We start from the raw sequence: 206506 nt of genomic DNA on the forward strand, positions 1-206506 counted from the left end.
TGTCATCGTCTACGCGATCCTCCTTTATCTGTTCTTCCGGTGCGTGGACTTCCTGCAGCTCTTCGTGATGACCGGCAGAGGAACTCCAGTGCTCGACATGCCGTACACGATCGTCTATGGCATTGCGCCAGTCGCAGTCGTGCTCATGATCATCAGCTACACGGCGACCGCGTTCTGGCCCGCTCTCGTCGAAGTTTTCGGCCGTCGGAACGGAAAGAAGGAGGCAGGCGCATGACCATTGCCGTCATCGCGATGCTGTGCGTGCTATTCGTGCTGCTTTTCGCCAAAGTGCCAGTCTTCCTCGCCGTGTTCGGTGCGGCTGCTGTGTATTTCCTTCTGACGCCGGGGCTCAACGCGGCGATCTTCGCGCAGCAGGCGATCACCGGCACCGAGAGCATTCCGCTGCTCGCGATTCCGTTCTTCGTCGCCGCGGGTGTGCTGATGAACAACGCAGGCGTCACCCAACGGATCATGAACCTCGCCATCGTGCTGACAGGACGGCTGCGGGGCGGGCTCGCACAGGTGAACGTCGTCCTTTCGCTCATGATGGGCGGCCTCTCAGGGTCAGCGCTCGCAGATGCTGCGATGCAGTCGAAGATTCTCGTTCCGGCAATGGTGAAGCAGGGGATCTCTCGAACATTCTCGTCGGTGCTCACTGCGGCATCCAGCATCATCACGCCGCTCATCCCGCCCGGGATCGGTCTCATCATCTACGGCAGCATCGCGCATGTCTCGATCGGCAAGCTGTTCGTCGCCGGTATCGTGCCTGGCGCGCTCCTCGCCGTCATCATGATGTTTCTGGTTAGTCGGATCTCCAAACGGCGGGGTTACGAGCCGCTGCGCACGAACCGGCCGAAGGCGAGGGAGATTGCCGGCCCGCTTCGTCACGCGGTGTTGCCACTGTGCCTGCCGGTGATAATCATCGGTGGCATCCGATTTGGGATCTTCACGACCACGGAGGCTGGAGCTGTCGCAGTCGTCTACGTGGTGCTGCTCGGGCTCTTCTATCGGAAGTTGAAGGCGCGCGATCTTCTCGGAGGCCTCAAAGAGACGATCGTCACCACGGCATCCATCCTGTTGATCATCGCCGCAGCTGCTACCTTCTCCTGGATCTTGACCCGTGAGATGATCCCGCAGCAATTCAGCCAACTCATCGTCGGGTCGATTCACAACGAGTGGTTGTTTCTTCTCGCTGTCGGCGCATTTCTTCTGATCGTGGGAATGTTCATTGAGGGCAACGCGACGATGATCGTGCTGGTGCCGTTATTTGCGCCCATCGCGGCCACATTCGGGCTCGACCCTATTCACTTCGCGATGGTCTTCATCTTCGCCAACACTGTCGGCGCATTCACGCCGCCCGTGGGAACGCTGATGTTCGTCGTGAACAGCATCACGAAAACCAAGACGGCGGACTTCATTCGTGAGGCCGTACCGTTCTACGCACTGTTCGGCGGATTCCTGCTACTGCTGATGTTCGTGCCGTTGCTGTCGACCGGCCTGGTAAACCTCCTCTACTGATCCCGCTACGAAAGGTGTGCTCGATGACTGGATGGTCCTCCGATGCGGAAATGTTCGCGCTCATGCGCGAACGGCTGTATACGCCGGTTGTCGGTGACATTCTCGACGAACTGGGTTTCACGCATCAGTTCCTCCCGCCGGCGATCCGGGCAATGACGCCGGATATGAAGCTAGCGGGCCGCGCAATGACGGTCCTGATGATCGACGTGTTCGGTCCGCAGCGCACACCGTTCGGCAGGCTCACCGAGGCGTTGGACCAGCTCGAGACCGACGAGATTTACATCGCGGCAGGAGGCACCGGGCGCTGCGCGTATTGGGGTGAGTTGCTCACTGCGACCGCACGGTCCCGCGGAGCGACCGGTGCCGTAGTCAGTGGGTGGCATCGCGACACACCGCAGGTGCTCGAGCAGGGCTTCCCGGTATTCAGCCGGGGCGCTTGGGCGCAGGACTCATCCGTGCGGACCCAGGTCGTGGACTTCCGCTGCCCGATCGAGATCGGGCAGGCGTCCGTTCACTCGGGCGACATCGTCTTCGGTGATGTCGATGGGGTGGTGATCATCCCCCAGGCCGTGCACGTCGACGTCATCGCTCGGGCGATGGAGAAGGCGCGTACCGAGAAGGTGGTCCGTTCGGCGGTCGAGTCGGGGATGAGTGCGACGGAGGCCTTCGCGACCTACGGTGTGTTGTAATTCCCCTACCCCACGTCCCCGAACTCGACCGCCCCACCCACAACGGTCGCCGTAACCTCCTGCTCCGCGATCCGCTCCGCGGGGATCGAATAAAGATCGTCGCTCAGCGCGATGAAGTCCGCCAACATCCCGACCTTCAAGGTCCCCTTCGAGAGTTCCTGACCGACCGCATACGCCGAGCCATACGTGTACGCCCGCACCGCCTCGTCGACACTGATCCGCTCGCGCTCACCCAGCACAGCGCCGGAACTCGTCTGCCGCAGCACCATGTCTCGCAGCGACACCAGCGGGTTCGCATCCGAGATGGGGGAGTCAGTCGATCCGTTGAGCACGATCCCGGCATCCGCCAGCGACTTCACCCGATAGATGTCGTTGCGACGATCCTCCGACACGGCGGCGGCCATGCCGTCGCCGAAGTCCGAGAGGAACACGCCCTGCGGCACCGGAATCACCCCGAGACGAGCAGCGCGCGCGACGTCGGCGTCGCTCGCCAGCGCGAAGTGCTCGATGCGGTGGCGCACGTCGGGCCGCGGCGCGATGCGCTGCGCCTCCTCCACGGCATCCAGCACATGAGTGATGGCGCGGTCGCCGATCGCGTGAGTCGCGACCGTCCAGCCCGCGCGATGCGCGCCGACGATGTAATCGCGTAGTTGGGAAGGCTCGTGCAGCAGCACGCCGAAGTTGTCGGCTTCGCCGTGGAAGCACGCGTGCATCGCTGCCGATCGCCCGATGAATGAACCGTCAGCGACGATCTTCACGGGCCCGACGCGCAGCATGTCGTCGCCGAGACCGGTACGGATGCCGAGGTCCAGCCCCAGCACGTCTTTGTCGGGCAGATCCTCGAATGGGTGCAAGACGGTGATGTACGGCATCAGGGTCGTCCGCACCCGCAGCATCCGCTGCTCGACCGCCGTCTGATACGCGTGGTAATCGAGCGGGCTGTTGCCAACCACCCGGATCTCGCCGATGCCGGGCTCGGTGACCGAGGTGAGTCCGTAGTTGAGCGCCTGATCGCTGGCGAGCCCGAGATTGCGCTGCACCTCGTCAAGCCCGACGGGACGCACCAGGGCGTTGATCGGACCCATCGCCGACTCCTGCAGCAGACCCTGCGGTCGTCCGTCGGCATCGCGCGGGATGCTGCCACCGGCGATGTCCGGATACCCCTCCCTGCGCGAGTAGCCGGCAAGCTCGAACGCACGGGTGTTGGCCACGAGCATGTGCCCGGAGACGTGCTCCAGAAGCACCGGCCGGCCACCCGCCACACGGTCCAGCGCCTCTGCCGTCGGATGATCCTCGAGGAAGTTCTGGTCGTATCCGGCGCCTCGCACCCAGGCATCCGGTGCCAGGCCGTCCGCATACTCCCGCACCGCGTCGTACAACTCGGCCAGCGAGTTCACCGCGCCAGGACGCAGGTTCAGCGAGGCCAGCCGGAATCCGGTCAGCGAGAGGTGATGATGCGCGTCGTGGAAACCGGGGAGCACCGGCTGCCCGCCGAGGTCGACGATACGGTCGGCATCGAGGCCGTGCAGGTCGTCATCGAAGCCGACGATGCGGCCGTTCAGCGTGCCAATGCTGTGCGCGAACGGCCTCTCCGGGTCGAGGGTGCGGATGCGGGCGTTGGTGAAGATCGTGTCGATGTGCATGTCAGACCGCAGTCTCCCGCTCCACCTGACGCACGATCTGACGCTGCAGACCCCAGACGCCGCCGATCGTGACGAGGATCATCACGGCGTAGAACACCGCGACCGCCCAGACGCTGCCACCGCTGGAGTTCAGGATCCACTGCGCGACCAGCGGCGTCGAACCGCCGAAGATCGTGGCGCACAGCTGATAGGCGAGCGAGACTCCCGAGTACCGGATGCGGGCGGGGAAGGCCGACGCGAGGAACGTCGCCAGTAGTGCGTAGTACGCGGTGCTGCCGAGGATCGTGGCGTAGAGCGTGACGGTGATCCACAGGGGAGACGCCGCCTGGATGGCCAGGAAGTACGGGACGGTCAGCAGCACGCTGAACACGAGCCCGGTGAGCATGACCCTGGCGATGCCGAAGCGCTCGGCGATCTTCGCGGCGATCGGCTGCCAGATGAACTGGAGCAACGCCATGCCCAGCAGGATGTTGAGCATCAGCTGACGATCAAGTCCCAGCGACCCGGTCGTCCAGGAAAGCAGGAACGTGTTCGAGAAGTAGGCGTTCGAGATGCCCATGACGGATGCCAGGACGCCGAGCCCGATGAAGATCGGAGCCGTGCGGAGAGCGACGAGCACCGGCGCGCTCACGACTTCCTGCCTCTCCTTCGCCGCGACGAAGTCGGGTGACTCCTCGACCTTCAGGCGGATGACGAGACCGACGACCACGAGGATCGCGGAGACCAGGAAGGGGATGCGCCAGCCCCACGAGAGGAACTGCTCATCGGGCAGCAGGCCTACGAGGAGGAACATCAGGGTGGCGAGGATGGATCCGGCAGGAGACCCCTGCTGCACCCACGCGCCGGCGAGGCCCTTCTTCTCTGGCCGGGCGTTCTCGGTGGACAGGAGCACGGCCCCACCCCACTCGCCGCCGACCGCGAAGCCCTGCAGGCCGCGGAGCACGACGAGCAGGATCGGTGCCAGCATCCCGATCTGCGCGAACGTCGGCAGCAGACCGATCAGAGTCGTCGCGGCGCCCATCATGATCAGGGTGATGACGAGCACGTTCTTGCGGCCGAGCTTGTCGCCGAAGTGCCCGAAGACGAGGCCGCCGACGGGACGCATGAGGAAACCGACCCAGAAGGTCGCAAACGATGCCAGCAGCGCCGCCCCCGGAGCGACATCGGGGTAGAAGACGCGACCGAACACGAGCGCGGCGGCCGTGCCGAAGATGTAGAAGTCGTACCACTCGATCGCGGTGCCGACGAAGGCGCCGACCATGGATCGTCGTTGACGAGCCGGGGAGATCTCAGTGTGCGAAGTGGCCATAGTCGGCCCTCTCTATCGGGGGAAGAGCTTTCGGGATCGGGTTCAGGCCATCTTGACGGCACTCCGTCATGCCCGTCCAATGAGAAAAGCGGGTATGGATATACGCTTTGTGCATGTACGGGGAACGGGAGCTGGAAGCGTTCGTCGCGGTCATCGACAGCGGATCGGTGAGCCTGGCGGCCGAACGACTCATCCGCACGCAGCCGACCGTGTCGCGGCAGATCGCCTCGCTCGAGCGGCAGGTGGGTGCCGCGCTGTTCCGCCGCATGCCGAATGGAATGATGACGACCTACGCCGGTGAGCGCCTCGAGCCTATGGCCCGCGACCTCGTGCGCCGAGGTCGTCGCGCGCGCGAGGTGATGACCGGCATCGTGCAGGAGCAGCGCTCGTTCGTCGTCGCCTCGCCCGAGATGACCAGCGTGCTCGTGCTCGCGCCGTTCATCGCCGAGGGTGGCCCGATCTCCGACGTGATGATCGCGACACCCACCGAGACCTACGACCGGCTGCGCACCGGAGCCGACCTCGCCGTGACGACCAGTCCACCGGCCTCTCGGCTGCGCGGCACTCGCGTGATGACGCTCCCGCTGCTGTGCCAGCTGCCCGCGTCGCATCCGCTCGCCGACGGCGAGCAGATCGAATTGAAAGACCTGCTCGCGGGTCCCTTCCTCACCTCGGGTCGAGGGTCGGCAGCCTGGGCGCAGATCCAACAGGTCGCGGAGGGCGAGGGATGGTCGCTGGAGATGGCGAGCCTCGGGGCGGATGCTCCGATCATCCAGGCGCGATCGGCCGCCGGGCACGGGCCATGCGTGGTCGTCGAGCCGCCTCGATTCGGGCTCGTCACACGTCCTCTGCAGCACCGAGGGGAGGCCATGCGCTGTGCGCTGTACGCGAGTTGGGAACGCACGCACTATGCGGGTGACGACATTCGGCGCGTGGTGAGAGAGCTCACGGAGTTCGTCTCGACGCACGTTCCCGATCTGTACCCGGAGGGGACGTACACCGCGGCGGAGACGGCGGCGATCAGTCGGAACCACTGACGTCGGGATCGGTGCGCTCTCGGCCATCCGCCTCCGCCAACCCGGCTCGCATGCTCTCCCGCTCCGCGGCATCCCAGGGGCCAGAAGCGGCCAGCGGGATCTCGGTCATGAAGCGGCGTTCGCTCTCAGGAATCCGCTCGGCGACGACCTCGGGATGCGCGGCAGCCGTCGCGTAGAGGTCCGGCCCGTCGGCGTAGAAGAGGTCGCAGACCACGAGGCGGCCGTCGGATCCGCGCATCACATTCGACGGATTCTGGTCGAGCGGTCCGCACCACGGCAGCTCCTGCAGCGCTCGCTCGTGGATGCGACGGACGATGTCGACCAATTCGGCGACGGACTCATCGCGGTTCTCGATGTACTGGTGGAACTCGATCGCGTCCGCCTCGTCCACAGCCTCGAGCCACTCCATCACCTGCAGATCCCCGCCGCCGACGAGGCGTCGATGGGCGAAGAGCTGCGGCACCTGACGCGTGTGCGCGGCCTCGCGATACAGCGCAGCCGTGTACGGGCCGGTCGGATCGAAGGGACTGATGCGCACCGCCATCGTGCGTCCAGGAGCGCCGTCGGGAGAGCGCAGCGCGATCGCCCAGTCTCCGGCACCGCACGCCGTCCAACCCGCCTCGGTGAAGACGCGCTCGGCGTCGCGGTGCGTGGCATCCGACGGAAGCGTGTCGAGGATGTCGCTCATGCTTCCAGTCTGCGACAAACTGGTCGATCCGGCAGATCCGTACTTGAGCGCTTGAGCTTTCGCACGAGCGTGGCCAGAAATCAATATGCCCAGTCAGAACGCGGGGCAGAAGCCAAAGCAACAAGAATGACACGTATCTACCTGCGCATATTGCTCTCGGATTTGGCGCGACACGCCGAGCGGGCGGATACTCGTGGCATCTGAGCCTCCCACCTCCGGTCCAAGAATCACCATGAATCCACCCACTGCTCTCGCGCCTGAAACGACCATCGCCATCATCGGCGCCGGCCGTCTTGGTGGCGTGCTCGCGCGGGCGTTCCGTGCGGATGGCCTCACCGTCCACGGCCCCCTCCGTCGCGGCGATGAGATCCCCGACGCGGACATCGCGCTCCTCTGCGTCCCCGACGCCGCGATCTCCGAAGCGGCATCCGCTGCCCGCCCGCACGCAACCCGAATCGGCCACGTCTCCGGCGCCACCCCGCTCGACGACGTCGACTTCAGCATCCACCCGCTGCAGACGTTCACCGGCACCGAGTCTGCCGACGTGTTCCACGGCATCGGCGCGGCCATTGCCGGCCGCACACCCGAAGACAAGAACATCGCAGAACAGCTCGCCCGCACCCTCGGCGCTCGGCCCTTCGAGGTCGACGACCCCCACCGCGCCGGCTACCACGCCGCCGCGTCGTTCGCCTCGAATTTCGTCCTCACCGTGCTCGACGCTGCCGAGCAGCTCGCAGCATCCGCCGGCATCCCCGGCGATGAGGTGCGCGACCTCCTCGCCCCGCTCCTCCGCCGCACGGTCGACAACTGGCAGAGCAGCGGCTCGACAGCATCCCTCACCGGCCCGATCGCCCGCGGCGACGAGGTCACAATCACTCGCCAGCGCGCGGCCGTCGATGAAGCCGACCTCGCGCTGACGAGCCTCTTCGACGAACTCGTCACGGCCACCCGCGCGATCGCGCGACAGAAGGTGGCGGTATGAGAATCCTCCGCACGGTCCCCGAAGTGCGCGCCGTCGTCGAGAACGCCAGACGCGCGGGCCAAAGAGTCGGCCTCGTCCCCACGATGGGCGCCTTCCACGACGGCCACGCTTCGCTGATGCAACAAGCGCGCCGGCAGAACGACCTCGTTGTCGTCTCGCTCTTCGTCAACCCGACCCAGTTCGGCGCGAACGAAGACCTCAGCAGCTATCCCCGCAATGAACAGGATGACGCCGCGCGCGCAGAGCAGGAGGGCGTCGACATTCTCTTCGCCCCCGACGCTGCGGAGATCTATCCGGACGGCTTCGGCACCAGCATCCACGTCTCGGGTGTCACCGAGATGCTCGACGGTGCGGCCCGCGGACCGCACCACTTCCACGGCGTCGCGACCGTCGTCGCCAAGCTGTTCGGCATCGTCCGCCCCGATGTCGCCTACTTCGGACAGAAGGATGCGCAGCAGATCGCCGTCGTCCGGCGCCTCGTACGCGACCTCGATCTCGACGTGCGCATCGAGGCGTGCCCGATCGTGCGCGAAGCCGACGGGCTCGCCATGAGCTCGCGCAACGTCTACCTCGACCCTGCGGCCCGCGCGCAGGCGACCGCGCTCAACCGTGCGCTCGACGCGGCGGCCGCGCAGCACGAGTCGGGCGAGAGCGACGGCGACAGCATCCTTTCGGCGGCGCGCGACGTACTCGACGCGGCCGGCGTCACGCCCGAGTACCTCGAGCTCCGCGATGCCCTCACGTTGCAGACCGTCACGAGCGTGGAAGACGACGCGCTTCTCGCCGTCGCCGCCCGCGTGGGCGCTGCCCGACTGATCGACAACCACATCCTGAAACGGAGCGCCTGATGCGCCGCACCATGCTGAAGTCGAAGATCCACCGCGCCACCATCACCGGCAGCGACCTGAACTACGTCGGCTCGATCACGATCGACCCCGACCTGCTCGAGGCCGCCGACATCCTCGCGCACGAGCAGGTGCACGTCGTCGATGTGAACAACGGTGCCCGCTTCGAGACCTACACGATCGCGGGAGAGCGCGGATCCGGCGTCATCCAGGTCAACGGCGCCGCCGCCCGCCTCGTGCACGCCGGCGACACGATCATCGTCATCTCCTACGCCGACTACTCGCGCGAAGACCTCGAGACCTACGAACCCGTCGTCGTGCACGTCGACCGCACGAACACGATTATCCAGGTCGACGACGTCGTCGATCGGCTGCTGACGGAGGCCCACGCATGAGCGTGCACGCGACGACGCGCAAGCGGGTCACCCTGCCGAGCCTCGTCGAGAAGAAGGATGCCGGTGAGCCGATCGTCATGGTCACCGCCTACGACCATCCTGGCGCGCAGATCGTCGAGGCCGCGGGCGTCGATGTCGTGCTCGTCGGCGACTCGGGCGCGATGACGGTGCTCGGCTACGACAGCACCGTGCCCGTCACCGTCGACGAGATGCTCATGCTCACGCGCGCGGTACGACGCGGACTGACGACTCCGCTGCTCGTCGGCGATCTGCCGTTCGGGTCGTACGAAGCATCCGATTCCCTGGCGATCGCCACGGCGCAGCGCTTCATCAAAGAGGCCGGCTGCGACCTCGTGAAGATCGAGCGCGGCGGCACCTCGGTCGACCGTGCTCGCGCTCTCGTCGGCGCGGGGATCCCTGTTGTCGGACACGTCGGCCTCACCCCGCAGACCGCCACGGCCCTCGGCGGCTACCGCGCGCAAGGCCGCACGGCCGACGCGGCACGTGCGGTGATCGACGACGCGCTGGCCCTGCAGGATGCCGGATGCTCAATGCTCGTCATCGAAGCCGTGCCTTCGGAGGTGACTGCCGCACTAAAGCCGCTCATGCGGATTCCGGTGATCGGGATCGGCGCCGGGGCGGATGCCGACGGCCAGGTGCTCGTCTTCCACGACCTGCTCGGGCTGTACGACGGCGGGGCTGCGAAGTTCGTGAAGCGCTACGCGGATCTGCGGGCGGATGCTGTCGCCGGGGTCGCTGCGTACGCGGAAGACGTGCGGTCGGGGGCGTATCCGGCGGCCGAGCACTCGTATTCGATGGCTGCGTCAGAGGCGGTGGAGTTGCGAGAGATGCTCGTTACTCAGGTTTAGGGTGGCTAAACCTGAGCAAGGATGCGCTCATTCAGGGTTGCCGTGCCGTCGCGACGATGTATCGGTTAAACTTGTACATATTCATGTACAGGAGGTGCGGGCATGGAGGTCCTCTCAGTCGCCGACGCGCGCGCCGGTCTGTCGCGTCTCATCGCGGGGCTGCGTGACAATCCTGCTGCCGCTCCTGTCGCCATCGGCTCGCACCGCAAGCCCGAGGTGGTTCTGCTCTCGGTGGACGAGTACCAGCGGGTTTCCGATCGCGAACCGGCACACGTCACCGTCGAGCGTCTACGCCAGCTCGGCCCGCTGATTGAACGCCTTGCACAGGCGGCGCACCTCCGCGACGTCCAGGTGTACGGATCGGTGGCGCGTGGCGATCAAGCCGCGGACAGTGATCTCGATCTTCTGGTCACTGCCGACGATGCGACGCTGTTCGACATCGCCCAGTTCGAGATGGACATCGAGATGCTTGTCGGCGTCCCCGTCGCTGCAGTTTCCGTTGCATCGCTCGACCCGAAACGCGATGCACGCATTCTGAACGAGGCGGTGCCGCTGTGAATCCGGTCGAGCGCATTCCGCGTTGGTTCGACGATCTCCGCGCCACGCTCGGCACCGCGTCTGAATTGGCGGCGCGTGGGCGCGAGGCCTTCGACTCGGACCCAGCCGTCTCGTTGGCCTTCGAGGCGCTCTCCAACAGAGTCGGTGACCTTGCAAAGCGTCTTATCGCCGCCGACCCGGAAGGCTTCCGGGGCCCGATCTGGCGGCAGGCGGCTCGGCAGCGCGACTTCGTCGTGCACCATTATGACCGGATGGATGCCGACCTGCTCTGGCGCACCATCACCGAGAGTTTCCCAAAGCTGGCCGAGGCCGTGCGAGTGGCAGATGCTTCGATGAGCGCGGATCCCGATGGATAGGCTGTCCGCATGCGCAGCCGTGCCGAGACCGATGACCGACTCGCGCAGGATGCGCACCGACCGCGGGTGATCCACACCGGACAGGCGCTGGTCGACCTGGTCATCGAAGTGGCAGACCTCCCCGCGCGCGGGCAGAACCTCATGGCCGACTCGGTCGCCGAGTATGCCGGTGGCTCTGTCACCGTGCTGCTCGCGGCGGCCCGCCTGGGCGCCGAGTGCCTGCACGCCGGAGCGATCGGCACCGGCCCTTACGGCGATCTGATCCGCGAGGCGCTGGATGCCGACGGCATCGCAGCATCCGCTCCTCCGGTGACCACGCAGGACACCGGGGTGTGCGTCGTGCTGATCGAACCCACGGCAGAGCGCACCTTCGTCACGACGCTGGGGGCGGAGCGCGAGATCACAGTCGAGTCGCTCGCGACCGCCGACGTGCAGCCCGGCGATCTCGTCTGCGTCACCGGATACTCGCTCGCCGTCGCGCAGACCCGCGACCCGTTGCTGGCCTGGTTGAGGACACTTCCCCAGGACGCTGCCGTCGTCCTCGACCCCGGGGCCGCCTTCGCCGCGCTGCCCGCCGACGTGCGCGACACAATGCTCGCCCGCACCGACGTGTGGACCGGCAATGCGGAGGAAGCGACCGATCTACTGGCCGCGCGGTCTGTTCCGGTCGAAGCGCCGGCCGGAGCATCCGAACGCGAAATTGTGGCCCATGCCCGCGCGCTCACTCCGCTGATGCGTGCCGGGGCGGTCACCATCGTGCGCGACGGCGCCGAAGGGTGTGCGGTGCATGCGCACGGCGAGAGCACCTATGTGCCGGGCTTTCCGCAAACCCCCGTCGACACGAACGGTGCCGGTGACACGCACACGGGCGCGTTGCTGGCCGGCATCGCCGTCGGCGTGATGTGGGTGGATGCCTGCCGACGCGCCAACGCCGCAGCCGCGATCAAGGTCACGCGTCGTGGACCGACGACGGCTCCGACCGCGGTCGAGGTCGAGGAGTTCCTCCGCGGGAGGTGAGGCCTCGTCAACCGCACGAAGCGGCGGACTTGTCCACAGATCCCGACGACGCCCTCTGGCGGTGTCATCATGGGGTCATGGCCATTTCGATGCTCGATCGGGCGCTCTACTCCTATGCAGACGTGGACCGTCTGGTCGGGCTGCACGCTGGGACATCTCGTCGTTGGCTCGAGGGTTATTCGCGGGCAGGGAAGTTCTACGACCCTGTGCTCAGGGAACAGCCGATCGGTGACGACGTCGTGACGTGGGGCGAGATGGTCGAGGCGCGACTGTTGGCGGAGTTCCGCAGGCAGGACGTGTCTGTTCAGAGGTTGCGACCGGCAGTCGAGCAACTTCGGGGTGAATTCGGACGCTATCCGCTGGCGCTCGCGCGACCATTCCTGGAGGTCGAAGGGCGAGAACTCGTACGAGTAGTACAAGATCGCGTGGGACTCGATCGATCGTTGCAACTGGTCGTCGTCCGGAACGGGCAGAGCATGGCGACGGAGGCCACCGAGCGGTTCCAGCACGCAGTCGAGTATGAGGACGGAGCCGTTGGACGATTCAGGCCAGATCCACGTACCCCGTTCGTCGTGATGGATCCTGCTCGTACCTTCGGTCAGCCCGCTGTTCGAAACGTCCGCACGGACGCGCTCGCTGAGGAGTACAGCGCGGGCGCCGGGCGCGAAGAGCTTGCCGACCTCTATGACCTCACTGCCCAGCAGGTCGATGAGGCGATCCGTTTCGAGCTCATCGCGGGCCGCGACCGGGCGGCATGATGAGCCCGTTCTCGCCGGTGTACTTCGCCGACGAGAACGCCCTGGGCCTCGCGAAGACCCTTGTTCGTCAGGGCCGGACAGATTTCGTATATCCGGGTCATGAAGCCTTACCGGAGATTCCGCTCGGCGCACTCGACCTTGAGTGGATGCCCATTGTCGGCGCTCGAGGTTTCATCGTGATCACGCGAGATCGTCGGATACGCACCCGCCCCGCCGAGCTTGAGGCGTATCTCACTCACGGCATCCGATCGGTCTGGATCGGTGCGAAGCAAGATCTGCGAGCAGATGCCCAGGCCGAACTGTTCTTGAAACACGAAGCACGGTTGAACCGAGAGATCATCAAACTCGGGGCCGGACCATGGGCGCTCGCGTTGAACATGAACGGGTTCAGGCCGCTGCACCTTCCCTCGCGGTGAGCGGAGCGTTCACCAGCGTCCTCATCCCTTGCTGCGCACCCGGAACACCAGCGCGAGCACCGAGAGCGCGATGACGACCACGCCGTATCCGACGCACACCGCGCCGAGCCCGACGACGCCCACCAGCGTCCCCGCGATCACGGCAGGAACGCCGAACGCGAGATACGCGAGAAGGAAGATGACGGCGAACGTGTCGGCGCGCTCGGTCGCGGGGATGCGGGGCGCGAGCGACGCGATCACACCGGAGAACGCGGTGCCGAACCCCATGCCGGTCACGCCGGCGGCGATGAGATACGCGGGAAGCGATCCCAGCGCGAGCGCCCCGAGCGACAGGGCCGTGCCGGCGGCGAGGGCTGCGGTGCCGAAGATCGTGATCGTGCGTGGAGAGCGCTTGCGCAGGATGAACGCCGTGATCGCCCCGACCCCGGTGAGGATCGCGACGCCGAGGCCCTGCCAGATGTGCGCGATGCCGCCGAGCTCGTTGTGGACGATGTTCGCGCCGAGGGAGAGGAACAGGCCTCCGGTCGCCCAGCCCGCGACGATGGCGGGAGCGGCGCGCCAGAAGTCCGCGCGGATTGCCTGCGGAACCGAGAGGCGGAACTGCAGCGAGGCCCAGACGCCCGGCTTCCTCGGCGCTGTCTCGGGTGCGAAGAAGAACAGCACCGCGAGGATGACATACGCGGCGGTGAGCGGCCCGAACACGTCGAGCAGCGGTTCGCCCATGACATCGAGTGCGACTCCCGACAGGAGGGCGCCGGTCGCGAGCCCGATTCCGGGAGCTAGCGCATTCCACAGCGCCGCGGTCGCCGGGCGGGCGGGATGCGCGAGGTCGAGCACAGCCGCCGAGAGCGCCGAGAGCAGGAGTCCGCTCGCGATGCCCTGGATGATGCGTGCCAAGAAGAGCAGCGCCACGGAGTCCGCGTGCGAGAAGAGCAGCATGCTGCCCGCGAGCAGCACGAACCCGACGATCGCGACCGGGCGGCGGCCGACATGATCCGACAGTGACCCGGCCGTGAGCAGCGTGAGCAGCAGTGCGATGGCGTAGACAGCGAACACGGCGGTGATCACGATCGCAGCGAAGCCGACCTGCTCGGCGAGCACCGGATAGAACGGCGACGGTGCGCTCGCGCCCGTCATCATCAGGATCTGCGCCACCACGGCCAGCGCGAACCCGAACCGTATGCGGGCAGTGCGAGTGAAAGGCGCGGCGGTTGAGCGGGTCTGCCGGATGGTGATCGGTTCGGTCGTGGTCATGCGCGCTCCTCGGTTCGAGAACCTGTTGCTTCGAATCTCTGGGTTCGAGAATCATCGAACTATCGGAGCGTACTCGCCCATCAGCAATTGTTCAACTATTATCGAACCATGCCCGGTGATCTGCAGCATCCGGAGCGCTCCGATATCCAGCTGACGGACGTGCTCTTCGCGCTCAGCGACCCCGAGCGCCTTGCGATCGCGCGCCAGCTCGCCGACGGGCCGCTCGACATGGCCGCCTGCCACGCTACCGACCCGAACCTGCCGAAGTCGACCAAGTCGCACTTCATGAAGGTGCTGCGCGAGGCCGGCGTCATCCGCAACGAACCCAACGGACGCCGGCGGATGCTGACGCTACGGCGCGACGACCTCGATGCCCTGTTCCCCGGGCTGCTGGATTCGGTGCTGCGGGGCTGAGGCATCCGCGACCCCGCATAGGCTGGTGCATATGCCCAGCACGACTACCGTCGCCCCGGCCGTGCGCCGCGCACGCGTCGGCGTCGCGCTGCTGTTCCTCACGAACGGTGCGCTGTTCGCCAACATCCTGCCGCGCTACCCCGAGATCAAGGTGCAGCTCAGCCTCGACGCCGCCGCCTACGGACTCGCGATCGCGGCGTTCCCCGCCGGCGCGATGGTCGCAGGACTCGGAGCCGCCGTGCTCATCCGCCGCTTCGGATCGGCGAAGGTGGCCGTGGTCGGCACGATCCTCACCAGCCTCGGGATCCTCGCGGCGGGTCTTGCACCGTCGGCACTGTTCTTCGCCCTCGGACTCTTCCTCGGCGGTGCGGCGGATGCCATCACCGACGTCGGGCAGAACACGCACAGTCTTCGCGTGCAGCGCGGCTACGGACGCTCGATCATCAACTCCTTCCACGCGATCTGGTCGATCGGCGCGGTGCTCGGCGGATCGATGTCGGCCGCGGCGATCGCACTGGCCCTGCCCATCGGCATCCATCTCGGCATCTCTGCCGTCGTGTTCTGCGTGCTCTCGCTCGTCGCGCTGCGGATGTGTCTGCCGGGGCGCGACGACGTGACGGAGGAGGACGCGATCGCCGGCGGATCGGAGATCGGCGGTGCGTTGCGCCGCGGCATCACGGGGAAGACCGTGTTCGTCATAGTCGCGCTCGTGCTGCTCGCGATCGCCGGCGCCATCGTCGAGGATGCCGGAATGTCGTGGGCGACCCTCTACCTGGGCGCGGATCTCGCAGCCCCGGCAGCGATCGCCACCACCGGATACATCGCTCTCGTCGGGGCGCAGTTCATCGGACGGATCATCGGCGACCGCATGGTTGATCGCTTCGGGCAGCGTGCCGTCGCGCAGGCCGGCGGACTCCTCATCGCCGTCGGAATGGGGCTGGCTTTGGCTTTCCCGACGATCCCCGGCACGATCCTGGGCTTCGCGGTGGCCGGGTTCGGCAGCGCCACGCTCATCCCCGCGGCGATGCAGGCCGCAGATGCGCTCCCGGGCCTCCGGCACGGCGCCGGTCTCACGATCGTGTCGTGGTTGCTGCGACTGGGCTTCCTGCTCTCGCCGCCGTTCGTCGGATTCATCGCCGACAACGCCGGGCTTCGCGCGGGTCTGCTCGTCGTGCCGATCGCCGGAGTGGTGGCGATCGTGTGTGCCGGGGTGTTGGAGCGGCGTCGGCGCTGAGCGACCGCAACGCCTTCGCGTCGCCTTTCCTCACCGAATCTTGTTCGGATTTAACTTCGAAGGCGTGTGAACCCAGGCGCGGCGATCGATCCTCAATTCTGCGCAAGTTGTCCACCGATTCGAATTAATGTTCGACAAACGCATATGGGTGCGGTATCGTTGAAGCATGTCAAAGCTGACGGGTCTGCACGAGGCGATCTCTCGCCTCGACGAGGCCTGGGCGGATGCTGGTGACTCGAACGATCTTTCGAGAGATCAGTTGATCGCGGTCACGAATGCGATCGGCGTGCTGCAGCGTCGACTGGATGCTGTGCACGTCGGTGTCGCAGCGGGGATCGCGAGTGAGTCGCGTACGGAGCTGGGCGCGGACTCTTTGGCGAAGCAGCAGGGATTCCGCACGCCGGCGAAGTTGATCGCGGCCGCAACGGGGGTCTCGATGGGTGACGCCATCCGCCTGATCAAGGTGGGCGAGGCGACAGCCGCACGCACCGATCTGCTCGGTGCCAGGTTGCCGGCGAAGTATCCGCTGGTGAGCGAGGCGTTGGCGGCAGGAACCCTCAGCGCGCAAGCGGCCGCGTTGATCATCGCGGTGCTCGAGCGGTGCCGCATCGCAGCCGGGCCTGAGCGCACGGCCGAAGGTGAGCGGTTGTTGGTCGACGCGGCTCCTGGGCTCGCGCTCGATGAGATCCGCCGACTCGTCGTGCGGGTCGAGGCATGGCTGGATCCTGATGGCGTCGAGCCGCGAGAGGACGAGCAGCGGGGCAAGCGATCACTGACCTTCTTCGAGCGCGGCGGCCGGTTGCATCTCAACGGCAACTTCGATGTCGAGACCGGTGCTCCGATCGTCGCCGCGCTTCGCGGATATGTGAGCGCCGCATTCGCAGCCCGCAAGGCCGCACCCGATCCGGATGCGCCGGATGCCGACCACCGCACGGTGCCGATGCTGCAGGCCGACGCGCTCGCCCTGTTCTGTGCGCACGTGCTCGGCTGCAAGAGCGAGAAGCTTCCCCTCGCGGGAGCCACCGTGATCGTCCGGATGCACCTCGACGACCTGGAATCGGCGACGGGAACCGCGACGATCGATGGCATCGACCAGCCGATCAGCGCAGCTGCCGCCCGACGCATGGCCGCCGACGGCGGCGTGATCCCCTGTGTTCTCGGCGGGGACAGCGAGATCCTCGACTGGGGTCGGAAGAAGCGCTTCTTCACCAAGGCGCAACGCCTCGCTCTTGCCGAGCGCGACGGCGGATGCGCCATGTGCAACCTCCCACCCGAGATGGTCAAGGCGCACCACATGCGATGGTGGAAACGCCATCACGGGCGAACCGACCTCTCCAACGGAATACTCCTGTGCGAGAGCTGTCACCATCGCATCCACGACAACGGATGGGAGATCTATATCGACGGCGCCGGTGTGAATGCTCGCGTCTGGTTCATCCCACCCACCCATGTCGATCCCGCCCGCACCCCCAGGCTCGGCGGACGTGCACGCTTCGACATCGCGGCCTGAACCGTGGGATGCGCCGATCGCTCAGCCGTGCGAACTCCGCGTCGCCTCGAGCGCCCCGAGCAGCGCCAGGGCATCCGCACTCGGACTACCTGGCGTGGCCGTGGCGACGGTGAGCTGCTGGCCAGGAGCATCCCGCACATCGAGCGTCTGATACGTGAGCGTGAGACGGCCGACGTCAGGATGGTTGATCGTCTTCTCGGTCATGCTGAGACCGGCGACCGTGTGATCTTCCCAGTAGCCGACGAACTCGGCAGATTCGGCGCGGAGTCGCGTGATGAGCGGCAGGACGGCCGGGTGCGGCGGGCTGAAGCCGGCCGCGAGGCGAAGCGCGCTGACCGCGGCGCGAGCGACAAGATCCCAGTTCTGGAAGTACGCCCGCGCAGCAGGATCGAGGAACACGAAGTCCATCGCCCCATGGGCGAGCTGCGACTCTCCGAGCAGCGCTCGCGCGGTCGCATTGGCGGCGATGATCTGGAAGCCGGGATCGATGACGTACGCCGCCGCATGCGGGAAGGCATCCATCAACTGCATGAGCTCGTCGCTCACGGGCCCGGGGACGGGCTGCGCCCCCGGCGAGAGCCGAGCGAGCCGGAACACGTGATTCCTGGCATCCGGGCTGAGACGCAGTGCCGTCGCCAAAGCCTCGACGACCGGCGTGGAGGGAGTGCGCTCTCTGCCCTGCTCGAGACGGGCGTAATAGTCGGCACTGACGCCGGCGAGCACCGCCACCTCTTCGCGCCGCAACCCGCTCACCCGCCTGCCGCCCACATCCGGCAGGCCGACATCCGCGGGCGTGATGCGAGACCGCTGCGCGCGCAGGAACTCTCCGAGAGGGCCAGCGGGAGATGCCATGTTGCCCACGGTAGTCGCGTCAACTCTCCGTGCGGGCGATGGTGGCTTCGAGGTTCGTGCGGATGCTCGACAGGGTGTCGCCGTACGCCTCGTCCATGTCGATGCCGAGCCTGTCGGCGAGCACGAACGTCCACCACATCGATTCCGCCAGCTTGTGCGTCAACTCGGCTCGCGGATCTCCGTCGATCGCCCATGTGCCCTCATCGGCGAGCAGAAGACGGCCGATGTAGCCGACGTCGTTCGAGAAGCCGATCATCAGCTCATGCAGCGACCAGGTCTTGCCGTTGAACCGCTTCTCGAGGATCTCGTAGAGCGCGCGGACCTCGAGCGCCTGGGTGCGGGCGGTGGCGAGGGCGGGGGAATCAACAGGCATGTGGGGCTCCATTCAGAGTGGGGGATTATGAACAGCATCCCGCGCCGGCGACCTCGCAACCAGGGTGCACCGCTCCCTGGTGCGACGCGCAGACGGGGTTCAGAGTCGAAGACAGACGTGATCATCCCGATCATCTCCACGCAATCGGAGGAGAACCCCTTGTCAGAATCGACCATCACCCAGGATGCCGTCATCGCTGAGTGGATCACCGCAGCCAACACGCACGGCAGGGCCGAGTTCCTCTCGTTCTTCACGGCGGATGCTGTGCTCGACGACCCCTCCGTCGGGGAGGTCTTCGAGGGGCACGAGGGTGTCGGCCGCTACTTCGACACGTATTTCATCGGCTACAACACGCAGACGCGGCTCGTCGGTGCGGAGCCGCGCGACGGCTTCCTGCACGTCGAGGTCGACTTCACCGGAGACTTCCCGGGCGGGCAGACCGGCGGAACATTCGACGTCACGTTAGCGGGCGAAAGGATCGCCCATGTTCGGGCCGATCTGATCTAGGACGCGAGTTGCTCGCGCGGGGTGCGGCGGGTCGGTTCGGGAGCACTGATCTCGCCCCAGACCGTGTCGAGCGAGAGTCCGAGTACATGGGCGATCGCAGCGATCGTCGGGAAGGCGGGTGTCGCGACGCGGCCGGTCTCGATCTTGCGCAGCGTCTCGGGGGAGACGCCGGCGTCGAGTGCGACGTCGAGCATCGTGCGTGCACCTCGTGCCTGACGCAGGATGGCGCCGAGGCGCTCACCTCGTTCGATCTCCGCGGCGGAGAGCGACATCCTGACCATCATGTTCCGATTCTAATACCGGTATGACAACACCGGTATAGTTATTGGATGATCGAGATCCTGACATCTGCCGAACTCGCTCGCGCCAGGGATGCGGGCGCGCTCGTCGCAGACATCCTGCAGTCGTTGAAGGCGCGCAGTACGGTCGGCGTGAGCCTGCTCGACATCGATCGCTGGGCGAAGGAGATGATCACGGATGCCGGTGCGCAGTCCTGCTACGTCGACTACGCCCCTTCGTTCGGGCGTGGACCGTTCGGTCACTACATCTGCACGGCGGTGAACGATGCGGTGCTGCACGGCATGCCGCACGACTACCGTCTGGCCGACGGTGATCTGCTCACCCTCGATCTGGCCGTCACGCTCCGCGGGATCTCGGCCGACGCCGCGATCAGCTTCATCGTCGGTGACGCACGGCCGCCGGAGAGCCTCGCGATGATCGACGCGACCGAGCGCGCGCTCGCCGCGGGTATCGCCGCGGCTCGTCCCGGCGCCCGCATCGGCGACCTCTCGCACGCCATCGGCTCCGTGCTCGGCGATGCCGGCTACGCGATCAACATGGAGTTCGGCGGCCACGGCATCGGATCGACGATGCATCAGGACCCGCTCGTCGCCAACGACGGCCGGCCCGGCAGAGGGTACAAACTGCGCCCCGGTCTGCTGCTCGCCCTCGAACCGTGGGTGATGGCCGACACTGACGCGCTCGTCACGGACGCCGACGGCTGGACGCTGCGGAGCGCGACCGGTAGCCGCACGGCGCACAGTGAGCACACGATCGCGATCACCGACGACGGTGCGGAAATCCTCACCACGCCAACTGCAACTTAAGGGTTGCAGTAACAAGGAAGTAGTGCAACCATGAGATTGCAGTTGGTCGATCGGCCAGCGAAAGATCCTGAAAGGAACCATCATGGTGAGCATGACTGAGAACCCGGCATCCGTCGTCGACGAGAACTCGTTCACGGTGCGCCGAAGCATCCGCATCAACGCGCCCGTCGAGAAGGTGTGGCAGGCGATCACGCAGCCCGAGTACATCTCCCGCTGGTTCGGCCGCACCGTGCTCGACGGCGTCGGTGTCGGCGCCGCAGGCACGATGACCTTCTCGGACTACGGCTCCATCCCGCTGCGGGTGGAGGAGTGGGATGAACCGCGCCGCGTCGCCTACCGCTGGAACAACGACGATGCGCTCGGTTCGCTTCCGGAGCAGGTGCAGGAGAAGGGCTCGACCGTCTTCACCTTCACTCTCGACGAGGTCGACGGCGGCACGCAGCTCGACGTGATCGAGACCGGCTTCGAGAACACGTCCGCGCCGCTCGAGAACCTCGAGAGCCACCGCACCGGGTGGAACGAAGAGCTCGACAAGCTGGTGGCGCTGGTGGAGCGCGACACGACCAAGGGTGACGCGTGAGCACAGACACCCTCGCTCCCATGTTCGCGGCACTCGCGGACGAGACGCGGTGGAGCATCCTGCAGGCACTCGGCGAGGGGGATGCTTCGGCATCCGCCCTCGCCGGGCGCCTCCCCGTCAGTCGCCAGGCCATCGCGAAACACCTCGCGGTGCTGCAGGAGGTCGGCCTCGTCGAGCCGGTGCGGGCCGGCCGCGAACTTCGATTCCGCGTGATCGGTGCCGAGCTCAGCGCGACTGCTCAGCGCCTCGACGCGATCGGACGCGACTGGGATCGTCGCCTCGCCGCGATCAAGGAGATCGCCGAAGAGCTGTGATCCGCGCCTGCACTCTGGTTGCCTCCTGAGAAGAGTGAGTGTACAGTCACTCATATGGCAACGACTCGCAGTTCGATCCTTTCCACAGCCGATGCGCGACGGCCTATCGTCGCGGCCGCGGCGCTGGCGGAGTTCGCGCGCGGCGGCTACTACGCCACGACCGTCGCCGACGTCGCGCGGGAGGCGAAGATCTCCCCGGCCTACGTCTTCAAGCTCTACGCCGGCAAGGAGGCGCTCTTCATCGCCGCACTCGAAGCGTGCTTCGACGCGATCATTGCGGCACTGGAAGAGGGGGCGGATGCCGCGGGCGACCAGACTCCCGACAACATCCTCGATGCGATGGGCGACGCATACGCGCGGCTGATCAGCGACCGCACCCTGCTCATGCTGCAGGTGCATGCGCAGTCGGTCGCCGACATCCCGGTGGTGGGCGAGGCGCTTCGCGCCGGACTCGCACGCGTCACGATGCTCGCGAAGAGTCGCTCCGGCGGCGCGGATGACGACGTGCAGCGCTTCATCGCCTACGGGCAGCTCTGCCACCTCATCGTGACGACCCAGCTCGACGGTCGCCCCGAAGCGTGGGCGAAGCTTCTGACCAAGGGGATGAGCCACCCGGCGTGATCGCGCCCGGTGCTGTCCCCATACTTCTTTGCCCAAAAGAGTGAGTGATGAGTCACTCATCCATCATCAACTGAAAGGAACGACATCATGAACACGATCTCGACCGCCGTTCGACCCACCATCGCCGCGCCACGCAGTTCGCGCCGCTGGCTGGCCCTCAGCATCCTGGCGCTCGCGCAGTTCCTCGTCGTGCTCGACGCCTCGATCGTTAATATCGCGCTCCCCGTTCTCGGGCGGCAGCTCGGCATGGACACCGCAGCCCTCACGTGGGTGATCACCGCGTACGTGCTCGCGTTCGGCGGGCTGCTGCTGCTCGGCGGCCGTCTCGCCGACCGATACGGTCACCGCCGCGTCTTCCTGATCGGCACGACCGGCTTCGTCGCAGCATCCGCGCTCGCCGGCCTCTCGTTCTCGAGTGAGATGCTGCTCGCCGCGCGCGCAGTGCAGGGAGCATCCGCCGCGCTCCTCGCCCCGGCCGCGCTCGCGCTGCTCACCCATCTCTTCCCCGACGCGAAGGAGCGCACCAAGGCGCTCGGCGTGTGGGGCGCGGTCGCGGGCATCGGATCGGCGGCCGGGGTGCTGCTCGGCGGCATCCTCACCGCAACGCTCGGCTGGCAGGCGGTGTTCTTCGTGAACGTGCCGATCGGCGTGATCGTGCTGGTCGCGATTCCCGTTCTCGTCTCCCGCGACGGCGCCCGTGCGTCCGGACGGCTGGATGCCGCCGGGGCGATCACCGTGACCGCCGCGCTCGTCGCTCTCGTCGGCGCGCTCAGCGCGGTGGAGCGGCTCGGGTTCCAGCATCCGCTGCCTCTCGTGCTCTTCGCGGTTGCTGTCGTACTCGGCGTGGTGTTCGTCGCGGTCGAGCGTCGCAGCGCCGACCCCCTCGTGCCGCTGGCGGTGTTCCGCAACCGTGATCTCGCACTCGGCAACATCGTGATGCTGCTGGCCGGTGCCGCGATGGTCGCGCTGTTCTTCGCCCTGTCGGTGTACATGCAGGCCGTGCTCGGCTACGACGCGCTCACCGCTGGTCTGACCCAGCTGCCGCTCGCCGGTGCGCTCGTGCTCGTCGCCGGTGTCGTCCCGTCCTTGATCGGCCGCCTGGGCACCAGGCCGGTGCTGGCCGTGTCGCTGCTCGTCTTGGCCGCCGGACTGGTCTGGCTCGCGCTTGCGCCATCGGATGCTGTCTTCCTGACGCAGCTACTCGGACCGACGCTGCTCATCGGTGTGGGACTCGGCGGTGGGTTCGTCGCCACGACGCAGCTGGCTGTCGAAGGAGTCGAGGGCGGTGAGGCGGGGCTCGCAGGAGGGCTCATCAATACCAGCCAGCAGATCGGTGGAGCCGTCGGGCTCGCTGTGCTCGGCACGATCGCGGGCCTGCGGACTGCGTCACTGGAAGCGGGCGGGGCGTCGACGGCGGAAGCGCTCACGGGAGGGTTCTCGTGGCTCTTCCTCGGTGCGGCGGGGCTGTCGATCGTCGGGGCCGGAGTCGTGATGGTCTGGCGGCGGCGCTGAGTCTTGGCGTCCCTTGACTGAGGCTCGCGCGTGCTGTCTGGTTCAGGCAGGCGTGCGGGCCTCAGTCTTCGCTGGAGTGCAGGCCTCTTCGGGTCGCCAGCAGGGTGACTTCCGGATGCTCTTCCGCCAGCATCCGCTCTGCGCGATCCAAGACGCCTCGGACGTGCGCGATCTCCGCCCCGACCACCGACAGGCCGATCGCCGTGCGTCGGTGCAGGTCGTGGGAGCCGACCTCGGCTGCGGCTGCCTCCGTGCGGCGGGACAGGTCGGCGATCAGCGGGCGGATGACGCTGCGCTTCTCCTTCAGGGAGTACACGTCTCCCAGCAGCACGTCGAACTCGACCCAGCCGATCCACATGCTTCACCTGTCGCCGGTCAGGGCGCCGTGTATCCGCCGTCGACGAGGTGGTAGCTGCCGGTGATGAAGCTTGCGGCGTCGCTCGCGAGGAAGGCGATGAGGTGCGCGACCTCGTCGGCCTTTCCGAGCCGGCCGATCGGATGCTTCGACACGAGGAACTCCTTCGCATCGGCATCCATCTGCGCCAGCAGGGGAGTGTCGATGAAGCCCGGTCCGACCGAGTTCACCCGCACGCCCTGCGCTGAGTACTCCAGCGCGGCCGTCTTGGTCATGCCGACGACGCCGTGCTTGGCCGCGACGTAGGCCGGCGAGGTGGCGAAGCCGACGCTGCCGAGGATCGATGCGATGTTCACGACCGAGCCGCCGCCGTTGCTGAGGATCGACGGGATCTGCGCCTTCATGTTGCGGAAGACCGCGTTGAGGTTGATCGCGATGACCTTGTCCCAGTCGTCGTCGCCGTACTCGGCGGTCGGCGCGGCGGCTCCACCGATGCCGGCGTTGTTCACGCCGATCCGCAACGGCGCGAGTGTGTTCGCGAGCTCGACGGATGAAGCGATCCACGCGCTGTCGGTCGCGTCACCGGCGGATGCCTCTGCGACACCGCCCGCGGCGCGGATGTCGTCGACCACGGACTGGGCGGCCTCTGCGTTCAGGTCGTTCACGACCACCGATGCGCCGTTCTGCGCGAGAAGCATCGCGGCGGACTTGCCGATTCCGCTGCCTGCCCCTGTGACGATCGCCGAGCGTTCCGAAACGTCGTACTGAGCCATGAGAAGGCTCCCTCCCGAGCGGGCACTTCACCGGGAGGGCTTCTCGGGCGGTCCGCTCTCTTCGACCCTACGTCGCTTGGACGGCCTCGGCGCGGGGTTGACATCGGGGTGCAGGCGCTCCTTCGCCTCGTGTGCGAGTCGCCGCGGTCAGGCGAACTCGTCCGTCCGTGCACCGCGGCGGTTCGGCGCTTCGACCTCGGCCGCATCCAGATAGGCGCGCGCGACCACCGTCTCGTCGACATCCGTCGCCCAGATCAGGAACCTGCCGGCTGTGCCCGTCGCGGGCACAGCGAGTGGCACGGCACCCGAGAGCTCGAAAGGTTTGACGTCGAGCCGCGACGTCGAGACCACGTCGGCCGCCCGTGCAGCATCCATCGGCGACCCGGCAGAGACCCACGCGCCATGAATCGAGAGCGAAAGCGGGGCATCTCCGTGATGCGAGACATGAACTCCGAGTTCGAACCCGGCGACCGGCAGCGCGAGATCTGCGCCGGCACGTTCCGGTACGAGATCCAAGACAAACACCGTGTCGGCGTTGACATCGGCAGGGTCGCATCCGCCCCAGTCCTTGGTGCGGCGACCCTCGGTCAGCAGACCGGCGCATTCGTGTTCGACGTCGGAGAACTCCGTGTAGACGTAGCCGGAGTAGCGATCATGCCGGCGCAGCTCCTGGGTCTCCCATCGCAGATGCCAGGCGCGCTCAAGGCTGGTGAAGCCCTCGCCGTACTCGCTGTTCAGGATCGGCACGCCTGTCCGCGGGAACGAGGAAGACCCGTAGAACGACTTGTCGACGGTGAAGTCCGGTCCGAGCCGAACGGGAAATTCTTCGCGGGTTCCGTCGGCGAGGTCGGCGACGACCTGTTTCCAGGTCGCGATGTCGGGCTCGTAGTAGTGCCAATCGACGAGGTCGCTCTTCACATGCGCCCAACCGGAGTTCTCGACGATGGGTCGAGAGTCGTCCAGCGCCCGCAGCAGATCGTACGCGCGCTCGGCGGCCTCGGCCCTCGACGCGCTGCCCGGGATGTCCCAGTCGAGGCCCCATTCCTCGTTGTATAGACCCCAGATGATGATGCTCGGGTGGTTGCCGTCACGTTCAACCATCGCCGGAAGCTGTGCTTCGAAGGCATCTGCAGCGGCATCCGAGAAACGACTCGGGCAGGCGGGCTCCGCCCAGACGAGCATTCCGGTGCGATCTGCCTCGTGCAGCCAGATCGGATCTTCGAATTTGAGGTGCTTGCGCACGAGGTTGTAGCCGAGCTCGCGGGAGAGTGCGATGTCACGGTGCAGCGCCTCGGCGTCGGGGGCAGTGAGGCCGGTGTCGGGCCAGTAGCCCTGATCCAGCACGCCGCGCACGTACAGGCGGGATCCGTTCAGCACGAGCTCCTCGCCGCGCGTCTCGATGCGCCGGAGCCCCGTTGTCGCGATCACTCGGTCGGCCGTGTCCCCGCCGCCGACGAGGATCTCGACGCGATACAGATGCGGATCCGCCGGTGACCACAGCCGCGGTTCCGCGATCTCGATGCGCGCAGACGCCTGCCCTGCAGCATCCGTCGTCATCTCGACCACGGAGCCCGGCACCTGTGCGCGCACGACCGTTCCGGCGACGAGGTCGCCCGCCAGCGACACGGCCACATCGATCCCCGTCAGGCTGTCTCCACGCAGCGACACGGCACGCGCGTAGGTGCGCCCGCGGGCCTCGAGCCACACCGACTGCCAGATCCCGGAGGTCGGTGTGAACGAGACACCGTCATAGTCATCACGCGGAATGGATCGCTGCTTGCCATGCGCGATCGCCCGTTTGTCGGCCGGGGCGTCGACCTCGACGATCAGCTCAGATGCGACACCGGGCACCACGAAATCGGTGACATCGAACTCGAACGACTCGTAGCCGCCGACGTGCTCGCCGACGAGGCTGCCGTCGATGCGCACGACGGCCCGGTGGTGCACGGCGCCGAAGCTCAACACGACACGGCGTCCGCCCCATTCGGCGGGAACGACGACCTGACGGCGGTAGACGCCGCGCTCCAGCCAGGTACGACGCACCCCCGAAGCCGCGCTCTCCCACGCGAACGGCACAGTGATGAGCGACCGGATGTCGTCGGCCTCGAAGTCCCAACTTCCGTTGAGGTTCACCCAGCGCTCCGAGCGGTCGCGATCGGGCCGCGGGTATTCGGGACGGGGAGCCGACTCGGTGCCCGGTGCAACGAGGGTTGATTCGGTAGTGGAAAGAGACACATTCAGCCTTTCACGCTGCCGGCGAGGATGCCGTTGATGAAGTGACGCTGGAGCACGATGAAGAGCACCAGCAGGGGGATGAGGGCGATGGAGCTCGCCGCGAGGAGTTCTCCGGTGACCGTCGCGTAGTCGGCGCCGATCCGGTTGCCCGTGATGTTCTGGGCGAGCGTCGAGAGCACGACCTGCAGGGTCGCCATCCGCTCGGAGCTTGCGACGATCACCGGCCAGACGAAGTCGTTGTAGATGTTCATGATCGTCAGCACCGCGAGGCCGGCGAGCCCCGGACGGATGACGGGCACCACCACACGCCAGAAGATGCCGAATTCGCTGCATCCGTCGACGCGCGCGGCATCCAGCAGTTCATCGGGCACCGCGCTGATCACCTGGCGCATCCAGAAGATCGCGAACGCGTCCACGGCTCCCGGCAGGATCAGTGCCTGATACGTGTTCACCCAGCCGAGGGCCTTCATCTCGAGCAGTAGCGGGATGATCAGCACGATCGTCGGCAGCATCAGTGTGATGAGAACCGTGCCGAAGATCAGGTTCTTGCCGATGAAGTCGTACTTGGCGAACGCGAAAGCCGCGAGAGGCGCGAAGAACAGCGTGATGCCGCCCTTCACGACCAGCACGATCGCGGTGTTGAGGAATCCGTTCGCGATCGGCACGTCTTGGAACATCGCCGTGAAGTTGTCGAGAGTGAAGGTCGACACGTCGAAGCCGAGCGGGTCGCGGATGATGTCGTTCGGCTGCTTGAACGACGAGACGATCGCCCACGCGACCGGTGCGAGGAATGCGACGAGCAGGATCATCAGGAACAGATGGGTCCCGAGGCGCAGGTGCGGTCGGCGGCGCGTGCTTCGCGGTGCGGGGACGGATGTCGTGGCATTCGTCGCGGTACGAGAGAGGGTGTCGGTCATGATCAGTCCTTCGCTCGCAGCATCCGCACGAAGAAGAGCGAGAGCACCATCACCAGGATGACGAGCAGGAAGGAGTTCGCCGCTCCTGTGCCGAGGTCACCGCGGGTGATGTGGTTGTAGAGGTAGTAGCCCGCCGTCGTCGTGGAGTTGTACGGGCCGCCCTGTGTGACGACGAAAGGTTCGGCGAACATCTGGAACACGGCGAGCGTCTGCAGCACCACGGCGAACATGATGGTGCGGCGCAGCAGGGGAACGGTGATGCTCCACAATTGTCGGAGCTTGGATGCCCCGTCGAGCTCCGCGGCCTCGTACATCGAACTGTCGATGGACTGCAGACCGGACAACAGGATGATCACGATGAATCCCGTCGTCTTCCACAGGAACAGCAGGGCGAGCGTGGGCTTCGCCCACTCACTCGTCGTGAGCCATCCGATGTCGGGAAAGCCGAAGACGCCGAGCATCGCGTTGATGGCGCCGTACTGCTGGTCGAAGAGGACGACCCAGATCTGTGCGACCGCAACGAGCGGGGTCACGAAGGGGACGATGAACGCGACGCGGTAGAGGCCTCGCAGCTTGAGCTTCGCGGAGTTCAGCAGCACCGCGACGAGCACTCCGAGCACGATCTGGATCGGAACGATGAGCAGCCACAGGACGGCGGAGTTGCCGAGCGAGCTCCAGAAGGCCTGGCTCGTGAGCAGGTACGTGTAGTTGCCCCAGCCCACCCACTCCGCAGCACCCGAACCGTGCCAGTTCGTGAAGCTCAATCGCGCCGTGAAGATCAGCGGATACACGCTGAAGGCGAGGAAGATCACGATGAACGGCAGCACGAAGAGGTACGGCGCGGAGCGCCGCCTCAACCGTGCCGTTCGGTTACGGGCGTGCTGGGATGCCGCGGAGGGGAGGGCTGTGGTCGTCATCACTGCCTGTCGATGAGGTTCGTCTGGATGCTGTCGGTCGAGCCGCTGATGACCTCGGCGGGCGTCATGTCGCCGTCGAGCATCTTCTGGATGTCATTGCCGAGGTAGTCGACCGCGCTGTTCCACCATGACGGGATCGACGTGCCGCTGGGAATCTGCGCACCCGCGGTGGTCGCGACCTCCCAGAGGTCCTGGCCGCCCAGTGCGTCGAGGGGCTGGAAGAGCGGGTTCTCGGGATCGGCGGCCGGCAGGTAGGCGGGGATCGACGTGTTCAGACCGGTCGGGTAGATGTCGTTCACACCCCACACGGCGGTATAGCCGGCCTCGTCGTACATGAGGAACTCGTAGAACAGCCAGGCGAGCTCGGAATTCTCGCCTTCCTTGGGCAGGACGAACGACGAGCCGCCCATCGCACCGCTGCGGGCTCCGCCGTCTTCCCAAGCCGGAAGCTCCATGGCGCGCCAGTCGCCGGTCGTCTCCGGGAGCAGCTGCTGCGGGGCGAAGTCGAACCAGATCGCCCACGGGTAGAAGACCTGGTTGCCGTTCTCGAGCTCCGCGATGTCGGTCGGGGTCAGGTACTCGGCACGTGTTCCGAGGCCCTCCGACTGGACGGTATCGAGGAAGGTGAGGATCTGCTCGTACTCCGGGCTATCGAGGCGCAGTTCGCCCTCGGCATCCGCGATGGATGTTCCGAGCTGGCTCGCGTACATCTCGAGCTGGAGCTGACCGAGGAATGCACTCTGCTCGAGGTGGATCGGATGCGCCTCGGGCACCTTCGCCTGGTAGGCGCGGGCGGCATCGAGAAGGTCATCGTAGGTCTCGATCGCCGTGGCATCCACTCCGGTCGCTTCCAGCGCGGTGGCGTTGTAGTAGAGCAGGCCGGGGTTGAGATCGTACGGCACCCCGTAGATCCCGCCGTCGACGGTGGTCGCATCGATCTTCTGCGGGGCGATGTCGTCGGCGTAGGGCTCGAGCACGTCGCTGAGATCCCAGAGGTGGTCGACGAAGCCGCCGATCATGGCGTCGTCGAGGAAGACGCCGTCTGGGACGTCGGTGCCGGTGATCAGCGTGTTCTGCAGCTTCGCGTTGATATCGACGGCCTCGTGGTTGACCTTGATGCCGGGATACTTCTTGTTGAAGTCGTCGATCACGTCGTCGAAGACCTCGAACAGGTCGCCGGAGCGGTCCCAGATCGTGATCTCGCCTTCCGGCTGGTCCGCTGTTGGGGCCTGCAGACGATCGGATGCCGCGTCGTCGCCGGATCCTGCTGTGATGTCGGGGCCGCAGGCCGTCAGTGCCAGAGCGGTGACGGCGACGGCGCACACTGCGGTCAGGCGAAGGCCCGGCCGTTTCGAGTAGCTGTTCATGGACACTCCTTTGTGTTGATGTGCTGTGGTCTGTGCAACATGCTGCGTTGTTTGCCAACGTATGCAAACTGTAGCCGACGTTTGCACACGTTGCAAACGCTAAGATGAGAGCATGCCGGCCACACTTCGCGACGTCGCAGAGCGTGCACAGGTGTCGATGCGCACTGTGTCGAACGTCGTCAGCGGATACACGCATGTGAGCGAGCGGATGCGGACGAAGGTGCTCGCAGCCATTGAAGAACTCGATTACCGGCCCAATCCGGTGGCGCGGACATTGCGTACCGGTCGTACCGGGATGCTGGCCCTGGTCGTGCCGGAGATCGACGTTCCGTACTTCAGCGAGCTCGCGCGAGACGTGATCGACGCCGCGGCCGAGGTTGGCTATCGCGTGATGATCGATCAGACCGGACACGATCACGAGCGGGAGCGGCAACTGCTGACAGGGGAGGGCCGGACGATGCTGTTCGACGGGCTGCTGTTCAGTCCGCTGGTCACGAAGTCCGAGCTTCTCGACATGCACGGTACGACGCGGATGCCGCTGATACTCCTCGGTGAGCACGATTTCGACGGCCGCTACGACCACGTCGCCATCGACAATGTGGCGGCAGCGCGGGACGCGGTGGGACATCTCATCGACACGGGCCGGACGAGGATCGCTGCGATCGGCTCTCAGCCTCTCGAGGAGTATGCGACACCGCTGCAGCGCTCAGCGGGTTATGAGGCCGCGCTGGCGGATGCGGGATTGGATCTTCGTTCGGAGTACGTGATCACCGCCGCGCACTACAGCCGTGCAGACGGTTATGCCGCGGGCACGGCGCTGCTCGCCCTGGATGCTCGCCCTGACGCCATCTTCTGCTTCTCGGACCTGCTCGCTTTCGGTGCGATGCGCGCCGTCTTCGATGCCGGCCTCCGGGTGCCGGAAGACGTCGCGGTGATTGGGATAGACGACGTCGACGAAGGCCGCTACTCGCGCCCGTCGCTCAGTACGATCTCGCTGGACACGCAGTTCATCGCACGCGAGTCGGTGCGGCGGATCATCGATCGAATAGAAGACCCCGCGCTGCCGGCGACCGAGATCGTCGCACCACACACCCTCGTCGTGCGGGAGAGCACCGCCGCGGAGTGAGTCTGATTCGCAGGCGGCTGAGATGCTTTCGCGGCAGTTGTCCCCGGCTCAGAACGGCGTCTCGTCCGCCGTCGACCACTCGGTGTTCGGCGACGACCACGAGTCGGCTGTCGCCGCCGCGGGGGCCGCACCGCCTGCCGCAGCCGTGACCGGCGCGCCGCCACCGCCCGAGCGATCTCCTCGGACGACCTGCGCCGTCGCGTACTTCAGCGACGGGCCGACCTCGTCGACCTGCAGTTCGAGGCTCACTCGGTTGTTGCCCTCGCGATCCTGGTAGCTGCGCTGCTGCAGGCGGCCTGTGACGATCACGCGACTGCCCTTGGTCAACGACGCAGTGATGTTCGTCGCCAGGTCACGCCAGGCCGAGCAGCGCATGAACAGCGCGTCGCCGTCTTTCCACTCATTCGCCTGTCGGTCGAAGTTGCGCGGCGTACTGGCGACGGTGAAGCTCGCCACCGCGACGCCGGAGCCGGTCTGGCGCAGCTCGGGTTCGGCGGTCAGGTTGCCCACGATCGTGAGGATGGTCTCGTTCATGTTGTTCACTCCGGTTCCGTATGTTCTTCATCTCAGTGTCGAGACTGCCTCATCGGTGAGACGGGATCAGCGTATTCCCGGCATCCGACATCCGGCTGCCGCCACGCATGATCCGAGATGGACCTTCCCGAACGACACTGAACGATATATCGTTAACGCACCATCGTTCGTTCGACCCTGGAGGACAACATGAACAGCTCATTCCCCACCGGCGCCTTCGGCGGAGGCGGCTCCGGCTCCGGTTCTGGCTTACCGTTCGGCGGACCGGGTGGCCCGGCATCCGCGATCTTCGACGCGATGGACCAGTTGCGGAAGTCGTTCGAGCAGCGCACCGGCAGTGGTCCTTCCCGTATGGCGCGCGGCGACGTGCGCGCGGCGGTCATCACCCTGCTCGCCGAGGAGCCGATGCACGGCTACCAGATCATCAACGAGATCGCCGAGCGCTCCGGCGGATCGTGGAAGCCGAGCGCAGGATCGGTCTACCCGACCCTGCAGTTGCTCGCCGACGAGGGTCTCATCACCGCCGAGGAGCAGAACGGTCGCAAGACCTACTCGCTCACCGGAGCGGGCCGCGAAGAGGCCGAGATCGCCGCCGACAAGCCGGCTCCGTGGGAGGCGTTCTCATCCCGCGATCACAGCCACCTCACCGCGCTGCCGAAGGCCGGAATGGATCTCGCAGGTGCCGCAGCCCAGGTCGCCCGCACCGGGACGCCCGAACAGGTGCAAGAGGCTGTGACCGTGCTCGACGAGGCGCGTCGTAGGCTGTACGCGATCCTTGCGCAGGACTGACTCTAGGAGAGCGATGGATGTTGCGGCGGCGAAACCGGCCCACCGCGCCCGCTACCGTCGCATCGTCTCGTTCGCCGCCCGCGAGTTCTTGAAGATCTGGTGGTTCGAACTCGTCCTGCCGAGACTGGGCTTCTCGGGTGTCTCCGAACGAACCCGCGCGCCGAGGATGCAGAGTTTCGCCCGTCGCTTCCACGTGCTCGCGGTCGAGCTCGGCGGACTCATGATCAAGGTCGGCCAGTTCATGTCGTCGCGCCTCGACGTGCTGCCACCCGAGATCACTCAGGAGCTCGCGGGGCTGCAGGACGAAGTGCCCGCCGTGCCGTTCCCCGACATCAAGGCGCTCGCCGAGGCCGAACTCGGGGTATCGCTCGAGCGCGCCTTCGCCTGGTTCGACGATGCGCCTCTTGCCGCGGCATCCCTCGGCCAGGTGCACCGCGCGCGCCTGTCCGATCTCGACGCGGCCGACACCGGGCTTCGCGATGTCGTCGTGAAGGTGCAGCGTCCGGGGATCGACGAGATCGTCGCGACCGACCTCACGGCTCTTCGGCGCGTGGCGGGATGGGCGAGCCGCATCCGTCTCGTCTCGGATCGCGTCGACGCCCCCGCGCTCGTCGAGGAGTTCGCCGCGACCTGCCTCGAGGAGATCGACTACTTGCACGAGGCCGCGAACGCCGAGCGCTTCGCCGAGAACTTCGCGTCCGATCCTCGCGTCAGCACTCCGGAGATCGTGTGGGAGCGCGTGACGCGCCGGGTACTGACGCTGTCGGATGTCACCGCGATCAAGATCAACGACACGGCGGCGCTTCGGCGGGCAGGAATCGACCCGAGCAAGGTCGCGGACGTCTTCGCCGAGGTCATGTTCGATCAGGTGTTCACGCACAGTTTCGTGCACGCCGATCCGCACCCAGGCAATATCTTCGTGACGCCGCTGGCGGCGGATGCTGCGCCAGCCGCGTCTGGCGAGGCGAGGCCGTGGCGACTGACCTTCGTCGACTTCGGGATGATGGCCGAGGTGCCGGACGGCCTGCGCGACGGGCTGCGCACGCTGCTCGTCGCCGTCGCAGGGCGCGACAGCAAGGGCCTGGTGAAGGCGGCGCAGGAGATCGGCGTGCTGCTGCCGTCGGCCGACACCCTGGAACTCGAACGCGCGCTCGCCGCGCTCTTCGATCGTTTCGGAGGCATGGGATTCGTTGAACTCAGCAAGGTCGACCCGAGCGAGTTCACCGGGTTCGCGAACGAGTTCGGCGACACGATGCGCTCCCTGCCGCTGCAGCTGCCCGAGAACATGCTGCTGCTCTTCAGAGCGGTCTCGCTGACGTCCGGCATGTGCAGTGGGCTCGATCCCGAGTTCAACGTGTGGGATGCCGCGGAGCCGTATGCCGCCCGTCTGATCCGCGACGAGAGCGGCAACGTCATCCAGGCGTTCGCTCGCCAGGCCGCCTCGACGGCCGCGACCACCTGGCGTCTGCCTGCGCGCATCGACGACGTGATCACTCGCATCGACGACGGCACTGTGACGTTCGACACCTCACGGCTGGAGCGCCGCCTCGACTCGCTGATGCGCATCGGACGTCGCGCCGTGGCCGCGCTGCTGTTCGGCGGCCTGCTCATCGGAGGTGCCGTGCTGCTCGCCCCCGCCCCGGTGCTCGGGATCGTGCTGATGGCGGCGTCGGCTGTCCCGCTGCTTTATGCCGTGTTCGTCGGGGTGGGTCGGCGGTAGGGTTCACGCCTTGTCGTGAACCGTGACGCGGTATCCGTCGGGATCTGCGAAGGTGAAGGTCCGACCGAACGGGCCGTCGATCGGTGCCGCGGTGATGGTCACGTCGGCCGCTGCCAGCGCATCGTGAAGTTGCTGCGCGTCGGTCGAGTGCATCCACAGTGCGATTCCGGCGCCAGGTTGCGTGAGTGACGACAGGTCGACGTCCGGGGTCACCTCGCGCACCGCGAAGGCGATCGGCTGGGTGGCGAACACCACGGCGTGCGGCGGGCCGGGCTGTCTCGAGAGTCCGAGGTGCTGTTCGTAGAACGCGGCGGAGCGCTCGAGGTCGCTGACCTGAAGTGAGATGAAGTCGGGGCCCGTGATGGGCATGATGTCTCCTGTCGATTGATGTCAGTTTTCTGACATTCAGAATGCTATGTCAGACTACTGACATGAGTCAACCCGCCATCCAGCTGGACAGCTCGTTGGGTTACCTCCTCAAAGAGGCATCCAGCGCGCTTCGCCTCGCCATGGAAGAGGTCCTTCGGCCGCTCGACATGACGATCTCTCATTACTCCTGTCTCGAGCTGCTCGCGCAGCGCCCCGGGCTGTCGAACTCCGAGCTCGCGCGCGGAACCTTCGTGACGCGCCAGTCGATGAACGTGCTGCTCCAGCGGCTCGAGAAGGAGGGCGTCGTCTCCCGGCCGGCGAGTGCGTCATCGGGGCGGACGCTTCCGACTGAACTCACGGCTCGAGGTCGGGAGCAGCTCGCCAGCGCGAGCGCCGCGGTCAAGCAGGTCGAGGATGCGATGCTGAGCGGCCTCACGAAGGATGCGCAGGGGGAGTTGCGCGCGCATCTGAGGAGCTGCGTCGAGGCTCTGGAGACAGCTAGAGCATGATCGTCCCCGAGGCTTTGGTCCCGCCATTCTTGCGGGCGACGCGCGCGAACGCGCCGTTCCTCAGCGTCGACTCTGCGCGGCGCGCGGTCCGCGACGCGGAGCTGCGTCCGCAACCGTACGGACCGCCGCCCCGACTACGATCAGACCTCCGCGTCGGTGTCGCCCATATCGACAAGGTTCCGGTCTACACGGTGGCTCCCGCTCGAGGGGCTACGGACGGAGCGGTCATCTACACGCACGGCGGAGGATGGATCCACCAGATCGCGAAGCAGCACTGGGAGTTGATCGCCCAGATCGCCGTCGAGGCGAACGTCACGGTGGTTGTCCCGATCTACAGGCTGCTGCCGTTCGGAGACGCGCAGGGCGCCCACGACCTGGTGATCGGGATCGCCGAGCAGCTCATCGAGCGGCACGGCAGCGTGCGGCTCGCCGGGGACTCGGCGGGTGGGCAGATCACGCTCTCCGTGGCACAGACGCTGCGCGATCGAGGAGTGCCGGCCGTGCGCACGGTACTGATCGCCCCCGGGCTCGACCTGACGTTCTCGAACCCGCTCATCCCCGTGATCCAGCCCACAGACCCGTGGCTGGCTCAAGACGGTGGTCGTGAACTCGGTCGGATCTGGGCCGGCGAGCTCGACGTGAAGGACCCGATCGTGAGTCCGTTGTTCGGCGAGTTCGAAGGGCTCGGGCCGATGCTCGTGTTCAGCGGTACCCGCGACGTGCTCAACCCGGATGCCGGGATCCTCGTCGACCGCGCGCGAGCGGCGGGCGTGGATGTGACGTTCCGCGAGAAGGTCGGCGCCGTCCATGTGTTCCCGCTGCTTCCGACGCGGAGCGGTCGCGCTGCGCGGAGTGAGATCGTGGCGGCGCTGCGCGGCTGACTTGCCATCTTCAGCGCTTGCTGGCGCTCAGTAGGCGAACGCGGGATGCTAGGACGATGGCAGTTCCGCGCGAGAAGGCACCCTTGACCCGACCGGATGGGTCACCGATCCGAGCTTTGGTCGTGGATGACGAGACGAACCTCAGCGATCTCCTTCGCATGGCCCTGACGAACGAGGGATGGGACGCGCGCACGGCATCGAACGGGCAGGAGGCGCTGAACCTCATCCGCGAGTTCGCACCCGACCTGCTGGTGCTCGACATCATGATGCCCGGGCTCGACGGTATGGAGGTGCTGAAGCGCGTGCGCGCGGGCGGCAACGACGTGCCCGTGCTGTTCCTCACCGCGAAGGATGCCGTGCAGGATCGAATCGCCGGGATCAGCGCCGGCGGAGACGACTACCTCACGAAGCCGTTCAACCTCGAAGAGGTCATCGTTCGCCTGCGGGGGATGGCGCGCAGGCACGTGGCCGTCGCGGCCGACAGCGATCCACGATTGCAGGTCGGTGATCTGACCTTGGACGAGGAGACCTACGAGGTAGAACGGGCCGGGCAGCTGATCAAACTCACTGCAAAAGAGTTCGAGTTGCTGCGGTATCTGATGCAGAACCCGCGGCGCGTGCTCAGCAAAGCGCAGATCCTGGACCAGGTGTGGAGCTACGACTTCGGCGGCACCTCGAGCGTTGTGGAGATCTACATCTCATACCTCCGCAAGAAGATCGACAGCATCGGCGAACCGCTCATCCACACGGTGCGGGGAGTCGGATACACGATCAAGCCCGGTCGATGACCGGGCGACGCTGGACGCTGCGCCGCAAACTCGTCATCACTGTTGCCGCTCTCGTCGCCACAGGACTCCTCGTGACCAGCCTCGCCACTATCCTGTCGCTGCGCTCCTTCGTGTACGAGCGGCTGGATCGTCAGGTGTTGGAGGGGCTCGACTTCGCCACTGGCCCCGGTGCGGGCGGCGGCTCCCAAGGCGACCCGGGTGATCAGGACGGCTCGGGCCCTGCGCCCCGCGTCGGGACTCTCCAGGTCGTTCTCGACGAGGACCAGAAGGTCCTGAGCTCGCTCTTCGTCACCGCGGACGGCACCGAGATCGCGCTGACGGATGCCCAGGCAGAGGTGTTCGAGACGACCTCTTTTTCCCCAAGGACCCCGGTGACGGTCGATCTCGGAGGGGAGCTCGGCAGCTTCCGCGTGGCGGGGAAGGAAGACGGCGGCACGACGATGGTCACAGGCAACTCCCTGGGCGACGTCACCGCCACGACCGGTGCGCTGACAGCCATTCTCGTGACCGTGGCCGGCCTGACCCTGCTTGTCGTGATCATCGCGCTCTCATTGATCGTGCGGCGCAATCTGCGCCCGCTCGACCGGGTCGCCGCCGTCGCGCAGCACGTCGCCGGACGCAGGCTCGCCGACGGTGCCGTCGCGATTCCGGAAAGGGTGGGCGACGACGACACGGACGAACACACCGAGGTGGGCCGGGTCGGCAGTTCGCTGAACACGCTTCTCGGGCACATCGAGGCCGCACTCGCCTCAAGGCAGAACAGCGAGGAGAAGCTGCAGCGATTCATCGCGGATGCCAGTCATGAACTCCGCACACCGCTGTCATCCATCCAGGGTTATGCCCAGCTCTCCCTCGGCGAGGGTGCGCCGATGTCTCCGACGCAGCAGCGCTCGTTCGAACGGATCGCTGCGGAATCCGAGCGGATGTCATCGCTCGTGGACGACCTGCTCCTGCTGGCCCGCCTCGACGCTGGTCAGCCGATCAGGCGGGATCCTGTCGATCTCACCCTCCTCGCGATCGATGCCGTCAGCGATGCCCACGCTGCGGACGCGAGCCGCAGATGGCTCCTCGACGTGCCAGAGGATCCGATCTCCGTGGTCGGAGATGAGAACCGGCTTCGGCAGGTTCTGGCCAATCTGCTCCGCAACGCGCGCACCCACACGCCGTCCGGCACCGTCGTCACGACATCACTGCGCATCGGCGACGGGCGCGCCCTGCTCGAGGTGACGGACGACGGGCCGGGGATCGACTCGTTGGTGCAGGATCGACTGTTCGAGCGGTTCGCCCGCGGCGACCAGGCACGAAGCCGAGAGGCGGGCAGCACCGGACTCGGGCTCTCGATCGCGCACGCGATCGTGTCGGCGCATCACGGTGACATCGCCGTCCGCAGCAGACCGGGCGAAACGGCTTTCGCGGTTCGACTCCCGCTCTGATCCCCGGAGCCATCCGCACGCTGGTCTCTTTGGCGGTTCTTAGGTCAGCGCAAAGATCGGCCAAGAAGGCCTCGGTATCCATGAGTCATGGACACTCCGAGCATCCCCGACTCCGACAGATCCCGTGACGCGGCGACGTGGCAGGCGGAGCCGTCGCCCGAAGACCTGCAGCAGCGCAAGACGAAGCGGCGGCGGCTGCGCAACGGCCTGATCGCCGGGGGCCTCGCCGTCGTCCTCAGCGCGGGCGGGACGGCGGCATGGGCTGTCGACCGGTTCCTCATCGAACACGTCGAGATCTCGGACGTCTCCGCGTACGAAGCCGAGAACTCCACGAGCTCGTCGGAGAGCGCGACAGCGACGGAGGATACGACAGGGACCGAAGACACGACGACCGCCGTGACGACCGAGACGTCGTACACCGACGGCGACACGACCGTCACCATCTCTCAGGTCACCACGGGCACGGGCGCGGACACGGTCACGTACTACGTCGCCGATGTCGTCGTCGCGGACGCCACCGAACTGCGCTCGGCCTTCGCGAAGGACCAGTTCGGCGAGAACATCACCGAGCCCACGAGCGAGATCGCGGCCGACAACGACGCGATCTTCGCGATCAACGGCGACTATTACGGGTTCCGCACGACGGGGATCGAGATCCGCAACGGCGTCGTGTACCGCGACGAAGGGGAACGGGAAGGGCTGGCGTTCTACACCGACGGGCACGTCGAGATCTACGACGAGACGGCGACGACCGCGGACGAGCTCCTCGCCGCCGGTGTGTGGAACACCATCTCCTTCGGTCCGGCGATCGTCGCGGACGGCACGGTCATCGACGGTATCGAAGACATCGAGGTCGACACGAACGTAGGCAATCACTCCATTCAGGGCGAGCAGCCGCGCACGGCTGTCGGGATCATCGATGACAACCACTACGTCTTCGTGGTCGTCGACGGGCGCGACGAGGGCTACAGCCGAGGCGTCACGCTCACGGAGCTCGCCGACATCATGACCGGTCTGGGGGCCACGACCGCGTACAACCTCGATGGCGGCGGCTCTTCCACCATGTATTTCAACGGTGCCGTGGTCAATCAGCCGTCCAACGGTGGCGAGCGCGGCACGAGCGACATCCTCTACGTGGCGGGCTGAGACCGTGGTCATCCTCATCCCCTCGTACGAGCCGGGCACCCACCTGGTGCCGCTCGTCCGTCGTCTTCACGCACTCCGCCGGGAGGCGACGGTGGTCATCGTCGACGACGGCAGCGGGCCGGAGTACACCGGGGTATTCGCCGAAGTCGCCACGGCCGGAGCGACAGTTCTCCATCATGCCGAGAACCGTGGGAAGGGCGCAGCTCTGAAGACCGGATTCGCGTTCATCGCCGACCGGTATCCCGACGAGGACATCGTCACGGCGGATGCCGACGGTCAGCACACTCCGGTCGACATTCTCCGTATCGCGGACGAACTGCAATCGGATGCCGACCGCGGCACCGCCGCCCTGGTGCTCGGAGTGCGGGACCTGCGCGGCGACGTGCCGCTGCGCAGCCGATTCGGCAATGCTGTGGCGCGTGGTCTCTTCCGTGCGGCGGCAGGGTGGCGTGCCTCTGACACGCAGACTGGCTTGCGCGGCATCCCGTCATCGATGAGCGAGTGGGCGCGTACGGTGCCCGGCGAGCGATTCGAATACGAGATCGAGATGCTGCTGCGGCTGCGCAAGTCCGGCCTCACCGCACGCGAAGTGTCGATCGAGACCGTGTACCTCGAGCAGAACGCGTCAAGTCACTTCCGGCCGGTCGCGGACTCGTTGCGGGTCACGCTCCCGCTGCTGGCATTCGCCGGCTCGTCGCTGATCGCGTTCCTCGCCGACGCCGCCACGCTGCTGCTGCTCACCGCCTCTCTTCCCGCGGGGGCCGTCTCGCTCGTCGTCGCCATCGTCATCGCGCGGATCGTCAGCGCCTCCCTCAACTTCCTCATCAACCGGCGATTCGTCTTCCAGCGGCGAGGCAGGTCGGATGCTCGGCATCAGGCGGTGCGATACGTGCTTCTTGCCGTACTCCTGCTCGCCTCGAACATCATGTGGATGGAGGCGCTCACGGGCTTCGGGATGCCGCTGATCGCCGCGAAGATCCTCACTGAAGCGATGCTCTTCCTGCTCAGCTACCAGGTCCAGCGACAATTCGTGTTCGAAGACTTCTCTGCGCCCAAGGAACGTCTTAGGAAGCGTGAAGGTGGATCGATTCGTATGGATACAGCAACACCGCACCTCGAGAGGAACCCCCGATGAACTCCACCCTGCTCCTGATCGCCGCCGACCTGGCCGCCGCGATCATCCTGAGCCTCGCCATCTACTACCGTCGCCACCGGCGTCGTGACCTGGTGGTCGCCTTCCTCGGAGTGAACATCGGCGTCCTCGCCGTCACCACGGTCCTCGGGGCGACTGAGGTCGCCGCCGGACTCGGCCTCGGCCTCTTCGGCGTGCTCTCGATCATCCGGTTGCGCTCGTCCGAGATCTCCCAGCGCGAGGTCGCGTACTACTTCGCCGCCCTTGCCATCGGCCTCGTGGCCGGGCTCCCCTCCACGGATCCCTGGATCCCGGTCGCGCTGATGGCACTGATCCTCGTGGTGCTGTGGGCGGCCGACCACCCGGCGCTCCTCGGCCGCTCCCGCCACCAGATCATCCACGTCGATCGTGCGATCGCCGACGAGGCGCAGCTCCGGGCCGAGCTGGAGAGCAGACTCGGCGCCACCGTCACCTCGCTCACCGTGCAGCACCTCGACCTCGTCGACGACACCACGCTCGTGGACGTGCGCTACCGCCTCCCCAGGATCCCGGTCGCGGTGGGGACCGCCTCGGAAGCACCCTCTCTGGGCGGTGTCCGATGACCGCTCTGATCTCCTACGACCGGTTCGCGGCGATCAGTCTTGATCAGCTCATCGCCGAGGCGGCACTCCAGACACGGGTCGATCGCAAGTACGTCCTTCCGCAGGATGCCGCCGCCCGCGTGGTCGATGCGTTCGACGCCGACATCCGTATCCTCGACACCGAGGGGACTCGTGCGTTCCGCTACGAATCCGTGTACTTCGACACCCCTGACCTGCTGAGCTTCCGGCTGGCCGCTCAGCCGCGCCGGCGCCGGTTCAAGATCCGCAGCCGCACATATGTGGAATCGCGGACCGCCTTCCTCGAGTTGAAGACCCGCGGCGCGCGAAGTGCGACGGTGAAGGATCGTATCGGGTACCGGGTGTCCGATCGGCGCATCCTCACGGATGAGGCGCGCGGCTACGCCGCTGAGAGCCTCGACGCCATCGGCATCGACGGAGCCCGCGCCAATGACCTGCGGATGCGGCTCACCACCCACTATCGACGGGCGACGTTCGTCTCGCGCGATGGGGCGGCGCGCTCCACCGTCGACACGGAACTCGAATGGCGGGACGTGTCGGGCACGACTCTCGCCACCCCTGGCCTCACCATCATCGAGACGAAGTCCGGCTCGGCCGCATCCGATTTCGATCGAGCTCTCTGGCGAGCGGGCCACCGCCCGGTGAGCATCAGCAAGTACGCCACCGGCCTGGCCGCTCTCCACCCCGAACTCCCGCGCAACCGCTGGTCGCGACTGCTGCGCGGCACCTTCGCTGGAGCGACGCTCCGCATGAGCGAGACCGACCCCCAAACATCCGAGATCACCCCCACAGAGGAGACACCATGCGCAAACGCCGCCTGATCCTGCCCGCCATCCCCCTCGGGATCGCTGCGATCGTCCTCGCCGGCTGCGCGGTCACCGCGACGCCGGCTGCGACGACCGGCGACACGACCGCGACCAGTGACACGGCCACGACCGAAACCTCGGCCTCGACGTCAGTCGGCGCCAGCGCCGAGGCCATCCTGGCTGCGAACGAGAATGCCACCGTCGTCCGCGACGACGAATGGTCGGACGCCGATGCCGTCGACATCGAGCTCACCGGCGACGGGGCGGAAACGACCGCATCCGGCGTCGCCGTCGAGGGGACGACCGTGACCATCAGCGAAGCCGGGGTGTATCGACTCGCGGGTTCGCTGGAGGGCTCGGTGGTCGTGTCGGCGCCCGACGACGCCCAGGTCGTCCTGATCCTCGACGGTGTCGACATCTCGAACTCAGACGGTCCGGCGGTGAACGTGATCACTGCCGACGATGTCGCCATCTCTCTCGCCGAGGGCACCACGAACACGCTGGCGGACGCCTCCGCCTACGCGGACGACGCCGATGCCAACGCCGCCCTCTACAGCTCGGCCGACCTCACCATCACCGGAACGGGAACGCTGACCGTCGAGGGCAATGGAAACGACGGCATCACCAGCACTGACGACCTCGCGATCCTGTCCGGCACGATCTCCGTCAGCGCCGTCGACGACGCACTGCGCGGCAAGGACTCGCTGTCGATCGAGGGAGGCACGATCACCCTCGACGCCGGCGGAGACGCGCTCAAGAGCGACAACGACGAAGAGGAGACCCGTGGCTACATCCTGATCGAAGGCGGCACCGTGGATGCCACGGCCACCGACGACGGGCTGGACGCCACGACCGACATCGTCGTCACGGGAGGAGCGCTGGGCGTCGCAGCGGAAGGCGACGGCCTCCACGCCGACGCCTCCCTCGCCATCTCCGGCGGCGCCGTCGTCGTCTCCGAGTCATATGAGGCACTCGAGGGCGTCGACATCTTCATCGAAGGAGGCGAGATCGACCTGACGGCATCCGACGATGGCATCAACGCGGCAGGTGGCACGGAGACGGCCGCCGGTGGCGGTATGGCTGACACGGGGCAGACGCTCACCATCAGCGGCGGGACGCTCGTCGTCGACGCGGGCGGCGATGGACTGGACTCCAACGGATCGCTGACAATCACCGGTGGCACCACCACCGTCTTCGGCCCGACCGAGAGCGATAACGGTGCCCTCGACGCCAACGGCGCGTTCACCGTGAGTGGTGGAACACTCCTCGCGGTCGGCAGCTCCGGCATGGCCGTGTCGCCCGGTGCCGACTCGGCGCAGGCGTGGCTCGCCGCACTCGCGAGCGGCAGCGAAGGCGACAGCGTCGAACTGGTCGACTCCTCGGGCGCAACGGTGGCCTCGTTCACTGCGGAGAAGACGTTCCAATCCGTCGTCTTCTCGTCCGCCGAGATCGTAGACGGCGCCGCATATACGGTGACCGTCAACGGCGAGACAGCCGCCACCGTCACCGAGGGCATCGCTACCGAGGGCGGCATGGGCGGTCCCGGCGGCGGCACGGGCGAAGGCCCCGGCGGCGGCCAGCGCCCCTGACCTCGACGTGGTCGCTGGCCCGAGACGGGGTGAGGGCTCACCCGAAGAGCGCTCACCTCAGGCGTCCCACACGGACGCCAAGCCTGGCGCCAGTGCGGCCTACGCGACCGTGGTCGGCATCCTCGAGGGCGACGAATACCTCCTGGAGAACGGCAACACCACGAGCCCGCTCGGCCAGTACTACATCGCGTTCTTCGGCGACCCGTCCGACACGAGCGCGTACGAAGTGCAGTTCGGGGGACACCACCCCGGCGTCCAGCCCGCTGTATACACAAACGAGGACGGCGAGGAAGTGCAACCGTTCGCCGGGATCTACACCGACGCGTTCGCATTCTTCGACAGCCTTACCGCCGAGCAGCAGACCACCCTCATTTCAGGAGATGTGACCATGTGCGCGCCCGGCGACACCTGTGACTTCGAGACCGGCGCGGGCCTGACCGGAGCTGACCTCACTGACGAGCAGAAGCAGCTGCTCCTCGCACTCATCGCCAACCGGGTGGGGATGGCCGACGAACAGGCCACATCGCGTTCCAGGCGCAGGATGGCGCCTGGTTGTGTCATCCGAACGTGTTCTCGACACGAAAAATGTCGGAATCGGACTGAGGTGACACCGAATGTCACCTGATGGGGGTCGTGTGGCACTCCGTAACCCTTCTTTGTCGTGACACTTTCGGGACGACGGCTCCGGCTACTCCCGCGCTCGTGACGACACCGGCGCCGACGCCAATGTGACAGCTCCGTTCCTCGCCTGCGGGCCGCAATCCGCACTAGACCGGGATCCGAGGTCAGGCGTTGCGGTGAAGAAAGGGTCGTCCCGATAGTGAACGTTAGCCACTCCTAGTTCGGCTGCGTCCTCAACGAACCGTTGCTCCGGCTGGGTGCAGAAGAACGGGCAGCGTGGCTCCGTCGCCTTTCGCGAACCTGCTCGGCCCGCACTGCAAGCAGCCTGGCTTCTGCGTAGGTTCGACCTCGACAGGTTCGTCCACCAACGGGTGATACATGGCCCATCGGTCGCGAGTGACATCAGCCTCGACGAGACCTCCGACAGCCATCAGCCAGTCATCCACGGCGCGCGATGCGGCGACGGCGTTCAGGGTGATGACGCTCGGCGCGTGCACAGCGTCGTCCTCGACGTACCGCTGCCGCCTGCGCTGTTCAGGGCTGGTGGCTTCTTCCGTGAGTTTCCAAGCCGGGATCAACCCGTTGCACTGCAGGCATCCGCTGCCCGGCGAGCTCATGCGCGATACCGAGAAGATGTCGGTGACCTCGCCGTTCTTCACGCTCACCTTCGAACCGACCTGCGTGTGCGGCACGAGGTACTGGTGTGTGATGGAGTTCACCAGCCGGCGCACGAGCGCTGAGTCGGCTGCGAGGAAGATGTGGTCGCAGTCCGTGAGCATCGCGGCGACGTCTGAATCGAGCACCGAACGAGGCACTGCCGTGATGCGAACGGTCGGCGATGCTTCCCGGGCCACCCGCGCGGCGATTCGCACTTTGAAGAATGCGATGCGGTCGCCAATCGTTCGAAGGAAGGCGGGCCTGCGCGGGTCGCGCAGCCAGGTCATCGCGTCGCTCCTTCTCGCCCCGACGACCCGGGGAAGGTTCGTCGGATCAATGCGGTCCGGATCGATGAGGATGAGTTCCCCGACCCCCAGCCGTGCCAGGTACTCGGAGATCAGGGACCCGGCACCTCCCAGTCCGACGACCGCGACCTTCGAACCGGCGAGCACGGCCTGACCGCGGTCCCCGAAGATGCGCGTCTGGCGGTCATAGCCCGGATCGGCGATGGCCGCCGTGAGCGGGTTGGGGGTGAGTGTCATCTGAGGGCGGCCCGCCACTCGCAGGTGGGTGATCTCCGCGCGCTCACCTCCACCGAGCCAGATGTCGCCGGCGACCGCTCCCGTCGCGAACACCAATGCGCCGACGGGGACGCCGTCATTGATGTCGAGCAGCGCGGGGTACCCTCGCTCGTGCGACGCCATGTCCGTCGTCGAGAAGCCGACGTTGGCGTGCCCGCCGTGGTTGTGCACGGCAAGGTACGCGAGATCCTCGTCGGCGCAGACGTCGATGTTGTCTGCGACGAAGGATGCGGTCAGCTTCCGGTATCCGCGGTCTCCTGCGACGTAGTCGACGCCGTTCTCGGCCAGCACGACGTCACGAACGAGTAGACGGTTGCCGCGAGGGCTACGAGCGATGCCGCAGCGAAGAACCGCTCCGTGCTCATCGCGGTCCCCGGGAAACAGGTGGACACGGAGATCGTCCCACTGTTCCCCGGTCATAACTACTGACCACGGACCGCTCATCGCTCCTCCAGCCAGCGGAGAACTTTCAGTGCCTTCGACGCCGCCGTGTCCACGGACGGGTCTAGGTTGTTGCTGCGCCGGGACAGCTGCATTGCCTGCGTGTTTTGCGGCCCGTACGACGTGATGGCGAACCCCTCCCGATGTGCGTTGCCGTCTACTCGCTGCAGGTCCGGCCTGATGAAGTGCGGGTAGACATCTGCTTCAGGGTAGGGATGCGTGATCTGGAACGCCATCCATGACGTCGGTGTGACGAATGCGGGACCCATCGGAACCTGGTCGATGGTTACCCAGGCACCGCCCTGACCGTCAGAGACGTGCGAGATGTCTGCTTCAGGAAAAGTCTCGCGGAGCTCGTCGATAGCGTTCAGGATCGCTTCGCTCGGGGCGCTCACGAGTTATCGTCTCCGTTGACCGCGCGGAACTCGTCGTCACGGTGGACACGGATCTGCTCGTCATCGCCGACCGGCATGAAGTTCTTAGCCTTCTTGCGCAGAAGCAGGAAGTCGGCGCTGATGGCCACGCCCTGGGCGATGGCAGCGTCCTTAATCTGCTGACCAGCGTGGAGGCGCCCACTGAGGGTCACCGGCTTGCGGTTGACGATGATGCGAACCGTCACCGGTCGACTGAAGAAGCGGTCTTCGTCAGCGATGGTGACCACTTCCCCGTCCCGGATGGGGTCGTCGAGGTCGTCCTGCACGTCCTTCCATACCCCGTGGCTCTCGGGGATGGGCGGCTGGGGCAGCGCGCGCAGCTGGTCCTCGGTGATGCTGGTGGATCGAATCTGGTAGGGGACCTTGTCGATGTAGATGATGAGCGCACGGTCGGTAAAGAAACGCACACCGTCCTTGAGCGCGATGGTCTCGGCGTCACCGACCAGGTGATCCTGAGCGTCGGGGACGTCAAGCCAGATCGTCTCGGCGACCGGGTCGAGAAGCGCGCGGAGCTGAGCGCCGGTGAGACGTCGCTTCGGCGCCTCGTACGGGCGGCTATCGATGATGATGCGGATAGAATCTGAAGATGCCACGATGGGCTCCGTTCTCTTGGTGGTGGTGAGGTTTGTCCCCACTCAAGAGACCCAGACGGGACAGCTCCCGATCTGTCTAAGACTCGTCTACTCGCACTCCTTGCACACCGCTGAACCATCGCTGAACTGGCTGGTGTGCTTCACGAAGGTGCACGAGTCGCACATCTTCTCGAACAGCGTGGGAGCGGTACACCCGCAGTGATCGGCCGGGCACTTGGGCTTGCTGCAGGTGAGGCAGTGACGATGTACCTCGAAGTTCTTGCCGCATATGTCGCAGGTAGCCCAGCGGCTCGTACGGCGCAGCGCCGTGTTCTCCCTGGGCGGCGAGTAGCTCCGCCACGGCGCCGACTCTTCGACCATGACGACGAACAGTCTGTCTCCTGCCCACGCGGCCTGACCATAGAGCTCATTCGTCGAGTGACCTGACGAGTACCAGATCCGCGCGTCGTCCCGCGACCACACACGGTTTGGGTCGGGATCTTCAAGCGCGGCTCGAATGAGCGGGTTCTCGCTCTGGTCACTCAAACGTGCAGGCGCGTAAATAGACCCTCGGGCGGCGGCGAAGGTCACGATGCCGACATCGTTGACGACAGCTACTGCCCCGGCGCCGCGCAACCGGCCCGCCATGCGGACGCTGATTGCAGCACGGGACGCGTTGGATGTGCCGAACAGATCAACCGCCGTCTGGGCGCTCGGGCCTCCGAAAGGAATGCTCGCTTCATCCACCATGTCGTCAGGCAGGAGAATGTTCGCGGCGAACACATCGCACGCGGCGTCCTCGAAGCCTGATCTGTCCTGTTGCCGCAGGACAGCCTTTCCCAGGCTCACGGTGGTGCGTTGTAGATGATGCCCGAGTTCGTGCAGGACGGTGAACTGTTGCCGACGTCTCGACATCGACTCGGTGACGATGAGCGTCGGCGGTGAGTGCCGGTATCCTCCTGCGACAGAGCACCCGAGCTGTGAGTCGCTGGGAACGAATTCAGGTACGCGGAGTACCTCCAAGTCATCACGGCGCTCGAGGACGTCGAAGGCGTCAAGTGTCAGCGCCTCAGTCGAACCACCTGCCGCCGCCCATGCGGCCCTCATGGCGTCCGCCTGAGTTTGTGCGTCAGGAAAGAAGCGCGGCATCAATCGCTCTCCGTCGCCATCAACGCTTCGAGCCGCTGTCGCCAGATGTCGCGGCCGGCGCCGGATTGCCGTGCCGCGAGTTGGTAAATGTCGTAGCCGAGCCGCATTCGACCAGCCGCCTCGTCTCCTCCTACCGCACGTCTCTGGATGCCACGCCGCCACCGCGGTTCTTGGAGCTCTCGACAGAGATCTGCTGGCAGCGGCCGCACCGCCTGCATGATGTCAGTCGCAGATACGCCGGTTGTGTCGGCGAGAGTTTCTGCTTCCTCTACTGAAAGGGGCTCTGACCCCATCACGATATCCATTGCTCGTGACTGGTTGACGCCCAGCGCGTCCATAACGATTTCCAGGTCCAAGTCGAGCCGGGCTGAGTTCGTCGTGTTGCGATCCAGTTCGAAGCGCGGGGCGAGTTCCATGGCGTCAACAGCGTCGAAAAGCTGGTCAATGGCTCGGGCCGCACCTGATCCGGCTTCGGGGCTAGATTCATGCGGTTCCGAGAGTGTTCTTCCTGCGGTCTCGACGATGGCAAGCAACGTTGGTCCGAGCGTCTCGAGGAGGTTGTCGAGCGCGGCGAAAGGAATCCAATGCCCTTGCCGCGGCCAGATAGCGAGGGCGCTGGGCAGTGGACTTTCGAGCTCATCTACGATGAGTGATTCGGAGTTGCGTACTCCCGGTTCCACGCTGACTGGGAGGACGTGAGCCAGCGCACTCGCATCGTCAACTTCGTCGACGAGCACGATGGCGTCGGAGTTGGCCCACGTTGCTTGTCGCAGCTGTCCCCGTGCGACCTCGCACGAAAACGTGTGACTGACGAGCTCGGGGACGGCGAACTGAGCCGCGAGTTCGAACCAGCGGTTATTGGCATCAGTTGGCACGTTCATCCTCCCTGTCACTGTGAAGAGACGGGACAGCGCCCGCTTCGTCCAGCACGAGCTCTACGACAGCAGCCATGATCTCACGGGAGTTCGGCTCTGCTCCGGCGAGCTCCTGCAGCCTCTCTCGTAGGCGCGTAGCGGCAGTGTAGGCCGACGAGCGCGAGCACGCGAGAACCTCAGCGAGCCTGTCCATGTCACCTCGATGACAGATGACCGCCTTCTCCTTTTCGGTGAGCATCGGCACTAGGCCTGCCGCGATGCGTTCTGACCGGATTCTCGTCGCGGTCTCGAAGACGGAGTCGTCGCTCTCCCGGGTGTCTTCGATGACCTCCCACTCGGTATTCACAACGGAGAGGGATGCGTCGCGTTGTTGCAAAGCGAGGGGGAACCGGTTCCCGCAGATCACCGTGATTTCCGCGACATGGAGGCGCCCGGCCAGGTCGAGCAGTCGGTGCAGGAGCTCTTCAAGCTCACCTGGCGCACCAAGCACCACCTTGCCGCTGGGTTCGGTGCGTACCGCGACGTGGGTCGCGGCTGCGGCCGCTTCAAGGTCGGACACAGGCACAGACCGCCCTTCATCTTCACCGCCTGTCAGGTACCAATGGTGAAGGGCCGAGGAGGGTGAGAACAGGTCGCTGCGCTCGAGCCGCTTCTCGATCCGATTGCGCAATGCTCCGAAGGGTAGCTTGCGCGCTTCGTCGACCAGCCAGTTCGTCGCCCAGGCATAAGTGATTCGTCGCGCGGCCGCGTCGTCGGACGCTGCGAGCACCGCGGTGACGTAGGACTTGCCCTTCGCGACGAAGAAGCCCTGTACCAGATCGTCAACGCTCTCCCGAGCGCGGATCGTGGCAAACTTCGCGATGAGCAAGGAGAACACGTCCCGCATCAGATCGAGCGCCGCTGGTCCCAGTTGACCGCCGCGCTGACTCGCCTCGTCTCTTATTCGTGTCGTTGACACTTTCCCCCTTCGCGCGTTCACCCAGACGCGCACGGCAGAACCGCAATCACACAGTAGGACGGCAGGGTCCGACATGCCGGTATCTAGCATGGCGCGTTCGAACTGAACCTGAATCCATCGTCCTCGTCATGAACCAACCCCGGGAGGCGCACCTTCCAATCGAAACGGCCTGCGCAAGGCGCATGGTGTCGATGCCTGGCTTGGAGCCTCGGTCTGGTTCGCGGATACGGAACGCGAAAGTTGGTGTTTCAGCGCCGCAGCCAGAGCGCTCTCGAGCGCTCCGCCCGTACTGCACGGAGTTCCAGTCGCTCAAGCAATTGAAGAGAGTTAGCGGCGGACATCTGGCCCTTCCGTCAGATCGCGGTCCCTAACGGAGGACGGTCGACTACCTGGCGGTGTGGCATCGACGACTGCCCGCGAATGACGCAGTGCGTCGCTGAACCAGCTGATCTCACGGATGTCGCTGGCCACTCTGGAGCGTTCTTCAGCGTGACTACTCATGACTCGCCTTCCTTCTTTTCGACCGCACCTTCGGATTCTGCTCTTTCTTCTGGCGCTTCGCTAGCTTCTGTCTCTACTTCAGTCCTACCAAGGACGTCGGACATGACGATTGTGATCGCCGCTTCGCGAGCTGCAGGGTTCGCCAGCGGCTCGGCGTCGGCCAGCGTGAATCTGGACTTCTGCTTGTCGAACTGAGCGAACTTGCCGTCCGCTGCCCGCCGTCTGTCCTGCCCAGAAAAGACACTGTTATAGATACTCCATGACGCGCCTCGGAATGACTCGACCAGAACTTTCGTTTTCGATTCGCCAGGATCGGATGTAACGGAGTCGCCGTACATCTCACCGGCGAGTGACTTTGGGTAGGGATCGACATAAACGACGCGCTTGATACCGCTAGCCACAATGAGTCTCATGCACATGTGGCATGGGTACGCGGTGGTATAGAGGGTTGCCCCATTGACAGCGACACCAAGTCGCGCTGCCTGGGACAGAGCAGACATCTCGGCGTGCACGATCCTTCCGAATTCGATCAAAGAGAGCAACCGCGTTCGTTTGATGGCGGCTTCTGTCGAGTCGAGCACTCTAGTAAGTCGGTCTTCGGTCGCGAGGTGGGCCATCTCCGTCGAGAGAAAACCCCCCGCTTCAAGCGACGTGAGCACCTCCCGGAGTGTTCGTCGCGTCTGGCGCTTATTGAAGTCGTACCCCTCTGCGAAATCGCGCCCATCTTGCGCATCCCCCGCCCAGTACTCGCCTCCGCCATACTTTGGAACTTCATTTGAACCCGTCGTAAGCAACTCACCAGACTCGAGGGCGATGGCAGCGCCCACCTGACGTCCGGGGTCCGCGGATCGAGCCGCAGCCGTGAAGGCATGCGCCATCCCCACCTCGTCCCGACTAGGGGTTCGAAACGGCTCCCCGAAGAGCAGCCCGACCATCCTCGAAGTCTCGGTTGATACGTCGCGATCGAGATCTACGAGATAGTCGGCGCTAGCAAAGACATTGCGACCATGTTGACCGAACTCATTCTCGAGGTCGTTCTCGTCCCTCCGCATCAAGTTCTCGACGGCGGCGGCGTGATTTGTGCCTGCCGGGGATTCGTCCCTGAGCGATGCGACAAGGTTTCGCTGGCGGCGCTGTTGCCCTTGATGAACGCCTATCAGTACGAAGCGGTTCCCGTATGCGTGCCGGAGTAGCGCTACCTCATCTTGATGCTTGAGCGTTCGGAGCAACCATGCGAACCGCCTGTTGGGTTCGTCGGGAAGACGATCTGTCACGATCTTGCCAACGGCGAGAGCCGCGAGGACGTCTCCGCTTCCGGCGCGCTTCCGCAGAGCGTCTCCGGCGTCCATTCGAGCTGTGTAGTAGTCAACCGAGTCCGGGCTACCGGGAGCGACATCGAGCAGCCGGCTTAGCCGAATCTCCTCGCTGTCGTAGCCGTAGATGCGTAGCTCATCCTGGAGCGGGCCGACCAAGACATCTAGGTCGGTACCGATCGGAGCCGCGAATCCTAGAACAATCTCAAAGTCGGCTGTCCCTACGACGTCAATTAGCAAGCTTCCTCCAGCGTTTGATCTCAGTCTGGACCGATCAAGTCAGATGCTCGGCATTCCAGGTTTGCTCCGCGGGCCGTGTCTCGACGCCGATTCCGCGTGAAAACCGGTAACGACATCGTCGGTCCACCGCGGAGCCTCTCCTGTGAGGTGCCGGGCTTAGCGTGTGAGCAGAATCCAGGGTGAAGCTGACGACGGTCTGATTTGGGTTGGTTGGCGGCCATGACCCCTACGGAACAGCGAGGATCATCGTTGAAAACGACGGGCATGCTGCCGACCGACGAGGCGTGAATAGTTTTCGGTAGGGGGTCTCGGCGCATGGATCCTCCGCGCGTTGCGCTCTCCTGAAGGTCGACGTCACCTGGCCCGCAAACGATGGTGGTCGCAACCAGTCAACGCATCACCCAGGGCGGCGAACGCCCCTTGGGATTGCTGTGCCGCGGCGATACGCTGGCTACCGATCGGGAGGTCATGATGGACGCTTCGCTGTTGCTCGGATTCCTCGCGGTCGCTCTGCTCGCCTACGTCTCACCCGGACCCGACTGGTTCGTGGTCCTCCGCTCAGCCGCCCACCCACGCCGCAACGGACTGCTGAGCTCGCTGGGCCTCATCACCGGCCTTGCGGTCCATACAATCGCCGCCAGCATCGGCGTCTCCGCACTCCTGCTAGCAAGCGCGGAAGCATTCACATTCGTGAAGCTCGCCGGCGCCCTCTACCTCGGCTTCCTCGGCATCCGGGCCCTGCAATCCGCCTACCGCACCTGGAAGCACCCGCAGGAAGCCACCGACGAGACTTCGGAGCGTGAAGCGGGACCTGCGACGAAGGTGTGGGCATCGGCCTTCGCAGCGAACGTCCTCAACCCCAAGGCCGCGCTGTTCTTCGTCGCCGTCCTCCCGCAATTCGTTCACGAATCTGCGCCCGTGCTGCCGCAGATCCTGCTGCTCGGCGGCGCCGACATCCTCCTCGGATGCGTCTTCTGGGCAGCCTTCACCCTCACCGTCTCCCACTTCCGGACCCTGCTGCAGCGACGACGCGCACGCATCGCCCTCGATGCCGCCTCAGGCACCGCCCTCGTCGGGCTCGGTGGCGCGCTCGCTCTTACCAGCCGCACCGCGTGACCGACGGACACACCGCACTCGACCCGCCCGCGCCCCTCTTGGCTGGTGCTCGAACGCGGCCGGTGATGCGTTGACTGGTTGAGACCACCATCGTTATCGGTGAGTGCGGGTGTTGAGCGTCGGGCATGCCGCCAGAAAGGATGCCCGGAATCAGCATTCGGAAGGCGCTTCCGGCGGTCGCGGGTCTGTAAGCGTGTTAGGAGTCGCGAAGCAGCTCAAGGATTGCGAGCACGCGCCGGTTGTACGTAGTGCCGTGCGGAAGGTCGAGCTTGGTGAAGATCGAGTTGATGTGCTTCTCAACGGCGCTTTGGGTGACGAAGAGTTCCTGGCGCATGGAGGCGTTGGTGTGCCCCTGAGCCATGAGTGTGAGGACTTCGCGTTCTCGTTCGGTGAGGCGTGAGATGGGAGAGTCTGCGGGGCCGGCAAGGAGCAGTTGGCGGATGACCTCTTGGTCGAATGCGGTTCCGCCGTCTCCGACTCGTTCGATCGCTTCGAGGAAGGCGGTGATGTCTGAGACGCGATCCTTGAGCAGGTACCCAACCCCACCGGCGCCGGTGAGTAGCTCGGTGGCGTGTCGGCGCTCGACGTACTGCGAGAGGACCATCACGGCGACCTGTGGCCAGGTCGATCGGATCGTTAGTGCGGCGCGGATGCCCTCGTCGATGAAGTCGGGGGGCATCCGGACATCAACGATCACCAGCTGGGGTTGCCGTTCCGACACGGCGTCGATCAGTCCGGTGGCGGAGCCGACCGAGTCGATGATTTCGTGGCCCTCGGCGACGAGGAGCTGAGCGATCCCCTCGCGAAGCAAAGCGGAGTCTTCGGCAATGGTTATGAGCACAGTATGTCCACTCGGATAGTCGTAGGGCCACCGGCGGGACTGTCGAGGTCGAATGTGCCGGAGAGTGCGGTAACGCGGGAGGTGATGCCGGCGATTCCTTGCCCGGCTGGGTCCGCACCGCCCACGCCATCATCGCGTACCGTCATCGTCAGCCGTCCTCCCTGTTGGCGCACGGTGATCTCGATGCTGTGTGCTGCGGCATGTTTGACCACGTTCGTCACGGCCTCACTTGCAACGAAGTATGCGGCCGATTCGACAGATTTGGGGCATCGCTCTGCCAGGTCGTAGTCAAGGTGAATGGGGAGATGCGTTCGCTCTCGGAGCGCTTCCAACGCAGGGCCCAGCCCGTCGCGGGCGAGCATTGCCGGATAGACGCGCCATGACACGTCTCGGAGATCGTCGAGGATGTGCCGTGTCTCCGAAAGAGCACGCCCATAGAGGGCCGATTGCTCGTCGCGATCCGCCTGGCGTTCAGCTCGACCGAGCAGAATCGACAGGGCCACGACGCGCTGTTGCACACCATCGTGAATGTCGCGCTCGATCCGACGCCGTTCGTCATCTATCGCGTCGACGACATCCGCAAGGGTCACGGTGAGCTGGGATACGCGGTTCTCGAGTTCATCGCTCCTCGGGCGAGTGAACACATTCCAGAGCTTCGGTTCCAGCTGCGCGACAGCGATGAACCCCTGAACCGCGAGAAAGAGAAGGATCAAACCAGGCAGCACGAAGATCGCCACGGTGCGATAGGTGACCTGTCCTGCAGGCGCATCGAAAAGAGGTACTGCCTCTCCTGTTACTGCTCCCGCTGTGAGGCTGACAGCGACGACGACGCCCGCCACAATGAGTGCGAGGACCGTCCCACCAAGAATCCCCAGCAGCGATCGGACCGCAAGGTATCCCACAGCACGCCACCCTCGCGGTTCGCTCCAAAGACGCCCACCAATCAGGGCAGTGATCCGCGCCCGTTCGAGTCGGACGATTGGTCCCGTCACGTCTCGGGAGAGCAACCCGCCGAGGACCGCGAGCACGTCGACGGGGATCAGCGCGGCCCCGAGCGCGACACCCGCCAGCCTCGACGGGATCCGCTTGAACCCGCCGCGCCTCAGCACCGCCACTGGCTCGTGCTGGTCCCGACTCATCCGGTCATCTTTTCACGCCGAACGCGGCGCACCCGGAGGACGACGAAGAGAACAACTGCAGCGACGACCGCGACGACGACAGCCTTCTGGAGACCATCGGCATACGGCTCGACGGCCGCCCAGTTCTCACCTAGGTAGAAGCCCGAGAGCACGAAGATCGAGTTCCAGATCAGGCTTCCCGCTGTGGTCAGGAGCGTGAAGGGAACGATATTCATCCGCTCGATGCCCGCCGGGATCGAGATCAGACTCCGGAAGATCGGAATCATCCGACCGAAGAACACCGCCTTGTAACCATGTCGCTCGAACCATGCCTCGGCTTTGTCGACGTCTGACAACCTCATCAGAGGTACTCGGGCGATGAGTCGCCGCAGTCGGTCGCGGCCCAGCCACGCTCCAAGCCCGTAGAGAGCGAGCGCACCCACAACCGATCCCAAGGTTGTCCACACAAGAACTTCAACGAGGGTGAAGCTCCCCCGACTCGCAGTGAATCCGGCCAACGGCAGGATCACCTCACTCGGAAGGGGAGGGAAAAGGTTCTCGAGCGCGATCGCCAGACCGGCGCCGGGGCCACCGAGCGTTTCCATGAGATTGACCGCCCATCCGGCGATCCCGGTGAGGTCAGATGCAGAGTCAGTTACAGCGGTTAGGTCCATGAAAGCAACGCTAGAAATCCGCTTCCGCCAGGTCAGTAGAGCAAACCACCCAGTGCAGAGAGGCTCGCCGCAGCATTCGAGGTGTGGATCTCCCCACCCCCTCCTCCGAACGCAGGCCGCCTACGGCGGTCCCTCACCCGGGGCATGATCGAGCCGCCAGAAAACGATCGCTTTCGGAATGTCGGTGGGTGGGGCAGACTCGGTTTCATGACCGGTGGCCGACTGGCACGCCTCAGCCTTCGTTTCGACGCGATCTATTGCCTCGTCGTCGGCCTGGTCGTCGCGGGAACAGCTCCCCTCACCGCGAACGGAGTGGCGCTGTCTCCTCCGCTTCTCATCGGCGTCGGCGGTGCGACCTTCCTCTGGGGCGCGTACGTCTGGTGGGCGTCATGCCAGCGGCCGATCCGGACGGCCGCACGAGTGGTGATGATTGCGAACATCGCCGCCAGCCTGGGGTTGGCGACGACCGGTCTCGTCGCCGGGACCACCGTGCTCACCCTGGCGGCCTTCCCTCTCTCCATCGACGTCGCGGCTTTCGCCGTGAGCCAGGGAACAGCCCTGCGACGCCTCAGAGATTCTACGATTGGTTGAGGAAGAGCACGAACTCCGATGTGTCGTTCGTAAACGATCGATTCCGTAGGGCCGGCGGCTGCCGCTTGAGGACTGCCACACATGGCCCGTAGAAGCCCCGATCACAGGAGCTCTGGGGGCTCAGTTGTGGTACCAGACGCCTATCGTGATTTCGCACGAGCGCTCTGGCTATCGCAGCAACGCGACGATGTCCGCGATTCGTTCGCGTGCCCATGCATGCTGTTTCGGGTCCTGGTGCCCCCTGAAACTGGGCTCGATCGTCATCACAAGCGCAAAATATAGTGAGTACAGTCGTCGGCGGCGCTGCTCAGGTTCGCTCCATTCTGAGAACCCGTAGCCCAACTGAAACGATGCCGAATCTCCGAATACTGGCAGCTCGTCCCCCAGGAATCCTGCCTCCATCAGGGGATCCGCATAGAGTGCACGTTCGTGATCGATCGCCGCAACGATTTTTCCGTCTCGCACCATCACGTTGCTAGGCCATAAGTCCCAACTAACAAATCGAGGCTCTCTGACTTCCTCGAGGACCGCCGAATTTTTGATGACCAGCGAGCGGATCGTGTCGTAGGCCAACCCGAGGTCGACTCGGGCGCGGATACCGTCATTCAGAGCTGCGTGGACCAAATCTAGAAACGCCTCACGCCAGGTGAAGAATCCTGGGCCGCCTATGGGACCAAAGTGCGGCCCGACGATGCCGTTCAACTCTCGATTCATCGTCCCGAGTTGTTCGTAGAGACGCTGCTTCGTCTCCGCCGACAACGCACCGGCTTCCAGCAACACGCCAAAATTATCCGCCTCTATGTAATGCATGAAGAACCAGAACCCATCACAGATCGTTCTTGTTGTATCGACGAAGTCCACAGACGGAATCCGCACGGTCGCACGACGACTCAGGACATCCATCGCTGCAAGTTCGTTGAGCATCAAAGATCGCTCATACGTCATGACGTCCGTATTTGGGGAAGGGGCCACCTTGAGCACGACCTGCCGACTATCGCGCAGCGTAATTTTGTACGCGGCATTGAACCATCCGTGCGTCAACTCGATGGCGAACTGTTCGCCATTCAAAAGCTGCGCGTGACCGTACGCTCGCTGGACCATCGCCCTAATGGCTTCCAAGTCTTGACGATTTTTAGTTCGGCTCTCCATCTGGTGCCCTCCTCTCGATTGGTGGTGTCGTATCGGACCCTCGCAAGAAATCAGAACCCATGGGCAATGAAGTCAGCCACACGCTCACCGATTAGGACGGCAGTCGCTGCGGTGCCTCGACGTGGAACTGTTGGAAGGATCGAAATATCGGCTACTCGGAGGTTGCTTACGCCGTCCACCTTGCCGAACTGGTCGACAACACGGGGATGGCCTTCACTAGTCGGTGCGAACGGCGCGCTACCGCTCAAATGCTGGGCTGTGCCCAGGTGGGATCGTATCCATGCGTCCAAACGAGCATCATCTTCGAGCTCCAGTCGGTCGAGGTCTGTGTTTCGATCGGATATCTCATCGAACTCCCGCAGTAACGCTGCACCCTGCCGCACAGCGTGTCGCAACTTCGAAACATCAGATGGGTGCGAGAGATAGTTGTACCTGATTCGGGGTTCTGGGCGGCCGGGCTCGAGGGTGATGGTTCCTCGCGATGAGCTTTCCTGCATGCCAACAAGGAGGGATCTTCGGTCATCCGGGTTGCCCCCCCGTAGCTCGGAAACAGATGACAGTAGCGGTATATATTCGGCGTACGCTGCGTCCAGCGAGCTTGCCATTATCGTCGAAGCTCGGGGGATAGCTCGACTGGTAAACCATGACAGGCTCATCTGGGGATGATCGCTGAAGGACGCGCCAACTCCTTCGCTTTCGTGCACGATGGGCACGTCACCTCGCGAGAGCTCATTGCGCGGCCCGATTCCGGAGCGCAGCAGTAGTAGCGCAGATCCGATCCCTCCTGCACAGAGGATCATCTGTTGGCCATTGATGATTTCGCCGTTAGAAGTTTCAACGCCAACCGCGCTCGTTCCCCTGAAAACGATGCGCCGTATGTTGGTGCGTTCCCTGATCGTCACCGAGCCCAGCGGGTATGCCATCGCGGTGTTGACACGAATGCCGTCAACGACGTTCATCGGCAGCGGACCATACCCGGGTCTCATGGCGCCGTTCTTATCGTGTTCGAACGTGAAGCCAAGCTTCGCCGCAGCGCCCGCGAACGCCATAGTGATGGGGTGATCCTGAGCAGGCCGAGAAACGGGCATGGGCCCAAATCCACCGTGGAGGGGCGAGCGGCCGAAGTCGAGGTCAGTCTCAAGCTTCCGCATGAACGGGAGGCTCAGTTCGTACGTCCACGCAGGCGCGTACCGTGCCCAGCCGTGAAAGTCGTCAGTGGTTGCTCGTACGAAGTAGCCGCCGTTGATCGCCGTCGAACCGCCCAACACCCGGCCCCGAGCGATCGTCCAAGGTCGGTCGGGTTGCAGATGGGCAGGCCACGACCAGTTTGCGAGATGACCGGGCCTCGCCGCTTCGAGGGACGCCGCGCTCCGGAGCGCGGGCGGGTACGCGGCCGCGCTATTTGGGGCCAATCCGGCCTCGATTAGGATCACGGAGGCGTTCAACTCGTCAGCGAGGCGAGACGCGAGCGGCACGCCCGAACCACCTCCACCTACGACGATGAAATCAGCTGCCTGATTCATGCCGGCCGGCCGGCGACGAAGGAGGTGCTGAGCATGTCGTAGGCCGCTTCGAGCAACTGCGTGAGATCTGAGTCATCATGTTGAAGCCATTGCTCATACGCGGAGATGGATACTCCCAGGAGCGCCCACGCCATCGCTTGCGGCTCGAGCCGGTTTGATGCAATACCCAGACGGCTCGCGACAAAGTCGCTGATGACGCGTCGCCACTCCTCGTAGCGCAGTGTCGAGTGTGCCACCAGGGTCGGGTTCGTCAGTATCAGCTTCATGCGTTGGCGATGGTACGGGATCTCCTCAGGCGGAAATCGATTGAACTCGATCACGGATGCCTTCAGCGCCTCGATGAGCGGTAGCTCCGTAGGAATCGCAGCGAGGTACGCACGCATTCGGGCAATGAGTTCATCGAACTCGCCCCATGGCAGATCGTTCTTTGACGCAAAGTAGCGGAAGAACGTGCGCCGCCCGATGCCGGCCGCCGTGACAATGTCGTCGATGGTGGTCGCCTCGAACCCGCGTTCAACGAACATCGCTAGCGCGATGTGGGACAGCTCAGCGTGCGACGTCGACGGTTGCCGCCCGGGTCGGGCCCGTGGCTCAGAGGAAATTTTGTCCATGCTCTTCCATTCGGCACTCGGTGCCAATACTATCGGTTGCATCACGGAATCCGCCGGAGTCGTCGTTGTCACCGTAAGGAGCTCACATGAGTGCACTCGAACCGACCGTATCGCCGGTCGCCCAGACCGAACAGGTCGTGGAGTCGGAATCACTCGTCGAGGAAGTATCTATCGACGGAATGTGCGGCGTGTATTGAGCTCCCTAGATCTCGAACGCGCGTGGTCGGTGCATCCTCAGGTCTCGGTGCGCCATGAGCCTTTTGGCGCGCTCGTCTACCATTTTGGGACACGCAAGCTGTCCTTCCTCAAGGATCTGAAGCTGCTCTCCGCTGTAGAAGGTCTCGCCAACCACACGACGGCGCGGGCAGCATGCAGCGAGGCAGGCATCGAAGACTCGGATATGCAACGCTACGCGGTCGCTCTCGAGACGCTTGCTCGCTCGTCTGTGCTTGTGGAGAGGCAGCGATGACCATCCTTGATGCTCCAACACCTGCGCGCACCCCTACCTCACCCGGACGACTGGTCGACCTGTTCGAGTACGGACTCGCCTCTCCCATCTGTCTCACTTGGGAGCTCACGTACGCATGCAACCTGTCGTGCGTGCATTGCCTTTCCAGTTCCGGGCGACGGGACCCCAATGAACTGAGCACCGAAGAGTGCAAGGCAGTGATCGACGAGCTTCAGCGTATGCAGGTGTTCTACGTAAACATCGGCGGCGGTGAACCAACAGTCCGGCCGGACTTCTGGGAACTCGTTGACTACGCAACTGACCATCAGGTCGGCGTGAAGTTCTCAACCAACGGGATCAAGATCACGCCGGACGTCGCCACCCGGCTCGCGAATAGTGACTATGTCGACGTTCAGATCTCGCTCGACGGAGCAACGGCCGACGTCAATGATCACGTGCGCGGCCCAGGCTCATACGCCACCGCAATGCGGGCGATGCAGAATTTGGCAGACGCTGGTTTCACTGGGTTCAAGATCTCAGTCGTGTGCACGCGCCAGAATATCGGCCAGCTGGATGAGTTCAAGGCGATTGCAGACCGGTTTAAAGCTCAGTTGCGCCTGACGCGGCTCCGACCATCTGGTCGCGGAGCGGACGTGTGGGACGAGCTGCATCCGACGGCGACCCAGCAGCGCGAACTCTACGATTGGCTGGTCGCCAACGGCGACCAAGTCCTTACCGGTGACTCCTTCTTTCACCTTTCCGCATACGGTGCCGCCCTCCCGGGACTGAACCTCTGCGGTGCCGGACGGGTGGTCTGTCTCATCGATCCTGTGGGCGACGTCTACGCGTGCCCCTTCGCGATCCACGACGAGTTCCTCGCCGGAAACGTCAGGACAGAAGGCGGCTTCCAAGAGGTCTGGCAGCACTCGGAACTCTTCGCTCGTCTCCGAAACCCGCAAAGCGGAGGCGCATGCACGTCATGCGCGTTCTTCGACTCTTGTAAGGGCGGATGCATGGCCGCCAAATTCTTCACCGGCCTGCCGCTGGACGGACCCGATCCCGAGTGCGTGCGTGGGTTCGGTGAGGAGGCACTCGCATCACGCGGCACTGAAGCTGTGATACCCCGCCCCGACGGAGACCACTCCCACCGAACGCAGCCTGCACCACGGCGGACCGGACCCGTGCCTTTGACACTCACCGTTCGACGGGTCGACCGGCCCCCGGTCAGCGCCTGCGCCGAGGACCCGCTCGCAGATTTCCTGCCCACACAACCCCGGAACTACGGTTCCTGAACGTAAAGCTTACGGAGTATCGATGTCCAACACCTGGTTCGAGAGCGTTGCAGAGGCGCAACGCCGCGCCCAGAAGCGTCTGCCCAGCTCCGTATACGGTGCCCTCCTCGCCGGATCTGAAAAAGGGATCACATACGCCGACAACATGGCAGCCTTCGGCGAGATCGGTCTCGCTCCGCATGTTGTGGGTCACCACTCTCCACGTGATCTGTCCACGACCGTCATGGGAATCCCAATCGCCCTACCGGTGCTGATCTCTCCAACCGGCGTGCAGGCTGTGCACCCTGACGGCGAGGTGGCAGTTGCTCAAGCATCTGCAAACCGCGGGACAATCATGGGTCTCAGCTCCTTCGCGTCGAAACCGGTCGAGGACGTGACCGCGGCAAACCCGAACACCTTCTTCCAGGTCTATTGGAGTGGCACACGCGACGCCATGATCCAACGTATGGACCGCGCACGCTCCGCGGGAGCAAAGGGATTGATCGCAACCCTAGACTGGTCCTTCTCACACGGTCGTGATTGGGGGAGCCCCTCGATCCCCGAGCGGATGGATCTCAAGACCATGGTCCGCTTTGCGCCGAACGTGGTGACACGCCCAAGCTGGTTGTGGAGTTTCGCCAAGTCAGGCCGTATCCCAGATCTCACCGCACCCAATCTCACACCGCCGGGCGGAGAGGCGCCTACGTTCTTCGGCGCCTACTTCGAATGGATGCAGACTCCTCCTCCCACCTGGGAGGACGTCGCATGGCTCCGTGACGAATGGGGTGGGCCGTTCATGCTCAAGGGCGTGAGTCGCGTCGATGATGCCCGGCGAGCAGCCGATATCGGCGTCGACGCTTTATCAGTTTCCAACCATGGCGGGAACAACTTGGACGCCACGCCCGCTTCCGTTCGCATGTTGCCATCGATTGCCGACGCCGTCGGAGATCAGGTTGAAGTTCTCCTCGATGGTGGGATACGGCGGGGGAGCGACGTTGCAAAAGCCCTCGCACTGGGCGCTCGGGCAGTGATGATCGGGCGCGCGTACCTCTGGGGCCTGGCAGCGAACGGTCAAGCCGGCGTAGAGAATGTTCTCGACGTCCTTCGAAACGGGCTCGATTCGGCCGTTCTTGGACTCGGACATGCTTCCATCAATGATCTCAACCGCGGCGATCTTGACCTGAGAGAAGGATTCGAACGGACGTTGGGTATGACGAGCACGGTTCGGTGAAAGACAGCACCCGCCGGCTCGACACTCTCGCCTGGCCCGACATTCCCGCCGCACCCACGGTCATCATTCCGCTGGGATCGACCGAACAGCACGGCCACCACCTTCCATTCGATACCGACACCGTGATCGCGACTGCCGTTTCCGATCGACTGAGCATGCAGGCGATCGTGCTGCCGGCAGTTGCCTATAGCTCTAGTGGTGAACACCAAGGGTTTCCGGGCACGGTGTCGATTGGGCAGGCGGCGCTCAGAGGGATCCTGATCGAGATGGTTCGCTCTCTCGCTTGCTGGGCAGGACGCATCGTGGTCGTTAACGGGCACGGCGGCAACGTGTCATGTCTCTCGCTGGTGATCCCTGAACTCATCGCCGAGGGGCACGATGTCTCCTGGCTACCGTGCGTCACGCCGTCAGGAGATGCTCACGCCGGCTTCACCGAAACCTCGATTATGTTGCACCTCGCGCCAGACCGTGTGCACTTAGACCGTGCAGCGAGTGGGCCGACTACAGAGTTGAGGCTCCTCTTGCCAAGGCTCACCCGCTTCGGTGTGAGAGCTGTCTCGCTCTCCGGTGTTCTCGGCGACCCCCAAGGAGCGAACGCCGATGCCGGTCGACGATTGCTTTGCGAGATGGTTGATGCTGCAGTCCGACGAATCGAGATGGGACAACTGGACCATCGCGGCTGTCTTACGGAAGCCGCATGACGCTGCCGCTGCCGATTGGGTTTGTTGTCGCTCTCAATCACAGAACCAAAGTTCGAGATGGCGGGCGCACGCTGGTCGGTGGCTCGCCGACCCGGCTACTGCATCTCTCTCCCGCGGCCCGTGCGATGCTGATTGACGGGCGCGTCCGGGTCGCCGACCACGCTAGCGCGACGTTCGCTGACCGTTTGCTTGAAACGGGAATCGGTGACCCCGTCGCCGATGAACTGCCAGGTTTGAATCCCCAGCTCATAACGTGGGTGATCCCGGTTCGAGACCGTCCCGCCGGATTGGACCGACTCCTCGAGAGCATCACGTCTTCGTATGGCGAAGCGAAGATCATCGTGGTCGACGATGGATCGATAGATCCCGCCGCCACCGAACGCATATCAGCGAGTCACGGCGCTGAAACCGTCCTGCTTACTCCAAACCTTGGTGTGGCCGCAGCTCGCAACGCAGGCCTGGCGAAGGTGACAACGCCCTTCGTCGCCTTCGTCGATTCGGATGTCACCGTCAACGCGGACACTATGCAGATACTGGCGAGGCATTTCGCGGACCCGCGGGTTGTGATCGTTGCTCCCCGCGTCGTCGGGGTTCCCTCCGACCGCGGGACTACGTGGGTGAACCGGTATGAAGACGCGCGATCTTCTCTAGACCTTGGTGGACACCCTGGTACGGTCCGGCCCCGCGCCTTGGTTTCCTGGGTGTCGGGCACCACACTGCTTTGCCGTGTTGACGGGATCGGCGATGGATTCGCTGCCGACATGCGATCGGGGGAGGATGTCGATATCGTATGGCGTGCCGCCGAGCAGGGCCGCCGTGTGCGGTACGAACCGGCCGCAACCGTCCTCCACGAGCACCGATCGACTGCCCTCGCTTGGATGAAGCGAAAGGCCTTTTACGGCACGGGCGCGTTTCAGCTTGGCAGGCGCCACCCCGGGAGCATCGCGCCCGCAATTCTTCCCCCGTGGGCGGTGGCCCTAGTCCTCTCCCTGATTGCCCAGCGGAGGTGGTCTCTTCCCCTAGCGGCAGCGATTTGCGTGGCGACAACGGCGAAAATCTCGCGCAAAGCCGGTCGGAGTGATCATCCCCGGCGGCTTGCCGCGGAGCTGACTATGAGTGGAGCGGCGGCTGCAGTTGTCCAGGGGATGGCCTTGCTGCTTCGGCACTGGTGGCCAGCAGTCGTCGTACTGGCGGTGTTCTCCAAACGACTTCGAAGGGCCGTTCTTCTCGCTCACCTAGCTGACGTCACGATCGAGTTTATTAGGCTGAGACCCAAACTTGACCCGGTACGGTTTGCCTCTGCCCGGCGGCTGGACGACTTGGCGTACGGAGCGGGCGTCTGGTTCGCGGCGATCCGCGGCCGCTCATACCGTTCTCTCATGCCTGACTTCCGTGATCAAGCGACGCGCTCACGCTAAGAATCGGCTGGCAGCATCTATTGGCGGGATAACTTCTCTCCGCGCCACTGGATGGCCAAGCCTTCAAAATAGTGAACGGCCGTGATGTCGTCCACCGCCGCTGCGCTCAGGACCGCTTCGACAGGCTGCCCTTGGAATATTCGTTTGAGCGGTATCTCAAGTCGTTTACCCGTCCGTGTGCGAGGAATTTTGGGGACAGCGATGATGTCGTCTGGAACATGTCGCGGGGAGAGCGTGTGGCGGATAGCGTCACGGAGTTCCTTTGCGAGTTCTGTGGACATCGAAGCGCCGTCGGCGAGAACAACGAACAGTGGCATCCAATAGCCCGCATCATCGTCCTCAATCCCCAGAACGAGGGTGTCCTGAACTGCAGCGACGTCGGTAAGGGCCGCGTAGATGTCTGCACTACCCATTCGGATGCCGTGCCTATTAAGCGTCGAGTCCGACCGCCCATGGACGGTGACGCTCCCTCTCCTCGAGACTGTGACCCAGTCGCCGTGGCGCCACACGCCAGGGAACATCTCGAAGTAGGCGTGCCGCTGCTTCTCCCCAGTCGGGTCGTTCCAAATCGCAATCGGCATGCTGGGCATGGGCCGGCTCACGACAAGTTCGCCCACGTGCCCGACTAATGGTTCGCCGCTATCGCTCCACGCCTCGAGCGCTACACCCAGACAACGCACCGACATCTCGCCCGCGACGATAGGGACAGTTGCAGCGCCGCCTGCGAATACGCCAGCAATATCGGTGCCCCCGCTCATAGACCAGAGAGGCAACTCACCGACCTCTTCGTATGCCCACCGCTGAAGAGGTGAGGACAGCGGGGCGCCGGTGCTGCCCATGGACCGGAGGTGACGCAGGTCGAATTCCTTGCCGGGGGAGATCCCCATCGATGAGGAAGCCTCTAAGTACCCAGGGCTGACTCCTAGGAAGGTCGCGCCCTCGTCTTGCGCCAGCTGCCAGAGCTTACGCGCATCCGGCCAAGTGGGGGACCCGTCGTAGCAAATCACGGTCGCGCCAACGCAGAGCGCACCAACTTGGATGTTCCACATCACCCAACTCGGGGACGTGTACCAGAAGACCCGGTCTGTCAGCTTGAGGTCCCAGTGAAGAGAAAGTTGCTTGATCATCTCCACTAGCACTCCGCCGTGCCCGTGAACCAGACCTTTGGGGGTTCCTGTGGTCCCGGAAGAGAAAAGCACCCACAAGGGTTGGGCGAACGGCACTCGTCTCGCTGGCGTGCTTCGGCGCTCCTTAACGAGTTGATCCCAGTCGACGAACTCCGGGTGTACCGCGCGAGCCGGATTGAGATGTCGAATCTCGATGACGGCCAGAACAGATGTCAGAGCCGAGCTCAGTGCTGCCGCCTCTGAGAGACGATCGTGATTCCGGCCGCCGAAGGTGTATCCATCGGCGATGAAGAGAACTTTTGGGGTTAGTTGCTCGAATCGATCGATGACTGCGTTGGCTGCGTAGTCTTGCCCCACGGCCGTCCATGTTGCGCCGACCCAGGCGGTCGCGAGAAAGGCGATCACCGCTTCCACGCAGTGGGGAATGTACGCGGCAACGACGTCCCCTGGGCCGATTCCGAGGTCTGACAACGCCGCGGCGAGCGATTGGACACGCGCGTCAAGTTGCCTGCCTGTCAACGCGCGGCGGTCGCCGGCCTCGCTGAGACCAATGACCGCGGGGGAGTCTGGGGGGATTCGAGTCAGTACGTACTCGGCGAGGTTCACCTCAATGCCGGCGAACCAATCCGTTTCCGGCATCGTCCTCTCGTTGAGGACCTTGTCTGGAGAGCCGAACAGGTCGCCAAGACCATGAAAGTCCCACACGGCGAGCCAGAATCTCTCAAGATCTTCGACGGACCATTCCCAGAGATCCGTGTAGTCCGGCCCGCCAACGAACCCGCAGTCCGCTCTGGCGTACGCGGTGAACGTCGTCAGTGTGGCCTCGTTGATTCTGTCGCTAGACGGCACCCATAGGGTGTCGGGATGATGGCCGTTGATGGCGGACATCACATAGGCTTTCCGTTGCCAGCGTGCGCGACCAAAGTTCTACTCGTGGTGCTCGGATTCTTCGTCCTGCCTCGATCGAACGTGGCTGCAATCATCACTACCTCGCTAGATCCATGATCTGCCGGTTGCCCCATCCCCATGCCGGTCGATAGGTCGCCGCGGATATGAGCCAGCGACCACCATGCCGCACTAAGTGGAAGTCATAGGTACCGGCAACGATCCACAGCGAGGATGCAAAATCGGCATCCAGTCGTTGAGCCGCGTGGACGTACGCTGAGGCGTCCGCGTCGGTTTCGCTTGTGACGGTGACCAGAATATTTCCTAGGATGTGCTGGATCGCGGTGAGTCCGGTGAGAGTGCGGCGCCACCCATCGACGAGCGCCTCAACTGTTACCTCGCCGGCGGGCTCGCTTGTCAGCTTGCTCCAGTCGGCGCGAACCGTTGGGGTAAACACGGTCACAAGTTGTTCCCAGTCGCGCATGTCCACGAGGCCAACCATCCGGGTTACCGTCGTCCGAATGTTGAGGTCATCCTCAAGCAGTCGGACTCGCGCAAGCAGATCCCCTAGTTCGGCTGCAGATGGGCTTGACTCAGGCATAGTCACACGGACTGGATTGCGCGAACACGATCGGCGACCGCCTGCATCGTCATTGCGGCGTCTGGTGCCGCGAAATCAAACCCGTGCGGCATGCCTGGTCGCACGTGGAACTCGAGTTGGACTCCTGCGTCGGCCAGCCGGGAGGCAAAAAGCAGAATCTCAGCTGCAAACAGGTCTAGCTGGCCTGTTTCCATATACACATCGGGAAGGCCGACCAAATTTTGTGCCCGCGCCGGCGCCGCATACGGTGACACCTCGGTGCCACCGGCGGCGTCGCCAAGAAGGGTTCTCCACGCGGTGAGGTTGTGTTCGTGGTTCCAGGTCGCGAGTGGCGCCAACGCCTCAGGCGTACGGTCTGTGCGGTCATCGAGCATGGGGTAGATCAACACCTGCAGCGCAGGGATGGGCCCTCCGAGATCTCGGCTCATTAGCGCCGTGCCCGCCGCCAGACCGCCGCCCGCGCTATCTCCCATCAGGATGATTCGCGCAGGGTCGAACCCTAGATGGGTGGCATTCTCAGCCAACCAAAGGAGCGCTTCATAGCAGTCTCGGACGGGGACGGGATGCGGATGTTCAGGAGCGATGCGGTAGTCGACCGCCAGGACCGGTACACCGGATCGGTCGGCCAGCCGGGCTGCGATTCCGTCGTATAAGTCGAGGTTGCCGTGATACATCCCACCACCGTGGAAGTAGAGAATGACGGAGCTTGACGCCTCATCCGGCCTGTACCACCTCAGCTCGCGAGCGTCGCCGTCTGAAGTGGTGTAAACGAGAGATAGACGGGGAATATGGTCAGCCCGTGGGTGGTTGCGTTCGCCCGCTGCGATGCCATCGTTGAAGAACTCGCGTGAAGATCTCCAGTCGGCGACGTCCAGGATGGCTGTGGGCTGCGGAGTGTCTGAGCTCGAACTTGCGAACAGGCGTTGAATGTCGGGGTCGTATCTCAGCATCCCCAGCTCACAATCAGGGTGGAGAGAGTGTAAGGCAGTGCTTGCTCCATCACGCCTTAACCCTTCAGCGCCTCTACGATCGCGGGAGGTAGCGGCTCGTCGTAGACGGCCTTCCACTGCATCTCTAGATTCTTTGCATCGACGGGAATCGCCGGGAGTGAGACGTAGGGCGGAGTCTCCTCTCCGAGCAACGCCAGCGCTCCGAGGCGCGCCTCGAGGACGCCCTGCTGATAGGGCTGGACTGAACCGATCGCGATGACGAAGTCGTCGCTGGAGGCCATCTGTACGGCAACGTTGACCCCGAGTCCCCCCATCGTCATCGGAAGAGAGTCTCGACCCGCCGCGCGCGCGGCATTAATCGCACCTTCGCAAGGGAGATCGAAGAAGCACCAGACGCCCGCGAGATCAGGGTGTTCTGCGAGCATGGAGTTGACGTTTGACTCACCTTCGCCGCTGAAGTCTGGCCCAAGGATGTCGGCCTCCTCGACGATGTCGATGTCCGGGAAGTCTTCCTCGATTGTGGTGACGAACCCTTCGAGAGCTTGGACGTTGTTTGGCGCTTTGGCGCCGTGACGTAGCACCCCGATCTCGCCCTCGCCGCAGATCGCGGCGGCGAGTTGATAGGCGTTGATTACGCCGTAGCCGTAGTAGTCGGACGCGACCACGGAAACGTAGTCCCCAGGCTCCATGCCTGCTGCTGGGTTGTCCATGAACACAACCTTGATTTCGGCGTCCGTGGCACGCTCGAACGCCGGAGCCAGCGCTGTGACGTCCAGCGACGGGATGGCGACCAGAATGTCCGGCTTGCGGGCTGTGATCGATTCGATGTCGCTGAACTGCTTGGTGACTTCTGCGTCCGCCGACGTCTGCGCGACTATCTCGATCCCCAAGCGCTCGAACTCTGAAGTGAGACCAGCGATTTGTGCATTGCTCCAGGTGTCTCCACTGAAGTGCATCGAGATGCCCGCCGTTAGGCGCAACGCCTTTATCTCGTTGACTTGCTCGGAGGTCAGTTCGAGATCGGCGATATCCGCCGATCTCTCGCCATACGGGCCTTCGCCGAGGGCGACTCCGGACTCAACGTATGCCGCGATACCTGCGTCGGATGCTGAGGTATCACACACACCGCTTGATGCCTCAGGGGGTGGAGCGGCAGTACAGGCGGTGAGAGATGCGAACGCAAGCGAGACGGCCGCAGCTGCTGCAAATGTGTTTGCTAGCTTCATGAAGTTCTCCACAGAATTCTTCGGCCCCGGAAGGGCCAGGACGGCGGTGCGACTGAGGGTGTGAGACGGGAGGTGACGCGAGCGTTTAGCGGATCCCGAATCCGGCGTCGACGGGGAACGGCACGCCTGTGATGTACCGTCCTTCTTCCGATGCAAGGAAGAGGATCGCGTTGGAGATGTCGACGACCTCGAGTACTTCGACGGGCAAAGCGTTCTGCATGTTGTCACCCCATGAGGGGTTCTCGGCCAGGAAGGACTTGACGTGATCGTTGTCCAGGAGCTTGGTGTCTACCCCTGTTGGATGAATCGTGTTGACTCTGATCCGGTGGGGGGCGAGCTCATTGGCGAGGGTGCGCATGAGGCCTACGAGTCCGTGTTTGGCGGCTGAGTAGTGACCGAGGTTGATCATCCCCTTGGTGCCCGCGGATGAGCTGGTGATGGCGATGCTGCCACCGTTCCCAGCCGCGATCATCGACGGGATGGCCGCCTTGACCGTCTTCCAAACTCCGGTGAGGTTGACGGAAATCAGTTCGTCCCACTGGTCTTCAGTGATCGACCATGTGTTCTCGACGAAGCACGTGAAAGCGGCGTTGGCGCTGACGATGTCGAGCCGGCCAAACTCGCCGACGCCTCGGTCGACGATTTCTTGCACTGCTGCCGCGTCGCGGACATCAGCCTGGCCGAAGATGATGCGTCCGCCTTCCGCTTCCACTAGTCGCACGGTCTCTTCGAGGTCTTCTGGTGTCGCCAGGTCGTAGGGCGCGGTCGGGATTGGCGCGCAGATATCGAATGCAATGATCGCAGCGCCTTCCTGGGCGAAGCGCACTGCGTGGGAGCGGCCCTGGCCTCGCGCCGCCCCGGAGATGAGTGCGACCTTACCTTCGAGTCGTCCGGTCATGATTATTCCTTTCGGTTGTTCTTGCGGGGAACCGCCGGTCGCTTGGGCCGTCATATCGGCCTTGTTCCTGCGAGGCGATCGGGGTGAGAAAATGCTCCTAGCGGCGCTTCGCGAGTGCCACGGCGATGATGATAATGACGCCTTGGATGATCACTTGCTGGCTGACATCGGTGCCTGCCAGGATCAGTCCGTTGTTGATGAGGCCGATGAATATTGCTCCGATAGCGGAACCGATGATGCGGCCGTTCCCGCCGAAGAGGCTTGTGCCGCCGAGAACGACGGCGGCGATGACCGAGAGTTCATCACCGGTGCCCCATTGGTATCGACCGCTTTGCAGGCGACCGGAGTAGAGCATGCCTGCGATGCTGGCGACGACCGCTGAGATGAGGAGGACAGTGAAGGTCACGCGCCTTGTTCTCACGCCGCTGAACTTCGCTGCGACTTCGTTGCCGCCTGTGGCCAGGACTTGGCGTCCGAAGCGTGTCTTGTTGAGGACGATCACGCCGATGACGACAGCGACCAGTGCCCAGATCATGAGAATGGGAATCGGGCCGACCTCACCCGATCCGAAGATCGTCGTGAAGACACGATCGAGAATCGGGATGGGTTGAAAGTTGGAGACCCACTGCGCAACACCGGCTGCGATGCCGAGCATGGCGAGCGTTACGAGGAAGGAAGGGATGCCAAGCAGTGCTACAAGAGACCCATTGATAATGCCTACTGCGACGCCCACGCCTATCCCGGCCAGCACGCCCAAAAGAGTGTTGCCGGTGGCGGCGATGGTCAACGCGGTCATCACGCTGGACAGCCCGGCAACTGAGCCGATGGAAAGGTCGATCTGTGCGGCTGCGATCACGAATGTTCCTGCGACTGCAAGAACGACGATGATGGCGGTCTGGCGCCCGATGTTGAGCAGGTTGTTGGCGTTGAGGAAGCCATCGTCGCGGAGGAAAATCGCGAAGAGGATGAAGACGACGACGAAGCCAATGTAGATCGCGAAGTCTCTCCAGTCCAAACGGCGGAATGCTGCTGCCATGGGGTTGGAGGGTCGGCCCCCGTTCGGAGACTCAAGGCTGAGGTCTCCGTCGGCGACCGGGACGGTGTCAGTATGTTGCTTTGTCATGTCAGTGCACTCCTTGTACGGCAAGTTGAAGAGCTTCCTCGTCGGGAATTTGAGATCGAAGGAGTTCCTCTTCGATGCGTCCGTCGCGCAGGACGAGCACCCGGTCCGAGACCGAGAGCAGTTCTTGAAGCTCTGAGGAGATGAAGATGACGGCGATGCCCTCGTCGGCCATGTCGAGGACGAGTTGCATGATCTCAGTCTTCGTGCCGATGTCGACGCCCTTAGTGGGCTCGTCGAGGATGAGGACGCGGGTCGGATTGCCGGATTGCTGTAAACCAAGCCACTTGGAGATGACGACCTTTTGCTGGTTTCCACCGGACAAGCGGCTGACGGTCTCTTCTATTGCTGAGGAGCGGATTTGGAGGCGGGTCATGAGCCGCTTGCAAAGATCTCGCCCTAGCAGGTCGTTGATGAGTGGGCCAAGCCGCAGGCGGCCGAGGCTTGGGAGCAGGAGGTTGCTGCGTACTGAGTGGCTAAGGACTAGGCCTTGCTGTGCTCGATCTTCGGGAACCAGCATGATCCCGGCATCGATCGCGTCTTGGGGTCGGCGAATATGTACACGGCGGCCGTCGACGAGCACTTCTCCAGCTGCAATGCGGTCGATCCCGAAGAGGGATTGGGCGATCTCTGTCCGTCCGCTGCCGATCAGTCCTGCGAGTCCGAGCACCTCTCCACGGGCGACATCGAAGGTGACGTCCTGCACGCGATCTCCGGATGAGAGAGAGCGCACGGAAAGCACGGGTTCACCTGCGATGACCTTCGAGGTGTCTCGGCTCAATCCCTGCAGTATTTCTCGCCCGACGATGGTTTCAACGACCTTCTCCGGTGGGACTTCCGACACTTTGCCAGTGAGTACGGTTCGACCGTCGCGGATTACCGTGAGCCGATCGGCGACACGTTCGATCTCAGCCATCCGGTGTGAGATGTACACAACCGATATGCTCTGTTCCTTCAATCGCTCGATGAGCTGGAACAGCTGCTCGACCTCGGTATATGGAAGGCTGGCTGTCGGCTCGTCCATGATCAGGATGCGCGCGTCGACGCTGAGCGCCTTCGCGATCTCCGTCAGCTGCCAATAGCCGACAGGCAGGTCACTGAGCACGACGCGCGGATCGAGGTCGGTTCCCATGCGGTCGAATATCTCTTGAGCTCGGCGGACCATCGCCCTGTCGTCGATGACGCCGAACCGACGTGGTTCGCGACCGAGGAAGATGTTTCGGGCCACCGTCAGCGATGGGATGAGACTGAACTCCTGGAAGACCATCCCAACTCCCGCCGCCGCGGCGTCGTGAGGGGAGGAGAAATCCACCCGTTTGCCCTCGATTACGACCTCGCCAGAATCCGGCCTGTGCACACCCTGCAGGATCTTCATCAGGGTGGACTTACCTGCTCCGTTCCCGCCGAGGAGAGCATGAACCTCTCCTCGGCGGACCTCGAAGTCGGCGCCCCGTAGCACCTCAAACTTGCCAAAGGACTTGCGGACACCGCGCATCGATATGGCCAGCGTTTCCGCGGCCGGATTCTGGCTTTGCATCAGTGCTCGTTGAGGGTGGTGAGGATCTGCTCGGGCAGCTCGACGTGATAGATGTCCTGCCATGACTGCTCGAGTGTGTCGCGGCTCACCGGCACCGCCGGGAGTTCCACGAACGCAGGCGCCTCCTTACCAAGGAGTGCGTATCCTGCGAGGATTGCCTCCGTGGTGCCCTGGTCGTAGGGCTGGGCTGCAGCGATACCGTGAGTGAAGCCGTCCTGCGCCATGTCGAGGGCGACATTGCTGCCGAGGTCAACCGTGGTCACGACAAAGTCGTCACGACCGGCGGAACGCGCCGAGTCGATAGCTCCCTCGCAGGGAGCGTCAAAGAAGCACCACACGCCGGCGAGATCTGGATGCTTGGTGAGCCACGCATCGACATTCTTGCCCGTCTCCCCCTTCCAGTCCGGACCCAGGAGTCCCTGCGATTCCACGATCTTGATGTCGGGGTAGTCGGACTTGATGGTGTCTTCGAATCCCTCGATGCGCAGAACGTTGGTGGGTGCCTCCGCTGCATGGAATACCGCAGCAACCTCGCCCTCTCCGCAAAGCGCGCGGGCCATCTGATGAGCCCCAAGAACTCCGGCCCCGTAGTTGTCCATCGCGACGACGGAAACATAGTCTTCTCCTGCCACGAAGTCCTTGGCCGGGTTCTCCATGAAGACGAGCTTGACGCCCTGCTCGGCTGCTTTGCGGTAGGCGGGAGCGAGTGCCGTCGTGTCAAGCGACGGGATGGAGACAATGACGTCAGGGTCGGCTGCCAACGCGGTCTCGATGTCCGAGAACTGCTTCGCCGGGTCCGCCTGAGCATCGGTCTGGGCGACGATCTTGATGCCCAACTCTTCGAACTTTGCCTCGATCGCGTCAACCTGGGCATTGCTCCAGCTGTCGCCCGAGAAGTGCATAACCACTGCAGCCTTGGCGCCCATGGATCGGATCTGCTCCACCTCAGCATCCGTGAGCTGGATCGTAGACGCGTCGGCCGACGTTTCACCGTACGGGCCGAGACCAATCACCGGGCCTTCTGAGTACGCGGCAATCGCCTCATCAAACGGCGAGGTGTCGCAATCTGCAGATGCGCCCGGCCCAGCCTCAGACGACGAGCAGGCAGTGAGGGCAACTGATGATGCGAATAGGGCAGTCAGCACGATGGCAGCGCGGCGGGACCGTGCCGCAGTTGCGAATTTGGAGTTCATTCTTCCTCGAATGTTCTATCAGCGGCGATCCACGCGGATACGTGATCCAACATCATCGTTAGATTATGTCGACTCTCAATATAAGTACGTCGACGGTCAACGTCAATAGCTTCGCTCGTGAACTTCCGCGGTGCTCGGACTGCCGCGGGACCCTGAACGGCAGCGTCGACGAGCAGATGCGCGGGGGAGTCCGTCGAACGCAGCACTATCGGACGTCCCGCGCTCAATCCGCGCCTCGCCCAGTTGTCGACGCGGCACCTGACGCCGCCCAGCGTGGGTCACGGCGGAGCGGCGTCGCAAAGGGATGCCTGAGCCGGCGCTGGCCCCCGACCAAGTCGGACGAGGGCCAGTTCTCTCATCGGAACCGACGCGCGGGAAGGTGGATGGGCCCGCGAACCTGGATCGCTTCGCTGTCACCTCGAGCGTCAGGCTCGCGTCGTCGAGATCTTCTCTTGGCTGCCGCCGGCCCGCCATGGCGATCGCTCTTCGAATCGTTGGCGGACCCTGCGGACCGAACAAGAGTTCGCCGATGGCTTGAACGGACCGTCTTCACGGAGAAGGATTGGGTCGACCCGGTCGACCTCGAGTAGTGGCTCGGACAGCTTCCGCCTACACCGCGATCGTTTTTGTGTTCGTCAGCTGGAAGAACGCCTCGGGACCGCCCTCGCGGCCGAAGCCCGATTGCTTCATGCCCCCAAACGGGCCACTGAGCCGCGGGAATGTCCCGTTGATCGCGATGGAGCCGGTCTGCACTCTTCGCGCGACGTCACGGCCCAGCGCGGGGTCTGAGGTGAACACCGCGCCGGCGAGCCCGTACTTCGAATCGTTCGCAAGGTCGATCGCCTCGTCGATTGTGTCGAACGGGATCACGACGAACACTGGTCCGAAGATATCGTCCTGCGCAACATCCATGTCGTTGGTGACATCGGTCAGCACAGTGGGGGCGAACCAGTGGCCCTCGGAGAATTCGTCGAGACGTGCTCCGCCGTAAGCCAGCGTCGCGCCTGCGGCCAACGCCCCCGACACATACCTCTCCGCACGTTCGACCGCGCGCGCGTTGATCAAAGGGCCCCATTCCGTCGTCGGGTCGGACGGATCCCCGATACGCAGTTTCGCCAGTTCGGTACGCGCGCGGTCCACAAACGCGTCATGGATACTGCGGGCGACGATCACCCGGGTGAGGGCAACGCAGATCTGACCGCTGTAGAGAGCCCAGCTCTTCACCAGCTCGGGGACGACCTGATCCAGGTCGGCGTCCGCGGCGATGATGGCGGCCGACTTGCCACCGAGCTCCAGCACAACTCGCGCCGTGCGGTCTGCGACGGTGCGCATGATGGAGGCACCGACAGTGTTTCCGCCGGTGAAGTGCACCGCCTGCACGTCGGGGTGCTCGACCAGGTGAGCGCTGACCTCGGCATCGCCCGCGATCACGCTGTACACGCCCACGGGGAATCCCGCGACATCGGCTGCTTCGCTGATGAAGTAGCCCAGCAACCGATTCTCAGGTGGCAGCTTGTGGATGATCGTGTTGCCAGCGATTAGGGCCGGGACGATCGCCAGCGCGAGTTGCATGTGCGGGCCGTTGAAAGCCACCGAGACGACGGTCGGTCCGATGCCCTCGTGACGAATCTCGACCTCGCCCATGGAGGTGCTTCGCAGCTCGGAAAACTCGATAGAAGCAGCCGTCTCCAGCGCGAGCTCCCACACCTCAGTTGCGCCATCCGTCAGGTCCTTGGCGTCTTGTACAGTCATGCCGCATTCGAGGACCCAAGCCGTGTTTATGCCGTCGTGTCGGTCCTTGAGCGCGTTGCAGAACCGCCGGACGATGTCTAGTCGTTCGTCCTTGGCGAGACCGCTCCAGGACGGGAACGCTTCCCTAGCGGATTCGACGGCTACGTCCGCATCGGCGATGGACGGGCGCGGGAGCCGGGCCACCACGCTCCCATCCGTCGGTGAGACGACGTCGGTGACATCATCGGAGGCGGGAACCGTCCAACGGCTGCCTAGGAATAGCTCTGTCGAGTGGGGAATCTGCATGCTTGCTCCAAGGTCGAACGTTGATTGTTTGGGTCGCTAACGCGTCAATTCGATCTGCATCGTGGAGAGCGAACGCGGTCAAGCGTTGGCGCACCAGGCATCTACAGCGTTCACAGATGCGTCACTGATCCTCGATGGCTTCTCGGCCACCCGTAGCGGACAGGCCCGAGGATTTTTACGTCGACAATCAATCTAATTGCGTCGATGATCGCCGTCAAGCCATCCACGTTCCGATCCGGAGGCCGGTAGTCGCAGGCGCCAGCATCCGGAGGCGGTGCGCGCCGTCGCTCTCGTCACCGCCCGAAGCTGAACTCCAACGTCGGTGGTGATTGAAGCCGGTCAGGTGAACGCACACGGCGCCACCCGGTCGGTCGATTTGCTTCAGCAGTACCGCGGTCGAGTGCCTCATGGGTCGGGTCGTTTTAGACGTCGAATCGCGCGCCAGGCACCGTTGGGGCCATCGAGTCCGATGTTGCTCACCTATTCGAGGGGGCGACCCAGGCTGAGGAAGTGCTGCCTTCTAGCATCTCGCGGACTATGCAATGACTCGGGCGTCAACGCGTTCCGGCGCGAGTGCTTGGTTTATCGCTGCCAGGGCCGCGCCTCGCAGACCTGCGTTGTCACCCAGATGTGAGCGTTCGAGTCGGATCTCGCGCGCTGACGCTGGTAGCGCATCGCGAATGATCCCTTCTTGCAGCCCTGCGAAGAAGGAGTCGCCGGCTTCGACGAGATATCCCCATACGGCAATCACGTCGGGGTTCAGCATGTTTATCGCAGTGGCCAGCACCTTGCCGATGGTCAGGCCTGCGCGACGGACGATGCGGCTCGCTTCGGGTACGCCTCTGCTGGCGAGCTCGGCGACGTCTCGAGCTGTGTCGACCGCTATGCCTTCTGCGGTGAGTTGCTCGGCCAGTGCCTTCCCGCTTGCGACGGTGTTTAGGCACCCGACAGAACCACAGGCGCAGAGGCGGTCGTTGCCAGTGATCTTGATGTGCCCGATTTCCCCGAACTGCCCGGCGGCGCCTTGGACGATGGTTCCGTCGATAGCGAGTCCGGCCGCGATAACGGTGCCCACCTTCAGGCTGACCAGTACTTTCGGGTTAACCGTCATAGTCGTGAGCTCGCCGACAGCGATGCAGTTAACGTCCTTGTCGACCAATGCCATGCAACCGAACTCGGCCTCGAGTCGAGTGCGCAAGCCTTCAACCCAGGTGGCGCCAGGTTTCCCCGCGTGCGCTTGATGCCCAATTTCAAGATCCCCGGGCAGTCCAATCCCTATCGCAAAAAGCTGACGAGGATCCGTTGTATCGAGCGCGTCGGCGAAGGCCTTCCGAAGTAGGCCCTCGAGATCGTCCAGTCCGTTAGCCTGCAGGTCCAACTGCACCTGAGTGGACCAAACCACGTTGCCCGCAAGGTCCGTCAGTGCAACCATGGTGCCGCTCATCCCGACGTGAGCCGCCAGGACACTGCCCGCCTTAGCGTTGAAAGCAAACCGGCCGGCTGGTCGTCCGCGTCCAGCTGTCGGCTCGTCGTCTGCGAAGTTGATCAGAGCCGCCCCGAGTAGCGTCTGTATGCGATCCGTCACAGTAGATCTCGCGACGCCGAACTCGCGAGCAAGCTCGCTGATCGTCTGCGCACGCCCGTCACGAATCTGTTCAAGCACCTCACCGGGGCTCACCTGCAGGGGTTGCGCCCTTCGGGCGTCACCCCGGACGGTGGCGGGAGAGCTAGGCACATCTGTATCGAACACCATGAACTCATGGTAATAAGTCGAAGCGCTGCAGAACAGTCGCAACGCCTGAGCTATCGACGGCAGTTGACAAACTGCGTCAACATAAATATGTTGAGAGTCAACATAAATCGAGATGATTGACTCTCAGAGACGAGGAGCAGCATGGCGCTTACCCGGTTGCAAGTTATCCAGGCGCTGCGCGCCGAGGTGTCCGATGGGCGGGCCATCGTCGGCGCAGGCGCCGGTACGGGCATCTCCGCGAAGTTCATCGAAAAGGGCGGCGCTGACCTGATCATCATCTACAACTCGGGCCGATTCCGGATGGCCGGCCACAGCTCCATGTGCGGGTTGCTGCCTCTCGGTGACGCCAACGCGATCGTTCTGGAGATGGGGGAGCGCGAGGTGCTGCCCGTTGTGAAGCACGTGCCCGTGATCGCTGGTGTGAACGGTACGGATCCGACTCGCGACCTCGGTCTGTTCCTCACCAAGATCAAGGACGCAGGCTTCTCCGGGGTGAACAACTTCCCCACTGTCGGACTGTTCGACGGCCGGATTCGTCGTGAACTTGAAGCATCCGGGATGGGTTTCGAGCGGGAAGTCGAGATGATCGCCGCCGCTCACGCACTCGATCTCTTCACCGTCGTCTATGTGTTTACTCCGGAAGAAGCGGTCGCGATGGTAGATGCCGGCGCGGATGCCGTCATCGCGCATATGGGTCTCACCGTCGGAGGCAGCATCGGAATGGATGAGGACGGCGCTTTCAGCTTGGACGACGCCGTCGATCGAGTGAACGCGATCGGGGACGCGGTGCTCTCCAGACGCGGTGATGTCATTCTGCTCTGCCACGGCGGCCCGATCGCCACCCCCGCGGATGCCGAGTACGTCATGACGAGAACAAACAGCGTGGGCTTCGTCGGCGCTTCCAGCATGGAACGGCTTCCCGTTGAGGAAGCATTGATCAACGTGACCACCGACTTCAAGAACGCAAGGACGGCCTGACCATGACCTCTGCCAACACCTTCGAATGGAACCAGGTCGGGGCGGGCCTTGCCGATTCGGTCACGCTGATCGCTGGCGGCGCTCGAGGAACGGGTGCGACTATCGCGGAGAACCTGCTCCAGCTCGGCGGCTCGGTGGCGGTTTGTGACATCAACCCGAAACATCTCGACGACGCCCGCGACCGATTCGCTAGCCACGGTGACCGCATCTTGATGCTCACCGCGGATTGCACCGTCGCCAGCGACGTAACTCGTGTCGCGGCCGAGACCTCGGATCAGTTCGGTCGTCTCACAAACATGGTCTACGCGGCAGGGGCATACCGGGCGCAGCGGCCCACCCTCGAGATCTCCGCCGACGAGTGGGACCTGATCGTTGACTCCAATTTGAAGGGAGCGTTCCTTACTGCTCAGGCTGTCATTCCACACATGATCAACGCTGGCGGCGGCGCCATCGTCAGCATCTCCTCTCTTGCCGGGCGAACCACCAGTCCTTTTCTCGGAGTTCACTACACCGCCGCGAAAGCCGGCATCCTCGGCCTCACCCGCCACATCGCCAAAGAATTTGGTCATCAGAACATCCGCGCGAACTCCATCTGCCCCGGCGGCATCACCGGGCAACGGATGAATGACCTCCTTCACGACCTGCACCGCGAATCCGACCTCGTCCAGCTCGCTGATCAAACACCTTTAGGGCGCAACGTCGAGGAGCTCGACGTTGCAGGTGTCGTCCTGTTCCTGTTGTCAGACCTGTCCAGGTTCGTCACTGGAGCAACGGTCGACGTCAACGGCGGAATCCTCACCATCTAAGCCGCCGCCGATGACTACCGTCCTTCTGCTCGCTGCCCTCGACACTAAGGGTGCCGACGCGGCTTTCATTCAGACTCGCATCCGAGAGCACGGACTCAACGTAACTCTCGTCGACACGGGAGTTCTGGGACAGCCGTCGTTGACGGCCACGATCTCACGCGATCAGGTCGCCGCTGCGGGTGGCACAACGATTGCCGACCTCGTATCTGCGCAGGACCGCGGTCAGGCCGTCGCAATTATGGCGAAGGGTGCGGCCATTGAGGTCGAGCGTCTCATCCGTGAAGACGGTGCCGTGGGCGTGTTCGGCATCGGCGGCGGCGCTGGCACGTCGGTCGCCGCGGCGGCCATGCGCAACCTCCCGCTGGGGATCCCCAAAGTAGTCCTCAGTACTGTCGCGTCCGGGGATACGTCTGCCTACGTCGGCACCTCCGACATCGTCATGTTTCCGTCGATCGTCGATGTCGCCGGCGTCAACCGGATCAGCGCCATCACGTATACCCGGGCCGCCGACGCGTTCGCCGGAATGGTCAACGGGCAAAAGATTGAGCCCACCTCTGCACCAACCAGGCCGCTGATTGCGGCATCGATGTTCGGAGTCACAACCCCCGCGATCTTGCACGCACAGCAACTCCTGGAAAACGCCGGGTACGAAGTGGTTGTCTTCCATGCAACCGGCGTCGGTGGGCGCGCGATGGAAAGTCTGATTCGACAAGGGCTTGTCGACGCCGTCCTTGACCTGACCACAACCGAAGTAACGGATGACATCGTCGGAGGCATTCTCAGTGCGGGGCCGGAACGGTTGACCGCAGCTGCAGAAGCCGGCGTGCCCCAAGTGGTTTCTGTCGGCGCTACCGACATGGCCAATTTCGGCCCCCTGGACACCGTCCCGCCTCAGCACCGGGAACGCAACCTCTATCAGCACAACAGCGAGAACACCCTGATGCGCATCAACCCCGACGAAGCTCGACAGGTGGGCGTGTCAATCGCTGTCCGGCTCAACCATGCCACTGCACCCGCCATCATTTTGCTGCCCTCCCTGGGCGTGTCGGTCATGGACGCCGCAGGGAAGGGCTTCGACGACCCCGTAGCGCGCCGCGCGCTCGAGGACGCCCTCGCCGAAACGCTCGAGAACCCTCTCGTGCAGATCAAAAAGCTGAATATACACATCAACGACCACTCATTCGCCGAACTCGCAGTTACCGATCTGATCGGCCTACTTTCCTCATCCACATCGACGGAGATGCCATGACCCAAATTCACCGACCCTTCCGCCTCGCGCTCGTCGGGCCCGGGCGCATCGCCGAAGCCCACCTTGAAGCAGTGACCGCCGCCTCCGACGTCGCCCAGCTGATCGCGATCGCCGGAGTCCCCGACGAGATTCAACGCACCACGGAACTGCAGCAGCGCTTCGGTGCACGACGATCAGAGACCACAGTCCAAGCGATCATCGAGGCAGACGACGTCGACGCCGTCATTCTCACTGTTCCCAACCATCTCCACGCGCCTCTCGCCATCCCCCTTCTAGAAGCCGGAAAACACGTACTCATCGAGAAGCCCCTCGCCACTCGCACCGCCGACGCCTTGGCCATCGCGGCGGCCGCGGACGAACACCAGCGCGTGGCGATGGTCGCTCACTGCCGGCGCTTCTTCGACGGAGCGCAGGCCGCGCATCGATTCCTTAGCGAGCCGGGGCGCGGGCCAGCAAGCACCGTCCACTACCTCGGCGTTTACGCCGATCACGCCGCTACGGCCTGGTGGAAGTCAGCTGCTGATACCGGCGGACTCGCGATCGGGCTCAACGGTCCGCACAGCATCGACACGAGCATCTGGCTGACTGGCTCGCGGCCTGTGCGCGTATACGCGCGAAATCTACGACTCCGAGACCTCTGGGAAGGCGAAGACGAGGCCACAATCATCGTCGACTTCGAAGACGGCAGCACCGCGGTCAGCCACCTCTCGCTGAACGCACGTCCAGCCGTCAATCAGCGCTGGATCAACACCGATGCGCATTCGCTCTACCTTGAGGACGATCGACGACTCCGCATCAATGGCGAACAGATAGTGGACGAAGCGACAACTCCCTATATCCACGGGGACAACGGCTTCCGTAGCCAGCTCCGTGAGTTCCTCTCCGCCTTGGCTGAGGGCAGGCAACCGAGTTCCTCCGCCCGATCAACCCTTCCGGTCGTTCAGGTCATGGAAGCCGCTCATCTCTCTAATACCACTGGATTGCCCGTAGAACTCGACGTCTCAGTCGCCGGGATACCTTCCGACGAAGGTGCGGCTCCCGCCAAACCCGCCGTCGCGTAGCCGCCCCGGCCATCCCTCCCGCAAAGCCACAACGCAGTCACGATCAAGGACGCTCACATGACTACCGCAACCGAAGAATCTCCCAAGAAGTCGCTCTACCGAGCGGCGGCCGCCTCTTGGACAGGCATGGCCCTCGAGTCATACGACTTCTTGCTTTACGGGTCCGCCGCCGCCCTCGTCTTCAACAAGATCTTCTTCCCTGAGTTCGACCCTCTCGTCGGCACCATGCTCGCGTTCGTCAGCTACGCACTTGGTTTCTTCATCCGCCCCCTTGGCGGGATCGTCTTCGGTCACTTCGGCGACAAGATCGGCCGGAAGAAGCTGATGATCATCAGCATCCTTCTTATGGGGATCGGCACCTTTTGCATCGGCCTGCTTCCGACGTACGCCGCTATCGGCATCTGGGCAGCAGTGCTGCTCAGCCTCCTCCGCATGCTGCAAGGGTTCGCGCTCGGCGGCGAATGGGGCGGCGCGATGCTCATCATCGCCGAACGGGTCCCCGGCCGACGACGAGGATTTTGGACCGGCATCCCGGAGGGAGGAATTCCGTTCGGCAATCTCCTCGCCACCGCTGCCCTCGCTATTCTTACTGCAACACTGCCCGAAGAAGCCTTCCTAAGTTGGGGATGGCGAATCCCATTCCTCGCTTCCGCAGTTCTCGTGCTCGCCGGCCTCTGGATGCGTCTGCGGATCACCGACGCTCCACTTTTCATCGAGGCTCAAGAGAAGCCCGCCGAGCAGCCGAAAGCGCCCCTCGGCGAGGTTCTCCGTCACTACAAGAGGAACCTGCTCATCGCCGCAAGTGCCCGCCTGACCGAGAACATCTCTTACTACGTCATCACCGCGTTCGTCATCGTGTACGTCGTCACTAACGACGCCGACGACCGGGCGCTAGTACTTTTCGCCCTCATCGTCGGGAACGTCGTTCAGGTCGTCGCCACACCCCTCTTTGGAGCGCTATCGGACCGGATAGGACGAAAGCCGGTCATCCTCTTCGGAGCGATCGGGATGGGCCTCTGGATCTTCGCTTTCTTCCCCCTGCTCGACACTCAGTCACCAGCGCTAGTCGGCGTCGCAGTCGTCGTGAGCCTGATCCTGCACTCGGCACTCTACGGACCTCAGGCCGCCTACTTCGCCGAGCAGTTCGACACAAACGTACGTTACACCGGGATGTCAGTCGCTGCACAGGTGACCACCGTCATCGGCGGGGCAATCGCGCCCCTCGTCGCGACCGCGCTGCTGAGCCACTACATGAGCTCAGTTCCGGTTTCCATCTACGTAGCTGTCGCCGCTGTGCTGACTGTCATTGGAACAGCCTTCGCGAAGGAAACAAACCGACGCGACCTGGCCGTCAACCAACGGAGGACCTTGAAGGGCGTCCCCGCATCGGCCAGAACTGAAGCCCTAGGCTGAAGGACTGTACGGCGAGGTGACCGCAGGCGTGGTCAATCTACTCGACAGCCGACGTTCTCACGTACCGCCGCCGCGAGCCCGCTCCCCACTCTCGGCATGCGGGTGCTTGCGCCTCACCACAGCTGGCGCGCCTGGTGGGGTCGTAATCGAAAGGGTGGGCAGTGATGGACGTGGGCAGTCTTGATGCGCACGGACTACGAACGCGCCGCAAGGTCATGGGAGACGACCATGTAAATGCTTCAGTCAATGATGCCACCCCGTTCACTGAGGACATCCAAGTCCTCGTAACCAAATACGCGTGGGGTGACGTGTGGAGTCGGCCAGGCCTTTCTCTCCGAGACAGGAGCATCGTGACAGTATCCATGCTCGTCGCCCTCAATCGCCCCCAAGAACTGAGAGGCCACATTCGGGGTGCGCTGAATAACGGCGTGACAGTCACCGAGCTCCGAGAGATGCTTCTTCAGGCCGCTATCTATTGCGGCGCTCCCGCTGCGCTCGACAGCTTTCGAGTCGCGGTGAGCGTGTTGGACGAGCTAAACGACGGCAGAGAGACGTTGCAGCCTAGTCCGACCTCCGGGACGGAAGCCGTCGACCAATAAAAAACCGATCAAACGTCAAAAACGTTGCCACAGCTAGCCGGAATGGCGGTCCCAGTGGAGAGTCGTCGTTTGCCAGCGGCATGAGGACTCTTCTAGTTGCTTGATGGCGCGTGTATAGCTACTTATAGGCATGTATAGCGAATCGCTATACATGCCTATAAGTTCGTACAACCCCCGGGTGTGCACGCGACTGCCTGCATGCAGGCACCCGGGGCCAGCTACTTGGCGAAGCGTTGGCGCTGGCGTTGGACACGCCGGCAGGCCGTCGAAGTTTCTCGGTCGATTCGATCAAGCGGTCGCTGAAGACGAATCCGGATCTGGCCCGTCGCCACTCGCCTCTCCGGCGTGCACACCGCAGAGCGTTGATACCCACATCTTGATCACGTACTGCCTCGCCGGAGACCCGCACACCTCGCAAGTCACCGTGCTTTCCCACTCGGCCGCCCGAATAGCGTCCGTGAACGCCTCGTCGAAGCTCGACGGGTCTGCAGTCGGGTCGGCATAGAAGCTCAGCGCGCCGAACTTCGACTTCACCTGCTGCACGACATAGTTCGGAGCGATGGCGGACAGCTTTTCATCGAGCCGCCCCACTAGCGGGTACCAGCCGACTCCGACTTCGAGCAGCTCTGGCCAGCCGGGAGCGATCCGCTTGACGAGGCCTTGCAGTTCTGGTGGAAAGTCGTCCGTCATGTCACTTGTCTCGTTCTGTGGTCGCATGAAGTTCGCGAGCCCGGCGATGGTCTCGAACTCGGTTCCGCATGCGCGGCGTGCGGCGTCGCGGGCCTGTTGGCGACGCCGCGACCTCTCGCGAAACTCGCGACCGACCCGCAGGCTGCGCATGACGCCACTATCAAAACTGATCATTCCTCGTCGGCGCCACTCGATTGCTGCGTGGCCACGAAAGCCCGCAATCGCGCGGCGCCGCTCCATGAAATCTAGGTTCCGTGGCAGAGGGCCAGGGAGCCCGTCGGAGTCCGGTAGGAGGTAGGTGAAGAGTTCGGCGAACGTGGGACCCGATGCTGTGCGCCGGCGAGTTTGGGCGATGAAGATCGCTGCGGCCAGCGCCCACTGCTCCGCCGTGTCGTCACCGGTGAAGTCCTCGAACATGTACACCCATTCGGCTGGCGGCGGCGAGTCGATGTCCTGCCACCAGATCGGGTACGACTCAGGCATCTCATCCATCACAATCGCGGTCGCTTGCACGGGCCTTCCCGTGACGCGACCGCCTGTCATCGGGATGGGCAGCACACGTGCAGAGGGAGCGGAGCGATCCGACGAGGACGAGATTGTTTCGTATGGCCTTCCGAATTATGCCATACCGATTAGGCCATACGCGGAATAGCTGGTCGAGACGCTTGATAGGTGCCCCGACGGAACGAAGAGATTGAAGCTGAGTGGAGCGCGTACTCCCAGCGCTTCGCGACCTCGCTTCGTTCTGCGCGCGAGCGCGCTGGCCTGAGCCAGGAAGACGTCGCATATCGGTCCGGCCTCACGCGCTACACCTATCAGAAGTACGAGAAGGGGGAGTCGCGCCCGGGAAACCCCGCGAATCCCACGCTCCGCACGCTCCTCGCGCTCTCGCAGGTGCTCGGAGCCTCGCTGGTGGATCTAGTCCCAGAGGGCGCCCCTGACCTTCGGAGCCGTTGAGGCGCGATTAGTGACCTGAAGGAACGGAGAGGCGCGCTCGTGTCGCGCGCCCCGAGCACCCACACTCGTTCGCGTTGATGCCTTCGAGTTCACGCCAGGTCCACGCAAGCAGGGGATGGACACGATGGGCAGCTGCGACCTGAAGAGCGGCTTGCCACCGTCGCCTTCCAGAGGTGCCCTTTCGGGCATCGCCGAGCCGCCATGAGGGTCGACGTCGGCCTCAGCGTGCCCGGTGCGCGACTATTGCTGAGATCCCATTCGGCAGCGAGCTCAGGCCGCAACGTCGACAGGTCATTCGCGCCTGGAACCACTTGATGTCCATTGCAGAGCGGGCATCCGTTGCCACGCCGGCTTGTTCGGCTATAGACCCTCGCCGCCCAGACGTGCCCCTCCACGCACTTCCACATGGCGCGGTGCTTCGAGTGTGCAGTCACCTCGTGAGGGCTGAGCACATTTGATGCGTCCCACTCCGGCACGAGGTCGGGTCGCAGCGTGGCGAGATCCGTCTTGCCGCGCACGACAAGTCTGCCCGCGCAGTAGGGACACCCCCTGCCGCTCGAACGGCTGTAAATTGCTGCTTCCCAGACGTGGCCTTTTTCACATTGCCAGGCCACCTTCTTGCGAGCATTGGGGCGTACCTGCTCGGGGCGCAGCTCGTTGCTGATGTGCCACTGAGCGGCGAGGTCAGGGCGGAGTGTGCCGAGGTCCGTCGCCCCGGGTAGGACGAGCTTGCCAGCGCAGTATGGGCAACCATTGCCGCGGGTGCGATTTGCGATCGACGCCTGCCACCCGTGGCCGCACCGACCCGCCCACCAGGCCCTCCTCGTGGTACGGGCGCTGACGACGTGAGGCGTGAGCTTGCCGTTGCGACGGTAGTCCCACTCGGCCGCAAGGTCGGGACGCAGGGTTGCGAGATCGGTCTCTCCCGGGATGGCACGTTTCTTAGCGCAATAGGGGCAGCCGGAGCCGTTCCGCGCCCGGTTGTTGATCGTGGCCACCCAGCGGTGTCCTCTACTGCAGACCCACTTGACGCGGCGGTGGGAACCTGAGCTGACATGATCAGGTCCGCCCGCGTTAGCCCCAGGTGACTTGTCCCACTCCGCTGCAAGGTCGGGAAATTGAGTACCGAGGTCTGACTGCCCCCGCCAAACTATGAACCCGGCACAGTGCGGGCAACCTGCTATCGCGCGCACGTATGGAGTTGTTTCCCAGGAATGGCCTTCATCGCATACCCACCATGCCGCCGCTGATGTCCGCCGTGGTTCCCATGGGTCGCGGGCCTCGTCGTTGCGACCCCAGTCCCATTCCCCCACAGCACGCGGGCGCCGCTGAATCCACAGTGGGTACGCCGCCGTCGAATCGATGATCGCTGACGTGTCTACGATGTCCAGCGGCAGGTTCAAAGGGTCGATGCGAGTTGGACGGTCCGCGCGGCGGTGCGGGCGCAGCCACAGCACGATTCGCTCAACGAGCACCCGGATCGCTCCTACCATCGGCGGCAAGGCCTCGAGGATGACCGGACGTAGTTCTTCAGCAGGAAGCGCAGACCATCGAGCAACATTTTCGGCATTCGAAAGCGCGGCAAGTACTGCGATAGTCTCTGGGTACAACTCGGCTCGACCACGAACCTCGTGGTCTTCGCGGCACGCAGCCAACGCTGGCTTCCATCCGTCGGGCTGGGTCAACCACGCGTTGTCGCGCACCATCTCCCACACCCGCGCGTGCAACCGCGCGTCGACCCGGTCACTGGCGACCAGGCGTCTGAAAAGGCGCTCGGCGTTCGCCAGTTCGCGGTCGAATGGGACTATCCGCTGCGACTCCGGCGTCGTTCCGGGCCCCGTCCAGACAAGCTGGCCCGGGTGCCGCAGACACCAGTTCTCGCGATCGTGCGGTATCTGCTGCACACGATCGCCGGCGGCGCACAGTCGGCAGAGGAACCGGTCAGAGTACACCTGGTGAGACTTCGGTTGAGCGAGGCGCTTGAGGCGCAAGTAATGGCCTTCGGGACGGCCGGCAGCAGCCTCGATTGTGCTCGCCGCACCAGCTTCATTAACCCACACGCGGTAGATGTATGGCCGGGCTTCGGTCGTGAGTCCTCGCTCGACGTAGTCGAAGGGAACACCCGCAGCCTCGCATTGACGTTGGGCATACGATCGCGGCGACTCGAAGCGGTGCCATTTAGGTCGGATGGGCCATGCCCGGGCGTCGGTCACGCGGCTTCCACGAGGTCGCTGAGTTGCACTCTGTGTCGGACTCGCGTGGTCTGCCGCAAACCGTCGAGGACCGCGAATAGCCGCTCGCGGGTCACCCGTTCATCCGTGCGCTCGGATTCATCGAGAATCGATGCGACAAGTCGCTCGATGATCATCGCGAGCACCGAAAGGCGTCCGTCGGCGGCGGCATGAAGAGCGGCAAAGTTCTTGGTGAGCATGCCCCGGCCGTGCTCGCACAGTGGAAGGTTGCGGTCGAAGATGGCGACCCAGCGACGCCACAGGGCGAGCCCTTCATCGCTTTGGATGTCGACCCTTCGCAGTTCGACCAAGTCGCATCTCATCGTGACCTGAAGGCCGTCGCCCGAACCGAACGCCTTGCCTCTGGTGAGATTGATCCCCACCAGCACGACTGTGGCCGAGGACTCGTTCTGTAGCGCCTTGATGACGCTCGACGGTTCGCTTCCACCGAGATTGTGGGCTTCGTCGATCACAAGGAGCTTCGTGCGATGGACGTGCAGCAGCTCCACCGCTCGCCGCCGGAGGTTGTCCGTCGTGATCTGAGTCGGCAGGGTGATCGTCGGGGCGAGAAACCTGATTATCTGACTGAGCAGCGCCTTGCCCGTAGCGTGGTCGGTGACCTCCACCCATACGACAGGGACTTCACCGTCAGCGGAGTAGTTCGGGAACTTCCTGGAGTGGTCGTTCTCAACTGAGCGCGCAAGAAGCAACGCGAGTTCAGTCTTGCCGTAGAACATGGGCGCTGAAACCATAAGCCCCCGGCGCGAGTTCTTTCGGCGCGGGTTCGCGACGATGTGCTTGGCGAGGATTCTCGTACTCAGATCTTGCTCGGGTGTCGGTACTCGCAGTGTCAGCCGCAAATAATCGTCGCGGGCCTCGTCGTAGAGGCTGCGTTCGGATGCGCTCAGCGCGGCGTAGTCGGAGAATGAGATTGATGTTGGCATCGGGGGCAGCGCCGCAAGCGCTTCGCGGAGGCCGGCGAGTGTGGTCTTTCGGTCATGATGCAGGACGAGTGGCTCGATGATCACGGGTGCAGCTCTTTCGACGTGACAATGTCGTACGACGACGAGTTCCAGTCGATGTCATCGACATCTACGGGATTGCTCCATTCGCGTAGTCCAATCGCGACAGGTTCGGTGAGCGGTGCGTCGGTGTCCGGCTCGCCGGTGGCTTTCGCGGACGCCTCTCGGAGGTAGCGCTTGCGTGCCTGCTTGTCGCCGCGCGCACGTCGTTCGATCTCATCGAGGAACTCCGACGTCTTCGGTACCTCTCCGGGTTCTCCGGAGCCAAAGCGCTCGATCAGTTTCACCTGTGTCTCCGCGACCATCCACGCGGCTCGCTCATCGATGAGCTTGTCCCAGCACTCGATCCACTCCCTGGATTCAGGATGCTGGACCCATACCGCATTCGAGTTGTAGGGATCAAAGTGAATGTCGAACTGGCGTGCCTGTCGTGATCCAGCGGGCGCGCCCGTCAGCGAACGATTGCGGAGGTCCGCCAAGAGAGGAGAGTCGTATACGCGGTTCTTGAACGTGATTCCTTCGTCACTGATGACACGAGGTTCACTGGGGAGTAAGCCGAAGAAGTCCTCCGCACGAAAGGGTAGCTGCACGCCCGGACCGACTTCGAACAGCGCGGAGTACATCTGATTCGGTGTCCACTTTCGCCCAGGGAACAGTGGAGATCTCAGCCCCCGGTGCTGCGAGTTCAGGAACACTGTGGTGATCCAGGCATCGAAAGCGAGACGCACGGAGTCCAGCGTCAGAATCGGCACAGCGCTTTTCCCGCGATTGTGCACCGCGTTACCAGTGGAGCCGGCCAGCCATGTCGCGAAGTCCGAGGAGGTTGTGCCGAAGTTGCGTTCGACATGTGGCTTGACTGTCGGCGTGTTGGGCGGTGCGAGTACGAGATTGATCCCAAACGCGCGACAGGCGGCCTCGAAGGTTGCGGATCGAAAGTCTGCGCCACCATCGACGGTGATTGAGTGCGGGAAGATCCATGGCACGGCGAGTGATTCATCGTCGAGGTACGGATTGATCCTCTTCATGAGTTCGACTGGAAGCGTTGCTGAGCCCGAGAGTGTTGCGGCGGCAGAACCGGGGACAGCCCGGCGACCGACGATCGCCCGGGCCAGCAGCAGCGCATGGTCGTAGCCGTTTGGCGAGTCGGCGTGGACTGCCCAGGCCATCGGAACCCGGCTGCTCACGCAAAAGAGCGCCGTCACCGTCGGACGGAAGTCGTTGCCCTTGTCGTCCCACACCTGTACGTCAAGCGTCGTGGAGTCGATCTCACAGACTGCGCCGAGCCGGTGTGCGTTGCCGGAGAAGTGCTCGCGGTCGGGGCGGTTCGACGCCGTGCGACGGGTGGTCGCCTTCGCGAAGCTGTATCGGCCCGCGTCGCGCTCGTTGATGAACCCTTGAAGGGTGGTGTCTTTGATCGCGCAGATCGCGTCGCCCGGATACATAGCTTCCAAGGTGCGACGGACGAGGGCGGCGCAGTGACGTCGGCTGCTCGTCGACATGTTCACCCGGCTATCGAGTTCTCGGTCGATGACGGCGACCAGGCGAGGATCGGCCTTCGCGACCACCAGACGCTTCTTGCCCTTCGGATGCAGTCGCGCATCCACCGCAGCAACGCCCTCTGATCGATAAGCCTTCCAGAAGTTGAAGAGAGCCTTCCGCGATCGGCCGAGAGATGTGCCGGCCAGCTCCTCGACCTTCGACGCGATCCGCTGTTCCTGCGTGGTTCGGACCAGGTCATACTGCGGACGCGGGGCCGTCGCAGTCGGATCCATCGGGATGCCTCGGAATACCTCCTGCAGGTGCTTTTCCATGTCGAGTACGTCGGCTGGCCAATTGCCTGAGACTGCCCGAAGAGGCGTGCTCGAGTTGCGCCGGGCGGTGCCTGCGTGCGCGAGCAATTCCGGCATCGACACACTCATCCAATCGTCAGCGCTGCCGTCGCGACGGAGCCTCGCCTCGGTGCCGCGGCGGACGCCTTCCCAGACCCAGAGTTCCCCCTCGATAGTGACGGAGTCGCCGAGCTGGAGCTTGTATTCGTCAGGCATTTACGCTGCCCTTCCCTCAAGCGCTGAATCAGAGGTGGTGTAGACGGTCTCACTGCTGAAGACAACAGCTAGATCGACGTCGAGCAAGCGACGCCAGGCCATGTTGTCAATCCATGCGCAGGCCAGCGGCGGGCACTCGGGGGAGACGATTCTGCAGAGCTCACCGCGTGGTCGACCGCCCCGTGCTGTTTCCAGGATGAGTGCTTCCATGGTGGGCGTGGGCAGGCAGCGGTCGTGGCGAGATGCCGAAAGGCAGTCGAGATTGGCTGTCGCCAGATGGCCGTAACCCGTGAGAACTCGGTAGCGCCAGCCGAGCGCTTCACAGATCTTTTCGGTCTCTTTGAACTGGACGCGGGCCTCATCGTCCACCCGCTCGGCAGGGCGCACATCGAAGAGCCCCAAGCTGCCGTCCGTGAACTGAGCCAAGAAATCAGGAACGTGCGAGAAACCTGGTAATTGGGAACCGTGCCCGAAGGCGATCGCCAAAGGCTGCGCCCACAGCCGGTCCACTTGCCCGCCGTAGTCCAGCCATAGAACTTCCCAACGCTCCTGCTGGGACTCGCACCACACATGAGATCGAGTGCGCTGCCAGAAGTACATCGCTGGCGTGAACCGATGACGGACGCCTTTCGACTTCCGTATTCTCAGTGGATCGATGGCAGCCCAGTCCCCCTCGCCGAGGTCTCGACCGACCGCTGCCCATTCGTGTTGTCCGGCCGCAGCGCCCCGAGGGTTCGTGCGAGGGATCCAATGCAATTCCGATGACGACGTGCGGCGTCGAGGGGTGATGTCCTTGGCTCCGTCTACCGGCCGCATCGAGACCCTTTCGCAAATGAATCCATGTTCGGACGGTGCGAAGACAAGGGGGCAGTCGGAGCCCCTTCGCTCCTGTATCCACTGCTGATGCTCCTCCGCCTCGGCCCGTCACGCAGGAAGGTCCTCGGCGTTTCGTGACACACGGTGTCACCGTAGCCGGGTCGTGTGTCATTTAAAGCGCGCTTGTGTCAGCTCAACGCGATTCCGACAAAAAAACTCTTGACACGGCATCCGCTTCGTCGTAACGTACAACCAAATGGTTGCACAACTAGAATTGAGCGAAGCGGAGACCGACCGTGTGTTCCACGCACTGGCGACGGCGACCCGACGCGATATCCTGCGCCGCACGATCAATGAAGAGCAGTCGGTGTCGACCCTTGCGGTCGATTACGACATGTCCTTCGCCGCGGTGCAGAAGCACGTTGCCGTCCTCGAGGCCGCGGGCCTCATCATCAAACGCGCCGAGGGACGCGAGCGGCTCGTCCGCGCGAATCCTGAGATGATCGCGCGCGCCCGGGCGCTGCTCGCCCGATATGAAGAGCTGTGGCGGGCCCGCATCTCCCGCCTCGACGATCTCCTGTCATCCGAATCTCCCCACCGAGATTCACCGAACAACCCACCGCAGAATTCACCGAAGAGAGGGAAATGAAATGCCTGTCACTGACATCAGCACTGATGCTGAGAACCTCACGATGACCGTCGCCGCCGACTTCGCCGCTCCGATCGAGCGGCTCTGGCACGCGTTCACCGATCCGGCCCAGCTCGAGCGGTTCTGGGGTCCTCCGGGGTGGCCGGCCACCTTCACCGAGTTCGACTTCACGGTGGGCGGCAAGGCGCTCTATTACATGACCAGTCCCCAGGGCGAGAAGTCTGGCGGTTCGTGGGAGTTCCTCAACATCCTCGAACCGCACGGCTTCGATGTCATCGACGCCTTCGCGGACGCCGACGGGAATCCGATCGAAGGCATGCCGGCGATGCGGATGACGTTCGGCTTCGAGTCGACGGACACCGGCAGCCGCATGATCAACACCAGCCATTTCGACTCGGCCGAGGCTCTCGAGCAGGTCGTCGCGATGGGCGCCGTCGAAGGAACCCGCATGGCGATGGCGCAGCTGGATGCCGTGCTACAGGACCTCCGCGAATACGCACAGGGCAAGGGCACGCGCGTCGAACTGCTCGACGACACGCACGTGCGGATCACGCGTCTGGTGAACGGTCCGCGCGAGCTGGTCTGGCGTGCGCACCACGACGCCGAACTCGTGAAGAAGTGGATGCTGGGACCGGACGGCTGGGAGATGACGGAGTCCGTCGTCGGCACAGAGGTCGGCCAGTCGTACCGTAACTCCTGGGCTCCGGTCGGAGACACCGAGGGGGAGCCGTTCGGCTTCGAGGGCGAGGTGCTGCTCATCGACGCTCCGCGCCGTGCCGTCACCACCGAGCGGATGCAGGGAATGCCCACTCAGACGCTCAACGACCTCAACCTCTATGAAGAGGACGGCGCCACCCTTGTCACGGTGCTCATCGAGTACCCCGACAAGGAGACGCGCGACATGATCCTCGCCACCGGCATGGCCGACGGCATGGAGGAGTCGTTCGCACGGCTGGAGCGCGAGGTGCTTGAGCCCACGCGTTCATAACTCCGCAAAGCCAGACCTGAACGGCCTCGGATCCGGTGGATTCGGGGCCGTTCAGCTGCGAGTGTGAGGAGTTGTGAACGGCAGCCGGAGGCTCAGCGCCCCATCGCCCGCTGTGCGGCGAGCCGGATCGGCGCGTTCGCTCCGCCGTAGCCGTCGTATCCTCCGCGCCGCTCGACCACCTCGAAGAACACATCACCGATCGTGCGCGTGTAGAAGTGGATGAACTCGCCCTCGGCATCGCGGTCGTAGAGCAGATCGAGCTCGCGCAGAGACGAGAGCAGCTCTTCAGAGAGACCGAACCGCGCCGACAGATCGTCGTAGTAGTTCGCAGGGATGCGCAGGTGATCGATGCCGCGCTCCTTCGCGCGACGCGCGACCGTGAACACGTCGTCGCACCGCACCGCGATGTGCCTGGCTGGCGGCGCCGCCGTGGGAGGTGCGAGATTGATCGGCACGCGGACGATCCCGTCCGGAGTGCGCATGACCTGACTGCGGATCAGCCCCTGAGGTCCGGGCACATCTGCCGGCGGCTCCGCATGCAGCGACAGCGCGCTCGACATGAACAGCACCGCCTCGTCGAAGTCCTGCCACGCGTACGCGAGGTTGACGTGATCGACTTCGCCGACCAGACCACCGACTGCCTCGGTGCCGCCATCGAACTCTTGCAGCCAGGAATCCTCGGCCGGCAGCGAACTCCAGAACACCTGAGTCCCGTCCGGCGCCGCGACACCGCGAAGGTCCTGCTCGCCTTCATACGTCCGGCGGAATATCTTCTGCGAACCCAGCGCGATCGCGCGATCGACGGCGGCCGCGGCATCCGGAACCTGCAGGCCGATCCCCGACAGCCGAGGTTCGTCGTGCCGCACCTGCTCGTTCAGGATCACGCGGGCGGAGCCCGCGCTCCACAGCCGAACCGGCTTGCTGCGGTGGCGCCCCTCGAAGGCGAAGCCCAGCTGGGCGAGCAACTCGTCGACCTCGGCGAGATCCGTCCCGGCGACCTCCACGAAGTCGAGTGCCGACACCGGCTGAGCCGACCCGAGTCGGCCGTCGTCCCAGCCGTTTGCGGTCGCCGTCCGGTCGGCAAGCCACACCAGAGATCGCTGGGCATGCGCGGCCGTTCGCACTGTATCGGTCTGACGGAACGTGTCGTTGAACACCTCCAGCGACCAGGGGCCCGTGTACCCGGCGCGCACCACGTGCGTCATGAAGTCCACCAGATCGAACGAACCCTCGCCGGGGAACAGTCGGTGGTGCCGGCTCCACGACAGCACATCCATGTCGAGCGCCGGAGCATCAGCGAGCTGCAGGAAGAAGATCTTCTCGGCGGGGATTCCCTCGATGCCGGCAGGGTCGTGCCCGCGCGAGAGGATATGGAAGCTGTCGAGGCAGATGCCGAGGTTCGGTCGATCCGCGCGCTGCACGATCGACCACGTACGACGGTAGTCATCCACGAATCGACCCCAGGCGAGCGCCTCATAGGCGAGGCGGATGCCGTGCACCGCTGCCCTGTCCGCAAGCTCACCCAGCTGCCGCGCTGCCACCTCGTCATCGTCGATCGTGGCCGTGCCCACGTTGCTGCACACCAGCATCAGATCGGTGCCGAGCCGGTTCATGATCTCGAACTTCGCCTCGGCGCGACGAAGGGTGTCCGCGAACACGTCGTCGGAGACGCCCTCGGCATCGCGGAACGGCTGGAACATGTCGATCCGCAGCCCGAGCCGCTCGCACAGCGCGCGGATCTCCTCCGGCGACTCCGGCGCGGCGATGAGATCGGCATCCATGATCTCGACGCCGTCGAAGCCTGCTTCAGCGCAGGCGTGGAGTTTGTCTACGAGCCCTCCGGACAGGCAGACAGAAGCGATTGAGGTGTGCATGGCAGTGAACGTACCAGTTTGTACATTAATTTCCCAGAGGTATTGCCGAATCAATGTACCAACCAGTACATTCAGTTCCAGTACCCGATCCACCGAGCACAAAGGCGTCTCGTGACCCCACAAGAGCAACCTCCCGCCACCGGCATCCTGCACCGGGTGGCCCGCATCATCACCGTGATCGAGCTCACCATCGGCGCGGTCGCCGTGCTGATGATCCTCGTCCTGGTCTTCTACCAGGCCCTGCAGCGCTACCTGCCGTTCGAGAGCCTGGCGTGGACGGGCGAACTCGCCCGCTTCGCGCTGCTCTGGGCGACCTTCGCAGCGATGGGCCTCCTTGTCACGAGTCGTGGCCACATCGCCTTGGAGCTCGTCGACTCGATCCGCAACCCCATGATCGTGCGCATCATCCAGGCGTTCGCACTGCTCGTGGTGGCCGCAGCTGCAATCGGTCTGTCGCTCGAAGCATGGGCGCTCATCTCGACGCAGGGCATCGTGAAGTCTCCGGTGCTGCGCCTCCCGATGTCGTGGGTATACATCCCGGTGTTCATCGGCACAGTCAGCACAACGGTGCGCGCGCTCATCTCCGCCGCCGATGTCGCCCTCCACGGGCCGAAAGCCGCCGACATCGAAGACGACCAGGTCGAGGTGGCAGGACTGTGACTCTTCTTCTCCTCGCCCTCGCGATCGCCCTCCTGCTGGCACTGCGCGTGCCTGTGCCCTTCGCCTTCCTCGGCCCGTCGCTGGTCTACATGGCCATGGAGGGGCAGTCGCTCGGCATGGCGCTGCGCACCGTGACCAACGCCGCCAGCAGCTTCCCGCTGCTCGCCGTGCCGCTGTTCATCTTCCTCGGTGCGCTCGCCAACCATGCCGGGATCGCTGATCGGCTGTTCCGCTTCGCTCAGGCGGGGCTCGCGAACATCCGCGGCAACCTCGGCTACGTGACCGTCGGCACCAGCGTCGGCTTCGCCTGGATGAGCGGCTCCGCCGTCGCGGATGCCGCCGCCCTCGGCAAGGTGCAGATCCCCGCCATGATCCGTGCAGGCTACGGCCGCCGGTTCGCCACCGGGATCTCGGCGACTTCCGCACTCATCGCCCCGGTCATGCCACCGAGCATTCCCGCGGTGATCTACGCCGGACTCGCCGCCGTCTCCACCGGTGCGCTGTTCGCGGCATCCGTCATCCCCGCACTGCTCATGGCGACCGGTCTGTGCATCGTCGTCTGGGTGCTCGTGAGGCGGATGCCGAACGTCAAGAAGGGTCGATTCGATCGTGCCGAGTTCGTCGCGTCGACGAAGGGAGTGATCCTGCCGCTCGTCGCGCCGATCATCATCCTCGGAGGAATCCTCGGCGGTCTCTTCACGCCCACCGAGGCGGCGGCGGTCGGTGTCGTCTACATCATCGTCGTGGGTCTGCTCCAGCGTTCGCTGAGTCTGAAGAGCTTCGTCAAGGCGCTGACCGAGACCGTCACGACGACCGCGTCGATCATGATCATCGTCGCTTCGGCCTCGCTGCTCGGCTACATTCTCGCCAAGGAGCGCCTGCCGCAGATGCTGACCGAGCTGGTGTTCGCGATCAGCGACAGCCCCACTGTGTTCCTGATCCTCGTCACCGTGCTCATGCTGATTCTCGGCACGGTGATCGATGCGACGGCGATCCTCGTGCTGACTGTGCCGATCATCCTCCCGATCGGCAACCAGATCGGCGTCGATCCGATCGTGCTCGGCGTGCTCATGATCCTCTCGCTCATGATCGGCCTGCTCACCCCGCCGGTCGGAACGGTGCTGTTCGTGACCGCGGCGGTGTCGAAGACGCGCATCGGCGAGGTGTTCCGCGGGTGTCTGCCGTTCATCATCCCGCTGCTCGTGATCTGCGTGCTCATCATCGCGTTCCCGAGCGCCGTGATGTGGCTGCCGGGGGTGCTGGGCCTGTGACGATCGGCACCCCTCTCGCTCGCCGTCGAGCCGTGCTGATCGGCTTGATCGGCGAGGGCGTCACCCCGTCGCTGTCACCGCCGATGCACGAGTCCGAGGGCGCCAGGCACGGGATGAACTATGTCTATCGCACGATCGATCTCGCGCCGGACGAGGGAACGACCGCGTCGCTGCGCACGCTGCTCGCCGCCGCGCGACGGCTCGGATTCAATGGCCTGAACATCACTCACCCCGTCAAGCAGGCGATCATTCCGCTGCTCGACGAGCTCAGCGACAGTGCGCGCGCGGTCGGCGCGGTCAACACGGTGGTGTTCACGGATGCCGGGACCATGGGCCACAACACCGACGTCACAGGTTTCGCGGCCGCCCTGAAAGACGCGTTCGGCGATGAGGAGCTTCGACGCGTCGTGCTCTTCGGCACGGGAGGTGCGGGCTCGGCCGTCGCCACGGCGCTGGCACAGCATCCGATCGGGGAACTCGTGCTCATCGATCAGGTGCGAGAACGCGCCGCCGGGCTCGCGGATCAGGTGCGCGCCCTGACGACGGCGACGGTCCGTGCGGGCGCCGTCGACGACCTACCCGCCCTCATCGCCGACACCCATCTGATCATCAACGCGACCCCAGTCGGCATGGCCGCCCATCCAGGAACCCCGTTCGATACGGCGCTGCTGCCGGACGGAATCCGCGTCGCAGACATCGTGTACCGACCGGCCGACACGGCGTTGCTGCAGGCGGCCCGCGCGCGCGGCATCCGCACCATGTCGGGGCTGGGGATGGCCATGCATCAGGCCGCCGACGCATTCGAGATCTTCACGGGCGAGCGCGCAGACCGCACGGCCATGCTCGCCGACCTCGACCATCTGGTGGCCGCAGAGGCGGCCGCACCAGCTGGCCCCGCGACACCAGACGCAACACCCGAAACAGCACCAGAAAGAGGAGAGAACCGATGAACGCAAGACGCACGCGGCGAACGATGTGGATCGCCCTTGCCGCAGCACCAGCGATGATGCTGGTCGCCTGCTCCGGAACCGGAGGCGGCGCTACCGGCGACGGAGGCGATGCCGGCGCGACGCAGAAGCTCACACTCGCCCACAGCTACAACGAAGATCAGCCGCAGCATCGCTGCGGCGCACAGGTGATCGCGGATGAGGTCGCTGCGGCGGATGTCGGATTGGAGATCGAGATCTTCCCGTCCAGCCAGCTCGGCGGCGACGCCGACCGCATCGCCTCCGTCGCCTCGGGCGACATCGACATCGACATCCAGGGCGCCTCGGCGCTCGGCGCCGTCTACGAGCCGATCAGCGTGCTCGACGCCGCCTATGCGTTCGACGACGCCGATCACCTCGCCGCCTTCATGGCCAGCGATGCCTCCGACACCGTCACCGAGGCGTTCGAGGAGGCATCCGGCGTTCATACCCTCGGCGCATGGTCGGCTGGCGCCCGCCAGTTCACGGCGAACACCGCCATCCGCACGCCGGAGGATCTCGAAGGTCTGCGCATGCGCTTCCCCGGGTCGCCGCAGTTCCTCATGAACGCCAAGGCGCTCGGCGCCACGGCGACTGAGGTCGCTTACGAGGAGCTCTACCTCGCGCTGCAGCAGGGCACGGTCGACGGCCAGGAGAACCCGATCACCAACATCGTGGCCTCGAACCTCAAAGAGGTGCAGGACTACGTCAGCATGAGCTCCCACCAGCTGAACACCAACCTCGTCATCATGGGACCGATCTGGGGCGAGCTCAGCGAAGAGCAGCAGGAAGCGCTGACGGCTGCGACCGAGAAGGCCGTCGCCGAGGTCACCACCTGCGTCGCCGAAGACGAGGAGACGGTCCTCGAGGAGTGGCGCACCGGTGGTGAGTGGGAGGTCATCGAGGACGTCGACCGCGACGCGTTCAGCGAGAAGGCGGAGGAGTACCTCTCGAAAACCCTCACCGGCGACTCGCTCGCTGTGTACGAGGCCATCCGCTCGACCTCCGAGTGAGCTGACTGCGTGGCGCGTTCGGTCCCGACGTTCACGGGCCAGGTTGACGGCGATGGACTAGGGGTGACCCTCATCCACGAGCACATCTTCGTCACCGACCCTGAACTCGACGTCAATATGCCTCATCCGGAATGGGATGAGCAGGCGTGCATCGAACGCGCCGTGCAGACCCTCTCGTCGTTGTACGAGCGCGGCGTGCGAACCGTCGTGGACCTCACGGTGATCGGGCTCGGGCGGGACGTGCGCCGCGTCGCCGAGGTCGCCGCGCGCGTGCCGGTGCAGATCGTGGCGGCGACCGGATGCTACGCGTCATCCGTGCTGCCCCCGTTCTTCTGCCTGAACGGGCCGGGGCTCGTCGTCGACGGCCCCGACCCGCTCATCGACCTCTTCATCGGAGACATCACGCGCGGGATCGCCCGAACGCAGGTGCGTGCCGGGATGATCAAGATCGCGTCGGACGGTGCGGGACTGACCCCGGACGTCGAGCGGGTGTTCGGGGCGGCCGCCGCGGCGCACCTGCGCACCGGCGTGCCGATCACGACGCATTCGGATGCCGCGGCGCGGGGCGGCACCGCGCAGCAGGACGCGCTGGCACGACTGGGCGTGCCGCTCGACCGCGTCGTGATCGGGCACAGCGGTGACTCGCTCGACCTCTCGTACCTCCGAGCGCTCGCCGATCGCGGCTCGTACCTGGGCTTCGATCGATTCGGCATGGAGCACGTGGGACGCGATGCGGATCGCATCCGGATGCTGATCGCACTGCTCGATGCCGGGTACGTGGATCGCCTCGTGCTGTCGCACGATGCGGCGGTGTTCAGCCGCGTGACACCGCCGTCGTGGCGGAAGGAGCATGTGCCGAACTGGCATATGACCCACCTGTTCGACACCGTGCTGCCGCAACTGCGCGCGGCCGGCGTGGATGACGCCACTCTGCATCGGCTGATGGTGGTGAATCCGCGGCGAGTGCTGACGGGTGGGGCATGATGTGTGCACAGCCAAACGCTCGCCGTGTCGAGGGAAACGAGAGACGATGACGAACAGCGTGACCGAGCCGGTCGTGCGAAAGCGCGATGCCGAGCGGACCCGCGCCGAGCTGCTCGAAGTCGCCACCGAGGCCTTCGCCGAATCAGGCTACGCCGGCACGCGCGTCGACGAGATCGCCGAACGCACGAAGACGACGAAGCGGATGATCTACTACTACTTCGGCGGCAAGGAGCAGCTCTACCTCGCGGTGCTGGAGAACGCCTATCGCGGCATCCGCGAGAAGGAGCAGTCGATCCACGCGGGTGATCTGGCGCCGGTGGAAGCGCTGCGGCAGATCGCCGAACTGACGTACGACCATCATCGCAATCACTCCGACTTCATCCGCCTGGTGTCGATCGAGAACATCCACCACGGCGAGTTCATCAAGCGTCTCGATGGCCTGCGCACGGTGAACCAACCGGCCGTCGCCGTGCTGGAGACCGTACTCGAGCGCGGACGCGCCGAGGGGAGCGTGCGGGCAGACGTCGATGCGCTCGACGTGCACCTGCTGATCAGCTCGTACTGCTTCTTCCAGGTCGCCAACCAGCACACCTTCGGCTACCTCTTCGACCGCGACCTGCTCGCCGAGGATCGCCGGGAGCACTTCCGATCCATGATCGGCGACGTCGTCGTGGCGTGGTTGACGGCTGAGGTGTGACGACCGGCGGGTCAGATCATTCGGCGCAACGCCTCTTCCAGCGAGATGCCCTGAGCCTCGGCGCGGGTGCGAAGGCGGGACAGCTCAGTGGGCGATAGCGTCAGGTGGATCTCGACCGGCGCCACGTCGGCCGTATCGTCCAGACCGTCGAGCAGATCGGATGCTTCGGCCCACAGTGGCAGCGTCATCGGGGTGCCGGACCCTTCGACAAGCTCAGGGACCGGCTGGTGTGCGGGCTCAGGGAGCGACGGGCCTGCTGCCGCGGCCACTGCGGCCGATGCGGCGACGGCGGCTCCGGCATCCGTCGCCATCGTGAACCCTGGTCCGCGTCGCGGTTCCTGCTTCGCCTGATAGGCCTTCGCCGCCGCGTTCGCGCGTTCGTCGGCGGCCTCGTTGAGGTCGTGGCCGGCATGCCCCTTGACCCACTCGAACCGCACGTCGCGGCCGCGCATCGCCTCATCCAACGACTCCATCAGCTCGCGGTTGAGCACCGGGGCGCCATCGGCCTTGCGCCATCCGCGGCGCTTCCATCCCGGCATCCACTTGGTGATCGAGTCGATCACGTACTTGCTGTCGCACATGATCAGCAGCGGCTCGTCGGTCCCGGCTGAGGCACGCAGCAGTTCGAGCACGGCCTGCAGCTCGCCCTGGTTGTTGGTGCCGTGCGGTGACCCGCCCGCCGCCCAGTTCGCGTCGTCGATGTACCAGGCCCAGCCATTCGGGCCGGGGTTGCCCAGGGCGGAGCCGTCTGCGGCGGCGATGATCGTCATCCTTCAACCGTATCGGCGATGACTACTGCCATTCGATCGCCACGATCGTCGTGCGCACCACACCGCCTTCCGCCGGAGACTCGTACCTGACCGGCATCCCAGGGTGCTTCACCGAGAACCAGAACGTCGCGGCTTCCGCTTCCGGGGTTTCGCGCACGTCATAGCGAAGGCAGTCGACCGTGCCGATCGGCAGCGACAGCGTCTCACTCGACAGCACGGTGCGATCTGCCGGGAACGCGGCGTGCGCCTGCAGATCCCGCCACGCCACCCGCGCACTGGAGATCTCGCCCTGGACGACTCCGTCCGCGCCGGAACTCCACCGATCGAGGGTCGCGCCGTCGGCATCCGTCTCGCGAAAACGGTTCACGCGGAACTGCTGAGATCCCTGCGGCTCTTCGACCAGAACGCGGATCGTCTTGCCATTGCCGGTCGCCGCACGGATCTCATCAGCGGTGAAGGGCGTCGCAAGGAGACCAGGGCCGATGACATGAGCGTCGGGTTCGGAATCGATCATGGTCCCATTCTGCCGTCGAGGCTCGCGGGCATGGGATGCGCTCACGCCCGATCTCGTCGAGGAAGTAGTCGGTGCTCTCCGGATAGCTCGTGTCAGGAAGACGCTACCGCAGCATCGAAAGGAGGTGAGCGGCGACCTGCGCGGGCGTGAGGGCGGTCATCGCCGGCAGATGCAGCACGTACCGCGCGAAGATCACCCCGACGATCGCGGTCGCCATGCGTCTGGCGCGTTCCTGTCCGAATTCCGTGGCCAGCGCGGTGAACACGGTGTTCTGCAAGTACGACATCAGCGCGGGTGAGCGCTCATCACCGGTCGCGAGGCGGCGGGCGAATTCGACGAGCCGTGCACCGTTGTCGGGATGCTCCCACACCCGGACGAGTCCGTGCACGAGCCGGGCCAGGTCGATGTGTCCGTCCTCATCCGTCGCCGCCGCGACCACCTGATGCGGCGCCGCCCGCAACGACACGGCCGCCGCGACGAGCGCGTCACGTGAGCCGAAATGGTAATTGACCAGGGAGTGACTCACGCCCACCTCGGCTGCCAGCGCTCGCGTGGATATCGAAGGCAGGTCGCCCGCCTCGAAGTGCGCATGGGCAGCATCCAACAGGCGTCGGCGAGCCGTGGCATCCCCGCGCGGACGGCCTGCGCGTTTATTGACCATGCTCGCATCCTGGCACGCGCCGAGGGATCGTGGACCCATGACCACCCACATCGACACCGACTGCGTGATCGTCGGCGGCGGACCCGCCGGGCTCATGATGGCGCTCCTTCTGCTGCGTCAGGGACTCGAGGTCACCGTCGCCGAGAAGCATGCCGACTTCCTCCGCGACTTCCGCGGCGACACCATCCACCCCTCCACCCAGGACCTGCTCGCGGACCTCGGCCTGCTCGACGAGTTCCTCGCCCGGCCTCATGACGACATGCCTCGCGTGCGCCTGAGCTGGCAGGGCGCCGAGCTGACCCTCGCCGACTTCACCAGGCTTCCCACCCGCCGCAAGGTCATGACGTTCATGCCGCAGTGGGACTTCCTCGACCTGCTCGCGGACACCGCGGCGCAGCATCCGGGATTCCGCCTGCTCCGCTCGACCCGCATCGACGGTCTGACCCGCGAGCGCGGTGACGAGGCCGGGCGCGGCCGCATCACGGGCGTCACCGGATCCGGTCCAGACGGCGACGTCACCATCCGCGCGCGCCTCGTCATCGACGCGTCCGGTCGCGACTCCGAGATCCGCGCCGCCGCCGGGCTCACCCCGGTCGGCAGCGCCGCGGCCATGGATGTGCTGTGGTTCCGTCTCACCAGGTGCGCCGACGAGTCGTACCCCTTCATCCAGGCCGGCGACGGAATGATCATCACGATCGATCGCGGCGGATTCTTCCAGATCGCGCACGTCATCCCCGCCGGCACGTGGACCGGCTCGGACGACGACCTCGTACTGATGCGGGAGCGCATCGCGCGCATCTCGCCGCGCATGGCGGATGCCGTCGCCGCCGTCACGGCCGACGACGTGCACCTGCTGCGGGTACGGCTCGAGCGGCTGCGTCGCTGGTACGCCGACGGGATGCTGTGCATCGGCGACTCCGCGCACGCGATGTCGCCGGCGGGAGGGGTCGGCATAAACCTCGCGATTCAGGATGCTGTCGCCGCCGCCCGCATCCTCGAGCCGGTGCTGCGTGGGCGCCCGCCACGGGCGAAGGACCTGCGCCGCGTGCAGCGCCGCCGCACCTGGCCGGTGCGGATCACCCAGTTCGTGCAGCGACGGCTGCAGGGCCCGCTGATCGCGTCGCGCGCACCGGGAGCGTCATTGCCGTTCCCTCTGCGGATGCTGCGCGATCATCCGCGGCTCACCTACGTGACCGGCAGGTTCGTCGGGTTGGGAGCCCGGCCGGAGTCGATCGGGTGAGGGTCGCAGATCGTTTCGACTCGCTCTGCTCGCTCAACGCGTTTCGTCTCGCTGCGCTCGCTCAACGACCCGCGGGGCTAGTCCTCCGGTTCGCCGTCGGTCTGCTCGGCGGCATCCTCAAGAACAGGAGCGACGGGGAACACGATCGACGTGGTCTGCGCACCCAGCCCGATCTCGAGCGGATCGACGGCGACGGTGTCGTCGAGCCTGTCGACGGCATCCTGATCCAAGGGCTCGCCGGGCAGCGATGCCCAGGGGCCCGGGTCGTCGGGTTTCTGCGTGAAAAGTCCCATGAGCTCCTCAGAAGTCGGCGATGATGAGCTTCTTCATCTCCATCATCTTCGTGTACGAACCAGGGCGTTGCATGAGTTCGCCTATGTTCTCCGGAACGATCTGCCAGCTCAGGCCATAGCGGTCGGCGAGCCAGCCGCACACCTCCGCCTCCGGCGCGGTGGTCAGCGCATTCCAGTAGTGGTCGAGCTCGTCCTGATCGGCGACGCGCACTTCGAGCGAGACGCCACAGGAGAATGTGACGTCCTGCTCGACACCCGAGTCCATCATCGAGAACCACTGCCCGGCAAGCAGGAACTCGCCGAACATCACGCTGCCGGCATCCGCCGGGCCGGTCTGCGTCGGGTACTCGGCGATGAAGCCGACCTCGGCCTCGGGGAACAACGATGTGTAGAACTCCGCCGCCTCGCGTGCCTTGTTCTGTACCGGCCCGCAGAACATCAGCTGCGGGATCAGGAACGGCCGTGGCTCGCCCTCAGGGTTCGCCAGCAGCAGCTGCCAGTTGACGCCGTAGCGATCCTCGACCCACCCGTAGCACGGGCTGAACGGGTACTCACCGAGCTCCATCCGCACTGCACCGCCGTCGGAGAGCTTCGCCCAGGTCTCGTCGAGGCTGGCGCGCGCGGCGTCGCGGTCGCCATCGAACCGCAGCGGATCGAAGTTGAGCATGAACGACACGGACGCGTTCGGGCGGAACTCGTCACCGGCGTTGATCAGCGTGAGCAGATAGCCGTCGATCACGAGGTCGACGGTCAGGGTCCTGCCGCTGAAGTCGGCCTGCCAGTCGGGCACGTCCTCCGGGTACTGTGCACCGACGATCGCCGTGGCACCGGGGAAGACATCGGTGTAGAACTCGCCGGCCTCATCGGCGTTCTGATTGAACCAGAGGTTCGGCACGATCTTCTGCGACATGACAGCTCCTTTGCTGCGGACGGTTCGCCTGTCTGATCCGGCGCACCCTCATCGAATCCAGAGTGCGCCGCCGATGCCCGCGAAACAAGGGGCTTCTCACGGCCTGACGCACTTGTCTAGGGTGGGACGATGCCTTCTTTCTTCGGCTCGATTGCATCCGCCGGTTCTGACGTGGGCTGGGCCGCGTGGGTGGAGGCGATCGTCGCCCTGCTCATCGCTGTCGCGATCGTGGCGGTGGTCGTCATCGGCGTCCGGTTCGGGGCCGGTCGCGCCCGTGGACGCTCGGCGTGGATCGGCGAACTCGAGCGCCGCATCCGCGTGCCAGGGATGATCCTCGCGTTCCTGATCGCGGTATGGATCACGTGCGCGGTCACTGCACCATCAACTCTGTCGTGGTGGCCGGTGTTGCAGCGCATTCTGCTGATCGCGGTCGTGCTCGTCGGCGCATGGCTGCTGTCGACGGTCGTCACGTTCGGCATGGAACGGCTCATGCAGTACGACAGCCGCCGCGACGCCACGAGCCCTGAGGCTCGGCGGCGCCAGACGCAGCTGACCGTCCTGAACCGTCTCGCTGTCGTGCTGATCTCGATCATCGCGATCGGTGCCGTGCTGTTCTCCTTCCCCGAGGTCAGAGCGGTGGGCACCAGCATCCTGGCGTCCGCCGGCGTCGTCAGCATCATCGCCGGGCTCGCCGCGCAGTCCACCCTCGGCAACCTCATCGCGGGTGTGCAGATCGCGTTCACGGATGCCATCCGCGTCGGCGACGTCGTCGTCATCGAGGGCGAGTGGGGCCGCATCGGCGAGATCAACCTGTCATACGTCGTCGTCTACATCTGGGACGAGCGGCGACTCATCCTGCCGTGCACCTACTTCACGTCCCAGCCCGTCGAGAGCTGGACGAGGCGATCGGAGAAGATCCTCGGCACCGTCTACATGGACCTCGACTGGCGGGTGCCGGTGGATGCTGTGCGCGAGAAGTTCATGGAGATCATCGAGGCCTCGGACGCCTGGGACCGGCGCTCGGCGAACGTGCTGGTCACCGGATCAGAGGGCGGACACGTCACGCTGCGCTTCAAGATCTCGGCCGCGAACTCCGATGACCAGTGGGATCTGCGCTGCCTCGTGCGGGAGAAGATCATGACCTGGCTGCAGCAGGAGCATCCGGAGGCCCTGCCCGTCACCCGGGTGACGTTGGAGGGCAGCTCGGATCGCTGAGCGAGGTACACCTGTCGGTCGATTTCTACGGATGTCGGTCAGGATCGGCGATTTCGACCGACAGATGTGGATCTCGACCGACGAGTGTGCCGAAATGGGGAGTCGAACCTCGGTATGTTGTGGATCACGGTGCCGTGGCCGCGCGAACCGCCTCGACCAGTTGCCGCCACGGACCTTCGAGGGCCGACTCGGGCAGCTCGCGCTCAAGCTGCGCCGCGGGCGTGCGGGCCTGGATGCTCCAGACAAAGCGGTCTGCTCCGCGCGGGGGCGAGTCGGACGGGGACGGACTGGGCAGGGGCGAGCCGGACGACGAACGGCTGGACTCTGACGAATCCGGTGCATCCCACGGACAGCGATCGATCAACTCGATCCAGCGGGGCGCCTCTTCGCGGGGCGGTTCGACCTGCCAGCGCCGCCTGATGCCGGCCACACCGCCGGTGCGGATGACGATGATGAGGAAGCCGGGCTCCTCGTCCGGATGATCACTCGGCGGGGCTACGTCGCGCATCCTCCAAGACTCCCACGGTGGTCCACGCTGCGCGAGTGGCTGTGGCGACCTCTTCATCGACGGCGGCGGCGATCGTCGCATCCGCGAATTCTCGGAAACTCGCCGTACTCACCAGACCGCCGGTCAGGGCCTTGTACCAGGTGAGACCCGCGCGCTCCCACGCGTTGCCGCCGAGCGTCGTCGCCGTGAGGGCGAACGCGCGGTTCGGGATGCCGGAGTTGATGTGCACGCCGCCGTTGTCCTCCGTCGTCTGCACGAAGTCGCTCATGTGCGCGGGCTGCGGATCCTTTCCGAGCTCATCGTCGTCGTACGCGGTGCCGGGTTCGAGCATCGACCGCAAGGCTGTGCCCTGCACCTCTTCGGTGAAGATGCCTGCGCCGATCAACCAGCTCGCCTGGTCTGCGGTCTGCCCTTCGCTGTACTGCTCGGTGAGCGCGCCGAACACGTCGGCGATCGACTCGTTGAGCGCACCGGGCTGGCCCTGGTACTCGAGGCCGGCGGTGTGCTGGATGACGCCGTGCGCGAGTTCATGGCCGATGACGGTGATCGAACCGGTGAAGCCGCGGAACACCTCGCCGTCGCCGTCGCCGAAGACCATGCGCTCGCCGTCCCAGAAGGCGTTGTCGTAGTCGACGCCGTAGTGCACCGTCGCATCCAGAGGGGCGCCGGCACCGTCGAGGGAGTTGCGCTGGAATGCGCCGAGCAGCATCTCGAACGTCGCGCCGAGTCCGTCGAATGCCTCATTCACCGACGCGTCGTCGACGGCGGCATCGTCTTCAGCGCGTACGACGACGCCCGGCAGCGTCTCGGAGTTCTGCGCGTCGCTGATCGTGCGGTTCGGAGCATCCGACAGCTCGGCGACGAGATCACCCTGGTCGTCGATCGAGAGATTGATGCGCGCGCGGAAGGTCGGACGGCCGGCGAGCAGGGTCTGACGCGCGGCATCCGCCGCCCGGGGAAAGCGCCCCGACTCGGCCAGGCGGGCGAGGAGGTATGCCGGGATGATGCCGTACGCGCTGTCGTTCATACCGGCGACGATACGCCGGGGTGGAGACACTGTCACTCGCGGCGGCTTCTCCCAGCCCACTCGCGTAAAATCAGCCCAATGACCGATGCGCCCGCTGCCGACACCTCTGAATTCGGCGACGGCCTCGACCCGACTGATCTCGAGACGGTGCTGCGCGTACTCGCCTCGATGGACCAGCTCGATGAGCAGCATCCCGACTACGTCGCCGTCCGCCGCGCGACCGCAGCGATGTTCAAGGCCGTCAAGCGCGTGCGCCGCAAGGAGATCCGCGACGCGATCGCCGAGGCCGACAAGGCCGTCGTCGCGAACACCGCCACCGGCGCCCCCGACCGCATCGACGACGAGACCCGCGGCAACGATCTGAAGACGACGGTGGATGCTCCGATCGCGGGCGAGCTGCTCAAGCCCCGCAACTGCTACATCTGCAAGCAGCCGTATACGCTCGTCGACGCCTTCTACCACCAGCTCTGCCCCGACTGCGCGCGCTTCAGCCACGGCAAGCGCAACGCCCGCACCGACCTGAGCGGCAAGCGTGCACTGCTCACCGGCGGCCGGGCGAAGATCGGCATGCACATCGCGCTGCGGCTGCTGCGCGACGGAGCGCACACGACCATCACCACGCGGTTCCCGCGCGACGCCGTTCGGCGGTTCTCGTCCCTGCCGGACTCGGCCGACTGGCTGCACCGCCTGCGCGTGGTCGGCATCGACCTGCGCGACCCCGCCCAGGTGATCGCGCTCGCCGATTCGGTCGCGGCCCAGGGGCCGCTCGACATCCTCATCAACAACGCCGCGCAGACCGTCAGGCGCTCGCCGGGTGCGTATTCCTTGTTGGCGGATGCTGAGATGCAGCCGTTGCCCGACGGACCGCTGCCCGAGATGGAGACCTTCGGGCACACGGTCGATCCGCACCCACAGGCGCTGCAGGCGTCCGTCGACTCGAATCCGCTGCTCTCGGTCGCGGCTCTCGGCGGCACCGTGGCGGAGCAGGGTGGCCAGGCGCTGACGGCCGAAGACCTCGCCAGGCTCGCGATGGCACCGGGGTCGTCGTCGCTGGAGAAGCACGCCGACGGCAGCGCGATCGACGCCGGCGGACTCGTCCCAGACATCAACCGCGTCAACAGCTGGGTGCAGTCGGTCGAGCAGGTCGATCCGCTCGAGATGCTCGAGGTGCAGCTCGCGAACACCACCGCGCCGTTCCTTCTGATCAGCCGGCTGCGGGCGTCGATGGCCGCGTCCTCCGCGCACCGCAAGTACGTGGTGAACGTCTCCGCGATGGAGGGGCAGTTCTCGCGCCGTTACAAAGGCCCTGGACACCCGCACACCAACATGGCCAAGGCGGCACTGAACATGCTCACGCGCACCAGTGCCGGCGAGATGCTCGAGACCGACGGCATCCTGATGACCGCCGTCGACACCGGCTGGATCACGGATGAGCGCCCGCACCACACCAAGGTGCGCCTCGCCGAGGAGGGCTTCCACGCCCCGCTCGACCTCGTCGACGGCGCCGCGCGTGTGTACGACCCGATCGTGCAGGGCGAGGCAGGCGTCGATGTGCACGGGGTGTTCCTGAAGGACTACAAGCCGAACCCGTGGTGAGCCGGGCGGCGGTGAGGCGGGCGGGTGTGCCGGCATCCGCTCTGTTAGGCACGTCGGAGGGTGTTGCACCTGACGGACCTTTTCGGCTGAATCCTCCGACATCCGTAACATGCTCCGACGGATGCAACAGGGCGGCCTCGCCACTCAGTGCGCGGGGACCTCGAGGTTCGCTGACGCCCACTGGCCGAGCTGGCTGAGGATGGGCAGCAGCCCCTCGCCGCTTGCAGTCAGCGCGTATGACACCGTGACCGGAGGGCCGGCGTCGACGGTGCGGGCGACGAGTCCCGCCTGAGTGAGCTCGGCGAGTCGGTCTGAGAGCACGGTGTCGCTGATGCCGGCGACAGCGCGGCGCAGGGCGACGAAGGTCGAAGGTCCGCCGCCGAGGGTCGACACGATCATGCCGTTCCAGCGTTTTCCGAGCACGCTGAACGCCAGCGTGACTGCGGCGTCACACATCTGGATCTCGGTCTCGGCCTCGGCCATGCCCCCATCATACCTGTGCTACGTTAACGCAAGTCGCTAAGAAAAACCTAGCGACTCCGAAAACGAAAGGTCTCGCATGTCCCTGTTCCGTCTGGATGCCAGCATCCTCCCCGCCACATCCGCCAGCCGCTCGCTCGCCGATCTCGTGGAGGCGGAATGGACGGCATCCCACCCCGACTCGATCGTGACCAGGCGCGACCTCGCGGCCGACCCGGTTCCGGCGACGGTGTGGGCGGATGCTGTCACGTCGAAGTTCGTGGCAGAAGACCAGCGCAGCGCGCAGCAGAACGAGGCCCGCGCCCTCGCGACCACGGTCGCCGACGAGCTGATCGACGCCGACGCCCTGCTGTTCGCCGTGCCGCTGTACAACTACGGCGTCTCCCAGCACTTCAAGACCTGGTTCGACCTCGCCTACACCGATCCCCGCATCGACCCGGAGGGCACCGCGTTGAACGGCAAGCCCGCGACGCTGGTCACCGTGCTGGGCGGCAACTACGCGCCCGGTACGCCCAAGGAGGGCTGGGATCACTCCACCGGCTGGCTGCGCCGCGTGCTCGAAGACGTCTGGGGCCTCGACCTGCGCGTCGTGCAGCGCCCGTTCACCCTCGTCGGCGTCAACCCGGCGATGGATGCGTTCACGGATGTCGCGAACGAGCTGAAGGACGAGGCCGAGAAGTCGGCACGTGTGTACGGGCAGGAGCTCGCCGCGACGCGCGGTACCAAGGTCGCCTGAAGCGCCGGCGAATCCGGCCGACACTCTGGGGGTCGGATTCACGGATGTCGGACGATCTTCGCCGATCAGTCCGACATTCGTAATTCCGACCCCCAAGGTGTCCGACAAAAGTCGCGCTCAGCGCAGCTCGCGGAAGAACTCCCGCACGTCCGCCAGCAGCATCTCGGGCTCTTCCAAGGCGGCGAAGTGCCCACCACGACCCTCGACATCCGTCCAGCGGACGATGTTGTTCGCCTTCTCCTCGGCGAAGCGCAGGCCGACGTCGTGCGCGAACACGATCACCGCGGTAGGCACTCCGGAGTTGGAAGGTTCCTCGCCCCAGCCGGCATCCTGCGTATACCCGACGTACGCCGCCGATCCGCCGGTCGCGGTGAACCAGTACAACGAGGCGTTGTCGAACAGGAACTGCTCGCCGATGAGGTCGGCGACCGGCACATCTGCGGGGTGCGTCCACTCCTGGAACTTGTCGTGGATCCACGCGAACTGGGCGACAGGACTGTCCGCCGTCATCGCGCCGATGAGCGCCGGCCGCGTCGACTGGATGGCGATGTAACCGAACTCCTTCTGCATGAACTCGCCGACCCGGCGCATGCGATCCAGCTCGATCGGGGTCAGCGTCGCCGCGGTCGCTTCGTCGACTTCCCCGACGAATGAGCCGACGGATCCGTTCGCGTGCACGCCGATCACTCGGTCGGGCGCGAGGCGCCCCATCTCCGGAGCGACTCCCGCGCCCACATCCCCGCCCTGCGCCGCGAAGCGGTCGTAGCCGAGCCGGGTCATCAGCTTGAGCATCACCACGGCGATGTCACCGGGCTTCCAGTCGCTGCCGACCAACGGCATCGAGAATCCGAAACCCGGATGCGACGGGATCACGACATCGAATGCGTCGGATGCTTCTCCGCCGTGCGCGACCGGATCAGTCAGGGGGCCGATCAGCTGCTCGAACTCGAGGAACGATCCGGGCCAGCCGTGCATCAGCAGCAGCGGCGTCGCGTCAGGATGCGGTGACCGCACATGCACGGCATGGATGTTCTGCCCGTCGATGTTCGTGATGATCTGCGGCAGGGCATTGAGCCGCTCTTCGGTCGCGCGCCAGTCGTGGTCAGCCCAGCGGGCGATGAGGGTCTGCAATTCGGAAGACGGGATGCCGGTGCTGCGGTCGTCGACCGGAAGCGGCGGTGCGAACCGTGCGTTCACGAGTCGCGAGCGGAGGTCTGCGACGGCGGAGTCGGAGATCTCGATACGGAAGGGCTGGACGGTCTCGTTCGTGTTCATGACTTCATCCTCTCGATCTAAAAGGCCATAATGTGTCCTGATAGAGAATGAGGATGAAGCCATGACTCGCACCACCGGCCGCACGCTCGCCCTCCTCTCGCTGCTTCAGGTACGCCGCGAGTGGAGCGGCTCCGAACTGCGCGATCGTCTCGAGGTGAGTGACCGCACGCTGCGCCGCGACATCGATGATCTGCGCGAGCTCGGCTATGGCATCGAGGCGACCCGCGGGCGGCACGGCGGCTACCGACTAGGAGCGGGGGCCGAGGTGCCGCCGCTCGCACTCGCACCGGATGAGTCCGTCGCGATCGCCGTCGGACTGCGGGCGGCGACCGGCAGCGTGGTCACCGGAATGGAGGATGCCGCGGCACGGGCACTCGCGAAGCTCGAGCAGTCGCTGTCGCCGGCGACCAGACAGCAGATCGCCGAGGTCGAGCAGGCGATGGTGCCGCTCGCCGCTGGAGCGACGCCGGACATCGACCTGGGTGTCGTGACCGCCGCGGCGTCGGCCATCGCCGGGCGGATGCGGCTGCGCATCGACTACACGCGTCACGACGGCGTCGACGTACAGCGCGTCATCGAGCCGCATCGGATCGTGCACACCGCCGAGCGCTGGTACCTGATCGCCTGGGTGCCGGAGCATGAGGCATGGCGCACGCTGCGCGTCGACCGCATCCGCCGGCCTGTTCACCTTCGCGAGGAGTTCCCGCGCCGCGACATCCCCGACGACGCGCTCCGCGAGTTCACGACCCGCAGCATCACCACCGCCCCCTACCCCTACCGGGCTCGACTGCGCATGCACGCCCCGGCAGAGGTCGTGTCGCAGCACTTCGACCCCACCGTCGCTGAGGTCGTCGCGGACGGCGATGACACCAGCATCCTCACCGCGGGGTCGCGCTCGCCGGAGGAATTCGCGCTCTACATCGGCATGAGCGGGATCGAGTTCGAGGTGCTCGAAGGCGACGAGGTGCGAGAGGCGCTTCGCGCAGTCGGCGAGCGGATGCTGCGCGCCACCGCGTGACCTCTCACTCGACAGGCAGTCGCACCGTGACGACCAGCCCGCCGCCGTCGCGCGGCGCCAACTCGAGAGTCCCGCCGTGGGCGCGGGTGATCCCCTCGGCGATCGCGAGGCCGAGGCCGGCACCCGCGTGGGCGGCATCCTTGCTCCGGAAGCGGCCCGCACCGCGTTGGAACGGCTCCCGCAGGATGGCGAGAAGATGCGCCGGAATCATCTCTCCGGTGTTCTCGACCACTGCCACCGCGCCGTGAGGAGTCATCTCGGTGCGCACCTCGACGCTGCCGCCGGTCGCGACGTTGTGCACGATCGCGTTGTGGACCAGGTTCACGATGAGCTGCTGCAGCAGCGCCGGAGACCCGTTGACGGCGGCGGTGGTGCCGCGGATGTCGAGCGTCACGCCGCACCGATCGGCGAGCGGATGCAGGCTCTCCACCGCCTCTTCCGCCAGCAGCGACAACTCCACGCGCTCGCGCGTGAACGTGCCACGGTCGGCCCTGGCCAGCAGGAGCAGCGCCTCGGTCAGGGCGATCGCCCGCGCGTTGACGTTCTGCAGACGGTCGATGAGCACGTCGACATCGCGCTCGGGGTCCTCGCGAGCGACCTCGAGCATCGTCTGCGAGATCGCCAACGGCGTCCGCAGCTCGTGCGAGGCGTTCGCAGCGAAGCGCTGCTGCTCCTCGACGTGTGCCTCGAGCCTCGAGAGCATCGTGTCGAACACGTCCGCGAGGTCACGAAACTCATCCTTCGCGCCCGGCATGTCGACGCGATGCGAAAGCGATCCCTCTGCCGCCAGACGGGCGGCCTCGTTGAGACGGGTCAGTGGCGCCAGCATCCGACCGGCGAGAAACCAGCCGCCGATCAGGCCGAGCGCGAGCAGGAAGGCGAGCGCCGCGATCGTGCGCGGGACGAATGCGCGCACCAGATCGGAGCGGTTGGGCACGCGCATGTTCGCGTTGATCTGAACATCCGGGATGTATCGCAGCAGAAACAGATTGACGACCGCCAGGAGCAGGATTCCCGCGATCATGAGGAATCCGGCGTAGCTGAGCGTGAGCTTCAGTCGCGCGCTCATGCCGCGGCGCCTAGCCATCGGCGGCATCCGTGTCGATCCGATACCCCACGCCCGGCACCGTCAGGATCAGCCAGGGTTCGCCGAGGCGCTTGCGCAGCGACGAGACCGTGATGCGCACGGCGTTCGTGAACGGGTCGGCGTTCTCGTCCCACGCGCGCTCGAGCAGCTCTTCGGCGCTGACCACTCCGCCTCCAGCGCTGACCAACACTTCCAGCACCGCGAACTGCTTGCGGGTCAGCGCGACGTAGCGGTCATCTCGATACACCTCGCGGCGGAACGGGTCGAGGCGGAGGCCGGCGATCTCGTGCACCGGCGGGCGGACGTGCGTGCGCCGCCGGTCGAGCGCACGCAGCCGTAACACGAGCTCGCGCAACTCGAACGGCTTGGTGAGGTAGTCGTCGGCGCCGAGTTCGAATCCGGATTCCTTGTCATCGAGGCGGTCGGCGGCCGTGAGCATCAGGATCGGGATGCCGCTGCCGGAGTCGACGATCCATCGGGCGACCTCATCGCCGGACGGGCCGGGTATGTCGCGGTCGAGCACGGCGAGATCGTATGAGTTGATGCTCAGCATCTCGAGCGCGGTGTCACCGTCACCGGCGATGTCGGCGGCGATGGCCTCGAGCCTCAGCCCGTCCCGTACGGCTTCGGCGAGGTAGGGCTCGTCCTCGACGATCAGTACGCGCACGGTGCGGCTCTCATATACCGGGCTCTCATATGCAGAAATCCTACGCACCCGCGCATATCGGGAGCATATGAAGAAACGCATACGGGCCTGCAACCGCTCGCCGGGTTCGCTGGAGGCATGAGAACCACGCATGTGCTCGTCCCTCCGTCGACTTCATCCCCCGAGGTCCGCCGCAGGCAGCGTCGCGCCGTGGCCGCGCTCGTCGTCACGTTGATCGCGCTGGTGATCGCTCTGGTGCTGGTGGTGTCGAACGGCTCGCGGTCACTCGCGGAGATCGCCGGCGGATCCGGGCAGCCGGTCGTGTTCGATCCGGTCGGCGACACGGGCTCCGTCCTCACCTCGGAGCACGGCTACATCGCCGAGGGCGAGGGGCTGTCGGTGTTCGACGAGCAGGCGCCGGCCGTGACCCGGTTGAACCCCGAACTGCTCGATGCGCTGCGCAGGGCGGCGACGGATGCCGGGGCAGACGGTGTCGACTTCGAGATCAACAGCGGCTGGCGCTCCCCGGAGTACCAGAGCTTTCTGCTGCGCGCGGCGGTCGACGACTACGGCTCGGAGGCGGAGGCGGCGCGCTGGGTCGCGACGGCGCAGACCTCGGCGCATGTCTCCGGGGATGCCGTCGACATCGGTCCGCTCACGTCGACCGACTGGCTCGCCCAGCACGGCGCGCGGTACGGGCTGTGCCAGATCTACGGCAACGAATCATGGCATTACGAACTGCGCCCGGATGCCGTCGACGCAGGCTGTCCGCCGGCGTACTCGGATCCGACCGAGGACCCGCGCATGCACGGTTGAACGCATGGTGTCTTGGCGCGACGGGGTTGCCCATCGCCGTGAGGCGAGCGAGCATAGCGGCATGACTGAGCAGATCGAGGAGCTGCTGGAGCTCGAGCACCAGGGCTGGCGTTCGCTGTGCGACGGGACGGGGAGCGACGTCTACGGCGCGCTCATGACCGAAGACGGCGCGATGCTGCTGGCGTCGGGGCTGTCGATGGATCGCACGCAGGTGATCGCGTCGCTGGCGGATGCTCCGCCGTGGGAACGGTACGAGATCATCGAGCCGCGGCTGCTCCCTCTCGCCGACGGCGCGGCGACCCTGCTGTACACCGGGCGGGCGTTCCGTGCAGAGGCGGAGCCGTTCGTCGCCCTCATGGCGACCACGTACGTGCGACGCGCGGGTGAGTGGCGGCTCGCGCTCTACCAGCAGACGCCGGTCGACTCCGGCCGGTCCCCGTCGTGAGCGACGGTTCTACGTGGATGCCGGAGGCGATCGCCTGGCGCCCGATCGTCGAGGCGGACTTCGCGCTGCTCTCCGACTGGCTGACGCGGCCGCATGTGCACCGGTACTGGAACCACGACTTCACTCCGGAGGGTGTGAGCCGCGACTTCGGACCTGGCACCCGCGGTGAGGAGGCAGGGGAGGACCTGCTCGTGTCGGTGGACGGCGTACCAGAGGCGCTCGTGCAGCGTTCGCGCATCGAGGACTACGCGGAGGACTTCAGCGAACTCGGCGCGATCGTCGATGTTCCGGCCGGTGCGGTGACGATCGACTACTTCGTCGCAGATCCGGCACACACGGGGCGCGGTCTCGGCACAGCGGTCATCCGCGCGATCGTCGCCGACACCTGGTCGAGCTACCCCGACTGCCCGGCCATCATCGTGCCAGTGGTCGCGGGGAACACGGCGTCGTGGCGTGCCCTGGAGCGGGCTGGATTCCGCCGCGTCGGCGAAGGCGATATGGAGCCCGAGAATCCGATCGACCCGCCGCTCCACGTCATCTCGCGGATCGTCCGTCCGGAGGCGCGCGCCTAGAGCCGATCCACCCCGGTCACCGTCACGACCGCCTCGCCCGCCTCATCGGATGCTGCGAGATCGATCGTCGCGGAGATGCCCCAGTCGTGGTCGCCGGCGGGGTCGTCGAGGATCTGACGCGCGGTCCAGTTGCTCGCCCCCTCGGTGAGCAGCAGCAGCTTCGAGCTGCGGGCATCTGAGCCGGTGAGGATCTCGTCGTGCTCGGCGAAATACGCGTCGAGTGCGTCGTTCCAGCCGTCCTCGCCGAAAGCGGGATCGAGCGCCGCAAGAGCATCCACGTCTTCGCGGGCGGCCAGCTGCACACGGCGGAAAAGCTCGTTGCGCACCAGGATGCGGAACGCGCGCACATTGCTCGTGAGGCGCTTCGGCGCTGGCGGAACGATCGGCTCTTCGAGGTGCTCGGCTGCCTTCAGCGCATCGAGATCGACGACGCCGTTGTCGGTGCCGGCCCGCAGCTCCTCCCACTCATCCAGGAGCGAGGAGTCGACCTGGCGGACGAGTTCGCCGAGCCACTCGATGAGGTCGCGCAGGTCTTCGTTCTTCAGATCCTCCGGGATCGTCTGCGATGCCGCGCGATAGGCATCCGACAGGTATCGCAGCACGACGCCCTCTGACCGCGCGATCTTGTAGTACGCGACATATTCCCCGAACGACATGGCGCGCTCGTACATGTCGCGAACGACGGCCTTCGGACGCAGTTCGAAGTCACGGATCCACGGCTGCGCAGCACTGTACGTCTCGAACGTCGCGCCCAGCAGCTCTTCCAGTGGCTTCGGGTACGTGACCTGTTCGAGCAGCTCCATGCGCTCGTCGTACTCGATGCCCTCGCGCTTCATCTCCGCGACGGCATCGCCGCGCGCGAGGAATTCCTGCTGGCTCAGCACCGCACGAGGATCGTCGAGCGTCGCCTCGACGATCGAGATCATGTCGAGCGAGAAGGTCGCGGCATCCGGATCCAGCAGCTCGAAGGCAGCCAACGCGAACGGCGACAACGGCTGGTTCAGCGCGAAGTTCGGCTGCAGGTCAACGGTGAGGGTGATCGTGCCATCCGCTGACTGCTCGACGATCCCCGATTCCCGCAGCGTCCGATAGATTCCCAGCGCCCGGAGCGCCAGCATCCGCTGCCTTGCTCGAGGTTCGTGGTTGTCGTATACCAGTGCGCGCATATTTCCGAACACGTCCCCGCCGCGGCCGATCACGTTGAGCATCATCGCGCTCGTGATCTGCATGTGCGAGGTCAAAGTCTCCGGCTCGGCGTCGATCAATTTGCGGAAAGAGGGCTCGCCCCACGACACGAAGCCGTCCGGGGCCTTCTTGCGGATGATCTTGCGCTTCTTCTTCGGATCGTCGCCCGCCTTGCGGATCAGTGCGGCGTTCTCGGTCTCGTGCTCCGGCGCCTGGGCGACGACGGTGCCGGCGGTGTCGAAGCCGGCCCGGCCAGCGCGACCGGCGATCTGATGGAACTCGCGGGCATTGAGCTGCCGCATGCGCGTGCCGTCGAACTTCGTCAGCGCGGTGAGCAGCACCGTGCGGATCGGCACGTTGATGCCGACGCCGAGCGTGTCGGTGCCGCAGATCACGCGCAGCATCCCGCGTTGCGCGAGCTGCTCGACGAGGCGCCGGTACTTGGGCAGCATGCCGGCGTGATGCACGCCGATGCCCGCGCGCAGGAACTTGGACAGCGTCTTGCCGAACGCCGTCGTGAAACGGAACTCGCCGATCAGCTCCGCGATCTGGTCGCGTTGCTCACGCGTCGCGATCTTCGTGCTCGACAGCGCCTGCGCGCGCTCCATGGCGGCGGCCTGTGAGAAGTGCACGACGTAGACGGGCGCCTGACCGGTGGTGAGCAGGTCTTCGACCGTCTCGTGGATCGGGGTGAGCTCGTAGTAGAAGTGCAACGGCACGGGTCGCTCGACGCCGGTGACCGTCGCCGTCTCTCGGCCGGTGCGGCGGGTGAGATCCGACGCCAGCGCGGTCACATCGCCGAGCGTTGCCGACATCAGGATGAACTGCGCCTGCGGCAGCGTGAGCAGCGGAACCTGCCACGCCCACCCGCGATCCGGGTCGGCGTAGAAGTGGAACTCGTCCATCACGACCTGGCCCACATCCGCCGAAGGGCCGTGGCGCAGAGCGAGGTTGGCGAGGATCTCTGCCGTGCAGCAGATGATCGGAGCATCCGCGTTCACTGACGAATCGCCCGTGATCATGCCGACGTTCTCTGGTCCGAAGGTGTCGACGAGTGCGAAGAATTTCTCGCTCACGAGGGCCTTGATCGGCGCGGTGTAGTAGCTGCGGCGACCGTCGACGAGCGCGGCGAAGTGCGCGGCGACGGCGACGAGCGACTTCCCGGTGCCGGTCGGAGTCGACAGGATCAGGTTCTGACCCGAGACGATCTCGATGACCGCCTCATCCTGGGCGGGGTACAGCTGGATGCCGCCGGCCTCTGCCCATTCGACGAACGCCGTGTAGACGGCATCCGGGTCGACAGCCCCGGACGGGTCGCGCAGGGAGGTCGGATCGAGGCGCGCGGAGGAAGTCATGGTCCTTCGATCATCCCTCACCGCGGGGCTCGGCGCAGACGAGCAGGGTCGGCGAGCACCTCCAGCGCGACGATCCGTCCCTCGGCCACCTCGAAGGTCATCAGCGAGACGATCCGATCCCCGAACGTCGCGGCGACGCCGGGCAGCCCGTCGATGAGCACCGGAGTCGAGTGGGCGGCCAGGCGAGCGGCGAGAACGGCCTGTGCGGCGATCTCGTCGGCGCCATGCAGCGTCTGGGTGCGGGTGCCGTAGTCGGCGTGCAGGGTGGCGTCTACATGCAGCAGGCTCAGGAGGCCATCGAGGTCTCCCTCCTGCACCGCCGCCAGCCACGCCTCCACCAGTGCGCGTCCGCGGTGACGATCAGCGCGCGCAGGTGCGGATGCTTCGCGCAGCCGTCGCCGTGCTCGCGATGCCAGTTGGCGGGCGGCTGCCGGCGAGCGGTCCACAGCATCGGCGACCTCGTCGAACGGCTGACCGAAGACGTCATGCAGAACGAAGGCGATCCGTTCTGCTGGGGTCAGAGCATCCAGGACGACGAGCAGGGCGACGTTCACGCGATCCGACCGGTCGACGAGATCGGCCAGATCCGGCGCAGGGTCGACCGGTTCATCACGCCACGGCTCGACATTCCACGAGCGTTCGCGGGTCGATCGTGGCGCGCGGAGCATGTCGAGGCTGATGCGGGAGACGACGGTCGTGCACCACGCATCGAGGTTGTCGATCGTCGCAGCATCCGATCTGGCAAGACGCAACCACGTCTCCTGGACGGCGTCGTCCGCATCCGCGCTCGACCCGAGTAGTCGCGTCGCGATGGCCCGCAGGCGTGGGCGGGCGAGTTCGAAGCGTTCTGCGAGTTCTTCGTCGTCCATGTCACATCTCCTCATCGTCGATCGTCAAGATCTCGACGGATGCACCGACCGAAACGTGACAGGTCGGTGCGACAGGCGAAAGGACGACGAACATGAGCACTCCCATTCTTGTCACAGGAGGCACCGGGAACATCGGACGGCGCACCGTTGCGCTGCTGCGCGCTGCTGGTAGCGAGATCCGCATCCTCAGCAGGCAATCGCGAACGGCCGAACAGGGGATCGAGTATGCGGAAGGCGACACCGTCAAGGGGACGGGACTCGACGCGGCACTCGACGGCGTCGAGACCGTTCTGCACCTCGCGGGTGGAGCGAAGGGGGACGACGTCGCGGCGCGGAATCTTGTCGCGGCGGCGCAGCGTGCCGGGACGCGGCATCTCGTGCTCATCTCGGTGGTCGGCGCCGGCAGCATGCCGATCGGCTACTTCAGGATGAAGGCCGATGCCGAGCACGCTTTCGAGACTTCGGGCATCCCGTTCACGGTGCTGCGCGTTGCGCAGCTGCACGACTTCGCGCTGCCGATGGTGAAGGCGCTGTCCAAGATGCGGATCGCTCCTCGCGGACTGCGTTTTGAATCCGTCGGCGTCGATGAGGTCGCCGCGCGGCTGACCGAGCTCACCCTCGGGGCGCCGGCCGGGCGAGTGGTAGATCTCGCGGGACCGCAGGTGCGGGAGATCGGCGACATGGTGCGTGCCTTCGACGAAGCGCGGGGGCGTACGCACCGGCTGCTGCCGATCCGCCTGCCCGGCGCCATCGGCCGCGCGTACCGGGCAGGTGGCAACCTCGCCGACGAAACCGCGGCGCGGGGGAAGGAGACCTGGGAGGAGTTCCTCGTGCACCGCGACGTCGTCTCATCGGCGGCGCGGTGATGTCACGAGTCGGCCGATCGGATGCCGTTGGCGAAGGATCAGCTCAGAGCAGGCTCGGGCTGACGCGCCTCGACCTCGGCATCCGCCTCGGCCTCGAAGACGGCCTCCGCATCCACCTCGAAGACAGCCTCCCCATCGAGCGCATCGAGCGCATCCGGCTTAACGATCACAGCCAAGTCGCCGAAGTCGTGCCTAGTGCGCACGGTCTTCAGCGAATCGATCACGAACACGATCGCCAGCGACACGAGCCCCCAGAGACCGAGCACCTGCAGGTTGTGGGCCACGACGTCGCCGTCGAAGTAGAGGATCGATCGTGCTGCCTCCACAGCCGCGGGGAACGGCAGGATGTCGTGCAGCGCGCGGAACCACTCCGGCGCCATGTACATCGAGAACGCGCCGTTGGATGCCGGCACCCCGAGGAACATCAGGATGCCGACCGCGGGAATCACCGCCAGCATCCCGATCAGCCGCTCGAAGATCATCGCGAACATGGCGACGCAGAAGATCGCCACAGCGCCTGCGCCGAACAGCGGCCAGAACTGCCCGTCGACCGAGCCGGTGATGGGACCGGCGATCAGCCAGATGACCGCTGACATGAACGGAGCGTACACGGCTGTGAGCGGCAGCATCCGACGCAGTGGACGGGTGGCCGGCGCCGCGTTCGCTCCGACGACGACGACCATGAATCCGGCGAGGATCCACCCCATCGCCAGGTACATCGTCACGATGCCCTGGCTGTCGCGGTCGGGCAGCGGTGCGACGTCGTCGATCTTCAGCGGCATCTGCTGCGCATCGGCGATCTGCGTGAACACGCGCACCGCGACCTGGTAGGCGCTCGAGCTGCCGGCCTGGTTCGCCAACAGGGTGAACTCGGGGGAGCTCTGCGAGGGCAGCACGAGGGCGGCGACGAGGTCACGGTCCTCGATCATGACCTGCACGTCGGAGGCGGCATCCGTCGAGTACGCGGTGAACTCGAAGAGCCCATCCATGTTCTCTTCAAGGCCGGTGATGGTCTGCTCGGCCTGCTCGATGGTCGATCCGACCACCGCAACGGGCATGTCCTTCGGTGTCGGCTGGTGCATGGCACCGAGCATCAGGCTGATCATCATCGTGACCATGGCGAGCGGGAAGAAGATCAGTGAGGCATAACGCCAGAAGTTGTTCTTCGGCCGGGCGCCGCCGTGCAGTGACGGGACGTTGACGTCCATCGCGACGCCCTCAGGATGTTTCTTACCGAGCGTCGCGTCGTACGCCTTGGTCGCAAGGAGCCCGACGACAGCGCCGATCGCGAGGACGAGCAGGTGTCCGGTGAGACCTGTGCCGTCGAAGTAGAGGATCGATCGCATCGACTCGCCGATGGCCGCCATCGGCAGGAATTCGTGCAGCACACGGTAGAAGTCGGGCATCGTGTACATCGACATGCTCATGTTCGATGCGGGCATGCCGAGCACCATCAACAGGAACATGCCGGCGATCACCCCGAGCGCGCCGAACAGGCGGGTGATGAACAGCTGCACGCAACTGATCGCGAAGACGCCGAGCCAGGCGACGCCGAGCACACCCAGATAGTGCTCGCTGGTGACGACGCCCATGATCGGGCCGGTCACGACCCACACGAGAGCGGCGATGAGTGCCGCCCATCCGGCCAGCAGGGGCACGATCCGACGGAACTTCAGCAGCTCAGGCGAGTTCGAACGCAGCACGCTGAACGGAAGGTACCCGGCCATCACGAGGGCCGTGGCGAGGAACATCGCGCCGAGGCCGGACATGTCGTTGTCCGGCAGGGGCACGAGGTCTTCGGCGACGACCGTGAGGCCCTCGCCGAGGATGATGGGCGTCACCAGCGATGTGACGGTGCTGACCTGAGATGCTCCGGCCGCCGTGGCGGTGTAGAGCGTGGCGGTGTCGCCGTCGATCACGACGGCGGCGACGGCCTCGCGGTCGATCACCAGCTGGCGCGCCTCCATCGCAGTGTCGATGACCTCGACTTCAACCGCGTCCTCGTCGGAGGCCGTCAGCGCGTCGGCAAAGGAATCGGCGGCGGATGCAGATCCGACCACTGCGATGGGCATGTCGTTCGGCGTGGGCGAGTGCATCGTGGCCAGGTACCCGGTGATCATCATGCCGACGATGATGAGCGGCATGATGAACACCGCCGCCGTGCGTCCGATCATCTCCGCCTTGGCGCGCTTCGCCGCGGCGGCGGTCGCTGCGGCCTCATCCGTCACGGAGTCGTCCGCGACCGTCTCTTCAGCCTCCGGGGATGTGCCGGTCTCGGATGGCATGCCCGTTTCGCGGGCTTCCTTGCGAGAGAGGGGAGGGTTGGTCACGATCGTGCTCCTGACGTGATGTTGCTGTCCTGGAGATCACCGTTGATCGTGGGCTAGACTAAATTTAAGACACGTGACGTAAAAACGTGAAATCGAGAGCGCTATGTCACAGTGAACTCACATACATTCGGAGGGTGGCTTGGGTCAGCACAGTGATCGCGCGCGTGAGGCGCTGCTGGATGCGGCGGAGGAGCTATTCGCTCAGCACGGCATAGACGCGGTCTCGAATCGGAGCATCGCCGAGCACGCCGGTTCGGCAAATCACTCGGCGATCGCCTACCACTTCGGAACACGCGAGGATCTGATCCGGGCGATGCTCCTGCGCCACACGGTGCCGATGGCCGCCCGGCGCGAGGAGCTCGTGGCCGAACTCGGTGCCGAACCGACCGTGCATGACGTCATCCGATGCCGGCTGCTGCCCCTGGTGGAGGTGCTGGACTCGTTGCCGCGCCCGAGCTGGCGGGCGCAGTTCCTCGCACAGATCCGTGCGGTGCCGTCGGCGGTCGCCGTGCTGGAGGAATCGGTCGACGCCCTCGATGTGGGCGGCGACTTCAGGTCATTGACTGCCAAGGTCGATGGCGTGTCGGATGCCATCATGCGTGCGCGCTCCGGGATCGTCGGCCACCTCGTGCTCGGGGTGTGCGCCGAGTACGAGGCGCAGATGAGTGCGGGCACTCACCGCGGCAGCTGGATCAAGGTCGGCTACTTCCTCATCGACGCCGCCGCCGGGATGCTGTCCGCTCCGGTCACCCAGCCGGGCGGGGTCCTGGACGTGCGGGAACGGCCCCGTCTGATCTAGGGCATCGGGGCGCCGGCGCGTCAGGCGGTGGCCGCGCGCAGGGCGATCTCGATCATGTCGCCGAAGGTCTGCTCACGCTCCTGCGCCGTGGTCTCCTCGCCCGTGACGATGTGATCGGAGACCGTGCAGATGCTCAGCGCTCGACGGTCGTAGTGCGCCGCCAGCGTGTACAGCCCGCTCGTCTCCATCTCGACGCCCAAAGCGCCATGGGCGACGAACGGCTCGGTGAGCTCAGGGCGAGTGCTGTAGAACTGATCGCTCGAGAACAGCAGGCCTACGTGCACGGCAGACTCCAGCGTCATCTGCTCGCTCGCCTCGACGGCTGCGCGCAGCAGCGAGAAGTCGGCGACGGGTGCGTAGTCGAGCCCGTTGAACCGCACGCGATTGATGCCGGAATCGGTGCACGCGCCGTTCGCGATGATGATGTCACGCACGGCGAGGCGCTCCGTCAGCGCGCCGCAGGATCCGACCCGCACGATCGTCTGCACGTCGTAGTTCTTGAACAGCTCGGTGGCGTAGATCGCCATGGACGGCTGGCCCATGCCCGACCCCTGCACGGAGACGCGGTGCCCGTTCCAGGTGCCCGTGAATCCCAACATCCCGCGGGTCTCCGAATAGAGCTGCGCATCCGTGAGGAACGTCTCAGCGATCCACTTCGCGCGCAGCGGGTCGCCGGGGAAAAGGACGATGGGGGCGATCTGACCGGGCCCGGCGGCGATGTGCGTGCTCATCTGTCGAGCGTACCCAGGGGGGCGTGGGTCGTCAGTCCGTCGACGCGCGCCGAAGGCTCTGGTGCAGCGCCACGATGGCCTCGGTCGCGGCATCCAGAGCGGCGCGCTGTTTCGCGGACAGCTCTTCCAGGGCGGCGTCCACCGGGCTCGACCACGCCTCGGAGATCGCGGTGTGCTCGGAGACGCCGAGCGGGGTCGGGAAGAGGAGCGACACCCGGCGGTCTTCTTCGCTCTTCTCCCTGGTGATGAATCCTCGCGCCACGAGCACGCGGATCGCCGTGCTGACGTTCGGCTGCTGCAGCCCGAGAGCGGCCGCGAGATCCCCGACAGTCGAACCAGGGTTGTCGATCACCTGCTTGAGCAGCGCGATCTCGGTCGTAGGGATCGGTCCGACCCCGGCACGCTCTGGAGCAGTCCGGTGGATCGCCCACGCGAGCTCGCGCAGGGCGGTGCTCACGTCGGAGTGGGCTGTGGATGCCGGATTCACCATGGGAGGCCAGCTTATCGGCGAGTCGCATCGGCGAAGACGCGACAGACGGAGAAGGACCAGGAGCCCGGCCGAAGTCCAAGGAGGCGAACCCTCGGCCGGGCACCTGGAGTGTGAGGGGCAGGTCAGAGCGGCTTGGCCATCTCCTTGAGCACATGCATGGTCGCAGCGACGTTGTCGAAGTCGGGCAGGCGGCCCATCTCCCACTCGCCGATGTTCAGGGACGTCTCGACGATCAGCTTGCAGCGCTCGAAGCGGCGAGCGGTGAACTCCTCGAACGCCGCCTCGTGATCGTCGTGCGCAGTGAGCACCTCGCCGAGCACGACGCCGTCTTCGATCGCCTGCGCCGCCCCCTGCCCGAGGTGCGGGGTGATCGCATGCACGGCATCGCCCATGAGGATGACGCGGCCGCGGTGCCACGGCGCGGGAGCGATCAGCGACTCCTCCGGACGCAGCACGATGTCGGCCGGATCTTCGCTGAGGAACTCGTCACGGAAACGGCCGGCAAGACCTCCGAAACCCTCCAGCTCCTTGCGCAGGGCCTTGGGGAGGTCCTCGGTCGCCGGACGCTCGCCGCGCTCCATCGGCTTGTTGAAAAACATGTAGGCGAGGTCGGGCCCGATCGGCACGAATCCGGCCATGCCGCTGGGGCCGTCCTGCAGGATGATGCGATCAATCTCCGGCAGTGCAGGCATGTTCTGCCGGTAGGCGGACTGCCCGATATAGCGCGGCTGCAACTCGGCATCCAGCACATAGCCGCGCACCTTCGAGCGCACGCCGTCCGCACCGACGACCACGTCGGCCGTGATCTGCGCGCCGCCCTCGAGCGTGACGAGCACGTCGTCCGCCCGCTCCTCCAGGGTCTCGAACGCCGTCGAGTACTGGATGCTCACGCCGATCTCGAGAGCACGCGCCGTGAGGATCTCGTGCAGCTTCGGCCGCGTGACGCCGTTCATCGGCGGCAGCGTGCTGCTCTCGATCGGCGTGCCATGGATGTCGCGGATGAAGTTGCCGTCGTGGTCGTACATCGCACCCCAGGCCTTCGCGGGGTAGCCGGCATCGATGCAGGCCTGTGCGCACCCGAGAGCATCGAGGGCGCGTAGCGCGTTGATCGGCTGGATGATGCCGACGCCGAACACGGACGCGTGGGCGTCGGGGTAGCGCTCGACGACGTGGACCTCGTGGCCTTCCTGGCGGAGGGCGATCGCTGCGGAGAGCCCGCCGATGCCGCCGCCGACTACGAGAATCTTTCTGGCCATTTCTCTCACCTACATCTTCGTGGTTCCAGGCTCCGCGCGTCTTCGCGGGGAGATGTCGGGGTTCGTCGCACGGATTTCTCCGAAGGTCTCGCCCTGGCGTAGAACATATGATTACATATATATGTTCTGAAATGTTCTTCTGATTTCAGAACACACCGATCCGGCCGACGACGGCCGGTGAGCCAACTGCGACGAAGCAGGGAGTGTGGTGATGACGAGTCTCGACTCGACTCAGGCGCAGACGACGGGCATGCCCATCCTCGCGCTGGCAGGCGTTTCCAAGTCCTTCGGCGGTGCCGCGGCACTGCGTGACGTCGACTTCGATGTGCGCCCCGGCGAGGTGCACGCGCTGGTCGGAATGAACGGTGCCGGAAAATCCACGCTGGTCGGCGTGCTCAGTGGCGCACACAACCCTGACGGCGGTGAGATCCGCTTCGACGGAGAACAGCTGTCGGGGCTGACACCACGCCGTGCGCGCGAGCAGGGCATCGCCACGGTTCCGCAGAAGCGCGATCTCGTGCTCGATCTCTCGGTCGCGGAGAACCTCTTCCTCGGCGACCTTCCTCGCCGGGGCGGATGGGTCGGGTGGAAGGCCGTGCGATCGCAGGCCCGCGAGACGCTGCAGAGCATCGGACTCGACATCGACGAGCGGATGCCGGCAGGAGCGCTGACTGCGGCAGAACAGACCATGGTCGAGATCGCCCGAGAAGTCCGCCGCGGCGGCCGCGTACTGATCCTCGACGAGCCGACGGCATCCCTCGGGGGAGCGGCCGCCGAGCAGGTGCGCGATCTCGTCCGCCGCCTCCGCGCGCAGGGCACCGCGATCGTCTACATCTCCCACCACCTCGACGAGATCCTCGACATCGCCGACCGCGTCACGGTGCTCCGCGACGGACGCCGTCAGCTCACGGTGCCCGCATCCGAACTCGACATGGGATCGCTCGTCTATGCCATCGCCGGCGAGCATGTCGAATCCGAGCGTCCGGCGGCGCGCAGTGAATGGGGCGAGACGCGCCTGCGACTGGATGCCGTCAATGACGGAACCCGGCTGCGGGACCTCTCGCTCGAGGTTCGCGCCGGCGAAGTCGTCGCGGTGCTCGGTCCTGCGGGCGATGGGCAGTCGGCACTGTTCTCGCTGCTCTCCGGGACTGCGAGGCCGGATACCGGAACGCTCGAAGTCGAAGGCCGCCAGGTGGCGTGGGGCAGCGTCGCGCAGTCGCTGCGCAGCGGACTGCGGTGCGTCACCGGCGACCGCCTCGCGAACGGACTGATCGGTGCCCTCGGCATCAATGAGAACATCGTGCTCGCGATCGATCGTCGCACGGGTCGCCCCTGGGTCGATTGGAAGGCGTTGCGCGCACGCGCGACGGTGATCCGCGACCGCTTCGGCGTGCGCACGATCCAGGCCGATCCGCCGGTCGGCCAGCTCTCCGGCGGCAATCAGCAGAAGGTGCTGCTCGGGAAATGGCTCGACGGCGATCCTCGGGTGTGCTTCCTGGAAGACCCCACCAATGGCGTCGACGTGCACGCCAAGGCCGACATCCATCACCTCATCGACGCTCTTGCGGCGCGCGGCACGGCGGTTCTTCTCGCCTCGTCGGATGTCGCGGAGGTCCAGCGTCTCGCCGACCGTGTCGTCGTCGTCAGCGCGGGCCGCCCGACGGCGGTGCTCGATGTCGCCGATACATCCCGCGACGAACTCGTCGCCCTCACCGTAGGAGGAACCTCCCGTGATTGACAACGACGTCCGATCCACGATGACCGCAACGGTCGCCCTGCAGGCCATGACCAAGCGTCGCTTCAGCCTCGGCGGTCACGGCGGACTGCTCATCGTCCTGCTGGTGGTCATCGTGATCACAGCCATCGGCTCCGAGGTGTTCCTCACCGCCCCCAACCTCATCAACGTGCTGCGACAGGTGAGCGTGATGGGAGTGATCGCCGCGGGTCTGACCGTGCTGATGATCTCCGGCGGCATCGACTTCTCGATGGGGTCGAATGCCGTGGTCACGATGGCGCTCGTCGCGCAGCTCGTGACGAATGGTACGCCCACGATGATCGCAGTGCTGGTCGGCATCATCGCGGCAACGGTCGTCGGTCTGATTAACGGGCTCGTGGTGACGTTCACCAGGGTCGCACCCTTCGTCGCGACCCTGGCCGCCGCCACGCTGCTGGACGGTCTGGCGCTGTTCATCCTGAACGGCATGAGCGTCTCGGCCGGCCCTGACCTCAGCACCTTCGGCGTCGCCGAGCTCGGCGGCATCCCGTATCTCCTCATCGCCGCGATCGTGATCTGCGTCGCGCTCGGTCTCACGCTGAAGTACACGAGCTTCGGGCGTGATGCCTTCGCGATCGGCGGCAACGAGGACGCCGCACGTCTCAGCGGCATCCCTGTGGCTGCGCGCAAGATCACGCTCTACGCCCTGATGGGCCTGCTCGCCGGCATCACCGGCGTCATGCTGCTCGGGCGCCTGGGCGCCGCCAGCCCAGGCACCGCGGGACTCACGCTCGAACTGCAGGCCGTCGCTGCGGTCGTCATCGGCGGCACCTCGCTCGCAGGCGGCAGGGGCACGATGATCGGCACCGCCCTCGGCGTGATCCTGCTCGGCGTGCTCTCCAACGCATTGAACCTGCTCAGCATCTCCGCCTACATCCAGATGATGGTCGTCGGCGGCGTGCTGCTGCTCGCGGCCATCGCCAATTCCTGGCGGAGCAGGCGCTGAGCCGGACCCGTTCCGCGCGAATCCGACGCGCAACCCGTGCGCTCCTGTCCGGAGTGCACATCCACTGAGAGAAAGGCACGGCAGATGAACAGGCAAAGAAGGCTGATTCCTCTCCTGACGGCGACCATCGCAGCAGGACTCGTCTTCACCGGGTGCAGCGCATCCGGCACGGACAGCGGCGACGACGCGGCGGCAGGCGGTGACGCGGCGACCAAGATCGGCTTCATAAGCAGCGCGAACAACGAGTGGGGCGCGTGCCTGCAGAACGGCATGGAATCCGCCGCCGAGGCGGAGGGCGTCGAGCTCCTGGTCGCCAACTCCGACGCGGATGCCGCGAAGGAGACGGGCAACATCGAGGACATGATCGCTCGGGGTGTCGACGCGATCGTGCTGAACACCGTGAGCGTCGACGCGATGGCGGGCGGCATCCAGAAGGCGAATGCCGCGGATGTGCCGATCTATCTCGTCGCGGTCGTTCCCGACGATCTCACGGGTGTGCTCGGTGCGGCAGTCGTCGATCTCCCGGGAGTGGGCGGCATCGCCGCCGACTGGATCGCTGAGGACTCCGGCGGCGACGACGTGAACGTCGCCGTGATCGGCGGAGCCCCCGGCGCATCGTCCGACTATGTCGTGAACGGTTTCAAGGAAGCCGTCGCTTCGAACGTCACGATCGTCGGCGAGCAGCCCGGGATGTACAACCGTGGCAAGGCGCAGGAGGTCGCCGAGAACTTCGCCCAGTCCAACCCCGACCTGGACTACGTCTTCGTCCTGAATGAAGACATGGCGTTCGGTGCCCGCAGCGCGTTCGACGCCGCGGGTATGGACGACGTGCGGATCGTGACGATGAACGGCACGGATGACGGCCTCGCGGCCATCGAGAGCGGTGAGTTCTCGGCCACGGTCGCCGATTCCGCGGCGAACCTCGGCGTGACATCGATCGAGAACACGTTGGCGTTGTTGAAGGATGTCTCCGGGGAGAAGGTCTTCGCAATGCCGACGGCGCTGATCACCGACGCCAACCTCGACGAAGCCATCCCGTTCTGCGGCTGATCGATCCCATGAGAAGAGCCGCCCTCCCCGATCGGGAAGGGCGGCTCTTCCACGTGCGTGCGCCTCGTCGGCAGATGCGTCAGTGCAGCCCGAGGAACTCCTCGAGCGTCGCGGGGTTGGCCTTGAGAAGCGGGTCGAGCACCGGCTCGGCCGGGAACTCGCTGGCCTCGAAGAACCAGCGCCTGGATGCGGGCATGCCCCACAGCTGCGCTCGCTGCGGGTTGCTGACGTCCCAGCGCATCGGCGGGGTCTCCAGGTCGATGAACTGGTAATGAGTGGTGAACAGCTCGATGCGGTGCTGGTCGGGGTCGCGCACATACAGGAACAGTGCGTTGCTGATCCCGTGTCGGCCGGGGCCGCGATCGATCTCCTGGCCGAAGCCGGTCGCGCCGCACACGTCGGCCGCGTGGATCAGGGCGGCGGCGTCGGGAACCGTGTACGCGAAGTGGTGCAGGCGAGGGCCGCGGCCATTCGTGAAGACGAGGTCGTGCGTGTTGCCCTTCACCTCGAGCCAGGTGCCCCAGAGCTCATCGGTGCCGTCGGCTGCGGTGTACTCGGCCATGCGCATGCCGAGCCCCGCCCAGAAGTCGGTCGCGGACTGCACATCATGGATGGCCACCTGGTAGTGGTCGAGGCGCTGCGGGAACGAGCCGCGGAACTCGTCGAAGTTCTGCATCTTGCGCTCGACGACGTCCATCGAGCTGGTGAGTTCGATGTGTGTGCCGACCGCATCGCGGAAGCGGATCGTCGGACCCTGGTGATCGACCTCGACGCGCTCGTATTCGATGCCCGTGCCGGCGAAGTGCTTCTCGGCGGCGACGATGTCATCGTCGGTGCGCACGCGCAGACCGATGTGCAGCGCCTGCGGCGCATCGGCACGCACGAGCACCAGGCTGTGGTGCGCGGCCTCTTCCAGGCCGCGCAGGTACACGGTGTCATCGGCCTCTTCGGTGACGACGAGGCCGATCACGTCGCGGTAGAAATCGCGGCTGGCCTCGAGGTCGGTGACGGCGAGCGAGACGTGGCTCGCGCGGGTGAGCGCGAACGGCGGGGCGTCGTTGGTGGTGGGGAGCACAGCATCCTCCTTGATGAGAGCGGAGTTCCAGTCTTCGCCGATCGGATGCTGCGCGGAACCGCCTATCTGACTGTCGCGGCCATAGGTCAGGACTATATCGACGCTATCCGCGTAGTATCTGATCAATGGAACTTCGCCACCTGAGGTACTTCGCAGCTGTGGTCGAGGCCGGCTCGATCTCGGCCGCGGCGGCGCAGCTGCGCCTGTCGCAGCCCTCGCTCAGCGTGGCCATCTCGCGGCTTGAGACCGAAGTCGGCACACCACTGCTGGAGCGGTCGACGCGCGGCGTCGAACCCACCAGTGCCGGACGCTATCTGCTCGGCGCGTCCTCTCGCGTGCTGAGCGACGTCGACGAGATCGCGAGCACGCTGACGCGGTTCGGCGCCGGGGTCGCCGGCACCCTCACGATCGCCGCAGTCCCCGTGCTGATGTGGCGCCGCATCCCCGAACTGCTCCGCCGATACGCCGCCGAGGCGCCCGATGTCGAGATCAACCTGCTCGATCCTCCTCCATGGGATGCCGTCGACATGCTGCAGCAGCGCACGGTCGACGTCGCGGCGGTCCTCGTCGCCGAGCCGAAGCGATTCGCGCGTCGGCATGCCTCTTCGTTCGAGGTGCACGACTGGGGCGAGGTTCCTCTGGTCGCCGTGCTCCCACCCGACCTGGCAGACGCGCCGGACCCGTTTCCCCTGCGTTCATTCGACGACCGCGTCCTCGTGCTGCCGCACCGCACCGCGGCGGTGCCGAGCCTGCCCGAGGCGGTGGATGCCGCACTGCGCCGGCACGGCGTCACGCCCTCCCGGATTCGCACGGTCGAGACGATCCAGGCGAGCCTCCCGCTCATCGAGGCCGGCCTCGCGTGGGGCATCCTGCCCGACCCTGATCGAGCCAGCCTCACCAGGTTCAACGTCACCATGCGTCGGCTCGATCCTGATCCGAAGGGCCTGCAGGCGCTTGCTCTCGCGCGGCAGGGCGCGATGCAGTATCCGGCTCAGGCGCGACTGCTCGCCCTGATCGACGAAACCGGCTGATCTCTCCCTGAGATCGTGTGCGAAATTTGATAGGATCGAGACTGCACGACTGACGTACGCTGATGTCGTCGGAGAGCAGACAAGGGGGCTCGCGATGGCGCCGAGCAAAGCCGAGCAGGCGTACACGATCCTGAAGACGAAGATCATGGACGGTGTCTTCGCGCCCGGCCATCGACTCGTCATCGATCAGCTCGGTCGGGAGTACAACATCAGCTCCGTTCCATGGCGTGAGTCGCTGCGGCGACTCGAAGCCGAGGGGTGGGTCGACATCGTCCCCAACGTCGGTGCGCTGGTCAAGACCTTCGATACCGGGTCCTGGAAGCGTTCGATCCGTCTGCTCGCACGACTCGAAGGGCTCGCCACTGCGCTGTCTGCAGTGAACCTCACCGCAGATGACCTCGCCAAGGCGCGCGGCCTCAACCGCGACATGGCCGACGCGCTGGCGAATTTCGACACGATCCGCTTCGGCCGGCTCAACCGGCAGTTCCACATCGTGCTCTGCTCGCGCTGCGACGATGAGCGACTGAGCGAACTCGTCGAGACAGAGTGGACCCGGATGGACATCATCCGCCGCTCGGCCTTCTGGTACGCACCCGGCCGAGCCATGGCATCCCTCTCCGAGCACGACGAGTTGCTCGACCTCATCGAGAGCGGAGCGGATGCCGAGACGATCGAGACGGCCGCCCGCCGCCACGAGATCGCGACGCTCGACGCGGTGCTCGCGCACGACGAAGTCAGTCGCAACGACCCGAGCTGAACGGGCTCAGCGCGCGCTGCGCGCAGCCCACTGAGCGAGATACGCCTTGGCGTAGTCGTTGCCGTTGGGCAGTCGCAGTGTGGTGTGCACGTGGAAACGCGCCGGCAGACGATTGTTCAGCCATACTCCGGCATGGTGATCGAGTTCGGCGAGGATCACCGGGCTCTGGATGCGGAAGTAGAACGGCTGCGATCCGTCGGTCGCCCCGTACCAGCTGAAGTACGTCTCGTCGCGGTGCGCATCGACGTCGGCGAGAGCCTGCGCGCGCTGCGGTTCGGTGAGCAGCAAGAAATCTTCGACGACCCGCCGCAGCAGTGACCACTGCGCGTCGTCGAGCGCGGACGCGCGGATGCCCTCATAGGGCACCACACGGTTGTCGCGGAAAGCCCCGGCGACATGTCGCTCGTCGGCCGGATGCAGCCGCCCCTCCGGCATCGCCGGGTCGAGAACCGACGCGAACACGACGGCTTCCGCTCGCTGGGTCTCATCGAACGACTCGGCCAACTCGATCGCGAGCTGCTCTCGGGCATCGAACAACGGCGGCCGCTCGTCGTCCGACAGCGCAGGCTCCGCGCCGAGGAACACCGGCGCGATCACGTGCCGCCCGCCGACCGAGACGAAGTTCAGCGCGACATGGTGCCCGAACAGTTGCCAGCCCCATGGCTCGTCGGCCGAAGGCGTGCCGTACAGCGCGAACCAGTAGCTGCGATCGTTCATGATCGTGGGCAGGTCGACGAGCTCTCCGAGGTATCCGTTCAGCGCCATCGCCTCGACGACCCGCGCGTAGCCGTCCGGGCTCAGAGACGCCTCGATCACCGCGAGCGCGGCGTGCACGACAGCATCCGACTGCTCCTCCAGGCGCAAGCCGATCCGGAAGAAGACGAACTCGGGGTTGCTCCACCCGCGCCACTGCGCGGCGTCCAGCGGATAGCAGAGCTTGGCGCGCTGATGCGGGGTGAGCAGGTCGAGCAGAGCGGATGCCGCGGCGGCCGGCGCCGGGTCGGACGATACGCCCGCCGGGAGCGAGTACACCCCTTCTTGGCGTTCGCCGTCGGAGGTGATGCCGACGAAGGGCTCGTCGTACAGGCCACGCCAGTACTCCAGCAGGTCGCGCAGGAACGGCGCCTGGTATCGATCGTCGGCGAACTGCTCGTAATCCATGCCGCGCACATCGACCAGCATCGGATCGTCGTGTTCGATCAGGTGCTCGCGATAGCTCTTCGAACTGAGCTCGATCGCTTCGTCTCGCCCGGCGACGCGGTCGCTGGAGAAGAAGTCGTCGATGTCGTTGTGCGAGGAGTGCTCACTCATCGGATGCTCCGCGGGCGTTGTTCAGATCGGGAGGTTGAACATGCGCTTGGCGTTGCCGTAGAGCACGGCCTCGCGGTCGGCGTCGCTGATGTCGAGCTCGTTCTTCACGAACTCGACGCCCTGGCTCATCCAGCTGTAGAACACAGGGAACGAGGAGCCGAACATGTAGTGGTCGGCGCCGTTGATCTTCAGCGCAGCCTCGACCTGCACCTTGCCCCAGGAGTGCGGGTGGGTCAGGTCGAAGAAGATGTTCTGGTCCAGGTACTGCTTGATCTTCTCGCCGCCGGTCGGATCGAGGCGCTGCATGGCCTCCTGCTTCTTCGGCTGCTTCGGGGTGAGCAGCTCGGTGTTCGCGAACCAGTTGCCGCCGAGCATCGTGTGGATCATGCGGAGGCCAGGCATCTCGTCGAACATGCCGCTGAACAGCTCGCGTCCGACCGCGACGCCCTGGTCCATGATGCGCCCGAACTCGCGGCGGAGGTTGGTGTAGTCGAGCACCGACTTGTACTCGACCGGCAGCGGGGTGTGGTGCACGATCACCGGGATGTCGAGCTTCTCGATCACCTTCAGGTACGGCCTGAAGACCTCGTCGTCGAGGTAGAGCTGACCGTAGTGGCAGGCGAGCTGCACGCCGACGGCGCCGAGCTCCTTCACCGAACGCTCCAGTTCGTAGATGTTCTCCTTGCCGCCCCACGGCGGAACGCACGCGGTGGCGAACAGGCGGCCGTTCGAACGCTTCACGATCTCGGCGGCGTTGTCGTTGACGGCCTTGCAGGTCTCCAGACCCAGCCACTCCTGCCAGACGGGCACGCGCATGACGCCGTAGTCGACGCCGGCCTCGTCCATGGCGGCGAGCTTCGATTCGGCGGAGTAGTCGCCCTCGACGTAGTTGAGGTTCGGGTAGCCCTTGGGCTTCTCGAGCACGAGCTGCTTCTTGCCGCTCTCCATCTCGATGACGCTGGCGATCTCACCGAAGCCACGGGGAGCGCTGTCGAGGAAGCCGTTCAGGATCTTCTCGTTCGTGAACAGGTCCTCAGGGAGGTGGTGGATGTTGATGTCTACGACGGGCATGACGCTCTCCTTTGTGCGCTCGGGCTCTTGAAAATAACAGTAGCGCATCGCGCTTGAAATCGTGTGCGATCCTGCGTACGATCAATCTCACGTTCAAGGAGGAATGACGACGATGGCCGATCTGACACACCGCGACGTCGAGTACGTGCTCGGCGAAACCGCGATGCGCGGCCTGGTCGTGGCGCCCGCGAACGCCAGAGCACTGCCGACCGTCATGCTCATTCACGACGCCTTCGGTCTCGGTGAGGACATGATCGCGATCGCCGAAGACCTCGCAGCACGCGGGCTCACCGTCTTCGCCGCAGACGTCTGGGGAGACCGCGCCACCCCCACCGCGCAGCCGGAGATCGGACCACTGATCGGGGCGATGGCCGGCAACCGGCATGAATGGCACGGCCGGATCGCCGCGGCGCACCGGATCGCGAGCGCACAGCCCGAGGTCGACCGAGGGAACATCGCACTGCTGGGCTACTGCTTCGGCGGCTCGTCCGCCCTCGAGTTCATCCGCACAGGAGGCAGGGCGCGCGGCGTGATCGCGATCCACCCCGGACTCGACCTTCTCGAAGACGACTGGTCAGAGGCTGCGGCATCCGGTGTGCAGGCGTACATCGCCGTCGGCTCGATCGATCCGATGGCGACGCGTGAGCAGCGCATCCGACTCGAGAATGCGCTCACTGCCGCCGACCTCGACTGGGAGATCGACGTCTACAGCCACACCACTCACGCCTTCACCAGCCCCAAGTCCCAGAACTCACCGCACCCCGAGCTCTTCGCTCACCACCCGCGCAACGCCTCACGGGCATGGCGGGCGACGACCGGCGTGCTCGACGAACTTTTCCAGACCACCGGCGTCTAGCCGGATCCGACAGAGAGAGACCACATGCACGACATCGCGATCATCGGAGCCGGTCCAGGCGGACTCGTCACCGCCCTGCGTCTTCAGCAGCAGGGCATCACGGCGACCGTCTACGAAGCCGTCCCTGAGCTCAAGCCCCTCGGCGTCGGCGTAGACATCAAGACCGTCGGCACGAAGGAGTTCGAAGAGCTGGGGTTGCTCGATGAGTTCCGAGCGATCTCCGTCGACGCCGAGGACTCGATCTTCTACAACCACTTCGGCCAGGAGATCTATGCCGAGAAGTGCGGTGTGCACATGGGGTATCTGCACGAGCAGCGGTTCGTGCATCGCGGCATCCTGCAGATGCTCCTGTATCGCACGGTGCTCGAGCGGCTCGGTGCGGACGCGGTCGTGCTCGGCGCTCGCGTCGTGCGCTACTCGCAGGACGCCGACGGCGTCACGCTCGACATCGAGCACCGTGACGGGCGCGGTGAGCAGGTGCGGCATGACGCCGTGATCGCGGCGGACGGCATCAGGTCGGCCGTGCGTCGTCAGATGCACCCGAACCTGGCCGAGCCGGAGTTCTCCGGCATCACGATGTGGCGAGGCACGACGCTTCGCGAGCCGATCCGCGGGGGACACACGATCCTGCATCTCGGCGACCCTCGTATCTCGACCATGATCATCTACCCGATCGCTGAGAACTTCGAGGGCACGGGCCTCGATCTCATCAACTGGGTCGTCGAGACCAATGGCGAGGAGACCGTCGAGGACTGGAATCAGGTCGCCGACCCTGAGCAGATCATTCCCGCGTTCGAGACCCTGGAGCTGCCGTTCCTCGATGTGCAGCAACTGATCCGCGATGCGCGCGAGGTGTACCTCTTCCCCCTCATCCGGCATTTCCCCCTGGAGTCCTGGATCGACGGCCGTGTCGTGCTTCTCGGCGACTCGGCGCACGCCATGTACCCGCGCGGCGGGAACGGGATCACCCAGGCGATGCTCGATGCCCGCGTTCTGACCGAGAAGCTCGCCGAACACGGTGATCCCGTCTTGGCATTCGCCGAGTATGAAGCCGCACGCCGTCAGCTCGTGAACCGCATCGCCGACAACATGCGCGGTGAGGGCTACGAGGTGATCCGGCGCATGGTCGCCGAGCGCACCGATGGTAAGCCCTTCGATGACATCGAACAGGTGCTGCCTCTCGCCGAGGCCGATGAGATCTTCAGCAGGTACCACGCTCTGGTCGGCGCTCCGCGTCCAGGCCATGAGGCCGGCGAAGCCACCGGATTCCGCACCTGGGACGAGGTGGCTGCGCGATGACCGGCACGGTTGAAGAGGAGGTCCTGGCGGTCGAGAAGCGTCGGCAGGCCGCCCTGGTCGCGGGCGACACCGCCGCGCTCGACGAGATCTTCGACGACTCACTGATCCACATCCACGCGCCGGGGCTCGTGCACACCAAGACGCTGCTCCTCGAGCACGTGTCGGTGCGCAGGGCGTACATCGAGATCACCCGTCAGGATCTGCTGGTGCGCGTCTTCGGGGATACCGCCGTCGTCACGGGCGGCATCGTGAATCGCATGCACGCCCCCGGAGGCGGCGAGCGCATCGTCGACGGCGTCGTCACTCAGGTGCTGCATCGCGGCGAAGACGGACAGTGGCGGTTCGTGAGCTTCCAGATGACGCCGTTCGGTGAAGAGGTCTGGGGCACGCTGCCGAGCGAGCAGAAGGAGAACGCATGAAGCTCGCACGCTTCCACACCGGGGACGGGCTGATTCGCATCGGCCTCGTCGACGGCGCTGAGGTCGTCGATCTCTCGGGCGTCGAGGGCGTCGGCACCTCGCTGAAGGCGCTGATCCCCGAGCTCGATGCTCTGCGGGACAGCATCCTCGTGGCATCCGGCCCGCGGCATCCGCTTCGTGGTGTCACTCTGCTGGCGCCGATCGATGACCCGCAGAAGTTCCTCGGCATCGGGATGAACTATGCGGCCCACGCCGAAGAGGCGCGCGCCGCCGGCATCCCGATCCCCACCAGCCAGATGTGGTTCAACAAGCAGGTCTCCTGCATCAACGATCCGTTCGGCGACATCGTGCGTCCGGCCGTGTCGGAGCAGCTCGACTACGAGATCGAGCTCGGCGTCGTGATCGGCAAGGCCGCCCGCAACGTCACCGCGGAAGACGCGCGAGAGTACATCGCGGGCTACCTCGTCGCCAACGATGTGTCGGTGCGCGACTGGCTGGCCAAGCTCTCGCCGACGTTCACGCTGGGCAAGTCGTTCGACACGCACGGTCCGATCGGGCCGTGGCTGACGACCGTCGATGAGATCGTCGACCCGCTGAAACTGCAGATGACGCTCAGCGTGAACGGTGAAGTGCGACAGAATGCAGACACCTCAGACATGATCTACGACATCTACATGCAGATCGCGTATCTCAGTCAGGTGATGACGCTGATGCCCGGTGACATCCTCGCCACCGGCACTCCCTCGGGGATCGGCGCGCCGACGCAGAACTGGCTCGTGCCGGGCGACGTCGTGCGCGCCGAGATCCAGGGACTCGGCATGATCGAGAACACCGTCGTGGCGAACGAACTCGTCGAGGACGACTGACATGAGGATCTGCTTCTCGAGGGCCCACGGGTCCAGCGAGAACCCCTAGACCCCCGGACCCGATCCGGTGGACCAATTGATGCCAAGGAGGCAAAGGTGCCACGCAAGAGTGCAGTAATGAGGTCGGTGACGCTGTTGGCGGTCACCGGCGTGCTGATCGCGGGATGTTCCGCGGCCGAACCGGAGGCGGATGACGGCGGAACCACCGTGTCCGACGCCACGCTTCGAGTGAACTTCGGTCAGTTCCCCGAGAACTGGTCCCCCGGCCAGGAGATGGAGGGCGGTCCGCTCCGCATCCCCTACGAGACCCTGCTCGCACCCGGAGAGGACGGGCAGCCCGCGCCGTTCCTCGCCACCGATTATGAGCTCACCGCCGATGCCCTGACGCTGACGCTGCGCGAGGGCGTCACCTTCCACGACGGTGAACCCTTCAACGCCGAAGCGGTCAAGGCCAACGTGGAGTTCGTCCGCGACGGCGCCACCGCCTATGCCGGTCCGCTGCAGGCCGTGGCATCCGTTGATGTGGTCGACGAGTACACGGTGCGGCTCAATCTGACCGGCCCGACGCCGTCGATCGCGAACACGCTCACCACGCGTGTGCTGCCGATCGCGAGCCCTGCCGCCATCGCCGACGGCTCGATCGCCCAGACGCCGGTGGGCACATCGCCCTGGGCATATGACGAGGCTGGATCGGTCATCGGCACGCGCATGCTGTTCAGCGCCTTCGACGACTACTGGGGCGATGAGCCCGGTTTCGCGAACGTCGAGCTCTACGCGATCGATGAGGCGGAGTCTTCGGCGGCGGCCCTGCTCGCCGGCGAGATCGACATCACCGACACCGAGATCACCACCCTGCCCCGATTCGAGGGTTCGAACATCGAATCGCTCCAGTACCCGGCGATCCGCAACAACCTGTTCTTCTTCGATCGCGGACCCGGCGGCACTTTCGAGTCCGTCGAACTGCGCCAGGCGGTCTGCTACGCGATCGACGTCGACCAGTTCGTCAAGGTCGAGGGCGAGGGCGAGTCAGCCACGCAGCACTTCGTCGAAGGCGAGCTCGGCTACAACCCCGACATCGAGGGGTACCCGACGGATCTCGCTCAGGCGCAGGAGCTCTATGAGGCGGCGGGCAGCCCGTCGGTCGATGTCGAGATGGTCGCCGCGCCTTACAACGCGAGCCAGATCGAGATCTACATGACCCAGGCCGCCGAGATCGGCGACTTCAACGTCAGCGTCCAGACGCTGCCGCCGCCCCAGTACAACGGCGAGTGGAACTCGGGCAAGTACCCCATGGGTCTGTCGTCGAACGACGAGCTGACTCCGTTCGAGTGGTACAGCGCGTGGTTCGCCGCCGACGCTCCTGGGAACCCGTCCGGTGTGGAGAGCGCGGAGCTCGCCGACGCCGCAGCGGCAGCGATCGCTGCGGGCGACTCGGAGGAGGCCGCGGATCTGTGGGCCGAGGTCACGAAGATCATCTCCGAAGAGGCCCTCACCTGCGCCCACCAGCGCGGTGTGGAGACTCTGGCGTGGAACGCTGACGCCGTCGCCGGTGTCGACGCGCCGAACGAGCCCTGGGAGCCGAAGTCGGTCAACTACCGAGAGCTGACACCCGTCTCGTGATCACGATGCACTGCCTGCCGGGGCGAGTCGACGAGAGGATGGACCTGAAATGATCAAGCTCATCCTCTCCCGCCTCGCCCTGGCGATCCCTCAGCTGATCCTTCTGTCGTTCTTCGTCTTCCTGCTCGTCTACCTGGTTCCAGGCAGCCCGGCGGCGGCGATCCTGGGTGCTGCGGCGACGCCGGAGAGCATCGCGGGACTCGAAGCCCAGCTGGGGCTGGATCGACCCTTCTTCGTTCGACTCGGTGAGTACTACGCCGGGGTGCTTCAGGGCGACTTCGGCAACTCGTTCGCCTCGGGTCGTCCCGTCACGGCGATCTTCGCGGAGCGACTGCCGGCAACACTGTCGCTGCTCCTCGGCGGAGTCATCGTCGCAGTGCTCCTCGGTCTTGCACTCGGGCTCATCGGCGGCACCAAGCCTGGATCCATCCGCGACCGCGTCGCCACGGCCGTCACGAGCCTGACGATGGCAGTGCCCGAGTTCTGGATCGGCATCGTGCTGATGCTGGTGTTCGCCGTGCAGCTGCAGATCTTCCCTGTGGTCGCCTACGTGCCGATCACCGTCGATCCCGTCGCCTGGATGCGCGGCCTCGTGCTTCCCTCGATCGCACTCGGCATCGCCGGCGCGGCACTGATAGCCAGGCAGACACGCACCGCCATGGCGCAGACCATGTCATCGCGCTACATCGACTCACTCGCCGCCGCCGGGGTACCGCGGAGTCGACTGATCTTCCGCTACGGCTTCAAGAACGCGCTCGTGCCGATCCTCGCGTCGACCGGCATCACGGTGAGCATCATGCTCGGCGCGAGCTTCGCCGTCGAGAAGGTGTTCGCGTTCCCCGGCGTCGGCACCCTCATCGTCCGCAGCGTCACGAGCAAGGACTTCGCCGTCGTGCAGGGCGGCGTGCTGCTGATCGCCACCCTGGTGATCCTCATCAACCTCATACTCGACATCAGCTACGGGCTGATCGATCCGAAATCGCGACCCCAATGAGCGACACCTACACGACGACGGTCCAGGCCGCATCGCCCCGCAAGCACGCGTCGAACATCGGCAGAGTGCTCTCCAGAGTGCGCCGTCAGCCCGCGACGCTGCTCGCCTTCGCGTTCATCGTGCTGCTGATCGTCGTGGCCATCGCGGCGCCGTGGATCGCGCCGTACGACCCGAATCAGGCGCACCTCGACAACGTGCTCGAGGCACCGTCCGCCCAGTTCCTGCTCGGCACAGACGACCTCGGTCGAGACCAGCTGAGCCGTCTCATCTACGGTGCGCGGATCGTGCTGCTCATCGCCGTCGGCTCGGTGCTGATCGCGATGGTCATCGGCGTTCCGCTCGGTCTGGTGTTCGGCTTCCACGGCGGCTGGTGGGACCGCATCGGCATGCGCTTCGTCGACATGGCGCAGTCACTGCCGGGCATGATGATCGGCATCACGGTCATCGCGATCCTCGGCCGGAACATGTTCATCCTCATGTTCGCGATCGGCCTCATCTTCTCGATGGCGTTCGCGCGCATGACGAGAGCGACCGTGCTGGTCGAGCGTCGCAAGCTCTACGTCGAGGCCGCCGAGGTCGTGGGACTGCGCCGTGGTCAGATCATCTTCGGGCAGGTGCTGCCGAACCTGATCGGTCCGATCATCACCCAGGGTGCTGTCTTCCTCGGATCGGCGATCATGATCGAGTCGGCCATGAGCTTCCTCGGCGTCGGTCTCGACAGCGACACCCCGACGTGGGGCTCCATGCTGAGCCTCGCGGTGGACAAGCAGAATGTCGCCCCGTATCTGAGCTGGCCGCCCGGCATCGCGATCGTGCTCGTCGTATTGTCGTTCAGCGTCTTCGGCGACGGATTGAACGATGCGCTCGTCGGCGAGAAGCGCCGTGTGCCGCGTCTCGGCGTCCGCTCGCGGGGCACGGTGGACGATTCCTTCGCCGTGGCCGGTGCCGGCGCTGCGGTGTCGGTCGGCACTTCGAAGAAGGCGGCATCCGCGGTCGCCGCCGACCGCCCGGCAGCCATCGTGGACGGCCCATCGCCGCTTCTGCACGCCCGTGATGTCAGCGTCTCCGTGCTGCGACCCGATGGCGAGCAGGTCGACCTCGTCACGCGCATCGGGCTCGACGTCGCGAAGGGCGAGATCGTCGGGCTGCTCGGCGAATCAGGCTCCGGCAAGTCGACATTCGCGCGCGCGGTGCTCGGAATGCTTCCCGCCGGCACCTGGCTGTCGTCGGGCGACATCCGCCTCGACGGCGAGCAGATCGCAGGCAAGACCGAACGCGAGCTGCGATCGGTGCGCGGCGCGAAGATCGGGGCGGTGTTCCAGGACCCGATGACGGCGCTGTCACCCGTGCACACCGTGGGAACGCAGCTCATCGAACCGCTGCGCATCCACAAGGGCATGAACCGTTCACAGGCTCGGGCGAGGGCGGTCGAGCTGCTGGAGCGTGTCGGTGTACGCGGCGCCGCCTCGCGGCTGGACGACTACCCGCATCAGTTCTCCGGCGGAATGGCCCAGCGCGTCGCGATCGCCATGGCGCTCGCCGCAGACCCGGAACTGCTCATCGCCGACGAGGCGACGAGCGCGCTCGACGTCACCACACAGAGCCAGGTGCTCGATCTCATCCTGGACCTGCGCGACGAGTACGGAATGGGCGTTCTGATGATCACGCACAGCCTGGGGGTGGTCGCCGAGACCTGCGACCGTGCTGCCGTCATGTATCGAGGGCGCATCGTCGAGGATGCTGCGGTCGACCGCCTCTTCGACTCGCCTCAGCATCCCTATACCGCAGCGCTGCTGCAGGCGAACCCGATGAATGCGGTCGGGCGCGATCGGCTGCCCGTGATCGATGCGCAGCTGCGCGCCACCATCGACGCCTCACTGGATGCCATCGATGCGAAGGAGGGCCGCCGATGAGTACGCCACTCCTCGAGGTTCGCGGACTGTCCGCAGGCTACGAACAGAAGGTCGGCCTGTTCCGGCGCAGGGTCGTGCCCGCCGTGCGCGACATCAGCTTCGACATCCATCCGGGTGAGACTCTGGCGTTCGTCGGGGAATCCGGTTCGGGCAAGAGCACGACGGGCCGCGCGATCCTGCGGTTGCTCCCGACACTGGCGGGGAGCATCCGTTTCGACGGGCAGGACCTGGCGGAGTGGGGGGAGCGCACCCCGTTGGCATATCGGCGGCAGGTGCAGGCGGTCTTCCAGGATCCGAGCGCGTCGCTGAACCCGCGCCACCTCATCTCGCACACCCTCGACACCGCGCTCGAGCGTCACGGGCACCGAGATCGACGCGACCGACGTGATCGGATGGTCGAGGCGATCGAGCTCGTCGGGCTCGGCGTGGAGCATCTCGATCGTTTCCCGGTCGAGATGTCGGGAGGGCAGCAGCAGCGCGCGGCGATCGCCAGGGCTCTGGTGCTCGAGCCGAGGCTCGTCGTGTGCGATGAGGCCGTGAGCGCCCTCGACCTCTCGACGCAGGGGCAGATCATCAACCTGCTCGCCGACCTGCAGCAGAAGACCGGCGTGAGCTACCTGTTCATCGCGCATGACCTGGCACTCGTGCGGCACATCGCCGATCGGGTCGGGGTGATGAGCCAGGGGGACCTGGTCGAACTCGCCGAAACCGAGGAACTGTTCGAGTCTCCGCAGGATGCCTACACGCGGCGGCTGCTTGCCGCGACGCCGGCGTCGCATCCGGCCGGCCGCGAGGAGAGACGGCTGCAGCGGAAGACGATCAGGACGGCATGACGATCATGCGGTGTCGGCTGCAGTGAAGGAGGATCCATGGGCGGACGTGTGAGCATCGAACTGCCCGGCTTCGGGCACGCGAACCCCATTCCGGCGGCGAGCCGCATCGGGCCGTTCCTCGCGTCGGGCGCGCTCACCGGGCGCGACCCGCAGACCCGCGAGATGCCGGAAGGGCTCGACGAGCAGTGCGCGAATGTGTTCCAGCACATCCGTGCGCTGATGGATGCCGCGGGCGGATCGACCGACGACATCCTCAAACTCACGATCCACCTGACGACGTATCGCGATCGTGATGCGCTGAACCGTGAGTGGTCGGCGATGTTCCCCGACCCGGCCTCCCGGCCCGCGCGCCAGGTGCTGGCCGCCGAGCTCGACGGCGGCGCACTCGTCCACGCCGATGTGCTGGCGGTGCTCAGCGGCTGAGCTGAGCCGGCTCAGCCCTCGCGGCGCCTGACGATCTCGCCGATCCAGCTCGGCGCGAACGGCGAGGTGCAGCCAGGCGCTGTCGGGTAGTCGGCCAGCACCTGCAGGCGTTCGCCGATCTCCAGCGCACGTGCACGCAGGTGCGGGTGATAGATGCCGATCTGCGCGAGTGTTTCGTTCATCGTCCATTGCGGACGCGTGGGGGCGTCCTTCATATCGCGCTCGATCCGGTCGAGCAGATCTTCGAGATCGAGGCCCTCCGGCTTCTTCGCGACGCGTTCGCTCGTCAGCGACCACGCGGCCGCGGCGACCGTCGGATCCGCGTCGTCGAACCACCGCACGCGCATCTCCTCGGCGAGTGGCGACTTCTTCGCGATGTAGCTCACGAACCACTCGTTGACCTTCGGCGGGCGTGTCTCGCGCAGCATCGCATCCAACTCATCCGCGGAGAACTCCCGCGGCTTGCAGATCAGCAGCGCGAGCAGGCGCGGCGCGGTCTCACCCGTCGACCACAGCTCCTTCGCCAGGGCATGATTCGTCTTGACCTGCTTCGCGAGCCCGCGCATCTTCGACAGGTTGATGCCGTGGTCGTCGCCGCGCTTCTCGTTCGCGGACCGCATCTTCGGGTCTTCGAGCGCGGCGAGCTCGGAGAGCACGTCAGGGACGGTCATCGTGGCGGTCATGATCCCAGCCTACGACCGGCTGTCGCGAGTACACCTGTCGGCCGAGATCACAGATGTCGGCTCGGATCGGCCATTTCGGCCGACATCCGTGACAATCCACCGACGGGTGTACTCGGGCGCCGGGTCGTCAATCCTCCCCGACGAGTTCGTCGCGGATACGGCGCAGGTCTTCCATGAGTGAGCCGATCAGGATCCAATGACCTGATGCCGGCGGCTTCACCCGCAGCGGAGCTGTCAGCGCCGGGATGGCCGATGTCTCCGCGGAAGGCTCAGGTGCGACGTCGGCGACCTGCACTGCAAGGCGCACATCATGGCCGGCGCGGCGAAGCTGCTCAGCGATCGCGTGCACGGTCGGTTCGTCGGCGAGGGTGTCGTCATAGTGGTCGAAGTACGCCCGCGTCATCCCGATCACCTGCGTGACGATCGGAGACAGCTTCTCGAGGAGGGCTCGCATCTCCACGAGGTCACCGCGTTGGGATCGGCGTGGGTTGAGCGTCAGCGCCTCCTCACCTGCGGAGATGGATGCTTCGGCTGCGATCAGCATCGGCCGCAGCAGTCGCGCTTCCACCATCAGCCCCTGAAGCTGCGCTGGGGTCTGCGCAGTGGGCAGCGCCGAGGCCAGCCGGTCGAGACTGGCGGCGATCTCCGCGCCGAGCAGCCCCAGGTCGCGCCGCGCGGGGGCGGTGAGCACCGGTGGCACGATCAGGGCGTTGACGATGATGCCGATCGCGACGCCGATCAGGGTCTCGACGATGCGGTCCAGGGCGTATTGAGGGCTGGATGATCCGAGCGCGAGGACGAGCATCGCCGAGATCGCGACCTGGTTCCCCATGCCAGGAGTGGCGCGGAAGACCCATGCCACCAGCATCGCCACCACGATCGCGAGCAGAACGACCCAGCTCTGCGGACCCAACAGCAGGCTGAGGCCCGTCGCGATAACGACGCCGACGATCACGCCGAGGCTGCGCTCGATCGCCTTTGCGAACGACTGGTTCACACTCGGGAGCACCACCAGCAGGGCGGCGATCGCGGCGAACACAGGCAGCGGTCCTGGCACCAGCCACCCGGCGATCAGCCATGCGCCGATCGTCGCCACCGCCGACTTCACGACCTGCAGTAGAGGTGCGCGTTTCGCGCTGCGCACCGCCGATGTCATCCGCATGTTCCCCACGTTAGCCCTGGGCGATATCGGCCGAACCGTATGAGGCCAGCCTAACTCTCTGATAAATTAGGGCAGGCTTACCAAAGCATCCGGCGCTCTTCGTGCCATCCCCCGACAACCCGAAAGGGAAATCCCGTGCGCATCTCTCGTATTCTCGGCATCGGTGCGGTCGCAGTCATGGCAGTCGGCCTTGCCGCCTGCGCGACCCCCGCACCTTCCGACAGTTCGGACTCCGACTCCCTGATCGGCACGAACCCGGCATCCGCCGACGCGTTCCCGGTCACCGTGGAGCACTTCTTCGGAGAGACCACGATCAGCGAGAAGCCCGATCGCATCGCGACCGTCAACTGGGCCAATCACGAGGTCCCGCTCGCCCTCGGCGTCGTGCCGGTCGGAATGAGCAAGGTCGCCTGGGGGGACGACGACGACAACGGCGTGCTCCCGTGGGTCGAGGACAAGCTCGATGAACTCGGCATCGATGTGTCGCTGATGGGTGACAAGGATGCAGAGAAGGCGGGCGAGGTGCCGGTGCTGTTCGACGAGGCCGACGGCATCGACTTCGAAGCCGTCGCCGACACGAGCCCCGACGTCATCCTCGCTTCGTACTCCGGCCTCACGCAGGAGGACTACGACACCCTCTCCAAGATCGCACCTGTCGTCGCGTACCCCGAGGTCGCATGGGGCACCTCGGTGCAGGACATGATCACGCTGAACTCCGAGGCGATCGGACTCGCCGACGAGGGCGAGGCACTGATCGAGGATCTGGATGCCCAGACGCAGGCGGCACTCGACGCGCACCCCGCGCTGAAGGACGCGAAGCTGCTCTTCAGCTACATCGACCCGAACGACCTCAGCCAGGTCGGCTACTACACGCGCATCGACACCCGCCCCGGCTTCCTGCTCGAACTCGGTCTGCCGGAGCCGCAGGTCGTCGCGGACAACGCCGACAGCACCGACTTCTACCTGATGGTCAGCGCGGAAGAGGTCGAGAAGTTCGACGACGTCGACGTGTTCATCACCTACGGCGACGAGTCGATCATCCCGCTGCTGCAGGCCGATCCCCTGCTAGGTAAGATCCCCGCGATCGCCGCCGGCAACATCGCGATCCTTCCCGACGCGTCTCCGATGGCGAACTCCGCGAACCCGTCGCCGCTCTCGATTCCGTGGGGCATCGACGACTACTTCGCGATTCTCGAAGCACCGCTGCTCGACGAGTGACCTCAGTCGCCCACGCTTCGACGTCGGGCGCCGCGAGACTGCGGCGCCCGACGTCGGTGCGTGTGCTCTGGCTGCTGATCGGCGCCGGCGTCATCCTCGTCCTGTGCATCCTGTCGGTCTCGTTCGGTGTGCGCACCGTATCGCTCGACGACATCGCCGCTGCGCTCACCGGGCACGACGACACCGTCTCGCAGGCCGCGATCATCAAGCGGATCCCCCGGACAGTGCTCGCCATCCTCGTCGGCGCCGCGCTCGCACTCTCAGGAGCTGCGATGCAGGCCGTCACCCGCAACCCCATCGCCGACCCCGGCATCCTCGGAGTCACGAACGGCGCCTCGCTCGCGGTCGTGTTCGGGATCGCCTTCTTCGGCATCTCGACCGCCTACGGTTACATGCTGCTGGCCATCCTCGGTGCCGCGGTCGCCGCTGTCTTCGTGTACGCGGTCGGCTCGCTCGGCCGGGGCGGTGCGACGCCCCTCAAACTCGCCCTCGCCGGGGCTGCGACCTCGGCGGCGCTCGGCTCACTGATCAGCGCGGTCATGCTGCCCCGCGTCGACCTGCTGCAGACGTTCCAGTCCTGGCAGGTCGGCGGCGTTGGCGGCGCGGAGTGGCCGCGCATCGCGATCACCGCTCCCGTGCTCGCCATCGGCGCGCTCATCTGCTTCATGTGCGCACGCGGCATGAACTCCCTGGCGCTCGGCGACGACATGGCGGCCGGCCTCGGCGAGCGGGTCTTCCGCACCCGCCTCGTCTCGGCGGTCGGCGCCGTGATCCTCGCGGGCGCCGCCACGGCGATCGCCGGTCCGATCGGCTTCGTCGGCCTCGTCATCCCGCACATGTGCCGGATGCTGATCGGCACGGACCACCGCTGGCTACTGCCGTTCTCCGCCCTCGGCGGCGCCGCACTGCTGCTCGCGAGCGACATCATCGGACGAGTGATCGCCCCATCGTCGGAGGAGATCCAGGTCGGCATCATCACGGCGGTCATCGGCGCACCGTTCTTCATCTGGATCGTCCGCCGCCAGAAGGTGCGCGAGCTGTGACCCTTCTGAAGCCCCTGGCCCCGGCCCCTATGCAGGGCCCGGCCGTGATCATGGCCGGCCGGCGCGCCCGCCACCGCCGTCACGCCGTGGCCACGATCGTCCTCGGCCTGCTGCTCTTCGCGCTCGCCGCGGTCGCGCTGATGTTCGGCAACTCGTTCTACACACCCGGCGAGATCATCCGGGTCATGCTGGGCGAGACCGTGCCGGGAGCATCCTTCACAGTCGGAGAGCTGCGCCTGCCGCGCACCGCGCTCGCGATCCTCGCCGGATTCGCCTTCGGGATCGCCGGTGTCACCTTCCAGACCCTGCTGCGCAACCCGCTCGCCTCGCCCGACATCATCGGCATCACCGAGGGCGCGAGCGCCGCGGCCGTCGTCGGCATCGTCGTGCTCGGGCTGAGCGGCCCCGCCGTTTCAGCGATGGCATTGGGCGGAGTCCTGATCACCGCGATCGCGATCTATCTGCTCTCGAACAAGGGCGGCTTCTCCGGCATCCGCTTGATCCTGATCGGCATCGGAGTCGCCGCGATGCTGCAGAGCGTCGTGTCGTACGTCCTCTCGCGCGCGGCGGACTGGGACATCCAGATGGCGATGCGCTGGATCACCGGCAGCCTGAACAACGCCGCCTGGGACGACGTCATCCCGCTCGCGATCGCCAGCGTCGTGATCCTGCCGTTCCTATTCAGTCAGGCGCAGGCGCTCGGGATGCTGCAACTCGGCGACGACTCGGCCGCCGGCCTCGGCGTGCGCGTCACGGTAACGCGGCTGATGTTCATCATCGGCGCCGTCGCGTTGCTCGCGTTCGCGACGGCGGGCACCGGACCGATCGCGTTCGTCGCGTTCATGGCCGGACCCATCGCCGCGCGCATCACCGGCCCCGGCGCGAATCTGCTGCTGCCGTCGGCCTTCGTCGGCGCGGTGCTCGTGCTCGGCGGCGATCTGATCGGTCAGTTCGCGTTCGATGCGCGCTACCCGGTCGGCGTCATCACCGGTGTGCTCGGCGCTCCCTACCTGATCTACCTGCTCATCCGCACCAACCGCTCTGGGGGCTCGCTGTGACCGAGGCACACACACTGACCGCCGAGGGGGTGACTCTCGCGTACGGCGACCGCACTGTCATCGAGGGGCTCGATCTTCAGGTCGCGCCGGGCAAGATCACCTCGATCGTCGGGGCGAACGGATGCGGCAAGTCGACGCTGCTGCGATCGCTCGCGCGGCTGCTGTCGCCGGCATCCGGTCAGATCGTGCTGGACGGCAAATCGGTGCACTCCCGCCCCACCAAGGAGGTCGCCCGCGTGCTCGGCCTGCTGCCGCAGTCGCCGATCGCGCCGGAGGGGATCGCCGTGGCCGACCTGGTCGGGCGGGGACGGCATCCGCATCAGAAGGTGCTCGCCCGCTGGACCACGCACGACTACGAGGTCGTCGCCGACGCGCTCGAGGCGACAGGGATCACCGATCTCGCGGACCGCAGCGTCGACGAGCTGTCCGGCGGACAGCGTCAGCGCGTGTGGATCGCGATGGCGCTCGCGCAGGAGACCGACATCCTGCTGCTCGACGAGCCGACCACGTTCCTCGACGTCGCGCACCAGGTCGAGGTGCTCGATCTGCTCACCGACCTCAGCGTCTCGCGCGGCACGACCATCGTCATGGTGCTGCACGATCTCAACCTCGCCGCGCGCTATTCCGACGAGCTCGTCGCGATGCGCGGCGGCCAGGTGCATGCGCTCGGCGCCCCGGACGACATCCTCACTCATACGCTGGTCGAAGAGGTCTTCGGCATGGCGAACCAGATCACCACCGACCCGGTCTCCGGGAAGCCGATGGTGACCCCGATCGGAAGGCATCATGTCCGCTGACACTCGCACCCGCACCCCGTACGTCCTCGCCCGCGCCGAGGTGCGCGCGGTCGACCGGGTATCGCCGAACTTCGTGCGCGTCACATTCGGCGGTCTCGACCTCGAGGATTTCGGCACGCCAGGCGATGTCTACGACGCGCGGATCAAGCTGGTCTTCCCGCCGGCGTCCGGCATCCTCCCCGATCTCGATCGCGACACCGACGACTGGTGGGGCTCGTATCTCGCCGTCCCCGAGGAATTGCGCGGATCGATGCGCACCTACTCGGTGCGATCTCTGAACGTCGCGGATGCCGGCACCGAGGTCGTCGTCGACTTCGTGCTGCACCTGGCGCCGGGCCTCACCGGACCCGCCTCGCTGTGGGCGAGTGCGGCCGGTGTCGGCGACGAGCTCTGGATGGTCGGACCGCGCCGCGGCCGCGAAGACCGCAGCGGCATCGAGTACGCGCCGGGAGAGACATCGTCGGTGATGCTGGTCGGCGATGAGACCGCCGCTCCTGCGATCGCCCGCATCCTGGAGGATGCACCGCGGGGCCTCCGCGGCCTCGCGTTCATCGAGGTGCCGACCGCCGAGGACATCCTGCCCATCGACGCACCGGACGGAGTCGAGGTGCACTGGCTGCCGCGCGGCGATGCCGCACACGGACTGCGCCTCATCCCCACCGTGCTCGACTGCCTCGGCGACGCCGATGCCAGTGGCGAGATCAAGATCACCGATCTCGAGGGCGAAGAGATGGTCTGGGAGACCCCGGTCTACTCGGGCAGCGGCGAAGACGTCGCGAGTGCCGCTGCGGGCGAGCGGTACTTCTGGATCGCGGGGGAGAGCGGCGTCGTCACGACGCTGCGTCGACACCTCGTGAAGGATCTCGGCATCGACCGCGCGCAGGTGGCGTTCATGGGGTACTGGCGCCGCGGCGTCGCGATGCGCGGCTAGCGAGCCGCATCCGCTCGTGTCACCGGCCCGTGGTTCGATGGAGGCATGGATCAGCAGCAGCGGATGAGGCAGGAGTCCCGCGCGGTGTGGGCGACCGTCGTCTGCTTCCTGGTGGGCACCGGCATCGGCACGATGCTGCTGTGGGGCAACCCGCGACCTATCGCCGGTGACGGCTCGGTTGGGTTGCCGGCAGCCGCCGTCGCCGGCGTGATCGCCGCGGCATCCTTCGCCGTCAGCACGTTCATGCACCGCAGGGGCGAGCACGCGGCGATGCCACGGTGGCAGAGCATCATCTCCGCGGCCTCCGCCGTCGCCCTGACGATCGCGTTCGCCGGCGTGACCGCGCTGGGCGTTCTGCTGGCGAGTGAGGTGCTCGGTGTCGGACTGCAGGGGCTCGAGCTCCCACCGGTCGGCGGCGGCATCATCACCGGCGTCGCCAGTGCCGTCGCCGGCAGGCTGACGTTCGGCGCGGGGATCGGCCTGCGCACCACCGATCTCGCCACGCTGCTGTTCAGTTACCTCGTCATCGGCACGCTGCTCGCGATGCTCACCGCCGCCGATCCACGGTGGTGGGAGACGAACTTCTCCCAGCTCGGCATCGGAGTCGGATCCTGGGCGTTCAACGGCACCCTCGTCGTCGCCGGCATTCTCATCGCCACCGTCGGTTCGTACATCGGCCGTGATCTGCACCGTATCCTCGGCGACACTGCGCTCGGACGCATCGCATGGGTGGTCGCGTTGTGGGCGGCCACCGGAGTCGCGCTCGCCGCGGTCGGACTGTTCCCGATCGAGAACATCGTCGTGCTCCACAACATCTCAGCGGGGTCGGCGCTCGCGCTGTTCATCGCGGCCGGAGTACTCACGACCACGGCGATGCCTGGGCCACCGCTGCCACTGCTGCTGACCACGGTCGGCATCGCCCTGCTGCTGGTGATCGCGTCCGTTCTCGCCGTAGGTTTCGACCTGTACTCGATCACCGTGCTCGAGGCGATCGTGATCGGCCTCGGACTGCTCTGGCTCACGACGCTCGTGCGGGTGCTCGCGGTGCTGACGCCGGATGCCAGCCGCCCGTCGGCACGGTGGTCGCTGCTGCGCGGATAGCGCGGGCTCAGGCGCTCTCGCGCACCACCAGCTCGGTGTCGAGGATGACCGATCGCGGCTCCGCCCCTGCGATCGCCTCGAGAAGCACCGACACCATCTGCGCGCTGATCTGCTCCCACGGCTGCCGCATCGTCGTGATGGCAGGCTCGTGCGTCGCGGCAAGACCGGAATCGTCGAAGCCGGCGACCGCGACATCCTCCGGCACCCGGAGTCCGGCCCGACGGACGGCGGCGATGGCGCCCGCGGCCATGCGGTCGTTCGCGGCGAACACGGCATCGACCCCACGCTCGAGCAGCCGGGTCATCGCTGTCTGGCCAGACTCGAACGAGTAGTCGCCGACCTCCACGAGCGCGTCATCGAAATCGTCGCCGAGCTCCTCGCGGAATCCGACCAGCCGGTAGCGCCCACCCGGGGTGTCATCCGGCCCCGCGATCATCCCGATCCGCGCGTAACCCTTCTGCTGCAGGTACGCGACCATCGTCTTCGCCGATGCGACCTCTTCGACCGAGACGGTCGACAGCTCCCGCTCGTGGCCCAGCGGCACCCCGCAACTCACGATCGGGACGCCGGAGTCGAGCAGCTGATCGAGCAGCGGCTCCGACTCGTGCGACGAGATCAGCAGCACGCCGTCGACGTGTCCGGCACTGATGAAGTGCGCCACGCTCTCCCGCTCAGCCGGCGTACCAGCGACGAGCAGCACGAGGGTCATCGCGCGCTGTGCCAGCGCCTCGGCCGCTCCGCGCAGCAGCAGAGCGAATGTCGGGTCATCGAACAGCAGCTGCTGGGGTTCGGTCAGCAGGAACGCCATGGAGCCCGCGCGACCGGTGGCGAGGCTGCGTGCATGGTGGTTGGCCGTGTAGCCGGTGGCGACGATCGCCTCTTCTACCGCGACACGAGCGTCGGGCGAGACCCAGTGCCCACCGTTGATGACGCGCGAGACCGTGCTGCGGGATACCCCCGCCTGCACCGCCACGTCGCGGATCGTCGGCTTGCGCCGTACCGTCACTTCGCTCATCGCAATGACTCTACTCACTCCGCGCCGACGATCCGCGCGCCACCCTGGGACCGGTCTCAGTTGGGTAACGGTTCACGGATCGCATGCGTGTATCCACTTCTCCATGAGGTAGAACTGAGACCGGTCCCAGTGTTCGTGTCCGCGAGACTGAGACCGGTCCCAGCCTCGTACGCGAAGGCTGCGCACAACCGAACCGACCCGATGGAGTGACGATGACCGCCCCCCATGCCTGGCCCGAACTACGGGGAATCGCCTATGGCGGCGACTACAACCCCGAGCAGTGGCCGCGGGAGACCTGGCGTGAAGACGTCGAGCTCATGCGCGAGGCGGGCGTGAATCTGGTCAGCGTCGGCATCTTCTCCTGGGCGCTCATCGAGACGGCCGAGGGCGAGTTCGACTTCACCTGGCTCGACGAACTGCTCGAACTGCTGCACGCGAACGGCATCGCGGTCGACCTCGGCACTCCCACCGCATCACCGCCGGCCTGGTTCTTCGCTGCGCACCCCGATGCCAGGGTCATCGACCGGGACGGACGCGTCATGGGCTTCGGGTCGCGCGGCATGGCGTCGCACTCGTCGCCCGCGTACCGCGAAGCCATCTTCCGCTATGCCGACACGCTCGCGGCTCGTTACGCGCAGCATCCGGCCGTCGTCCTCTGGCACGTGCACAACGAGTACGGCGTGCCCGTCGGTGAAGACCACTCGGCGCATTCGGCCGCAGCGTTCCGGGTCTGGCTCGAGAAGAAGTACGGCACGCTCGACGGCCTCAACAGCGCGTGGGGAACCGCCTTCTGGGGCCAGCACTACACCGACTGGCAGCACATCAACACGCCGACGGTCGCGCCCAGCGTCGTCAACCCCACCCAGCGCCTCGACTTCGCCCGCTTCACCGACCACCAGCTGCGGGAGTGCTTCATCGTCGAACGCGACGCGATCCGCGCGCATGCCGACCAGCCCATCACGACCAACTTCATGGCCAACCAGAGCTGGACCACCGATCTGTGGGCATGGGGCCGCGAGGTCGACATCGTCTCGGACGACCACTATTTGTGGGCGGCAGACGAGGACGCGCACATCGGACTGTCCATCGCCGCAGACCTCAGCCGCTCCGTCGGCGGAGGCAAGCCGTGGATCCTCATGGAGCACTCCACCTCCGCCGTGAACTGGCAGCCCCGCAACATCGCCAAGCGTCCGGGCGAGATGGCCCGCAACTCGCTCACGCATCTGGGTCGCGGTGCCGACGGCATCCTGTTCTTCCAATGGCGAGCGGGTCGTTCCGGCGCCGAGAAGTTCCACTCCGCGATGCTGCCGCACGCCGGAGTGAACTCTCGCGTGTTCCGCGAGGTCACAGCACTCGGCGCCGACCTGCAGCGCCTCGAAGAGGTGCAGGGCAGCACGGTCGAGGCCGAGGTCGCGATCCTGTGGGACTTCGAATCCTTCTGGGCGCAGGACCTCGAGTGGCGCCCCACCGAGGACCTCTCGCATCAGGAGCGCATCCGCGCCTTCTACGAGCGGCTCTGGCTCGACGGCATCACCTGCGACTTCGCGCTGCCCGGCCAGGATCTGTCGCGCTACAGACTGGTCATCGCTCCGGCCCAGTACCTGCTGACGGCGGCGGATGCCGAGAACCTCACCCGCTACGTCGAAGGAGGTGGCACGCTGCTGGTGTCGTACTTCTCGGCCGTCGTCGACGAGAACGACGCCGTGCACCCCGGAGGCTTCCTCGCTCCTCTGCGCGATGTGCTCGGAGTCGATGTCGAAGAGCATCTACCGCTGCGCGCCGGCCAGACCGCGTCGGTTCAGACCAAGTCGGGCGACAGCCTCGGCGCTGATCACTGGCAGGAGGCGCTGCGCGTGCAGACGGCAGAGGTCTTCGCCACCTATCAGCAGGGCCCAGCCACCGGCGAGCCCGCGATCACCCGCAACGCTCGCGGCGAGGGCACCGGCTGGTATGTGAGCACCCGGCTCGACGCCGCGGGCCTCGACGCCCTCATGTCCGCGGTCTACGCCGACGCCGGTGTCGCACCGGCCGATCTCCCCGAAGACCTCGAGGTCATCACGCGTCACGCCGACGACGCGGTCTTCCGGATCGTCGTCAATCACGCCGACGAGGATGCCGCGTTGCCGGCGATCGGTCGCGAGTTGCTGACCGGCACCGACGTGGAAGACACCTTCACGATCCCCGCAGGCGGCGTCGCCGTCATCCGCAGCCCGAGATCCCGCACCACCTGACAACTCAATCGCGGCAGGCCGCCCGGCCACCGCACACCACCCCGGTCGTGACGATGCGGCTCGCACTTGGAAGCGCATCGACGGCCACAACAGATAGGAAATCGCATGCGCAAGCACATCGCAGTCGGCGCCTTCGCGTTGGCAGCGGCCGTCGTCCTGACCGGCTGCACATCGAGCGCCCCGGAGGGCGGGGACGACGCCCCAGCCGGCGACGGCGCGGAACTGGTCATCTGGACGGATGCCGAGCGCGAGGCTGCGCTCACGGCCGCCGCCGAGTCGTTCGAAGAAGAGACCGGCGCCAAGTTCACCCTCGTGCAGAAGAACTTCGAAGACCTCCGCAACGACTTCATCGCCCAGGTGCCGACCGGTGAGGGCCCCGACATCACCGTCGGCGCGCACGACTGGCTCGGCGCTCTTGTCGCGGCCGGCGTCGTCGACACGATCGACCTCGGCGACACCGCGAGCGAGTTCGAGCAGGTCGCGCTCGATGCGATGACCTACGACGGTCAGCTGTACGCGCTGCCCTACTCGCTCGAGACCATCGCGCTCATCCAGAACGTCGACCTCGTCGGCGATGCGGCACCGGCGACCTGGGACGAGATGATCCAGAGCGGCATCGACTCCGGCGCCGAGCGTCCGTTCGTGATCAACACGGCAGGCGAGACCGGCGACGGCTACACGATGTACGGCCTGCAGACCTCGTTCGGCGCACCGGTGTTCGTGCAGGACGAGTCCGGCTCGTACACGACCGAGGTCGGCATGGGCGGGGCCGCTGGCGAGGCGTTCGCGAACTGGCTCGGGGCGAACGGCTCCGCCGGCACCGGCTACATCTCCACCACGGTCGACTACGACATCAACAACGAGCTGTTCTCGACCGGCAAGGCGCCGTACACGATCCAGGGCCCGTGGGCGATGAGCCTGTTCGAGGACATGAACGTCGCGGTGAACCAGATCCCGTCCGCGGGCGGCGAGCCCGCCTCGCCGTTCGTGGGCGTGCAGGGCTTCTACCTCTCCAGCGAGAGCAAGAACGCTCTGCTCGCTCAGGAGTTCCTGGTGAACTACCTCGGCACCGAAGACGCGCAGCGCGCGCTCTACGAGGCAGACCCGCGCATCCCGGCGTGGACGACGCTCGCCGACGAGGTCTCCTCCGACCCGATCACCGCCGGTTTCGTGGAGTCCGCCAAGGGCGGAGTGCCGATGCCCTCGATCCCCGAGATGGGCTCGGTCTGGGATCTGTGGAACGCCGCCCAGGTGCAGATCATCAACGGTGCCGAACCCGTGTCGACGTGGAACACCATGGTCACCGACCTCCAGGCGACCCTGGCCGGTTGACCCATCGGGCCGGGCGGCGTTCGCGCCGCCCGGCCTTGCTCACCCGAACCCCTGGCGACCCGAACAAGGAGTGATGGATGTCGACCGAGGCACCGACGACCGATACCGCGCAGCCGCAGCCGGCACCGCGGCGCGAACCGCACGCCAGACGCTGGCGCGGCCTGGGCTGGGGGTTCCTCGTCAAGCTCGCACTGATGGCGCTCGTCAACGCCTTCGGCATCCTGACGGCGATCTCGGCCTGGCGGGCGGAATCGTGGATCGTGCTGGGTGTCGTGGTGGCGCTCGTCGTCATCGCCGACATCGTCTACTTCGGCAAGCGCGCGCTGCCTATGAAGTATCTGCTGCCAGGGCTGATCTTCCTGCTGGTGTTCCAGGTGTTCATCTTCGGCTACACCGCCTACATCGCGTTCACCAACTACGGCACCGGCCACATCGGCTCGCAGGAGCAGGCCGTCGAAGCGGCGCTCATCCAGGGCGAGCGCCGCGTGGACGACTCGCCCACCTATCCGCTCTCAGTCGTGCAGCGCGGCGATGAACTGGGCTTCGCGATCGTCACCGACGATGACGAGGTGCTCGTCGGATCGGCGATCGAGCCGCTCTCGGAATCATCGGATGGCGAGATCGGCAGCGGCGGTGCACCGACCGAGGTGCCCGGCTGGACGGTCGTCCCGCGTGCGACACTGCTGACGGATGCCGCGCTGCAGGCGCAGATCACCGAACTGCGCGTGCCCGTCTCCGACGACCCGAACGACGGATCGATCCGCACCCGCGAGGGATCGTCGGGTGCGGTCTACGAGTCGACCCTGGTGTGGGATGCCGAGGCGCAGACCATCACCGATACCACCAGCGGCACGGTCTACAGCGCGGACGATCGCGGCACGTTCGTCTCGGAGGACGGCGAAGAACTGCCCACCGGCTGGTTCGTCAATGTCGGCTTCGAGAACTTCATCCGGCTGTTCACGGACTCCATGCTCGCGGGGACGCTCGGGAGCGTGACCCTGTGGACCTTCGCGTTCGCGATCCTCTCCGTGGCACTGAGCTTCGCCGTGGGGCTCGGCCTCGCGATGGTCTACAACGACCCGCGGGTGAAGGGCCGCCGCATCCTGCGCGCGCTGTTCATCCTTCCGTATGCGTTCCCCGCATTCATGGCCGCGCTGCTATTCCGCGGCATGTTCAACGCCGAGTTCGGCGTGATCAACGACCTGTTCCTGTTCGGCAGCCAGATCAACTGGCTCGGCGATCCATGGCTCACCAGGGCTGCGGTCATCTTCGTGAACGTCTGGCTCAGCTATCCGTACTGGTTCCTGGTGTGCACCGGCGCGCTGCAGTCCCTTCCGGGAGACACGCTCGAGGCCGCCGAGATCGACGGCGCGAACAAGTGGCAGCGGTTCCGCTCGATCGTGCTGCCTCTGCTGCTGGTGTCGACGGCTCCGCTGCTGATCGCGTCGTTCGCGGTGGCGTTCAACAACTTCACGGTCATCTACACCTTCAACAACGGTGGTCCGGCGATACCCGGCGCGCCATACGCGCTCGGTTCGACGGACATCCTGGTGTCGGCGATCTACGACGTCTCCGGCATCTCCGGCGGCGCCAGCGACTACGGCCTCGCCAGCGCCCTCTCCATCGTCGCCTTCATCGTGGTCGGCATCATCTCAGCGGTGAGCTTCCGCCAGACCCGCAAACTCGAGGAGTACCAGTGATGTCCATGCACACGAGAGCAGTGGTGACGGGTTCCTCAGCGGATGCCGCGGCGGCCCGTGCTGGCGCGCGTCGGCGTCGGTGGTGGGCCGAGGTCGGCTGGAAGTACGTCCTCGCCGTGGTCGTGCTGTTCGTCGCGGCCTTCCCGCTCGTGTACGTGCTGTCGGCGTCGTTGAATCCGAAGGGCAGCCTGGCGGCGAGCAACGACCTGTTCGCGATCATCGACATCACGAACTACATCGCGCTCGGTGAGTCCAGGTACTGGGTGTGGTTCGGCAACACCCTCACGATCGGGGTGATCACCGCTGTCGCATCCGTGATCATGGGCGCCTCGGCCGCGTATGCGTTCTCCCGCTTCCGCTTCACAGGGCGACGGGTGAGCCTGACCACGCTGCTCGTCGTGCAGATGTTCCCGCAGGCGCTCGCGTTCGTCGCGATCTTCCTGATGCTGCTGACGATCGGCGAGGTCGTGCCGGCCCTCGGCATCAACTCCAAGATCGCCCTGATCTGCGTCTACCTCGGTGGCGCCCTGGGCGCGAACACCTTCCTCATGTACGGGTTCTTCAACACGATCCCGATCGAGATCGACGAGTCGGCGAAGATCGATGGCGCCAGCCACGCGCAGATCTTCTGGAAGCTGATCATGCCGCTGGTCGTTCCCATCCTCGCCGTGGTCGCACTGCTGTCGTTTCTCGCGTGCTTCGGCGACTTCATCCTGTCGAAGATCATCCTGACTTCGGAGGACAACTGGACTCTCGCCGTCGGCATGTACCAGTGGGTCTCGAACCAGCTGACCTCGCGCTGGGGACTGTTCGCCGCCGGAGTCGTGGTCGCGGCGGTCCCCGTGCTCGCCCTGTTCTTCTCCCTGCAGAAGTACATCGTCGGCGGTCTCACCCAGGGCGCCGTCAAGGGCTGATTCCCGTTCCTACCGAAAGGCCGTCATGCACCGTCGCACACGTCCCCTTCTCTCTGCAGCGCTCGCCGCTGCGGCTGCCCTTGCACTGATCGGCACAGGGATATCGCCGGCAGCCGCCTCCACGGCAGCCGCCTCCACGGCAGCCGCGTCGGCCTTGCCGACCGAGAGCGCGCACGTCGCAGCATCCGAACCGGTGGATGCCACGATCACCGTGCCCCGCGTCGAGAACCTCTCCGCCGACTTCATCGGCGGCGTCGACGTCTCGTCCGTGCTGTCGCTGGAAGCATCCGGAGTGGTGTTCCGCCATGCGGACGGTACGCAGGGGGACCTGTTCGACATCTTGGCGGCGTCCGGGGTCACCGACGTGCGCGTGCGGGTCTGGAACGACCCGTTCGACGCGGCGGGCAACGGATACGGCGGCGGCGACGTCGACGTCGACCGCGCGATCGAGATCGCCTCGAGGGCGACGGATGCCGGGCTCGGCGTGCTCGTCGACTTCCACTACTCCGACTTCTGGGCTGACCCGGCCAAGCAGCACGCGCCGAAGGCGTGGGCGGGGCTGAGTGCAGACGAGACGGCGGCGCAGGTCGAGGCGTTCACCCGTGATGCCGTGCACAGGATGATCGCCGCCGGCGTCGACCTGCGCATGGTGCAGGTGGGCAACGAGACGAACGGCGGGGTCGCGGGCGTGACCGGCTGGGACGACATGTCGAAGGTGTTCTCCGCCGGTGCGGCGGCCGTGCGCGCAGAGGCTCCCGATGCTCTCGTCGCGGTGCACTTCACGAACCCCGAGCGAGCCGGCTTCTACGCGAACGTCGCCGCTCAGCTCGACAGCCGCGGCGTGGACTACGACGTCTTCGCCTCGTCGTACTATCCGTTCTGGCACGGCACGCCTGAGAACCTCACCGCGGTGCTGAAGAGCGTGGCGGAGACGTACGACAAGAAGGTGATGGTGGCCGAGACCTCGTGGGCATTCACCCTGGAGGACGGCGACGGTCACGGCAACGTGATCGATCTGCCGGAGGAGGCCACGCAGTACTCGGTGAGCAGGCAGGGTCAGGCGAACGCCATGCGCGATGTCGTGCAGGCCGTGGCCGACGTGGGAGAGGCCGGGCTGGGGGTCTTCTACTGGGAGCCCGCGTGGCTTCCGGTCGGGACACCGGAACAGCTCGAGACGAACCGCGCGCTCTGGGAGCGAGACGGCTCGGGATGGGCGTCGAGTTACGCCGGCGAGTACGACCCGGATGACGCTGGACAGTGGTTCGGCGGGTCGGCCTGGGACAACCAGGCGCTGTTCGAGTTCGACGGCACCGCCTCTGACATGCTGAACATCTACTCCTACGTGCGCACCGGGGCCACCGCACCGCGTGATGTCGAGGCTGTGCTCCCCGTCGTGATGACCGTCACCGAGGGCGATGCCATCGAGCTTCCCGCCGAGGTCACTGTGACGTACACCGACGGCTCGAGCGAGCAGCATCCGGTCGTCTGGTCCGACACCGGCGGCGTGGATGCGCCCGGCGTGTACACCGTCGCGGGGGTGACCGACAGCGGGCTCGCGGCATCCGCCACCATCACGATCAACGCGCGGAACTTCCTGCACAACCCCGGGTTCGAGGACGAGGACGTCAGCATGTGGACGGTCGCGGGGACGGGCCTGACAATGCGCTCGTGGGACGACCCTCGCACCGGTACCCATTCGGCGCACTTCTATGCGGATGCCGCGTTCGCCTTCGAGCTCTCTCAGACCGTCTCGGATCTGGCCGACGGCTGGTACGTCGCTCGCGGTGCGCTGCAGGGCGACGGCGAAGGCGCGGACGGTCGTGTGGCGCTCGCGCTGTCGACGAGCACGCAGACCGGAGAGTCCGTCGGGTTCGCCCTCGACGGATGGCGCGCATGGTCGACCCCGACGACCGGTGCCGTGTACGTCGGTGCGGGCGACCGTGCAAGCGTGACGGTGACCGGCGACCTTCCGGGCGGAGCCTGGGGCACGCTCGACGACTTCGAACTCGTACGAGTGACCGGTCCTGTCGACGACGCGACGACCGTGCCGGCACGCGCGGTCCTGTCGCACGACAACGGTCATGACACCGGACTGCTGGACGGCGACTACATCGTGACCATGAACCTTTGGTGGGGGCAGAACGCCACCGCGCTGCGAATCCTCGAGAACGGCGAGCCGATCGCCACGGTGCCGCTGACATACGGTGGCAACTCGGCGCAGTCCGCGCGGATCCCCGTCACGGGCAAGGCGAACGGGACGTACGAATACACCGGGGAGCTGATCAACTCCCAGGGTGCGACGGCCCTCGCACCCGTCACAGTGACGGTGAGGGATGCCGCTCCAGGAATGCCAGTGCTCTCGAGCGACAACCGCGACCGCGACGGTGACTACACGGTCATGGCGAACCTGTGGTGGGGAACGAACGCGACCGGCTACCGCCTGTTCGAGGACGGCGTGCTGCTCACGGAAGGGACAATGACCGCCGCGACACCGGGCGCACAGCAGGTATCGGTGCCGGTCGTCGACCGAGCCGTCGGCACCCATCTCTATCGGGTGGAGTTCGTCAACGCGGCCGGCGCCACATCGAGTAAGACGCTCAGCGTGAAGGTGGTCGCTCGCTGAGGCCAGGGTGGCACCGGGCGTCCGTCCCTGTCAGTATCGGGGGACCGACCTCGACGAAAGGACGACGATGTCCGACCAGATATTCATCTTCATCGCGTTGGGACTCTACTTCGCGGCAATGCTCCTCATCGGGTATCTGGCGTTCCGCCGGACGACCGATCACGAGGACTACATGCTCGGCGGCAGGAACCTGCCGCCGTGGGTCGCGGCGCTCAGCGCCGGGGCATCCGACATGTCCGGCTGGCTGGTCATGGGCCTTCCGGGTGCCATCTACCTGTCGGGTCTGATCGAGGCGTGGATCGCAGTGGGCCTCACGATCGGTGCCTACCTGAACTGGCTGCTCGTCGCCCCGCGTCTGCGCGCCTACACGCAGGTGTCGCGCAACTCGATCACCATCCCGAGCTTCTTCGAGAACCGGCTGCGCGATTCGTCACGGTTGCTGAGGATCCTCGCCGGCGTCGTGATCCTGGTGTTCTTCACGCTGTACATCTCCAGCGGCATGGTCGCCGGAGGATTCTTCTTCGAGAGCTCGTTCAACTCCGACTATCTGCTCGGCATGGTCCTGGTCGCCGGCGTCACCCTGCTGTACACGCTGTTCGGCGGATTCCTCGGCGCTTCGTTCACCGACGTCGTGCAGGGGCTGATGATGGTGATAGCCCTGATCGTCGTCCCGGTCGCGGCCGTGATCGCCGTGGGCGGTTTCGGTGAGGTCGGCACGTACATCGACGATCTCGCTCCGAACCACCTGTCGCTCATCGGTGGAACGGCGTTGACCGGTGGGGTCGTGCTGACGATCATCTCCGGCCTCGCGTGGGGCCTCGGATACTTCGGTCAGCCGCACATCATCGTGCGGTTCATGGCGCTGCGCAATCCTGGTGAGGCGAAGACCGCCCGCCGCATCGGCATGACGTGGATGATCGTCTCGCTGGTCGGAGCGGTGTTCTCGGGCCTGATCGGCATCGCGTACATGGCGCAGAAGGGCATCGACCTCACCAACCCCGAGACCGTCGTGCTGGTGATGTCGCAGACGCTGCTGCACCCGTTCGTCGCCGGTCTGGTGCTCGCGGCCGTGCTCGCCGCGATCATGAGCACGATCTCGAGCCAGCTCATCGTCGCGTCGTCCGCCCTCGTGGAAGACCTCTTCAAGGTCGTCAAGAAGGAGCCGTCGCCGAAGTTGCTGGTGCTGCTCGGGCGGATGACGGTGCTCGGCGTCGGCGTCATCGCCGCGCTGCTGGCCCTTGTGCCGAATGACACGATCCTCGGGCTCGTCTCGTTCGCGTGGGCGGGCTTCGGTGCGGCGTTCGGTCCGCTGATCCTGCTCAGCCTGTTCTGGCGCAAGCTCACGAACTGGGGCGCACTCGCCGGCATGTTCGTCGGGGCGGCCGGCGTCTTCGTGTTCAAGGCGATCTGGCCAGGGCTCTACGAACTGCTGCCGGGATTCATCGCAGCCACGATCGTGGCCGTGGTCGTGAGCCTGCTCACCCACCGCGACGGATCCGAGCGTCAGAACGAGATCCTGCAGGAGTTCACCGACACCGGCGCGCTGTTGACGCTGAACGGCGTGGGTCGCGGGGCGCGTACCGACCGAATGACGCCGTAGGGCGCGCAACTCTGGCGGCCGCGCGCAACTCTGGCGGCCGCAATGCTGCGGATCGGCCGCCAGAGTTGGCTTGAGCCGCCACAGTCGGTGCTCATCGACGCTGACGTCTGAGGTCGTCTGGCAGCGGAAATAGGGCATCTGCCGGATGCTCGGGGGGTGCCTTAGAGCGGAGTGTTGACTCAGCGCATCAGGACGATGCGCAGCAGAGGAGTCAGCATCATGTTCGAGCACCCTTCCTACATCTACAGCAGCATCGTCGTCGAGCAGGAGCGCGTGGACCGCGCCAACGAGTTGCGGCGCATCATCGCCGAGAACCCGGCCAGGATCGTTCCGCGTGCTCATCCGGTCATCGATCGGTTGCGCGACTGGTTCGGCGGGCGGCAGGCGGATGCTGCGGTGTCGGCGGCAGCATCTGACGGCTCGCGGCGCATCTGCGAGGAGAACGCGCGGCCGGCGCACGCGCAGTGAGCACCGTGGCCGCGGGTGCGTTGGGTCCGCGCCCGTCGGAGATCACCCCCCGATGTCGGTGCTGCGTGGCACCATGAAGTGGTGACGGTTCCGACGGACAGCACGGCGATGGTGGGTCGCGACGCCGACCTCGACGAGTTGCGGCGCGCCTTCGAACGGGCGGCCGGGGGCGAACCGTCGGCCGTACTCGTCGAGGGCGAAGCCGGCATCGGCAAGACGCGTCTGCTGAGGGAGTTCCTGACTGAGGTGGCCGTGGGTGCTGACGTCCATGTCGGTCGTTGCCTCGACCTCGGCACCGCCCGATCCGCGTACGGACCGCTCATCAGCATCCTCCGATCGATCGTCGAACGGCTCGGCGTGGCCGACGCGCGCGCCGCAGTCGGTGTCGGCGCAGAGGCGCTGCGCATGCTCGTCCCCGAACTGGGCGATGGTGCGGCGCAGCGAGAGCTCACGAGTCCAGACGCGTTGCGCGGCGCGGTCATCACCCTGATCGAGGCCGCCGCCGAACGCGCCCCTCAGGTCCTCGTGGTCGAAGACGTGCATTGGACCGACGACTCCACGCTCGGCATGCTCTCCTTCCTGCTCCGGACTCTGCAGTCCGGCCGTGTGCTCATGGTCATCACCTGCCGCAGCGACGACGTGCGCCGCGGCGACGCCGTGAGCCGCTTCATCGCCGAGACGACGCGCGCACGGCTCATCGAACGGCTCCCGCTGCAGCGCCTGGATGAAGCCGCGACGCGGCTGCTGGTCGAACAGCTCTCCGGAGGCGCTCTCACCGAGGCCGCGCTGGAGCGCCTGATGGAACGAGCCGAAGGCGTGCCGTTCTTCATAGAAGAGGTCGCGTGCTGCGCGGCTGGGCCGCTGCCCGATTCGCTGCGAGACATGCTGCTCGTACGCTTCGATCAGCTCGACGACGACGCCCGGCACGTCGTACGTGTCGCATCGGGTGCCGAAGGGATGCTGTCGCACACTCTGCTGGCCGAGCTCGCAGGTCTTCCTGACGAGCGATTCGACGACGCCATCCGCGGGGCGGTGCGGGGCGGCATCCTCTCCGTCGACGACGATCAGTACACCTTCCGGCACGCCCTGCTGCGCGAGGCCGTGCACGATGATCTGTTGCCGGGGGAGCGCGCTCGACTGCACCGCGGGTACGCCGAGGCTCTCGAGAAGCGCGCCGCGTCGCTCGACCGGTGCGACCGCTCCTCGCTCGCCCATCACTGGCGTCTCGCTCAGGTGCCCGACCGTGCGCTCGTCGCATCAGTGGCGGCGATGCATGAGGCCAAAAACCGGTTCGCGTTCGCAACGGCGGCCCGCTTCGGAGAACTCGCCCTCGAACTGTGGGAACAGGTGCCGGATGCCGAGTCCACAGCCGGGTTGTCGCAAGTGCACCTGATGCGACAGATCGGGTCCATCCTGCGCAATGCGGGCGAAGCGGAACGCGCGCTGTCCGTCGCCGAGCGCGCGCTCGACCTGATCGACGCCGATCCGCATGCCGATCCGGCCGAGCACGCGCGACTGCTGCGAGACAAGGCCCAGTTCCGCAGCAACCTCGGACTGCCGGGATCGACCGAGCTCTACGTGCAGGCCCTCGAGATCGTGGACGCCGCGCTCGACGATGATCGTCTGCGCGCCACGCTTCTCAATCAGATCGCCGGCAAGCACATGCTCGCATCGATGCCGCGTGAAGCGATCATCACGGCGACGCAGGCGCTCGAGATCGCGCAGCGCGTCGGTGATCCGTATGAGATCTCCGTCGCGCACAATCTCCGAGGCACGTGCCGGGCGTATCTGGGGCAGCTCGATGCGGCTTTCGCCGACTATCGCGAAGCAGCGCGGGTGGCATCGTTGAGCAACGGCGGGGCCGAGCTGCGCTACGGCGTCAACTACTCGGACATCCTGTCGCTGCTCGGACGCCACCACGAGGCCTTCGAAGTGGCCGAGGCCGGCGTGGCGCGGGCGCGAGAACTCGGCGTCGAACGCGCAACGGGAACCCTCATGGTGCAGAACGTCGTCGAGCCGCTTCTCACACTCGGCGACATCGACGCCGTGACAGCGAGGTTGGCGGTGGTGCCGATCGGCAGGCCGCAGGTGCTCAACGATCAGTACGTCGTCCTCACCCGGATCCGGGTCCTCGCGTGGCAGGGCAAAGTCGATGAAGCCGAGCGTCTGCGCGAAGAGTGGATGCCCACGCTGCACCGCACCGGCGAACTCGAACGGCAGGCGTGGTACCGGATCATCGAGAACGACATCGCACTCGCCGTCGCCCGCGGGCAGTGGCCGGATGCCCTGGACTGCCTCGTCGCGATGACCAGGGATGACGGCTTCGTGCTGTTACACGCATATCGGCTGCTGCTCGAGTCGGGCTGGCTCGTCGCCGAGGTGCGTGCATCCGGTCAGTCCACCGAGGTGGCCGTGACAGCGATCCGCCGACTGTGGTCAGAGCTGCCGGCCGCCGTGCGCGCCGACGGCTGGGCGAGCATGCTCGACGCGATGCTCGACCCCTCGACGGATGCGCTGCGGGCGGCGATCGATGCGTCCGAGCAGTACGACGTGCCCGCGATCATGCGCGGTGTCACGCGTCTCGAACTCGCCCGGTTGCTGGTCCGGGCCGGTGAGCGAGGCGAGGCGCAGGCCGTGCTGGCGGATGCGACGGCCGTGGCGCACGAGATCGGCCACGTGCCGCTTCAGAAGAGCATCGCCGCATTCGGTCGGGCGAGCGGGGTTGCTGCCGCCGATCGCGCTGCCGATGATCTGGAACTCACCGTCAGGGAGCGTCAGGTGCTCGAACTCGTCGCCGAAGGACTCAGCAACCGGCAGATCGGCGAGCGGCTGTTCATCAGCGCCAAGACGGCGAGCGTGCACGTCTCGGCGATCCTGCGCAAGCTCGGCGTCGCGACGCGCACCGAGGCGGCATTGGTAGGCGCCAGGCACTGAACGGCGTAACAAATCTCGAGGAATAAAGATATAGGTTAGGCTCTCCTAACGTGAGCTCAGATCTTCTTCGCACCTCCGAGGGTGTCCTCCGTGGCGAGAATCTGGCGCTGGGTTACCGCAAGGACCGCGTCGTGCACGACGTGTCCCTGCAGCTCCGCCCCGGTGCTGTCACCGCCCTCATCGGCCCGAACGGAAGCGGCAAATCGACCGTGCTGCGGGCGCTCGCCCGGCTCCATCCTGTCGATGGCGGCACGGTCCACGTCGGCGCCTCCGAAGCACGGGCGCTTTCGGCCCGCGAGTTCGCGCGCACCGTCGCGATGCTGTCGCAGTCGAGGCCGCATCCATCCGGCCTCGAGATCCGCGATGTCGTCGCGTTCGGACGGCACCCGCATCGCGCGCGCTTCTCCGGGGTGAGCGATGCCGATCGCGCGGCCATCGACAGTGCATTGGCACTGGCCGGCCTCGTCGATATGGCTCACCGTGCCGTGGACGAACTCTCCGGCGGAGAACTGCAGCGCGTGTGGCTCGCGACGTGTCTTGCTCAGGACACCGGCATCCTGCTCCTGGACGAGCCGACCAACCATCTCGACCTGCGCTATCAGATCGAGACTCTCGACCTGGTCCGCGATCTCGCCGATCGGGGCACGGCACTGGGCGTGGTTCTCCACGATCTCGGGCACGCGGCCTCCGTCGCAGACGAGGTCATCCTGCTGCACAACGGTCGGGTCCGCGCCAGCGGCCTTCCCTCTGAAGTACTCACCTCCGAGAATCTCTCCGAGGTGTACGGACTGCACATCGACACCGTCGTCGACGAAGACACAGGGCACGTCCGCGTACTGCCGCGCGGGCGGCACCAGCAGCGGCGTCTCGTCGACGCATCGATGTCATGAACACAGGACGAGTGAACAGAGGAAGCATGAAGAAGACCCCGATCATCGCGCTCGCGACCGCCGGCATCCTGGTGCTGGCGCTGTCCGGATGCGGCACCACTGACGTCGCCGCGCAGGACACCGCCGCGCCGGAATCCGTGGCGAGTGAGGACTGCGCTGCGGATGAGACCACCACCTCGACCGATCCGGTCACGCTGACCGACGATTTCGGACGCACGGTCGAGTTGGAAAAGCCCGCCGAGCGCGTCGCCGTGCTCGAGTGGCAGCAGATCGAAGACACCTTGACCCTGTGCGTGACGCCGGTCGCCGTGGCGGATGCCGAGGGTTACACGACCTGGGACACCGCAGAGGCGCTTCCCGAGGGCGTGGTCGATGTCGGCACGCGGCAGGAGCCGAACCTCGACGCGCTGTTCGCGACGAACCCCGACCTCGTGATCGTCGAGGCGACCGGTGCCGACGACGAGATCATCTCCCAGCTCGAGGCCTACGACGTGCCGGTGATCGCCACGATCGGCGCTGATGCCGCCGACCCGATCGCGAAGATGCTCGCCACGTTCGACCTGATCGCCGAGGCCACCGGGCGTGAAGAGCGCGCCGACGTCGTGAAGGACGAGTTCGACGCCTACCTCGCAGATGCCAAGGGCGCGCTCGCGGACGCCGACCTGCCCACCACCGACTTCGTGTTCTTCGACGGCTGGATCGACGGTGGCAACGTCGCACTTCGGCCCTTCGGACAGGGATCGCTGATCGGCGAGCTGGGCGAGGAGCTCGGTCTCACGAATGCGTGGACCGGCGAGGTCGACGCGGCGTACGGCCTCGGTCAGACCGACATCGAGGGCATGCTCGCCGTCGGCGACGCCACCCTGCTGCACACCGGCACCGTGGGCGACGACTCGGACGAGTTCCTCGCAGCCCTCGACGGCAACAGCATCTGGAAGACCGTGCCGGCCGTGGCGGAGGAGCGCATCTACAGCTTCCCGGCGGGTATCTGGACCTTCGGCGGCCCCCGCTCGGCGCAGCAGATCATCGACGCGTACGTCGCGGCACTGAGCAAGTGACGCTGAACCAGTGACGCTAACCGAGGCGCGCGGCACCCAGGCGGAGGCGCCGGCCGCTCCCGTCCGCCGCGCCGCGCGCCTCGGCGCGGTGGGTGCGCTGATCGCCCTCGCCGTACTTCTCGTCCTCGCTGCGCTGTGGCACCTCACGCAGGGCACGAGTGGGGCGGTCTTCGCCGACGAGACGGTGCTGTGGGGGTCGCGGATCCCGCGTCTCGCCGCCGGCGTCACGGTCGGCGTCGCGCTGGGCGTCGCCGGCACCCTGCTGCAGTCGCTGTCGCGCAATGCGCTCGCATCACCCGACACGCTCGGTGTGACGGCCGGCTCGTATCTGGCTGTCACCGTGATCGCCGCGTTCGGCATCGCACTGCCGATCTGGGCATCGGGGACAGTGGCCTTCATCGGCGGTCTCGTCGGCGCCGTGATCGTGCTCGGCCTTGCCGGCGGTGCGGCGTCGTCGACCACACGGCTCGTGCTCGCCGGCTCCGCACTGGCGATGGCCTTCCAGGCCGGATCGTCCACGCTGCTCATCCTGTTCTCCGAGGAGACCAAGGGGCTGCTGGCCTGGGGGAGCGGTTCGCTGACGCAGCTCAAACTGGACGCCTTCCTGCAGGCGGCCCCGGTCGTCGTGCTCGTGCTGGCGGCCTCTCTGCTGCTCGCCCGCCGGTTCGACGTGCTGGCTCTCGGCGATGACACCGCCTCCTCCCTCGGCATCCCGATCCGTTCGACGCGGGCCATCGGCATCCTCTTCGGCGTCGCGCTGACCGCCGTCTCGGTCACGCTCGCCGGCCCGCTCGGCTTCGTCGGGCTGTGCGCCCCTGTCCTCGCGCGGCTGCTCACCCGTGTCGTCCCAGGGCTCAGTCGTCACATCCTCCTCCTCCCGGCATCCGGGCTCATCGGTGCGCTCGTCGTGATCGTTTCGGATGCCGTCCTCAGGGCGATCCTCGGCGCGGAGCAGGCGATCAGCATCCCCACCGGTGTGGCCACGACGCTGCTCGGCGCGCTCGTGCTCGTGCTCATGGCGCGGCGCCTGCGCGATGCCGGCCCCACCAGAGAGCCCCCGAAGGTGCGCTTCGGCGTGCGGAGCGTTGCCCGTTTCCGGCTCGTGCTCGTGATCGCAGGGGTCGCAGTGGTCGCCATCGGACTGGTCGGACTGTTGCTCGGGCACACCGCGCTGCTCACCGGCGACGTGATGCTGTGGCTGCAGGGACAGGCTCCGCCGCAGATCGCCTTCGCGCTCTCCGAACGTGCACCGCGCGTCGCAGCGGCGATGTGCGCCGGCGCCGCCCTCGCCCTCGCCGGAACCCTCATCCAGGCCGTCAGCCGCAACCCGCTCGCCGATCCTGGCATCCTCGGAGTGACGGGCGGTGCGGGCCTGGGTGCCGTGATCATCGTGACCAGCGCTGTCGCCTCCACCGCAGGCATGATCGCGGCTGCTGTCGTCGGCGCGCTGCTCGCCTTCGCGCTCGTGTACCTGCTCGCCTGGCGGGGTGGCCTGAACGCCGACCGCTTCATACTCATCGGCATCGGCGTCTCGTACGGCGCCTCGGCGCTGACCACGTTCCTGCTGCTGCGCGCCAACCCGTGGGACACCCCGAAGATCTACACCTGGCTCTCCGGCACGACCTATGGGCGCGTCTGGGAGCAGGTCATCCCCGTCGCCATCGTGCTGATCATCGCCCTGCCGCTCGCCTTCGCGGTGCGCCGCGAGGCCGACGTGCTCGCGCTCGACGAGGACACCCCGCGCCTGATCGGCATCGGCGTCGAACGCACGCGCATGATCATGCTCATCGCCGCGGCGGTGCTGGCCGCGCTCAGCGTCACGGCGGTCGGCGTGATCGGCTTTGTCGGGCTCGTCGCCCCTCACGCCGCCCGCGCACTGGTCGGCTCCCGGCACACTCGGGTGATCCCGGTCGCGGTGCTGCTGGGCGCGCTGCTGGTGGGTGCCGCCGACACGATCGGCCGCACGATCATCGCGCCCGAGCAGCTGCCGGCCGGTCTCGTCGTCGCGCTGCTGGGCGCGCCGTACTTCGTGTGGCTGCTCTGGCGCTCGCGCGACACGTGACTCAGAGCACCAGCCGGTAGCCCATTCCCGACTCGGTCAGCAGATGCGCAGGCTCAGCGGGCGACGCCTCGAGCTTCTTGCGCAGCTGCGACATGTACAGCCGCAGGTAGCCGGAGTCGGACACCTGCTCGCTGCCCCAGATCCCCTTCAGCAGGTCCTGGCGGGTGACGAGGGCGCCTGGGTTGCGGGCGAGGTGCTCCAGCATCCGCCACTCGGTCGGAGTCAGGTGCACCCTGGCGCCGGAGCGGGTCACGGCTTTGGCGGCCAGGTCGATCACGACGTCGCCGAAGCGCACGGTCGACTCGCCGGTCGCGGGCGCAGCGCGGCGCGACAACGCCCGCAGCCGCGCGAGCAACTCATCGACCTGGAAGGGTTTCGTGACGAAGTCGTCCGCGCCGGCGTCGAGGGCCTCCACCTTGTCCGCCGAGCCGGTGCGACCGGAGACCACGATGATGGGCGCCGTCGTCCAGCCGCGCAGGGCATGGATCACCTCGATGCCGTCGAGTCTGGGCATCCCGAGATCGAGAAGGATGATGTCAGGGTGGGTCTGCGCGGCGGCGGCGATCGCGGCGGCACCGTCTGCGGCCGCCACGATGTCGTAGCCGTGCGCCGCAAGGGTGATCCGGAGTGCGCGCACCATCTGCGGATCGTCGTCGGCGATGAGCAGCTTCACTCCGCCTCCTGGATGTCGGACTCGCCAGCGGCCAGCGGCAGGGAGATGACCATCGTGAGGCCGCCACCGGGGGTGTCCTCCGGAGTCAGGCTACCGCCCATCCCCTCCGTGAAGCCCTTCGAGAGGGCGAGTCCCAGGCCGAGTCCGGTCGTGTTGTCGGTGTCGCCGTAGCGCTGGAACGGCTGGAAGATGCTGCTCTGGCGTTCAGTTGGCACGCCCTCGCCGCGATCGATGATGCGGATCTCGGCCCGCTCTCCCACGAGGTGCGCTGCGACAGTGACACGACTGCCTTCAGGTGAATGCGCGAGCGCATTCGCGAGCAGATTCACGAGAACCCTCTGCAGCAGCACCGGATCAGCATGCAGCCCCGGAAGGTCCGGATCCAGGGCGAGTGCGACGTCATCCGGACCGAGACGAAGTTCGTCGAGCGCGGACAGGATGCTGGCTTCCGCGTCGACTCGGGTGGCCGAGACAGCGAGCACTCCCGCTTGCACTCTGCTGACATCCAGCAGGTCGGTGATCAGCCTGGACAGCGTCGACAGACTCTCGTCGGCGGTGGCCAGTAGTTCTTCACGATCGGGTTCCGAGAGCCCATGCACTCCGCGCAGCCCGCCGATGGCGGCGACGGCTGCGGAGAGCGGACGACGAAGATCGTGACTGAGTGCGGACAGCAGAGCGCTGCGCACTCGGTCGGTCTCCGCGAGTGTCTTCGCCTCGCCGGCGGTGGCGCTGAGGTCGGTGTGTTCGATCGCGGCAGACAGTTGTGCCACGATCACCTCGACCAATCGACGTGACGGTGCATCGAGCGGTCCGCCGTGCAGTTCCAGGAAGGCACGTGGGCCACTGCCCGAGCTCCATCCGACCGGAATCGTGGTCTCTCGGCCATCGCGGACAGGTTCACCATCGCGGGCGAGGACCTCGCCGTCAGCGCCGACGAGCCGTACGCCGCTCAATCCGAACGCCTCGCGGGTGCGGGTGATGAGTGCGAGCACGGCGCTATCGCCGCGGAGCACGTTGCCGGCGACGGAGACGAGCAGCTCAGCCTCCGCCGTGGCGCGGCGGGCGGCGCGAGCGCGGTTGGCGGCCTGGACGACGATGAGCCCCACCAGCACCGCGATGATCACGTACAGCGCGAGAGCGACGATATGAAGCGGGTGGTCGATCGCGATCGTGAACACAGGGGCCACGAACAGCAGATCGAGTGTGACTCCGGAGAGCACCGCCGTGAACACAGCGGGCCGCAGCCCGCCGATGATCGCGACGACGACAACCAGAAGCTGAAATGACAGCACCTCGTAAGTGATCGACTCCTGGCTGCGCAGGGCGAACAACAGCCATGAGAGAAGGGGTCCCGCGATGACGGCAGTGGCGAATCCGGCGACCTCGCGCCGCCAGCCGAGGGCGCCGGTACCGAGGCCGCTGGATCGGGGACTCGGCAGTGGCACGCCCGTCGAGGCGGCGGTGTCCGGCATCCGTTCAGCGCTCATGATCCTCCGTTCCCTGCATCCTCTGCTTCCGGGATCGGCCGGATCTCGGAGGAATCGAGCAGCCAGGGAACGACATTACGCGCAAACGCAGCGCAGGCGCGGAATCCTCACGCAATCCATACGGACCGGCGCTGAACGCTCGCGGAATGCTTACGACTGCATGGGTCAGGATGCCGCGGGCCATTCTTCCGCGAGGAGTCCGTAGTTCATCCCGTCCATCCATTCACCCGAGCGATGCAGGGCGGTCTTGCGGCTGAACTCCTCACGGCGCATCCCGATGCGCTCCATCAGCCGCCACGACGGTTCGTTGTCGGCGAAGCATCCGGCATGCACGCGGTACAGGCCCAGTGAGCCGAAGCACACGTCGATCGCGGCTCTGACCGCCTCGGTGGCGTAACCGCGCCCGGCGAAAGCCGGGTCGAGAGCCCAGCCGAGTTCGGCCTGCACGCCCTTGGCTTCGTCCGCGACCTCAAGCTGCGCCCACGCGTCCTGGATGCGCACCATGAGGTCGCCGATCACCGTCCGTTCAGTGTCGGACGTCGGCAGCAGCTCGATCACGAAGGTCGCGGAGAGACGGTCGGGTTCGAGGTAGCGCTCGCGGAAATCCTCGAGGGTGGTCGGCGCGACACCGAGCCAACGGTTGACCTCGGGGAGCCGGCGGAACTCCCAGAGCGCTTCGAGATCATCCGGTGAGCAGGCCCGGATCTCGACTCGCGAGGTGCGGATCGGCCATGGATCGCTGCGCTGCGGATCGGTCATCGTTCCAGCGTAGATCCAACGCGAATGGAAAAGCAGGAAGATTGTTCGGAATAGTTGTCTGATCAGCCTGAAAAGCGGGGTGGAATGTCTGTGGCCCGGTGTTGAATGGGTGGTATGAACAGCATCGTTGCTCGGCTTCGGGAACTCGAGGAGTCCCTCGATTCCGTGGCGCGTGATGCGTTCGGTGCGGAGGTGATCCCGGGGTTGTCGGATGTGGATGCTGCGGAGCTGCTTGCCGTGTCGGGTCGGATCCAACGACGGGTGGAAGGCCTGCAGGTCGAGGCCACCGTGCAGGTCTGCGACCGCTCCGCCGGGGTGAAGGACGAACGGATGACGACCCGGTACGGGTGCTCCAAGCCCGCGGATCTCGTGCGGATACTGACCGGCACGGACACGCGGGGTGCCACCCGGCTGGTCCGGGCGGCACGCCTGGTGCGCCGGGATGTCGGGATCACGGACGGGGTGTTCCTTCCGGCCCGGTATCAGGCGCTGCGCGAGGTGATGGTCGAGGGCGGCCTGGGGCTGGCGGGGTTGTTGGCCGCGACAGATCCGATCGAGCAGTCCGCCCGCCGCATCACCGATCAGAACCGGGTCGAGGCCGACCGGCAACTCGCGGACTTCGCCCGCGGCATCGACGCCGGCGCGGACGACGAGGCGCCGCGTCCGATCCCGTTGCCGGAAGACCTGGGGATGCTCGCTCGGGTGATGGTCGCGTATCTGGACCCGGATGGTGCGGAACCGGCCGAAGAGGCCGCGATGCGCGGACGATACTTCTCGATCGGGAAGGTCAAGGACGGCGCCTCCCCGGTACGCGGCAGCCTCCTCCCCGAAGTGGCCGCGCAACTGAGTCTGCTGATCGACAGCCTCCTGAACCCGAAAGTGAACGGGGCGGAGGACCCGGAGAACGACGACGAGTCATGCAGCGCAGGATCAGACGGTGGCGCGTCAACAGGTGGCGGTGTGCGGTTCGAGCCGTCAGTTGAGCGTGACGACGCAGCCGCTGACGGCCCCGTCTTCACGGACACCCGCACGCGCGGGCAGAAGATGCACGATGCGCTGGCGGCGATCCTGAACACTGCGGCCCGCACCGACTTGTTCCCGCACCTCGGTGGTGCCGCGCCGACGCTCACCGTCGCGGCGACCGCGGCGGATCTTGCGGCGGGGCACGGGTGGGCGCAGATCGGGCACACCGGTGACCTGGTCCCGTTGTCTGCGGCGCTGCAGACCGGGTGCGCGGGCGGGATTCAACGGATCCTGTTCGATGACCGGGGCCGGATCGTATCGATCGGCACCAGTGGTCGGATCTTCAACGCCCTGCAACGCCGCGCGATCACCATCCGTGACGGCGGGTGTGTGATCCCGGGGTGCACGATCCCCGCGACCTGGTGCGAGGTGCATCACGTGCAAGAACACGCAGCCAGCGGCCCGACGCATACCGACAACGGGGTGCTGCTGTGCTGGTGGCATCACCGGACCCTGCACCTGACCGAGTGGGTGATCCGGATGAACCACGGCGTGCCCGAAGTTCGCGGCCCCGCCTGGTGGGACCCCCACCAGCACTGGCACCCCACCCGAAGCCCACACCAACGACAACCCGCACCCGGATAAGAAACCCGGGCGCGAGAATCCCGGGCGTGAGAATCCCGGGCGTGAGAAACCCGGGCGTGAGAAACCCGGGCGTGAGAATCCCGGGGCGAATCAGCTCTCAGCTCTCAGTCCTCGGCCGGCGGCCCGGCGGGTCGGTGCGCACGGCGTCCGGTGGTGGAGGTGAGGACCGGACGACCCGCGCGCTCCTGCCCAGGAACCGGCCGCGACCGCCGCCCGTAGATCAGCTCGGACGAGTCGAGCAACCACGGCACCAGCGTGATCGAGACGCCGTGCACGAGCATCAGCTGGTTGGCCATGCGGCGCGCGCGTCGGTTGTGCAGGAAGCTCTCCCACCAGTGGCCGACGATGTACTGCGGCAGGTAGACCGTGACGACCGAGGCGCCGTGCTTCTGCCGGTACTGCTTGATGAACTGCGCGACCGGCTGAGCGAATGACCGGTAGGGCGATTCCACGATGACCAGCGGAATCGGGATGCGGTGCTCGGCCCACTCCTGCTGCAGGTGCTCCGCATCATCGTCGGCGACCGCGATGTGCACGGCCAGTGTCTGCCCGTGCTTCGCGGCGATCGCATAGTCGATGGCCTTGATGACCGGCTTCTGCAGCTTGCTGACCAGCACGAGTGCCACGTCTCCGCTCGCGCCGAAGTGCGTCGTGTCATCGACCGCGATCTCATGCTCGACATCGCGGTAATAGCGCTTCACGCCCATCATGAGGAAGGCGAGGATCGGGATCGCGAAGAACACCAGGTACGCGCCGTGCGTGAACTTCGTGATCGTCACGATGAGCAGGACCAGGATCGTGAGGGTTGCGCCGGCCGAGTTGATGATCAGGCCGATCCGTGCTGACCGGCGATCGGATGCCGCGGCATCGTCGACCGCGACGTCGACATCCGCCTTTCCTGAGGCCGTCGTCCGCAGGACCCGCCGCCAGTGCCGCACCATCCCGATCTGGCCGAGCGAGAACGACACGAAGACGCCGATGATGTACAGCTGGATGAGTGTCGTCAGACGCGCCTGGAACACCACCAGCACGGCGATCGCGGCGATGCCCAGCAGGATCATCCCGTTCGAGAAGACGAGCCGGTCGCCGCGCGTGTTCAGCGCCTTCGGCGCGTAGCCGTCGCGGGCGAGTACGGAACCGAGCAGCGGGAAGCCGTTGAACGCGGTGTTCGCCGCGAGCAGCAGCACACAGGCCGTGGCGGCCTGCACGATGAAGAACAGGATGCTGCCGCCACCGAACGTCGCCGCCGCGATCTGCGCCATCAGGCTCGGCTGCGGGTTCGAGCAGTCGAAGCCGATCAGATCGCACGGATTCTCGGCGTAGTGCACACCGGTGATGAGTGCGAGGGCGGTGAGACCGGCGAACAGGCAGATCGCGATGGAACCCATCAGCACCAGCGTCGCCTGCGCGTTGCGCACCTTCGGCGTACGGAATGCGGGTACTCCGTTGGAGACCGCCTCGACGCCGGTGAGGGCGGAGCATCCGCTGGAGAACGCGCGGAGCACCAGAAGGATGACGGCCGCCTGACTGAGATCCTCGGAGTGCACGGCGAACTCGGCGCTCGACGCCACCGGGGCGTTCCCGAGGAACGTCTGGATGAGACCCGTGACGATCATGAATCCGACGGATGCGATGAATACATAGGTCGGGATCGCGAAAACCGTCGACGCCTCACGTACGCCGCGCAGGTTGACGATGATGATGAGGATGACGAAGCCGACCGCGAGCTCGACGCGCCAGGCGTTCAGCCCGGGGACGGCGGAGATGATGTTGTCGACGCCGGATGCCACCGACACAGCGACTGTGAGCACGTAGTCGACCAGCAGCGCAGCGGCGACCACCACACCGGGGATCTCGCCCAGGTTCTTCGACGCGACCTCGTAGTCGCCGCCGCCGGAGGGGTACGCCTTGATGAGCTGCCGGTAGCTGAGCACCACGACGATCAGCAGCACGATGACCGACACCGCGACCAGCGGCGTGAAGGACAGGAAGGTGAGCCCGCCGATCAGCAGGATCATCACGAGTTCCTGCGGCGCGTAGGCCACTGAGCTCAGCGCATCCGACGCGAAGATCGGCAGTGCCATCCGCTTGGGCAGCAGTTGGTCGTCGACCTGCTTCGAGGTGAGCGGGTCGCCGAGGAGGATGCGTTTCGCGAGCGGCGGAGCATCCGGAAGTGCGCGCGTTTCTTCTGTCACGATGCGTGACGCTACGCCGTTTCACGCCGTCCTCACGGGATCCTTACGGAATCCCTACGCCCGAACCTGCCACCCATACGAAATCCTCATGCCGACGGCATCCGCCCACAGCGAAACGCACAGCGCGTTCTGATCACGCTCGCGTAACGTCGATCTCATGACGACCATCGAGGTCAGCGAAGACGATATCCGCCAGACCCGCGAGCTCCGTGACGAATTCCAGAAGTTCCTGCGCGAGTACGAGTTCGGGATGCGAGAGGTCGAGACGAAGATCTCGATTCTGCGGGACGAGTTCCTGCACGATCACGCGTACAACCCCATCGAGCACGTGAAGAGCCGGATCAAGACTCCGGACAGCATCGTCGAGAAGATCGCCCGCAAGGGGATCGAGGAGCCCGACTTCGAGCGCATCCGCGACGAGATCACCGACATCGCCGGCGTTCGCGTGACCTGCAGTTTCGTCGCCGATGTGTACCAGCTCTTCGACCTGCTCACCCAGCAGGACGACATCACGGTGCGGGCCGTGAAGGACTACATCAAGAACCCGAAGCCCAACGGGTACAAGAGCCTGCACGTCATCATCGAGGTGCCGGTGTTCCTGTCGACCGGGCCGCTCCTGGTGCCCGTCGAGGTGCAGTTCCGCACGATCGCGATGGACTTCTGGGCGAGCCTCGAGCACAAGATCTACTACAAGTTCTCCAACCAGGTGCCGTCACATCTCGTCGACAGCCTGTCAGACGCTGCGGATGCCGCGGCAGAGCTCGATGCTCGCATGGAGCGGCTGCATCGCGAGGCGCACGGCGTGCCGCAGCGTCAGCTGGACCCGCCGCCCCCGCCTCGCGTCGTCGAGGTGTAGCCCGCTCAGCCGAGGAACTCGCGCACCGCGGTCGCCATCGCGGTGACCCCGACCTCGATCGTCGGGTGGATCTCAGGCGCGAACAGCGGCGAGTGGTTGGTGGGGATGTCGTGGGCGACTGTTCCGCCTGCGACCGCCGCGGCGAATGTCGCGGGGTCGACACCGCCCCAGAACCAGAAGACCAGAGGTGCGCCGGCATCACGGGCGAACCATGAGACATCCTCGCTGCCCGTGATCATCCCTGGGTCGATCACGGCGGCTTCTCCGAGGGCGCGCTGGAACGCAGTCGTGACCCGCGCCACGGCATCCACGTCGTTGATCGTGGGCGGCAGCGTGTGGTCGGTGCGGATCTCGGGCTCGCGCTCGGCACCGGATGCGAGTGCCTCGGCCCGCACGATCCGCTCCACGCTCGCGAGTACGTTCGCGCGGGCCTCGTCGTCCGGATAGCGCAGGCTGAGCTCGAGCGTCGCCTCGGCGGGGATGATGTTGTTCTTCAGACCGGCGTGGATCGAGCCGACTGTGACGACGGCGACACCCTGCGGGTCTGTCTCACGCGAGGCGATCGTCTGCAGGCGCATCACCGTGGCCGCTGCCATCACCACCGGGTCGACGGTCGTGTGCGGGCGGGATCCGTGTCCGCCGCGGCCGTGCAGCGTGACGGTGAGGCCGTCGGATGCCGCCATCTGCGTGCCGCTGCGCACGCCGATGATGCCCGCGGCGAAAGGCGTGACGTGCTGTCCGAGCACGATGTCGGGCTTCGGATAGCGGTCGAGGATGCCGGCATCCAGCATCGCTCTGGCGCCTGCACCGTACTCCTCGGCCGGCTGGATGATGACCACGAGCGTTCCCGACCATTCGTCCCGGCTCGCGACGAGTTGCTCCACTGCACCGATCATCGCGGTGACGTGCATGTCGTGCCCGCACGCGTGCATGACAGGGACGGTGTGGCCGGCCGGGTCGACGCCGGTCGCGGTGCTGGCGTAGGCGAGACCGGTCTGCTCCTCGACGGGGAGTGCGTCCATATCGGCGCGCGCCCAGACTGTCGGCCCATCGCCGTTGCGCAGCACCCCGACGACGCCCGTGATGCCGATGCCCTCTTCGACTTCGAGTCCGAGATCGCGCAGGTGCTGGGCGGCGATGCCTGCCGTGCGCGTCTCCTGGAAGGAGAGTTCAGGATGCTGGTGCAGGTCGATGTACAGCGCTTCGAGGTCGATGCTCATGGGCTGAGCCTACTGTCCGGCCTCGCGGACGTACGTCTCCAACTCGGGTGCCGGATGCAGCACGGAGTTCACGATCGCGCGGATCGCGAACTCGCTCGCCTCACCGAGTTTGACGATGTCCGGATGCAGCAGCCACTGCAGCTGCAGGCCGTCCATGACGGCCAGGATGCTGGCGGATGCCGCGGCCACCGTATCCGGTTCGGTCACGCCCTCCTGCGCGCACAGTTCATGAAACGCCTCGGTGACCTCGCGCCGGAGGGTCGTGTAGCGCTCTTCGAAGAAATCGCGGGCGGATTCGTTGGAGAGTACGGTGTACGCCTGCACGATGCCGGGGCGCCGCTCGTTCGCGAACGCCGTGCGCACCAGGTGCAGGAAGAGCTCCGGCCCACCGGGGATGTGCTTCTCGACCAGCTCGGCGACGTCGGCCTGGTCGCGATAGGCGAGCACCTCGAGCAGCAGCTTCTGCTTCGATCCGAAGTGATGCAGCACCCCGGCGTGCGTCATCCCCACCTGCTCTGCGACGTCGGCGAGCGTGCCGTTCGTCGATCCCTTGTTGCCGAAGATCTCGACTGCTGCTTCCAGGATGTCTGTGCGCTTCTGCCTTGTCGCAGGGCGCGTGCGCGTCGAATTCTCTGTGGCCACGGCATCCCCCTCTGAGGTGAGTGTAACGGTCTGGCATCTCGTACTTGCAAGCTTACTTACTTGTCGGTAACCTCGCCTCAGTTTACTTTCTCATGAGTAAGCTGGAGCGTCACACCGACGCGTGCCGCACCTGCACAATGACCCGTGTCCAAGGAGAAGCAATGAAGCTCAGCAGATCTCTGATCGCGATCGGCGCGATCGCGACCCTCAGCATCGGCGTGCTCGCCGGATGCTCGCCCGCCGCAGATGGCGGCGGCGGAGAATCCGGCTCGTCCACCGCCGCACTCACGATCGCCAAGCCCGACGGGGCGATCACCACAGAGTCGCACAACCCGTACCTCGGCGACTCGTCCGCATCGAAGTACGGCTACGCCAAGGTCATCTTCGAGCCGCTCGCTCTCGTGAACCCGACCGGCGATCTCGGAACCACTCCCTGGCTCGCCGAGTCGGTCGAATGGAACGACGACTACACCGAGCTCACCGTGGTGCCGCGCAGCGGCGTCAACTGGAGCGACGGCGAGCCGTTCACCGCCGATGACATCGTGTTCACGTTCGACCAGTACCTCAGCGGCAAGCTCGCCGACTCTCAGGGACTGCACTACGAGGGCGCGACTGTCGACGGCGACAAGGTCACGCTGAAGTTCGCCGACTCGAAGTTCACCGCCCAGTCGCGGGTGCTGCACACCCCGATCGTCCCGAAGCACATCTGGGAGAGCATCGAAGACCCCAACACCGACCCGCTCACCGGTGAGGGCCTCGCGGTGGGCACCGGCCCGTACGTGCTCGACAACTGGACCACGGAATCGGTCACCCTGACGGCGAACGAGGACTACTGGGGCGGCGAGCTCTCGGTTCCCGAGCTGCACTACGTCTCGTACGGTGACAACGCCGCCCTCACCACGGCTCTCGCATCGGGCGAGGCCGACTGGGCCCAGGCGTTCCTGCCCCAGATCGAGGAGAGCTACCTGTCGGTCGACCCCGACAACCAGTTCCTCGTCTCGCCGACCGCCGGCGCCGGCACGCTGTTCATGAACCTGCAGACCAAGCCGTTCAACAACCCCGCGCTGCGCGAGGCCCTGGCCTGGACGATCGACCGCGACGCCTACGTCGACATCGCCCGCGAGGGTGCGAGCGAGGCCGTCTGGAACGTGACCGGTCTCGGCACGCTGCTCGCCGACGAGATCATCCCGGAGTACCAGGATGCCGAGTACTCGGTCGACGTCGACAAGGCGAAGCAGATCCTCACGGACGCCGGCTACACCTGGAAGAGCGACAAGCTCATGGACCCCGACGGCGAAGCCGTGTCGTTCTCCGTCTCGGTTCCCGCCGGATGGAGCGACTGGAACACCGAGCAGGCACTCCTCGCCGAAGAGCTCGATGAGACCCTCGGCATCGAGGTCAAGGTCGACCAGCCCGACTGGGGCGGCTGGGACGCAGCCCGTCAGGAAGGCACCTTCCAGGCGATCATCCACTGGCTCGAGGACACCGGCAACGTGTACGGCCTGTACACCTCGACCATGGACCCGAAGTGGATCGTCGACGGCAAGGCGCAGTACAACTTCGGCCGCTTCGATGACCCCGCTGTCACCGAGGCGCTGAACACCTACGCCAACGCCTCCTCCGATGAGGAGCGCGCCGCCGCTTCGGCAGTGCTGCAGACCGCCTTCGCCGAGAATGTGCCGGCCATCCCGCTCGGCGCGCACCCCCTGCTGGGCGAGTTCAACACCCGCAATTACGTCGGATGGCCGAGCGAGGACGACCAGTACGCGTCGGCCGACCCGACCCAGCCCGGCATCGTGCAGATCCTGACGAATCTCGAGGCGAAGTAGGGCGACGGATGCTGAGCGGAGCGACGCTTCGACTCGTCGCTCCGCTCCTCGCTCAACGACCCGCACGACCTGCGGGTCGTTGAGCGAGCGGAGCGAGACGAAGTCGCCTCAGTAGTCCCCAGACAAGGAACCTCCATGCCAGACCCCCTGCTGTCCGTCCGCGACTTCTCGGTCGTGTACGACGTCGATCCGCCCGTCGCGGCGGTGAAGAACGTCACCCTCGAGCTGCAGCGCGGCGAGATCCTCGGCCTCGCCGGCGAGAGCGGCTGCGGCAAGACCACGCTCGCGTACGGCGTGCAGCGTCTGCTCAAGGCGCCCGCGGTGATCACGAGCGGATCCGTCGTCTTCCACGACGCCGAAGGCGACGACATCGATGTGAGCGCCCTCGGCGCGGAGCAGATGCGCCGCTTCCGCTGGGACAAGATCTCGATGGTCTTCCAGGGTGCGATGAACGCACTGAACCCCGTGACGACGATCGGTGCGCAGCTCGAGGACGTCTTCGAAGTGCACCGCCCGAACATGAGCAGGAAGCAGCGTCGAGAGGCCGTCGCAGAGCTGCTCGAGATCGTCAAGGTCGGGGCGCAGCGCGCCCGCTCGTTCCCGCATGAGCTCTCCGGCGGCATGCGCCAGCGCGTCATGATCGCCATGGCTCTGGCCCTCCGGCCGCAGCTGATGGTCATGGACGAGCCGACGACCGCGCTGGACGTGCTCGTGCAGCGCGAGATCCTCCGCCAGATCTCGCAGCTGCGCGAAGAGTTCGGCTTCTCGGTGATCTTCATCACGCACGACCTTCCGCTGCTGCTCGAGATCAGCGACCGCATCGCGATCATGCGCGAGGGCGAGATCGTCGAGATCGACACGGCCGAGCGGATCTGGAACGACCCGCAGGACGAATACACCAAGACGCTGCTGTCGTCATTCCCACGGCTCACCGGAGAGAAGGGGGTGGTGGTGCGATGAGCACTCTCGAAGTACGCCACGTCACGAAGACCTACAACGTCCGCGGCGCCGGTCAGCTCAAGGCGCTCGACGACGTGAGCTTCACGCTCACCTCCGGCCAGACGATCGGCCTCGTCGGACAGTCCGGCAGTGGCAAGTCGACGATCGCGAAGATCCTCACCCAGCTGGAGACGCCGACCAGCGGCGAGGTGCTGCTCGACGGCACGCCGATTCCACGCCGAGGCCGAGGACTGCGGACCTATCGGCAGCAATTGCGGATGGTCTTCCAGGACCCGTTCGCGTCCCTCAACCCGTACCACTCGATCCGCTACCACCTCGAGCGCCCGCTGCGCCTCGACGACGTCGTCCCGAAGGGCGAGACCGAAGCAGAGGTGCGCCGGCTCCTCGAGCGGGTGCGGTTGGTTCCGGATGCCGTGATCGACCGCCGTCCTCACGAATTGTCCGGCGGACAGCGGCAGCGCGTCGCGATCGCCCGCGCGCTCGCGTCGCGTCCCAAGATCCTCGTCGCCGACGAGCCGGTCTCGATGCTCGACGTCTCCATCCGCCTCGGCGTGCTGAACCTGCTCTCCGACCTGCAGCGCGAGGAGGGGCTGGGCGTCCTCTACATCACGCACGACCTCGCCACCGCCCGCCACTTCAGCGACGAGATCATGGTGCTCAATCAGGGGCGCATCGTCGAGCACGGTCCTGCCGACGACGTCATCCTCCGTCCGCAGGATCCGTACACGCAGGAGCTGCGCGCAGCCTCCCCCGACCCTGAACGATTCTTCGCCGACACCCGCGGAGGTGCACGATGACCGCCGTCGAACCCCAGCTCCCCACCCTCGAGACCCGGCCGGATGCCGATGCCGTCGAGATCGGCACGACGGCGACCAAGGTCGTCGCCGGCCGGTCCCGCATCCCGTGGCGCTTCCTCGGCGGTCGCGCCGCGTTCTATCTCTTCACGCTGTGGGCGGCGCTCACGATCAACTTCTTCCTGCCGCGCATGATGAAGGGCGACGCCGTCAGCCAGTACCTCTCGCGCAACCGCAACGTGTCGCCGGAGGCGGCCGAGGCGCTGCGTTCGCTGCTCGGGCTCGACACCGACAAGTCGCTCTTCCAGCAGTACCTCGACTACTGGGGTCTGCTGCTGCAGGGTGATCTCGGCGTCTCGCTGCTGCACGGGCTGCGCCCCGTCACCGAGGTCGTCGCCCAAGCGCTGCCGTGGACGGTGGGGCTGGTCGGCTTCGCGACCATCGTGTCCTTCCTGATCGGCACCATCGGCGGCGCTGTCATCGGATGGCGTCGGGGCAGCAGGCTCGAGTCGCTCATCCCGATCACGACCTTCCTCAGCACGATCCCGTACTTCTGGCTCGGGTTGCTCGCGATCGCGGTGTTCTCGGTCAACCTCGGCTGGTTCCCGATCGGCAAGGCGTACGGCGTCGGCATGGCGCCCGGCTGGAACTTCGAGTTCGTCGGCCAGGTCATCCATCACGGCACTCTTCCCGCGCTGACGATCGTGATCGCCTCGCTCGGCGGATGGATGCTCGGCATGCGCAACATGATGCTCACCGTGCTCGATGAGGACTACATCACCGTCGCGCAGGCGAAGGGCATGCCGAACCAGCGGGTGCTGTGGCGCTACGCCGCCCGCAACGCCGTGCTGCCCCAGATCCAGAGCTTCGCGCTGTCGATCGGCTTCATCGTGGGCGGCACGATCGTGATGGAGATGGTCTTCAGCTATCCCGGCGTCGGCAAGCTGCTCCTGGATGCCACGAACGCGAAGGACTACGCGCTGATGCAGGGCGTCTTCCTCGTCATCACCCTGTCGGTGCTGGTGGCGAACATCCTCGCCGACATCGCCTACGCATTCCTCGACCCGCGCACGCGCCAGACGGAGGCCTGAGCCATGTCCACGACAGAGAAAGCCGGACGGCGCCAGGCGAGCGCTCCGGACACGTTCCTCATCCGCACCAGTGGAGCCGGTACCGGAAACGGCGGTGAGCGCCAGAGCTTCTGGGCGAAGATCGTCTCGGCCTTCGCGATGTTCCGCAACGGCAAGTCCATCGCCGGGCTCGCGATCCTCGCGTTCTTCGTGCTGGTCGCGATCTTCGCCGACGTGCTGGCGCCGTTCTCGCCGACGAAGATCGACAACTCCGCGCGTCTGCAGCCGCCGTCGGCCGCGCATTGGCTGGGCACGACGCACATCGGTGAGGATGTGCTGAGCCAGGTCATCCACGGCACCCGCGGCGTCATCGTCGTCGGCTTCCTCGCCGCGCTGATCGCCACGGTGATCGCGATCACGGTCGGCGTGATCGCGGGGTACCTGTCCGGCTGGAAGAGCGAGGCGCTGTCGGCGCTGACGAACGTGTTCCTGGTGATCCCCGGTCTTCCGCTGATCATCATCGTCGCCTCGATGTTCGAGGACCCGCCGCTCGTGCTGATCGCCGCGGTGCTGGGCATCACGGGCTGGGCGTGGGGCGCCCGTGTGCTGCGCGCGCAGACCATGTCGCTGCGCAACCGCGACTTCGTGCAGGCCGCCCGTGCCAACGGCGAGCCCCTGCGACGCATCATCACGGTCGAAATGCTGCCGAACCTCATGGCGCTGATCGCCGCGAGCTTCGTCGGCACGGTGACCGCCGCCATCCTCGGTCTCACGACGCTTTCGTACATCGGCGTGATCCCCGTCACCACGTACAACTGGGGCACGATCCTGAACTGGGCATCCGCCCAGGGCGCGTTCGGGCAGAACCAGTGGTGGTGGTATCTGCCGCCAGGGCTGTGCATCGCCGCGATCGGTGTCGCCCTGTCGCTGATCAACTTCGGCATCGACGAGTACGTCAACCCGCGCCTGCGCTCGGCCGGCGAACGGGCGCGCGCGATGAAGAAGAAGGGCCTGAACGTGAACGACGCGGTCACGGCCGTGCGCACCACCGACGCGGCCGCTCCGGCTGCAGAGACCAAGAAGTGATGACCTCTGAGACCCTGACGCTCCCGTATCTGAATCCCGATCTGGCCGTTCCGGCGCGCGTCGCCGACCTCCTCGAACGCATGACGCTCGAGGAGAAGGTCGGGCAGATGCTGCAGCTCGACGCGCGCGACGACCTCGACGACCACGTGCTCCGTCGCATGGTCGGGTCGATCCTGCACACCTCACCGGAGCGGATCGTCGCAGCGCGCGAACTGACGCTGCAGACGCGTCTGCAGATCCCGCTGCTCGTCGGCGAAGACTGCATCCACGGTCACTCGTTCTGGCCCGGCGCGACCATCTATCCGACGCAGCTGGGGATGGCGGCCTCGTGGGATCCGTCGCTGCTGGAGAAGGCCGCCCGAGCGACCGCGGTCGAAGTCGCGGCGACCGGCATCCACTGGACGTTCTCGCCGGTGCTCTGCATCGCCCGCGACCTGCGCTGGGGTCGTGTGAACGAGACGTTCGGAGAAGACCCGTTTCTGCTCGGAGAGCTCGCATCCGCGATGGTCCGCGGCTACCAGGGCGAAGGCCTGGAGGATCCGACGGCGATCCTCGCGACGGCCAAGCACTTCGCCGGGTACTCAGAGACCCAGGGCGGGCGCGACGCGAGCGAGGCCGACATCTCCCGGCGGAAGCTGCGGTCGTGGTTCCTGCCGCCGTTCGAGCGCGTCGCCCGCGAGGGATGCCGCTCGTTCATGCTGGGCTATCAGAGCATGGACGGCGTGCCGATCACCCTCAACGACTGGCTTCTCAGCGATGTGCTGCGCGGCGAGTGGGGATACACCGGCACGCTCATCACCGACTGGGACAACGTCGGCCGGATGGTCTGGGAGCAGCACGTGCAGCCGGACATCACGCACGCGGCAGCTGCCGCCGTGAAGGCCGGCAACGACATGATCATGACGACGCCGGCCTTCTTCGAGGGCGCTCTGGATGCTGTCGCGCAGGGTCTGCTCGCATCGGATGCCTTCGATGCCGCAGTCGAACGGATCCTCACGCTGAAGTTCGAGCTCGGACTGTTCGAGAACCCGCGGACGCCTGTCGACGGTCTCGAGCAGATCGTCGGGACTGCGGAGCACGCGGAACTCAACCTGGAGGTCGCGCGCCGCTCTCTCGTGCTGCTGGAGAACGACGGGAGCCTGCCGGTCTCGCCGACCGCGACAACACGCGTCGCCGTCGTCGGGCCGCTCGCCGACGATGCACAGGAGCAGCTCGGCGACTGGGCCGGCGGATCCGGCCAGGCCGGCTGGCTGGACGGGCAGCCGCGCGAGATGATCACGACCGTGCTCGACGGGTTGCGCGAGATCGCGCCGTGGGAGGTCGTGCACGCTCGCGGTGCGGACATCCTCACGCTCGAGCCGGACCCTGCGGGTGCGACGTGGCCCGATGGGCAGCCGCGCCCTCCGGTCGTGAAGCCGTGCGCACCGGACGCTGCGCAGATCGCCGAGGCGGTCGCCGCGGCAGAGGCGGCCGACGTGTGCGTCGCCGTCGTCGGTGATGCGCAGGGCCTGTACGGCGAAGGGCGTTCGACCGCGACGCTCGAGCTGATCGGTGGCCAGAACGCGCTTCTCGACGCGCTGGTCGGCACCGGCACGCCTGTGGTCGTGGTGCTGATGGCGTCGAAGCCGCTCGTGCTTCCGGCATCCGTATCGAGGGCCGCCGCGGTGCTGTGGGTCGCGAATCCGGGAATGCAGGGCGGGCGCGCGATCGCCGAACTGCTGACAGGGGCGATCGAGCCAACCGGCCGCCTGCCGATCTCATTCGCGCGGCATGCCGGCCAGCAGCCGACGTACTACAACCAGATCCGCGGACAGCACGGCGACCGTTACGCCGACCTCACGCAGGCACCAGCCTGGGCGTTCGGCGAGGGGCGCTCCTACACGACCGTCTCGTACTCGGACCTCGCACTCGAGGAGGAGGCGCTCGCGGCATCCGCCACCATCGTCGCCGACGTGACGGTGACCAACACCGGCGACCGGCCGACGATCGAGACGGTACAGGTGTACGTGCGCGACAACGTGACGAGCGTCAGCTGGACGGACAAGGAGCTCAAGGCTTACCGGCAGGTGGCTCTGGCACCGGGCGAGAGCACGCGCGTGCGGATCGAACTGCCCGTCGCCGACTGCACGATCGTGGATGCCGCCGGCGACCGCGTCGTGGAGGCAGGGGAGTTCGCCCTGCTAGTGGGCCCCAGTTCCCGCGACGACCAACTCCTCTCCGCCGAGTTCACAGTCACCTGACGCCGAGGCCCCGGCTTATTGCCGAGACCCCTGGCTACCCGCGCGAATATCCAGGGGTCTCGGCCAGAACATGGGGCCTCGGCATCAGGAATAGGGTGGACTCTCGTGACCACCACCGACGAGCGGGCCCGATACCGCGCGAACCCCTCCGTGCTCACGGCGCTGAAGTCGCCGCGGATGCTGACGCGCGAGGTGCTCGCAGGACTCGTGGTCGGTCTCGCGCTCATCCCCGAGGCCATCGCCTTCTCGGTCATCGCGGGTGTCGACCCCAAGGTCGGCCTGTTCTCGTCGTTCATCATGGCGGTGGCGATCTCGTTCCTCGGCGGGCGCCCGGCGATGGTCACGGCGGCCACCGGCGCCGTGGCCCTCGTCATCGCACCGGTCGCGCCCCTGTACGGCATCGACTACTTCATCGCGACCGTGCTGCTCGCCGGCGTCTTCCAGGTGCTCCTCGCTGTGCTCGGCGTCGCGAAGCTCATGCGGTTCATCCCGCGCAGCGTCATGACGGGCTTCGTGAACGCGCTCGCCATCTTCGTGTTCAGCTCGCAGGTGCCGCACCTGCTGAACGTGCCGTGGCTGGTGTATCCACTCGTGGCTCTCGGCATCCTCGTCATGATCTTCATGCCGCGGATCACGAAGATCATCCCGGCACCCCTCGTCTCCGTGATCATCGTCACGGCCGTCGTGATCGTGTTCGCGATCAACGTGCCGACAGTCGGCGACCAGGGCGAGCTGCCGCGCAGCCTTCCCGAGCTGTTCATCCCGAACGTGCCGCTCACCTGGGAGACGTTCACGATCATCGCGCCGTTCGCGCTCGGGGTCGCGGTGGTCGGGCTGCTCGAATCGCTGATGACCGCGAAGCTGGTCGACGAGATCACCGACACGCACTCCCGCAAGACGCGTGAGGCCTGGGCTCAGGGCGTCGCGAACATGCTCTCCGGCATCTTCGGCGGCATGGGCGGATGCGCCGTGATCGGCCAGACGATGATCAACGTGAAATCGTCCGGCGCTCGCACGCGCATCTCGACGTTCTTCGCCGGCATCTTCCTGTTCCTGCTGGTCGTCGTGTTCGGCGATTTCGTCGCCACGATCCCGATGGCGGCCCTGGTCGCGGTGATGATCATGGTCGCGATCGGGGCGTTCGACTGGCACAGCATCCGTCCGTCGACCTTGAAGCGGATGCCGAAGAGCGAGACCGTCGTGATGCTCGTGACAGTGCTGGCCGTGGTCATCACGCACAACCTCGCCATCGGCGTCGTGGCCGGGGTGATCGTCGCATCCGTGCTGTTCGTCAGACGTGTCGCGCACTTCGTCACCGTCACGCGTACGGTGACGGACGACACGGCGCACTACGTCGTCGACGGTGAACTGTTCTTCGCGTCGAGCAACGACCTCACGACGCAGTTCGAGTACGCGGACGACCCCGAACGCGTGGTGATCGACATGTCGCGCTCGCACGTGTGGGATGCCTCGACCGTCGCAGCGTTGGATGCGATCGAGACGAAGTACGCCCAGCACGGCAAGACCGTCGAACTGGTGGGCCTCAACGACGCCAGCGGACTGTTCCACGGAAGGTTGAGCGGCGGATTCCCGCCGGCATGATCTCGCCGACCCCGACTCACCCGGAAGAGCGCTCACGATGACTCGTGCGGGTGATGCCGGATCGTTCGGATCCGGGCACGGTGAGGGTATGGAGAACATGACGACACCCGTCCGAGCCCGCACTCGCCTGACCGGCAGTACGACCACAGTGCTGGGAGCGGTCCTGTTCGCGACGGTCGGTTCCGGGCTTCTGGGCACCACGGCACCGGGAGAATCGGACTTCGTGGCGCAGAACGCGCTGGGCCTCTGCGCGGCAGCGCTGCTCGGGCTGGGAATCATCGGCGTGCGTCCGAGCCTGCAGCGCGTCGCAGCCGGACGACTGCTCGGATGGGGCCTGGCCATGGTCTGGATCGGACTCGCCGCGATGGCAGGAGGGCATGCGCTCGCGATCGCAGCGGAGGGCGCGCAGGGAGGCCTCCTTGAGGCTGCCGCGATCGCCGGCATCCCGCTGACCGTGGGGGCGCACCTGATCTACCCCGGGACGAGTCTCGTCGGGCTCGCCATGCTGCGCGGACGGCGTGCGCCGATTGCTCTGGGCGTACTGCTCACGGCAAGTCTGCCGCTGCTGCTCATCGGAGTCCCTCTCGGGCTGGCGTTCGGCACCGGCCTTCTCGGCGACGTCGTGACGTGGGCGTCGACCGAGGGGCAGGCGGGTGCCGCCTGGTTTGCCGTCGCGATCACGGTCGGGGTGACTACGACGCGTGGGCGCCGCGGTACCGGCGATTCCGAATCCCCAGCAGAACCGATGCCACGACCGCCGCGACGACCGACGCCGTGAGGATCGCGACCTTGGCGTGGTCATGAGCCTCGCTGCCCGCGGCGAAACTGAGCTCGGCGACCAGCAGCGAGACCGTGAAGCCGATCCCGGCGAGCATGCCGACGCCGACGATGTCGGCCCACCGCAGGTCAGGATCGAGGTCGATCCGCCGGATGCGCGTGATGGCCCACGTTGCCGCGGTTATGCCGAGCGGTTTGCCGACGACGAGCGCGAGCATGATGCCGAGGACCACGGGGTCGGCGAACGCCGAAACGAACCCCTCTGCACCGCCGATCGCGACCCCGGCGGAGAAGAACGCGAAGATCGGCACGGCGATTCCCGCGGAAAGCGGCCGGAACCGATGTTCGAACACCTCGGCGAGGCCTGGCCCGGCGTCCGGCCCGCGGTCGGCTTTCCCGTGCAGCACGGGAATCGTGAAGCCGAGGAGGACACCGGCGATCGTGGCATGGATGCCGGATGCGTGCAGCAGCGCCCACGCGATCACTCCGATGGGAAGCAGCACGAGCCAGGCCGCGGTCGGCCGTAGGTGGAAGAAGCGCCGGTACAACTGGGCGATCAGGCCGTAGCCGGCGATCACGACGAGCGCGAGCACGAGTGGCACGATCTCGACCGTCTCGGTGTAGAACAGCGCGATGATGCCGATGGCGATGAGGTCGTCGACGACGGCGAGCGTGAGCAGGAAGATCCGCAGGGCGCTCGGGAGGTGCGAGCCGATCACCGCCAGCACGGCGACCGCGAAAGCGATGTCAGTGGCCGTGGGGATCGCCCATCCGCTCGACGCCTCGGGCGAGCCCGCGGTGATGAGGAGGTAGATGAAGGCGGGCACGACCACTCCGCCGATGGCGGCGACGATCGGCACTATCGCGGTGCTGAGCTTCCGCAGATCGCCGCTGACGAACTCGCGCTTCAGTTCGAGGCCAACGAGGAAGAAGAAGATCGCAAGCAGGCCGTCGGCCGCCCACGCGCCGATGCTGAGGCGCAGGTGCCATGGCTCGTACCCGATCTCGAAGTCACGGATCGCGAAGTAGGACTCCGCCCAGGGTGAGTTGGCCCACCCCAGCGCGACGATGGCGAATGCGACGAGCAGGATGCCGCCGACCGTCTCTTTGCGGAGGAGCTCTCCGATGCGGAGCGATTCCGCGGTGGAGGCCGAGGGGAACAGCCGACGGATGCCGGGGATGCGTGCGGGGGAGGGCGACATGAGCGCCTTTCGGGTCGACAACAGATCATGTCGACCAGGCTTCCCGACTCTCCGGCATCCAGCCTAACGGGCCTGAACTGCCGCTGCTGAAGCCGCGGGCTCGCGCGCGGCCGGAGGTCAGCGGGCGCGGGGCTTCTTCGGAGGAGTCGCAGGTCTTGCGGTCGTCCCCCGCACGATGAGTTCGTACGGCAGGGCACTCGGGGCGGCGGCGGGCACTGCATCTTCGAGCTTCGCCAGCACTGCGGATGCCGCCCGCTCGCCCTGGCCGAGCGGGAACTGGTCGACCGTCGTGAGTTGGAAGAACTCGCCCAGCTCGTGGCCATCGATGCCGATGATCGAGAGATCCTCCGGCACGCGGAAGCCGAGATCGCGCGCGGCGAGCACCGCACCGATCGCCATCTCATCGGATGCCGCGAAGACCGCTGTCGGCCGCGGCCCCGGCCGGCCCAGCAGCTGCTTGGCGGCGCGGTAGCCGCCGTCGACGGTGAAGTCCGCGGGCTCGAGGAACGCCGGGTTCGGTGTGATCCCGGCATCCCCCAGCGCCTTCTCGAAACCGAGTCGACGCTGGGTGGGGATGTGGAAGTCGATGTCGAACTCCGGGTTCGCGCCGATGTGCGCGATGGCGGTGTGGCCCAGGCTCAGCAGGTGCTCGGTCGCCAGCTGAGCGACCGCGCCGTCATCGACTGTCAGGGTGTCGAGCTGAGGGTTCGGCCCGCCGATCGCGATGACGGGGAGACCCAGTTCGAGCAGACGGGTCGTCTCGGCCTCGTCGAGTTCGATGGACACCGCGATGACGGCATCCACCCTCTGGCGGCGCAGTGCCGTGTCGAAGACGTTCCGGCGCACATCCTCGTCGGCCGTGATGTTGTAGAGCGTGATGTCGTAGCCCTGACGCATCAGGGCACTGGAGACACCGGAGAGCACCGTGCTGAAAAACCAGCGATCGAGATACGGCACCACCACGCCGATGTTGCGGGTGCGGCCTGAAGCGAGCGATGAGGCGCGCGACGAGACGACGTACCCGAGCGTCTGCGCCGCGGCGAGCACCCGGTCGCGCGACGCAGCGGACACGTGGCCGCGACCGCTGAGGGCGCGCGAGACCGTCGCCGTGGAGACGCCGGCCAGTCGCGCGACCTCATCGATGCTCACCATGTCACTCGATCCCAGGAATGCGTTCAGGCCTTGGTGTACCAGGCGGCGTGGTCAACCGGCAGCGCGGTGCCCTCGAACGGCTGGCTCTGCACGACGAAGGCGACGTCATCGCCGAGTTCCAGCGGCTCGGTTCCGATGTTCACCGCGACGTGCAGGTCGCCCCGGCGGAACGCGACCGCGGACGAACCCAAGTCTTCCCAGACGAGCGAGCCCACACCCAGCGCACGCTCGCGGCGCAGCTGCAGCAGCTGCTTGTAGAGGTTCAGGGTCGACGTGGCATCCGTCTCTTCGACATCACGCGCGAACGACGCCCACTCGGCCGGCTGCGGCAGCCACGCATCACCGGTGGTGTTGAAGCCGAAGGCGGGCGCTGCCGCCTCCCACGGGATCGGCACGCGGCATCCGTCGCGTCCGTACCGCTTGCCGTTCGTGCGGTACCAGGTCGGGTCCTGACGGAACTCGTCGGGGATCTCCATCGCCTCGGGCAGGCCCAGTTCCTCGCCCTGGTAGAGGTACGACGAGCCGGGAAGTGCGAGCATCACGGTGGTCGCGGCGCGTGCGCGGGAGAGGCCGATGACCGGGTCGGGCTTGCCGGCCGACTTCGGTCCGATCCCCTCGCCCTGCGGGTTGTCGGCCGTGAGTGCGAGGCGCGACGCATGCCGCACCACATCGTGGTTCGAGAGCACCCAGGTGCTCGGAGCGCCGACCTTGCCGAACTCGTCGAGCGATTCGCGGATGACGTCGCCGATCAGCTCTGCGTCCCACGCGGTCATCATGTAGGGGAAGTTGAACGTCTGGTGCATCTCGTCCGGACGCACCCAGAGCGCGGTCTGCTTCAGTGTCGGCAGCCATGCCTCGCCGCACAGGGCGCGGTCGCCGTCGTACTCGGCGAGCACCTTATGCCAGTCGCGGTATATGTCGTGCACGCCGTCCTGGCCCCAGTAGGGCACGCTGGCTTCGCCGCCGCCCATCGAGTCGGCATCCGCCACCGGGGCGTAGTCCGGAAGACCGGCCTCCTTGACCATGCCGTGTGCGACATCGACGCGGAAGCCGTCGACACCCCGGTCGAGCCAGAAGCGCAGGACGGAGCGGAACTCCTCCTTCACTTCTTCGTTCGTCCAGTCGAAGTCGGGCTGGGTCGCGTCGAAGATGTGCAGGTACCACTGGCCGGGCGTGCCGTCTGCCTCGGTCACGCGCTCCCACATGCCGCCGCCGAAGACGCTCTCCCAGTTGTTCGGGGGCAGCTCGCCGTTCTCGCCCTTGCCGTCGCGGAAGACGTATCGGGCGCGCTCCGGACTGCCTGGGGCCGCCTTGAGCGCCTCCTGGAACCAGACGTGCTGGTCGGAGGAGTGGTTCGGGACGAGGTCGACGATGAGGCGGATGCCGCGGGCATGCGCCTGCGCGATCATCTCGTCGAAGTCGGCGAGGGTGCCGAAGATCGGGTCGACATCGCGGTAGTCGGCGACGTCGTAGCCGGCATCCTTCTGCGGGCTCGTCATGAACGGGCTCAGCCAGATCGCGTCGACGCCGAGTTCCTTCAGCGAATCGAGGCGGCTCGTGATGCCGGGGAGGTCTCCGATGCCGTCACCGGATGCATCCGCGAACGAGCGCGGGTAGATCTGGTAGATGACGGCGCTGCGCCACCACTCTGCTCCGGGGGCGGCGAACTGCTCAAGCTCTGTCATGCGACGAGCCTACTGCAAGCGCTTACAGTTCCGCGAGCGCCCGGATCGAATCGGTTCGAGAGATCAGCCGTCGATCACGACGTTCACGGGGGCATCGCCGCGCAGCATCCGTTCGATCTGCTTGCGGATGAGTCTGGCGATGCGCGGGTTCATCGCGGTCGAGGCGCCGCCGACGTGCGGAGAGATGAGTACGCCTTCGGTCTTCCAGAGCGGATGCTCCGCCGGAAGCGGCTCCGGATCCATCACATCGAGCGCGGCGCGGATGCGTCCGTTCTGCCGCACGAGGGCGTCCGTGTCGATGAGCGTGCCGCGACCGACGTTCACGATGAGCGCATCGTCGGGCATGAGCGCGAGCAACTCATCGTCGAACAGGTGGCGCGTCTCGTCTCCACCGGGCAGCGCGAGCACGACGATCTCCGCCGTCGGCAACAACGAGGCGAGTTCGTCGATGGCGTGCACCTGCACTCGTCCGAGCCGCTCGTGCCAGACCGGGCGCGCGGTGCGGGCGACGACCGTCAACTCGACCTCGAAAGGCTCGAGGCGCATGGCGATGGCCTCACCCACGCCGCCGAAGCCGACCAGCAGCACGCGCCTGTCAGCGAGGCTCTCGGCGAAGACCGGTGCCCATTCGCCATGCTGCTGTGCGAGCACGAAACGGGGGAACTGCCGCTGCGCGGCAAGTGTGAGCGCGAGCGCGATCTCGGCGGTCGAGGTCTCATGCACGCTCGCCGCGTTCGCGAACGGGATGCCGGAGGGCAGCTTCTCGCCGATCCCGTCATAGCCGATCGACTGGCTCTGCACGAGTCCGATGTCGAGGCCCTCGAGTGCGGACAGCACCGATGATCCGCCCATGTACGGCGGCACGACGAGGTCGATCCTCTGTCGGGGGGCGGGGGACTGGAAGTCCCACACCTCGAGTTCGACGCCCTCGGGCAACGCGCCGATGTTCTCGGCCAGACGGGCGGTGGGAACGGTGACGAAGAGACTCACACGTCGAGCCTATCGATCCCGCACGGTTCAGGGAGTAGCGTCGGCGGCAGCAGCGACTCCCGGTCGCTCGAGCGCCAAGGAGGAGCCATGATTCCGGAGATCAACTACTGGGCGGTGCTGCTGGCCATGATCTCGAGCATGATCGTCGGGTCGATCTGGTACACGCCGAAGGTGTTCGGCACCCGCTGGGCGAAGCTCGCCAACGTCGACATGACAGGCTCGGCGAAGAGCGCCGTATGGCCGATCGTCACCACGGTGATCGTGAGCTTCGTGACCGCGTGGGTTCTCGCCGGAGCATCCGCCATCGCCTGGCACTTCTACGACGGTTCGTTCTTCGTCGCGGCCGTCGTGACGGCGATCCTGCTGTGGGCGGGCTTCACCGCCGCCCGCTTCATCACGCACGACGCATTCGAGGGGCGACCGACCGCCCTGACCACGATGAACATTGCGCACGAGCTGGTCACGCTCGTGATCATGGCTGTGCTTATCGGCGTGTGGCCTCCCGCGGGGATCTGATTCTCGCCTGGCAGGAGAGCACCGGACGAGTGCCTAGGCTGGGAGGGTGAATCCTCCTGACCTCGGTCTCCTGCTCGACGTCGACGGCCCCGTCGCCAGCCCCGTCACCCGCACCATCGCGATCGGATCGATCGCCCGCGACATCGTCGACCTCGTCGCGGAAGGCGTGCCGATCGCCTTCATCACGGGGCGCTCGCACGAGTTCATCGCCGACGTGGTCATCCCCGCGCTTCAGGATGCCGGGCTGCGCGAGGCTCTCAGCCGGCCCGGAGCACGCATGTTCGGTGTGTTCGAGAAGGGCGGCGCCTGGTCGACGATCGACGCCGACGGCATGGGCGAGCCCACGATCGATCAGACGGTGGCGTTCAGCGCGGACGCTGTAGACGCGATCCGCGACCTGGTCGAACGGCGCTTCGCCGACACCATGTTCTTCGACGAGACCAAGCGCGCGATGATCTCGGTCGAGCAGCGCACGGATGTCGGCGCCGAGGAGTATCGAGCCGCACAGCAGGACTTCCAGGACGAGGCGTTCCGCATTCTGACCGCGCAGGGCGTCGGGCTTCGCTACGCGGCACTGTCGGTGCCAGACGCCGACGGTGCGGTTCCCTTTCGCATCGATCCGACCGTGATCTCGACCGACATCGAGTCGATCCGTCTCGACAAAGACCATGCCGCGCAGCGCGCGCTGGAGCACTTCCGTGCGCACGGGCCGATGCCGCGCCGGTGGCTCAGCGTCGGCGATTCACGCAGCGACTACCTCATGGCCGATCAGCTGCACGCGGAGGGATTCGACACGGCGCATCTCGACGTCCGCCCGGGCGACGGCATGCTCGAGCGTCCGTACCGGGTGCTCACGGAGGTCGACCTCATCCACGACGAGGCGTTTGCCGCGCACCTGAGCCGCATCAGAGCCGAACTCGGCGTCTGACACCCGATGGACGTGTTACGTCCGTCGGAGGGTGCGACGCACGGCGGACGTTCTGGTCGAAAACTTCCGACCTCCGTCACTTCCTCCGACGAGCGCAACGCCGGAGGGCGCAGGCGACCGGATGCCGGAGACTAGGCCGCGACGCGACTGACGGCGGCGATCGCGCTCGTGAAGAACGCCAGACCGTCGGTGCCGGAGCGCATGGCGTCGGCGGTGTTCGGGCCGAACCCTGCCTCGGTCGCGTGCTCGGGGTGCGGCATGAGGCCGACGACGTTCCCGGCCTCGTTGGTGAGCCCGGCGATGTCGCGCAGCGATCCGTTCGGGTTCACGTCCGCGTAGCGGAATGCCACGAGACCTTCGCCCTCGATGCGATCCAGCGTCTCCTCCGAAGCGATGTAGCCGCCGTCGGCGTTCTTCAGCGGGATGACGATCTCCTGGCCGGCGGTGAAATCGCTGGTCCAGGCTGTGGAGACATTCTCGACCGTGAGCTTCTGATCGCGGCGGACGAAGTGCTGGTGGTCGTTGCGGATCAGTCCGCCCGGCAGCAGATGCGCCTCGACCAGCATCTGGAAGCCGTTGCAGATTCCGAGTACCGGCATGCCCGATGCGGCAGCATCCTTCACCTCGGTCATGATCGGCGACAGCGCCGCGATCGCTCCGGCGCGCAGGTAGTCGCCGTAACTGAACCCGCCGGGCAGCACCAGAGCGTCGACGCCCTCGAGGTCGTGCGAGCCGTGCCACAGGGCGACGGGCTCGGCGCCGGCGAGGCGGATCGCACGCTGCGCGTCGCGGTCGTCAAGCGATCCGGGCCAGGTGATGACCCCGATGCGGACCGTCATTCGACGACCTCGATGCCGACGACATCCTCGATGACCGCGTTGGAGAGCACGTCATCGGCGAGCCTCTTGACCTCGGCGAGCACGGCATCCGTCACTTCGCCGTCGACCGTGAGCTCGAAGCGCTTGCCGATGCGCACATCGCTGAAGCCCTCCACGCCCAGACGAGCGAAAGCGCCGGAGACGGCCTTCCCCTGCGGGTCGAGCAGTTCGGACTTGGGCATGACGTCGACGACGATGGTGGGCATTGAAGGCTCCAGAAGTCGCGGGAAGGCGGGCCGTTCCAGTCTAGCCGCCCGGGTGGTGGCCGACGGATGCCGGGACGAGGCTTCCGGCCGATGGCGAGAGTTGCCCGGGCGGATGACTCACCCCCCTCGGTGCACCCGCCCGGGCAAGTCGAGGAGCCCCCGCTCATCGAAGCTCCCGCCCGCGAATCCCCAGCGGCGACAGAGTCCCTCCAGAAGCAGGTTAGAGTCATCGCACAGAAGTCGCATCGTGGAGAGTTGCGAGGCTCTCCACTCTCCAACGCTCGACCTCGAGGGGGAGGACGCATGAAGCTCAAAGAGCTCGCCGTGCAGAGTGGAGTCAGTACGACGACCCTCAAGCACTGGATCCGGGTGGGGATCCTGCCGGGTGGACGGCTGCGCAATCGCACCACAGCGGTGTACGAGCAGCGGCACGTCGATCGGGCGCGATTGATCGTCGTGCTGCGTGATTCGTACAACGCCTCGACGGCCGCGATCAGGTCGCTCACCGATGTGATCGACTCGGATGCGGCGACGCTCGAGGTGATGAACGCGTGCCAGGCGTTTGCGCTCGGAATCTCAGAGGGAGTCGCGTCCGACCCTGACCACGAGGTCTTCCGCGAGCGCACGCACGAGCTGATGCGGCGCCGCGACTGGCGCGGTTATCCCGGTGCGGCCGAGCAGGGCCTCGCGCTCGTGCTCGCACAGGCGTCGGCGGTCGGCCTGGACTACGACGTCGAGGAGCTCATGGAGTACGCCGACGCGCTCGAGCCGCTCGTCGGTCGCAACATCGCCGCGCTCCGGCCGGACGGGTCGCGTGACGAGGTCGCCAGGAGGATGCTTCTCGCCGTCAACGCGCGTGCCCGACAGCTCGTCGCGGTGAGCAGCCTGGCGCATGCCGCGGCATCCATCCGCTCCGCGATCGATCGCGGCGTCGCGCCGGCCGACCTCGCTATGCCTCCGGCCGCATCCGGGAAGTAGTGCCGGGGCGTCAGGCCGAGTGGAAGACGGTGTGCAGGTCGCCGATGAGGTCGCGCCCGCCCAGCCCGTCGATCTCGAACAGCACGGAGATGCCTGTGACGTGCGATCCGAGTCGCTCGATCAGCTGGCGTCCGGCTGCCAGCGTGCCGCCGGTCGCGAGAACGTCGTCGATCAGGAGCACTCGTGAGCCGATCGGCAGATCGTCGTGCATCTCGACCGTCGCGGTGCCGTACTCGAGGGCGTAGTCGACGGATGCCGCGGGGCGGGGCAGCTTGCCGGCTTTGCGGATCGGGATCAGACCGACGCCTGCGGCGATGGCGGCTGCGCTCGCGATGAGGAATCCGCGTGCCTCGATGCCGGCGATGACGTCGAACTGACCGGCGAAGGGCTCGATGATCGCCTCGGTCGTCACGCGCAGCGCCTCGGCATCCGCCAGCAGCGGTGTGATGTCGCGGAACAGGATGCCGGGTTCCGGGTAGTCCGGGATGCTGCGGATCAGTGATTCGGCGCGGGTGAGAGCGGGGGACAGTTCGGCGGAGGGCACCGGCCAAGGCTACTTCAGTTGCGCGGATCCGACGGATCCCGGCCTCGTGAATGCTGACGCTTGACATCCGTGGGAGCGCTCCCATACAGTGGCATTCACGTTCGTGGGAGCGCTCCCACAGAAGCGGGTACCGCACGACGCGAACGCACATCCCGAACCACCACCACTGCATGACCCACAAAGGAGTGACCTGTGAACACACGCGCCCGCCGACGGATCCTGACGACAGTCGCCGTCGCATCCGTCTCCGCTCTCGCCCTCGCCGGCTGTTCAGCAGCCGCCGACGGCGACACCTCCGGCGGCGACGCCGATGAGGACGTCACGCTGACCATCACCACGTTCGGCACCTTCGGCTACGAAGACCTCTACAAGCAGTACGAAGAGGAGCACCCGAACGTCACGATCGAGGCGACCAACATCGACACCGGCGGAAACGCCCGCACCGATGCGTTCACCAAGATCGCCGCCGGCTCCGGCCTCAGCGACATCGTCGCGATCGAAGAGGGCTGGCTCGGCGCCGTCATGGAGGTCTCCGACACGTTCGCCGACCTGCGCGACTACGGCATCGAAGACCGCAAGGACGACTGGGTCGACTGGAAGTACGCCCAGGGCACCGACGCCGACGGCCGCGTCATCGGCTACGGCACCGACATCGGCCCGAGCGGCATCTGCTACAACGGCGCAGCGTTCGAAGCCGCCGGTCTTCCCAGCGATCGTGAGTCCGTCGCCGAGCTGCTGAACGGCGACTGGGAGAACTTCTTCGCCGTCGGCCAGGAGTACACCGACAAGACCGGCAAGGCCTGGTACGACCACTCCGGCTTCGTATGGAACTCGATGGTCAACCAGCTCGACGAGGGCTACTACACCGCTGACGGCGAGCTGAACGTCGAAGGCAACGCCGAGCTGAAGGAGCGCTTCGAGATGCTCGGTGCGGCCACCGAGGGCGGCCAGTCGGCCGCGCAGGCCGCATGGGACTGGAACGGCGGCAAGTCGTTCGTCGACGGCACCTTCGCGACCTTCGTCTGCCCCGGCTGGATGCTGGGCGTCGTGCAGGGTCAGGTCGAGGCCGGTGGCGGCGACGCGTCGACCGGCTGGGACTTCGCCGATGTCTTCCCGGGTGGCGCAGTCAACTGGGGTGGCGCATGGCTGTCGATCCCGGAGAGCTCCGCGCACAAGGAAGCCGCGGCGGCTCTCGCCGACTGGCTGACGCAGCCGGAGCAGCAGGTGGAGCAGTCCGCCGCCGCGGGCAACTTCCCCTCAACGATCAAGGCGCAGGAGTCGCTTGCCGCCGACGCGACGCCGAACGAGTTCTTCAACGATGCTCCGACCGGCGCCATCCTCGCCGAGCGGGCGCAGGGCGTCGTCGCGCAGTTCAAGGGCGCGGATGACTCGGTCATCCAGGAGAACGTCTTCGGTCCGGCGCTGAGCAGCCTCGACCGCGGCGAGACCGACACCAAGGGCGCGTGGGAGCAGGCGCTCAAGCTCTTGAACGAGCTCGTCGACTGACCCATCCGACCACGTTCAGGTCGCACTTTCTGCCGCTTCGGCACCGTCATACCGGCAGAAAGTGCGACCTGAACCGTGCACTCTCACGAGGCAGGACCACATGACTCTCACCGCCCAGCGCCGTGACACGGCATCCGCGGCGCCGAAGAAGCCGATCGACGCAGGCAAGCCATCTTGGCGTCACCGCCTCTCGCGGTTCGACCAGAACGCCTCGCCGTACGCGTACGTCGCTCCGTTCTTCCTGCTGTTCGGCCTCGTCGGCCTCTTCCCCCTGCTCTACACGGTGTACGTGGCAGTGCACGAGTGGGATCTGCTGAAGGGCGAAGGCGACTTCGTCGGGTTCGGCAACTTCATCGAGATCCTCGGCGACTCGATGTTCTGGAACTCGATCGGCAACACCCTGAGCATCTTCCTGCTCTCTGCGATCCCTCAGCTGGCCGTGGCCCTGCTGGTCGCCTACCTGCTCGATCGAGGTCTGCGCGCTCCGACCATCTGGCGCATGAGCGTGCTCATCCCGTTCGTGGTCACGCCCGTGGCCGTCGCCATCATCTTCTCCAGCATCTTCAACGAGGCAGATGGCCTCGCCAACAACCTGCTGAACCTGATCGGCATCGTCGATCAGGAGTGGAAGCACAACACATTCCTCTCGCACGTGGCGATCGCCGTGATGGTGAACTTCCGCTGGACCGGCTACAACGCACTGATCCTCCTCGCAGCGATGCAGGCCGTGCCGCGCGACCTGTACGAATCCGCGGCGATCGACGGTGCGGGCCCGGGGCGTCGGTTCTTCTCGATCACGATCCCGACCATCCGACCGACGCTGATCTTCGTGATCATCACCGCGACGATCGGCGGGCTGCAGATCTTCGCCGAGCCGCGCCTGTTCGACGTGTCGACTGCCGGCGGTATCGGCGGCAGCGACCGGCAGTTCCAGACGACAGTGCTGTTCCTATGGGAACTCGCATTCTTCAGGCGCAACCTCGGTGAGGCATCCGCCGTCGCCATCCTGCTGTTCCTGCTCATCGTCGGGATCGGCGTGATCAACTTCCTGCTCTCGCGTCAGATCGCCACCGGAGCCGCACCCAAGACCCGTGCCGTCAGACGTCGAGCCCGCAAGAACGCCGCGTCCGCCAATAACACTCAGGAGAAGACGCGATGACTGCGACCCAGGCACTCAGCGTGCCCGAGAAGATCCGTCGCCGTCGCAGCACCGGAGGCACCGCCGGCGTCGGCAGCCGACCCGGATTCCTCACTTACGGTCTGCTCGCCGCGTTCATCATCGGCAGTGTTTATCCGCTGTGGTGGTCGGTCGTCGTCGCGAGCGGCACCAATGCGACCCGTGGCGAGACTCTGCCGTTGATCCCGGGTGGGAACTTCTTCTCGAACGCCGCGAAGGTGCTCGACGCCATCCCGTTCTGGCTGGCGCTGGGCAACTCCTTCCTCGTGTCGACGATCATCACCCTCTCGGTCGTGACGTTCTCGACCCTCGCCGGCTACGCCTTCGCGAAGCTGCGCTTCAAGGGCCGCGAGGGGATGATGATCTTCGTGATCGCGACGATGGCGATCCCGACGCAGCTCGGCATCATCCCGTTGTTCATGGTGATGCGCGAACTCGGCTGGACCGGATCCATCGGCGCCGTGATCATCCCGACGCTCGTCACGGCGTTCGGCGTGTTCTTCATGCGCCAGTACCTCGTCGACGTCATCCCGGATGAGCTCATCGAGGCGGCGCGCATGGACGGTGCCAACCAGTTCCGCACGTTCCTCACCGTCGGCATCCCTGCCGCGCGGCCGGCCATGGCGATCCTCGGCCTGTTCACGTTCATGACCGCCTGGACCGACTACCTGTGGCCGCTGATCGTGCTCTCTCCTCAGAACCCGACCCTGCAGACGGCGCTGAGCCAACTGCAGTCCGGGTACTACGTCGACTACTCGATCGTGCTCACGGGCGCGGTGCTCGCGACGCTGCCGCTGCTGATCCTGTTCGCCGTCGCCGGCAAGCAGCTGGTCAGTGGAATCATGGCCGGCGCGGTGAAAGGATGACCTCTATGACCCGGCCCTTCCCCTCGAATTTCCTCTTCGGCGCCGCCACAGCGGCCTACCAGATCGAGGGTGCAGCGCACGAGGACGGTCGCACCGATTCGATCTGGGATGCGTTCGCGCGCGTTCCCGGTGCCGTCGTCGGCGGCGACAACGGCGACGTCGCATGCGATCACTATCACCGCTATCCCGAAGACGTCGCGCTCATGACAGAGCTCGGACTGCAGACGTACCGCTTCTCGACCTCATGGTCGCGGGTGCGCCCCGACGGCGGTGCCGTGAACCAGGCGGGCGTCGACTTCTACAGCCGCCTCGTCGACGAGCTGCTCGGCGCCGACATCCTGCCGTGGCTCACGCTCTACCACTGGGACATGCCGCAGGTGCTCCAGGAGAACGGCGGATGGACGAACCGCGACACCGTCGATCGCTTCCTCGAGTACGCCGGCACCATGCACGACGCTCTCGGCGATCGGGTGAATGTGTGGACGACATTGAACGAGCCGTGGTGCTCGTCGTTCCTCTCTTACACGGGCGGTGAGCACGCGCCGGGTCATACGAGTGTTGCCGAGGGGCTGCTCGCCTCGCACCATCTGCTGCTCGCGCACGGACGCACGGTGCAGGAGCTGCGCGGCCGCGATGCTGCGCTGAACCTCGGCATCACGCTGAACCACACAGTCGCCGACCCGGCCGATCCCGACAGTCCGGCGGACGTTGACGCTGCGCGTCGAGTGGATGGTCAGTTCAACCGGTGGTTCCTCGACCCGATCTACCGGGGGGAGTACCCGCCGGACATCGTCGAAGACATCCGTGGCATCGATCCGGATGCCGTCGCCCGGTTCGAAGAGGCGATCCACGATGGTGATCTGAAGTCGATCTCGCAGAAGATCGACACCCAGGGCGTCAACTACTACCACGGTGACCTTCTGTCGGGACGGGCTCCGGCCGTGCCTCCCGTGTCGGGCGGGCCGACGACCGGAAGGGCGACGCGCAGCCCGTACCCGTCGAACGACGGCATCCATTCCGTGGAGCGCGGGCTGCCGCGCACCGCGCAGAACTGGGAGGTGCAGCCGGAAGGCCTCACCCGTCTGCTGCAGCGCGTCTGGACCGAGTACGCCGAGCCGGCGGGCACCGTGCTGTACATGACCGAGAACGGCGCCGCGTACGACGACGTCGTGGTCGTGGAAGACGGCGAGACGCGCGTGCACGATGCGGATCGCACCGAGTTCCTGCGCCTGCATCTCGGTGCGGTGCTGGACGCGGCGGATGCCGGTGTCGACGTGCGCGGCTACTTCTATTGGTCGATGTTCGACAACTTCGAGTGGGCCTGGGGCTACGACAAGCGATTCGGCATCGTCCGCGTCGATTACGACACCCAGGCGCGCAGCCTCAAGGACAGCGGTCGGGAGTACGCTCGCATCATCGCCGCGCGAGCCCTCTGACCGCGCCGGCCGGAGGGAGAGCAGTGCCGTCACGCGCGACGATCGAAGAGGTGGCGGTCACCGCCGGAGTGTCACGCTCGACCGTGTCGCGGGTGGTGAACGGCTCGACCGCGGTGAGCCCCGAGGCGCTCGCAGCCGTGCAGGCAGCGATCGCCGAACTGAACTACGTGCCGAATCGCGCCGCCCGTTCACTGGCATCGAAGCAGACTCACGCGATCGCCCTGATCGTGCCCGAAGACACGACGCGCTTCTTCGGCGACCCGTTCTTCGCCGCGATCGTGGCGGGCATAACCGGTGCGCTCGGAGGGTCGGACTACCTGCTCAACCTGCTCATCGCCAGCGACGATCCCGGCGACAAGATGACGAGTTTCGTGCGCAATGGCGGGGTCGACGGCGCGCTGATCGTGTCGCATCACACGAGTGACGCGTTCATCGATCGCATTGCGGATGCCGTGCCCGTCGTCTGGGGCGGACGTCCGCTGCGCCAGCGGCTGAGCGATTATGTGGTCGACGTCGACAACGTCGCCGCGGCTCGCTCCGCGACGCAGCGCCTGATCGACATCGGTCGCACGCGCATCGCGACGATCTCTGGTCCGTTGAGCATGCTCGCTTCCGTCGATCGTGTGCAGGGCTTTCGCGATGCGCTTTCGGATGCTGGGCTCACCCCGTTCGCGGAGGAAGAAGGCGACTACGGCGAGACGAGCGGTGCGGAGGCCGTGCGCCGCATCCTCTCAGTCGGAACCCCGGACGCCATCTTCGTCGCGAGCGACCTCATGGCGCGCGGCGCGCTGAACGCCATGCGGTCGGTGGGGTTGCGGGTGCCGGAGGATGTCGCGCTGCTCGGCTTCGACGATTCCGCTGTGGCAGTGTCGACCGATCCGCCGCTGACGACGATGCGTCAGCCGATGTATCTGCAGGGCGAGACGATGGCCGCCGTGCTGCTTTCTCGTCTCGCCGGAGGAGAGCCCGAGAAGATGACGATCCTGCCGACGGAGTTGGTGGTGCGCGCTTCGGCGTAGTCCGCAATCACGGTGTCTCACAACCAATGGTTTGTGCCTGGAATCAGTCAGGAGGTTGTGAGACATAGTTGCGAGACACGCCCGAATCGAGTGTTTCCGGAATTGTCTTCTTATCAGGCGCTAGGGACTGCTGCACGGATAGGTGACATCTGATCTGGTTAGCCCGTAGGGCTGGCCTGGAAGGA

Annotated in this window: 196 protein-coding genes and 1 pseudogene (1 of these 197 cut by a window edge); 117 read left to right on the forward strand and 80 right to left on the reverse strand. The window is 65.9% G+C overall.

Going from position 1 to position 206506, the window contains the following annotated elements; translation table 11 throughout:
• The 3 genes in view from IEV67_RS05480 to IEV67_RS05490 are tightly spaced (at most 23 nt apart) and all read left to right on the forward strand, a layout consistent with a single transcriptional unit that may run on beyond the window.
• Positions 1-235, forward strand: partial view of a TRAP transporter small permease gene (locus IEV67_RS05480; protein ID WP_188435512.1) — the 3' portion only. 275 nt of this gene lie to the left of the window's left edge; the window shows 235 of its 510 coding nt (coding positions 276-510); its start codon lies off the left edge, out of view; the stop codon is at positions 233-235.
• On the forward strand, positions 232-1518 hold the full coding sequence (locus tag IEV67_RS05485; protein ID WP_188435513.1) for a TRAP transporter large permease: 1287 nt from the start codon (positions 232-234) through the stop codon (positions 1516-1518). Before IEV67_RS05480 ends, IEV67_RS05485 begins: the two co-directional genes overlap by 4 nt.
• A 23-nt stretch (positions 1519-1541) precedes the next feature.
• Positions 1542-2207 (forward strand): RraA family protein, encoded by a 666-nt coding sequence (locus tag IEV67_RS05490; RefSeq protein ID WP_188435514.1) that lies wholly within the window; start codon positions 1542-1544, stop codon positions 2205-2207.
• Between the two features lie 5 nt (positions 2208-2212).
• Here IEV67_RS05490 and IEV67_RS05495 read toward each other — a convergent pair whose 3' ends face one another.
• Both IEV67_RS05495 and IEV67_RS05500 read right to left on the reverse strand, forming a co-directional pair.
• Positions 2213-3850, reverse strand: a complete 1638-nt coding sequence (locus IEV67_RS05495; RefSeq protein ID WP_188435515.1) for an amidohydrolase — start codon at positions 3848-3850, stop codon at positions 2213-2215.
• A 1-nt stretch (position 3851) separates the two neighbouring features.
• Positions 3852-5159 (reverse strand): MFS transporter, encoded by a 1308-nt coding sequence (locus IEV67_RS05500; protein ID WP_188435516.1) that lies wholly within the window; start codon positions 5157-5159, stop codon positions 3852-3854.
• 113 nt (positions 5160-5272) lie between these two features.
• On the opposite strand from IEV67_RS05500, the gene IEV67_RS05505 reads away from it, so the two are divergent.
• Positions 5273-6196 (forward strand): LysR family transcriptional regulator, encoded by a 924-nt coding sequence (locus tag IEV67_RS05505; protein WP_188435517.1) that lies wholly within the window; start codon positions 5273-5275, stop codon positions 6194-6196.
• Here the strand turns inward: IEV67_RS05505 and IEV67_RS05510 are convergent.
• Entirely contained in the window at positions 6180-6884 is a 705-nt protein-coding gene (locus IEV67_RS05510; RefSeq protein WP_188435518.1) for a hypothetical protein, read from the reverse strand. The two genes, IEV67_RS05505 and IEV67_RS05510, sit on opposite strands and share 17 nt — an antisense overlap.
• Positions 6885-7116: 232 nt before the next feature.
• On the opposite strand from IEV67_RS05510, the gene IEV67_RS05515 reads away from it, so the two are divergent.
• From IEV67_RS05515 to IEV67_RS05555, 9 genes are all read left to right on the forward strand, one after another.
• A complete protein-coding gene (locus IEV67_RS05515) occupies positions 7117-7866 on the forward strand; it encodes a Rossmann-like and DUF2520 domain-containing protein (RefSeq protein WP_188435519.1) in 750 nt (249 codons plus the stop codon).
• Complete coding sequence (panC, locus tag IEV67_RS05520; protein ID WP_188435520.1) at positions 7863-8714, forward strand: pantoate--beta-alanine ligase; 852 nt, start codon at positions 7863-7865, stop codon at positions 8712-8714. Before IEV67_RS05515 ends, panC begins: the two co-directional genes overlap by 4 nt.
• Positions 8714-9106, forward strand: a complete 393-nt coding sequence (gene panD, locus IEV67_RS05525; protein ID WP_188435521.1) for an aspartate 1-decarboxylase — start codon at positions 8714-8716, stop codon at positions 9104-9106. Before panC ends, panD begins: the two co-directional genes overlap by 1 nt.
• Positions 9103-9975: a 3-methyl-2-oxobutanoate hydroxymethyltransferase gene (panB, locus tag IEV67_RS05530; protein WP_188435522.1), complete on the forward strand. Its 873-nt coding sequence runs from the start codon at positions 9103-9105 to the stop codon at positions 9973-9975. Before panD ends, panB begins: the two co-directional genes overlap by 4 nt.
• Before the next feature lie 102 nt (positions 9976-10077).
• Positions 10078-10533 carry a nucleotidyltransferase domain-containing protein gene (locus IEV67_RS05535; RefSeq protein WP_188435523.1) on the forward strand — a complete coding sequence of 152 codons (456 nt, stop codon included), beginning with the start codon at positions 10078-10080 and terminating at the stop codon, positions 10531-10533.
• Positions 10530-10889 carry a HepT-like ribonuclease domain-containing protein gene (locus IEV67_RS05540; RefSeq protein ID WP_188435524.1) on the forward strand — a complete coding sequence of 120 codons (360 nt, stop codon included), beginning with the start codon at positions 10530-10532 and terminating at the stop codon, positions 10887-10889. Before IEV67_RS05535 ends, IEV67_RS05540 begins: the two co-directional genes overlap by 4 nt.
• A 9-nt stretch (positions 10890-10898) precedes the next feature.
• Entirely contained in the window at positions 10899-11906 is a 1008-nt protein-coding gene (locus IEV67_RS05545; RefSeq protein ID WP_188435525.1) for a PfkB family carbohydrate kinase, read from the forward strand.
• Between the two features lie 77 nt (positions 11907-11983).
• On the forward strand, positions 11984-12664 hold the full coding sequence (locus IEV67_RS05550) for a DUF433 domain-containing protein (RefSeq protein WP_188435526.1): 681 nt from the start codon (positions 11984-11986) through the stop codon (positions 12662-12664).
• Positions 12664-13080, forward strand: coding sequence for a PIN-like domain-containing protein (locus IEV67_RS05555; protein WP_188435527.1), 417 nt, complete (start codon positions 12664-12666; stop codon positions 13078-13080). Before IEV67_RS05550 ends, IEV67_RS05555 begins: the two co-directional genes overlap by 1 nt.
• A 21-nt stretch (positions 13081-13101) precedes the next feature.
• Here IEV67_RS05555 and IEV67_RS05560 read toward each other — a convergent pair whose 3' ends face one another.
• A complete protein-coding gene (locus tag IEV67_RS05560) occupies positions 13102-14334 on the reverse strand; it encodes an MFS transporter (protein WP_188435528.1) in 1233 nt (410 codons plus the stop codon).
• Between the two features lie 108 nt (positions 14335-14442).
• Between IEV67_RS05560 and IEV67_RS05565 the strand changes: the two genes are divergently transcribed.
• From IEV67_RS05565 to IEV67_RS05575, 3 genes are all read left to right on the forward strand, one after another.
• Entirely contained in the window at positions 14443-14748 is a 306-nt protein-coding gene (locus tag IEV67_RS05565; RefSeq protein WP_188435529.1) for an ArsR/SmtB family transcription factor, read from the forward strand.
• A gap of 31 nt (positions 14749-14779) precedes the next feature.
• Positions 14780-15982, forward strand: coding sequence for an MFS transporter (locus IEV67_RS05570; protein WP_188435530.1), 1203 nt, complete (start codon positions 14780-14782; stop codon positions 15980-15982).
• 166 nt (positions 15983-16148) lie between these two features.
• A complete protein-coding gene (locus IEV67_RS05575) occupies positions 16149-17492 on the forward strand; it encodes an HNH endonuclease signature motif containing protein (protein ID WP_188435531.1) in 1344 nt (447 codons plus the stop codon).
• A 21-nt stretch (positions 17493-17513) separates the two neighbouring features.
• On the opposite strand, the gene IEV67_RS05580 is transcribed toward IEV67_RS05575, so the two are convergent.
• On the reverse strand, positions 17514-18344 hold the full coding sequence (locus tag IEV67_RS05580; RefSeq protein WP_188435532.1) for a helix-turn-helix transcriptional regulator: 831 nt from the start codon (positions 18342-18344) through the stop codon (positions 17514-17516).
• 19 nt (positions 18345-18363) lie between these two features.
• Positions 18364-18717 (reverse strand): nucleoside triphosphate pyrophosphohydrolase family protein, encoded by a 354-nt coding sequence (locus IEV67_RS05585; protein ID WP_229702767.1) that lies wholly within the window; start codon positions 18715-18717, stop codon positions 18364-18366.
• Positions 18718-18876: 159 nt separating this feature from the next.
• On the opposite strand from IEV67_RS05585, the gene IEV67_RS05590 reads away from it, so the two are divergent.
• Positions 18877-19224, forward strand: a complete 348-nt coding sequence (locus IEV67_RS05590; protein WP_188435534.1) for a nuclear transport factor 2 family protein — start codon at positions 18877-18879, stop codon at positions 19222-19224.
• On the opposite strand, the gene IEV67_RS05595 is transcribed toward IEV67_RS05590, so the two are convergent.
• Positions 19221-19505, reverse strand: a complete 285-nt coding sequence (locus tag IEV67_RS05595) for a helix-turn-helix domain-containing protein (RefSeq protein ID WP_188435766.1) — start codon at positions 19503-19505, stop codon at positions 19221-19223. The genes IEV67_RS05590 and IEV67_RS05595 overlap by 4 nt on opposite strands.
• A gap of 48 nt (positions 19506-19553) precedes the next feature.
• On the opposite strand from IEV67_RS05595, the gene map reads away from it, so the two are divergent.
• From map to IEV67_RS05620, 5 genes are all read left to right on the forward strand, one after another.
• On the forward strand, positions 19554-20330 hold the full coding sequence (gene map, locus IEV67_RS05600) for a type I methionyl aminopeptidase (RefSeq protein WP_188435535.1): 777 nt from the start codon (positions 19554-19556) through the stop codon (positions 20328-20330).
• Between the two features lie 82 nt (positions 20331-20412).
• A complete protein-coding gene (locus IEV67_RS05605; protein WP_188435536.1) occupies positions 20413-20910 on the forward strand; it encodes an SRPBCC domain-containing protein in 498 nt (165 codons plus the stop codon).
• Positions 20907-21224, forward strand: a complete 318-nt coding sequence (locus IEV67_RS05610; RefSeq protein WP_373284438.1) for an ArsR/SmtB family transcription factor — start codon at positions 20907-20909, stop codon at positions 21222-21224. Before IEV67_RS05605 ends, IEV67_RS05610 begins: the two co-directional genes overlap by 4 nt.
• 54 nt (positions 21225-21278) lie before the next feature.
• Positions 21279-21845: a TetR/AcrR family transcriptional regulator gene (locus IEV67_RS05615; RefSeq protein WP_188435537.1), complete on the forward strand. Its 567-nt coding sequence runs from the start codon at positions 21279-21281 to the stop codon at positions 21843-21845.
• A gap of 87 nt (positions 21846-21932) precedes the next feature.
• Entirely contained in the window at positions 21933-23357 is a 1425-nt protein-coding gene (locus tag IEV67_RS05620; RefSeq protein ID WP_229702768.1) for a DHA2 family efflux MFS transporter permease subunit, read from the forward strand.
• A gap of 61 nt (positions 23358-23418) precedes the next feature.
• Here the strand turns inward: IEV67_RS05620 and IEV67_RS05625 are convergent, their stop codons facing one another.
• The 6 genes from IEV67_RS05625 to IEV67_RS05650 all read right to left on the reverse strand — a co-directional run bounded on the left by IEV67_RS05625 (position 23419) and on the right by IEV67_RS05650 (position 29921).
• Positions 23419-23715 (reverse strand): DUF503 domain-containing protein, encoded by a 297-nt coding sequence (locus tag IEV67_RS05625; protein ID WP_188435538.1) that lies wholly within the window; start codon positions 23713-23715, stop codon positions 23419-23421.
• 17 nt (positions 23716-23732) lie between these two features.
• Complete coding sequence (locus IEV67_RS05630) at positions 23733-24485, reverse strand: SDR family NAD(P)-dependent oxidoreductase (RefSeq protein ID WP_188435539.1); 753 nt, start codon at positions 24483-24485, stop codon at positions 23733-23735.
• Between the two features lie 147 nt (positions 24486-24632).
• Positions 24633-26720, reverse strand: a complete 2088-nt coding sequence (locus tag IEV67_RS05635) for a glycoside hydrolase family 2 protein (protein ID WP_188435540.1) — start codon at positions 26718-26720, stop codon at positions 24633-24635.
• Between the two features lie 2 nt (positions 26721-26722).
• Positions 26723-27637 (reverse strand): carbohydrate ABC transporter permease, encoded by a 915-nt coding sequence (locus IEV67_RS05640; protein WP_084595613.1) that lies wholly within the window; start codon positions 27635-27637, stop codon positions 26723-26725.
• Positions 27638-27639: 2 nt separating this feature from the next.
• Entirely contained in the window at positions 27640-28554 is a 915-nt protein-coding gene (locus tag IEV67_RS05645) for a carbohydrate ABC transporter permease (protein WP_033105428.1), read from the reverse strand.
• The gene (locus tag IEV67_RS05650; RefSeq protein ID WP_188435541.1) at positions 28554-29921 is read right to left on the reverse strand and encodes an ABC transporter substrate-binding protein; all 1368 of its coding nucleotides are present in this window, start codon (positions 29919-29921) and stop codon (positions 28554-28556) included. Before IEV67_RS05650 ends, IEV67_RS05645 begins: the two co-directional genes overlap by 1 nt.
• Before the next feature lie 112 nt (positions 29922-30033).
• On the opposite strand from IEV67_RS05650, the gene IEV67_RS05655 reads away from it, so the two are divergent.
• A complete protein-coding gene (locus tag IEV67_RS05655) occupies positions 30034-31047 on the forward strand; it encodes a LacI family DNA-binding transcriptional regulator (RefSeq protein ID WP_188435542.1) in 1014 nt (337 codons plus the stop codon).
• Between the two features lie 48 nt (positions 31048-31095).
• Here the strand turns inward: IEV67_RS05655 and IEV67_RS05660 are convergent, their stop codons facing one another.
• Positions 31096-31581: a single-stranded DNA-binding protein gene (locus IEV67_RS05660; RefSeq protein ID WP_033106368.1), complete on the reverse strand. Its 486-nt coding sequence runs from the start codon at positions 31579-31581 to the stop codon at positions 31096-31098.
• Between the two features lie 189 nt (positions 31582-31770).
• Between IEV67_RS05660 and IEV67_RS05665 the strand changes: the two genes are divergently transcribed.
• Both IEV67_RS05665 and IEV67_RS05670 read left to right on the forward strand, forming a co-directional pair.
• A complete protein-coding gene (locus IEV67_RS05665; RefSeq protein ID WP_188435543.1) occupies positions 31771-32370 on the forward strand; it encodes a PadR family transcriptional regulator in 600 nt (199 codons plus the stop codon).
• A gap of 13 nt (positions 32371-32383) precedes the next feature.
• Positions 32384-34090, forward strand: coding sequence for an ABC1 kinase family protein (locus tag IEV67_RS05670; protein WP_188435544.1), 1707 nt, complete (start codon positions 32384-32386; stop codon positions 34088-34090).
• 3 nt (positions 34091-34093) lie between these two features.
• On the opposite strand, the gene IEV67_RS05675 is transcribed toward IEV67_RS05670, so the two are convergent.
• Complete coding sequence (locus tag IEV67_RS05675) at positions 34094-34459, reverse strand: VOC family protein (protein WP_188435545.1); 366 nt, start codon at positions 34457-34459, stop codon at positions 34094-34096.
• A gap of 62 nt (positions 34460-34521) precedes the next feature.
• On the opposite strand from IEV67_RS05675, the gene IEV67_RS05680 reads away from it, so the two are divergent.
• The 10 genes from IEV67_RS05680 to IEV67_RS05725 all read left to right on the forward strand — a co-directional run bounded on the left by IEV67_RS05680 (position 34522) and on the right by IEV67_RS05725 (position 43988).
• Positions 34522-34968, forward strand: coding sequence for a MarR family winged helix-turn-helix transcriptional regulator (locus tag IEV67_RS05680; RefSeq protein WP_188435546.1), 447 nt, complete (start codon positions 34522-34524; stop codon positions 34966-34968).
• Complete coding sequence (locus IEV67_RS05685; RefSeq protein ID WP_188435547.1) at positions 34965-35849, forward strand: alpha/beta hydrolase fold domain-containing protein; 885 nt, start codon at positions 34965-34967, stop codon at positions 35847-35849. The genes IEV67_RS05680 and IEV67_RS05685 overlap by 4 nt, the downstream gene beginning before the upstream one ends.
• A 56-nt stretch (positions 35850-35905) precedes the next feature.
• Positions 35906-36637: a response regulator transcription factor gene (locus IEV67_RS05690; protein ID WP_306440976.1), complete on the forward strand. Its 732-nt coding sequence runs from the start codon at positions 35906-35908 to the stop codon at positions 36635-36637.
• Positions 36634-38070, forward strand: a complete 1437-nt coding sequence (locus IEV67_RS05695; protein ID WP_188435549.1) for a sensor histidine kinase — start codon at positions 36634-36636, stop codon at positions 38068-38070. Before IEV67_RS05690 ends, IEV67_RS05695 begins: the two co-directional genes overlap by 4 nt.
• A gap of 87 nt (positions 38071-38157) precedes the next feature.
• Entirely contained in the window at positions 38158-39216 is a 1059-nt protein-coding gene (locus IEV67_RS05700) for a phosphodiester glycosidase family protein (protein ID WP_188435550.1), read from the forward strand.
• A 4-nt stretch (positions 39217-39220) separates the two neighbouring features.
• Positions 39221-40351, forward strand: a complete 1131-nt coding sequence (locus tag IEV67_RS05705) for a bifunctional glycosyltransferase family 2/GtrA family protein (protein WP_188435551.1) — start codon at positions 39221-39223, stop codon at positions 40349-40351.
• Positions 40348-40950: a DUF4956 domain-containing protein gene (locus tag IEV67_RS05710; RefSeq protein WP_188435552.1), complete on the forward strand. Its 603-nt coding sequence runs from the start codon at positions 40348-40350 to the stop codon at positions 40948-40950. Before IEV67_RS05705 ends, IEV67_RS05710 begins: the two co-directional genes overlap by 4 nt.
• A complete protein-coding gene (locus IEV67_RS05715) occupies positions 40947-41789 on the forward strand; it encodes a polyphosphate polymerase domain-containing protein (RefSeq protein WP_188435553.1) in 843 nt (280 codons plus the stop codon). The genes IEV67_RS05710 and IEV67_RS05715 overlap by 4 nt, the downstream gene beginning before the upstream one ends.
• Complete coding sequence (locus IEV67_RS05720; RefSeq protein ID WP_188435554.1) at positions 41771-43363, forward strand: carbohydrate-binding domain-containing protein; 1593 nt, start codon at positions 41771-41773, stop codon at positions 43361-43363. The genes IEV67_RS05715 and IEV67_RS05720 overlap by 19 nt, the downstream gene beginning before the upstream one ends.
• A 7-nt stretch (positions 43364-43370) precedes the next feature.
• On the forward strand, positions 43371-43988 hold the full coding sequence (locus IEV67_RS05725) for a DUF3500 domain-containing protein (RefSeq protein WP_188435555.1): 618 nt from the start codon (positions 43371-43373) through the stop codon (positions 43986-43988).
• 229 nt (positions 43989-44217) lie between these two features.
• Here IEV67_RS05725 and IEV67_RS05730 read toward each other — a convergent pair whose 3' ends face one another.
• The 7 genes from IEV67_RS05730 to IEV67_RS05760 form a co-directional block, all read right to left on the reverse strand.
• Positions 44218-45642: a ThiF family adenylyltransferase gene (locus IEV67_RS05730; protein ID WP_229702770.1), complete on the reverse strand. Its 1425-nt coding sequence runs from the start codon at positions 45640-45642 to the stop codon at positions 44218-44220.
• Positions 45643-45662: 20 nt separating this feature from the next.
• On the reverse strand, positions 45663-46058 hold the full coding sequence (locus IEV67_RS05735; RefSeq protein ID WP_188435556.1) for a hypothetical protein: 396 nt from the start codon (positions 46056-46058) through the stop codon (positions 45663-45665).
• Positions 46055-46732, reverse strand: coding sequence for a multiubiquitin domain-containing protein (locus IEV67_RS05740; RefSeq protein WP_229702771.1), 678 nt, complete (start codon positions 46730-46732; stop codon positions 46055-46057). The genes IEV67_RS05735 and IEV67_RS05740 overlap by 4 nt, the downstream gene beginning before the upstream one ends.
• 45 nt (positions 46733-46777) lie before the next feature.
• Complete coding sequence (locus IEV67_RS05745; protein ID WP_229702773.1) at positions 46778-47776, reverse strand: ImmA/IrrE family metallo-endopeptidase; 999 nt, start codon at positions 47774-47776, stop codon at positions 46778-46780.
• Positions 47777-47817: 41 nt separating this feature from the next.
• On the reverse strand, positions 47818-48693 hold the full coding sequence (locus IEV67_RS05750; protein ID WP_188435557.1) for a hypothetical protein: 876 nt from the start codon (positions 48691-48693) through the stop codon (positions 47818-47820).
• On the reverse strand, positions 48683-49561 hold the full coding sequence (locus IEV67_RS18930) for a hypothetical protein (RefSeq protein WP_229702774.1): 879 nt from the start codon (positions 49559-49561) through the stop codon (positions 48683-48685). Before IEV67_RS18930 ends, IEV67_RS05750 begins: the two co-directional genes overlap by 11 nt.
• 587 nt (positions 49562-50148) lie before the next feature.
• Positions 50149-51705: a deaminase gene (locus tag IEV67_RS05760; protein WP_188435558.1), complete on the reverse strand. Its 1557-nt coding sequence runs from the start codon at positions 51703-51705 to the stop codon at positions 50149-50151.
• A gap of 471 nt (positions 51706-52176) precedes the next feature.
• Here IEV67_RS05760 and IEV67_RS05765 point away from each other — a divergent pair, with 471 nt between their 5' ends.
• Positions 52177-52821, forward strand: a complete 645-nt coding sequence (locus tag IEV67_RS05765) for a LysE family translocator (protein WP_188435559.1) — start codon at positions 52177-52179, stop codon at positions 52819-52821.
• Positions 52822-53017: 196 nt separating this feature from the next.
• Here the strand turns inward: IEV67_RS05765 and IEV67_RS05770 are convergent, their stop codons facing one another.
• The 3 genes from IEV67_RS05770 to IEV67_RS05780 all read right to left on the reverse strand — a co-directional run bounded on the left by IEV67_RS05770 (position 53018) and on the right by IEV67_RS05780 (position 55454).
• Complete coding sequence (locus IEV67_RS05770; RefSeq protein ID WP_188435560.1) at positions 53018-53662, reverse strand: response regulator transcription factor; 645 nt, start codon at positions 53660-53662, stop codon at positions 53018-53020.
• Positions 53653-54399 carry a sensor histidine kinase gene (locus tag IEV67_RS05775; protein WP_188435561.1) on the reverse strand — a complete coding sequence of 249 codons (747 nt, stop codon included), beginning with the start codon at positions 54397-54399 and terminating at the stop codon, positions 53653-53655. The genes IEV67_RS05770 and IEV67_RS05775 overlap by 10 nt, the downstream gene beginning before the upstream one ends.
• Before the next feature lie 398 nt (positions 54400-54797).
• Positions 54798-55454 carry a DedA family protein gene (locus IEV67_RS05780; protein WP_188435562.1) on the reverse strand — a complete coding sequence of 219 codons (657 nt, stop codon included), beginning with the start codon at positions 55452-55454 and terminating at the stop codon, positions 54798-54800.
• A gap of 207 nt (positions 55455-55661) precedes the next feature.
• Here IEV67_RS05780 and IEV67_RS05785 point away from each other — a divergent pair, with 207 nt between their 5' ends.
• Positions 55662-56045 (forward strand): hypothetical protein, encoded by a 384-nt coding sequence (locus tag IEV67_RS05785; RefSeq protein WP_188435563.1) that lies wholly within the window; start codon positions 55662-55664, stop codon positions 56043-56045.
• A gap of 168 nt (positions 56046-56213) precedes the next feature.
• Here IEV67_RS05785 and IEV67_RS05790 read toward each other — a convergent pair whose 3' ends face one another.
• From IEV67_RS05790 to mftR, 3 genes are read right to left on the reverse strand one after another with little or no spacing between them, the layout of a single operon-like run.
• The gene (locus tag IEV67_RS05790) at positions 56214-57194 is read right to left on the reverse strand and encodes an aminoglycoside phosphotransferase family protein (RefSeq protein ID WP_188435564.1); all 981 of its coding nucleotides are present in this window, start codon (positions 57192-57194) and stop codon (positions 56214-56216) included.
• Positions 57195-57244: 50 nt separating this feature from the next.
• Complete coding sequence (locus IEV67_RS05795; protein WP_188435565.1) at positions 57245-58717, reverse strand: GMC family oxidoreductase N-terminal domain-containing protein; 1473 nt, start codon at positions 58715-58717, stop codon at positions 57245-57247.
• A complete protein-coding gene (gene mftR / locus IEV67_RS05800; protein WP_306440981.1) occupies positions 58714-59370 on the reverse strand; it encodes a mycofactocin system transcriptional regulator MftR in 657 nt (218 codons plus the stop codon). Before mftR ends, IEV67_RS05795 begins: the two co-directional genes overlap by 4 nt.
• A gap of 44 nt (positions 59371-59414) precedes the next feature.
• Here mftR and mftA point away from each other — a divergent pair, with 44 nt between their 5' ends.
• From mftA to mftF, 6 genes are read left to right on the forward strand one after another with little or no spacing between them, the layout of a single operon-like run.
• Positions 59415-59525, forward strand: coding sequence for a mycofactocin precursor MftA (gene mftA, locus IEV67_RS05805; protein ID WP_188435567.1), 111 nt, complete (start codon positions 59415-59417; stop codon positions 59523-59525).
• The gene (mftB, locus tag IEV67_RS19150; RefSeq protein ID WP_373284439.1) at positions 59510-59797 is read left to right on the forward strand and encodes a mycofactocin biosynthesis chaperone MftB; all 288 of its coding nucleotides are present in this window, start codon (positions 59510-59512) and stop codon (positions 59795-59797) included. The genes mftA and mftB overlap by 16 nt, the downstream gene beginning before the upstream one ends.
• Positions 59794-61068, forward strand: coding sequence for a mycofactocin radical SAM maturase (gene mftC, locus IEV67_RS05815; protein ID WP_188435568.1), 1275 nt, complete (start codon positions 59794-59796; stop codon positions 61066-61068). Before mftB ends, mftC begins: the two co-directional genes overlap by 4 nt.
• A 22-nt stretch (positions 61069-61090) precedes the next feature.
• Positions 61091-62278 carry a pre-mycofactocin synthase MftD gene (gene mftD, locus IEV67_RS05820; RefSeq protein ID WP_188435569.1) on the forward strand — a complete coding sequence of 396 codons (1188 nt, stop codon included), beginning with the start codon at positions 61091-61093 and terminating at the stop codon, positions 62276-62278.
• A complete protein-coding gene (mftE, locus tag IEV67_RS05825; protein ID WP_188435570.1) occupies positions 62275-62979 on the forward strand; it encodes a mycofactocin biosynthesis peptidyl-dipeptidase MftE in 705 nt (234 codons plus the stop codon). Before mftD ends, mftE begins: the two co-directional genes overlap by 4 nt.
• Positions 62976-64397, forward strand: a complete 1422-nt coding sequence (gene mftF / locus IEV67_RS05830) for a mycofactocin biosynthesis glycosyltransferase MftF (RefSeq protein ID WP_188435571.1) — start codon at positions 62976-62978, stop codon at positions 64395-64397. The genes mftE and mftF overlap by 4 nt, the downstream gene beginning before the upstream one ends.
• Before the next feature lie 17 nt (positions 64398-64414).
• On the opposite strand, the gene IEV67_RS05835 is transcribed toward mftF, so the two are convergent.
• The 10 genes from IEV67_RS05835 to IEV67_RS05880 all read right to left on the reverse strand — a co-directional run bounded on the left by IEV67_RS05835 (position 64415) and on the right by IEV67_RS05880 (position 77724).
• Positions 64415-66412 carry an acetoacetate--CoA ligase gene (locus IEV67_RS05835; RefSeq protein ID WP_188435572.1) on the reverse strand — a complete coding sequence of 666 codons (1998 nt, stop codon included), beginning with the start codon at positions 66410-66412 and terminating at the stop codon, positions 64415-64417.
• A 97-nt stretch (positions 66413-66509) separates the two neighbouring features.
• On the reverse strand, positions 66510-67010 hold the full coding sequence (locus tag IEV67_RS05840; protein ID WP_268238576.1) for a nuclear transport factor 2 family protein: 501 nt from the start codon (positions 67008-67010) through the stop codon (positions 66510-66512).
• A 2-nt stretch (positions 67011-67012) separates the two neighbouring features.
• Entirely contained in the window at positions 67013-67960 is a 948-nt protein-coding gene (locus IEV67_RS05845) for an alpha/beta hydrolase (RefSeq protein WP_188435574.1), read from the reverse strand.
• 56 nt (positions 67961-68016) lie between these two features.
• A complete protein-coding gene (locus IEV67_RS05850; protein WP_188435575.1) occupies positions 68017-69186 on the reverse strand; it encodes a substrate-binding domain-containing protein in 1170 nt (389 codons plus the stop codon).
• An 85-nt stretch (positions 69187-69271) separates the two neighbouring features.
• Complete coding sequence (locus IEV67_RS05855; protein ID WP_306440977.1) at positions 69272-70138, reverse strand: mycofactocin-coupled SDR family oxidoreductase; 867 nt, start codon at positions 70136-70138, stop codon at positions 69272-69274.
• 43 nt (positions 70139-70181) lie between these two features.
• Entirely contained in the window at positions 70182-71120 is a 939-nt protein-coding gene (locus IEV67_RS05860) for an ABC transporter permease (protein ID WP_229702778.1), read from the reverse strand.
• Positions 71121-71208: 88 nt separating this feature from the next.
• Entirely contained in the window at positions 71209-72741 is a 1533-nt protein-coding gene (locus IEV67_RS05865) for a sugar ABC transporter ATP-binding protein (protein WP_188435577.1), read from the reverse strand.
• The gene (locus IEV67_RS05870; RefSeq protein ID WP_188435578.1) at positions 72741-73934 is read right to left on the reverse strand and encodes a substrate-binding domain-containing protein; all 1194 of its coding nucleotides are present in this window, start codon (positions 73932-73934) and stop codon (positions 72741-72743) included. Before IEV67_RS05870 ends, IEV67_RS05865 begins: the two co-directional genes overlap by 1 nt.
• Positions 73935-74543: 609 nt before the next feature.
• Positions 74544-75971 (reverse strand): aldehyde dehydrogenase family protein, encoded by a 1428-nt coding sequence (locus tag IEV67_RS05875; protein WP_188435579.1) that lies wholly within the window; start codon positions 75969-75971, stop codon positions 74544-74546.
• A 535-nt stretch (positions 75972-76506) separates the two neighbouring features.
• Positions 76507-77724: an ROK family transcriptional regulator gene (locus tag IEV67_RS05880; protein WP_188435580.1), complete on the reverse strand. Its 1218-nt coding sequence runs from the start codon at positions 77722-77724 to the stop codon at positions 76507-76509.
• Positions 77725-77865: 141 nt separating this feature from the next.
• Between IEV67_RS05880 and IEV67_RS05885 the strand changes: the two genes are divergently transcribed.
• The 6 genes from IEV67_RS05885 to IEV67_RS05910 all read left to right on the forward strand — a co-directional run bounded on the left by IEV67_RS05885 (position 77866) and on the right by IEV67_RS05910 (position 83830).
• Positions 77866-78702 (forward strand): phosphoenolpyruvate hydrolase family protein, encoded by an 837-nt coding sequence (locus tag IEV67_RS05885; RefSeq protein WP_188435581.1) that lies wholly within the window; start codon positions 77866-77868, stop codon positions 78700-78702.
• A gap of 2 nt (positions 78703-78704) precedes the next feature.
• On the forward strand, positions 78705-79508 hold the full coding sequence (locus tag IEV67_RS05890) for an SDR family NAD(P)-dependent oxidoreductase (RefSeq protein WP_188435582.1): 804 nt from the start codon (positions 78705-78707) through the stop codon (positions 79506-79508).
• A 10-nt stretch (positions 79509-79518) separates the two neighbouring features.
• Positions 79519-80757 carry a Tm-1-like ATP-binding domain-containing protein gene (locus IEV67_RS05895; protein ID WP_188435583.1) on the forward strand — a complete coding sequence of 413 codons (1239 nt, stop codon included), beginning with the start codon at positions 79519-79521 and terminating at the stop codon, positions 80755-80757.
• Positions 80754-81818: a Gfo/Idh/MocA family protein gene (locus IEV67_RS05900; RefSeq protein ID WP_188435584.1), complete on the forward strand. Its 1065-nt coding sequence runs from the start codon at positions 80754-80756 to the stop codon at positions 81816-81818. Before IEV67_RS05895 ends, IEV67_RS05900 begins: the two co-directional genes overlap by 4 nt.
• Before the next feature lie 57 nt (positions 81819-81875).
• Positions 81876-83231, forward strand: a complete 1356-nt coding sequence (locus IEV67_RS05905; protein ID WP_188435585.1) for an MFS transporter — start codon at positions 81876-81878, stop codon at positions 83229-83231.
• A gap of 215 nt (positions 83232-83446) precedes the next feature.
• On the forward strand, positions 83447-83830 hold the full coding sequence (locus IEV67_RS05910) for a carboxymuconolactone decarboxylase family protein (RefSeq protein WP_229702841.1): 384 nt from the start codon (positions 83447-83449) through the stop codon (positions 83828-83830).
• Between the two features lie 288 nt (positions 83831-84118).
• Here IEV67_RS05910 and IEV67_RS05915 read toward each other — a convergent pair whose 3' ends face one another.
• On the reverse strand, positions 84119-85012 hold the full coding sequence (locus IEV67_RS05915) for a hypothetical protein (protein ID WP_229702780.1): 894 nt from the start codon (positions 85010-85012) through the stop codon (positions 84119-84121).
• 180 nt (positions 85013-85192) lie between these two features.
• Here IEV67_RS05915 and IEV67_RS05920 point away from each other — a divergent pair, with 180 nt between their 5' ends.
• Positions 85193-85477, forward strand: a complete 285-nt coding sequence (locus tag IEV67_RS05920) for a helix-turn-helix transcriptional regulator (RefSeq protein ID WP_229702783.1) — start codon at positions 85193-85195, stop codon at positions 85475-85477.
• An 89-nt stretch (positions 85478-85566) separates the two neighbouring features.
• Here the strand turns inward: IEV67_RS05920 and IEV67_RS19155 are convergent, their stop codons facing one another.
• The 4 genes from IEV67_RS19155 to IEV67_RS05940 all read right to left on the reverse strand — a co-directional run bounded on the left by IEV67_RS19155 (position 85567) and on the right by IEV67_RS05940 (position 91591).
• Entirely contained in the window at positions 85567-87183 is a 1617-nt protein-coding gene (locus IEV67_RS19155) for a zinc-ribbon domain-containing protein (protein WP_373284449.1), read from the reverse strand.
• Between the two features lie 503 nt (positions 87184-87686).
• Positions 87687-88736 (reverse strand): TniB family NTP-binding protein, encoded by a 1050-nt coding sequence (locus IEV67_RS05930; RefSeq protein ID WP_188435588.1) that lies wholly within the window; start codon positions 88734-88736, stop codon positions 87687-87689.
• Complete coding sequence (locus IEV67_RS05935) at positions 88733-90775, reverse strand: TnsB C-terminal domain-containing protein (protein WP_188435589.1); 2043 nt, start codon at positions 90773-90775, stop codon at positions 88733-88735. The genes IEV67_RS05930 and IEV67_RS05935 overlap by 4 nt, the downstream gene beginning before the upstream one ends.
• Positions 90776-91591, reverse strand: a complete 816-nt coding sequence (locus tag IEV67_RS05940) for a TnsA-like heteromeric transposase endonuclease subunit (RefSeq protein WP_268238573.1) — start codon at positions 91589-91591, stop codon at positions 90776-90778. It abuts the gene before it with no gap.
• 256 nt (positions 91592-91847) lie between these two features.
• Here IEV67_RS05940 and IEV67_RS05945 point away from each other — a divergent pair, with 256 nt between their 5' ends.
• Positions 91848-92240: an ArsR/SmtB family transcription factor gene (locus IEV67_RS05945; protein ID WP_188435591.1), complete on the forward strand. Its 393-nt coding sequence runs from the start codon at positions 91848-91850 to the stop codon at positions 92238-92240.
• A 1-nt stretch (position 92241) separates the two neighbouring features.
• Positions 92242-93228 (forward strand): SRPBCC family protein, encoded by a 987-nt coding sequence (locus IEV67_RS05950; RefSeq protein ID WP_188435592.1) that lies wholly within the window; start codon positions 92242-92244, stop codon positions 93226-93228.
• Positions 93229-93320: 92 nt separating this feature from the next.
• On the opposite strand, the gene IEV67_RS05955 is transcribed toward IEV67_RS05950, so the two are convergent.
• Entirely contained in the window at positions 93321-95102 is a 1782-nt protein-coding gene (locus tag IEV67_RS05955; protein ID WP_188435593.1) for a sugar phosphate isomerase/epimerase and 4-hydroxyphenylpyruvate domain-containing protein, read from the reverse strand.
• Positions 95103-95213: 111 nt separating this feature from the next.
• Between IEV67_RS05955 and IEV67_RS05960 the strand changes: the two genes are divergently transcribed.
• The 6 genes from IEV67_RS05960 to IEV67_RS05985 are packed head-to-tail and all read left to right on the forward strand — an operon-like array spanning position 95214 to position 100692.
• Positions 95214-95762, forward strand: a complete 549-nt coding sequence (locus IEV67_RS05960; RefSeq protein ID WP_188435594.1) for a TRAP transporter small permease — start codon at positions 95214-95216, stop codon at positions 95760-95762.
• Entirely contained in the window at positions 95759-97033 is a 1275-nt protein-coding gene (locus IEV67_RS05965; RefSeq protein WP_188435595.1) for a TRAP transporter large permease, read from the forward strand. Before IEV67_RS05960 ends, IEV67_RS05965 begins: the two co-directional genes overlap by 4 nt.
• Entirely contained in the window at positions 97030-97983 is a 954-nt protein-coding gene (locus IEV67_RS05970; RefSeq protein WP_229702785.1) for a shikimate dehydrogenase, read from the forward strand. The genes IEV67_RS05965 and IEV67_RS05970 overlap by 4 nt, the downstream gene beginning before the upstream one ends.
• Complete coding sequence (locus IEV67_RS05975) at positions 97980-99011, forward strand: DctP family TRAP transporter solute-binding subunit (RefSeq protein ID WP_188435596.1); 1032 nt, start codon at positions 97980-97982, stop codon at positions 99009-99011. Before IEV67_RS05970 ends, IEV67_RS05975 begins: the two co-directional genes overlap by 4 nt.
• 9 nt (positions 99012-99020) lie before the next feature.
• Complete coding sequence (locus tag IEV67_RS05980) at positions 99021-99995, forward strand: phosphotriesterase family protein (RefSeq protein WP_188435597.1); 975 nt, start codon at positions 99021-99023, stop codon at positions 99993-99995.
• A 46-nt stretch (positions 99996-100041) separates the two neighbouring features.
• Positions 100042-100692 (forward strand): TetR/AcrR family transcriptional regulator, encoded by a 651-nt coding sequence (locus IEV67_RS05985; RefSeq protein ID WP_188435598.1) that lies wholly within the window; start codon positions 100042-100044, stop codon positions 100690-100692.
• 11 nt (positions 100693-100703) lie between these two features.
• Here IEV67_RS05985 and IEV67_RS05990 read toward each other — a convergent pair whose 3' ends face one another.
• The 3 genes from IEV67_RS05990 to IEV67_RS06000 all read right to left on the reverse strand — a co-directional run bounded on the left by IEV67_RS05990 (position 100704) and on the right by IEV67_RS06000 (position 102637).
• The gene (locus IEV67_RS05990; protein ID WP_188435599.1) at positions 100704-101462 is read right to left on the reverse strand and encodes a ribonuclease H family protein; all 759 of its coding nucleotides are present in this window, start codon (positions 101460-101462) and stop codon (positions 100704-100706) included.
• Between the two features lie 22 nt (positions 101463-101484).
• Positions 101485-101976, reverse strand: a complete 492-nt coding sequence (locus IEV67_RS05995) for a hypothetical protein (protein WP_188435600.1) — start codon at positions 101974-101976, stop codon at positions 101485-101487.
• Between the two features lie 103 nt (positions 101977-102079).
• Entirely contained in the window at positions 102080-102637 is a 558-nt protein-coding gene (locus tag IEV67_RS06000; protein ID WP_188435601.1) for a TetR/AcrR family transcriptional regulator, read from the reverse strand.
• A 37-nt stretch (positions 102638-102674) separates the two neighbouring features.
• Between IEV67_RS06000 and IEV67_RS06005 the strand changes: the two genes are divergently transcribed.
• Positions 102675-103877 carry an FAD-dependent monooxygenase gene (locus IEV67_RS06005; RefSeq protein WP_229702789.1) on the forward strand — a complete coding sequence of 401 codons (1203 nt, stop codon included), beginning with the start codon at positions 102675-102677 and terminating at the stop codon, positions 103875-103877.
• A 77-nt stretch (positions 103878-103954) separates the two neighbouring features.
• On the opposite strand, the gene IEV67_RS06010 is transcribed toward IEV67_RS06005, so the two are convergent.
• On the reverse strand, positions 103955-104170 hold the full coding sequence (locus tag IEV67_RS06010) for a hypothetical protein (RefSeq protein WP_188435603.1): 216 nt from the start codon (positions 104168-104170) through the stop codon (positions 103955-103957).
• A gap of 7 nt (positions 104171-104177) precedes the next feature.
• Positions 104178-105080: a VOC family protein gene (locus tag IEV67_RS06015; protein WP_188435604.1), complete on the reverse strand. Its 903-nt coding sequence runs from the start codon at positions 105078-105080 to the stop codon at positions 104178-104180.
• 129 nt (positions 105081-105209) lie between these two features.
• Here IEV67_RS06015 and IEV67_RS06020 point away from each other — a divergent pair, with 129 nt between their 5' ends.
• Positions 105210-106295, forward strand: coding sequence for a mechanosensitive ion channel family protein (locus IEV67_RS06020; protein ID WP_188435605.1), 1086 nt, complete (start codon positions 105210-105212; stop codon positions 106293-106295).
• A 124-nt stretch (positions 106296-106419) separates the two neighbouring features.
• Here the strand turns inward: IEV67_RS06020 and IEV67_RS06025 are convergent, their stop codons facing one another.
• Together IEV67_RS06025 and IEV67_RS06030 are read right to left on the reverse strand one after the other, a co-directional pair.
• Complete coding sequence (locus IEV67_RS06025) at positions 106420-106803, reverse strand: protealysin inhibitor emfourin (RefSeq protein WP_188435606.1); 384 nt, start codon at positions 106801-106803, stop codon at positions 106420-106422.
• Positions 106778-107830 (reverse strand): M4 family metallopeptidase, encoded by a 1053-nt coding sequence (locus IEV67_RS06030; RefSeq protein WP_188435607.1) that lies wholly within the window; start codon positions 107828-107830, stop codon positions 106778-106780. The genes IEV67_RS06025 and IEV67_RS06030 overlap by 26 nt, the downstream gene beginning before the upstream one ends.
• A 78-nt stretch (positions 107831-107908) precedes the next feature.
• Here IEV67_RS06030 and IEV67_RS06035 point away from each other — a divergent pair, with 78 nt between their 5' ends.
• Positions 107909-109426, forward strand: coding sequence for an SDR family NAD(P)-dependent oxidoreductase (locus IEV67_RS06035; protein WP_188435608.1), 1518 nt, complete (start codon positions 107909-107911; stop codon positions 109424-109426).
• Positions 109427-109570: 144 nt separating this feature from the next.
• Here the strand turns inward: IEV67_RS06035 and IEV67_RS06040 are convergent, their stop codons facing one another.
• Complete coding sequence (locus IEV67_RS06040; RefSeq protein ID WP_188435609.1) at positions 109571-109909, reverse strand: winged helix-turn-helix transcriptional regulator; 339 nt, start codon at positions 109907-109909, stop codon at positions 109571-109573.
• A 76-nt stretch (positions 109910-109985) separates the two neighbouring features.
• On the opposite strand from IEV67_RS06040, the gene IEV67_RS06045 reads away from it, so the two are divergent.
• Complete coding sequence (locus IEV67_RS06045) at positions 109986-110642, forward strand: FMN-dependent NADH-azoreductase (protein WP_188435610.1); 657 nt, start codon at positions 109986-109988, stop codon at positions 110640-110642.
• A 117-nt stretch (positions 110643-110759) separates the two neighbouring features.
• On the opposite strand, the gene IEV67_RS06050 is transcribed toward IEV67_RS06045, so the two are convergent.
• Positions 110760-111917 (reverse strand): epoxide hydrolase family protein, encoded by a 1158-nt coding sequence (locus tag IEV67_RS06050; RefSeq protein ID WP_188435611.1) that lies wholly within the window; start codon positions 111915-111917, stop codon positions 110760-110762.
• Positions 111918-111978: 61 nt separating this feature from the next.
• On the opposite strand from IEV67_RS06050, the gene IEV67_RS06055 reads away from it, so the two are divergent.
• The gene (locus IEV67_RS06055; RefSeq protein WP_188435612.1) at positions 111979-112935 is read left to right on the forward strand and encodes a helix-turn-helix transcriptional regulator; all 957 of its coding nucleotides are present in this window, start codon (positions 111979-111981) and stop codon (positions 112933-112935) included.
• A 4-nt stretch (positions 112936-112939) separates the two neighbouring features.
• Here the strand turns inward: IEV67_RS06055 and IEV67_RS06060 are convergent, their stop codons facing one another.
• Both IEV67_RS06060 and IEV67_RS06065 read right to left on the reverse strand, forming a co-directional pair.
• On the reverse strand, positions 112940-114004 hold the full coding sequence (locus tag IEV67_RS06060) for a sensor histidine kinase (protein ID WP_306440978.1): 1065 nt from the start codon (positions 114002-114004) through the stop codon (positions 112940-112942).
• 10 nt (positions 114005-114014) lie between these two features.
• Positions 114015-114689, reverse strand: a complete 675-nt coding sequence (locus tag IEV67_RS06065; protein WP_188435614.1) for a response regulator transcription factor — start codon at positions 114687-114689, stop codon at positions 114015-114017.
• Between the two features lie 117 nt (positions 114690-114806).
• Here IEV67_RS06065 and IEV67_RS06070 point away from each other — a divergent pair, with 117 nt between their 5' ends.
• The 3 genes from IEV67_RS06070 (at position 114807) to IEV67_RS06080 (ending at position 116501) form a co-directional block, all read left to right on the forward strand.
• Complete coding sequence (locus tag IEV67_RS06070) at positions 114807-115484, forward strand: M15 family metallopeptidase (protein ID WP_188435615.1); 678 nt, start codon at positions 114807-114809, stop codon at positions 115482-115484.
• A 61-nt stretch (positions 115485-115545) separates the two neighbouring features.
• Positions 115546-115929 carry a DUF4440 domain-containing protein gene (locus tag IEV67_RS06075; RefSeq protein WP_188435616.1) on the forward strand — a complete coding sequence of 128 codons (384 nt, stop codon included), beginning with the start codon at positions 115546-115548 and terminating at the stop codon, positions 115927-115929.
• Positions 115926-116501: a GNAT family N-acetyltransferase gene (locus tag IEV67_RS06080; RefSeq protein ID WP_229702791.1), complete on the forward strand. Its 576-nt coding sequence runs from the start codon at positions 115926-115928 to the stop codon at positions 116499-116501. Before IEV67_RS06075 ends, IEV67_RS06080 begins: the two co-directional genes overlap by 4 nt.
• On the opposite strand, the gene IEV67_RS06085 is transcribed toward IEV67_RS06080, so the two are convergent.
• Together IEV67_RS06085 and IEV67_RS06090 are read right to left on the reverse strand one after the other, a co-directional pair.
• Positions 116498-119041, reverse strand: coding sequence for a DEAD/DEAH box helicase (locus IEV67_RS06085; RefSeq protein WP_188435617.1), 2544 nt, complete (start codon positions 119039-119041; stop codon positions 116498-116500). The two genes, IEV67_RS06080 and IEV67_RS06085, sit on opposite strands and share 4 nt — an antisense overlap.
• Before the next feature lie 17 nt (positions 119042-119058).
• A complete protein-coding gene (locus IEV67_RS06090; RefSeq protein WP_188435618.1) occupies positions 119059-119910 on the reverse strand; it encodes a sigma-70 family RNA polymerase sigma factor in 852 nt (283 codons plus the stop codon).
• A 92-nt stretch (positions 119911-120002) separates the two neighbouring features.
• On the opposite strand from IEV67_RS06090, the gene IEV67_RS06095 reads away from it, so the two are divergent.
• Entirely contained in the window at positions 120003-120776 is a 774-nt protein-coding gene (locus tag IEV67_RS06095) for an SDR family oxidoreductase (protein ID WP_188435619.1), read from the forward strand.
• Positions 120777-120814: 38 nt separating this feature from the next.
• Here the strand turns inward: IEV67_RS06095 and IEV67_RS06100 are convergent, their stop codons facing one another.
• Entirely contained in the window at positions 120815-123106 is a 2292-nt protein-coding gene (locus IEV67_RS06100; RefSeq protein ID WP_188435620.1) for an ABC transporter permease, read from the reverse strand.
• Between the two features lie 139 nt (positions 123107-123245).
• On the opposite strand from IEV67_RS06100, the gene IEV67_RS06105 reads away from it, so the two are divergent.
• Positions 123246-123905, forward strand: coding sequence for a TetR/AcrR family transcriptional regulator (locus IEV67_RS06105; RefSeq protein ID WP_188435621.1), 660 nt, complete (start codon positions 123246-123248; stop codon positions 123903-123905).
• A 20-nt stretch (positions 123906-123925) separates the two neighbouring features.
• Here the strand turns inward: IEV67_RS06105 and deoD are convergent, their stop codons facing one another.
• From deoD to IEV67_RS06120, 3 genes are all read right to left on the reverse strand, one after another.
• Entirely contained in the window at positions 123926-124636 is a 711-nt protein-coding gene (deoD, locus tag IEV67_RS06110; RefSeq protein WP_188435622.1) for a purine-nucleoside phosphorylase, read from the reverse strand.
• A 31-nt stretch (positions 124637-124667) separates the two neighbouring features.
• Complete coding sequence (locus IEV67_RS06115; protein WP_229702793.1) at positions 124668-125126, reverse strand: MarR family winged helix-turn-helix transcriptional regulator; 459 nt, start codon at positions 125124-125126, stop codon at positions 124668-124670.
• 122 nt (positions 125127-125248) lie between these two features.
• Positions 125249-126382, reverse strand: a complete 1134-nt coding sequence (locus IEV67_RS06120; RefSeq protein ID WP_188435623.1) for an FAD-dependent oxidoreductase — start codon at positions 126380-126382, stop codon at positions 125249-125251.
• A 211-nt stretch (positions 126383-126593) separates the two neighbouring features.
• Here IEV67_RS06120 and IEV67_RS06125 point away from each other — a divergent pair, with 211 nt between their 5' ends.
• From IEV67_RS06125 to IEV67_RS06135, 3 genes are all read left to right on the forward strand, one after another.
• A complete protein-coding gene (locus IEV67_RS06125; RefSeq protein ID WP_188435624.1) occupies positions 126594-128120 on the forward strand; it encodes a sugar ABC transporter ATP-binding protein in 1527 nt (508 codons plus the stop codon).
• Entirely contained in the window at positions 128113-129102 is a 990-nt protein-coding gene (locus tag IEV67_RS06130; RefSeq protein WP_229702795.1) for an ABC transporter permease, read from the forward strand. Before IEV67_RS06125 ends, IEV67_RS06130 begins: the two co-directional genes overlap by 8 nt.
• An 84-nt stretch (positions 129103-129186) precedes the next feature.
• Complete coding sequence (locus IEV67_RS06135) at positions 129187-130152, forward strand: sugar ABC transporter substrate-binding protein (protein WP_188435625.1); 966 nt, start codon at positions 129187-129189, stop codon at positions 130150-130152.
• Positions 130153-130231: 79 nt separating this feature from the next.
• Here IEV67_RS06135 and hpaD read toward each other — a convergent pair whose 3' ends face one another.
• Positions 130232-131353, reverse strand: coding sequence for a 3,4-dihydroxyphenylacetate 2,3-dioxygenase (gene hpaD, locus IEV67_RS06140; protein WP_229702797.1), 1122 nt, complete (start codon positions 131351-131353; stop codon positions 130232-130234).
• Between hpaD and IEV67_RS06145 the strand changes: the two genes are divergently transcribed.
• Together IEV67_RS06145 and IEV67_RS06150 are read left to right on the forward strand one after the other, a co-directional pair.
• The gene (locus tag IEV67_RS06145) at positions 131353-132258 is read left to right on the forward strand and encodes a LysR family transcriptional regulator (protein ID WP_188435626.1); all 906 of its coding nucleotides are present in this window, start codon (positions 131353-131355) and stop codon (positions 132256-132258) included. The two genes, hpaD and IEV67_RS06145, sit on opposite strands and share 1 nt — an antisense overlap.
• 94 nt (positions 132259-132352) lie before the next feature.
• Complete coding sequence (locus tag IEV67_RS06150; RefSeq protein WP_188435627.1) at positions 132353-133015, forward strand: GntR family transcriptional regulator; 663 nt, start codon at positions 132353-132355, stop codon at positions 133013-133015.
• A 6-nt stretch (positions 133016-133021) separates the two neighbouring features.
• Here IEV67_RS06150 and IEV67_RS06155 read toward each other — a convergent pair whose 3' ends face one another.
• Positions 133022-134326 (reverse strand): DUF3500 domain-containing protein, encoded by a 1305-nt coding sequence (locus tag IEV67_RS06155; RefSeq protein WP_188435628.1) that lies wholly within the window; start codon positions 134324-134326, stop codon positions 133022-133024.
• 21 nt (positions 134327-134347) lie between these two features.
• Entirely contained in the window at positions 134348-135397 is a 1050-nt protein-coding gene (locus IEV67_RS06160; protein ID WP_188435629.1) for an amidohydrolase family protein, read from the reverse strand.
• 112 nt (positions 135398-135509) lie between these two features.
• Here IEV67_RS06160 and IEV67_RS06165 point away from each other — a divergent pair, with 112 nt between their 5' ends.
• The 9 genes from IEV67_RS06165 (at position 135510) to IEV67_RS06205 (ending at position 144620) form a co-directional block, all read left to right on the forward strand.
• Entirely contained in the window at positions 135510-136253 is a 744-nt protein-coding gene (locus tag IEV67_RS06165) for a dienelactone hydrolase family protein (protein ID WP_188435630.1), read from the forward strand.
• Positions 136254-136277: 24 nt separating this feature from the next.
• Positions 136278-137552, forward strand: a complete 1275-nt coding sequence (locus tag IEV67_RS06170; RefSeq protein WP_188435631.1) for an FAD-dependent monooxygenase — start codon at positions 136278-136280, stop codon at positions 137550-137552.
• On the forward strand, positions 137549-137971 hold the full coding sequence (locus IEV67_RS06175; protein ID WP_188435632.1) for a nuclear transport factor 2 family protein: 423 nt from the start codon (positions 137549-137551) through the stop codon (positions 137969-137971). Before IEV67_RS06170 ends, IEV67_RS06175 begins: the two co-directional genes overlap by 4 nt.
• Entirely contained in the window at positions 137968-138837 is an 870-nt protein-coding gene (locus tag IEV67_RS06180; RefSeq protein WP_188435633.1) for a fumarylacetoacetate hydrolase family protein, read from the forward strand. Before IEV67_RS06175 ends, IEV67_RS06180 begins: the two co-directional genes overlap by 4 nt.
• A 117-nt stretch (positions 138838-138954) precedes the next feature.
• Positions 138955-140457: an ABC transporter substrate-binding protein gene (locus IEV67_RS06185; protein ID WP_188435634.1), complete on the forward strand. Its 1503-nt coding sequence runs from the start codon at positions 138955-138957 to the stop codon at positions 140455-140457.
• Between the two features lie 49 nt (positions 140458-140506).
• Complete coding sequence (locus IEV67_RS06190; protein ID WP_188435635.1) at positions 140507-141451, forward strand: ABC transporter permease; 945 nt, start codon at positions 140507-140509, stop codon at positions 141449-141451.
• On the forward strand, positions 141448-143364 hold the full coding sequence (locus IEV67_RS06195) for a dipeptide/oligopeptide/nickel ABC transporter permease/ATP-binding protein (protein WP_188435636.1): 1917 nt from the start codon (positions 141448-141450) through the stop codon (positions 143362-143364). Before IEV67_RS06190 ends, IEV67_RS06195 begins: the two co-directional genes overlap by 4 nt.
• Positions 143361-144197, forward strand: coding sequence for an ATP-binding cassette domain-containing protein (locus IEV67_RS06200; RefSeq protein WP_188435637.1), 837 nt, complete (start codon positions 143361-143363; stop codon positions 144195-144197). Before IEV67_RS06195 ends, IEV67_RS06200 begins: the two co-directional genes overlap by 4 nt.
• 36 nt (positions 144198-144233) lie before the next feature.
• Positions 144234-144620 carry a RidA family protein gene (locus tag IEV67_RS06205; RefSeq protein WP_188435638.1) on the forward strand — a complete coding sequence of 129 codons (387 nt, stop codon included), beginning with the start codon at positions 144234-144236 and terminating at the stop codon, positions 144618-144620.
• Between the two features lie 11 nt (positions 144621-144631).
• Here the strand turns inward: IEV67_RS06205 and IEV67_RS06210 are convergent, their stop codons facing one another.
• On the reverse strand, positions 144632-145303 hold the full coding sequence (locus IEV67_RS06210) for a DNA alkylation repair protein (RefSeq protein WP_188435639.1): 672 nt from the start codon (positions 145301-145303) through the stop codon (positions 144632-144634).
• 127 nt (positions 145304-145430) lie between these two features.
• Positions 145431-146465, reverse strand: a complete 1035-nt coding sequence (locus IEV67_RS06215; RefSeq protein ID WP_188435640.1) for an FUSC family protein — start codon at positions 146463-146465, stop codon at positions 145431-145433.
• 135 nt (positions 146466-146600) lie between these two features.
• On the opposite strand from IEV67_RS06215, the gene IEV67_RS06220 reads away from it, so the two are divergent.
• Genes IEV67_RS06220 through IEV67_RS06245 form a run of 6 tightly spaced genes read left to right on the forward strand, consistent with a single transcriptional unit; the run spans position 146601 to position 152613 of the window.
• Positions 146601-147683, forward strand: a complete 1083-nt coding sequence (locus IEV67_RS06220) for an iron-siderophore ABC transporter substrate-binding protein (RefSeq protein WP_188435641.1) — start codon at positions 146601-146603, stop codon at positions 147681-147683.
• A complete protein-coding gene (locus IEV67_RS06225) occupies positions 147680-148726 on the forward strand; it encodes a FecCD family ABC transporter permease (protein ID WP_188435642.1) in 1047 nt (348 codons plus the stop codon). Before IEV67_RS06220 ends, IEV67_RS06225 begins: the two co-directional genes overlap by 4 nt.
• 29 nt (positions 148727-148755) lie before the next feature.
• Positions 148756-149784, forward strand: a complete 1029-nt coding sequence (locus IEV67_RS06230) for a FecCD family ABC transporter permease (protein WP_188435782.1) — start codon at positions 148756-148758, stop codon at positions 149782-149784.
• Complete coding sequence (locus IEV67_RS06235) at positions 149781-150581, forward strand: ABC transporter ATP-binding protein (RefSeq protein ID WP_188435643.1); 801 nt, start codon at positions 149781-149783, stop codon at positions 150579-150581. The genes IEV67_RS06230 and IEV67_RS06235 overlap by 4 nt, the downstream gene beginning before the upstream one ends.
• A complete protein-coding gene (locus IEV67_RS06240; protein ID WP_188435644.1) occupies positions 150571-151512 on the forward strand; it encodes a siderophore-interacting protein in 942 nt (313 codons plus the stop codon). The genes IEV67_RS06235 and IEV67_RS06240 overlap by 11 nt, the downstream gene beginning before the upstream one ends.
• 45 nt (positions 151513-151557) lie before the next feature.
• Positions 151558-152613, forward strand: a complete 1056-nt coding sequence (locus tag IEV67_RS06245) for a DUF998 domain-containing protein (protein ID WP_229702799.1) — start codon at positions 151558-151560, stop codon at positions 152611-152613.
• 7 nt (positions 152614-152620) lie between these two features.
• On the opposite strand, the gene IEV67_RS06250 is transcribed toward IEV67_RS06245, so the two are convergent.
• Positions 152621-153628, reverse strand: coding sequence for a LacI family DNA-binding transcriptional regulator (locus IEV67_RS06250; RefSeq protein WP_188435645.1), 1008 nt, complete (start codon positions 153626-153628; stop codon positions 152621-152623).
• A 212-nt stretch (positions 153629-153840) separates the two neighbouring features.
• On the opposite strand from IEV67_RS06250, the gene IEV67_RS06255 reads away from it, so the two are divergent.
• The 11 genes from IEV67_RS06255 (at position 153841) to IEV67_RS06305 (ending at position 171440) form a co-directional block, all read left to right on the forward strand.
• Complete coding sequence (locus IEV67_RS06255) at positions 153841-155859, forward strand: beta-galactosidase (RefSeq protein ID WP_188435646.1); 2019 nt, start codon at positions 153841-153843, stop codon at positions 155857-155859.
• A 105-nt stretch (positions 155860-155964) separates the two neighbouring features.
• Entirely contained in the window at positions 155965-157191 is a 1227-nt protein-coding gene (locus IEV67_RS06260) for a sugar ABC transporter substrate-binding protein (RefSeq protein WP_188435647.1), read from the forward strand.
• A gap of 77 nt (positions 157192-157268) precedes the next feature.
• Positions 157269-158891 carry an ABC transporter permease subunit gene (locus IEV67_RS06265; RefSeq protein WP_188435648.1) on the forward strand — a complete coding sequence of 541 codons (1623 nt, stop codon included), beginning with the start codon at positions 157269-157271 and terminating at the stop codon, positions 158889-158891.
• Positions 158891-159805 carry a sugar ABC transporter permease gene (locus IEV67_RS06270; protein ID WP_373284441.1) on the forward strand — a complete coding sequence of 305 codons (915 nt, stop codon included), beginning with the start codon at positions 158891-158893 and terminating at the stop codon, positions 159803-159805. The genes IEV67_RS06265 and IEV67_RS06270 overlap by 1 nt, the downstream gene beginning before the upstream one ends.
• Before the next feature lie 25 nt (positions 159806-159830).
• A complete protein-coding gene (locus IEV67_RS06275) occupies positions 159831-162428 on the forward strand; it encodes a glycosyl hydrolase 53 family protein (protein WP_188435649.1) in 2598 nt (865 codons plus the stop codon).
• 67 nt (positions 162429-162495) lie between these two features.
• Positions 162496-164028, forward strand: a complete 1533-nt coding sequence (gene putP, locus IEV67_RS06280; protein WP_188435650.1) for a sodium/proline symporter PutP — start codon at positions 162496-162498, stop codon at positions 164026-164028.
• A gap of 219 nt (positions 164029-164247) precedes the next feature.
• On the forward strand, positions 164248-164496 hold the full coding sequence (locus IEV67_RS06285) for a hypothetical protein (RefSeq protein ID WP_188435651.1): 249 nt from the start codon (positions 164248-164250) through the stop codon (positions 164494-164496).
• An 81-nt stretch (positions 164497-164577) separates the two neighbouring features.
• A complete protein-coding gene (locus tag IEV67_RS19125; RefSeq protein WP_188435652.1) occupies positions 164578-167430 on the forward strand; it encodes an ATP-binding protein in 2853 nt (950 codons plus the stop codon).
• Between the two features lie 50 nt (positions 167431-167480).
• Positions 167481-168320 (forward strand): ABC transporter ATP-binding protein, encoded by an 840-nt coding sequence (locus tag IEV67_RS06295; RefSeq protein ID WP_188435653.1) that lies wholly within the window; start codon positions 167481-167483, stop codon positions 168318-168320.
• Between the two features lie 26 nt (positions 168321-168346).
• On the forward strand, positions 168347-169378 hold the full coding sequence (locus IEV67_RS06300) for an ABC transporter substrate-binding protein (RefSeq protein ID WP_188435654.1): 1032 nt from the start codon (positions 168347-168349) through the stop codon (positions 169376-169378).
• Positions 169379-169388: 10 nt separating this feature from the next.
• Complete coding sequence (locus tag IEV67_RS06305; RefSeq protein WP_188435655.1) at positions 169389-171440, forward strand: iron ABC transporter permease; 2052 nt, start codon at positions 169389-169391, stop codon at positions 171438-171440.
• Between the two features lies 1 nt (position 171441).
• Here IEV67_RS06305 and IEV67_RS06310 read toward each other — a convergent pair whose 3' ends face one another.
• The 3 genes from IEV67_RS06310 to IEV67_RS06320 all read right to left on the reverse strand — a co-directional run bounded on the left by IEV67_RS06310 (position 171442) and on the right by IEV67_RS06320 (position 174359).
• Positions 171442-172113 carry a response regulator gene (locus IEV67_RS06310; protein WP_188435656.1) on the reverse strand — a complete coding sequence of 224 codons (672 nt, stop codon included), beginning with the start codon at positions 172111-172113 and terminating at the stop codon, positions 171442-171444.
• The gene (locus tag IEV67_RS06315) at positions 172110-173600 is read right to left on the reverse strand and encodes a sensor histidine kinase (RefSeq protein ID WP_188435657.1); all 1491 of its coding nucleotides are present in this window, start codon (positions 173598-173600) and stop codon (positions 172110-172112) included. Before IEV67_RS06315 ends, IEV67_RS06310 begins: the two co-directional genes overlap by 4 nt.
• Before the next feature lie 165 nt (positions 173601-173765).
• A complete protein-coding gene (locus IEV67_RS06320; RefSeq protein ID WP_188435658.1) occupies positions 173766-174359 on the reverse strand; it encodes a GNAT family N-acetyltransferase in 594 nt (197 codons plus the stop codon).
• Positions 174360-174473: 114 nt separating this feature from the next.
• Between IEV67_RS06320 and IEV67_RS06325 the strand changes: the two genes are divergently transcribed.
• Complete coding sequence (locus IEV67_RS06325) at positions 174474-175967, forward strand: HNH endonuclease signature motif containing protein (protein ID WP_188435659.1); 1494 nt, start codon at positions 174474-174476, stop codon at positions 175965-175967.
• Positions 175968-176071: 104 nt separating this feature from the next.
• Here IEV67_RS06325 and IEV67_RS06330 read toward each other — a convergent pair whose 3' ends face one another.
• Complete coding sequence (locus IEV67_RS06330; protein ID WP_188435660.1) at positions 176072-178162, reverse strand: APC family permease; 2091 nt, start codon at positions 178160-178162, stop codon at positions 176072-176074.
• A gap of 157 nt (positions 178163-178319) precedes the next feature.
• Here IEV67_RS06330 and IEV67_RS06335 point away from each other — a divergent pair, with 157 nt between their 5' ends.
• On the forward strand, positions 178320-179018 hold the full coding sequence (locus IEV67_RS06335) for a GTP pyrophosphokinase (RefSeq protein WP_188435661.1): 699 nt from the start codon (positions 178320-178322) through the stop codon (positions 179016-179018).
• 5 nt (positions 179019-179023) lie between these two features.
• Here IEV67_RS06335 and IEV67_RS06340 read toward each other — a convergent pair whose 3' ends face one another.
• Positions 179024-180238 (reverse strand): amidohydrolase, encoded by a 1215-nt coding sequence (locus IEV67_RS06340; RefSeq protein WP_188435662.1) that lies wholly within the window; start codon positions 180236-180238, stop codon positions 179024-179026.
• 9 nt (positions 180239-180247) lie between these two features.
• The gene (locus IEV67_RS06345; RefSeq protein ID WP_188435663.1) at positions 180248-180880 is read right to left on the reverse strand and encodes a TetR/AcrR family transcriptional regulator; all 633 of its coding nucleotides are present in this window, start codon (positions 180878-180880) and stop codon (positions 180248-180250) included.
• 161 nt (positions 180881-181041) lie between these two features.
• On the opposite strand from IEV67_RS06345, the gene IEV67_RS06350 reads away from it, so the two are divergent.
• The 8 genes and pseudogenes from IEV67_RS06350 (at position 181042) to IEV67_RS06385 (ending at position 191239) form a co-directional block, all read left to right on the forward strand.
• The gene (locus IEV67_RS06350) at positions 181042-182709 is read left to right on the forward strand and encodes an ABC transporter substrate-binding protein (protein ID WP_188435664.1); all 1668 of its coding nucleotides are present in this window, start codon (positions 181042-181044) and stop codon (positions 182707-182709) included.
• A 135-nt stretch (positions 182710-182844) separates the two neighbouring features.
• Positions 182845-183669: an ABC transporter ATP-binding protein gene (locus IEV67_RS06355; RefSeq protein WP_188435665.1), complete on the forward strand. Its 825-nt coding sequence runs from the start codon at positions 182845-182847 to the stop codon at positions 183667-183669.
• A 98-nt stretch (positions 183670-183767) separates the two neighbouring features.
• Positions 183768-184466 (forward strand): annotated as a pseudogene (locus IEV67_RS06360) (ABC transporter ATP-binding protein); the annotation flags it as partial.
• Positions 184463-185554, forward strand: a complete 1092-nt coding sequence (locus IEV67_RS06365) for an ABC transporter permease (RefSeq protein ID WP_188435667.1) — start codon at positions 184463-184465, stop codon at positions 185552-185554. The pseudogene IEV67_RS06360 and the gene IEV67_RS06365, both read left to right, overlap by 4 nt.
• 138 nt (positions 185555-185692) lie before the next feature.
• Positions 185693-186619 carry an ABC transporter permease gene (locus IEV67_RS06370; protein ID WP_229702847.1) on the forward strand — a complete coding sequence of 309 codons (927 nt, stop codon included), beginning with the start codon at positions 185693-185695 and terminating at the stop codon, positions 186617-186619.
• Positions 186619-188859: an exo-beta-d-1,3/1,6-glucosidase gene (locus IEV67_RS06375; protein ID WP_188435668.1), complete on the forward strand. Its 2241-nt coding sequence runs from the start codon at positions 186619-186621 to the stop codon at positions 188857-188859. Before IEV67_RS06370 ends, IEV67_RS06375 begins: the two co-directional genes overlap by 1 nt.
• A gap of 105 nt (positions 188860-188964) precedes the next feature.
• On the forward strand, positions 188965-190461 hold the full coding sequence (locus IEV67_RS06380; protein WP_229702801.1) for a SulP family inorganic anion transporter: 1497 nt from the start codon (positions 188965-188967) through the stop codon (positions 190459-190461).
• A gap of 97 nt (positions 190462-190558) precedes the next feature.
• A complete protein-coding gene (locus tag IEV67_RS06385; RefSeq protein ID WP_188435669.1) occupies positions 190559-191239 on the forward strand; it encodes a hypothetical protein in 681 nt (226 codons plus the stop codon).
• Here the strand turns inward: IEV67_RS06385 and nhaA are convergent.
• The 4 genes from nhaA to IEV67_RS06405 form a co-directional block, all read right to left on the reverse strand.
• Entirely contained in the window at positions 191154-192440 is a 1287-nt protein-coding gene (gene nhaA, locus IEV67_RS06390) for a Na+/H+ antiporter NhaA (RefSeq protein WP_188435670.1), read from the reverse strand. The genes IEV67_RS06385 and nhaA overlap by 86 nt on opposite strands.
• Before the next feature lie 117 nt (positions 192441-192557).
• On the reverse strand, positions 192558-193592 hold the full coding sequence (locus tag IEV67_RS06395) for a LacI family DNA-binding transcriptional regulator (protein WP_188435671.1): 1035 nt from the start codon (positions 193590-193592) through the stop codon (positions 192558-192560).
• A gap of 23 nt (positions 193593-193615) precedes the next feature.
• The gene (locus tag IEV67_RS06400; RefSeq protein WP_188435672.1) at positions 193616-195277 is read right to left on the reverse strand and encodes a glycoside hydrolase family 13 protein; all 1662 of its coding nucleotides are present in this window, start codon (positions 195275-195277) and stop codon (positions 193616-193618) included.
• A 63-nt stretch (positions 195278-195340) separates the two neighbouring features.
• Complete coding sequence (locus IEV67_RS06405; RefSeq protein WP_188435673.1) at positions 195341-196267, reverse strand: 2-hydroxyacid dehydrogenase; 927 nt, start codon at positions 196265-196267, stop codon at positions 195341-195343.
• An 87-nt stretch (positions 196268-196354) separates the two neighbouring features.
• Between IEV67_RS06405 and IEV67_RS06410 the strand changes: the two genes are divergently transcribed.
• Together IEV67_RS06410 and IEV67_RS06415 are read left to right on the forward strand one after the other, a co-directional pair.
• Positions 196355-196783, forward strand: coding sequence for a DUF1761 domain-containing protein (locus IEV67_RS06410; protein ID WP_188435674.1), 429 nt, complete (start codon positions 196355-196357; stop codon positions 196781-196783).
• 46 nt (positions 196784-196829) lie between these two features.
• Positions 196830-197711: a hypothetical protein gene (locus IEV67_RS06415; protein WP_188435675.1), complete on the forward strand. Its 882-nt coding sequence runs from the start codon at positions 196830-196832 to the stop codon at positions 197709-197711.
• A gap of 131 nt (positions 197712-197842) precedes the next feature.
• Here IEV67_RS06415 and purQ read toward each other — a convergent pair whose 3' ends face one another.
• Positions 197843-198550 carry a phosphoribosylformylglycinamidine synthase subunit PurQ gene (gene purQ / locus IEV67_RS06420; protein WP_188435676.1) on the reverse strand — a complete coding sequence of 236 codons (708 nt, stop codon included), beginning with the start codon at positions 198548-198550 and terminating at the stop codon, positions 197843-197845.
• Positions 198547-198795: a phosphoribosylformylglycinamidine synthase subunit PurS gene (gene purS, locus IEV67_RS06425; RefSeq protein WP_188435677.1), complete on the reverse strand. Its 249-nt coding sequence runs from the start codon at positions 198793-198795 to the stop codon at positions 198547-198549. The genes purQ and purS overlap by 4 nt, the downstream gene beginning before the upstream one ends.
• Positions 198796-199098: 303 nt before the next feature.
• Here purS and IEV67_RS06430 point away from each other — a divergent pair, with 303 nt between their 5' ends.
• Positions 199099-199773: a MerR family transcriptional regulator gene (locus IEV67_RS06430; protein ID WP_188435678.1), complete on the forward strand. Its 675-nt coding sequence runs from the start codon at positions 199099-199101 to the stop codon at positions 199771-199773.
• 10 nt (positions 199774-199783) lie between these two features.
• Here IEV67_RS06430 and IEV67_RS06435 read toward each other — a convergent pair whose 3' ends face one another.
• A complete protein-coding gene (locus tag IEV67_RS06435; protein ID WP_033105326.1) occupies positions 199784-200317 on the reverse strand; it encodes an adenine phosphoribosyltransferase in 534 nt (177 codons plus the stop codon).
• A 192-nt stretch (positions 200318-200509) separates the two neighbouring features.
• On the opposite strand from IEV67_RS06435, the gene IEV67_RS06440 reads away from it, so the two are divergent.
• The 5 genes from IEV67_RS06440 to IEV67_RS06460 all read left to right on the forward strand — a co-directional run bounded on the left by IEV67_RS06440 (position 200510) and on the right by IEV67_RS06460 (position 206321).
• Entirely contained in the window at positions 200510-201823 is a 1314-nt protein-coding gene (locus tag IEV67_RS06440) for an ABC transporter substrate-binding protein (RefSeq protein WP_188435679.1), read from the forward strand.
• Positions 201824-201923: 100 nt separating this feature from the next.
• Positions 201924-202982 (forward strand): carbohydrate ABC transporter permease, encoded by a 1059-nt coding sequence (locus IEV67_RS06445; RefSeq protein WP_188435680.1) that lies wholly within the window; start codon positions 201924-201926, stop codon positions 202980-202982.
• Positions 202979-203866: a carbohydrate ABC transporter permease gene (locus tag IEV67_RS06450; RefSeq protein ID WP_188435681.1), complete on the forward strand. Its 888-nt coding sequence runs from the start codon at positions 202979-202981 to the stop codon at positions 203864-203866. The genes IEV67_RS06445 and IEV67_RS06450 overlap by 4 nt, the downstream gene beginning before the upstream one ends.
• A gap of 5 nt (positions 203867-203871) precedes the next feature.
• A complete protein-coding gene (locus tag IEV67_RS06455; RefSeq protein ID WP_188435682.1) occupies positions 203872-205302 on the forward strand; it encodes a GH1 family beta-glucosidase in 1431 nt (476 codons plus the stop codon).
• 23 nt (positions 205303-205325) lie between these two features.
• Positions 205326-206321 (forward strand): LacI family DNA-binding transcriptional regulator, encoded by a 996-nt coding sequence (locus tag IEV67_RS06460; protein WP_188435683.1) that lies wholly within the window; start codon positions 205326-205328, stop codon positions 206319-206321.
• Positions 206322-206506 lie beyond the last annotated feature (185 nt).

Origin of the sequence: Microbacterium murale (assembly GCF_014635185.1) — a bacterium.
Classification (GTDB): Bacteria; Actinomycetota; Actinomycetes; order Actinomycetales; family Microbacteriaceae; genus Microbacterium; species Microbacterium murale.

Excerpts from the sequence above, each read along its gene's own strand:
- IEV67_RS05485 (WP_188435513.1), top strand. The coding sequence starts at position 232 with ATGACCATTGCCGTCATCGCGATGCTGTGCGTGCTATTCGTGCTGCTT.
- IEV67_RS05490 (WP_188435514.1), top strand. The coding sequence starts at position 1,542 with ATGACTGGATGGTCCTCCGATGCGGAAATGTTCGCGCTCATGCGCGAA.
- IEV67_RS05495 (WP_188435515.1), bottom strand. The coding sequence starts at position 3,850 with ATGCACATCGACACGATCTTCACCAACGCCCGCATCCGCACCCTCGAC.
- IEV67_RS05500 (WP_188435516.1), bottom strand. The coding sequence starts at position 5,159 with ATGGCCACTTCGCACACTGAGATCTCCCCGGCTCGTCAACGACGATCC.
- IEV67_RS05505 (WP_188435517.1), top strand. The coding sequence starts at position 5,273 with ATGTACGGGGAACGGGAGCTGGAAGCGTTCGTCGCGGTCATCGACAGC.
- IEV67_RS05510 (WP_188435518.1), bottom strand. The coding sequence starts at position 6,884 with ATGAGCGACATCCTCGACACGCTTCCGTCGGATGCCACGCACCGCGAC.
- IEV67_RS05515 (WP_188435519.1), top strand. The coding sequence starts at position 7,117 with ATGAATCCACCCACTGCTCTCGCGCCTGAAACGACCATCGCCATCATC.
- panC (WP_188435520.1), top strand. The coding sequence starts at position 7,863 with ATGAGAATCCTCCGCACGGTCCCCGAAGTGCGCGCCGTCGTCGAGAAC.
- panD (WP_188435521.1), top strand. The coding sequence starts at position 8,714 with ATGCGCCGCACCATGCTGAAGTCGAAGATCCACCGCGCCACCATCACC.
- panB (WP_188435522.1), top strand. The coding sequence starts at position 9,103 with ATGAGCGTGCACGCGACGACGCGCAAGCGGGTCACCCTGCCGAGCCTC.
- IEV67_RS05535 (WP_188435523.1), top strand. The coding sequence starts at position 10,078 with ATGGAGGTCCTCTCAGTCGCCGACGCGCGCGCCGGTCTGTCGCGTCTC.
- IEV67_RS05545 (WP_188435525.1), top strand. The coding sequence starts at position 10,899 with ATGCGCAGCCGTGCCGAGACCGATGACCGACTCGCGCAGGATGCGCAC.
- IEV67_RS05550 (WP_188435526.1), top strand. The coding sequence starts at position 11,984 with ATGGCCATTTCGATGCTCGATCGGGCGCTCTACTCCTATGCAGACGTG.
- IEV67_RS05555 (WP_188435527.1), top strand. The coding sequence starts at position 12,664 with ATGAGCCCGTTCTCGCCGGTGTACTTCGCCGACGAGAACGCCCTGGGC.
- IEV67_RS05560 (WP_188435528.1), bottom strand. The coding sequence starts at position 14,334 with ATGACCACGACCGAACCGATCACCATCCGGCAGACCCGCTCAACCGCC.
- IEV67_RS05565 (WP_188435529.1), top strand. The coding sequence starts at position 14,443 with ATGCCCGGTGATCTGCAGCATCCGGAGCGCTCCGATATCCAGCTGACG.
- IEV67_RS05570 (WP_188435530.1), top strand. The coding sequence starts at position 14,780 with ATGCCCAGCACGACTACCGTCGCCCCGGCCGTGCGCCGCGCACGCGTC.
- IEV67_RS05575 (WP_188435531.1), top strand. The coding sequence starts at position 16,149 with ATGTCAAAGCTGACGGGTCTGCACGAGGCGATCTCTCGCCTCGACGAG.
- IEV67_RS05580 (WP_188435532.1), bottom strand. The coding sequence starts at position 18,344 with ATGGCATCTCCCGCTGGCCCTCTCGGAGAGTTCCTGCGCGCGCAGCGG.
- IEV67_RS05585 (WP_229702767.1), bottom strand. The coding sequence starts at position 18,717 with ATGCCTGTTGATTCCCCCGCCCTCGCCACCGCCCGCACCCAGGCGCTC.
- IEV67_RS05595 (WP_188435766.1), bottom strand. The coding sequence starts at position 19,505 with ATGGTCAGGATGTCGCTCTCCGCCGCGGAGATCGAACGAGGTGAGCGC.
- map (WP_188435535.1), top strand. The coding sequence starts at position 19,554 with ATGATCGAGATCCTGACATCTGCCGAACTCGCTCGCGCCAGGGATGCG.
- IEV67_RS05605 (WP_188435536.1), top strand. The coding sequence starts at position 20,413 with ATGGTGAGCATGACTGAGAACCCGGCATCCGTCGTCGACGAGAACTCG.
- IEV67_RS05615 (WP_188435537.1), top strand. The coding sequence starts at position 21,279 with ATGGCAACGACTCGCAGTTCGATCCTTTCCACAGCCGATGCGCGACGG.
- IEV67_RS05620 (WP_229702768.1), top strand. The coding sequence starts at position 21,933 with ATGAACACGATCTCGACCGCCGTTCGACCCACCATCGCCGCGCCACGC.
- IEV67_RS05625 (WP_188435538.1), bottom strand. The coding sequence starts at position 23,715 with ATGTGGATCGGCTGGGTCGAGTTCGACGTGCTGCTGGGAGACGTGTAC.
- IEV67_RS05630 (WP_188435539.1), bottom strand. The coding sequence starts at position 24,485 with ATGGCTCAGTACGACGTTTCGGAACGCTCGGCGATCGTCACAGGGGCA.
- IEV67_RS05640 (WP_084595613.1), bottom strand. The coding sequence starts at position 27,637 with ATGACCGACACCCTCTCTCGTACCGCGACGAATGCCACGACATCCGTC.
- IEV67_RS05645 (WP_033105428.1), bottom strand. The coding sequence starts at position 28,554 with ATGACGACCACAGCCCTCCCCTCCGCGGCATCCCAGCACGCCCGTAAC.
- IEV67_RS05650 (WP_188435541.1), bottom strand. The coding sequence starts at position 29,921 with ATGAACAGCTACTCGAAACGGCCGGGCCTTCGCCTGACCGCAGTGTGC.
- IEV67_RS05655 (WP_188435542.1), top strand. The coding sequence starts at position 30,034 with ATGCCGGCCACACTTCGCGACGTCGCAGAGCGTGCACAGGTGTCGATG.
- IEV67_RS05660 (WP_033106368.1), bottom strand. The coding sequence starts at position 31,581 with ATGAACGAGACCATCCTCACGATCGTGGGCAACCTGACCGCCGAACCC.
- IEV67_RS05665 (WP_188435543.1), top strand. The coding sequence starts at position 31,771 with ATGAACAGCTCATTCCCCACCGGCGCCTTCGGCGGAGGCGGCTCCGGC.
- IEV67_RS05670 (WP_188435544.1), top strand. The coding sequence starts at position 32,384 with ATGGATGTTGCGGCGGCGAAACCGGCCCACCGCGCCCGCTACCGTCGC.
- IEV67_RS05675 (WP_188435545.1), bottom strand. The coding sequence starts at position 34,459 with ATGCCCATCACGGGCCCCGACTTCATCTCACTTCAGGTCAGCGACCTC.
- IEV67_RS05680 (WP_188435546.1), top strand. The coding sequence starts at position 34,522 with ATGAGTCAACCCGCCATCCAGCTGGACAGCTCGTTGGGTTACCTCCTC.
- IEV67_RS05685 (WP_188435547.1), top strand. The coding sequence starts at position 34,965 with ATGATCGTCCCCGAGGCTTTGGTCCCGCCATTCTTGCGGGCGACGCGC.
- IEV67_RS05690 (WP_306440976.1), top strand. The coding sequence starts at position 35,906 with ATGGCAGTTCCGCGCGAGAAGGCACCCTTGACCCGACCGGATGGGTCA.
- IEV67_RS05695 (WP_188435549.1), top strand. The coding sequence starts at position 36,634 with ATGACCGGGCGACGCTGGACGCTGCGCCGCAAACTCGTCATCACTGTT.
- IEV67_RS05700 (WP_188435550.1), top strand. The coding sequence starts at position 38,158 with ATGGACACTCCGAGCATCCCCGACTCCGACAGATCCCGTGACGCGGCG.
- IEV67_RS05710 (WP_188435552.1), top strand. The coding sequence starts at position 40,348 with ATGAACTCCACCCTGCTCCTGATCGCCGCCGACCTGGCCGCCGCGATC.
- IEV67_RS05715 (WP_188435553.1), top strand. The coding sequence starts at position 40,947 with ATGACCGCTCTGATCTCCTACGACCGGTTCGCGGCGATCAGTCTTGAT.
- IEV67_RS05720 (WP_188435554.1), top strand. The coding sequence starts at position 41,771 with ATGCGCAAACGCCGCCTGATCCTGCCCGCCATCCCCCTCGGGATCGCT.
- IEV67_RS05730 (WP_229702770.1), bottom strand. The coding sequence starts at position 45,642 with ATGACCGGGGAACAGTGGGACGATCTCCGTGTCCACCTGTTTCCCGGG.
- IEV67_RS05745 (WP_229702773.1), bottom strand. The coding sequence starts at position 47,776 with ATGAGGGCCGCATGGGCGGCGGCAGGTGGTTCGACTGAGGCGCTGACA.
- IEV67_RS05765 (WP_188435559.1), top strand. The coding sequence starts at position 52,177 with ATGGACGCTTCGCTGTTGCTCGGATTCCTCGCGGTCGCTCTGCTCGCC.
- IEV67_RS05780 (WP_188435562.1), bottom strand. The coding sequence starts at position 55,454 with ATGGACCTAACCGCTGTAACTGACTCTGCATCTGACCTCACCGGGATC.
- IEV67_RS05785 (WP_188435563.1), top strand. The coding sequence starts at position 55,662 with ATGACCGGTGGCCGACTGGCACGCCTCAGCCTTCGTTTCGACGCGATC.
- IEV67_RS05790 (WP_188435564.1), bottom strand. The coding sequence starts at position 57,194 with ATGGAGAGCCGAACTAAAAATCGTCAAGACTTGGAAGCCATTAGGGCG.
- IEV67_RS05795 (WP_188435565.1), bottom strand. The coding sequence starts at position 58,717 with ATGAATCAGGCAGCTGATTTCATCGTCGTAGGTGGAGGTGGTTCGGGC.
- mftR (WP_306440981.1), bottom strand. The coding sequence starts at position 59,370 with ATGCAACCGATAGTATTGGCACCGAGTGCCGAATGGAAGAGCATGGAC.
- mftA (WP_188435567.1), top strand. The coding sequence starts at position 59,415 with ATGAGTGCACTCGAACCGACCGTATCGCCGGTCGCCCAGACCGAACAG.
- mftC (WP_188435568.1), top strand. The coding sequence starts at position 59,794 with ATGACCATCCTTGATGCTCCAACACCTGCGCGCACCCCTACCTCACCC.
- mftD (WP_188435569.1), top strand. The coding sequence starts at position 61,091 with ATGTCCAACACCTGGTTCGAGAGCGTTGCAGAGGCGCAACGCCGCGCC.
- mftF (WP_188435571.1), top strand. The coding sequence starts at position 62,976 with ATGACGCTGCCGCTGCCGATTGGGTTTGTTGTCGCTCTCAATCACAGA.
- IEV67_RS05835 (WP_188435572.1), bottom strand. The coding sequence starts at position 66,412 with ATGTCCGCCATCAACGGCCATCATCCCGACACCCTATGGGTGCCGTCT.
- IEV67_RS05840 (WP_268238576.1), bottom strand. The coding sequence starts at position 67,010 with ATGCCTGAGTCAAGCCCATCTGCAGCCGAACTAGGGGATCTGCTTGCG.
- IEV67_RS05845 (WP_188435574.1), bottom strand. The coding sequence starts at position 67,960 with ATGCTGAGATACGACCCCGACATTCAACGCCTGTTCGCAAGTTCGAGC.
- IEV67_RS05850 (WP_188435575.1), bottom strand. The coding sequence starts at position 69,186 with ATGAAGCTAGCAAACACATTTGCAGCAGCTGCGGCCGTCTCGCTTGCG.
- IEV67_RS05855 (WP_306440977.1), bottom strand. The coding sequence starts at position 70,138 with ATGACGGCCCAAGCGACCGGCGGTTCCCCGCAAGAACAACCGAAAGGA.
- IEV67_RS05860 (WP_229702778.1), bottom strand. The coding sequence starts at position 71,120 with ATGGCAGCAGCATTCCGCCGTTTGGACTGGAGAGACTTCGCGATCTAC.
- IEV67_RS05865 (WP_188435577.1), bottom strand. The coding sequence starts at position 72,741 with ATGCAAAGCCAGAATCCGGCCGCGGAAACGCTGGCCATATCGATGCGC.
- IEV67_RS05870 (WP_188435578.1), bottom strand. The coding sequence starts at position 73,934 with ATGAACTCCAAATTCGCAACTGCGGCACGGTCCCGCCGCGCTGCCATC.
- IEV67_RS05875 (WP_188435579.1), bottom strand. The coding sequence starts at position 75,971 with ATGCAGATTCCCCACTCGACAGAGCTATTCCTAGGCAGCCGTTGGACG.
- IEV67_RS05880 (WP_188435580.1), bottom strand. The coding sequence starts at position 77,724 with ATGGTGTTCGATACAGATGTGCCTAGCTCTCCCGCCACCGTCCGGGGT.
- IEV67_RS05885 (WP_188435581.1), top strand. The coding sequence starts at position 77,866 with ATGGCGCTTACCCGGTTGCAAGTTATCCAGGCGCTGCGCGCCGAGGTG.
- IEV67_RS05890 (WP_188435582.1), top strand. The coding sequence starts at position 78,705 with ATGACCTCTGCCAACACCTTCGAATGGAACCAGGTCGGGGCGGGCCTT.
- IEV67_RS05895 (WP_188435583.1), top strand. The coding sequence starts at position 79,519 with ATGACTACCGTCCTTCTGCTCGCTGCCCTCGACACTAAGGGTGCCGAC.
- IEV67_RS05900 (WP_188435584.1), top strand. The coding sequence starts at position 80,754 with ATGACCCAAATTCACCGACCCTTCCGCCTCGCGCTCGTCGGGCCCGGG.
- IEV67_RS05905 (WP_188435585.1), top strand. The coding sequence starts at position 81,876 with ATGACTACCGCAACCGAAGAATCTCCCAAGAAGTCGCTCTACCGAGCG.
- IEV67_RS05910 (WP_229702841.1), top strand. The coding sequence starts at position 83,447 with ATGGGAGACGACCATGTAAATGCTTCAGTCAATGATGCCACCCCGTTC.
- IEV67_RS05915 (WP_229702780.1), bottom strand. The coding sequence starts at position 85,012 with ATGGATGAGATGCCTGAGTCGTACCCGATCTGGTGGCAGGACATCGAC.
- IEV67_RS19155 (WP_373284449.1), bottom strand. The coding sequence starts at position 87,183 with ATGGTGCGCGACAACGCGTGGTTGACCCAGCCCGACGGATGGAAGCCA.
- IEV67_RS05935 (WP_188435589.1), bottom strand. The coding sequence starts at position 90,775 with ATGCCTGACGAATACAAGCTCCAGCTCGGCGACTCCGTCACTATCGAG.
- IEV67_RS05940 (WP_268238573.1), bottom strand. The coding sequence starts at position 91,591 with ATGCGGCCGGTAGACGGAGCCAAGGACATCACCCCTCGACGCCGCACG.
- IEV67_RS05945 (WP_188435591.1), top strand. The coding sequence starts at position 91,848 with ATGGTTGCACAACTAGAATTGAGCGAAGCGGAGACCGACCGTGTGTTC.
- IEV67_RS05950 (WP_188435592.1), top strand. The coding sequence starts at position 92,242 with ATGCCTGTCACTGACATCAGCACTGATGCTGAGAACCTCACGATGACC.
- IEV67_RS05955 (WP_188435593.1), bottom strand. The coding sequence starts at position 95,102 with ATGCACACCTCAATCGCTTCTGTCTGCCTGTCCGGAGGGCTCGTAGAC.
- IEV67_RS05975 (WP_188435596.1), top strand. The coding sequence starts at position 97,980 with ATGAACGCAAGACGCACGCGGCGAACGATGTGGATCGCCCTTGCCGCA.
- IEV67_RS05985 (WP_188435598.1), top strand. The coding sequence starts at position 100,042 with ATGACGAACAGCGTGACCGAGCCGGTCGTGCGAAAGCGCGATGCCGAG.
- IEV67_RS05990 (WP_188435599.1), bottom strand. The coding sequence starts at position 101,462 with ATGACGATCATCGCCGCCGCAGACGGCTCCGCCCTGGGCAACCCCGGC.
- IEV67_RS05995 (WP_188435600.1), bottom strand. The coding sequence starts at position 101,976 with ATGATCGATTCCGAACCCGACGCTCATGTCATCGGCCCTGGTCTCCTT.
- IEV67_RS06000 (WP_188435601.1), bottom strand. The coding sequence starts at position 102,637 with ATGGTCAATAAACGCGCAGGCCGTCCGCGCGGGGATGCCACGGCTCGC.
- IEV67_RS06005 (WP_229702789.1), top strand. The coding sequence starts at position 102,675 with ATGACCACCCACATCGACACCGACTGCGTGATCGTCGGCGGCGGACCC.
- IEV67_RS06010 (WP_188435603.1), bottom strand. The coding sequence starts at position 104,170 with ATGGGACTTTTCACGCAGAAACCCGACGACCCGGGCCCCTGGGCATCG.
- IEV67_RS06015 (WP_188435604.1), bottom strand. The coding sequence starts at position 105,080 with ATGTCGCAGAAGATCGTGCCGAACCTCTGGTTCAATCAGAACGCCGAT.
- IEV67_RS06020 (WP_188435605.1), top strand. The coding sequence starts at position 105,210 with ATGCCTTCTTTCTTCGGCTCGATTGCATCCGCCGGTTCTGACGTGGGC.
- IEV67_RS06025 (WP_188435606.1), bottom strand. The coding sequence starts at position 106,803 with ATGCGCGACGTAGCCCCGCCGAGTGATCATCCGGACGAGGAGCCCGGC.
- IEV67_RS06030 (WP_188435607.1), bottom strand. The coding sequence starts at position 107,830 with ATGAACGACAGCGCGTACGGCATCATCCCGGCATACCTCCTCGCCCGC.
- IEV67_RS06035 (WP_188435608.1), top strand. The coding sequence starts at position 107,909 with ATGACCGATGCGCCCGCTGCCGACACCTCTGAATTCGGCGACGGCCTC.
- IEV67_RS06040 (WP_188435609.1), bottom strand. The coding sequence starts at position 109,909 with ATGGCCGAGGCCGAGACCGAGATCCAGATGTGTGACGCCGCAGTCACG.
- IEV67_RS06045 (WP_188435610.1), top strand. The coding sequence starts at position 109,986 with ATGTCCCTGTTCCGTCTGGATGCCAGCATCCTCCCCGCCACATCCGCC.
- IEV67_RS06050 (WP_188435611.1), bottom strand. The coding sequence starts at position 111,917 with ATGAACACGAACGAGACCGTCCAGCCCTTCCGTATCGAGATCTCCGAC.
- IEV67_RS06055 (WP_188435612.1), top strand. The coding sequence starts at position 111,979 with ATGACTCGCACCACCGGCCGCACGCTCGCCCTCCTCTCGCTGCTTCAG.
- IEV67_RS06060 (WP_306440978.1), bottom strand. The coding sequence starts at position 114,004 with ATGAGCGCGCGACTGAAGCTCACGCTCAGCTACGCCGGATTCCTCATG.
- IEV67_RS06070 (WP_188435615.1), top strand. The coding sequence starts at position 114,807 with ATGAGAACCACGCATGTGCTCGTCCCTCCGTCGACTTCATCCCCCGAG.
- IEV67_RS06075 (WP_188435616.1), top strand. The coding sequence starts at position 115,546 with ATGACTGAGCAGATCGAGGAGCTGCTGGAGCTCGAGCACCAGGGCTGG.
- IEV67_RS06085 (WP_188435617.1), bottom strand. The coding sequence starts at position 119,041 with ATGACTTCCTCCGCGCGCCTCGATCCGACCTCCCTGCGCGACCCGTCC.
- IEV67_RS06090 (WP_188435618.1), bottom strand. The coding sequence starts at position 119,910 with ATGGACGACGAAGAACTCGCAGAACGCTTCGAACTCGCCCGCCCACGC.
- IEV67_RS06095 (WP_188435619.1), top strand. The coding sequence starts at position 120,003 with ATGAGCACTCCCATTCTTGTCACAGGAGGCACCGGGAACATCGGACGG.
- deoD (WP_188435622.1), bottom strand. The coding sequence starts at position 124,636 with ATGAGCACGCACATCGCCGCCGGGCCCGGTCAGATCGCCCCCATCGTC.
- IEV67_RS06115 (WP_229702793.1), bottom strand. The coding sequence starts at position 125,126 with ATGGTGAATCCGGCATCCACAGCCCACTCCGACGTGAGCACCGCCCTG.
- IEV67_RS06120 (WP_188435623.1), bottom strand. The coding sequence starts at position 126,382 with ATGGCCAGAAAGATTCTCGTAGTCGGCGGCGGCATCGGCGGGCTCTCC.
- IEV67_RS06125 (WP_188435624.1), top strand. The coding sequence starts at position 126,594 with ATGACGAGTCTCGACTCGACTCAGGCGCAGACGACGGGCATGCCCATC.
- IEV67_RS06135 (WP_188435625.1), top strand. The coding sequence starts at position 129,187 with ATGAACAGGCAAAGAAGGCTGATTCCTCTCCTGACGGCGACCATCGCA.
- IEV67_RS06145 (WP_188435626.1), top strand. The coding sequence starts at position 131,353 with ATGGAACTTCGCCACCTGAGGTACTTCGCAGCTGTGGTCGAGGCCGGC.
- IEV67_RS06150 (WP_188435627.1), top strand. The coding sequence starts at position 132,353 with ATGGCGCCGAGCAAAGCCGAGCAGGCGTACACGATCCTGAAGACGAAG.
- IEV67_RS06155 (WP_188435628.1), bottom strand. The coding sequence starts at position 134,326 with ATGAGTGAGCACTCCTCGCACAACGACATCGACGACTTCTTCTCCAGC.
- IEV67_RS06160 (WP_188435629.1), bottom strand. The coding sequence starts at position 135,397 with ATGCCCGTCGTAGACATCAACATCCACCACCTCCCTGAGGACCTGTTC.
- IEV67_RS06165 (WP_188435630.1), top strand. The coding sequence starts at position 135,510 with ATGGCCGATCTGACACACCGCGACGTCGAGTACGTGCTCGGCGAAACC.
- IEV67_RS06170 (WP_188435631.1), top strand. The coding sequence starts at position 136,278 with ATGCACGACATCGCGATCATCGGAGCCGGTCCAGGCGGACTCGTCACC.
- IEV67_RS06175 (WP_188435632.1), top strand. The coding sequence starts at position 137,549 with ATGACCGGCACGGTTGAAGAGGAGGTCCTGGCGGTCGAGAAGCGTCGG.
- IEV67_RS06180 (WP_188435633.1), top strand. The coding sequence starts at position 137,968 with ATGAAGCTCGCACGCTTCCACACCGGGGACGGGCTGATTCGCATCGGC.
- IEV67_RS06185 (WP_188435634.1), top strand. The coding sequence starts at position 138,955 with ATGAGGTCGGTGACGCTGTTGGCGGTCACCGGCGTGCTGATCGCGGGA.
- IEV67_RS06190 (WP_188435635.1), top strand. The coding sequence starts at position 140,507 with ATGATCAAGCTCATCCTCTCCCGCCTCGCCCTGGCGATCCCTCAGCTG.
- IEV67_RS06195 (WP_188435636.1), top strand. The coding sequence starts at position 141,448 with ATGAGCGACACCTACACGACGACGGTCCAGGCCGCATCGCCCCGCAAG.
- IEV67_RS06200 (WP_188435637.1), top strand. The coding sequence starts at position 143,361 with ATGAGTACGCCACTCCTCGAGGTTCGCGGACTGTCCGCAGGCTACGAA.
- IEV67_RS06205 (WP_188435638.1), top strand. The coding sequence starts at position 144,234 with ATGGGCGGACGTGTGAGCATCGAACTGCCCGGCTTCGGGCACGCGAAC.
- IEV67_RS06210 (WP_188435639.1), bottom strand. The coding sequence starts at position 145,303 with ATGACCGCCACGATGACCGTCCCTGACGTGCTCTCCGAGCTCGCCGCG.
- IEV67_RS06215 (WP_188435640.1), bottom strand. The coding sequence starts at position 146,465 with ATGCGGATGACATCGGCGGTGCGCAGCGCGAAACGCGCACCTCTACTG.
- IEV67_RS06230 (WP_188435782.1), top strand. The coding sequence starts at position 148,756 with ATGCAGGGCCCGGCCGTGATCATGGCCGGCCGGCGCGCCCGCCACCGC.
- IEV67_RS06240 (WP_188435644.1), top strand. The coding sequence starts at position 150,571 with ATGTCCGCTGACACTCGCACCCGCACCCCGTACGTCCTCGCCCGCGCC.
- IEV67_RS06245 (WP_229702799.1), top strand. The coding sequence starts at position 151,558 with ATGGATCAGCAGCAGCGGATGAGGCAGGAGTCCCGCGCGGTGTGGGCG.
- IEV67_RS06250 (WP_188435645.1), bottom strand. The coding sequence starts at position 153,628 with ATGAGCGAAGTGACGGTACGGCGCAAGCCGACGATCCGCGACGTGGCG.
- IEV67_RS06255 (WP_188435646.1), top strand. The coding sequence starts at position 153,841 with ATGACCGCCCCCCATGCCTGGCCCGAACTACGGGGAATCGCCTATGGC.
- IEV67_RS06260 (WP_188435647.1), top strand. The coding sequence starts at position 155,965 with ATGCGCAAGCACATCGCAGTCGGCGCCTTCGCGTTGGCAGCGGCCGTC.
- IEV67_RS06265 (WP_188435648.1), top strand. The coding sequence starts at position 157,269 with ATGTCGACCGAGGCACCGACGACCGATACCGCGCAGCCGCAGCCGGCA.
- IEV67_RS06270 (WP_373284441.1), top strand. The coding sequence starts at position 158,891 with ATGTCCATGCACACGAGAGCAGTGGTGACGGGTTCCTCAGCGGATGCC.
- IEV67_RS06275 (WP_188435649.1), top strand. The coding sequence starts at position 159,831 with ATGCACCGTCGCACACGTCCCCTTCTCTCTGCAGCGCTCGCCGCTGCG.
- putP (WP_188435650.1), top strand. The coding sequence starts at position 162,496 with ATGTCCGACCAGATATTCATCTTCATCGCGTTGGGACTCTACTTCGCG.
- IEV67_RS06285 (WP_188435651.1), top strand. The coding sequence starts at position 164,248 with ATGTTCGAGCACCCTTCCTACATCTACAGCAGCATCGTCGTCGAGCAG.
- IEV67_RS06300 (WP_188435654.1), top strand. The coding sequence starts at position 168,347 with ATGAAGAAGACCCCGATCATCGCGCTCGCGACCGCCGGCATCCTGGTG.
- IEV67_RS06315 (WP_188435657.1), bottom strand. The coding sequence starts at position 173,600 with ATGAGCGCTGAACGGATGCCGGACACCGCCGCCTCGACGGGCGTGCCA.
- IEV67_RS06320 (WP_188435658.1), bottom strand. The coding sequence starts at position 174,359 with ATGACCGATCCGCAGCGCAGCGATCCATGGCCGATCCGCACCTCGCGA.
- IEV67_RS06325 (WP_188435659.1), top strand. The coding sequence starts at position 174,474 with ATGAACAGCATCGTTGCTCGGCTTCGGGAACTCGAGGAGTCCCTCGAT.
- IEV67_RS06335 (WP_188435661.1), top strand. The coding sequence starts at position 178,320 with ATGACGACCATCGAGGTCAGCGAAGACGATATCCGCCAGACCCGCGAG.
- IEV67_RS06340 (WP_188435662.1), bottom strand. The coding sequence starts at position 180,238 with ATGAGCATCGACCTCGAAGCGCTGTACATCGACCTGCACCAGCATCCT.
- IEV67_RS06350 (WP_188435664.1), top strand. The coding sequence starts at position 181,042 with ATGAAGCTCAGCAGATCTCTGATCGCGATCGGCGCGATCGCGACCCTC.
- IEV67_RS06355 (WP_188435665.1), top strand. The coding sequence starts at position 182,845 with ATGCCAGACCCCCTGCTGTCCGTCCGCGACTTCTCGGTCGTGTACGAC.
- IEV67_RS06365 (WP_188435667.1), top strand. The coding sequence starts at position 184,463 with ATGACCGCCGTCGAACCCCAGCTCCCCACCCTCGAGACCCGGCCGGAT.
- IEV67_RS06370 (WP_229702847.1), top strand. The coding sequence starts at position 185,693 with ATGTTCCGCAACGGCAAGTCCATCGCCGGGCTCGCGATCCTCGCGTTC.
- IEV67_RS06375 (WP_188435668.1), top strand. The coding sequence starts at position 186,619 with ATGACCTCTGAGACCCTGACGCTCCCGTATCTGAATCCCGATCTGGCC.
- IEV67_RS06385 (WP_188435669.1), top strand. The coding sequence starts at position 190,559 with ATGACGACACCCGTCCGAGCCCGCACTCGCCTGACCGGCAGTACGACC.
- nhaA (WP_188435670.1), bottom strand. The coding sequence starts at position 192,440 with ATGTCGCCCTCCCCCGCACGCATCCCCGGCATCCGTCGGCTGTTCCCC.
- IEV67_RS06395 (WP_188435671.1), bottom strand. The coding sequence starts at position 193,592 with ATGGTGAGCATCGATGAGGTCGCGCGACTGGCCGGCGTCTCCACGGCG.
- IEV67_RS06400 (WP_188435672.1), bottom strand. The coding sequence starts at position 195,277 with ATGACAGAGCTTGAGCAGTTCGCCGCCCCCGGAGCAGAGTGGTGGCGC.
- IEV67_RS06410 (WP_188435674.1), top strand. The coding sequence starts at position 196,355 with ATGATTCCGGAGATCAACTACTGGGCGGTGCTGCTGGCCATGATCTCG.
- purQ (WP_188435676.1), bottom strand. The coding sequence starts at position 198,550 with ATGACGGTCCGCATCGGGGTCATCACCTGGCCCGGATCGCTTGACGAC.
- purS (WP_188435677.1), bottom strand. The coding sequence starts at position 198,795 with ATGCCCACCATCGTCGTCGACGTCATGCCCAAGTCCGAACTGCTCGAC.
- IEV67_RS06430 (WP_188435678.1), top strand. The coding sequence starts at position 199,099 with ATGAAGCTCAAAGAGCTCGCCGTGCAGAGTGGAGTCAGTACGACGACC.
- IEV67_RS06445 (WP_188435680.1), top strand. The coding sequence starts at position 201,924 with ATGACTCTCACCGCCCAGCGCCGTGACACGGCATCCGCGGCGCCGAAG.
- IEV67_RS06450 (WP_188435681.1), top strand. The coding sequence starts at position 202,979 with ATGACTGCGACCCAGGCACTCAGCGTGCCCGAGAAGATCCGTCGCCGT.
- IEV67_RS06455 (WP_188435682.1), top strand. The coding sequence starts at position 203,872 with ATGACCCGGCCCTTCCCCTCGAATTTCCTCTTCGGCGCCGCCACAGCG.